We start from the raw sequence: 203850 nt of genomic DNA on the forward strand, positions 1-203850 counted from the left end.
ACTGACCGGCGCGCCCGCCCAGGCCGTCGCCCGCGGCTACCACCTGGGAGCCCTGCGCACGGTCCCGGCGCGGCTGCGCACCCTGACGAACTGGACGCTCAACGCCCTCGCCAGCTTCGATTTCGTCCGCATCGGCTTCCAGGCGGGCCGCCCCGCCACGCTCAAGGACTTCGAGCGCCCCGACGCCTATCTGACGCCCGACCTGATCCTCTCGCACACGGCGCAGAAGTCGTTGAGCTGAGCCGGGCACAATGGCCGTGGAGGTTGCGCTGCGGATCACGGGGGCGGAGGTCAGTGGTGGGGCTGCGGAGTCGGATCGCCGACGAGCTGAAGGCGACCGTGCACGGCGGGGATCTCGCGCTGGAACGGTACGAGGGTCCGGCCGGTGATCCCGGGCTGCTCGGGATCACCCCCGGCGATCCCGCCTGGCGGGTGCACGGACATCTCACCGGCATGCTCACCGGCGGGTTCGCGGCGCTGATGCTCCAGTCCCTGCACCCGCTGGCCATGGCCGGGGTCGACCAGTACTCGGACTTCCGCTCCGACCCGGCCGCCCGGTTCGTCGGCACCGCGCGTTTCGTCGTCACGACGACCTTCGGCTCCACCTCGGCCGCGCACGAGGCGCTCGCCGTGGTGCGCGGGATCCACACCCGCGTGCGCGGCACGGCCCCGGACGGCACGCCCTACCGCGCGGACGACCCCGAGCTGCTGACCTGGGTGCACACCGCGGAGGTACGCAGCTTCCCTAGGGCCTGTCGTCACATTCCCGTCTGCCCGGCGACGCCCGGCACGCCCTCTCGCCGCACCGGGCGAAAGCCCACGTACGTCCAGTACGAGGGCTTCCGCCCGTCACTCCCCCAAGCTCTTCGAGCAGGGGGTGCCCCCAGAGCACGCACCGGACGCCGCCGGGCCGCCCTGCGGGCGACGACGGGAATGTGACGACAGGCCCTAGCGGGCTACCAGACGTACGCGCCGCGCCGGTTCCGGCTCACGCCCGCCCAGTGCGACACGTACTACCGCCAAGTCGCCCCGGTCGCCGAGCTGTTGGGCGCGCAGAAGGTGCCCCGCAGTGTGCGCGAGGTCGAGCGGTACCTGGACCGCGTACGGCCCCGACTCCGCGCCACCCCGGCCGCGTCGGACTGCGTACGGTTCCTGCGCGGCTTCGGCCGGAGCGGGCGGGAGCGGCTGGGCATACGCGTGTTGATGAACGCGTCGGTCGGACTCCTCCCCGACTGGGCGCGAGCCGAACTCGACATCCACCGTCCGGCGGTGGTCCGCTCCTGCTGGGACCGTCCGGTGGCGACCCTGCTCGGCCGCACGATGGAGTGGGCGCGCGGCCCGTCCGAGATCCAGGCCGCCGCGCGACGGCGGACGGCCACGCGCCCCTGAGCCACCCCGGCCCGACCCTGGCCGACCGGGATCACCGCGTGCTACGAAGAACCCCATGCCTGCACACGACGGATACGACGCCGTGGTCGTCGGCGGCGGCCACAACGGTCTGGTCGCCGCGGCCTACCTCGCGCGGGCCGGACGGTCCGTACTGGTCCTCGAACGCCTCGACCGCACCGGGGGCGCCGCCGTCTCCACCCGGCCGTTCGCCGGGCTCGACGCACGGCTGTCGCGGTACTCCTACCTGGTCAGCCTGTTACCCCCGAAGATCGTGCGCGACCTGGAGCTGGACTTCCGCGTACGGGCGCGCACGGTGTCCTCGTACACCCCGGTCGAGCGCGCCGGGCGTCCCACCGGGCTGCTCGTCGGCGGCGGCGAGCAGCGCACCCGGGAGGCGTTCGCCCGGCTCACCGGATCCGACCGGGAGTACACGGCCTGGCAGCGCTTCTACGGGATGACGGCGGGCGTCGCCCGACGGGTCTTCCCCACGCTCACCGAACCCCTGCCCACCCGGGGCGAGTTGCGCCGCCGCATCGACGACGAGGAGGCCTGGCGGGCGCTGTTCGAGGAGCCCCTCGGTGTCGCCGTCGAACGGTACTTCGCCGACGACCTGGTCCGCGGTGTCGTCCTCACCGACGCGCTCATCGGCACCTTCGCGGACGCCCATGACCCCTCGCTGGCGCACAACCGCTGCTTCCTCTACCACGTCATCGGCGGCGGCACCGGAGCCTGGGACGTCCCGGTGGGCGGCATGGGCGCGCTCACCGACGCGCTGGCGACGGCCGCGCGCGCCGCGGGAGCGGTGATCGCCACCGGGCGGGAGGCCGTACGGATCGAGACCGACGGACACACCGCCGAGGTCACGTATCGCGGCGCGGACGGCGAAGGCGTCGTCGCGGCCCGGCACGTCCTGGTCAACGCCTCCCCGCAGGAGCTGGCCCGGCTCACCGGCGACACCCCGCCCGCCCCGGCCGAAGGCGCCCAGCTCAAGGTGAACATGCTGCTCACCCGGCTCCCGGCGCTGCGCGACACCGCCGTGGACCCGCGCGAGGCGTTCTCCGGGACCTTCCACATCGCCGAGGGCTACGGCCAACTGGCCGCCGCCCACGCCCGGTCGGCCGCGGGCGAACTGCCCACCGCGCCGCCCTCGGAGATCTACTGCCACTCGCTCACCGACCCGACCGTCCTCGGCCCCGACCTCGTGGAGCGCGGCTACCAGACCCTCACCCTCTTCGGCCTCCACACCCCCGCGCGCCTGTTCGCGGGCGACAACGACCGGGTACGGGAGGAGTTGCTGAAGTCGACGCTGGCACAGCTCGACGCCCATCTGGCCGAGCCCGTCGAGAGCTGCCTGGCCACCGACGCGGACGGGCGCCCCTGTATCGAGGCGAAGACCCCGCTCGACCTGGAGCGCGAACTGCGGCTGCCCGGCGGCAACATCTTCCACCGCGAGCTGGCCTGGCCGTACGCCCAGGAGGGCACGGGCCGTTGGGGCGTGGAGACCCGGCACGCGAACGTCCTGCTGTGCGGCGCGGGCGCGGTGCGCGGCGGCGGGGTGAGCGGGGTGCCGGGGCACAACGCGGCGATGGCGGTGCTGGAGCGGTGCCTGTGACCCACCGATCGGCTGCCCGGCCGATCGGTGGGATGCCGAGGACCTACGGCCATCCGGTGTCAGTCGGTGTCAGTCGGTAGACGCGGTCCAGCCCTTCGCCTCGATCCGCGTCGCGTCCGCCGGTCGCATGCCGTCGAACACGACCCGCCCACCGGCCTCGACCTTCAGCCCGTCCACGTACACGCCCCGTCCCACGTACAGCGTGTCGGTCGCGTACCGCCACCGCAGGGTGAGCCGCGCCGTCGTCGGCAGAGGCGCGCTGAGCTGGTGCCACACCCGCCCCGACCAGCCGGTGACCGAGCCGGACGGATGCTCCTCGGAGTCCCGGCCGCCGCGCACCGTGGTGAACGGCACTGCCTCCCAGGTCGCGCCGCCGTCGCCGGAGGCCTCCAGGAAGGCCGCGTCCGAGGCCGGTTCGGTGTCCCACCACAGGTCGCACCGGAGCCGGGCGTCACCGCCGCGGGTGTCCAGCGCGGGCAGCGTGAGCGTCGCCGAGGTGGAGCCCGCCATGCCGGAGAACCACGCCGTACGTCCACGCGTCGGCCGGACGGCCACCGCCCGCGCCAGGTTGTTCCCCGCGGCCACCCGGGGCGCCGAACCGGAGCGCCAATTGCGTACGGGATGCACGGAGTTGCCGAGCACCACGAGGAACGTGTCGGTGCTCGGATCGAGGACGAGGCAGGTGCCCGTGAAGCCGGTGTGCCCCGCCGTGCGCGGCGTGGCCATCGCGCCCATGTACCAGTGCTGGTAGAGCTCGAAGCCCAGCCCGTGGTTCTGGCCCGGGAAGGCGGTGTTGAAGTCGGTGAACATCAGGTCCACGGACGCGGGTTCCAGGATGCGCGCGCTGCCGTACGCGCCGCCGTTCAGCAGGGTCCGGCCGAGCACCGCGAGGTCCCACGCGCTGGAGAACACCCCCGCGTGCCCCGCGACACCGCCGAGGCTGTACGCGTTCTCGTCGTGCACCTCTCCCCAGACGAGCCCGCGGTCGAGCCCGGACCAGGGCTTGCGGGCGTCCTCGGTCGCCGCGATCCGCGGCTTCCAGGAGGCGGGCGGGTTGTAGCGGGTGCTGCTCATGCCGAGGGGAGCGGTGATCTCCTCGCGCAGCAGGGCGTCCAGCGGCTGACCGGTGATCGCCTCCAGGACGAGCTGGAGGGAGATCAGGTTCAGGTCCGAGTAGAGATAGGCCGTGCCGGGCGGGTTCAGCGGCGCCTCGTCCCAGATGAGGCGGAGCTTGCCCTCGCGGGTGGGGGCGTCGTAGAGAGGGATCCAGGCGCGGAACCCCGAGGTGTGGGTGAGGAGTTGGCGGATCGTGATGTCCTGCTTGCCCGCGCCGCCGAACTCCGGCAGGTAGGAGGCGACCTTGGCCTCCAACTCCAGTGTGCCGCGTTCCAGTTGCTGGACGGCGAGGATCGAGGTGAACAGTTTGGAGACGGACGCGAGATCGAAGACCGTGTCCCGGGTCATGGGGATCTGCTGGTCGGCGGGCAGCTCGACGCCGGTGTCGGTCTTCTCGTCGTACGCCGAGTAGCGCACCGCCGATCCGATCGGCTCGTGCAGGGCCACCGTGGCGCCCCGCCCGGCGAGCAGCACGGCGCCCGCGTACCAGGGGTGCCTGGGGGAGGGGCCGAGGTAGGTCTTCGCGTCGGTGACCAGGCGCCGCAACTGCTCGGGGAGCAGATCCGCCTGCTGGGCGGAGCCGCGCCGCAGCACGGGGCGGCCGGACTTCTCGGGCGCGGCCGTGGTCGCGTCCGCGTCCGTGTCCGCCGCCGCGGCCGGGGCGGCGCCGAGCGGGGCAAGGATCAGCGCACCACCCAAGGCCGCTGTGACACCGCCGAGTTGACGTCTTGTCAGTCCGCTGTCCGCTCTGTCTGCCATGTGAGGTCTCCTGCCGCGTCGCCTGAAAGAAACTTTCTGGAATCGCTGTGCAGAGTGAAAGATTCATGTCAGCGGGAGGGTGTGTCAAGAAGTCGGCGCCCCGCGTGGGCCGGTCCCACCCATCAGGGGGGAACGCCCGCCTGCCCGGCCCTTGACCTTCCGCGCGGGACGCCGCAAGGATCACGTCAGGGTCCGGGCGAACCGAGCCCACCTCACGGAGGAGCACGGCATGACGGCGGGACGAAGTGTCACGGTCGACAGCATGCTGCGGCGCAGCGCCCGGCGTACCCCGGAGCGCGTCGCGGTCCGCTACCGCGAACGGACCTGGACCTACGCGGCACTTGACGACGCGGTGTCCCGCGCCGCGCGCGTCCTGCGCGAGACCGGTCTCGCCCCCGGCGACCGGGTCGGCGCCTTCGGGCACAACTCCGACGCGTATCTGCTCGGCTTCCTGGCCTGTGCCCGCGCCGGGTTGGTGCACGTACCGGTCAACCAGAACCTGACCGGCGACGACTTGGCGTACATCATCGAGCAGTCCGGCTGCTCCCTCGTCCTCGCGGACCCGGACCTCACCCACCAACTGGGCGAGGACGTAAGGGTGTTGCCACTGCGCGACGCGGGCGACTCGCTGCTCGCGCGACTGGCCGCGGCAGAGGCGTACGACGGCGCGGAGCCGCGCGGCGAGGACCTGGTCCAACTCCTCTACACCTCCGGTACGACCGCCCTGCCCAAGGGCGCGATGATGACCCACGGCGCGCTGGTGCACGAGTACCTCAGCGCGATCGCGGCCCTCGATCTGCGCGCGGACGACCGGCCGGTGCATTCGCTGCCGCTCTACCACTCCGCGCAGATGCATGTCTTCCTGATGCCCTGCCTCGCCGTCGGCGCGGAGAACACCATCCTGGACGCGCCCGACGGGGACCAGCTCTTCGACCTGATCGAGACGGGCCGCGCGGACAGCCTGTTCGCGCCGCCCACCGTGTGGATCGGCCTCGCGGGCCGCCCCGACTTCACCACCCGCGACCTGAGCGGACTGCGCAAGGCCTACTACGGCGCCTCGATCATGCCCGTGGCCGTCCTGGAACGGCTGACGGAACGTCTGCCCGACCTCGCCTTCTACAACTGCTTCGGACAGAGCGAGATCGGCCCGCTGGCCATGGTCCTCGGCCCGAAGGAGCACACCGGGCGCATGGACTCCTGCGGACGCCCGGTGCTGTTCGTGGAGGCGAGGCTCGTCGACGAGTCGGGCGAGGGCGTGCGGGACGGGGAGCGGGGCGAGATCGTCTACCGCTCACCGCAGTTGTGCGACGGCTACTGGGACAGACCCGAGGAGAGCGCCGACGCCTTCCGCGGCGGCTGGTTCCACTCCGGCGACCTCGCCGTCAAGGACGCCGACGGCTACTTCACCATCGTGGACCGGGTCAAGGACGTCATCAACTCCGGTGGCGTACTGGTCGCTTCACGCCAGGTCGAGGAGGCCCTCTACACCCACGAACGGGTGGGGGAGGCCGCGGTGATCGGGCTGCCCGACGAGCGCTGGATCGAAGCGGTCACCGCGGTCGTCGTCCCGCGCGGCGAGGTGACCGAGGCCGAACTCCTCGCCCACGCACGCGAGAAGCTCGCCCCCTTCAAGGCACCCAAGCGGGTGCTGTTCGTGGACGAGCTGCCGCGCAACGCGAGCGGGAAGATCCTCAAGCGGGAACTGCGGAACCGGTTCGCGGAGGGCTGAGCTCAGCGCGGGCGCTGGTCCACGATGCGCCTGATCTTGCCCACCGACCGCTCCAGCGACTCCGGTTCGACGATCTCGACGCCGACGGAGACCCCGATCCCGTCCTTCACGGCCGCGGTGATGGCCCGCGCCGCCGCCTCGCGCTGCTCGGGCGTGGCTCCCGCCCTCGCCTCGGCCCGCACCGTCAGGGCGTCGAGCCGGCCCTCACGCGTGAGCCGGAGCTGGAAGTGCGGCGCCACACCCGGGGTGCGCAGCACGATCTCCTCGATCTGTGTGGGGAAGAGGTTCACGCCGCGCAGGATGACCATGTCGTCGCTGCGGCCGGTGACCTTCTCCATCCGCCGGAACACACGGGCCGTGCCCGGCAGCAGACGGGTCAGATCCCGGGTGCGGTAGCGGATCACGGGCATGGCCTCCTTGGTCAGGGAGGTGAAGACCAGCTCGCCCTCCTCGCCGTCGGGCAGTACCTCGCCGGTGATCGGGTCGACGACCTCGGGGTAGAAGTGGTCCTCCCACACATGCAGACCGTCCTTGGTCTCCACGCACTCCTGCGCCACGCCCGGACCGACGACCTCCGAGAGGCCGTAGATGTCGACCGCGTCGATCGCGAACCGCTCCTCGATCTCGCGCCGCATCTCCCCGGTCCACGGCTCGGCGCCGAAGATCCCCACGCGCAGGGAGGTGCCGCGCGGGTCGATGCCCTGGCGCTCGAACTCGTCGAGGAGGGTGAGCATGTACGAGGGGGTCACCATGATGATGTCGGGCTTCAGGTCCTGGATGAGCCGGACCTGACGGGCCGTCATGCCACCGGAGGCGGGGATCACGGTGCAGCCGAGGCGTTCGGCGCCGTAGTGGGCGCCGAGGCCGCCGGTGAACAGGCCGTAGCCGTACGCCACATGCACCGTGTCACCGGGCCGACCGCCCGCCGCGCGGATCGAACGGGCCACCATGTCCGACCACATGGACAGGTCGTTGTCGGTGTAGCCGACGACCGTGGGGTGTCCGGTGGTACCGCTGGAGGCGTGGAGCCGCCGTATCCGCTCGCGGGGGACGGCGAACATCCCGTACGGGTAGTTGTCCCGCAGATCGGCCTTCACCGTGAAGGGGAACCGGGCCAGATCGGCGAGTGTGCGGCAGTCGTCCGGGTGGACCCCGGCCTTGTCGAAGGAGTCCCGGTAGAACGGCACCTGGGTGTACGCGTGCCGCAGTGTGGCCCGCAACCGCTCCAACTGCACGGCCCGTAGCTCCTCGGCGCCGAGTCGTTCCCCGTCGTCCAGCAGGTCTCGCGTATCCGCCATGGGGACGTCTCCCTCGCCCATCACACTCGCCCATCACACCGATTTCGGACGACCGATCATTCGGTCGACTTGTTGGGGATCAGTAATCCAGCCAACCTGTCCCAAGGCAAGAGGTCGACGCGAAATTCTCCCCACGGACACCATCCGTGGCTGCCCTCGCGCGCAATCCCGTTGCCGTCGGCCCGTCCCGCTCGGGAGGATCGGCGCCATGCCCGCTTACGACGCGTACGACGGAACCCGCCTCGCCTACCACCTGCGCGGAGAGGGGGAACCCCTGGTCGTCCTGCCCGGTGGGCCCATGCGGGCCGGAGCGTATCTCGGGGACCTGGGCGGGCTGGCCGCCCGGCGTCGGCTCGTCCTGCTCGACCTGCGGGGCACCGGGGACTCCGCTCTGCCTGCCGACCCGGCCACGTACCGCTGCGACCGCCTCGTGGACGACGTGGAGGCGCTGCGCGAACACCTCGGCCTCGACCGCATGGACGTCCTCGCCCACTCGGCAGGCGGCAGCCTCGCCCTGCTGTACGCCGCCCGCCACCCGCAACGCATCGCGCGGCTCGCCCTGATCACCGCCACGCCCTGGGCCCTCGGCATGCCCGCGACCGCCGAGGACCGGCTCGCGGCGGCCCGGCTGCGCGAGGACGAGCCCTGGTTCGCGGACGCCTTCCCCGCGTTCGAGGCGTGGCTGACCGGGCGCGGCGACTTCGACCCCGCCTTCCTGCCCTTCTTCCACGGCCGCTGGGACGCGCGGGCACAGGCCCATGCGGACGCCGAGGAGGAACAGACCAACGAGGCCGCGGCCGACGTCTACGGCTCCGAGGGCGCCTACGACCCGCCCGCCACGCGGGCGGCGCTCGCGCGACTCACCGCGCCCGTCCTCGTCCTCGCGGGCGGACTCGACGGCGGACCCCGCCCGGACCTCGCGCGCCGGGTCACCGAGGCCGTCCCGCACGCCGAGTTCGCAGTCCAGGAGGGCGCCGGCCACTACCCGTGGCTGGACGACCCCGACGGGTTCACGGCCCGCGTGGGCGACTTCTTCGCCAGGTGATCGGCCGATCGGGCTCCTGGCCACGGCTGTTCCCGGGACACGACCCGCGGCATCCCACCGTGGTGGCCTGTCGGCTGTCGTACACGATCGCTAGGCTGGCCGCGGACGACGAATCGGGAGGAGCACGGACGTGGCCGAGAGCACCACCCAGCAGCAGCCGTTCACCGGCTGGGACAAACCGGAGCTGGACCTCAGCAACGCCGACTGGCACTCCAGCAGCAGAGGGCTCGGAGATGTCGAGATCGCCTTCATCGAGGGCTTCATCGCCATGCGGAACAGTGGCCGTCCCGAGAGCCCTTCCTTGATCTTCACCCCCGCGGAATGGGGCGCCTTCGTGTCCGGGGCGCGGAAGGGGGAGTTCGACCTGACGTGAGCCCGCACCGGGCGCGGAATTCGCGGACACGCGGCCGGTGACCCCGCTCCGGGGCCGTCGAGTACGTCAGGCTGGCCCCGGAACGATCACCGTGTGTGCCGGAGGCGAGAATCCATGAGCACCCTGCCGGTTGTCGCGGCCGTCGACGGATCGGACGACAGCCTGCGCGCCCTGGAGTGGGCCCTGAGCGCCGCACGGCTGCGCGAGGCGCCGCTGCGTGTGGTCCATGTGCGCCAGTACGCGTCCTGGGCGCAGCCCGACGTCCTCGTCGCCGGTCCGCCGGATCCGGCCGAGGACCCGGTGCTCGACCAGGTACGGGCCCGGTTGGAGGGCCGGGCCGACCGCCCCGCCATGGAGTACCTGTCGCTGGCCGGAGCCGCGGCTGCCGTGCTGCCCGAACTGGGCGGCACCGCTCAGCTCATGGTGCTCGGCTCACGGGGCCGCGGCGGCTTCGCCAGCCTGCTGCTCGGCTCCAGCGGCGTGGCCGCCGCGCGCGACGCCGAGTGCCCGGTGGTCGTGGTGCCACGCCCGGGACGCGAGGTGCACTCGGGCCCGCCCGTCGCGCCGGGGCCGCGTGTCGTCGTCGGTCTCCAGGTCGACAGCCCCGCCGATGCCACCTTCGCCTTCGCCTTCACGGAGGCGGACCGCCGAGACGCCCGGCTCCAGGTGATCGCCGCCTACCCGTGGCCGCCGGCCCGCATCTGGACGGCGCCCGGCGAACTCGTCCCTCCGGGCGACGACGAGGACGCCGTGGAGGGCGAGGTCCGGACCCTGGCCGCGAGCCTCCTCGCGCTGCACCGGGAGCGGCATCCGCAGGTGCGGGTCGACCTCGTGACACCGCCCGGCGACGCCGCGGGCCACCTCGTCGCGGCCTCCAAGGACGCCGAACTGGTCGTCGTGGGCCGTCACCGCCGCCGCCTCCTCTCACCCGCCCGCATGATCGGCTCGGTGACCCAGGCCGTACTGCTCCACGCGGCGAGCCCCATCGCGGTGATCCCCCCGACGACGGAACCCGCGCGCACCGACGAGTGAGCCGGCTCCCGGCACGTGCGCCGAAGGTCCCGCTCGGCGGCCGTCGAGCGGCTCTCCGCGGGCCCACCCCAAGTCCCGTCGCCCGCTCGGCCACGTACCATTGCGGCATGTCCTTCCTCCGCCGCCGCAGCGCCACTCCCGCAGGCCCCGACTTCGACGTTCTGGCCATGGATCCGGGGGACTGGCCGGGCAACCTCGGTGCCGGTCTGCTGCCCGCTCCCGACGGCAGTTGCCAGGGTGTGTTCCTGCGCTACGACCTGTTCGGCGGACGCGGACCCGCGATGATCATCGGCAATCTGCCGGAGGGCTCCCCGGCCCGTGAGGTCGCCGAGGGAGAGATCCCGTTCGAGGTGGCCCAGCTCCTCCTCGCGCTCGACAACGACGAGGAGGTCACCGTCGTCGGGAGCGAGGACATCCCGGTGATGCAGGGCGACAACCTCCTGATCGTGCGCCGCCTCAAGCTCTCCGAGGGCCGTATCTCCTGCGTCCAGTTCGACCGCAGCGACAACATCCTGGTGACCATCGCCGCCTGGGACCGCCCCATCACGGACGACCTGTACGTCCTGCTGAAGCCGCTGCCCGCGGAACTGTTCCAGCAGGGCTGACCGCCCCGGCGTACCGAGAGGGCCGGGACCGTCGAGTGTCCCGGTCCGGCCCTCCCGCCTCGCGCGTGCTACGACGCCGACGGCACCACGTCCACGTCCGCCGCCCGGACGAACGCCACCCGGTGGCCGAACTGGATCTCGTAGTAGCGGTCCTGGCCGGTCACGACCTTGTGCGAGTCCAGGTCGAAGGTGACCGAGTAGTAGTACTCACCCGCCAGCTCGTCACCGACGACGTACTTCTGGCCCGCCGGAAGCCGGTAGGACAGCGGCGAGACCGACTGCACGGGCACACCCGCCGGGTACGCCTCCTTCTCCGGGTACGCCCTGCCGTACACCGGGATGTCCGCGCGGCCGGACTTGGGCGTCACCACGAGCCCGGACGCGTGCACCGCCGTGGACTGCTTCGTCGGGTTCTTGAACCAGGCCTTCTGGCCCAGGTACCAGATCGCCGTCCAGTCCCCGGCCCGGTCGGCGACCGCGTACTGCTGTCCGGTGGAGACCCGCGAGGCCACGTCGTTCACGTCGATCGTGGAGTCCTCGCCGCCGGGCCGCAGCCCGATGTCCTTGATCAGCGGTGAGGTGTCGTCCGGCGCGCTGTACAGGCGTACCTCGCTGGAGCCGTGCGACGCGCACACTTCCCCGGACGCGGTGCAGCCGGTGTACTCGGGCCGGTTCTTCGCGTAGTCCGGCAGGATCGTCACCAGGCCGCCGCCGGGACCCGCCGTGGTGTGGAACGGCTTGCCGAGCAGCTCGAAGTAGTGCCGCCAGTCCCAGTACGGGCCCGGGTCCGTGTGCATGCCCGGGATCGAGGACGTCGTCGGGCCCGGCACGTTCTCGTGGCCCAGGATGTGCTGCCGGTCCAGCGGGATGTCGTTCTTCGCGGCGAGGTACTTCACCAGCCGGGCCGACGAGCGGTACATCGCCTCGGTGTACCAGGTGTCGGGCGCGACCAGGAAGCCTTCGTGTTCGAGGCCGATCGAGCGGGCGTTGATGTCCCAGTTGCCCGCGTGCCACGCCACGTCCTTCGCCTTGACGTGCTGCGCGATGTGCCCGTCGGTCGAGCGCAGGGTGTAGTTCCAGGACACATAGGTCGGGTCCTTGATGAGGTTGAGGACGCCGTCCCATCCGCCTTCGGTGTCGTGGATGACGATGTACTTGATCCGCTGCGACGCGGGCCGGTTCCCCAGGTCGTGGTTGCCGAAGTCACCGTCGCCGAACTCCTCGTACGGCGCCGGGATCCACTCGCAGGACACGCTCTTCGGGCACTCGGTCCCGGCCGCGCCCGCTGCGCGCAGTCCGGCGCGCTTCAACTGGGCGGTGTCGGGCGCCAGTCCGGGCTGAGCGGTCAGTGCGACGCGGTCACCCTTGTCCGTGGTGCGCCGCTCACCCTCGCGCATGACCTGGAACACGTCGTCGGCGTACGTGGCCGCCGTCGCGCGGTCGTCCGCGCCGGAGAACGTCGCCACCGCCCCGTACCACTCGGCCGGGTCGGCGGTCAGCGGCGCGCCGAGGCGCTTCTGGGCGTCGGCGAGCAGCGCGGCACCGCCCGCGATATTGGCCGCCGGGTCGGTACGCAACCGCTCCGCCGGGATGCCGGTCAGTGCGGCGGCCTTCGTCAACGTCTTCAGGCGGGCCGGGAGTCGGGAGTTCTCGGGGATCTTCGTCGTGGGCAGCAGCGCGGCGCGGGCCTGGTCGCCGCGGGCGTCCTCCGTGCCCTCGCTGTGGTGCGGGGTCTCGGCGAGTGCGGTGCGGGCATCGGTGAGGTGCATCGGGCCGTAGCCGCCGGTGACACTCGGCGCGCCCGCGTGCGCGTCCCAGCGGGACTGGAGGTAGGAGACACCGAGCAGCACGCTCTGCGGGACGTGGTACTCGGCCGCCGCGGCGGCGAAGGCGCCCTGGAGACCGGCCGAGGGGTGCCGCTCGGGGGCCGGGGCGGCGCCCGTCAGCGCGGGCAGCAACAACGCCGCCGAGACGACGGCGCCCGCCGCCGTGAGAGCGCGTCTGCGCCCGGCGGTGAGGTGGGGGACGGTGGCGGATCCTCGCAATGCAGCCTCCTGGGACGGTGGGCGCTCTGAGACGTGCGGGGCCGAACGTGCGTCAGTGGTATCGGCTCCCGGACGATCCGTCAATCACGCCCCGACACCAGAGATTTCCCATGTCAGCAGCAACGAAGACCAGTTTCGCGCCGACGCCGACGCGGCCTGCGGGGCGTCAGTGGAGTGGACCAATGACCTGCCCGAGCGCGGCTGGTTCCTGTTCGATCCGAGGACGAGACACGTCAGGGCGCTGAACCATGGAGAACGGCGTTGGCTTCCGCGACGAACGCATCGCAGGCCGCTTGGGCCACGCGGCCACGCTGGAGCATGTCCGCTCGGTCGTCAGTCCGGATGATCGCGCTGGTCAGCTCCAGCACCACGCCGGCCTGATCGGCAAGTCGGTGAACGTCTTCCTGGCCGCTTATGAGCTTCAGACGGGAGGCACTGCTGCGTGTTTCCACGTAGAGCCGGTAGGCCTCGGCCCGTGCGGCCGTGGCCTCTTCACTCGTGGGATCGGCATCCCAGCGTGACCATCGGTCGTACTGCGCGCGGCGGTAGTCCTCGGCGAGGGAAATGAAGGCTGCGCAGTTGTCGAACAGGAGTTGTTGCTGTTGGTGGGAGTGGGCGCGAGCCTCTGCTCGACGGGCGGACTTCTCCTGGTAGTGGTGTGCTATGACGGAGCCCAACAAGGTGCCTACGACGGCCAGCGCACCAGCGATGATGCCCTCCACCCCGGTAGGACATCACCGGAGAGTGCCCGCGTGTGAGCTGTCTTCCGGTCGATTCCATGGACGCGGGCCCTTGTCCCGTCCGCTCAGCGCGTGCCCACCGCCGCTCGTACGGCCCGGCGGGCCAGTTGGCAGTCGTCGTGCAACCGGCGTAGGAGCAGGCGCTGTTCCTCGCCGGAGGGCAGGGGGCCCTGCTGGGGGGTGCTCAACGGTGCCTCTTGCAGGGAGCGTTGTACCGCCGTTTCGTACCTGCGGATCTCGCGTGTGAGGACGAGCATCAGGTTCACCAGGAACGCGTCGCGTGAGGCCGGGCCCGCCGACTGGGCGATCTGGCTGATCTGGCGCCGGGCCGCCGGGGCGTTGCCGAGGACCGCCCACAGCGTCGCCAGGTCGTACCCGGGCAGATACCAGCCCGCGTGCTCCCAGTCCACGAGGACCGGGCCCGCCGGTGACAGCAGGAGGTTCGACAACAGCGCGTCCCCATGGCAGAACTGGCCCATGCCCTGACGCCCCGCCGAGTAGGCGATGTCATGCAGCAGCTTCTGAAGGTCACCCATGTCCCGGTCGGTGAGCATGCCCAGTTCATGGAAGCGCGCGATCCGCTCCGCATAGTCCAGCGGCGCCTCGAACGTCCCCGCCGGGGGACGCCACGCGTTCAACCGGCAGATCGCGGCCAGCGCCGCCCGGAAGTCGCCGCGCGGCGGCGCCTCCGCCGGATGCCGCTGGAGCGCGGCCACCCGGCCCGGCGCCCGCTCGATCACCAACGTGCAACTGTCCGGGTCCGCCGCGATCAGCCGCGGCACGCGCACCGGCGGCCGATGCCGGACGAACGCCCGGTACGCCGCTATCTCGTGCCGCATGCGCTCCGACCAGATGGGGGAGTGGTCGAGCAGACACTTGGCGACCGCCGTGGCACGCCCCGTCGTACCGACGATGAGCACGGACCGCCCGCTGCGGCGCAGCACTTGCACCGGAGCGAACTCCGGGCAGATGCGGTGCACCGACATGATGGCGCTCCGCAGTTGCGCGCCCTGCGGGCCGGACAGGTCGATCCGCCCGCTGAGCGACGGGGCGCCGCCCGCCGGCATACGACGCGTCCGCGCGGTACCGAGCACGGGGGCCGCGGGACGCGCGGCGTCGAGTAAGGGGCCGCCGACGCCCGGACGGGAGCGCAGTGACCGGGGCGGGGCGGACACGGAGGACGATGCTGCGTACATGAGGCGAGACAGATCCCTTCGTGTGCCTGCGAGTTCGGCGCCGCCCGCTCCGGCCGCCCAGGCGCACCCTGGGGAATGTCCCTGCGGCGACCGGGTCGGGATGGCGCTTTCCTACCTGACACCCGATGCCCCGTGGCACACCATCTGGCGCACCCTGGCGAACCCTGGCGAATAGTCCCGATGCATCTGACAGAGGGCTACTGTCAACTCAGCCGAGAACCTGGGGGCTTGACGTGAGCGGACAACCCAACACCCGCCTCTCGGACCTGTTCGGCCTGGCCGGCTGGTCCAAGGGCGAACTCGCGAGGCTGGTCAACCGGCAGGCGGCGGCCATGGGCCACCCTCAGTTGGCGACCGACACCTCACGGGTGCGGCGTTGGATCGACATGGGAGAGATCCCGCGCGATCCCGTACCACGGGTGCTGGCGGCGCTGTTCACCGAGCGACTCGGTCGTGTCGTGACCATCGAGGACCTCGGTCTGGTCCGGCACGGGCGCCCGGGGAGACGGCGTGACGAAGGGCGTGCCCGGCACCCCGACGGCATTCCCTGGGCGCCCGAGCGGACTGCTGCGGTCCTCACCGAATTCACGGGAATGGACCTCATGCTCAACCGACGCGGCTTGGTGGGCGCGGGCGCCGCGCTCGCCGCAGGATCAGCACTCAGCAGCGCCATGCACGACTGGCTGCGCACCGACCCGGCCCTCGCGGCCGACGCTCCCCGCTTCGACGATCCGCTGCACGCCGACCTCGTGGGGTTCGACCGCTACGAGGCCGCCCCCATCGGCTCGCAGGAGATCGAGGAACTGGAGCGCTCGGTCGAGGTGTTCCGGGCCTGGGACGCGACGCGTGGCGGCGGACTGCAACGCAAGGCTGTCGTGGGACAGCTCAACGAAGTGGGAGGCATGCTCTCCTACCGGCACCCCGACCATCTCCAGCGGCGTCTGTGGGGCGTCGCCGCCAACCTCGCCGTCCTCGCGGGCTGGATGTCGCACGACATCGGCCTGGAGCCCACGGCACAGAAGTACTTCGTCATCGCCGCGCACGCGGCCCGTGAGGGCGGCGACCGCCCCCGCGCCGGGGAGGCGCTCTCCCGCGCCGCCCGCCAGATGGTGCATCTCGGCAAGCCCGACGACGCACTCGACCTGATGCAGCTCGCCCGGTCCGGTTCCGGCGACCAGGTGCTGCCCCGTACCCAGGCCATGCTCAACACCATCGAGGCGTGGGCGCAGGCCTCGATGGGCAAGGGGCAGGCCATGCGGCGCATGCTCGGCGAGGCCGAGGAGCTGTTCGTCTCGGACAAGGCGGATGTGCCGCCGCCGAGTTGGATGCAGATGTTCGACGAGGCGGATCTGCACGGCATGCAGGCGCTGGCCTACCGCACGCTCGCCGAACACGAGCCGGACGCGGCCGTCGTCGCGCAGCGGCACGCGAAGGAGGCGCTGGAGCTGCGCGGGCCGGGCCGGGACCGGTCGAAGATCTTCGACCACATCTCCCTCGCGTCCGCGTGCTTCATCGCCGACGACCCGGAACAGGCGGACCGGTACGCACGGCTGGCGCTGACGTCGATGGGGGCCAACTCCTCCCACCGCACCTGGGATCGGCTGCGCGAGATGTACCGGCTCACCGCACAGTACGCCGGCTATCCGAAGATCAAGGACCTACGGGAGGAGATCGAACAGGCGCTGCCCAAGGGCCTGCCGAAGCCGAGAGGAAGCAACAACGCGCAGGCGTAGGAGGTCTGAGGGTGCAGGGAGCCTTGAGGAGTTGACGTAGCGTCAACACCCTGTCAGGAGACGACCCTGGCCACGAGTACGCAGGCCTCGTCCTCGCGATCGCTCTCGCCGAACTCTTCCACCACGGTCCGTACGCAGTCCTGGGCTGTGCGGCTGTCGTTGAAGCGCGGGGCCAGGTCGAGCAGTCGGTGGACGGCCGCCGTGCCGCTGCCGCGGGGGAGGAGTCCTTCGGTGTGCAGGAGCAGCAGGTCGCCTTCGCGCAGGGTCTCTTCGGCCTGCCCGTAGACCGCTTTGGTGGTCGCCCCGAGCAGGACGCCCTCCGGTGGCGTCAGCATGCGTCCCGTCCCGCCGCGGAACAGCAGTGGGGCGGGGTGTCCTGCCTGGGCCCACGTCAGAGTGCGCGTGTCGGGGCGGTAGCGGCAGCAGGCGGTGCTGCCCAGGGACGACTGGATGGAGGTGTTCAGCAACTGGTTGAGCAGAGCCATCAGTCGGCCCGGCTCGGTGCCCGCCACGGCCATGCCGCGCAGGGCGCCGATGAGCGTCGCCATGCTCGAAGTGACGGACACACCGCGTCCGGTGAGGTCACCGACGGCGAACAGTACGTCCGCGCCCGGCAGTTCGAGTGCGTCGTACCAGTCGCCTATCGCCGTGCTCAGGGAGGAGGAGGGGAGGTGGCGGGCCGCCAGGTCGAGCGCTCCGGAGCCTTGGCGGGGCAGCCGCAGGGAGTCACGCCAGGGCGGCAGTACGGCCTCCCGTAACGCGACGGCTGCTTGATGTTCGGCCTGTGCCCGATGCCGCTGGCGCTGCAGCGCGTCATGGGACATGTGGACGGTCCGGCGTCGGCGGCGCAGTTCGCTGACGTCCCGCAGGACGGCCCACATGGAGGTGGTGGTGCCGTCGGCGTCGAGTACGGGTTCGCCGGTCATATGCACGGTGCGTGTTCCGCCGTCGGGGCGCAGGATCCGGAACTCCCCGTCTATGGGCTTGCCGTCGACCAGGCAGTCCGTGACCATCGCTGCCAGCAGCGGGCGGTCGTCCTCGTGTGCCAGGGCGGGGAGTTCGTCGAGGGTGAGCGCGGGGGTGGCGGGGGCGCGGCCAAGGATCTCGTACAGCTCCCTGGACCAACTCGCCTCGTCGGTCAGCAGGTTCCACTCCGCACTGCCGACCTGTCTGGGTGAGGAGCCCTCGGATGGGGTCGCGGGGTCGACGGTGAGGGCGGGCAGACCGTCCCGTAACTGCGCCAAGTGTCGATCCACATCGTTCAGTTGATGCAGCGTCAGGTCACACAGGGCGCGCTGCCAGCGGGTCGCCGGCTCCGATCCGTCCGTCAGCGCCTCGCGCCGTACCGCGTCCACGTCGCCGCGCAGCCGCCGCGTCTGCGAGATGAGCGCATCGACCGCGCCGCGCTGCGGCGGGCGGACGGATGAGCGATCCGCGGACAGATGGGGCGGCATGACGCACTCCGATACGAGAACGGTTCACGAACACCGGCTGACGGAAGGGCCGCTAAGACTGTTGCACAGTCGGCGAAGCCCTGTAAGGCGTTTGGCAAGACACGATCCGGTGATGCCTTTGACATATGCCGCAGGCTCGCCGGGGTGTGACCGGCACCTTCGAGCGGTGCTTTCGAGCGGCACCTTCGAGCGGCCTGTGCCCCAGTGGCCCGTGTCCGCTCTCCGTGGCTCGTGTCTCAGTAGCGCAGCACCCCGGCGATCCCCTGGGCGTCACCCAGCGTTCCGTCCGGGACGAAGCGGACCTCCGCGCCCGTGTCCAGACAGCGCTCCACGATCTCGTCCACGATGTCCTCGCGGGCGTCGAGATCGCCGCTCTCGGCCGGTACCAGATGGTCACCGGCGTCGTCGCGCACCGTCACTTGGTAGTTCTCCTCGACCGCGAGGAGCCGGATGCGGCCGTCGGAGGCGTTCTGCCAGACCTCGTCGACCCCCGCGGCGAACGTCTTGCGGCCGCGTGCCGCCACCAGCTCGCGGCTGACCGTGTCGACCTCCTTGCGGTCCTGGGCCTCGATCACGGGCTGGATCGCCTGCCACACGGCGTCGGGGGTGCCGTGGGCGAGACCGCCGTGCGGCACATGGACGGCGTCCTTGGCGAGGGTGCCGACCTCGTCGAGGCAGGACAGCGCCGCCGGTTCACCGGTGATGTACAGCGGACGCGGGTGCTCGCGCAGTACCGCGTGCATCGCGGTGTCGGCGTCCCGCAGGAAGTGGCGGGTGCCCTCGTCGCGGAAGGCGCTCGGCAGGTCGCCGATCTGCTCCTGACGCTCGGCGTCGAAGTTCTCGCGGCTCCGGGACATCGGGAAGGCGCCGATGCGGTCCTCGGTGACGCGTTCCGGGCCGCCGTTCCACAGCGTGACCCGGTCGGCCGAGACCGACAGCACCCAGAACGGCCGCTCGGCGGCCTGCGCGGAGACCAGGTTGCGGGTCAGGAAGGTGTCCGCGAGCACCACCCGCTCGGGCACCGTACGCGCCACCGACCACACCTGGTGCTCACCCGGCGCGGCGAAGATGACCAGGCCGTCCTCCGCGTGGGCCAGGTCCACCTCCGTGAGAGCCTGCTCGAGCTGCTTGACGACATCGGTGCGCCGCTCCCGGGTGACCGCGGGATCGGCCTCGAGCTGCTTCTTGGCCTCGGCCACCACATTGCGCAGCCGGACCGGATCCTGGGCGTTGTCGGGCTCGCGGCGGTGGGTCGGCGTCAGCACGGACACCGCGGGGTAGTTACGGGGCCGCCGCAGCTCGGCGAGGGTCGCGGGACTCAGATCGTGCTCCATAGCAGCACGATAGGGCCGATTCACGGATAAGGCATTTGGGGCAATGCAGCGCAATGCGGGACTGGTGAGATGCAATGCGCGACTTTCGCAACAGCCCCTAGAGTCGAGATGTGCGAGATGTGACCGAACGGGACACCCGCCCCGCGTACGGCGTCCACTCCGAGGTCGGCCGACTGCGCAAGGTGCTCGTCTGCGCGCCCGGTCTCGCCCATCGCAGGCTGACCCCCACCAACGCCGAGGAGCTGCTCTTCGACGACGTGATGTGGGTGGAGAACGCCCAGCGCGACCACGCCGCATTCGTCGGCGAGTTGCGTGGGCGCGGCGTCGAGGTGGTGGAGCTGCACGACCTGCTCGCGCAGACCATGGCCGTCCCCGGAGCGCGGGACTGGCTGCTGGACCGGAAGATCACCGCCAACGAGGTCGGACTCGGACTGGTCGACACCACCCGCGCCTTCCTGGAGTCCCTCGCTCCCGCACGGCTCGCCGAGTACCTGATCGGCGGCCTCGCGACCACCGACCTGCCGGGCGACCACCGCACCGGCCCGCTCACCCTGGCCCGCGAGGCACCCGACGCGCGCGAGTATCTGATGCCGCCGCTGCCCAACACCCTCTACACCCGTGACACCACCTGCTGGCTGTACGGCGGAGTCACCCTCAACCCGCTGTACTGGCCCGCCCGCCACGACGAGACCTTGCTGATGAAGGCCGTCTACACCTTCCACCCCGACTTCGCGGACTCCACCGTCTGGTGGGGCGACCCCGAACTCGACTGGGGCCAGGCCACGTTCGAAGGCGGGGACATCATGCCGGTCGGCGGCGGTGTCGTCCTGATGGGCATGAGCGAGCGCACCTCACGGCAGGCCATCACCCAGGTCGCCGCGGCCCTGTTCGCAGCCGGTGCCGCCGAGCACGTCATCGTGGCCGGCCTGCCGAAGCTGCGCTCGGCCATGCACCTCGACACCGTGTTCACCTTCGCCGACCGGGACCTGGTGACGCTGTACCCGGCCATCATGGACGGCGTCCGTACCTTCTCCCTGCGGCCCGCCGACAAGCCCCCGGGCATCACCTGCGCCGACGAGGGCGCGCGCCCCTTCGTGGACGTGGTCGCCAAGGCGCTCGGCCTGCCGGGGCTGCGAGTGGTCGAGACGGGCGGCGATGTGTACGCCTCCGAGCGCCAGCAGTGGGACAGCGGCAACAACGCGGTCGCGGTGGAGCCGGGCGTGGTCTTCACCTACGACCGCAACACCCAGACCAACGCGCTGCTGCGCCGGGCGGGGGTGGACGTCATCACCATCGTCGGCGCGGAACTGGGCCGCGGCCGGGGCGGCGGGCACTGCATGACCTGCCCGATCGTCCGCGACCCCGTCGAGTTCTGAGCCCGTACGGGAACCGGGACCGCGTCGAGTGCCGAGCCCTGCGGGAAGCGGCGGGGCGGCGCGCGATCGCGCGATGCTGGGCAACTCTTTGCCCATGGCCGAGATGCGACGGTCCCTCTCACGTCAGAGAGCCGATCGGTGCGTACACACCGCGTAAAGCGCGGCCGAATCACGGGGTGTGATGGGGCCGGGTCGGGGTCCGGCCGAGTTGACCTCCCCGCGTGCGTGACGGACGCTCGACATATAGCTGCTGGATACAACTGTTTGCCCGGAGCAGTCGACTGCTCGGCCGACGGCTTGGCGAAGCCGCAGGTGAGCGCGGTGTTCCCGGGAGGCAGGACCGGGAGGTAACGCATGTGCGGCATCACCGGCTGGGTCTCCTACGACCGTGATCTGCGGACCGAGACAGCGACCGTGGACGACATGACCGAGACCATGGCCTGCCGGGGCCCCGACGACCGCGGCACCTGGATCGAAGGACCCGCGGCCCTCGGACACCGCAGGCTCGCGATCATCGACCTGGCCGGCGGGCGCCAGCCCATGACCGCGCAGACCCCGGACGGCACCGTCGCCCTCGTCTACTCGGGAGAGGCGTACAACTTCACCGAGCTGCGCAGCGAGCTGACCGACCGGGGCCACCGCTTCACCACCGACTCCGACACCGAGGTGGTCCTGCGCGCCTACCTCGAGTGGGGCGACGCGCTCGCCGAGCGACTCAACGGCATGTACGCCTTCGCGCTCTGGGACAGCCGCCACGACAAGCTCGTCATGGTCCGCGACCGCATGGGCATCAAGCCCTTCTACTACTACCCGACCCCCGACGGCGTCCTCTTCGGCTCCGAGCCCAAGGCGATCCTCGCCAACCCGCTGGCCCGCGCCCGGGTGACCCTGGACGGGCTGCGGGAGCTGTTCGCGATGATCAAGACACCCGGACACGCCGTGTGGGACGGCATGTACGAGGTGGAGCCGGGCACCGTCGTCACCGTGGACCGGCAGGGCCTGAACCGGCGGGTCTACTGGCGGCTGGAGACCCGGCCGCACGCCGACGACCGCACCACCAGCATCGCCACCGTCCGCTCGCTGCTGGAGGACATCGTGCGCCGCCAGCTCGTCGCCGACGTGCCCCGCTGCACGCTGCTCTCGGGCGGCCTGGACTCCTCCGCGATGACCGCCCTGGCCGCGCGGCAGCTCGCCGAGCAGGGCGAGAAGGTCCGCAGCTTCGCCGTGGACTTCGTCGGGCAGACCGACAACTTCGTCGCCGACGACCTGCGCGCCACCCCCGACACCCCGTTCGTGCACGACGTGGCCCGCGACAGCGGCACCGACCACCAGGACATCGTCCTGGACGCGGAGGCCCTCGCCGACCTCGACGCCCGGTCCAAGGTGATCCGCGCCCGTGACCTGCCGATGGGCTTCGGCGACATGGACACCTCGCTCTACCTGCTGTTCCAGTCGATCCGCGAGCGCTCCACGGTCGCGCTCTCCGGGGAGTCCGCGGACGAGGTCTTCGGCGGCTACCAGCAGTTCTTCGACGAGGAGGCCCGCCGCGCCGCCACCTTCCCCTGGCTCGTGCGCTACCGCCGGGACTTCGGCGACGACACCGGCGTCCTGAGCCCCGCGCTGACCGAGGCCCTGGACCTGCGCGGCTACATCGCCGACAGCTACCGCGGCGCCGTGGCGGGCGTCCGGCGCCTGGACGGCGAGAGCGACTTCGAGTACCGGATGCGGCAGATCTGCCACCTCCACCTCACCCGCTTCGTACGGATCCTGCTCGACCGCAAGGACCGCGCGAGCATGGCGGTCGGTCTGGAGGTGCGCGTGCCCTACTGCGACCACCGGCTCGTCGAGTACGTCTACAACGCCCCGTGGTCCGTGAAGTCCTTCGACGGCCGGGAGAAGAGCCTGCTGCGGGAGGCGACGGCGGACCTGATCCCGAAGTCCGTCTACGACCGGGTCAAGTCCCCCTATCCCTCGACCCAGGACCCCCGGTACGCGATCGCGCTCCAGGCGCACGTCAAGGACCTCCTCGCCCGTCCCTCCCACCCGGTCTTCGACCTGGTCGACCGGGAACGGGTGCACCGGGCCGCCCACCCCGACAACCCCCAGACCACCCAGGGCTCCCGCCGCAGTCTCGAACGGACCCTGGACCTGGCCCTGTGGCTGGACCTCTACAAGCCCGAGGTGTCCATCGGCTGAGGCTGAGACTGCGGCCCGGCCTCAGGATCAGGAGGGCCGCTCCGGGCCGCAGGTGCCGCCTCCGGACGGCAGGGTGCCGTCGAGGAGGAAGGCGTTCACCTTCGCGTGGACGCACGCGGAGGCCGGGTACCCGGTGTGGCCCTCGCCCCGGTTGTCGAGGACCACCGCCGACGGACCGAGCCGCTTCGCGGTCTCCTGCGTCCAGCGGTACGGGGTCGCCGGATCCCCGCGGGTGCCGACGAGCAGCATCTTCGCGGTGTGGACGTCCTTCACCTTCGTCCGGATGAACTCGGTGCCCCGAGGGCGCCCGTAGCACATCAGCACCTGCGAGAGCCGGTGCGGACCGAACACCGGGGAGGCCTTCTCGTACGCGCCCCGCAGCCGGTCGATGTCCTTGACGAGCCGGTCGGCGCTCGGCCGGTCCGGGTCGTCCGCGCAGTTGACGGCCATCAGCGCGGCGGGGAGGTTGTCGTCGGGTACGTCGGCGGGGTCGACGAGCCCGCCGCCGGTCGCGGCGGCGGGCGGCAGGGCCACTCCGCCGCCGGAGAAGCGCATGATCCCACTGGGGTCGTGCTCCTTCACGAGCTGGTCCAGCGCCTGCTCCAGCGCCGGCCACAGGCTCTTGCTGAACAGGGCCTGCCCGATCCCGGTCACCAGGTCCTGCCCGGAGAACGGCGCGCCCAGAGCGGTCCGTACGGGGTTCTCGTCCAGGGAGTCGACCAGCCGGACCACCTGCTGCCGGGCCGCGTGCGCGTCGTGCCCGAACGGGCAGGAGCTGTTCTTGACGCACCAGTCGAGGAAATCGTCCAGGGCGGCCTGCTGCCCTCGCGCGGCGGTGAGGCCCTGTTCCGCCAGGGGCTCGGTGAGTGTGTCCACCCCGTCGAGCGCCATCCGGCCCACCTTCGTGGGGAACTGCGCCGCGTACACCGCGCCCAGGCGTGTGCCGTACGAGAAGCCGAGGTAGTTCAGCTTCTTGTCGCCGAGCGCCTGACGCATCACGTCCAGATCGCGGGAGACGTTGACGGTCCCCATGTGCGGCAGGACGGGCCCGGAGTGCCGGGCGCACTGCTCGGCCAGCTTCCGTATCTGCGCGAGGGCGGCCCGGGGATCGCTGCCGCCGACGGGGACGCCCACTCCGTCCGTGTCCTCTCCACAGCTCACGGGCGAGGACCTGCCGACCCCGCGCGGGTCGAACGTCACCACGTCGTAGGACGTCGTCAGGTCCGAGAACGCCCCCTGGGACGCGGCCAGTTGGGGAAGGCCCGGCTGGCCGGGGCCGCCGAAGTTCAGCAGGAGCGATCCCTGGGGCCTGCCGGTCGCCGGGAGGCGGGCCAGCGCCAGGTCGAGGGTCCCGGCGGAGGGGTGCGCATAGTCGAGGGGCACGGTCACCTTGCCGCACTCCATGTCCTTCGCCATGTCCTCGCCCTCGCAGGCGGACCAGGAGATCTTCTGGTGGTAGAAGCGGGACAGCGCACGGTCGGGGTCGCCGTCGGTCGCGACCGCCGACGGAAGCGCCGTGCCCCAGAGGGCCAGCGCCGCGGTCGTGGCCGCCGCCGTGGTGAGGGCACGGCGTCTGCGCATGGGCTGCATGGTGCCTCCCGGGGCGCCCCGGCCGTGAATACCGGCGACGGCCCTTCGACTCACCATAGGCGGGCCCTCGGGGGCGCGCCCGCGGGCGGGCGGGGCCTACGGAGGTGTCCTGTCCTCCGGGTCGCGGGTCGGGCGACGTCTGCCTGCCCGTCGGCCATGCGATGTCGTCGATCGCGAGCCATGGCGCGACGGCCACGGCCGTGGGGGTGAGCCCGGTGAACGCCTTGACCTCGCGGTGGAGGTGGGACTGATCGACGTAGCCGCTCTCCGCGGCGACCCCGGCGGGGGCGTGCCCGGCCGCGAGCAGGTGGGCCGCGTGGTCGAACCGCACCAGTCGTGCGGCGTGCTTGGGCGTGATGCCGAGCTGGGACCGGAAGCGGGCCGACAGCCGCGTACGGCTCCACCCGACCTCGTACGCCAGACGGTCGACCCGCACGCGTCCCCGACCGGCGAGTATCCGCCGCCAGGCGCGGGCGACCTCCGGGTGGACCGGTCGCTGAGTACCCAGTCGGCGGCCGAGGAGTTCCAGCGCGATCGCGAACCGCTCGTCCCACGACGCGGCGGCACGCAGCCTGTCCTCGTCCCGCCCGGCGTCGCGGCCCCAGAGGTCCTCGAAGGCCACCGCCGTCCCGCTCGGCTCGGCCGCCGCGCCGAACAGGGCAGCCGCCGTGACCGGCTCAAGGCGGATCCGGAGGCACTCGCCCATCAGGGCGCCTGCCCAGAACTCGCCGGGGTGGAGCCCGACGGCGACGCTGCCGCGCCCGTGCCGGTCAGGTGGTGGACGAGGCCTTCCGTCTCGCTCAGATCGATGAGCAGGGCGACGGACGGGTGCGCGACCATGGCGATGTCCACGGTCGCGGGGGCGCGTTGGCTGAACCCGGCCATGCGTACCCCGGGCAGGTGTCCTGGCGGTCGCGGGACCGCGACCTCCGCCAACGCCCAGTCGAAGGGTCTCCCGGCCGGCATCACGTCAACAGCCTAGGTCTCAAGGGGCGATGGGCGGGGTATCGGCGACCCTCGCCGCGAAGTCCAGCAACAACTCGCTTGTCACGTCGGGTGCTTCGAACATGGGCAAGAGCCCGACTCCGGGCGGCACTTCGATCCGGGCGTTCGGTACCGCGTCGTACTGGTGCACCGAGGACGGGGCGTAGCGGGGCTCGGCGGCGCCGAAGATCACCAGCACGGGGACGTCGAGGGCGGCGAGACGTGCGGGCAGGTTCCGCTCGGTGAGGTACGCGGCACTGCGGCGCAGCACCTTCCTGAGCGCGGGGTACGTGGTTCTCCGCAGATCGGCGACCACGTCGTCCGGTACGTCCACGGGGCGCGCGCAGATCCTGTCGAACTGTCCGCGGATCATGGCGTCCGAACGCGTCGCCCAGAGGAGCGGACCGAGGGGTGGGCCAACAGCGCACGGAACAGGAGCGGTTGGGGGAGGAGTGCGTCGAGGCTCGGGCCACTGCTGATCAGCGCGAGTGACCTCACCAGGTCGGGGCGCTGTTCGGCGAGTGCGGTGGCGAGGCAGCCGCCGCTGGAGTGCCCGGCCACGGTGACGGGGCGAAGGCCGAGGTCGTCGAGGAGCGCCGCCACCCGGCCCGCCTGCACGGGCACGTCGTACGACGTCGCGGGCGGGGACTGGCCGCAGCCGGGGAGGTCGATCCGGAGGACGTGATGGTGGCGGGCGAGTGCCGGGACCACCGGGTTCCAGTATGTGCCCGCGGCCCCCGAGCCATGGATGAGCAACAGGGGCGGTGCCTGCCGAGGGCCGTCGTGGACGACATGCATTCCGTGTGAGAACTCTGTGCGGTGTTCGCTCATACCGGGCAGGGTGAGGGGACTGTCGGCCACCGGTCTTGTACTTATGTCGTCGTGGACCGGGCATGGACCCGTCGTGGACTCGGCGAGGGCGAACCTCTCGCCTGTTCCAACTCGCCTGTTCCAACTCACCTGTTCCATCTCGCTGGTCCAACTCTCCCGTTTCATCCCTCCTGTTCATCCTTACATCTGCCATGTACCGTTCAACCGGCCGTCATTCAGGCGGCGTACGAAGAGATGTCTACGCGCGCAGACCGCGGATGTGGTCCTTCTGTGGCCCTTCGCGCGAAGACTCGGCACCCGCACCGTTCCTTCCCCCCACTTCCTCATACGGAGGTCCGCCGGATGCGCACACTCGTCAGGTCCCGTCGCAGACTCACCACGGCCCTCGCCGTGTTCGGCCTGCTCACCGCGGGCGCCGCCGCTCAGACGGCCGCGGCGGCGCCACCCGCGCACGCGGCCACGGCCGCCACCCACCGCGTCCTGTTCGACAACGCCCACGCCGAGACCGCGGGCAACGCCGACTGGATCATCTCCACCAGTCAGCCCGACCCCCTCGGCCAGAATCCCTCCCCGTCCACCGAGAAGGACTGGACCGGGGCGCTCTCCTCCTGGGGCGTCGCCCTCCAGAAGACGGGCGACTACAGCCTGAAGACGCTGCCTTCGGGCTCCAGCCTCGCCTACGGCGGCTCGTCCGCGACCGATCTGTCGAACTTCGACACGCTCGTCCTGCCCGAGCCCAACACGCTGTTCACCGCGGCAGAGAAGACCGCCATCATGACGTTCGTCAAGAACGGCGGCGGCCTGTTCATGATCTCCGACCACAACGGTTCCGACCGCAACAACGACGGCGCGGACTCGGTCAAGATCCTCAACGACCTGATGACCAACAACAGCGTCGACTCCACCGACCCGTTCGGCTTCTCCATCGACGTGCAGAACATCGGCTCCGACTACCCCACCGCCATCAGTGACAGCGGTGACCCGGTCCTGCACGGCTCCTTCGGCAACGTCACCAAGAGCCTGATCGCGAGCGGCACCACCGCCACGCTCAAGCCCTCCGACAACTCCTCCGTCAAGGGCCTGGTCTACCGCACCGGTTACTCCGGCAATACGGGTGCCTTCTTCCTCACCAGCACCTTCGGCAGCGGCCGTGTCGCGTTCTGGGGCGACAGCTCGCCCATCGACGACGGCACGGGCCAGTCCGGCAACACGCTCTACGACGGCTGGAACGACTCCGGAGCCACCAACGCCGCCCTCGCCCTCAACGCCACCGCCTGGCTCGCCGGGGCGGGCGGCAGCAGCGGCGGTGGCGGCGGAGGCTCCACCTCCTGCACCGCGGCCCAGCTCCTCGGCAACAACGGCTTCGAGTCCGGCAACACCGTCTGGAACGCGGGCAGCGGTGTCATCACCAACGCCACCGGAGAAGCCGCCCGTACCGGCTCGTACTACGCCAAGCTCGGCGGCCACGGCTCCGCCGCCACCGACACGCTCTCCCAGTCGGCGAGCATCCCCTCCGGCTGTGCCGCGACCCTGAGCTTCGCCCTCCACATCGACACCGCGGAGACGACGACCAGCACGGCGTACGACACGCTCGGCGTCCAGGTCCTCAACTCCTCCGGCACGGTCCTCGGCACCCTGGCCACGTACTCCAACCTCAACGCGGCCTCCGGCTACACCCAGCGCAGCTTCGACCTCAGCGGCTACGCCGGGCAGACCGTCACGATCAAGTTCACCGGCACCGAGGGCTCCAAGCTCCAGACGTCCTTCGTCATCGACGACACGGCGCTCGACGTGAAGTGACCGACGTCAAGTGACCGATGTGACGTGACCGATGTGACGTGACGAGCGGGACACAGCGGCGGGCCGACATCCATGTCGGCCCGCCGTGTCGTGGGGCCGCCGCCCGGACCCCGGAGACTACACTTCTGTAGACGCTCTACAGGGGGTGTGGGCGACGGCAGGCGAAGGAAGGGTGTCCATGACCGAAGCGAAGGGCGAGCGGCGCCCGGCGGGCGAGCTGGAAGCCGGTGTCATGGCCGCCCTGTGGGCCGCGGACTCCCCCCAGACCCCCGGCCAGGTGCAGCGCAGCCTCGGGGCCGGTCTCGCCCGCACGACGGTGGCGACGATCCTGTTCCGGCTGCGCGCGAAGGGTGCCGTCGACCGCAGACGCCAGGGCCGTGGCTACGCGTACCTTCCTGTCCAGGACGCCCATGGGCTCACCGCGCGCCGTATGCACACCGAACTGGACCGGGGCGGCGACCGGCACACCGTGCTGGCGCGCTTCGTCGCCCAGTTGAGCGAGGACGACGAGCGCGTCCTGCGCGACCTGCTGGAACCCGGGAACGACGGGAGCGACGCGGGGCGCCACTGAGGGGCGGGACCCGTGGTCAGGCCAGGTCCTTGTACATATGGACGTCCTCCGCCCCGCCGGGGATGCCCGGGGTCCTGCCGGTCTCGACGTATCCATGGCGCTGGTAGAACTCCGGCGCCTGGAACGTGAACGACGACACGCACACGCGGTCGCAGCCGCGTCGCCGTGCCTCCTCCTCGGCGGCGAGAAGGAGCCTGCTGCCCCACCCTTCCCTGCGGCTCTCCTTGCGGACCCAGAGCATCTCGATGCCCAGCAACCCGCCCCAAGTCCAGGCGGACAGGCCCCCGATGAGTTCACCACCGCCGTCGACGGCCTTCACCGACAGCGTGCCTTCGTCGTCGGCGGTGGTCCCGGTGGCGGGGAAGTTGATCTCGTCCAGTCCCTGGGACAGGCGTTCGTTCAGCTCAGGGTCCTTGTGGCCGATGGTCAGCGCCGTGTCCGCGTAGTCATGTGCCATGCCGCAGAGCATCGCATCACCCGCCGCGCCGACCGGGCGCCGCGCCGTAGCCGCTCGGCTACGGGACCGCGCTCTGGAGCAGCCCCCGTGCGTAGGCGGCCTGGCCGACGTGCTGGAGATCGTCGGACAGGACGCTGACCAGGCGTACGCCGAGGGTGACCGGCGGATCCCAGCCCTCGTCCACGACGCGTTCGAGGTCCTTGGCCTGCAGCCCGCGCAGGAAGCCGAGCGTCTGCTCGTGCACGGCGTCGTAGTACCCGGTGAGCAGCTCGCCCGACTCCACCTGTACCTTGGCGACCTTGCGCGGGTCATGGCCGTACCCCGTGTCCTGCCGGGGCAGACCGAGCCCGAAGCGCCGCTCCCAGCCCTGCGCGAGCCAGACCTGGTCCAGGCCCGCGGCGTCGGCGATGTGATCGTCCTGGACCCGGGTGAGATGCCAGACGAGCCACGCGAGGGAGTTGGTCTCGTCGGTGGGCCGGGCGTTCAGCTCCTCCGGCCCGAGACCGTCGACGGCGGCATGGACTTCTTCCCGGATGCGGCCGTACGCGTCGATGAGGATGTCCTTGGCATGCATGGCTCCAGCTTCACCCATCGCGGCCCCGGACGCCGCCCGGACGCGCGTCACGTCGGTCGGATGTGGGGCGACGACTGGACTGGTGTGCGGGCGGCAGGCGAGAGTGGGGCGTCGTCCTGAAACGTCCTATCTGGAGCGCATGTTGTACACGGCAGATCCCGCCCGCTACGAGGCCATGCCCTACCGTCGCACCGGACGCAGCGGTCTGAAGCTGCCCGCGCTGTCGCTCGGGCTGTGGCACAACTTCGGCCCCGACCGCCCGGTGCGGACGCAGCGGCAGACCCTGCGCCGCGCCTTCGACCTCGGCATCACCCACTTCGACCTGGCCAACAACTACGGCCCGCCGCCCGGCGCCGCCGAGTCCGCCTTCGGCGACGCGCTGAAGGCGGACTTCGCGTCCTACCGCGACGAGCTGGTCATCTCCACGAAGGCCGGCTACCTCATGTGGCCGGGCCCGTACGGGGAATGGGGCTCCCGCAAGTACCTGCTCTCCTCGCTCGACCAGAGCCTGAGGCGGATGGGCCTCGACTACGTCGACATCTTCTACTCGCACCGCCCCGACCCCCAGACCCCGCTGGAGGAGACGATGGGCGCCCTGCACACGGCGGTCCAGCAGGGCAAGGCGCTCTACGTCGGCATCTCCAACTACTCGCCGCAGCAGACGCGTGAAGCCGCCCGCATCCTGGGGGAGTCGGGCACCCCGTTGCTGATCCACCAGCCGCGCTACTCGATGCTCGACCGCGCCCCGGAGGACGAAGGGCTGCTCGACGCCCTGGAGGAGCTTCAGGTCGGTTCCATCGTCTTCTCACCTTTGGCGCAGGGGCTGTTGACGGGCCGCTACCTCGACGGGATACCGGCGGGCTCGCGGGCCGCGAGCGAGAGCCCGTTCCTCAGCGCCGACACCCTGACCGAGGAGTTGGTGGGCAAGCTGCGCGCGCTCGACGAGATCGCCAAGTCGCGGGGCCAGTCGCTGGCGCAGTTGGCCCTGGCGTGGGTGCTGCGCGGGGGACGGGTGACCTCGGCCCTCGTCGGTGCGAGCAGCCCGGAGCAACTGGAGGACAGCGTCGCGGCGATACGCAACCTGGACTTCGACGCGGAGGAACTGGCGCGGATCGACGCGATCATCAGGCCGTGACGCGTTCGCTCGTGCAGTAGGGAGGCGGGCGGCCGATCGACTACGGACCGGCCGCCTCGACGCCTCGTACGCGACCGCCTCGTACGGGGTGCGGTTGTGCCCTTGCGCGACCTGGCGAAGACTGGTTGACGTAGGGGCAATCGACTACGGCGGGCGCCGCGCGGCCGTGTGTCGTCCGCCGGACGGGTGGTCAACCGTGACGATCTCACCCTTCGGGTCGGGCGACCCGTTCTCCGATCTCTTCAACCGCTTCTTCGGCATGAGCCCGGCGACCTCGCCACCGGCCGTGCAGCGCGTCCCCATCGGCCGTCTTCTCAGCGACTCCTCGCAGGAACTGCTGGCCGCCGCCGGGGGCCGGGCCGCCGAGGACGGGTCCGATCTCGACACCGTGCATCTGCTGTGGGCCGCCACCCAGGTACCGACCGCCCGCCAGATCCTGGAGCAGGCCGGCGCGGACCCGGACCGGCTCGCCGCCGACCTCCAGGAGTCGCTGCCCACCGGGACCGGCACCGGAGAGCCCGCGCTCACCCCGGCGGCCAAGCGCGCCCTGCTCGCCGCCCACGCCCGCTCCCAGGCGGCCGGTGCCTCCTACATCGGCCCCGAGCACATCCTCGCCGCGCTGCTGGAGGATCCGCGCTCCCCGCTCACCCGGACGCTGCGGGCCGAGGGCGCCTCGCCCGGCACGATCGGCGGGCCCGCCCGGGAAGGACGTACGGGACGTACGGACGGCGGTCACCCCGACACCCCGACGCTCGACCAGTACGGGCGGGACCTCACCGACGAGGCGCGCGGCGGACGCCTCGATCCCGTGGTCGGCCGGGCCGACGAGATCGAGCAGACCATCGAGGTCCTCTCCCGCCGGACCAAGAACAACCCGGTGCTCATCGGCGACCCCGGCGTCGGCAAGACGGCGATCGTCGAGGGGCTGGCGCAGCGTGTCGTCGCCGGAGAGGTCCCCAAGGCGCTGCGCGACCGCCGGGTCGTCGCGCTCGACATGGCCGGGCTGGTGGCCGGGGCGCAGTACCGGGGACAGTTCGAGGAGCGGCTGAAGAAGGTCATCGAGGAGGTCACCCAGGCCAAGAAGGGCATCATCCTCTTCCTGGACGAGCTGCACACGGTCGTCGGGGCGGGTGCCACCGGCGAGGGGTCCATGGACGCGGGCAACATCCTCAAGCCCGCGCTGGCCCGCGGTGACCTCAGTGTCGTCGGCGCCACCACCATCGACGAATACCGCAAGCACATCGAGAAGGACGCCGCGCTCGAACGCCGCTTCCAACCGGTCATGGTGCCCGAACCCAGCGTCGAGGAGACGGTCCAGATCCTGCGCGGGCTGCGCGACTCGTACGAGGCGCACCATCAAGTCCGGTACACGGACGAGGCGTTGGATGCCGCGGCCACCCTCTCCGACCGCTATCTCAGCGACCGGTTCCTGCCCGACAAGGCCATCGATCTCATGGACCAGGCCGGTGCCCGGGTCGGGCTGCGCAGCGTCGGCGGCTCCACCGAGACCGCCGAGTTGGAGGACCGGCTCACCCGGCTGCGCCGCGAGAAGGACGAGGCGGTCAGCACCGAGGACTTCGAGCGCGCGGCCGAACTCAAGCGCGAAGTGAGCGAGTTGGAGGAGCGACTCGGCGCGCTGGGCGAAGGCGGGGAGCCGACGCCCGCCGTCACGCCCGAGGACATCGCCGAGGTGCTCTCCGCGCGCACCGGCATCCCGGTCTCCCAGCTCACCGAGACCGAGCGCGAGCGGCTGATGAAGCTGGAGGAGGTCCTGCACCAGCGGATCATCGGGCAGGACCAGGCGGTCACCGCCGTCTCCCAGGCCGTTCGCCGCGGCCGGGCCGGTATGGGCGACCCTGACCGGCCCACCGGCAGCTTCCTCTTCCTCGGCCCCACGGGGGTCGGCAAGACGGAACTGGCCAAGGCGCTCGCGGAACTCCTCTTCGGCGACCCCGACCGTATGGTCCGCTTCGACATGAGCGAGTTCCAGGAGAAGCACACCGTCTCGCGCCTCATCGGCTCCCCGCCCGGCTACGTCGGCTACGAGGAGGCGGGGCAGCTCACCGAGGCGGTGCGCCGCAAGCCGTACAGCGTCGTGCTGTTCGACGAGGTGGAGAAGGCCCACCGGGACGTGTTCAACCTGCTGTTGCAGGTCCTGGACGACGGACGGCTCACCGACGCCAAGGGGCGCACGGTGGACTTCCGCAACACCGTCGTCATCATGACCAGCAACATCGCCTCGAAGCGCATCCTGGACCACCGGGGCGACGTCGAGGAGATCAGGGACGATCTGATGGCGGACCTGCAGGCGCACTTCCGCCCCGAGTTCCTCAACCGGATCGACGAGGTCATCGTCTTCCACGCGCTGGGCCGCGAGGAGTTGGTGCGGATCGTCGACCTGCTCCTGGAGGGCAGCCGCCGTCGGCTGCACGCCCAGCGGATCGGCCTTGAGGTCACCGAGGCGGCCAAGGACTGGCTGGCCGACCGCGGCTACCAACCCGAGTTCGGGGCCCGGCCGTTGCGGCGCACCATCCAGTCCGAACTCGACAACCGGCTGTCGAACATGCTGCTCGACGGCACGCTCAACCCGGGTGACACGGTCGTCGCCGATGTCGCGGACGACGCACTGGCCCTCAGCCTGAAGGCACCCGAGACGAAGGAGACGAAGGGTGCCGAGACCGGCGAGGGCGGCGAGGGCGGTGCGCCGGGTGGCCCGGAAGGCTGCGAACGCTAGCCTGCTGCCGAGCCACCCGCCAGGTGCCCTCCTAGACCGCGCCCGCCGGAACGCGGTCCAGGAACCCGTGGACGGTGCGGATACGACCGTCGTCGTCCAGCTTGATCACGTCGAAGCCCGCGACGGGCGCCGAACCGTCGGCCCCGTTCACCAGGTCCCAGGTGAAGCGGGCGATGTCGTGGTGCCCGTCGACCGTGCCCGTCAGCTTGAAGGAGAAGCCCGGGAACTGCGCCTGCGCTCCCGCGATCACGGCCGCGAGCTGCTCGTGGCCGCTGACGTCGACCAGCGGGTCGGTGTAGCTGCCGTCCGGGGTCCAGGCGGCGGCGACGGCCTTGGTCAGGGTCTCGGGGTCGCTCGCGTTCCACGCCTCGAGGTAGCGGGCAACGGCGGACTCGTAGCGATCGTTGACTGCGGACATGGGGATCAGCCTCCATCGAGGGCGTAGGTGCGGTTCATGAGCCGGATCCCGGGGTGTTGTGCCCGCCGTGCTCCGACACCCGTAACCATGCCCGGCCGCTGTCGGAGCGTCGATTACCTCCGGGGTAAGGAGGGAACGAACGGTTGCGGGACGCGTGGGCCGTGAGCATGTCAGGAGACTGGCCGAAATCACATGGTGACAGAGCGTCAGGAGTGGCGATACTCGAGGGACAGGGTGATTCGGCCACGGCCGAAATGCGCCATCGTACGCATCGGTTCGGGTCGCCCCCGTGCACAGCGAGTGAACGAGCAGCGCGATGGGGAGCGATCGTGCACGACGAATTCCTGTGTCATGTGACGGCCTACGGTGTCTGCGGCGGCCGGCGTATCGGTGTCCCGCTCGGCACCTATCGCGCTCCCACCCTGGCCCTCGCCCTGTGGTGGATGCGGGACCGCGCCTCCTGGATCGCCGAACGGCTCGATCCGGACCCCGGCAACCCGCTCTTCCCGCCGAACTCCATCGCTCCCGTCGCCGACACCGTCCCGGATGTGCCGGGGATGCTGCGTGCCTGGTGCGGTGACATGGGTCAACAGGAGCGCATCGCCGAGGAGTTGGCCGCCGGTCGGCTAGTCCGCGTGGCCACCCGGGACGAGACCACCGAGTACGAACTGCTCGCGGAGTCGGTGGACGCGCTGCGTATGCAGAGGGTCGTTCCCGCGCTCTCGACCCCGGCCGCCTGACCGCACGGAACGCGCCTCAGTCCGCTCGGACCCGTCGGCGTACCCCGCGCGCGAGGAGCGCGCCGACGAACCCGGTGGCCAGTCCCCACGCCGCGGCTGTTCCGAGCGCGGTCCCGAGGTCCGGGGTCAGGAACAGGACACCGGACAGTCCGCCGCCCAGGTCGCCGATGCCGATGAGTGACAGCCCGTAGTGCGCCGAGATGCGGCAGGTCAGGCAGATCATGAGGACGGTCAGCGTCAGTGCGACCGCCATGCGGACGGCGTGCTGCCACGGCCGTGTCCGTGCCGGGGAGCGCACCGCCATCACGCACGCCGCCGCGAGGAGCAGCACGGTGTTCACGGCCAGGAGCCACCACACCCGGCCGTCCTGGGCGGCCAGCGTGCGCAGATTCAGCGTCGCCGTGCCCGGCGTGCGCAGCACCTCGTCGAGCGGACGCGGCATGGGCAGCGCGAACGGCCCGTCCACGCGCCCGTACCAGGTGGCGCCCAGCCCGAGGGTGAGGACCAGCCATACGAGGTTGGGCAGCCCCAGCAGGATCACCGCGAACGTCTCGGCCGGGTGCCCGCGCGTCGCCGCCACGACCAGCGCGATGACGGCGCCCACGGCCACGTAGGCGAGCAACAGGGCCGTCATGGCGTGGGCGGCCGGGCGTACGGGTTCCTGGAAGCGCAACAGCCGGTTCGGCAGCGGTGCTCCGCGCGACACCAGCAGGGCGAGGAGCAGCACGCCCGCCAGCCACAGCATGCCGAACAGCACGGTGAGCGGCAGGTCCGTCGTATAGCCGACCCGAGGGGAGATGCCGAGCAGGTCGCCGATGTCGCCGAGCGGGATCGTGAAGGTCTGGCGGGCCGCGAGCGCGAGCCCGATGAGCGCGGGCAGCCACAAGGCGGCGATCCGGGCGGCCCAGCCCGCCGGTTCGGCCGCCCCGGTGACGGCCCGGTGCCGCAGCGGGCGCAGGAAGCCCGCGGCGATGACGAGGGCCCCGGCGAGCGTCACCGACAGCGGTATCACGGTGAGCCCCGCGCGGGTGTCGGCGAGCGTGCCGGCTTCGCCCGCCAGCCGCACACTGCCGCCCGTCGCCGCGACGACCGAGGCGGCGACCACCCGGGGGAACCCGTTGTCGGGAAGACCGGTGCCACCCGCCGCCCACAGCCCGAGCGCGGCGACGACGCCCATGACGACCAGCCCGGCCACCACCGTCACGAGGGCCTGAAGCCACCCGTGCGGGGCGAGCGCCGGACCACCGGCGCGGACGGCGACCCGGCCGGGCGGGGGCGAAGCGTTCACAGGGCCACGCTAAGCAGCCGCTGCGGACGCCGCCTTCCGGCGGACCTGTAAACGGGTGGCGCGGTCCGGGAGCGGCTGCCGATGCTGGTGGCATGACAGACATCGCGCGAGCGGATCAGGCCCCATTGCTGCCAGGAGAACGAAGGTTCGGGTGGTCGGACATGTTCGTCCACCCCGAGAACGACCCGCGCGGCGACGGCGGCTTCGCGGGGGAGCGGGACACTCTCGTCGGCTACCTCCGCGACCAGCGGCTCACGCTGGAGCTGAAGTGCGCCGGGCTGGACGCCGAGGCCATGGCCCGCCGCAGTGTGCCCCCTTCGAACCTGTCCCTGCTGGGCCTGGTACGGCACCTGGCCGACGTCGAGCGGAAGTGGTTCCGGCGGGTGATGGCCGGTCAGGAAGCGCCGCCCCGCTACCGCACCGACGGCGAGCCGGGCGGCGACTTCGACGGAGCGGTGCCCGACCCGGTGGTGGTCGCCGACGCATGGGACACCTGGCGTGCGGAGACCGCCTTCGCGGAACGCTTCGTCGCCGAGGCGGGCGGCCTCGACATCACCGGCGTCAACGGCGCGGAACCGGTCGCCCTGCGCGAGGTCCTCGTCCACCTGATCGAGGAGTACGCCCGGCACAACGGCCACGCGGACTTCCTGCGCGAGCGGATCGACGGACGCGTCGGGCAGTAGTCGGACGTCCTTTCACGGACGCACGCCACACGCCTCAACTCACCCCGGACTCCCGGCCGTTGTCGAGATTCACCCAGGGCGGAACGCTGATCCCTTCCCGTGGCGCGCGCGTTCCCTAGGCTGGGAGGGTGAGCAACCAAGTGCCGAACGAAGCCCGTGTCGTCCCCCTCCGCCCGCAGACCGCGCCGCCGCACGGCGGCGTGACACCTCGTACCCCGCAGCAGCGGCCCGCCCGGCGGGAGCCGCTGTGGCGCGACCTGGTCGGTGAGGCGCTGCGCCGCGAGCGCCTCGCCCAGGAGCGCACGCTCAAGGACGTGGCGGAGCAGGCCCGGATCTCGATGCCGTACCTGTCCGAACTGGAGCGCGGCCGCAAGGAAGCCTCCTCGGAGGTCCTCGCCGCCGCGGCCCGCGCCCTCGGCCTGGACCTGTCCGACCTGCTCTCGCTCGCCCAGGACGAACTGGTGCGGCACACCCGCGCGAGCGTGGTGGGCCGGGGCCATGCCGCCCGTACGACGCCGACGGCGCAGTACGGCGGTCTGTGCCTGGCCGCCTGACCGGGCGCGGGAGTCCGCCGCGCCCCGACCGATGAGTTCCGCCCCGCGGACCGGTCGACAAGGGGGACAGCTCCCACAACACTCCAGGAGGTAGGCCATGGCCACCGAAGGACTCACCACCTGTCTCTGGTTCGACGGCGAGGCCGAGGAGGCCGCGCGCCACTACGTCTCGATCTTCGAGAACTCCCGCATCGGGCGGATCAGCCGTTACACCGAGGCCGGACCGGGCGTCCCCGGCTCCGTGATCACCGTTGACTTCGTGGCCAACGGGCACCGGTTCGTCGCGCTGAACGGCGGCCCGCAGTTCACGTTCAACGAGGCCGTCTCCTTCCAGATCCACTGCGCCGACCAGGAGGAGGTCGACCACTACTGGACCCGGCTCGCCGAAGGCGGTGGTGAGCCGGGTCCGTGCGGCTGGATCAAGGACAAGTACGGCGTGTCCTGGCAGGTCCTCCCGGAGGCGCTCATCGCCATGATCGGAGATCCCGATCCCGAGAAGGCCGCCCGTGCCACCCGGGCGATGCTCGGCATGGGCAAGCTCGACATCGCCGGGCTGGAGAAGGCGTACGCGGGCGGCTGAGCGCACCGTACGGGTGGGAATGGGCCATAGGGCTGCGCGAGCGACGTGGACGCGCTGTAATTGCACTGTGAGCAGTGAGGGCGCTGCGGGGCGCGGAACGAGGCCGCCACGTGCGGAACTTGCCCTCAGGACGCTCACGGACCAGCTCGACCAGTTCGACCCCCGCGAGCGCCTGCGGCGTGTGCTCGAACAGGCGCTCGTCTTCACCGCGGCGAGCCTGGCCGCCGTGTACGTTCCGGACGAGGACGGTCACCATCTGTACCTGGCCGAGTCGGCCGGTGTGCCGAGGGCGCTGTACGGGCTGCGCGACGCCTACCCCCTCTCCGGCGGAGCGCCCGCGGTGAAGGTGCACCACTCCGGGCGGCCCCTGTGGCTCGCCCCCGAGGACCTGACCCGCCGCGCCGACGCGCGACGGCTGCCGGCCAGGGACTTCTCCCTGGGGGTGCTGCCGCTGCGCGACGGCGGCTGCCTGGCCGCCGTCAGCGACCGCCCCGACGGCTTCGACGCCGAGGAGCGCGCGTGGCTGCGGCGCCTGGCCGACGCCGTCGCCAGCCCCGCGCCGGTCACGGCCGAGACCGGGGACCTGCCCGGCAACGCCTTCCGCCTCGCCGTCGACTCCGGCCGCGTCGACGTCGACGACGGGATGCTGGAGCTGTTCGGTATCGACCCGCACCAGTTCGACGGCACGCTCGAATCCCTGCTCGCCCAGACCGTGCCGGAGGACCTGCCCTCGCTGATGTCCGTGGTCGAGGCCGACCACATGGCCATCGGCGACCGCGAGCTGGAGTTCCGCATCCTCCAGCCCTCCGGCGAGCCGCGGTGGCTGCGGCTGCGCGGGCATCTGCTGCCCGCCGCGGACGGCCGCCCCGCACGGCTCGTCGGCACGGTCGCCGACGCCTCGAAGGAACGCCCCTCCGTCAGCGACGTCACCCGCGTCCAGCGGCTCGCCGCGGCCCTCGCCACCGCGGGCACCGTCCGCGACGTCAGCCGGGCCGTCGTCGCCGCCCTGCGCACACCGCTGCAGGCCGACCGCATCGCGCTCGCCGAGCTGGAGTCCGACCGGCTCGTCGTCACCGTCCTGGACCCGCCCGAACCGGAGGCCTGGCCCGAGCTGTGGCGCGCCGAGTGGCGCTCGGAGTGGCCCGACGCCCCCGTACGCGCCATGCCGACCCTCGCCGCCGCGCTGCGCGAGGGCCGGGCCGCGGTCTGGTCCGGCGGCACGACCCTGGAGCCCCCGCTCGCGGAGGTCGGCCCCGGCGGCCTCGCCGTGCTGCCGCTGCCCGCCGACGGACGCACGGCGGGGGCCTGCCTGATCGGCTGGGACAGCCCGCACGACTTCGACCCCGACGAGCGCGCCCTGCTCACCGCCGTGGCACGGCTGGCCGGACAGGCCTTGGCGCGCGCCCGCGCCTTTGACGCCGAGCACGAACTGGTCGGCATGCTCCAGCGCGCGCTCCTGCCGCGCCGCCTGCCCCGGCTGCCGGGCGCCGTCGCCGTGGCCCGCTATCTGCCCACCACCGCGGACCTGGAACTGGGCGGCGACTGGTACGACGTGATCCCGCTGCCCGACAACCACGTCGCCCTCCTCATCGGCGACGTCCAGGGCCACAGCGCGGGCGCCGCGACCCTGATGGGCCAGATGCGCACCGCCCTGCGCGCCTACGCCGTCGAAGGACACCCCCCGGACGTCGTCGTCTCCCACGCCAACCGGCTCCTCGTGGACATGGAGTCGGACCTCTTCGCCACCTGCTGCTACGTCGACGTCGACATGGAGCAGGGCATCGCCTGGTACGTCCGCGCCGGTCACCCCCCGCCCGTCCTGAGGTACCCGGACGGCAGTACGGAGATCACCGAGTCGGACGGCGGACCGCCGCTCGGCGTCGTCGCCGAGGCCGACTTCCCGATGAGCCAGCTACGGCTGCAGCCCGGCACGCTCGTCGCCCTGACCACGGACGGCCTGGTCGAGTCCGCCGAACTCGACATCGAGGACGGCCTCGCACGCCTCGCCGACGACCTGGCCGCGGCCGACCCGGCGTACCCCGGCCTCGTCGCGGACGCCCTGCTCACCGGCGCCAACCGCAACGACGACGTGGCCCTCCTGCTCATGCGCTACGACGGCCTGGCGGTGCGCCCGCTGCGCGAGAGCTGGACGGTGTGGCGCGTCCCCGAGGCGGTCCGGCACGCCCGTCGCTTCACCCGCCGCGCCCTGCGCGCCTGGGGCGTGACGCGGGAAGCCGACACGGCGCTGCTCGTCGTCTCCGAACTCGTCACCAACGCCCTCGTCCACACCGACGGCCGGGTCCGCCTCGACCTCACGCTCGTCGACCAGCGGCTGCGCGTCGCGGTCGCCGACGCCTCACCGCGTACGCCCGTCAAGCCGACGAACATCGGCTGGGAGGCGACCGGTGGCCGCGGCATCCTGCTCGTCGAGGCCCTGTCCACCGCGTGGGGCAGCCTCCCGGTCAGCGGCGGCAAGCAGGTGTGGGCGGACGTCGCCCTGGAACCGCCCGACACCTCCTGAGACACGGCTCAGGCACGACTCAGGCACGGCGGCAGCAGGAGCGGCGGAAGCGGCGTACCACCAGACACGCCAGCGCGACCGCCGCCACGGCCGCCACCGGGCCCGCGAGCCGCTTGGCCACCGGCACGCCCGCCGTACGCAGCAGATCGATCGACTCGGCGGGCGCGGCCTGTTCGGTGAAGACGGGCGCCGCGGGCTCGGCCCGAGCCGCGGCGCGCTGCTCGTCCAACTGCCGCGCCAGACAGTCCGCGAACCGGCCGACCAGCTTGTCGCCGACCTCCGCCAGCACACCGCGCCCGAACTGCGCCGGACGTCCGGTCACGGTCAGGTCCGTGCGCACCGAGACGCTGGTCCCGCCGCCGTCGCCCGGTACGAGCGTGGCCGTCACCGTGGCCCGTGCGGTGCCCTGCCCCCGGGTCTCCCTGCCGTTCGCGGCCAGCACCATCCGGTACGCGGTCTCGTCCTGCTCCTCGAAGACGGCCGTGCCCCGGTAGGTCACGGTGACCGGGCCGACCTTCACCTTCACCGACCCGGTCACGGTCCTGCCGTCGTACTCCTCGACCGTCGCGCCCGGCATGCACGGCGCGACCCGCTCGATGTCGAGCAGGGTCCGCCAGGCGTCCTCGACCGGGACCGGGACCGTGAACTCGTGGTGCAGTTCCATCGTTTCGTCTCCTCCTCAGTGCGATGTACGGCCGGTGCGGCCTGTACCGCCGGTGCGGCCGGGCGGGTGGATCGCCCCCGCCGTCGCGGTCAGGGGCGTGCCGCTGCCGCCCCACCGCAGGGACACGATCTCGGCGGCGACGGACACCGCGACCTCCTCGGGCGTGCGTGCCCCGAGGTCCAGGCCGATCGGCGAGCGCAGCCGGGCCAGTTGGGCCTGTGTGAGCCCCGCCCGGGTCAGCCGCTTCATCCGGTCGTCGTGGGTACGGCGGCTGCCCATAGCCCCGATGTACGCGGCCGGCCGGCGCAGCGCCTCCTCCAGAAGCGGGACGTCGAACTTCGGGTCATGGGTCAGGACACAGATCACCGTGCGGTCATCGGTGTCCGTGTTCCGCAGATAGCGGTGCGGCCAGTCCACGACCACCTCGACGCCCTCGGGGAAGCGCTTGGGGGTGGCGAAGACCGGGCGGGCGTCGCACACCGTGACCCGGTAGCCGAGGAAGGAGCCGATCCGGGCGACCGCCGCCGCGTAGTCGATGGCGCCGAAGACCAGCATTCGCGGCGGCGGCGCGAAGGAGTGCAGGAACACACCGACCGCGTCCTCGCGACGCTCGCCGTGCGGGCCGTAGTGCCGCAACCCGGTGGCGCCGAGGGCGAGTTCGCCGCGCGCGTCGGCGGTGACCGCCGCGTCCAGACCGGGGGAGCCGAGCGAGCCCGCCGCCTCGTCGGGCCACACCGCGCGCGAGGCCCCGCGCGGCGCGGGACCGTCGAGCACCGTCGCCACGGTCACCGGACGCCCCACGGCCACCGACTCGGCCACCGCCGCGAACGAGACGTCCTCCTCGGGCGTCACCCGGCGTACCAGCAGCGTGATCTCGCCGCCGCAGGTGAGCCCCACGGCGAACGCGTCCTCGTCGCTGTAGCCGAAGGTCTCCAGCCGGGCCGTGCCCGACTCGACGACCTCCTGGGCCAGTTCGAACACCGCGCCCTCGACACAGCCGCCGGAGACGCTGCCCACTACCTCGTCGCCGGGCCCGACGGCCATCGCCGCCCCCGGCTCGCGCGGCGCGCTGCGGCTGACCGCGACAACGGTGGCCAGGCCGAACGGGGCGCCCGTCACGTACCAGCGGTGCAGCGCCGGAAGGATCTCACGCATCACGCGCTCCCTCGGTCACGGTTCCGTTCCTCTCGTCGCTCCCTGCTCCACGGCGGCTCCGCGCACCACGGCCGCGAGGCGCTCCAGTGCGGCCAGGCTGTGGCCTTCCACGAACGCGTCCACGCTCGGCAGTGCCGCTGCCATGCCCGCGGCCAGGGGCGCGTAACCGGGGCGCGCCTTGCGCGGGTTGGCCCAGACCACCCGGTGCGCGAGCCGGTGCAGTCGGCGCATCTGCGCCCCGAGCAGGGCCGGATCGCCGCGCTCCCAGCCGTCCGACAGCACCACCACGATCGCGCCGCGCGCCATGCCCCGCTGCCCCCACCGGTCGAGGAAGGCGCGCAGCAGTTCGCCGAGCCGGGTGCCGCCGCGCCAGTCCGGCACGGCCGCCGCGACCTGGGCCAGGGCCGCCTCGGGGTCCCGGTGCGCCAGTTCGCGGGTCACCCGGGTCAGCCGGGTGCCGATGCTGAACACCTCGGTCCGGCCGCCGCGCACGGCCGCGTGGGCGAAGCGCAGCAGCGCGTCCGCGTACGGGGACATGGAGCCGCTGACGTCCACCAGCAGGACGACGCGCCGGGGCCGGTCGGCGCGGGTGTGCCGCCGCGGGCGCGCGGGCTCGCCGCCCCGGCGCAGCAACTCCCGTACCGAGCGCCGGGGATCGATGTCTCCGCGCCGGGCCGGACGGCGCCGCGCCGTGCGCCGTGCCTCGCCGCGCAGCGTGAACGCGGCCAGCAGGCGCCGCAGTTGCTCCCGCTCGGCCGCCGTCAGACCGGCGAAGTCACGGTGGCGCAGGACCTCGGTACGGCTGGCCAGCGCGGGTGTCGCGATGTCTTCCTCGGCCCCGATGGCCGTACGGGGAGCGGTACTCGGGACCCGGACGGCCGTCGCCCGCAGGCGCGGTGGCGGCGCCACGCGGGTCCTGCCCGGGACCGGGCCGCCCCCGAAGTAGGCGCCGAACACCCGCTCGTAGCGCGCCAGGTCGTCCCGTCCCGCGCACAGCGTGAGCCGTCCCGCCCAGTACACATCGGAGCGGACACCGGGCCGCAGCGCGTCTAGTGCACGCAGGAAGACCTGGACGCGGTCCGGTCCGGCGTCGACGCCCGCCGCGCGCAGGGCGCGCACGAACCCGACGAGCACGGTGGGCGCGTCGACGTCCATGTCACACCCCGCGGGCCGCGAGGATCGCCGACAGATCGAGCCCCCGCGCACGCTCCATGTCCTCGCGGTACTTGAGCACCGACCCCAGTGTGGTCACCGCCAGCTCCGCGTCCACCTCCGTGGCACCGAGCGCGTCCAGCGCCCGCGCCCAGTCGATCGTCTCCGCCACCCCCGGCGGCTTCACCAGGTCCTCGGCGCGCAACGCCTGCACCAGCGTGGTGACCTGCTCCGCCAGCCTGGCCGTCACCTGCGGCAACCGCCGCCGTACGATGGCGAGTTCGCGGGCGAAGCCGGGGTGGTCGAACCAGTGGTAGAGGCAGCGGCGCTTGAGCGCGTCGTGCACCTCCCTTGTGCGGTTCGACGTCAGCACCACCACGGGCGGCTCCTTCGCGCGCAGCGTGCCCAGTTCGGGGATCGTGACCGAGAACTCCGACAGCAGCTCCAGCAGGAACGCCTCGAACTCGTCGTCGGCGCGGTCGATCTCGTCCACCAGCAGCACGCAGGGGTGGGTCTCCAGGGCCTTCAGCAGCGGGCGGGCGACGAGGAACCGGCGGTCGTACAACTCGCCCTCCAACCGGTCCGGATCCCTGACCCCGGCCGCCTCCGCCGCCCGCAGATGCAGCAGTTGGCGCGGGAAGTCCCAGTCGTACAGCGCCTGGGAGGCGTCGATGCCCTCGTAGCACTGGAGCCGGATCAGCGGGGCGCCGAGCGCCGTCGCGAGGGCGGACGCGAGCGCGGTCTTGCCCACGCCCGCGTCGCCCTCGCAGAAGACCGGCCGGTGCAGCCTGAGGGCCAGGAAGCAGGCGACGGCCAGCCCTTCGTCGACGAGATACCCCGTCTCCTCCAGGCGGGCGCGCACCTCCTCAGGCCCTCTCACGCGCTCACTCCCCTCCCGCCGCGGCCAGCACCGCCCGCCGGGTGAGCACCCGGGCGAGATGGGCGCGGTACTCGGGCGTGGCCGACGGGTCCGAGGAGGGGCGGGTGCCCTCGGCCGCCGCCGCGGTGGCGCGCGCGACGGCGTCCGCCACCGCCGGGACCCCGGCGAGAGCCGCCTCGGACGCGGCGGCCCGCAGCGGCGTGGCGCCCATGTTGGTCAGCCCGATCCGCGCCTCGGCGATGTGCCCGTTCTCGCGCCGTACGAGCGCCGCCACACCGACCACCGCCCAGGCCTGGGCGACCCGTTGGAACTTCTCGTAGCGGAAGCCCCAGCCCTCCCGCTTCGGCACCCGCACCGCCACGAGCAACTCGTCGGGCCGCAGCGCGCTCTGGAGGTAGTCGACGAAGAACTCCCGGGCCGGGATGGTGCGTCGGCCCTGCGGCCCCACCACGACCAGCTCGGCGTCCAGGGCGAGCGCCACCGCCGGGAGATCACCGGCCGGATCGGCGTGCGCGAGCGACCCGCCGAGCGTGCCGCGATGCCGTACGGCCGGGTCGGCGACGGTCCGGGTGGCCGCCGCGAGCAGGCCCGCGTACCGGCCCACCAGCGGATCGCGGAGGATGTCGTGGTGCGTGGTCAGGGCGCCGATCACGAGTGTGTCGCCGTCCTCGCGCACCCCGCTCAGGCCGGGGATCCGGCCGACGTCCACGACCAGTTCGGGGAAGGCGAGCCGAAGGCGCAGCAGCGGCAGCAGGCTCTGCCCGCCGGCCAGCACCTTCGCCTCGTCGCCCGCCTCGGCGAGGGTCCGTACCGCCTCCTCGACGCTTGCCGGACGGGCGTAGTCGAATGCCGGGGGGATCATGCCGACGCCTCCTCGATGGCCTGCCAGACCCGCTGGGGTGTACAGGGCATCGCCACGTCGGTGACGCCCAGCGGACGCAGCGCGTCCACGATCGCGTTCACGACCGCCGGGGTGGCCGCGATGGTCCCGGACTCGCCGACCCCCTTGGCACCCAGCGGGTTCGAGGTGGCGGGCGTCTCGGTGCGGTCGGTCACGAAGTCGGGCAGGTCCACCGCCGACGGCACCAGGTAGTCGGCCAGGGTGCCCGACACCAGGTTGCCCTCGTCGTCGTACACCGCCTCCTCGTACAGGGCCTGCCCGATGCCCTGGGCGACCCCGCCGTGCACCTGCCCCTCCACGATCAGCGGGTTGACGACCCGGCCGACGTCGTCCACGCACACGTACGAGCGGATCGTCGACCGCCCGGTCTCCGTGTCCACCTCGACCGCGCACAGATGCGTTCCGTGCGGATAGGAGAAGTTCTCCGGGTCCATGACGTGCTCGGCGTTGATGGTGGGTTCCATGCCCTCGGGCATGTCGTGCGAGGAGAACGCGGCGAAGGCGATCTCCTGGATCGTCGTCCGCGCCTCGGGCGAGCCCTTGACCGAGAACACCCCGCCCGCGAAGTCCAGATCGTCCTCGTCGGCCTCCAGCAGATGCGCGGCGACCTTGCGGGCCTTGCCCACCACCTTCACCGCGGCCTGGTGCACAGCGGCCCCGCCGACGACCAGGGAACGCGACCCGTAGGTGTCCATGCCCTGCGGGGCCGCCTTCGTGTCGCCGTGCACGACCTCCACGTCCTCGAACGGCACGCCGAGGACGTCCGCGGCGATCTGGCTCCAGGACGTCACATGCCCCTGCCCGTGCGGGCTGGTGCCCGTGACCACCTCGACCTTGCCGGTGGGCAGCATCCGGATGCTCGCCGCCTCCCAGCCGCCCGCCCCGTACCGCAGGTCGCCGAGGACCCGGCTCGGGGCGAGCCCGCACATCTCCGTGTACGTCGACACGCCGATCCCGAGCCGCACCGGGTCCCCGCGCTCGTGACGCTTCTGCTGCTCGGCGCGCAGGTCGTCGTAGCCGAACAGCGCGAGCGCCTTGTCCGTCGCCGCCGCGTAGTCACCGCTGTCGTACGTCAGGCCCGCGATCGACGGATAGGGGAACTCCTCGCGGCGGATCCAGTTCCGCCGCCTCAACTCGATGGGATCGAGGCCGAGTTCGGCGGCCAGCTCGTCCATGATGCGCTCGATGGCGAAGGTCGCCTCCGGGCGCCCCGCGCCCCGGTAGGCGTCCGTGGGCGTCCGGGTCGTGAACACACCGGTACAGGTGAAGTCGTACGCGTCCATCTTGTAGATGCCGGGGTACATGAACGCGCCCAGGATCGGCACGCCGGGGGTGACGAGCATCAGATACGCGCCCATGTCGGCCAGCAGATCCACCTTCAGGCCGAGCAGCCGCCCCTCGCGGGTCGCCGCGATCTCGACGTCCTGGATCATGCCCCGGCCGTGGTGGGTCGCGAGACAGCCCTCGGAGCGGGACTCGGTCCACTTCACCGGGCGCCCGAGGCGGCGCGCCACCGCGAGGGCGAGGGCCTCCTCCCCGTACACCTGGAGCTTGGAGCCGAAGCCGCCGCCCACGTCGGGGGCGATCACGCGCAGCTTGTGCTCGGGGATGCCGGTGACCATGGCGAGCATGATCCGCAGGATGTGCGGGATCTGCGTGGTCGAGTGCAGGGTGTACTCACCGGACGCGGGCAGCGGGGTGACCACGACGGCGCGCGGCTCCATCGCGCTGGGGATCAGGCGTTGTTGGCGATAGCGCCGGGTGAGTACGACGTCGGCGCGCTCCTTCACGCGCGCGTAGTCCTCGCCGGTGGCCAGCGGCCAGACGTAGCAGCGGTTGGTGCCCTTGTCGGCGTGGACCAGCGGGGCGTCCTCGGCGAGCGCCGCCTCCAGGTCGAGCACGGGCGGCAGGGGCGTGTAGTCGACCTCGATCGCCTCCAGCGCGTCGGCCGCCGCGTACCGGTCGCGGGCCACGACGACCGCCACGGGATCGCCCGCGTACCGCACCTCGTCCACGGCGACCGGCGGATGGTCGGGCATCACGATGTCCTCGGTCACCGGCCAGGCGCACGGGAGCGAGCCCAGCCCGTCGGCGAGATCACGCCCGGCGAACGCCGCGACGACACCGGGGCGTTCGAGCGCGGGGGAGACGTCGACCCGGTCGACGCGGGCATGGGCCATGGGGCTGCGCAGGATCGCGAGATGCAGCAGCCCGGTCATCTGGATGTTGTCGGTCCAGGTGGTCTGCCCGGTGACGAGCCGGGCGTCCTCCTTGCGCAGCCGGGCCCGGCCCACCTCCCGCTCGGTCGCCTCGGTCATGACGCGACCTCCTGCCCGGAGGCGGCCAGCACGGCGCGCACGATGTTCTGGTACCCGGTGCACCGGCAGAGGTTGCCCTCCAGGGCGTGCCGCACCTCGTCCGCGGTCGGGGCCGGGTTCTCGCGGAGCAGATCCCGGGCCGCCATGATCATGCCGGGGGTGCAGTATCCGCACTGCAGCGCGTGCCGCTCGCGGAACGCCTGCTGCAGCGGATGCCACGCGTCGCCCCGGGCGAGCCCCTGGACGGTGGTCACTTCGCTTCCGTCGGCCTGGACCGCGAGCACCGAGCAGCTCTTGGCGCTCTCCCCGTCCAGATCGACCGTGCAGGCACCGCAGTTGGAGGTGTCGCAGCCGACGGGGGTCCCGGTGAGCCCCAGCCGGTCCCGCAGATAGTGCACCAGGAGGAGGCGCGGCTCGACCTCGTCCTCGTACGTCGTGCCGTCCACCGTCACCGAAATACGGGTCATGTGTGCCCTCCCAGAGAGCCGGGTGAGGGGTGCAGTCGGTTTACGTGACCTGCGTCACTGTAGAGCCGGGCGTCGGGGCGGGGCGAGTGGCACGACAGCAATGGCCGACCGCGCACTGCTGTGGCCGAGGGTGCACTGCTGTGACAGGAGCCGTAAACGCCGGCGAGCCGGTGCGCTCTGTCGGGTGAGCGGGGACCGGGGGCCGTGACCGCCGACGGGCCGGTGGAGTTGTTGAGGGCATGATCTCAACACGACGCATCGTCGCCGCCGTAGGTCTCGCCATGGGCGTCACGGGTCTGGCCGCGCCGCTGGCGACCGCCGCCCCCGTCGCCCCCGTCGGGACCCAGGACACGGCGAACCCGGTCGCCCTGCTCGACTCGATCTCCCGCACAGGCATCCCGCCGGAGCACCAGGCCAAGATGCCGCGGCCCTCGGCGAGCCTGAAGCAGGCCACCGACACCCTCACGCCCGTCACGGGGCGGCTGATCGACTAGAGGCGACTCCGCACAGCGCGCCCCCGTGCCCCCGGCCCGAGAAGGCCGGGGGCCTTGCCGTTCCGGAGCGTGTGCCGGCCGACCTCCCCGGCACTGCCAACTTCCTTGCGGAGTACGGGTCATCACAGGTGGCTGACGCAGGCTCGTGCCGCCCGTTCGCGGATCCCTCCCCGTAGAGGATCATGGGGAGGGGCCACCACGGCCCGCAGCGGGCGCGCGCGAGGCGCCCGTACCACCGACGGAAGGCAGCAGCCCATGGCGCAGGAAGTACGCGGCGTGATCGCCCCTGGCAAGAACGAGCCGGTACGGGTCGAGACCATCGTCGTACCGGATCCGGGTCCCGGTGAGGCAGTGGTGCAGATCCAGGCCTGCGGGGTGTGCCACACCGACCTGCACTACAAGCAGGGCGGCATCAGCGACGACTTCCCGTTCCTGCTCGGTCACGAGGCGGCCGGGATCGTCGAGTCCGTCGGCGAGGGCGTCACGGACGTCGCCCCCGGCGACTTCGTCATCCTCAACTGGCGCGCGGTGTGCGGCCGGTGCCGCGCCTGTCTGCGGGGCCGCCCCTGGTACTGCTTCGACACGCACAACGCCCGGCAGAAGATGACCCTCGCCGCCACCGGCCAGGAACTCTCCCCGGCCCTCGGCATCGGCGCGTTCGCGGAGAAGACCCTCGTCGCGGCCGGGCAGTGCACCAAGGTCGACGCCTCCGCCGCCCCGGCGGTGGCGGGCCTGCTCGGCTGCGGAGTGATGGCGGGCATCGGCGCCGCCATCAACACCGGGAACGTCGGCCGGGGCGACTCGGTCGCGGTCATCGGCTGCGGCGGCGTCGGTGACGCGGCGATCGCCGGGTCACGGCTCGCGGGCGCCGCGAAGATCATCGCGGTGGACATCGACGAGCGCAAGCTGCGGACCGCACGCGAGATGGGCGCGACCCACACGGTCAACTCCAAGGAGACCGACGCCGTCGAAGCGATCCGCGAGCTGACCGGCGGCTTCGGCGTCGATGTCGTCATCGACGCGGTCGGCCGCCCCGAGACGTACCGGCAGGCCTTCTACGCCCGCGACCTGGCCGGCACCGTCGTCCTGGTCGGCGTGCCCACCCCCGAGATGAAGCTGGAACTGCCGCTCCTCGACGTCTTCGGGCGCGGCGGCGCGCTGAAGTCGTCCTGGTACGGGGACTGCCTGCCCTCCCGCGACTTCCCGATGCTGATCGACCTGCACCTCCAGGGCCGCCTGGACCTGCAGAAGTTCGTGACCGAGACCATCGCCCTGGACGAGGTCGAGAAGGCCTTCGAGCGGATGCACGAAGGCGACGTGCTGCGGTCCGTGGTGGTGCTGTGATGACCGCCCGCATCGACCACCTCGTCACCTCCGGCACCTTCTCCCTCGACGGCGGCACCTGGGAGGTCGACAACAACGTGTGGATCGTCGGCGACGACCACGAGGCCATCGTCATCGACGCCGCCCACGACGCCGACGCGATCGCCGCAGCCGTCGGCGACCGGCGGCTGCGCGCCATCGTGTGCACCCACGCCCACAACGACCACATCGACGCCGCGCCCGCCCTCGCCGAGCGGACCGGCGCGGCGATCTGGCTCCACCAGGACGACCTGCCGCTGTGGCGGATGACCCACCCCGACCGTCTCCCCGACCACTGGCTCTCCGACGGCCAGGTCATCGAGACGGCCGGTACCGATCTGACCGTCCTGCACACCCCGGGCCACGCGCCCGGAGCGGTCTGCCTCTACGACCCGGGCCTCGGCACGGTCTTCACCGGCGACACCCTCTTCCAGGGCGGGCCGGGCGCCACCGGACGCTCGTACTCCCACTTCCCGACGATCATCGAGTCGATCCGCGACCGGCTGCTGAACCTGCCGCCCGAGACGGTGGTCCGCACCGGCCACGGCGACTCGACCACCATCGGCGCCGAGGCACCCCACCTCGACGAGTGGATCGCACGCGGCCACTGAGCCGCCGCGACGCCTGTCCGGCCTCCGCGACGCGGAGCCCCGAGCGCGGAGGCCGGACCCCTGCCGACGGGAACCCGTCCCCTCACCCCATGCCGCTCAGCCACGGCCTGACCTGCTTGCGCGCCTCGTGCAGCCGGGACTTCAGCGTGCCCAGCGGCACGCCCACGCGCTCGGCCGCCTCCGCGTACTCCAACTGGCAGATGTCCCGGTAGACCAGGGGCGCCACCAGATGCGGATGCTCGCGCTCCAACCGCTCCAGCGCCTCCAGCAGATCGACACGCGACCCGGCGATCACACTCGTCGTGCGCGGGTCCACCTGCCGCGCCGGGTCGATGGGCGCGGGCTGCTCGGCGGCGCGCCGCTTCAGCTCGCGGTACTTCTGCCGGGCGCAGTTGGCGACCACCGTGTACAGCCAGGTGCCGAAGCGGCTGCGGCCCTGGAACGTCGTGATCTTCCGGGCCACCTGCAACAGCACGTCCTGCGCCGCCTCCTCGGCGTCCTCCCGGCAGGGCAGGAACCGCCCGCAGCGCCGTACGACCTCCGGCCGGATCTCCCGGAGCAGCGCCTCCAGAGCCGCCGTGTCGCCCGCCGCCGCGCGCCGCGCCAACTCCTCGGTGTCCGCGGCATTCCCCACTGGCCGTTCCCCTCGCTGTCGATCCGGGACAGGCATGATAGTGGCATGCAATCCCTGGAGCGGATCGACCGCTACCGCCTCGAACGACGCCTGGGCGGCGGCGCGTTCGGCGTGGTGTGGCTCGCCCATGACGACGCCCTTCAGGCGCCCGTCGCGGTGAAGGTGCTCGCCGAGAACTGGGCCGACCGGCTCGATGTACGAGAGCGCTTCCTGGCCGAGGCCCGACTGCTGCGCAAGGCCGGTTCGAACCGCGTCGTCCAGGTCTACGACATCGGTGAACTCCCCGACGGCAGGCCCTACTTCGTCATGGAGTACGCGGACGGCGGCACCCTCGCCGACCGGCTCGCAGACGGCCCGCTGCCCGTGGCCGAGGCACTGCGCCTGACCGCCCTCGCTGCCCGTGCCGCGAGCGCCCTGCACGACGCGGGCATCGTGCACCGCGACATCAAGCCGTCCAACGTCCTGCTGTGCACCGCGCCCGACGGATCCCCCCGGCTGCTGCTCGCGGACCTGGGCCTGGCCAAGAGCCTCGCACAGGCGTCCGGACTGACCATGGCCGCGGGCTCCGCCGGGTACGCCCCGCCCGAGCAGACCGCACCCGGCACGGGCATCGACGCGCGCGCCGACGTCTACAGCCTCGGCGCCCTCGGCTACCAACTCGTCACGGGCACGGTCCCCGCACCGCCCGGCAAGGTGGTCCGCCCCGACCGGCTGCGCCCCGATCTGCCGCGCGAGGTCCGCCGCGCGCTGGCGCGGGCCATGGCCTGCGACCGCGAGCGGCGCTGGCCCACCGCGGAAGCGTTCGCCGACGCACTCGACCGGCTCGCGGGGGAGTCCTCCACGCCCCCGGCCGCGAGGCCGCGCCGACGCCGCGGGCCGCTGGTCCTCGCCCTGGCCGTGGCGGTCGTGGCCGCCGCCACCGGGGTCACCACCGCGCTGGTGCTGCGTCAGCGGCCCGCGGGCGAGGTCACCGTCCGGGACGCGACCGGGAGGATCGAGGCCACCGTGCCCGCCGCCTGGGGTCGTCAACTGCGCGACGTCGGCTGGGACCCGAAGACCCTGGGCCTGCCGACGGCCCACACCCCCGCCCTCGCCGTCGCCGACGACCTGACGCACTGGCAGGACCTCGGCTCCCACGTGAACGGCGTGTTCGTCGGCCTGAGCGAGCAGGACGGCCTGAGCGGGCGCGACGGTCCGAGCGGGCACGGCGGTCCGAGCGGGCACGGCGATCTGACGGCCGCGGTCCGCGCGCTCCGCCACACCGGCTGCCACTACCAGGGCAGCAGCGACTACCGCGGCACGGCCTGGCACGGACCCGTGCGCACCTGGAACAACTGTCCGGGGGGTGAGGGCACGCTCGTGGAGGCCGCCCTCGATCCGGCCGACGGCACCGGCGCGCCGCAGGTCTACGTCCAGATACGCCAGGACGGCGGTGGTGCGGCGGTCCGCCATGTGCTGGACTCGGTACGGGTCACCGGCTGACCCGGCCACCGGTCCACACGAACGCGTCCGAACCTTTTCGCCTGACCACGCATCGGACATGGATGACGGGGCACACGGCGCCGTTCGCCGGCGCCGGGCGCGGGCGGTGAGATTCAAGGAGCTGAACATGGTGACCTTCTGGCGCGGTACGGCACACACGGCCCGCTTCCTCACGACCCGACGCACGGCGGCGGCCCTGGGCGCGGTCGCCGCCCTGGGCCTGCTCACCGCCTGCGGCAACGACGACAAGGGCACGAGCGCCGCCCCCGAGACGCTGCCCGGCACGGCCCAGCCCGCCTCGGGCGACACCCGGCCGACCGACGACAGCAGGGCACCGGTCACCTCCGGCGCCCCGAGCGCACCCGCCACCCAGGGCGGCCCCCGTGCCTCGTCCGCCACCACCCCCTCGGGCGACCGCGCCACCGGCACCCGCTGCCACACCTCCGAACTGCGCGCCGCCGTGGGCCCCAACAACCCCGGCGCCGGACAGGAGAACTTCCCTCTCGTCCTGACCAACCGCTCGCAGCGCACCTGCACGATCAACGGCTACCCGGGCGCCGCCTTCGTGGACGCCGCGGGCAAGCAGGTGGGATCGGACCCGAAGCGCGCGTCCAACGGCCCCACGAAGATCACGCTGGCTCCGGGCGCGAGCGCCTGGGCCGGGCTGACGTTCTCCAACCCCGAGGTCAGCGGCGCCCGTACCGCCACACCGGCGGCGATCCTCATCACCCCGCCGGACGAGAAGGCCTCCCTGAAGGTGGCGTGGAAGGGCGGCAAGGTGCCCGTGGCGGGCAACTCCTCCTCGGCGTTCGTCACCGTCTTCAATCCGGGCACCGGCGCCTGAACCGCGTCCCCGCACCCCTCGTTCCCCGCACCCCGCTGCCTCCTCCACGCCGGCGGGGTCCTGCGGCCCTCTGCCCTCGCGCTCGCCCGAGCACTAGCGTCGGAGCCATGGAACACATGAGGCGTTTCGAGGGGTACGGAGTCCTGATCACGGGCGCGGCGCGCGGCATCGGCGCCGCCACCGCCCGGCGGTTCGCGCGGGAGGGCGCCCAGGTGCTCGTCACCGACATCGACGTGACGCACGCCCGCACGACCGCGGACGCGCTACGAGAAGAAGGCGCGCGAGCCGAGGCGTTCGCGTGCGACGTCGCGGACCGGGCCTCCGTCGAGGCGGCCGTCGCCCACGCGGTGGACGCCTTCGGCACGCTGGACGTGCTTGTCAACAACGCGTACGGCTGCACGCCCGACGTCCCGCTCTTCGAGGACGAGCCGGACGAGGTGTGGGCGCGCGACATCGACCTCACCCTGACCGGGGCGTACCGCTGCAGTCGCGCGGCGCTGCCGCATCTGCTCGCCTCCGGGCGCGGCGCCATCGTCAACATCGGTTCCGTGAACGGCATCCAGAGCTTCGGCAACCACGCCTACAGCGCCGCGAAGGCGGGCCTGGAGTCCCTCACCCGTACCCTCGCCGGGCACGCGGCACCGCGCGGAGTCCGGGTCAACCTCGTGGCGCCCGGCACGATCCGTACCACCGCCTGGGAGGGCCGCGACGCGGACCTCGCCGCGGTGAGCGGGCTGTACGCGCTGGGCCGGGTCGGTGAGCCCGAGGACATCGCAGGGGCGGTCGCCTTCCTCGCCTCCCCGGACGCCGCGTGGATCACGGGCACGACACTCCGCGTCGACGGCGGCCTGCTCGCCGTCAACACCGGATTCCGGGACCGCATGGGACGCGCCGACGACGGCCCTCGGACGCCGGAGAACCGTGCACGCACCGGAGGCTGACGCCCCGTAACGCGCGCGGCGGACGATACCCGACCGGCGCGTGTCGGAGGTGGCCTCGCCCGAGGCGCCGTCCCTAGCGTGGAGGGCCGGACAAGGCCCTTACCGTCCGCCACGACGCGCGGGCACCGGCCGCCGCCCGGACCCCGGACCCCGGAACCCGAGACGAGAGGTGGCCGTGTCGATCGTTACCCCCGAGTCAGCCGGGACGGAGCCGGACATCAGCGTGGTCGTCATCGTCTACAACGACGACCGGCGCCTCCCGGTGGCCGTCCGCTCCGTCCTCGACCAGTCGCTGCGCAACGTGGAAGTGATCGTCGTCGACGACTGTTCGACCGACGGCTCCTACGACACCGCGCGGGCGCTGGCCGCCGCCCACCCCCGACGCGTCCGCGCGATCCGGCTGCCCGAGAACAGCGGTGGCTGCGGAGAACCCCGTAACCACGGCATGGCCGCGGCCCGCGGACGCTACGTCATGTTCCTGGACAGCGACGACACCCTGGAACGTCACGCCTGCCGCAACCTGCTGGAAGCGGCCGAGCGCACCGGCGCCGACCTGGTCTCCGGGCGCTGCGTCCGGGTCCACACCGACAGCCGGCACGTCAAGCGGATCCCCTGGTACCCCTGGCTGTACCGGACCACGACCACCGTCGAGTCCGTCGCCGACCTGCCGGACCTCTTCGTCTTCGACACCCTGTCCACCAACAAGTGCTACCGGCGCTCCTTCCTCGTGGACCACGGCCTCACCTTCCCGCGCGGCATCCACTACGAAGACCTGCTGTTCTCCGCCGAGGCGTATCTCGCGGCAGCGCGCATCACCCTGATCCCGCACACCGTCTACTTCTGGAACGTGGCCGAGAAGACCACGGCCAAGTCCATCAGCAACCGGCGCCACGAGATCAACAACTTCACCGACCGGCTGGAGATCCACCGGCGTATCGACGCCGTCCTCGACCGGCGCGGCCTCGGCGAACTCAAGCTGTGCAAGGACATCAAGTTCCTCAAGCACGATCTCGTCCTCTACCTGCGCGACCTGCCCTTCCTCGACAACGACTACCGCCACCGCTTCGCCGCACTGGCCCGCGGCTACGTCCAGGACTTCCCGCAGGAGGCGTACGACAGCCTCGACGCCGTGCACGCCATCTGCGCCTACCTGCTGATGCGCGAGGACTGGGACCATCTGATGCCCGCCATCGACACACTGATCAACCGTAAGAAGATCTCCGCGCCGCTCGCCGAGCGGGACGGCCGGATCTACTGGTGCGACCGACATCTGGACGACCCAGCGGCCCGTGAGGTCATGGACGTCACCCGACTCGGCTACCACGGCAAGCCGCTGGAGAGGATGTTCCTGCGCAATCTGCTCACCCGCTACGCCGTGCGGGGCGGCACCGTGCTCCTGGCGGGCGCCGTGGTCAACCCCCTGCACACCGTCCCCGCGGACGCCGACCTCACCGCCGAGCTGGAGCTGCGGGCCCGCCGCCGCAGCCTGCGGAGCTACCGGTTCCCCGTGCGGACGGTACGTCACGAGGGCGACGCCCTCACCTGGCAGGCGGCCGTACCGCTGGCACGCGCGTTCCGCCCGGTGGGCGTCCTGGACGAGGTATGGGACATCCGGCTGCATCTGACCGCGGACGGTCAGCGGACCACCAGCCGGATCACGGCCGGCAGCGTCGACCTGGAGAACGCCCCCGCCCTGCCGGTGCGCCCCCGGCTGACCCGGCTCGTGGCCGACCGGCTCGCACCCCAGGTCTCCGCCAAGGGCCATCTGGCCTTCCGGCTCACCCAGCACAGCCCCGCCGCACAGCGCGGGCGCGCCCTCGTGGACCGCAATCTGCACGGGCCCGCCGCCAGGGCCGCCAAGCGCACCTACCGCGGACTGCGGGCCGTGCGCCGGGACCTGACCTCCGGGACCCGCAAGGTGCAGGTCTACCACCGCATGCTGCGACTGCTCCCGGTCCGCAAGGGCACCGTCGTCTTCGAGAGCCATCTCGGCAAGCAGTACAGCGACAGCCCCCGCGCCCTCTACGAGGAACTCAGACGCCGTCAGACGCCCGTCACCGCCATCTGGTCCTACGCGGGCGCGAGACCCACGGGCTTCCCGGCGGACGCCGAACTCGTCCGCCGCTGGTCCTGGCGGTACCTCCGGGCGCTGGCCCAGGCCGAGTTCTGGATCGACAACCAGGGCTTCCCCCTCAAGCTGGCCAAACGCCCGGAGACCACCTACCTCCAGACCTGGCACGGCTCGGCGCTGAAGAAGATGGGCTTCGACCAGCCCGCTCACCGCGTGATGTCCGAACATGCCCAACTCGCGTACCAGCAGGCGCTGGACCGCTTCGACCACTTCCTGGTCCGCGGCGAACACGACGTCCGCACCCTCGCCCGCGCCTACCGCATCCCCGAGCACAAGCTCCTGCGCCTCGGCTACCCCCGCAACGACGCCCTGGTACGAGCCGCCCGGAACCCGCGCACCCCCGACCCGGCACTGCGCAGCCTCGCCGAACGCCTCGGCATCCACCCCGACCGCCGCGTCCTGCTGTACGCGCCCACCTTCCGCTCCCGCCCCGACGGCCGCGCCCGCGACTTCGCGTTCCCCTTCGACATCGAAGCCTTCGCCGAGCGCTTCGCGGACCAGTACACCCTCCTCGTCCGCTCCCACTACCTGAACCGCGTCACCCTGCCCCCGTCGGTCACGGGCCGCGTGATCGACGTGACCGGCGAACCGGACATCACCCCGCTCCTGCTGCTCTCCGACGCCCTGATCACCGACTACTCCTCGGTGATGTTCGACTATGCGCTGCTGCGCCGGCCGATGGTGTTCTACGCCCACGACTGGGAGGAGTACTCCCGGGACACCCGCGGCACCTACTTCGACCTCCCGGCCGAGGCCCCGGGTCCCGTCGCGCACACCGAGGACGAACTCTTCGCCGCGCTCGGCGACTTGCGCGCCCTGAGCACCCGCTACGAGGCACGGCTCAAGGAGTTCGTGAACCGATACGGCGAGTACGACCGCGGGGACGCGGCGGCTCGCATCGTGGACCGGTTCTTCGCCCCCACGAGGCAGGCCCCATGACACAGCGTGAGATCTTCTTCGTCGCCAACGAGGTCAACGAGCTGGGCGGCGTGGGCCGTTGGCAGCACCAGATGGCCCGGCTGCTGTCCGAGCGCGGCCACCGGGTCCGGATCATCGGCATCTCCCCGCCCGAGGTACCGATGGACCTCGGCGCACACCCCCCGTACGAGACGCTGACCCTCTACGACCGGCGGCCCCCCGGCCGCCGCAAGCCACGCCTCGGGCTCGGCCGGTTCGATCCGGCCGTCCGGCGGCAGGAGGCGAGCCGGCGCGCCGTCGCCGAGCGCCTGTCCCGCGCGTTCCGCGCCGCACGGCCCGGAGCCGTGATCATCGTGACCCAGGTGTGGGCGATGGAGTGGGTGGCGCTCGCGGACACCGCGGGGCACCTGGTCATCGGCATGAGCCACGAGTCGTTCGGAGCGACCCGCCACTCCTCGCGCTTCGCCCGCGTGCGCAGGTACTACCAGGACGTCGACCGCCTGCTCGTCCTCACCCAGGAAGACGCCGACCGCTGGGCCGTCGAGGGACTCACCCACGTCTCCTTCCTGCCCAACCCGCTGCCCCTGACCCCCGACGCCCCCTCACCGCGCACGGAGAAGGCGGTGGCCAGCATCGGACGACTCGACCACGCCAAGGGCGTCGACCTGCTGCTGGACACCTGGGCCGAGGCCGCGCCGCGGCAACCGGGCTGGCTCCTGCGCATCTATGGCACCGGGGAGCACGAGGCCGCGCTGCGGCGGCAGTGCACGGACCTCGGCCTGGACGACTCGGTGGAGTGGGCGGGCCGGACCGACGACGTCGTCGGCGCGCTCAGACGGTCGTCCGTGTTCGTCCAGTCCTCGCGCGGCGAAGGCTTCCCGCTCGTCCTCCTGGAAGCGATGGCCTGCGGCGTGCCCTGTGTCGCCTTCGACTGCTCGCCCGGGGTACGGGAGATCGTCAGGAACGGCGAGGACGGACTGCTCGCCCGGCACGGCAACGTCTCCGAACTCGCCGACCACCTCGGCCGGTTGATGGCCGACGAGAACCTGCGCGACACGATGGGGGAGCGGGCCCGGCAGAACGTCCGGCGCTTCGCCCCCGAGGTGATCACCCGCCGCTGGGAGGAACTCTTCGCCTTCCTGGAGCGCTGACCGGCGGCACCCGGCCCGCAGGCCTGTCGCACCCGGCCCGCGGGCCGTCACCAGGCGAACTCGGCGCGCGGCCCCGACCATCTCTTCGTAGGGTGGAAGGGAGGTCGACCATGCGCGTGCTGGTGATCGAGGACGAACGCGGGCTCGCCACGGCGATCGCCCGAGGGCTCGCCGAGGAGGGCTTCGTCGTCGATGTCGCCCACGACGGCGTCGACGGACTGTGGCACGCCACGCACGAGCCGCACGACGCGATCGTGCTGGACCTCATGCTGCCGCGGATGTCCGGCTACGAACTCCTCAAACGCCTGCGGGCCGCCGCCGTCTGGACCCCCGTCCTCATCCTCACCGCCAAGGACGGCGAGTACGACGAGGCGGACGCCCTCGACCTCGGCGCCGACGACTACCTGAGCAAGCCGTTCTCCTACGTGGTCCTCGTCGCCCATCTGCGGGCGCTGCTGCGCCGCGGGGCCCCCGCCCGGCCCGCCGTGCTCACCGCAGGCGACCTCGACCTGGACCCGGCGCGCCGCCGCTGCCATCGCGCGGGCCAGGAGATCACCCTGACCGCACGGGAGTTCACCCTCCTGGAGTTCCTCCTGCGCCACCCCGACGAGGTCGTCAGCAAGACCGACATCCTCGAACACGTCTGGGAGGAGGACTTCGACGGCGACACCAACATCGTCGAGGTCTACATCGGCTATCTGCGGCGCAAGATCGACGCCCCGTTCGGCCGCCGGACGATCGAGACCCTCCGCGGCGCCGGGTACCGGCTGCGCGGCACCGGGAGGTGAACCGGTGCGCCTTCCCGTCCCGGCGTGGTGGGCCCGGCGCTCCCTGCGCCTGCGGCTGACCGCGGCGGCGGCCCTGATGATCGCGGCGGCCCTGGTCGGCGCCTCGCTGCTGCTGATCGTCTGGCTGCGCGCCAGCCTCATCGGCGGACTCGACCAGCGGGCGCTCGAACAGGCCCAGGTGATCGCCGCGAACATCGACAGCGGGAACCTCCCGCGCACCCTGCCGCCCTCCGGCAAGGGCGAGACCGCCGTCCAGGTCGTCGACGCCCGGCGCGTCGTCCGCTCCAGCTCGGCCAACCTCAAGGGCAGACCGCCGCTGTTCACCTTCTCCCCGGCCCCGTCCTCCGGTGTCTCCCAGGTCCACAACGTGCACGACCTGCCGCTGACCCGGGACGGCACCTGGCGCGCCGTGGCGGTCACCGCCGGGCCCGACAAGGACCCGCTGACCGTGTACGTCGCCGTGCCCACCGAGTCCGTGTCCCACAACCTCGCCGACCTCGCCGCGGGCCTGGCCATCGTCGTACCGCTGGCCGGTGCCGTGCTCATCGGCGTGGTGTGGCTGCTGACCGGGCGAGCCCTGCGGCCCGTGGACGCCCTGCGCTCCCAGGCCGCCGAGATCACCGTCTCCGACCTCGGCCGCCGCCTGGACGAACCGCCCGCCGACGACGCTCTGGGCCGCCTGGCGCGCACCCTGAACGACCTGCTCGCCCGGCTGGACGCCTCGACGCAACGCCAGCGGGAGTTCGTCGCCGACGCCGCCCATGAGCTGCGCAGCCCCTTGAGCAGCCTGCACACCCAGTTGGAAGTGGCCGTACGGCACCCGGACTCCGCGGACTGGCGCACGCGGGGCCCGGCGCTGGTCGAGGAGAGCGAGCGGCTGTCCCGGCTCGTCGACGACCTCGTACGGCTCGCCCGCCTCGACGCCCGGCCCCGGCTGCGCAAACGCCTCGTGGACCTGGACGAGATCGTCTTCCACGAGGTGCTCCGCGCCCGGCTGAGCACCTCCGTCCTCGTCGACCAGCGTGGCGTCAGCGCCGCCCGCGTGTACGGCGACGGGGAGGCCCTGGCCCGAGTGGTGCGCAATCTGCTGGACAACGCCCTGCGGTACGCCGTCGAGCGGATCGAGGTGAGCCTCGGCGTGTGCGACGGCATCGCGACCCTCGTCGTCGCCGACGACGGCCCCGGCATCCCGGCGGCCGACCGCCGCCGCGTCTTCGACCGCTTCACCCGGCTGGACGGCGCCCGCGCCCGGGACACCGGCGGAAGCGGCCTGGGGTTGGCGATCGCCCACGAGGTCATCGCCGCCCACCACGGGCGCATCCATGTCGAGGACAACGAACCGGGTGCCCGCATCGTGGTCCGCGTCCCGGCGACGGACCAATAGGAGACGGTTCAGTAGGGACGGACCAGTAGGGACGGACCAGTAGGGACGGACCAGTACGAGAGGGAGCGGTATCAGGCCACTGGGCCAATATCAGGCGCCACACCCAGCCGTCCACAGGGGAATGTCACTGTTTCGTAGCAATCAGTTCCGTTCCCCCTCCCCGTGGACCTCGGGGGCGGTCTAATCGGCAGGATCCGCGCCGTGTACGGTAGCCGCCGTACAAAAGATGAAAGGCCTACCCATGGGGGACATACGCAGACGTGGCGTCGTCGCGCTCGGGGTCATCGCCCTGACCGCCCCGCTCACCGTCGCGCTCGGTACCACGCCCGCGCAAGCCGCGAGCAGTTGCACCACGAAGACCGGCCCGTACCAGAAGAAGGTGGAGAAGTTCCTCGGCCGGCCGGTCGACGGCAAGCAGTCCTCGGCCGACTGCAAGGCGATCCAGGCCTTCCAGAACAAGCACCGCATCACCCCGAACATCGGGTACGCCGGTCCCGTCACCTGGGGCGTGATGGACCTGATGAACCGGCAGAAGGCCGTGGGGAAGAACCCGAACAAGGCCGGGAAGTGCCCGACCAACAAGGGCCGTATCGCCTGTGTCGACCTCACGCTCCAGCTCAGTTGGATCCAGGACGGCAAGAAGCTCGTCTACGGTCCCGTGCCCGTCCGCACCGGACGCAAGGGCTACGCGACCCGTACGGGCCTGAAGAAGATCTACTGGCGCCATCGCGACCATGTGTCGAGCCTCTACGACACGCCCATGCCCTACAGCCAGTTCTTCGACGGCGGCCAGGCCTTCCACTCGGTCGGCGTCAGTGTGTGGAACCCGCCGGGGTCGCACGGCTGCGTCAACATGACCACGACGGACGCCAAGAAGTACTGGTCGCTGCTGAAGACCGGCGACGACGTGTTCGTGTACGGCCGCAAGTCCGGTACCTGAGACGGGAACGGTCCGGCCGTCCCTGTCAACGGCCGGACCACAGGCCCAGGTTACGCGGGCGCGTCCCCGAAGTCCGGGATCTCCAGCCGTACTCCGCCCTTCAGGGCCGACGCGTGCGCGATGACCCCCGGCAGGGTGTAACGGGCCGCGACCCAGGCGTTCACGGACGGCAGGGTGCGAGTGGTCACCGCCGTCACGAAGTCGTCCACCAGGAAGTGATGGCTCCCCTCATGCCCGTTGGGCAGGGTGTCGAACTCCCGCGGCAGCCGCGCCCGGTCGTGCACCGGAGCCGAACCCGAGGTGAAGGCGGCCCGCAGCGTCGGCGCGACATGCGCCAGTGACGGCTCGTCAGGAGCCAACGTGGCCTTGGGTTCCAGCAGTTCGGAGATGTCCCGCACGCCGGTCTTGTCCTGCCACAGCGCCACCGTGGCGAGTTGTTCCATGCTCGCCTCCGTGCCGAAGAACCGGAAGCGCGACTCCCGGACGGGCGAGGGGTAGCCGACCCGCCGGAACTCGTTGGTGCGGAACGAGCCGCCGCCCGCCACCTCGAACAGCGCGGTGGCGTTGGAGAAGTCGTTGTCGAACCGGCTGATCTCCTTGTCGAACACACCGTCCCCGCGCTCGTCGCGCACCCCGATCGCGGACACGCTCACCGCGTGCGTCCGCCAGGCGCCGAGCACCCCGCCGACCGCGTGGGTCGGGTAGAGCAGCGGGGGATAGCTGGCGGTGGCCTTCCAGTTCTCGCCGCCGCTGTACTGATACGCCTCGTAGAACCCGAGGTCCATGTCGTGGACGTAGTCGCCCTCGGCGTAGAAGAGGCGGCCGAACGCACCCTGGGCGGCCTGCCTGCGGGCGTGCACCGTCGCCGGGTGGTAGTGGCTGGTCTCGCCCATCATGTATGTCAGCCCGGTCGCCTTGACCCGGTCGATGATCGCCGCGATCTCCTCCGTGCTGATCGCCATGGGAACGGCGGAGTACACGTGCTTGCCCGCGTTCAACCCCTGGACGACGAGGGGGCCGTGCGTCCAGCGTTGCGTGAAGATCGCGACCGCGTCGATCGCCTTCGACTCCAACATGGCCTCGTACGAAGGGAATGTGCCGGTGAGGCCCATAGTGGCGGCGAGGTGTTCGGCCCGTTCGGGGAGCAGATCGGTGATGTGGACGTCGCCGACGCCGGGGTGGGCCAGGAACAACCGGGCGAACTGGCCGGAGAACTGACCGGCGCCGACGATGCCGAGCGAGAACGTCATGAGGCGCGTGCCCTTCGCTGAGGAGAGCCGGATCGGTCCGGCGGACGGAAAGTTGGGGCCGCGCGCGTCGGCGCCGCCGTCGTTGCCTTCGGGCTTCCGTCGTCACCTTTGGGGCTGGGGATCCCGGCGTCAAGACTCCTGCGGTTCACCGTCGAAAGGTGGCGTCCCCCTCACCTTTCGACGGTGAACGCGGTAGCGTGGACGTGTAGTTGAGGCGTGAACGGTTTCGTCGGGTCGAAGTGATCAGCTTCACGGCCCGGAATGCCGGGAGTTGCCTGATTGCTCACGATGTCTTCACACTGGACCCCGTATGCTTCACACCATGTCCACCACTCCTGAACCCACAGCGGCGCGCTCTGCCGACGAGGTCAACGAGGAGATCCGGGCCTTGTGGTTCCGGAGCGGAGGATCGCTGAACGCGGAGCAGCGGCTGGAGTACCAGCGGCTCGTCATGGAGTGGGCCGCCGCGTCCCCGAAGGACACGGAAGCGGCGTGAGCGCCTGCTCGACGCGCGCGCCGAGCAGGGCGAGCGCGACGAGGAGCCCGCTTGTCCAGAGCGGTCCCAAGTGCCCCGTCCGCGTGCCGAGAGTGGTCGCGGCGAGGAAGGGTCCCACGGCGGCGCCGACGTTGAGCGCGGCGGTCGCGTACGAACCGGCCATGGTGGGAGCGCCCGCCGCCTCGTAGAGAACCCGTGTGATCAGCGTGCTGCCGAGCGCGAACGACAGCGCGCCCTGCGTGAACACGAGGACGAGCAGCGCGACCGGCCGGTCCGCCAGGACGGCCAGCGCGGGCCAGCCGATGAGCAGGAGCGGACCTCCGGCCGCGATGACCAGGCCGGGGCGCTGATCGGAGAGCCGTCCGGCGACGGTGACACCGACGAAGGAGCCGGTGCCGAACAGCACCAGCGCGACGGGGACCCACAGCTTCCCCAGCCCCGCGGTGTCGGTCACGACCGGGGCGAGGAAGGTGAAGCTCGCGAAGGTCGCCGCGTTCACCAGCGCGCCGACCAGCATGACCAGGACCAGCCGCGGACTCCTGAGCCGCGCCAACTCCGAGCGCAGGGGCGGCCCGTCGACCGTGCCGCCCGGCAGCGGACGGGCGGGAACTCCCCTGAGGACGCCGAGCGCGGCGGGCAGGCAGAGAGCGGCGACGGCCCAGAACGTGGCCCGCCAGCCGAGCATCGTGCCGAGGACCGCGCCCGCGGGGACCCCGGCGATCGTGGCCACCGTCGTGCCCGACAGCAGCACGGCGAGCGCGCGTCCCTTGCGGTCGGGCGGGACCATCGTGGCCGCGGTCGTCAGGGCCACGGCGAGGAACCCCGCGTTCGCGAGCGCGGCGACCACCCGGGTCGCGAGCAGGACGGAGAAGCTCGTGGTCATGGCCCCCACGGCATGGGTCGCCGCGAACAGGAGGACGAAGCCGAGCAGGGCGGTCCGGCGCGGCCAGGTGCGGGCGAGCCCGGCCATGAGCGGGGCGCCGACGACCATGCCGACCGCGAACGCCGAGGTGAGCAGGCCCGCCGTCCCGACGGCCACGCCGAGACCGGAGGCGATGTCCGGCACGAGACCGGCGAGCATGAATTCGGAGGTCCCCATGGCGAAGACCGCCAGGGCGAGCAGATACAAGGGGAGGGGCATCGAGTGACTCCGAGGCGAGGAGAGGTACGAGGGACTCGTCTCGTCACCGCGGTCAGCACCCAGGAGCGCACACGTCCGGCCGCACGGCGGGCGGGGGACGGCAAGGACTACGGACTCAGGGGTTCAGGGGGCTGACGGCGTGACCGAAAGCCCCCACCCTGTCCGACTCAGGGCTCGACATGACGCGCAGAGTACCCGGCCGAGGCCCACCGAAGCACCTCGGTTTCGCCGCCCGACCCGAACACCGGTGTCCCGTCGGCGAGTTCCCGCCCGTGTCACGCCTTCGGCCGACGGCCGCTGCGGCGCGGCGGCGGCTCCGCGCCACCCAGCAGGGCGCGGCGGCGCTCCTCGCCGTGCTCCTCGACCTGGAGGACGACACCGCGCAGCCCCTCGGCCAGCCGACGGCATTCGGCGTCGCTCAACTGCCCTGTGACGAAGGCCTCTTCCTCGTTGAACGCCGGGAAGACCCGCTGCATCAACTCCTCCCCCTCGGCGGTGAGGCTGAGCAGGACCAGCCTGCCGTCGGAGGGATGACCGGTGCGCCGCACCAGCCCGCGGGACTCCAGCGTGCGCGCCACACCCGTGAGCGTGCCCTTGGAGATCCCCGCCTCCTCGGCCACATGCCGGGTCTCCGACTCGCCCCACACCCAGACCACCCACAGGACGACGAACGCCGTCCAGGTCAGATCCGACCCCCGCAGCACGGAGTTCTCCAGATGCTGACGCACCGCCGACGCCGCCCGGTAGATGTTGGCCACGGCCGCCATCTGGTCCCGGCGGAGCGGGAAGCCGCCGAGCTTCGCCGCGGCGAGCTTCTCGGCCTCGGTGATGGATCGCTGGCCGGGCAAGGGGGCTCCTCGGGTCTGCTCGCGGCGTGCATCGGCGCGGCCCTTCGGCCGCTCCTTCGTTCGGTCGTGTCGGTCGTGTCGGTCACGGTGATCGTTCGGCTTCAAAGTGTACGGAGGTCACCGGGATGTTCGGGCGCTCCCCCCATCCTCCGCAGCATGCCGCGCCCGCCGGTCCGCAGGAACCGTACGAGCAAGGCGGCGGCCAGCAGCAGGAACGCGATGTTGAGCCAGGTCGTGTAGTTCCACCGGACGCCTTCCTCGGGAAGCCTGGCCCGCGCCTGGTCGGGGACCAACCCCAGTGCGCCGAACACGAACTCGACCACATACCCGGCGACCACCATCGCCGCGAAGAACGTGCCGAGCAGGAACACGGCCATGCGCGCCCCGTAGTACTTCCGGTAGATGGCCAGGATCGGCAGGATCAGCAGGTCCGCGTAGAGGAAGGCGATCACACCACCGAAGCTGATGCCGCCCTTCCACAGCACCACCGCCAGCGGCACGTTGCCGATCGAGCACACGAAGGTCGCCATCGCCACCAGTGGTCCGACGAGCGGCCCGATCACCTTGGCCGCGAGTGGATGGTCGGCCAGGAAGAACGTACGCCAGAACGTGTCCGGCACCCATGCGGCGATGGCGCCCGCGATCAGCAGACCGCCCACCAGGTCGCGCAGGATCGCCGCCCACTCCATCACGAAGATGTGCGAGACGGACGTGAGGCCCGCGCGAGAGGACAGACGGCGGACGAAGCCGCCCTCGCCGCCCACCGACATGTCCATCGCCGCATGCCCCTCCATGGACCCGGCCAGCCCGCGGGCGGCCTGTTCACGGGCCCGGCGCAGCAGTCGCTCCCGCAGCAGGACACGGAAGAGCACGGCGAGGACCGCGATCATCACCGGCCCGCCGACGAACTCCGCGACGGTGAACTGCCAGCCCATCAACAGGGCCAGGATCACGCCGAGTTCGATGACGAGATTGGTCGAGGCGATCTCGAACGCCATCGCCGCGGTGAAGTCGGCGCCCTTGCGGAACAGGGACCGCGCCAGGGCGACCGCCGCGTACGAGCACGAGGACGAGGCGGCACCGAGCCCGGCGGCCAGGGCGAGCGTACGCGGCCGGTCGTCCCCCAGCAGCCGGACGACCGTCGAGCGGCGCACCACCGCCTGCACCACGGCGGAGAGGGTGAACCCGAGGATCAGCGCCCAGGTGATCTCCCAGGTCATCGACCCGGTGATGGACAGTGCGTGGCCGATCGCGTCCCACATGCGCAGCTCTTCTCCCCGGCGGCACGAAACGGGATCACTATGCCCGCAGGGGAAGAGCGACCACCACGTCCGCCCGGTACCGTGTCGTGGCGACCAGATCCGCGTTGCGCTGGTCCGGGCCGCGTACCCATGCCACCGCACGGGCGTGGTCCTTGCCGAACTCCTCGTGGCGGGCGACGAGTCGGCGCACGCGCTCCGCCTCGTCGACCTCGCAGAACCACACCTCGTCCAGGTGCGGCCGGACCCGCGACCAGGCACCCGTCTCCAGCAGCAGGTAGTTGCCCTCCGTCACCACCAGCCGCGCCGTCGGAGGCACCGGCAGCGCCCCCGCGAGCGGCTGTTCGAGGACCCGTTCGAAGCCCGGTGCGTACACGGTCTCGTCGTCCTCCTCCGTCCGCAGCCGCCGCAGCAGCGCCGCGTACCCGGCCGCGTCGAAGGTGTCGGGCGCGCCCTTGCGGTGGCGGCGCCCCAGCCGGTCGAGTTCGGCGTCGGCCAGATGGAAGCCGTCCATCGGCACCTGCGCCACCCACGGCGGCCCGTCGCCGTTCAGCTCGCGCACCACCCGCTCGGCGAGCGTCGTCTTGCCCGCACCCGGACTCCCGGCGATCCCGAGGATCGCACGGCGGCCGGGGCGCGCCAGGCCCGCGGCCCGCTTCAGCAGGGCGTCGAAGGTCATGGGAGAAGGTGGCTCCATGACACCCATGACAACAGAACTCGGACTTCCGGACGGCATCCGGGCCTGCCTCTTCGACCTCGACGGGGTCATCACCAAGACCGCCGCCGTCCACGCCGCCGCGTGGAAGCGGACGTTCGACGCCTTCCTGCGCGAACGGGACGGGGACGCCTACCGCCCCTTCGAGGACGCCGACTACGAGAGATACGTCGACGGGCGCCCCCGCGCCGACGGCGTCCGTACCTTCCTCGCCTCCCGCGACATCCGGCTGCCCGAGGGCGACCCCGACGACCCGCCCGACCGGCAGACCGTCCGAGGCCTCGGCAACCGCAAGAACGCCCTGCTCCTCGAACTGATCCACACCCACGGCGTCGAGGCGTACGACGGCACGATCCGCTACATCGAGTCGGTACGCGCCGCCGGGCTGCGCACGGCCGTGGTCTCCTCCAGCGCCAACTGCCGTGAGGTGCTGCGCTCCATCCACGCCGAGCAGCTCTTCGACGTGACGATCGACGGAGTCGTCGCGTCGCGGCGGCGGCTGCCCGGCAAGCCGCGCCCGGACACCTTCCTCGCCGCCGCCCGTGACCTCGGAGTCGAGGCACGGGCCGCCGCCGTGTTCGAGGACGCGCTCGCCGGGATGGAGGCCGGGCGCGCGGGCCGCTTCGGGTACGTCGTCGGCGTGGACCGCGTCGGCCAGGCCGACGCCCTGCGCGCCCACGGCGCCGACATCGTCGTACGGGATCTCGCGGAACTGGGGGAGCACCCGTGACCCGCGAGGGCCCCGACGGGCGGGCGCGCCGCATCGGTCGTACCGTCGTGCCATGGGGGGCCTCGGCGTGGGCACACGCGCCGGGCATCGAACGAGAGGAGCGGCCGTGAACGCGCCCCGTCCCCACGCACCTCAGGTCGAGGTGGTGATCAGCGGCTGCTCGGCGACCGACGCCGGAAGCCTGTTCGCCGAACTGTGCCGCCGGTTCGGCTCCGACCGCGCCGCCGAGGAGGCACCGCACGAGGCCACGGGCGGTCGGCCCACGATGTGGACCGGTACCTTCGACACCTCCGCCACGCACGGCGGACCCGCGCGGACGACGGGACAGGCCCCGCGTCTGTCGGGTCCCGTGACCGCAGAACTCCAGGGCGAGCCCCGCGCGGTGGAGTGTCTGCGCCGCGCCCTGGACGAGACGTTCGTCGTGCACCAACTGGGCCTGGTCGCGGGTGATCAGGAGGTCGACGTCGAGCTGCGACTGGAGAGCCGCACACCCGCCTGAGCCGCGCCACCGGGTGCCGCGGCTCCGGGTCCGGACGCGGCACGCGGGGCGGGGCCGTCCCTGCGCGAGTGGGCGCGGATGACAGACTGGCCCGATGGAAGAGCGAGAATTCCGCAGGTCGGGGCAGCACGCGTCGGTGATCGGCCTCGGCACCTGGCAGTTGGGCGCGGACTGGGGCGACGTCGACGACAAGGACGCCCATGAGGTACTGGAGGCGGCGGCCGAGTCGGGGGTGACCTTCTTCGACACCGCCGATGTGTACGGCGACGGGCGCAGCGAGCAGACCATCGCCTCCTTCCTGCTCGGCAGGCCGGATCTGCATGTGCTGGTGGCGACCAAGATGGGCCGCCGCGTCGACCAGGTCCCGGAGAACTACGTCCTGGACAACTTCCGTGTCTGGAACGACCGTTCCCGGCGCAACCTCGGTGTCGACCGGATCGACCTGGTGCAGTTGCACTGCCCGCCGACGCCCATCTACTCCTCGGACGAGGTGTACGACGCCCTGGACACGCTGGTCGAGGAGGAGCGCATCGCCGCGTACGGCGTGAGCGTCGAGACCTGCGACGAGGCGCTGGCGGCGATCGCCCGCCCGAACGTGGCGAGCGTGCAGATCATCCTCAACCCGTTCCGGATGAAGCCGCTGCGGCAGGTCCTCCCGGCCGCGCGGGAGGCGGGCGTGGGCATCATCGCCCGGGTGCCGCTGGCCTCCGGTCTGCTGACGGGCAAGTACACCAAGGACACGGTCTTCGCCGCGAACGACCACCGCTCGTTCAACCGCCACGGCGAGGCCTTCGACCAGGGCGAGACGTTCTCCGGCGTCGACTTCGCGACGGGCGTGGAGGCGGCGGCCGAGTTCTCCGCGCTCGCCCCGGAGGGCTTCACCCCGGCGCAGACGGCGCTCGCCTGGATCGTCCAGCAGCCCGGCGTGACCGCGGTGATCCCGGGCGCCCGCTCGGCGGACCAGGCCCGCGCCAACGCGCAGGTCGCCCGGCTGCCCCGGCTCTCGCAGGAGACGCTCGACGCGATCCAGGACCTGTACGACCGGCGGATCAAGGACCAGGTCGAGAGCCGCTGGTAGGCACCCGGACCTCCGGGGCTCAGGCCTCCGGGTCCCAGGCCCCGGGCGTCCGGGCATCCGTACGTTCGTCCCTGGCCGGTCGGTGGGATCTTCCCCCGACCGGTCAGGCCGTCAGGACCGGGCGTGCCGTACGGGACGTGCGGGACGTACCGCGGCCGGCGGCTCTTATGCGGTACGTGGTCTTGGCCCGGTCGATCACGGGATCGCCGAGCACTATCCGCCCCGCCGCGCACAACGCGTCGCACTCTTCGGTGGGGAGCGCCATGGGCCGCCCGTCGGACCGCCAATAGCCGTACCGGCGCCGCCCGTTGGCTCGTACGGTGAGGAACACCGGGGCACGCTGGTCCATGATCAGGCGCAGCACTTCGGCGGCATCGGGACTCAGCCGAGGGCGCGTCATGATCGGTCGGGCCTTTCCGGGACACGGGCGGGGCGGGTGCCCGCCCCGAGGGACTAGTTGATCTTTACCCCGCATTCTCGCCGAGTGCACTGACACCGCGCACCCCGCCTGCCGAAGCAGGTGTGGCGCGTTCGTGGCCGGGCCCCGCTCACCTCGGTCCGAACCGCTCGGCCCACCCCATGATGTCCGTCACGGTCGCGTTGCCTCCGCACACCACCAGCCCCAACCGGGCCCCGTCGCCGACCCGTTCGCGTACCTGCCGGGCCGCGGGCAGCAGACAGCCCGCGGCGGGCTCGGTCCACACCTTGGCGTGCTCGGCGAGGTCGAGACTGCCCCGGACCGCCGCCGCGTCCGAGACCACCAGGACCTCGGTGACGAGCGCCGCCACATGCTCGTACGTCAGCGGGGAGACGGTGGGCGCGCTGAGCGTGGACACGATCGACGACAGCTCCACCGGCACCGGCCCGCCCGCCGCCAGCGCCCGGGACATGGCCTCGGCGCCCTCCGTCTCCACACCCCAGACCCGCACCCCCGGCCGCAGGGCATGCAGCGCCGCCGCCACGCCCGCGATCAGCCCGCCGCCTCCGACGCTCACCAGCACGTCCGTCAACTCGCCCGCGTCCTCGGCGAGTTCGAGGCCGACCGTGCCCTGTCCCGCGATCACGTCGGGGTCGGCGAAGGGATGCACCAGGGTCAGCCCCTCGTCCCGCAGCCGCTCGGTGAGCGCGAACGCCTCGTCCATCCCGTCCGTCAGCCGCAGCGTCGCGCCCGTCGACTCGACGATCCCGATGGACCGCGCGGGCGCGGACCGCGGCATCACCACCGTCGCCTTCACCTCCAGCGCGGCGGCCATGACGGCGAGCGCGATCCCGTGGTTGCCCCCGCTGACGGCCACCACCCCCGCCGCCCGCTCCGCCTCGTCCAGCGCGAGGAGCCGTGCCGTCGCGCCGCGTGCCTTGAAGGACCCGGTGCGTTGCAGCAACTCCAGCTTGGTGGTCACGGGAACGCCGAGCAGCTCACCGAGCCCGGGGCTCTCCACCGTGGGCGTGCGCACGATGTGCGGGGCGATCCGCCGCCCGGCAGCGCGTACGTCCGAGATCCCGATCAATGCCTCTACCTCCCAGGACAGTTCCCTCCGGCCACGACGCCGCTGTCGCACCGCCTCCTACCCTGGCACGCGCCGTGCCGCCACGGGAGTCCCCGGCCGAGCACGGCCGACGCCCCGCCCCCACGGGGAGTCGGTCCGCCGCGCCTCGTAGTGTGGTGAACACCGAAGCGGTGGGCGTGAGGCCGACCGGAACCCGGACAGGAAGGCAGCCGTATGACCCGCCCGATCATCGTGGGAGTCGACGGATCACCGGAGAGCGCCGCCGCCGCGGCGTGGGCGGGCCGGGAGGCGGTGCGCCGGTCCCTGCCGCTGAGGATCGTGCACGCCTGGCAGTGGCAGTCGTACGACTTCGCCCCGGCCGCCGACCGTGACGCGCAGGCGGGCTGGGCGCGGGAGATCGTCGACGGGGTGCGGCACACGATCGCCGAGCGGCACCCCGGGCTGGCCGTGACCGCCGAGGTGCGGGAAGGCTCGCCGGTGGGCTCCCTGGTCGCCGAGGCGGCCGAGGCCGAGATGCTGGTGCTGGGCTCGCGCGGGCACGGCGCGGTCGTGGGCTTCCTCATCGGCTCCGTGGGCCGCCAGGTGATCGCCGAGTCCGCCCGGCCCGTGGTGCTCGTCCGCTCCGACGACCTCGCCACGGCCGAGGCCATGGGCCGGGAGATCGTCGTCGGCCAGCACGGCGAGCCGGAGGACGGCGCCGCCGCGCTCGGCTTCGCGTTCGCCACGGCGGCGGCCCGGGGCGCGACCGTCCGCGTCGTCCGCGCCTGGACCCTGCCACCCGTCTTCGCCTACAGCCCCGCCTCGCTGAAGCTGCTCGAGGAGGCCGGCGGCCTGGAGCCGTACGAGCGGAAGGCGCTCGACGCGGCGCTGCGGCCCTGGCGGGAGCGCTACCCGGACGTGCCGGTGATCGAGCAGGTGGAGATGGGAAGCGCGAGCCAGGTGCTGCTGACCGCGGCCGCGCAGGCCCAGCTCGTGGTGGTGGGGCGCCACGCGGCCCGCGCGGTGGTGCCGCGCATCGGCTCGGTGGCGCAGGCGCTGCTGCACCACGCGCCCTGCCCGGTGGGCGTCGTACCGCCCGCCTGACGGACGCTGACGGACCCTGACGGACAAGCGGGCGGTCTCCTGCGGCACCCACCGCCGTGACTCAGGCCGTGTGGTGGTGCAGGGTCCGGCCCAGGAGGGCCAGCAGTTCCCGCCAGTGCCGTTCCGCCGCCTCGGCGTGGTACATGGATGTGTCGGCCTGGGTGAACCCGTGCTTGGCGCCCGTGTAGACCTCGGTGCGGTGGGGGACGTTCGCCGCCGACAGCGCCTTCTCCAGCCGCTCGATCTGCTCGGGCGGCAGGGAGGGGTCCTCGTCGGCATGGCCGAAGTACACCTCGGCGGTGACGCGCTCGGCCGCCCGGTGCGGGCTGTCGGGGGCGTCGGTCGCGAGCCGCCCGCCGTGGAAGCCCGCCATGGCGGCGACCCGTCCCGGCCGGCAGGCGGCGGTGAGCAGGGCCAGCCGCGCGCCCATGCAGTAGCCGGTGACACCGATCGGCCCGTCGGCCGCCTGGGGGCAGTCGGCGAGCCAGCGCAGATAGGCGTCGGCGTCGCGCTCCACCAGGTCCTCCGTCAGCGACCGGATCATGGGCGTGAGCTTCTCGAAGAACGTGGCGCGCTCGGTGTCGATGAACTCGGGCAGGTCGACCACGGGTGCCCGCCCCTGGCGGTAGAAGACGTTGGGCACGAGCACCGTGTAGCCGTTCTCGGCGAGGCGGTCGGCCATCGCCCGCAGATGCGGACGCAGCCCGAAGGCGTCCATGTAGAGCAGCACCGCGGGATGGGGGGTGTCGTCGTCGGGGTGGGCCAAGTAGGCGTCGGCCGTGCCGTCCTGGGTCGGGATCTCCACCAATGTGCCACGGGTGGCCGTCATGCGCTGTTCTCCTGCCTGTCGACATCCGGCCGGGACGACCGGCCGGAGGATCTTGAGGCGCCATCATCGCAAGGCCGCAGCCCCGCCTCCTTGCCGACCCGTCACCAGCGGCCCGGTGCCGTGCCGGTGAGCGGACGCGACGCGGCATCCAGGGAGGGATCAGGCACATCCGGTGGTCAGGCGTCCCGTTCCTTGAGCGTCACCGCGGCCCCGGCCAGGGTCGCCAGCGCGTAGCAGCAGAAGACCCCGAAGCCCACCCAGGGGGCGAGGGTGTGCGGCTGGTGCTGGACATGGACGAGGCCCTGTCCCGCCGTGCTCGGCAGGAACGGGTTGATCACGTCGAACCAGGTCGACGGCAGGGCCTCCGCGAGCACCGGAAGGATCAGCAGCGCGCCGAGGAGCGTGGCGATCGCCCCCGCGGTGTTGCGGATCAGCGCGCCGAGCGCCACCCCGATCAGGCCCACGACCGCCAGATACAGCCCGGCGCCGAGCACCGCGCGCAGCACGCCCGGAGCGCCGAGCGAGGTCCCCAGACCGTGGCCGGACAGCGCCGCCTGCCCCACCAGGAACGCCGTCAGCGAGGCGGCCGTCATCAGGGCCCATACGACCGCCGAGTACACCAGCGCCTTGGCCCACAGCACGGGCAGGCGGCGCGGCACCGCGGCCAGCGAGGCGCGGATCATCCCGGTGGTGTACTCGCTGCTGACCACCAGCACCCCGAGGACGCCGACGGCCAACTGGGCCAGGAAGAAGCCCCGCAGACTGACCAGCGTCGGATCGAAGGCCAGCCGCTCCTCCGGCGGCAGATGTGGCCAGCGGTCGGCGGTGAAGTAGCTGAAGAGGAAGCCCAGTCCGATCATCGCGGCGACCGCGGCGAGCAGGGTGCACAGCGTCGAGCGCAGCGACCGCAGCTTGATCCACTCCGAGTGGATCACCCGGAGCTGGGTGACCTCGCCCCGCTCGGCTTCGGGAATCACCCTGGCCGTCGTCATTCCGTACCGCCTTCTCCGCCCGTGCCGACGAGTTGGGCCGCCGGGGCCTGGAACTCCAGGGCGTTTCGGGTCAGTTCCATGAAGGCCTCCTCCAACGACGCCTGCTGGGGGGTCAGTTCGGCCAGGGCGACACCGTGGTCCGCCGCGATCCGCCCGATCCGCTCACTGCTGAGCCCGGTCACCGAGAGCACGCCGCCCTCCTGCGCGGTGACGGACCCGCCCGCCCCGGTCAGCAGCCCGCGCAGCTTCTCCGCCTCGCCGGTCCGTACCCGTACCACCTCGCCCGCGGCCCGCGCGGTGAACTCCGCCACCGAGGTGTCCGCGATGAGCCGCCCCCGCCCGATCACGATCAGATGCTCGGCGGTCAGCGCCATCTCCGACATCAGATGCGAGGAGACCAGCACCGTACGGCCCTCGGCGGCGAGCCCCTTGAGCAGATGGCGGATCCACAGGATCCCTTCCGGATCAAGGCCGTTGACGGGTTCGTCGAGCATCACCGTCGCCGGGTCGCCCAGCAGTGCGCAGGCGATGCCCAGCCGCTGTCCCATGCCCAGCGAGAACGAACCGATCCGCTTGCGGGCCACCGCGCGCAGCCCGACGAGGTCGATCACCTCCTCGATCCGGTCCGTGGAGATCCCGTGCGTCGCCGCGAGCACCCGCAGATGGTTGTAGGCGCTGCGCCCGGTGTGGACGGTACGCGCCTCGAGCATCGCCCCCACCTCGTGCAGCGGCGCCCGGTGCGCGGCGTAGCTCTTCCCGTTCACCACGGCCCGGCCCGAGGTGGGCGCGTCGAGGCCGAGGAGCATCCGCATCGTGGTGGACTTGCCCGCCCCGTTCGGCCCGAGGAACCCGGTCACGGTGCCGGGGCGCACGGTGAAGCTGAGGTCCTCGACGGCGGTGCGCTCTCCATATCGCTTGGTGAGGGAATGCGCTTCGATCATGGGAACGTCCTCACATCGCGCTCAGTCGTCGCGGGGGTGGACTCCTCGGTCCCCTCCACCTTCGTACGCGTACGAGGGTCTGTCGCGCCGGACTGCTCCGGCCGCGCGCGGGCGTCCGGTGTGCACCGCGGCAAGCGTGCCGCACGACAGAACCCGCCGACCGGAAGGCTCCGGTCGGCGGGTTCAGAAGGGGTCGGCGGTCAGGCGCCGCTGGCCTTGAGCATGTCCTCGCGCTCGACGATCTTCACGCGCTCACGTCCCTGGGGCTCGCCCAGCGCCTTCTCCGCGGCGTCGAGGCGGTACCAGCCCTCCCAGGTGGTGAAACGGACGTTCCGCTCGGCGAGGAACGCGTCCACGGCCTCGGGCGCGGGGGAGACCGGGGTCTGCAGCCGCCCGGCCGCGTGGTCCGCCAGGAGGTTGGCGACCGTCTCGTTGGCGTCGCCCTTGGTGTGGCCGATCAGGCCCACGGGGCCGCGGCGGATCCAGCCGGTCACATACGTGGACGACAGGTGCTCGCCGCTCTCCTCGATGACGCGTCCGCCCTGGTCCGGCACGGTGCCCGAGGCGAGGTCCCAGGGCAGCTTGGGCAGGCTCTCGGACAGATAGCCCACGGCGCGGTAGACCGCGGTGACGTCCCAGTCCTTGAAGGTGCCGGTGCCCTTGACGTTGCCGGTGCCGTCGAGGGCGGTGCGCTCGGTGCGCAGGCCGACGACCTTGCCGTCCTCGCCGAGGATCTCGGCCGGGGACTCGAAGAAGTGCAGGAACAGCTTGTGCGGCCGGTCGCCGATGTCCCGGATCGCCCAGTTCTCCAGCGTCTTGGCGACCATGTCGGCCTGCTTGTTGCCGCGCCGGGTGGCGATCGAGCCCTCGTCGTAGTCGATGTCCTCGGGGTCGACGATGACCTCGATGTTCGGGGAGTGGTCCAGCTCCCGCAGTTCCATCGGGCTGAACTTCGCCTGCGCCGGGCCGCGGCGGCCGAAGACGTGGATCTCCAGGGCCTTGTTGGCCTTGAGGCCGTCGTAGACGTTCGGCGGGATCTCGGTGGGCAGCAGTTCGTCCGCGGTCTTGGCGAGGACGCGGGCCACGTCTAGCGCGACGTTGCCGACGCCGAGGACGGCGACCTTCTCGGCGGTCAGCGGCCAGGTCCGCGGCACGTCGGGGTGTCCGTCGTACCAGGAGACGAAGTCCGCGGCGCCGTAGGAGCCGTCGAGGTCGATGCCGGGTATGTCGAGGGCCCGGTCGGCCATCGCGCCCGTGGAGAAGATCACGGCGTCGTAGAACGCGCGCAGGTCGTCCAGGCTGAGATCGTTCGGGTAGTCGACGTTGCCGAACAGGCGGATCTGCGGCTTGTCCAGCACCTGGTGCAGGGCCGTGACGATGCCCTTGATCCGCGGATGGTCGGGGGCGACGCCGTACCGGATGAGGCCGAACGGGGCGGGCATCCGCTCGAAGAGATCGATGGAGACACCGGGGTCGGCGGCGGTCTCGGACTTCAGCAGCGCGTCGGCGGCGTAGATCCCGGCGGGGCCGGCTCCGACAATGGCTACCCGCAGGGGGCGGGACATGATCAGATTCCCTTCGAGCGATAACGGACAACTCGCCCGAAACTCTAAACTAAGGCAAACCTAAGTAGATGCGCGGGTCTGCTTCCTGACCTTATAGGGCCGAGGTGCGGCCCTATGGCCCGGGGTCCCCTCTTACGGGTCCCGTTGTGTTCCTCTGCGCGCCCTCTGTGCGTCCTCCGTGTGTCCTCTGCGGCGAGGGCGGGCGCGAGTGACGCCGTGTCAGGCGTCGTACGTCCGCCCGCGTCACCAAGGTCCGTACTTTCGGGGAACAGTTGGGAAACGCTTGCCGTTCGACGCCCTCGGTCTCTTGTTGACCCGTATCTACGCGCGTATCTTTGGGCCGACTTCAGGGGCGCCCCGCTTCCCGGTGACCGCCCCTCTCTCATGGTCAGCCTGCGTCTTCCTCACGTCTTGTTCCCGCAAGAAAGAGCTCCACGTGTCCTCACGCATACCCCCGGCCCTGCGCGGCAAAGGTGCCAAGGCCGTTCTCGTGGCCCTCCCCATCGGTCTCACCGGATCGCTCGTCGCGCTTCCCTTCACCGCCCAGGCGGCGCCGTCCTCGGACGCCGTCATCTCCGAGGTCTACGGCGGTGGCGGCAACTCCGGTGCCTCCCTGACCCATGACTTCATCGAGCTGGGCAACGCGGGCTCCGCGCCGCTCGACCTCGGCGGCTGGTCCGTGCAGTACCTCAGCGGCTCGCCCGGCTCCGGCACCAAGTGGCAGGTGACCCCGCTCACGGGCGCCCTCCCGGCGGGCGGCAGCTACCTGGTCGCGGAGGCCAAGGGCGCGGGCGGCGACACCGCCCTGCCGACCCCCGACGCCACCGGCACCATCGCCATGTCGGCGACCTCGGGCACCGTCGCACTGGTCCACTCCACCACCGCGCTCACCTGCCTGACCGCGGCCGACTGCGCGGCGGACGGCACCATCAAGGACCTCGTCGGTTTCGGCACCGCCGTGGTCCGCGAGGGCAGCCCCGCCACCGGGGCGGGCAACACGACCTCGGTCACCCGTGGCGCCACGCTCACGGACACGGACGACAACGCGGCCGACTTCACCGGCGCCACGCCCGGTCCCCGTAACTCCGCGGGCGACGGCGGCTCCACGACGCCCACGCCCACCCCGACGCCCACCGACACCACCCCGGGCGCCCTGCGGATCCATGACATCCAGGGCACCACGCGTATCTCGCCGCAGAACGGCAAGACGGTCACCAACGTGCCCGGCGTGGTCACCGCCGTGCGCAGCACCGGCTCCAAGGGGTACTGGATCGAGGACACCGCCCCGGACGCGGACCCGGCCACCAGCGAAGGCATCTTCGTCTTCACGGGCTCGGCCACCCCGCAGGTCAAGGTCGGCGACTCGGTGCTCGTCTCGGGCAAGGTGAGCGAGTACTACCCCGGCGGCCAGAGCAGCGGCGCGCAGTCCGTCACCGAACTGACCGGCCCGCAGGCGATCGTGCTGTCCTCCGGCAACGAACTGCCGAAGGCGACGGTCATCGACGCCTCGACGCTGCCCGACGCCTATGTGCCGCAGGCCGGGGGCGGCAGCATCGAGGGTCTGGAACTCCAGCCCGGTACCTACGCGTTGGACTGGCTGGAAGCGCACGAGGGCATGCGGGTGCAGGTCACCGACACCCGTGTGGTGGGCGCCAGCAACGACTACAACGAGACGTGGATCACCACCAAGCCCCAGCAGAACCCGACCCCGCGCGGCGGCACGGTCGTCACCGGCTACACCGACCCCAACTCCGGCCGTCTGCTGGTCACTCCGCTGACCGGTGACAAGATCAAGGCCGACGTGGGTGACACCCTCACCGGGACGACCACGGGCCCCGTGGACTACTCCAACTACGGTGGCTACACCCTCGACGCGACCTCCCTCGGCCAGGTGAAGTCCGGCGGCCTCACCCCCGAGGTGGCGAGCAAGGGCAAGTCCAACGAGGTCTCCGTCGCCACGTACAACGTCGAGAACCTCGCCCCGGGCGACGCGCAGAGCAAGTTCGACCGCCTGGCCGAGGGGGTCGTCAAGAACCTGGCCGCGCCGGACGTCGTGAGCCTGGAGGAGATCCAGGACAACAACGGCGCCACGGACGACGGCACGGTCGCGGCGGACAAGACCGTCGCCAAGTTCGTCGACGCCATCAAGGCGGCCGGCGGCCCGGCGTACGACTGGCGCTCCATCGACCCGGTCAACGACCAGGACGGCGGCCAGCCCGGCGGCAACATCCGTATCGTCTTCCTCTTCAACCCCGAGCGCGTCAGCTTCGTGGACCGTCCGGGCGGCGACTCCACCACGGCCGTCGAGGCCGTCCGCGACGGCGACAAGGGCGTGCGGCTCTCGGCCTCGCCGGGCAGGATCGCCCCCACCTCGGACGCCTGGAAGAGCAGCCGCAAGCCGCTGGTCGGCGAGTTCGTGTTCCGCCACGACAACAAGCGGTTCTTCGTCATCGGCAACCACTTCAACTCCAAGGGCGGCGACCAGCCGGTGCACGGCGCGCTCCAGCCGCCGACGCTCGGCTCCGAGGTCCAGCGCACGAAGCAGGCCGAGGAGGTCAACGGCTTCGTCGCGAGCCTCCTCGCCAAGGACGCGAAGGCCAAGGTCGTCGTCCTCGGTGACATGAACGACTACCAGTACTCCACGCCGTTGGCCACGCTGACCTCGGGCGGTGTCCTCACCGACCTGATCAACACGCTGCCGGTGAACGAGCGGTACAGCTACGTCTACGAGGGCAACTCGCAGACCCTGGACCACATCCTGGTCTCGCCCGGCATCAAGAAGCCGGACTACGACGTCGTCCACATCAACGCCGAGTTCTCCGACCAGACGAGCGACCACGACCCGCAGGTGGTCCGCTTCAAGTAGCCGTCTCAAGTAGCCGTCTCTGGCGGCGGATCGTCCCTTCGACGGGGACCGTGTGGCGTGCGCGCCACACCTGTGGTGCCGAACGGCGTGGGTTGCGACCCACGCCGTTCGGGCGTTACCTGAAAGAAGTCGGCGGTGGAGCGAGAGCATCCGGGGCCACGGCACAGCCCGCCGGGGCCGCGTCTGCCTGAACGTCCCCGCCGGAAGCGGTCCGGCTCCCACGCCGCCGTCATCGAGCGCTCGACGCGGAGGTGACCGACGTGAAAGCCGTCGTCTACGAGAAGCCCTTCCAGGTGGCCGTACGGGACGTCGAGGAGCCGGAGGTCCAGCACCCGAACGACGCCGTCATCCGGATCACGTCGTCCGCGATCTGCGGCTCGGACCTGCACATGTACGAGGGCCGTACGGCGGCCGAGCCGGGCATCGTCTTCGGCCACGAGAACCTCGGCATCGTCGAGGAGATCGGCAGCGGAGTGACCACCCTGGTCCATGGGGACCGCGTCGTCATGCCCTTCAACGTGGCCTGCGGGTTCTGCAAGAACTGCCTTGCGGGCAAGACCGGTTACTGCCTCACGGTCAACCCGGGCTTCGCGGGCGGAGCCTACGGCTATGTGGCGATGGGCCCGTTCCCCGGTGGCCAGGCGGAGCGGCTGAGAGTGCCCTTCGCCGACTTCAACTGCCTGCGGCTGCCGCCGGGCAGGGACTTCGAGTCCGACTTCGTCCTGCTCGCCGACATCTTCCCGACCGGCTACCACGGATGCGAACTCGCCGAGGTGTCCCCGGGCGAGAGCGTCGCCGTGTACGGCGCCGGACCGGTGGGGCTGATGGCAGCCTACTCCGCGCTGCTGCGCGGTGCGGCGGAGGTCTACTGCGTCGACCGCGTGCCCGAGCGGCTCGCCAAGGCGGAGGAGATCGGCGCCGTCCCCATCGACTTCACCCAGGGCGACGCGGCCGAGCAGATCAAGGAGAAGACGCGCGGCGAGGGCACCGACAAGGGCGTGGACGCGGTCGGATACCAGGCCCAGGGGGCCGAACCGGGTCAGGAGGAGCCCGCGGTCGTCCTCAACGCGCTCGTCGAGACGGTACGGCCGACCGGCATGCTCGGCGTGCCGGGACTGTATGTGCCCGCGGACCCGGGCGCTCCCGACGAACACGCCAAGAAGGGCCAACTGCTCGTCTCCATCGGCAGGCTGTTCGAGAAGGGGCTGCGGGTGGGCACCGGCCAGTGCAACGTCAAGCAGTACAACCGCCAGCTGCGCGACCTGATCATCGCCGGACGGGCCGAGCCCGCCTTCGTGGTCTCCCATGAACTCCCGCTGGAACAGGCCCCGTCGGCGTACGAGAAGTTCGACAAGCGGATCGAGGGGTACACCAAGGTGGTGCTGCACCCCGGTCACACACCTGTGGCGTGAGGGACGGGCCCGGAGCCGGGTGCGTCGCTGATCCGTCCCCGTCCGGCCGGGCTGCTCACCCGCCCCGCTCGTCCGCCTCACCTGCCCCCTGCCTCTGCGTCGTCCGGCGCGAGCCCACCGTGACCACTCCCGAGTGCCGGTCCCGTGGCTTGTCTCCCGACATGGCCGTGAGGGATCACCGGTGCTAGAAAGGGGCACATGGTGGACCGTTTCGCCCGGTTCCGGCGAATGCCGTTGCGGTCACTGGTCGGCAAGAGCCCACGAAGTGTCGCCGGGCAGGTGTTCCTTCTCCAGGTGGCGTTGATCCTGCTGCTCGTGGCCTGCGCCGTCTTCCTGCTCCTGCTGCAGTCCCGGCGGGAGACCAGCACCGAGGCCAGGAACCGCGTCGTGGCCGTCGCACAGACCTTCGCGCACTCTCCGGGCGTCGTGGCGGCGCTGCGGACCACGAACCCGACGGCGGTGCTCCAGCCGGCCACCGAGGCGGGGCGCAAGACCGCGGGCGTCGACTTCATCGTCGTCACGGACACCCACGGCATCCGCTACACCCACCCCGTCAGGCACTTGATCGGCAAGCCGCTCATAGGGGACATCCGTCCCGCGCTCCAGGGCAAGGCCCACACGGAGAACGTCAACGGGCCACTGGGCCGCGAGGTGCAGGCCGTCGTGCCCGTGAAGACCGCCGACGGCAAGGTGATCGGGGTCGTCGTGGCCGGGATGAAGGTCCAGAACGTGACCGGGCAGGTGAACCGGCAGATTCCCATCATCCTGGGCGCCGGGGCCGGTGCCCTCGCCCTGGCCACGGCCGGGACGGCCCTCGTGGGCAGGCGGCTGCAACGCCAGACCCACAGCCTGGCCCCGGACGAGATGAGCCGGATGTACGAGCACCACGACGCGGTGCTGCACTCCGTACGCGAAGGCGTACTCATCGTGGACGGCGACGGGCGGCTGCTCCTGGCGAACGACGAGGCCAGGCGGCTGCTCGAACTGCCCCGGGACGCCGAGGGGCGGCGCGTGTCGGAGCTGCCGGGCCTCGAACCCGATATGGCCGCGCTGCTCGAATCCGGCCGCGAGGCCAGCGACGAGGTGCACTTCGCCGGGGACCGGCTCCTGGTGGTCAACCAGCGGCTCACGGACCGCGGCGGCGGCCCCAAGGGAACGGTGGTGACGCTGCGCGACTCCACCGAACTGCAGACGGTGTCCGGCAGGGCACAGGTCGTGGGGGAGCGGCTCAAACTGCTGTACGACGCCGGCGTGGGCATCGGTACGAGCCTCGACGTGGCCCGCACCGCCGAGGAGCTGGCGCGGGTCGCCGTACCCCGCTTCGCCGACTTCGTCAGCGTCGACCTGGCCGACGCCGTACTGCGCGGCGAGGAGCCGACCACCAGGGCGGCGACCCTGCGACGCATCGCCGTGTGCGGCATCCGGGACGACTACCCCTTCTACGAGAAGGGCCGGCTGATCACCTTCCCGTCCTACACACCCCAGGCCCGCGGCTACGCCACCGCCAGCTCCGAACTGCTGGCGGATCTGTCCACCACGAGCGTCTGGCATGTGCAGGACGGCGAGCGTGCCAAGGAGATCCTGGAGTACGGCATCCACTCGCTCATCGTGGCCCCGATCCGGGCGCGCGGTGTCCTGCTGGGGATGGCCAGCTTCTGGCGCTGCAACCAGCACGAGCCGTTCGACGAGGAGGAGCTGGCGCTGGCGGAGGAGCTGGTGGCCCGCGCCGCGGTCACCATCGACAACGCGCGCCGCTACACCCGCGAGCACGCCCTCGCGGTCACCCTCCAGCGCAGCCTGCTGCCCCGGGCCCTGCCCGAGCAGAACGCCCTCGACGTCGGCTACCGCTATCTCCCGGCCCAGTCGGGGGTGAGCGGGGACTGGTTCGACGTGACCCCGCTGTCGGGGGCCCGGGTGGCCCTGGCCGTCGGCGACGTGGTGGGCCACGGGCTGCACGCCGCCGCCACGATGGGACGCCTGCGGACCGCGGTGCACAACTTCTCCGCGCTCGACCTGCCGCCCGACGAACTGCTCAGTCACCTCGACGACCTGGTCGGCCGCATCGACCGGGACGAGACGAGCGCGGAGACGGTCGTGGGCGCCACCTGTCTGTACGCGGTCTACGACCCGGTGACACGGCGCTGCGTCATGGCGCGCGCCGGACACCCGGAACCCGCGCTGGTCCACCCCGACGGCCAGGTCACCTTCCCCGATCTGCCGGCCGGGCCGCCGCTGGGTGTGGGCGGCCTGCCGTTCGAGACGGCCGAGCTGGAACTCGCCGAGGGCACTCAACTGGTCCTCTACACCGACGGCCTCATCGAGGACCGCAGGCGCGATCTGGACGTGGGGATGGACATGCTGCGGCAGGCCCTGGCCGGGCATCCCGACCGGTCGCCGGAGGAGAGCTGCCAGGCCGTGCTGGACGAACTGCTGCCCAGCAGGCCCACGGACGACGTCGCCCTGGTCATCGCCCGCACCCGGGCGCTGCCGCCCGACCGGATCGCCAACTGGGACGTGGCGCACGACCCGGCCGCCGTCGCGGGGATGCGCGAGGCGGTGACCGGCCGACTCGAGGAGTGGGGCCTCGACGAACTCGGCTTCGGTGTGGAACTCGTCCTGAGCGAACTGGTCACCAACGCCATCCGCTACGGCTCCGAGCCGATCCATGTACGGCTGATTCACGACCTCACGCTGATCTGCGAGGTCGCCGACGGCAGCAGCACCTCGCCCCATCTGCGCTACGCCGCGACGACCGACGAGGGTGGCCGTGGCCTGTTCCTGGTCTCGCAGTTGGCCAAGAGCTGGGGTACCCGGTATGTGGCCCAGGGCAAGGTGATCTGGGCGGAACTGGCGCTTCCGGCACGGCTCGAGGAGATCTGACCGGTGCGGTCCGGCGGGTGTGCGGCGGCACGAGCGGAGGGACCGCGTCCGGCGAGTGAGGGCACGTCAGAACGTATGAGCGAAGCAAGCTGATGCCCCATCAGGGGTCCTCGGTGAGGATCTGGTTGACGGTCTGTCGCCTGCCATGGCGGTGATACGATCACCGCACTTGCCGAGCGGACGGATGGACGTAGGAAACGGCATCCGTGACCAACGGGGCGGCTCGGGCGGTGAATTCGGTGCGGGCGACCCACCGGTTCCTCCGCATTGACGCGAAATCAGCCGCTGGCCTTCAGTCGTCTGAAGAGAGTCTTATGACGCAGTACATACAGGACCCGGCACTCTGGGCTTTCCTCGTCGGCACCCCTGCCGCCGCTGCCGTTGCTGTTCGCCAACGCAGGGCGGCGCGGAGCGCACGACGGGAAGTCGACGAGGTCAGGAACCATTACACCGAGCTCGAGAACCGGTATTCGGAATCGGTCAGGAAGGCTCAGGAACAGGCCGAAGAGGAGACCAAGTCGGCACTCAAGTCCGCTATGCGGACGCTGCAGGGTCTCGCGGGTGAACAGCAGCTCATCATTTCGAAGTTGCAGTCCAAATACGGCGAGTCCCTCGTACTCCAGGATCTTCTCGAAATCGACCACATGAACTCGCAGTTCGGTCGGCGCGCCCAGTCCATCGCCGTGCTGTGCCAGGGCTGGGTGGGCAGGCACCGCGACGTCGCGTCGGTCTACGACGTGGTCCGCAGCGCCCAGGGCAGGATCCGCCACTTCCAGCGGGTGGAGATCCTCTCGCAGGTCGACTTCGGCATCACCAGCAGGGCGGTCGAGCCGGTCGCGCTGGCGCTCGCCGAGCTGCTCGACAACGCGACCAGCTACTCGAGCCCGGACACGATCGTCGAGATCAACGTCCGCACCGTCCCCAAGGGCATCTGCATCGTCGTCGACGACGCCGGTGTCGGTATGAACGACGAGGAGCGGGCCAGGGCCGAGAGGCTTCTGTCGAGCGAGCGCGCCTCGGGTGTCTCGGGACTCGGCAACCCTCCGCAGTTCGGCTTCGCGGTGATCGGTGTGCTCTGTGAGCGCTTCGGGTTCACGGTGTCCGTGGACTCCTCCTCCCCCTACGGAGGCGTCCGGGCGGTCCTGCTGCTGCCCGACGAGCTTCTCACCAGCATGCCGGAGCGGAAGGAGCCGGCACCGGCCGCGGTCGGTGCCGTGCCCACGTCGGCACCGACCGGACCGGAGACCTCCCTGAACCCGTCCATGACCTCCGACGGCCTTCCCAAGCGACGCCGCAAGCGGCCGATGATCCTCGTGCAGAACGACACGACGGCCACACCCGCTGCCCCCAAGCGCTCCGACGAGGACACCGCGGCGATCATGGCCGCCTTCCAACGGGGCACCCGGTCCGGCCGTACCACGGATCCGCGCACCATGGGGCAGTTGAGCAACACACGCGATGCAAGCGAAGGGCATGAGATCCCGTGAACAACGATCTGTCATGGATGCTTGACAGCGCTCTGGAGCTTCCCGGGGCCCTGCACGCTGTCCTGGTCTCCGCCGACGGGCTGTTGATGGCCCGCTCCAAGGGGGTCGACAAGGACATGGGAGACACGGCTGCCGCCGCGATGAGCGGGGTGCAGTCCCTGAGCCGTTCGATCGGGTTCTTCTGCGGCGGCTCCGGCCAGCAGTGGCGCCAGACGCTGGTCGAGTTCGACGGCGGCTGGGTCTTCCTGATCTCGGCGGGCGAGGGCGCGTACCTCGCGGTCTCGGCCTCGCCCGAGGTCGACATGGGTGACATCACGTTCCGGATGCAGCAACTCGTCGGCCAGTTGGGCAAGTCGCTGATGACCCCGCCGCGCGAGAACATCGGCATGCGCCCATGACGCCCATGACCGATCCCGACAAGCCGGAGCCCGAAGCCGCGGAATTAGTACGCCCCTACGTCATCACCAAGGGGCGCAGCCTCCCCGACGACGAGCAGTTCTCCCTCATCACCCTGGTCACGGCGACGCTGGACGACCGCCAGCGCCCGAACAGGCTGTCCCCGGAGGAACAGAACCTGCTGACGATGTGCACCGGCGGCTACCTCTCGGTCGCCGAGATCGCGGGGCACACGCGGCTGCCGCTCGGAGTGGTGAAGATCCTTCTCGCTTCCCTCGTCGAAGGCGGATATATCCTCACCCGCCCGCCGGTCGCGCGTGCCGTCCTCGCCGACCGGGAAATCCTTCAGGAGGTGCTGGATGGTCTCCGGGCCAAATTTGGATGAGACGGCCTACGTTCGCGACGGAGCCAACCAGACACCGGTGAAGATCCTGGTCGTCGGGCACTTCGCGGTGGGGAAGACCACGTTCATCGGAGCGATCTCCGAGATCCCCCCGCTCTCCACCGAGGAGACGATGACGCGGGCCGGGGAGTCGGTCGACGACCTCAAGGGCGTCAACGGCAAGACCACCACCACGGTGGCCATGGACTTCGGCCGTCTGACCATCAGCGAGCGCGTCGTGCTGTATCTGTTCGGCACACCCGGCCAGCAGCGGTTCGTGCAGATGTGGGAGGACATGGCCCGGGGCGCCCTCGGCGCGCTGGTGCTGGTCGACCCCGAGCGGCTGGCGGACTCCTTCGCCGTGATCGACCTGATAGAGCAGTACGGACTCGACTACGCCATAGCCGTCAACCGCTTCGACGGTTCACCGGTACGCGAGGAGAAGGCGCTGCGCGAGGCGCTGGACCTGCTCGACGACACGCCGATCGTCGCCTGTGACGCGCGGGACGAGAAATCGTCGGCCGCGGCATTGATCACGCTCGTCCGCTTCTTGCAGGACCGAGCTCTCCAGGAGCAGATATGAACGACCATTCCACCGCACCGGTGCCACCACCGGGTTGCCCGGCCCACGGCCGAGTACCCCTGTACGGCCCGGAGTTCGCCGCCGACCCGCAGGCGTACTACGCGTACATGCGGCAGTTCGGGCCGACCGCCCCCGTCGAGCTGGCGCCCGGCGTGGACGCCACCCTCGTCACGGACTACGCGGCGGCGCTGCAACTGCTCCAGGACTCCGGTGTGTTCCGCAAGGACTCGCGCCGCTGGCGGGAGCTCAACGAGGGCAGGGTCAGTCCGGACAGCCCCGTCCTCCCCCTGCTCACGTACCGGCCCAACTGCATGTTCAGCGACGGCGCGGAGCACCTGCGGCTGCGCCAGGCCGTCACCGAGAGCTTCGCCCGGGTGGACTCTCGTCGGCTCAGCCAGAGCACCGAGCGGGTCTCCAACTACCTGATCGCCCAGTTCGCCACCCGCGGCTCGGTCGACCTCCTCAATGACTACGCCAAGCAGCTTCCTCTGTTCGTGTTCAACGAACTCTTCGGCTGCCCCGCGGACATCGGTGACCGGGTCCTCTTCGGTATCTCCGGCATCTTCGACGGCATAAACGCCGAGAAGGCCAACGAGGTGCTGTTCCAGGCCGTGAGCGAGCTGGTCTCGCTCAAGCGCGTCAAGCCCGGTGACGACGTCACCTCCTGGCTGATGCAGCATCAGGCGCGCCTGGACGACCAGGAGATGGCCCACCAGTTGGTGCTGCTTCTCGGCGCAGGAGCCGAGCCGCTGCGCAACCTCATCGGCAACACCCTGCACCGACTCCTCACCCACGACCGGTACGCCAAGGGTGGATTGATAGAGGAGGCCATAGACGACACGCTGTGGGAGAACCCTCCCATGTCGAACTACGCGCCCCACTATCCGGCGTCCGACGTGGAGTTCGGCGACCAGAAGGTCCCGGCGGGCGAGCTGATGCTCATCAGCTTCGCCGCCGCCAACGCCGGTCCGGCGCTCGCCGCGTCGCGTCAAGCGGGCAGCAGCCGCGCCCACTTGGCGTGGAGCGCGGGACCGCACGCCTGCCCGTCGAAGGAGCCCGCTCGGCTCATCACCGTCTCGGCCATCGAGAACCTGCTCAACCAGGTCCCCGACGTCGAACTCGCGGTACCGGAGGACAGCCTGACCTGGCGCCCCGGCCCCTTCAACCGGGCCCTGGCCACCCTGCCGGTCCGCTTCACCCCGCTCGCGTCCGTACGGCAGTTGAGCCCGGCCCCCCGGGTGCAGGCGGCCTCGTCCGAACGCGACAGCGCGCCGAACCACCAGGAACGAGGACTGTGGAGCTCCTTCCTGTCCTGGTGGAAGGGGTGACATAGCTAACAACAGCCATGCGTGGGATGCCGCATGACGGTGCGTCAGGCGGGGTAGGGAGTAGCGCGGCATTCATGTTGATCATGAGTTGAAGGAGTCTTGTGCCTCACATACCCGCCGGCGCTGCTTCCGCCGCGTACTCCGCGGTCACACCCCGTCTTCGCCGACGTACCGTTCGGGAGTGCGCCTCCGTGTCCCTCACAGGCCCCGGTACACCCTCCGGCCGTCGCCGGGAGAAGCGATGATCGCCTCCCGGTCCGTCGGCCGGAAGACTCCCGGAGTCAAGGAGCTGGGCGGGTTCGCGGCGGACCAGTTGCTGCGCCTCTGCGAGATCGCGGGGCTGGACCGAGCCGATGCAGAAACGTATGCGCAGGTTCTGATCGACGCGTTGGGTCCCGTGGCGGAGCGCTCCCTGGCTCTGCCACCCCCCTCCCGGAGCTTCCTGTCCGACGACCACACGCCGGTGGAGTACTCCCTCTCCTTCACGCCCGGCGCCGCCCCGGCGCTGCGGGTGCTCCTGGAGCCCGGGTGCGACGCCGAGAGCCTCGCGGAGAACGGCCGTATCGGGCTGAGTGTCATCCGGCAGATGGCCAAGAACTGGGGCTTCGCCACCGACAAGCTCGACCTGTTGGAAGACCTGTTCTTCCCGCCCTCCCCGCAGGGTCTCCTCGCGGTGTGGTGCGCGCTGGAGCTGCGTCCCGGCGGGGTCCCGAAGCTGAAGGTGTACCTGAACCCCTCGGCGCGCGGGGCCGACCGGGCCGCGGAGACGGTCCGTGAGGCGTTGGAGCGGCTCGGCCACCGGCAGGCCTTCGACGCACTGCCCCCGGCCGACGGCTACCCGTTCCTCGCCCTGGACCTGGGCGACTGGGAAGCCCCCCGGGTGAAGGTCTACGTCATGCACCACAGCCTGTCGGCCACGGAGGCGGGCGCCCTGGCGCGGCGGAACCCCGGCTTCGACCACGAGGCGGCGGAGTGGTTCTTCCGGAACGCGGCCGGATACGACGACGCGACCGCCGAGGACGACACCCGGCTGGCCGGGAAGCCCGCCCTCACCTGCCACTCCTTCACCCGGACGACGAGCGGCGAGCCGACCGGCTTCACCCTCCACATCCCGGTCAGGGACTACGTGCGCCACGACGGCGAGGCCCACACGCGCTCGGTCAGCGCACTGCGCCGCCACGGCATGGACGAAGCCGCGCTCGCCCGGTCGATGGCCGCCGTGACCGCACGGTCCCCCCAGGACGGGCGAGGACTCATCGCCTATCTGGCGCTGGCCCAGGAACACGGCCGCGCGCCGCGCGTGACCACGTACATCTCCTCCGAGGCGTACGAGGTCCCGCCGCCGGCCGTCCTGCCGTCCCCCCGGCAGGTGCCCGCCGAAGAACAGGCCGACCCCGGCCGTCAGACATCAGTCCCCCAGCAGAACACCCAGAAGCAGGAACGAGGAGCAGCGTGGAGCCGTACCGCATAAAGGTCGTCGAACCCATCGCGATCACCACCCGTGAGCAGCGCGAAGCAGCCCTGGAGCGGGTGCACTACAACCCGTTCGATCTGCGGGCCGACGAGGTCACCATCGATCTGCTGAGCGACTCGGGCACCGGCGCGCTGTCGGCCGCGCAGCTCTCCGTCGGGATGGACGGTGACGAGTCCTACGCGGGCTCGCGTTCCTTCTACCGTTTCGAGGAGACGGTGAAGGAGCTGACCGGCTTCGCGCGCATCCTGCCCGCCCACCAGGGCCGCGCCGCCGAGCGCATCCTGTTCTCGACGCTCCTCCAAGCCGGCGGCATCGTCGTGTCGAACACCCACTTCGACACCACCCGGGCCAACGTGATGCTCGCGGGCTGCCAGGCCGTCGACCTGCCCTGCCCCGAGGCCAAGAACCTGGACAGCCACGAGCCGTTCAAGGGCAACATCGACCTGGAGGCGCTGGAGCGCTACCTCGGCGCGACGGACGGCCCGAAGGTCGCCGTGGTGGTCATGACGATCACCAACAACGGCGGCGGCGGTCAGCCGGTCTCCATGGAGAACCTCCACAAGACCTCGGAGATGTGCCGGCGCTACGGCGTTCCGATGTTCCTGGACGCCGCCCGGTTCGCCGAGAACGCCTGGCTGGTGACCCGTCACGAGGCCGCCTACCGGGACCGCACCCCCCGCTCGGTCGCGGAGGAGGCGTTCCGGCTGGCCGACGGCTGTGTCATGAGCGCCAAGAAGGACGCCATCGTCCACATGGGCGGCTTCGTCGGCCTGAACGACCTCGAACTCGCCGAGAAGTGCGAACAGCTCCTCATCGCCACCGAGGGCTTCGCGACCTACGGCGGCCTCGCCGGACGTGACCTCGACATGATCGCGCAGGGTCTGCGCGAGGTGACCGAGCCCGCCTACCTCGCGGAGCGGGAGGACGCCGCCCGCTACCTCGCGGACCGCGTCCGGGCCGCCGGCGTCGACATCCTCGAGCCTGCGGGGCTGCACGCCGTGTACCTGAACGCCGGACGACTGCTGCCGCACATCCCGGCCCACGAGTTCCCCGGCCAGGCCCTGTCCTGCCAGTTGTACCTGGAAGGCGGCATCCGCGCGGCCGAGCTGGGCTCCCTCTACCTCGGCGAGGAGGACGAGGCCGGCAACCCGATCAAGAGCGCGCCGTACGAGCTGGTCCGGCTCGCCCTGCCGCGGCGTGTCTACACGCGCAGCCACTACGACCACATCGGTGAGACCCTGGCGCGCATCGCCAAGAACGCGGATTCCGTGCGCGGCTACCGGATCGTGGAACAGTCCCCGATCCTGCGGCACTTCCGCGCGAAGCTCCAGCCGGCGTGAACCGCTCCCGGCCGTTGAGACCACCGGTGGCCGGAGCGCGAGCGTGACATGAATGAGGCGGCCAGGCCACGGACCCGGCCGCCTCACTCATGCTCTGTGTGTCTATCGTTCGGTGCCGTCCGGAACGCGGGCCGGGTGGCCCGTCGTCACCCGGCCGCCCGCCCTGGCCAGCAGGGCCCGGGGTGCCGGATCGGCCTGGAGGCCCGGCAGAAGCAGCAGCCAGAAGTTGGCCAGCCGGTCCTCGATCAGCATGCGGTCGTCGAGGACGTCGGAGAGGGTGTGCAGCCCGAAGAACGCGGCGACCAGATTGGGGGCGTCACGGCTGGGCTCCGCCTGGGCGGCGAGTTCCCCCGCGGCACGCGCCTGGGCGAGCAGCCGCTCGACCGTGGTGATCCAGTCCACGAAGGGCAACGGCATCTCGATGTCGATGGACTTCCGCTCGGTCCACAGCCGGGCGCCCGCGCGGACCAGGACATCGTCGCGGAAGGTACGGGCGACCGCGAAGCTCAGCCCCACCAGCTTCTCCAGGGCGGGGCGCGCGGTGGCGTCATGACGCGCGATCACCGAGGGCCAGGCCGAGAAGTGCGCGTCCACCAGGGCCAGGGCGAGTTGTTCCTTGTTCGTGTAGTGGAAGTAGATCGCCCCGCTGGTGCGCCCGGACCGTTCACTGATGTCGCTGATACTGGTCGCCGCGTATCCCCGTTCGGAGAACAGCTCGGCCGCCGCATGGAGTACCGCATTGCGGGTTGCTTCCGCCCGATCCTGCACGTGTGTTCCCTTGTCTGTCGGTGAGTCGCGAGGAGGAATGTAGCGGCCCGGAGGCACGGGAACGAAAACCGGGCATGCGGAAACAGCAATAGTCTTATTAGCCTTTTGCTATGGATACCGGGCAGCAAACGCGGAACGCAGGGGAATCGACGACCGGCTCCCTCCAAGCCGCCCTCGCTTCCTTTTCCGCTCTCGACCGCTCAAGGACCGTCGAGCGTGAGTGGGTGCACCGGATCTCGGTGGCCGAGGTCCTGCTGACGGATGTGCGCGCCTGCGGTCCGCTGACCTTCTGCGCCGCCGCCGCGTGGACGCGTTCGCATCCCACGTTCCCTCGCGGACGCGACGACCGGCACAGCCCCTGGATGATCGTCGAGACGCTGCGCCAGCTCGGGATCTGCGTTCCGCTGCGGTACTTCGGCGTGCCACGCACGGCCCGCTTCCTGATCGGCGACCTCTCCTTCCGGCTCGACCCGGCGGCCGAACCGAGGGCGCCGCACGGTGCCAGCGAGATCGGCTGTCTCGCGACCGTCTCCGACCTCCGCACCGGCAGGCGCGGCAACGCGGTGACGGGGCTGCGGATGCGGGTGGACTTCTTCGCCGACGGGCGGCTGTTCGCCCACGCCGAGGGCGGGGCGCGGTTCCTGGACGCCCGGCTCTACGACGCCCTGCGCTCCCGGGCCGCTACGGCCGTGACGGCACGGCACCAGGGGGTACGCCCCCGACCGGCCGCGCTGGGGCTCGAGTCGGCGTCGGACGTCGTCGTCTCCCAGGACGGCGACCGCGTCCTGGTGGACCCCGCCGACCCCCGCCATCCCTTCTTCTTCGACCACGGCACGGACCATGTGCCCGGGATGGCCCTGCTGGAGGCGGCCCGGCAGACGATCGCCCTGCGCAGCGCAGGCAAGCTGCTCCGCCCCGTCTCCTGCCGTATGACGGCCGCGCGGTTCACCGAACACGCACCGCCCGCCGCCATTCACTGCTCCGTATACGGCTCCATCGCCTTCTTCCGTATGCGGCAAGGCGATACGAAGACCGCGACGGGCCTGCTGCGCTATTGATGGGCGTCACCCACACGTGGGTATTGCGGTGGCAAATGGCCACGATCGCTCGGAGCAAGCGTAGCGTTCGTTATGTTTCTGGTTCCGGATGTGCTCGAGACCACCGCGAACTGCGGTGTGTGACCGTCATGCATGAACCGGCCATGACCGTCCTGCTCTTACGCGCTTTCCTGCGGTGAAGGCGGCTCAGCAGGCACATCGGGACCTCTGACCGGCGGATCGCGCCGCCCTTCGGCAGTTCCGTCCTGCACCAGAACGGCAGCACAGCACATGACATCCCATCGTATTTACGACTGGACACCACAAGCCGTCGTCTTCGATTGTGACGGCACACTGGTGGACACAGAACGGCACTGGGAACAGGCCCGCGACATCGTTCTGAGCGGCTATGGAGTCGTACCGGACGCGGAGTTCGCGGAAAGCAGCAAGGGGCTGCACTACACGGAATGCGGCGCCCTCATGGCACGTCTCGCCGACCGCCCCGACGCAGTCGGGGACATGACCGAGCAACTCCTGGCGAGCTTCCGCGAACTCGTCGCGCAGCGCCCCGTCCCGGTCGTCGGAGCTCAGGACCTCGTGCGGAACCTGGGCCGGATCGCACCACTGGCCGTGGCGAGCAACTGCCCGGTGGACGTGGTGGAGTTCTGCCTCGAATCCGTGGGCCTGAGACCCCACTTCCGGCACATCGTCGTGCCGGGAACGGACGTGCTCCCCAAACCGCGCCCCGACGCCTATGCCGAGGCCGCGCGCCGCCTGGGCGCCGAGCGCGGCGACACACTGGCGGTCGAGGACTCGGTCAACGGCCTGAAGGCCGCGGTCGGCGCGGGCCTGCGGGTGATCGGAGTCGGGCGGCAGCCCAGCAAGGAAGGCCTCGCCCTCGCCGACCTCTGGGTGGACACGCTGGCCGACCCGGAGTTGGTGGCCTGGGCGAAGAGCCGCCCCGGCGCCGCCACGGGCTCCGGCCAGCCGCTGGTGCCCAAGCAGAGCGGTTCGGCCGAGTCCGGCACGGAAGCCCTGCCCTGACCGGGCGGCCACGCGGGCGAGCGGAGACAGAGCCTTCTCCGGGGCGGTGTCCTACGGGGCGGTGTGCGCGGCCCGTGCTCTCCAACGGGGCGGTGTGCGAGGCGTATTGATCGTCACCGGCCGTCCAGGACAGCCCTCAGATATGGTGCCGTCGCACTTCCGCTCGCCCGTGCCACCTCGGCCGGGGGACCCGCCGCGACGATCCGCCCGCCCGCGTCCCCGCCGCCCGGACCCAGGTCGATCACCCAGTCCGCACCCGCGACCACGGACATGTCGTGCTCGACCACGATCACCGTGTGCCCCGCGTCGACCAGCCCGTGCAACTGACGCATCAGGACCTCGACATCGGCCGGGTGCAGCCCGGTCGTCGGCTCATCGAGGAGGTAGAGGGTGCTGCCACGGCGCCCGCGCTGCAACTCACTGGCGAGCTTGATGCGTTGGGCCTCACCACCGGACAGCTCCGTGGCCGGCTGCCCCAGGCGCAGATACCCGAGACCGACATCGAGCAGGGTGCCGAGGCTGCGGGCGATCGCCGGAGTGTCCGCGAAGAAGTCCGCCGCCGCCTCGACCGTCAGATCGAGCACCTGCGCGATGTTCCGTCCCCGGTAGGTCACTTCGAGCGTGTCCGGGTTGTAGCGCGCGCCACCGCAGTCCGGGCACGGTGCGTAGGTGCTCGGCAGGAAGAGCAGTTCCACGCTGACGAACCCTTCGCCCTGACAGGTCTCACAGCGCCCGCCGGACACATTGAAGGAGAACCGGCCGACGCCGTACCCCCGCTCGCGCGCCTCGTCCGTGGCCGCGAACACCTTGCGTACGACGTCGAAGAGGCCCGTGTAGGTCGCGAGGTTCGAGCGCGGGGTACGGCCGATCGGCTTCTGGTCGACCGCGACCAGCCGCTCCACACCGGGCAGTTCCTCGGTGATCTCACCGATGAGCGTGGACTTCCCGGAGCCCGAGACACCGGTGACCGCCGTGAACACACCGAGCGGGAACCGCGCCGTCACCTCGCGCAGGTTGTGCCGCGTGACCGGCCCGACGCTCAACTCACCGCTCGGCGTGCGTACTTGGCGTACGGTGTCGGGGGAGCGGTCGAAGAGGAAGCGGGCTGTCGCCGACTCCTCGACGCCCGCCAGCTCCGCCACCGGGCCGCTGTGCAGCACTCGCCCGCCGTGCTCGCCCGCGCGCGGGCCGACGTCCACCAGCCAGTCGGCGGCGCGCATCACCTCCAGGTGGTGCTCCACCACGAACACCGAGTTACCGGCGGCCTTCAGCCGCTGAAGCACCGTCAACAGCGCCTCGGTGTCGGCGGGATGCAGCCCCGCGGACGGCTCGTCCAGGACGTACACCACCCCGAACAGCCCGGAGACCAACTGTGTGGCCAGTCGCAGCCGTTGAAGCTCGCCCGCCGACAGGGTGGGGGTGGCGCGGTCCAGGCTCAGATAGCCGAGGCCCAGTTCGAGGACCGGCGCGATACGGGCGGTGAGGTCCTCGGTGAGGACACGCGCGGTCCCCGTCGCGCCCTCGAGCGTCTCGGCCAGCGCCGCCAGCGGCAGGGCGGCCAGGTCGGCGATGGTGCGGCCCGCGAACGTCACGGCCAGCGCCTCCGGCCGCAACCGGCTGCCCCCGCACGCCGGACACGGCGCACTGGCCAGGAAGCGCTCCGCCTTCGCGCGCAGCGTCGGGCTCTTGGAGTCCGAGAACGTCTTCATCACATAGCGGCGGGCGCTCATGTACGTGCCCTGGTAGGGCCGTTGGATGCGCTGGGCCTCCCGTACCGGATGGACGGTCACCACCGGCTGCTCGTTCGTGAACAGGATCCACTCCCGCTGTTCGGCGGGCAGTTCGCGCCACGGCAGGTCCACGTCGTAGCCGAGCGCGTCGAGGATGTCCCGCAGGTTCTTGCCCTGCCAGGCGCCCGGCCACGCGGCGATCGCCCCCTCCCGGATCGACAACGACGGGTCGGGCACCAGCAACTCCTCCGTCGTGCGGTGCACTTGGCCCAGTCCGTGGCACTCCGGGCAGGCACCGGCCGCCGTGTTCGGGGAGAAGGCGTCCGAGTCGAGACGCGCGGCCCCCGGCGGATGGTCACCGGCGCGGGAGAAGAGCATCCGCAGCGAGTTCGACAGGTTCGTGACCGTACCGACCGAGGAGCGGGACGTCGGCGTGGAACGGCGCTGCTGGAGCGAGACGGCGGGCGGCAGCCCGGTGATCTCCCCGACCTTCGGCGCGCCCACCTGGTGGATCAGCCGCCGCGCGTACGGCGCGACCGACTCGAAGTAGCGGCGCTGCGCCTCCGCGTACACGGTGCCGAACGCCAGCGACGACTTCCCGGACCCGGACACCCCCGTGAACACGGCCACGACATCCCGGGGAATGTCGACATCGACGCCCTTGAGGTTGTGCTCCCGGGCGCCGCGGACACGGACGTACGGATCGTGTGGGCTGTGCATGACGGGGAACTCCGTACGGATCTTCGACGGGGATGGGACAAACCCCGCAATTCTATGGGGTCGGGGGCGCGGACCGCCGGGCGGCGTCGCCCGAGACCGTCCGCGGTCGGCAGGCAGCCGCCGTCGAAGCCCCACCGGAATGATCGGCAACTCCCTCCGAGAGTCGGAGAGTTGTTCGACATGGGCTACCGTGCGGGGCACAAGGCCAACCACGGTGAGGGGAGCGGGTCGGGATGTACGAGAGGCCGACGGGTCCGATGGTGCCGATCAACAGCTCGGTCGCGCATCCCGCGCGCGTCTACAACGCCTGGCTGGGCGGCAAGGACAACTACCTCGCCGACCGGGAGGCGGCCGAGCTGGCCGCCGCGGCCAACCCGGAGATCGTCCCCGCGGTCCGGGCCAACCGGGCCTTCCTGGGGCGGGCGGTCCGGCATCTGGCGGGGGAGGCCGGCATCCGGCAGTTCCTCGACATCGGCACCGGGATCCCGGCGGCCGACAACACCCACGAGGTGGCGCAGCGCGTCGACCCCGGCGCCCGCGTGGTGTACGTCGACAACGACCCGATCGTCCTCGCCCACGCCCGGGCGCTGCTGGTCAGCGCCGCGGAGGGGAGGACGGACTACCTCCAGGCGGATCTGCGGGACGTGGACCGCATCCTGGCCGCCGCCGGGAAGACGCTCGACCTGTCCCAGCCCGTGGGTCTCATGCTCGTGGCGGTCCTCCAGTACGTCCCGGACGCCGACGACCCGTACGACCTCACCCGACGCCTCCTCGACGCGCTCGCCCCCGGCAGCCACCTCGTCCTCTCCCACCCGGCGGCCGACATCGGCGCCGAGAAGGTCGTCGAGTCCATGCGCGCGTACAACGAGCGGGCCGCCGAACACGCGGGCGCCACGCCGCGCACGCACGCCGGGGTCACCCGCTTCTTCGACAGCACCGACCTCCTGGCGCCGGGCGTCGTCCAACTGCCCGAGTGGCGCCCGGAGGGCGAGGGGGTCGCGGCGCCCGGACCGCTGCCGATGTGGTGCGGCGTCGGCCGTAAGTAGGCCCTGATCCGCCGGGCGGCGGCGCACCTCCGTATCTGTCCAGGCGGCGCTGATCAGGGCGGTTGGGTCATTTCATTTGACATTAGGGTGGCTTATGGAAGATAAAGGGGATGCTTTGGCCATGTGGTCACGTTGCGTAGTGCACGCGGTGTGACCTCGGCATCCCGTCTGCGCGAATGAGCCCTAACGTGTCCCACTCCAGCACCGACCAGCCCGCCACCGACCCCGTGGGGGAGTGGGACGCCTGGCGCGCCGAGCGCCGTCGGGCCCTCACCGCGCCCACCGGGAACCTCGCGCTGGTCGAGACCCGGTGGCTCCCCGCGGGTGAGCGGCCGGACCTGGAGGCGGCCCGCGCCGGACTGGCGGACAGCGTGACCGTCACCAGCCTCCAGCGCACCGACCTGGTCACCGGCGAGCCCGAGCACGGGCTGCGCTTCTGGGACGCCGACGCGCCCGCCGTCCGCCACTTCGACCACGTCGACGCCTTCCCGTACGACCCGGCCTGGGTGCTCCACGCGACGTACACGCCCGTGCCCGGCGCCCGGCGGGTGTCCTTCGAGCACATCCGGGACAACGGCGGCACCCGCGATTTCGTCGTCCCCGGTGACATCACGCTCACCCTCGACGGCCGCGACTACACCCTCAGCGCCTTCGACGACGACGGCACCCTGCTGCTCGTCTTCGGCGACCCCACCAACGGGGACACCACCTACGGAGCCGGCCGCTTCCTCTTCGTCCAGCGCACCGAGGACGACGACCGCGTCCTGCTCGACTTCAACCGCGCCTTCGTACCGCCCTGCGGGTTCTCCGATCAGTACAACTGTCCGATGCCGCCGCGGCAGAACCGCCTCCACCTGCCCGTCGAGGCAGGTGAGAAGCGCCCCGTCTTCCGCGACGGCTTCTCCGACCAGCACTGATCACCCGTAGCTCCCCGCACCGCAGCACGAAAGCGCCCTTCGCCATGAGCATCAAGAAGACGTCCCTGTACGCCACCGCCACCGCGACCACCCTCGCGCTGACCCTGACCGCCTGCGGCGGCTCCGGCAACAGCGCCTCGGGCGGCCACTACGACAAGAACGCCACGGTCGAGATCGGCTCCCTCTACGAGCCGCAGAACCTCGACAACACCGCGGGCGGCGGCCAGGGCGTCACCGAGGCCCTCAACGGCAACGTCTACGAAGGGCTGTTCAAGCTCACCGACGACGGCAAGACCGAGAAGCTGCTGGCCCAGGACTACAAGGTCAGCGACGACGGCCTCACCTACACCTTCACCCTGCGCGACGGCGTGACGTTCCACAGCGGCAAGAAGCTCACCAGCGAGGACGTCAAGTACAGCCTGGAGAAGGTCATCGCGGACGACTCCCAGTCCGCCCGCAAGGCCAACCTCGAGGTCATCAAGAGCATCGCCACCCCCGACGCGCGCACCGTCAAGGTCACGCTGTCGCAGAAGTCGATCTCCTTCGTCTACAACCTCTCCTACGTCTGGATCACCAACTCCCAGGCGAAGAACCTGAAGACGACCGAGGACGGCACCGGCCCCTACCGGCTGGACAAGTGGACCCGCGGCTCCGCGCTCAGCATGACCCGGTACGCCGGGTACTGGGGCAAGGCCGCCGCCAACGCCAAGGCCGTCTTCCACTACTACAAGGACGCCACCGCGCTCAACAACGCCCTGGCGACCGGCGCCGTGGACGTGGTCACCGGCGAGCAGTCGCCCGACGCCCTCGACCAGTTCAAGAACAACCAGAACTACAAGGTCAACGACGGCGACTCCACCACCAAGCTGCTGCTCGCCTTCAACGACAAGGCCAAGCCGTTCACGGACGTCCGGGTGCGCCAGGCCGTCTCCGCCGCCATCGACGACAAGAAGCTGCTGGAGTCCGTCTGGGGCGGTTACGGCAAGCTCATCGGCTCGATGGTGCCGCCCACCGACCCCTGGTACGAGGACCTGACCAAGGTCAACGCCTACGACCCGGCACGCGCCAAGAAGCTGCTCGCCGAGGCCGGGTACGGCAAGGGCTTCGACTTCACCCTCGACACCCCGAACTACGACCCGCACCCCACCGCGGCCACCTTCATCAAGTCCCAGCTCGCCAAGGTCGGCATCACCGTCAAGATCAACACGATCACGCCGGACGAGTGGTACACGAAGGTCTACAAGAACCACGACTTCACGGCCACGCTCCAGGAGCACGTCAACGACCGCGACCTCGTCTGGTACGGCAACCCCGACTTCTACTGGGGCTACGACAACAAGCAGGTCACCCGGTGGGTCCAGCAGGCCGAGGAGGCCGCCACCACCGCCGAGCAGACCGAGCTGCTGAAGAAGGTGGGCCGCAAGACCGCCGAGGACGCGGCCAGCGACTGGCTGTACCTCTACCCGCAGATCGTCGTCGCGAACAGCAAGCTGTCCGGCTACCCGGTCAACGGCCTCAACTCCCAGTTCTTCGCCTACGACATCAAGAAGAAGAGCTGATGACGCGCTATCTGCTGCGCCGCCTCGCCTTCCTCGTGGTGTCGCTGGCCCTGGCGAGCATCGTGCTGTTCGTCCTGCTGCGCCTGCTGCCCGGCGATCCGGCCAACGCGCTCACCTCCGTGGGCGCCGACCCCGAACAGATCGCCGCGGCCCGCCACGCCATCGGCTCCGACAAGCCGCTGCCCGAGCAGTTCACCCACTGGCTCGGGCAGTTGGCGAGCGGCGACCTCGGCACCTCCTTCGTCAGCTCGCTGCCCGTCGGACCCGAGGTCGCCTCCCGGCTGAACGTCACCGTGCCCCTGACCCTCATCGCGTTCACCCTGGCCGTCCTCATCGCCGTACCCGCCGGGTTCGTCGCCGCCCACAAGCGACACACCTGGTACGGGGCCCTGCTCAGCGGGGTCTCCCAACTCGGCATCGCCGTCCCCGTGTTCTGGCTCGGCATGATCCTCATCGCCGTCTTCGCGCTCAACGCGGGCTGGCTCCCGGCCGGCGGCTTCCCGCAGGACGGCTGGTCCGAGCCCGCCGAGGCGATCCGCTCCCTCGTCCTGCCGGTCCTCACCATCGCCCTGGTGATGAGCGCGTCCCTGATCCGCTACGTCCGCTCCGCCACCCTCGACGTCCTCGGCAGCGACCACCTGCGCACCGCCCGCGCCCTCGGCTCGTCCTTCGGACAGGCGATGTGGCGGCACGGGCTGCGCAACGCCTCCGTACCGGTGATCTCCGTCCTCGGTATCGAACTCGCCTCGACGCTGCTCGGCGCGGTCGTCGTGGAGTCGGTGTACGCGCTGCCCGGCCTCGGTTCGATGCTCGCCACCGGCATCGCCCAGCACGACTACCCCGTCGTCCAGGGCGTCCTGTTCGTCTCCACGCTCGCCGTACTGCTCATCGGCTTCGCCGCCGACCTGGTCCAGCGGATCATCGACCCGCGACTGCGCGGCCGGCTCTCCGGAGGTGCCCGATGACCCAGGTAGACGTACGCACCCCCGTACCCGCGCGGAAGGCGTCGCCGGACAAGCGCCGCTCCCGGCGCTCGGCCACCCTCGTCGTCGGCTGCGTCCTGGCCGGACTCATCGCGCTGCTCGCCCTGGTCTCCCTGATCTGGCTGCCCTACGCGACCGACGACACCTCCGGCGGACGCCTGGCCGGACCCGGCGGCGGCCACCTGCTCGGCACCGACAAGCTCGGACGCGACCTGTTCACCCAGGTGATGACCGGATCGCGGATCGCCGTCGAGGCCGGTCTCGGCTCGGTCCTCATCGCCGCCGGCCTCGGCATCACACTGGGCGTGCTCGCCGCGTTCGCGCAGGGCTGGCTCGACGACACCGTCTCCGCCTTCCTCGACATCCTCATCGCCTTCCCCACACTGCTGCTCGCGATGCTCATCGTCGCCGCGCGCTCGGCGACCCTCGGCTCGGCCGTCCTCGCGATCGGCCTGGCCCAGAGCGCCGTCGTCGCCCGGCTGGTACGCATCCTGGTCAAGCGGGTCCTGGCGCAGGACTACATCACCGCCGCCCGCACCTCCGGCACGTCCTGGTCCCGGACCGTGGTGGCCCATGTGCTGCCCAACATCTGGCCGACCCTCGTGGTCAACCTCGCCCTTCAGTTCGGCCTCGCCGTACTGGCCGAGGCCGGACTGTCCTACCTCGGACTCGGCGCGCCCCCGCCGAACGCGTCCTGGGGCCGCATGCTCCAGGAAGCCCAGGCGACCTTCACCACCGCACCCGTGGGCGCGCTCGCCCCCGGCATCCTGCTCGTCCTGCTCGTCATCGGCGTCAACCTCATCGCCGACGGCCTGCGCGACACCCTCGACCCGGCCACCCGCAAGAGGCGCGCATGACCCTCCTCGACGTCCGCGGGCTGACCGTCCGCACCACCGACGGCCGCACCCTGGTGGACGACCTGTCCTTCAGCCTGGCGCGCGGCGAACGGCTCGGCCTCATCGGCGAGTCCGGCTCCGGCAAGTCCCTGACCACGCTCGCCGTGCTCGGCCTGCTGCCCGACGGCATGACCGCCACCGGCGGCATCGAACTCGCGGGCACACAGATCGTCGGCGCCCCCGAGAAGCGGCTCACCGCGGTCCGCGGCCGGGACGCCGCCGTCGTCTTCCAGGAACCGCTGACCGCACTCGACCCGCTGATGCGTGTCGGCCGCCAGATCGCCGAACCCCTGCGCAGGCGCACCGGCCTGAAGGGCGCCGAGCTGGCGCGGGCCGTGGCCTTCGCGCTCGAACAGGTACGGCTGCCCGACCCCGAGCGCATCGCCCGCGCCTTCCCGCACGAGATCTCCGGCGGCCAGCGCCAGCGCGTGGCCCTCGCCATGGCCCTGGCCTGCGATCCGAAGCTGCTCATCGCGGACGAGCCGACCACCGCCCTGGACGTGTCCGTGCAGGCCGAGATGCTGGAACTCATCGACACCCTGGTCCGCGAACGGGAGATGGCCGTGCTGTTCGTCAGCCATGACCTCGCCGTCGTGGCCAAGGTGACCGACCGCGCCCTGGTGCTCAAGGACGGCCGGGCCGTCGAGAAGGGCGAGGTACGCAGCCTCGTCGGCGCGCCCCGCGAGGACTACACCAAGGCCCTGGTCGCCAGCGCCCGGCGGCTGGAGTCCGCACTGGACCTGAGGAGCACGCGATGACCGCCGAACCCGACGCGGAGACCCCCGTCCCCGACACGACGACGCCCGTACTCGAACTGGCCGACGTCGCGCTGCGCTACCGGGGCGGCGCGGACAACGTCGTCGAGGACGTCTCCCTCACGGTCGGGGCCGGACACAGTCTCGCGCTCGTCGGCGAGTCGGGCGCCGGGAAGACCACCCTGCTGCGCCTGCTGCTGGGGCTCGCCCGCCCCACCTCCGGCCAGGTCCGCTTCGACGGCGCCGAGCTGTCCCTGCGCGACCGGGAGCAGATGCGCCGCTTCCGCCGCAGTGTGCAGTGCGTCTTCCAGGACCCGTACTCCTCGCTCGACCCACGCCGCCGGGTGGGCGCCACCGTGGCCGAGCCGCTGCGCTCCCTGGGCATCGACAGCCGCGCCACGGCCCGGCCGAAGGTGGCCGAGGCCCTGGAACGCGTGGGCCTGCCGGCCGACGCGGCGGACCGCTATCCGCATGAGTTCTCCGGCGGCCAGCGCCAGCGGATCGCCATCGCCCGCGCCACGGTCTGCACCCCGCGGATCCTGCTGGCGGACGAACCCGTGAGCGCGCTCGACGTCACCACCCGGGTGAAGGTGGTCGACCTGCTGGCCGAACTCAAGCAGGAGCAGGGGCTGACGCTCGTGATGGTCTCCCACGACCTGTCGGTCGTCGCCTCGCTGTGCGAGCGGACCGCGGTCCTGGAGCGCGGCCGGGTGGTCGAGCAGGGCGACACCGCCCAGGTACTGGGCCGCCCCGCGCACTCCTACACCCGCCGCCTGATCGACAGCGTGCCGCGGCTGCCCGTCTGAGACACGCCGCCCGGCAGCTCGACGTCCAGCGCCTCGGTGCCGTGCTCGGCGAGCGGGCCCACCGACAGCCCGGCCGCGCGGCAGTCCGCGACGATGCCGGCCAGCGCGCCGAGCGACGCGCGCCAGCAACCGGTCGCCGAGAGCCGGTCGGAGTCGTGCAGCAGCAGCGTGCCACCGCCGCGCAGCCCGGCCCCGACCGTGGTGCGTACGGAGGCGGGCGTGGCCCCGGCCGTCCAGTCCTTGCCCCAGGCGGTCCACAGCACCGGCCGCAGTCCGACCCTGCGGGCGGCGGCCCAGCGCCCGGACGTCAGGATCCCGTACGGCGGGCGGTACCACCGCGGCGGGTGGCCCCCGGCCTGCCCCACCGCGTGGACCGCGCGCGCCAGGTCCGCCGTGTCGCGTGCGGGAGCGGGCAGCCAGGGCCGGTCGTGGGTCCAGCCGTGCACGGCGAGTTCATGGCCGCGCTCGGCGGTCTCGCGGGCCAGCGCCGGGTGCCGTGTGACGCTCTCCCCGAGCATGAAGAACGTCGCCCGCACACCGAGGCCGTCCAGCGTGTCGAGGAAGCGCGGGGTGGACGTCGGATCGGGGCCGTCGTCGAACGTGAGAGCGACATGGTCGGGGCGACCGGCCCCCGCGAGTCGCGGGAAGAAGCGGTGCCGCAGGCCGGGCAGCCAGGTGGCGGCCGGGCCGATGTGGGCGACCGTGGCGAGGGCGAACGACGTCAGGACGGCGGTCGCGTGCCGGGCGGGGACATCGACAACGGCGGGACGGGACATCGCTCCTCGACCTCCTCGCCCCCCTTGTCGTCCTGCTCGTCCTCGGCGTCATGGGGACCCGTCGTCGTCACGGGAACCGTTCCGCCCCGGTGGCGCCACCGTGTCCCAGGCGCCGCCGCTCGCCAGGGCCCGCGCCAGCCCGATGCTGCCGAGCCCGATGAGCGCCACCCCGATCAGCTCCGGCAGCACCCACGCCCCGAGAGCGATCCGCTCGTCGAACAGCACCCACCCCAGCCCCACGCTGACCACGGCGTCTCCCAGGGTGAGAACCGGCTGGGACGCCGTCAGGGTCCCAGCGCGGAACGCGTTCTGCAACAGCACGAAGGCCACCAGCCCGGTGGCGAGAGTGGCATAGGGCGGCCACCCCGTGAGCACCGCGACCGGACCCCGCGAAATTCCCCCCATGACCTCCTTGAGCAGCGCGGCGGTGGCGGCGAACGACACCGCGGACGCCAACCCGAACAGCGCCGCGCGCGGCGCTCCCCTCAGCGGGCGGGCCAGTACGACGGAGGCGGCCACCACGCAGGCCAGCGTGACACCCACCACGGGCCAGCGCCCCGGCAGGGCGGTGGCCTGGCCCGGCGACGGCGCGGCCATCCCCAGGAAGAGCGCGAGACCCACGGCCAGCGCGGCGAACGCCAGCCAGGTACGACGGTCCGGCAGGCGCTGGAAGACCACACTGCCGACCGCCAGGGTGAACAACAGTTCGCTGGTCAGCAGGGGCTGGACGAGGGACAGACTGCCCACGGCCAGCGCGGCGGCCTGGAGGGCGGTCGACACCGCGAGCATCGCGGCACCCGCCAGCCAGTGGGGCCGCCGCAGCACATGGACGATCCAGCGCACCCCCGGCCACCGCCCGTGGAGGACGTCGGGTTCGTCCCGCGCGGCCCGTCGTTGCAGGACGGAGGCCGAGGCGTTGGAGAGCGCCGCGAGCAGCGCGAGCACGATGGTGGGAGCGCTCACCCGCCACTCGATTCAGCCGAACCGTGCGGCCAGCCGCCGGTACAGCGCTGGTGCCGCGCCGTGGACCCGGGCGGGCAGCCGCAGCCAGCCGGGGACGTAGACCTCGTCCCGCCCGTGGGAGATCGCGCCCCAGACGGCGTCCGCCACGCGCTCCGGCGGCACCGGTCGTGGCCTCGACCGCCGGTACGGCACTCCGCGACGTTCGAAGAACGGGGTGCTCACCACACCGGGGACCACATGGCTGACGCCCACGCCCGTGCCCTGCAACTCGTAGCGCAGGGCGTCGGCGAACGTGGCCAGCGCCGCCTTGGCCGCGGAGTAGACGGCCTCGCCGCGTACGCCGACCGCGCCCGCGATGGACCCGATGATCACCACGCGCCCCGATCCGGCCTCGACCATCGGCGGCAGCAGATGCCGTACCAGGCGCACCGTGGCGACCAGGTCGACGCCGATCACTTCGTCGATGGCGGTCAGGGGCATGGCCCGGAAGTCGCCCGCGCAGCCGATTCCGGCACACGCCACCAGCAGGTCCACCCGGCCGTCCTGGCCGAGCGCGAACTCGGCGAGCTGTCGTTCGGCACCCGGACGGGTGAGATTCGTGGGGAAGACGGTGGCCGACGTCTGGGCGGCGACATGGGCGAGGCGTGTGGTGTCACGCCCGTTCAGCACCAACCGCCACCCTCCCTCACCGGCCAGTCGACGGGCGACCGCGGCACCGATACCGGAGGACGCACCGGTGACGAGCGCCGTCCCCTGCCGCAGCGCCCGGTCGGCACCGGTCGGACGCGAGAGGCCGACGGCCGGTGTCAGGGTGCCCAGGGGGGAGACGGGGGCGGACCGAAAGGGGGACGAAGGCAGTGACATGGCGGCTGACCTCGCTGCGACGGCGAACATGCGGGGCGACGGACGGATGACACGACGGATGCGACGGACGAACAGTGGCCCACCCGCCAAGGCGATTTGTCACGCTATGTGTATTGTCACCTGCTCCCCGCCGCCAGGCGACGCGAGCCGACCGGCGCACGGCAAAGGCCCCGAACGGATGTGAACGAACACCCATTCGAGGCCTGGTGTTTACAGGTACCGGGTACCGCGGGCGCCTCCTCACCGGCGCATGTCGGGGTGCCGACTGCGGCCGATGGTCAGGCCCATGGCGGCGAGTCCCAGAAGGACCGTCAGCGCGCCCACGACGACGTTGCTCCAGATGATGCCGGCCCGCGCACTGTGGGCGGCGGTGGCCACCCAGGGGGAGATGATGAGCCACACGCCGAGCGGAACGATCATCCACGACACCCGGAGCATACGGTCCGGGGCCAGCGTCAGCGCGAATCCGATCAGGGCGATGGTGATGCCGACGATCAGGTTGCTGGCGGTGAGGCTGGGCGTCTGTGCCGCGAAGTGGATGACCCAGGGCGATATCGCCGCGTAGACGCCCGCGAGGAGGATCAGGCCCTCCACGGCGATCGCCGAGTTGCTGGTGGAGCCCGAGCGCTCCAGCCATTCCCGCATCTCCGCCAGTTCGGGGTGCAGGCCCATCGCGCCGTGGCGATGCGTCCCCATGTCATCGGGGTGATGCATGCCCGTCGTTCCGGTGGACTGCTGTTGCGGATGCATTCCACTGGGTTGCTGCGGATGCGCCATCGCTGTCGCTCCCCTCCGTGAGGGCTTAGATGTTCCTTATCTTCAATTTCCCTCCTTCGGGGGGTTTATGCACCATTTCGCACGCAATCAGTGGTATATGCCTGTGCCCACGTCAGTCCCACAGCGGATAGGTGACCGCTTGCGCGGACCCTTCCGGCTTCCCGTTGGTGTAGATCAGGGTCATTTGCGTGTAGTGCCGCAGTTGGGGGTGCTTCTTCCACGGCTGCGGGTGCTCGAGCCGGACGACGACCGGGAACGAGTGGAAGGTCCCGGCCGCGCAGTACGGATCGCAGTCGTTCGCCACGTCGAGACCCGTGCCCACCGCCGAGTTCGAGCCCCAGTACGACCAGTGCAGCGAGGAGAGACGGTTGTTGCCGTCACCGCAGGCGAGCATGAAGTCGGAGGGCTGCACCTGGGAGTGCCAGGAGCAGTCGACGAGGACGGTGTCCCCGCTCTGCCGCGTCGCGGCGGGCACCTTCGGCGGCAGCGGCACGGCGGCTGCCGCGCCCGTACTCGCTGCCAGTGCGACGGCACAGAGTGTGACTGCCGTACCCATCATGTGACTGCGCATGTTCGCTCCCCGGCCGCGTGTCGGTGCGCCTGAATCGGCGCGCTACCCGTGCCAGGTTATGCACCCCCGCCCTCCACGCGCCGAGTCTTCACCCCCCTTTACACCCAGCCGGGTGTCTCCCCCCGGCGCCCGAACCACCGACCACTCCCCAGCGCGCACGCCCGCGTGCTCGCGTCGTCGGTCATGCCGTGCGGGTACGGCGCGCAGCGATCAGCATGGACATGGACAGATGTCACAGAGGCCGGAGCAACGAGGCTGTCGTCAGGCGGCCGGGCAAGGAGATGCGCATGACTCGGCAACCTTCCCCCGAATCCGACGCCGCGCCCGGGCTGGAAGCGCGCGTGGGGCGCTTGGAGGCTCAGGTGGCGACTCTCGCCGATGCCCTTCGGGCGCTCGCGCACGGCCTGGAGAGCACCCCGGCCGAGGGCACCCCGCCCGAGGAGACGGCCCGGGGTGCGCGACTTGCCCGTGAGTTGCTGCTGTCCCAGGACCTTTAGACACCCGGAAGAGGCCCGTGCGAGCCGTCGACGTTCGGGGCTCGCCCGGACGCCGGGTCGGCCAACGATAGGATCGAGCGATGTCCGTGCCTGCCCCTGCGGTCGTCGCACGGCGGAGTGAAACCGCCGACAGGAAGGTCTCGTTGTCCCATGTTCCAAGACGCCCCCATCTATCACCAGCTCATCGCGGAGCGCGGTGACGTACCCGCGCAGGTGCGCGATGCGGCGGAGATGATACGTCGCCAACTCCAGGGGGTGATCAGACTGGAGCAGTCTCCCGGAGCCTTCGAGCCCGGCCCGTTCGCCGGCAACGCCCGAGTGCCGCAACAGCGTTCCGCGCTTCCCCCGGGACCGCATCTGCGGTGATGCCGTGAAGCCGTGCGGCGAAACCTGAACTGCCGCCGCACGGCAGGGCGTTGACGGAGAGAGTGAATGCGTCAACTGCGCAGGGACCGACGCAGTGCCGTGGTGGCCTGGGCGACGGCGGACCTGGCGGCCTGGGTGTCGGCGAGCGCGTTGAGCATCACGAAGTCATGGACCACCCGCGGGTAGTGGGTGTGGGTGACCGGTACACCGGCACGGCGCAGCATGGTGGCGTACTGGCGTCCCTCGTCCGACAGCACATCGCTGTCGGTGATGACCAACGCCCGGGGCAGCCCGCGGAGTTGAGCGGTCGAGGCGCGCAGTGGCGACGCGGTGGGCCGGCTGCGGACAGAGGTGTCGGGGGCGTAGTGGTTCCAGAACCACTTCATGCCCGCGGCGGTGAGCCAGCAGTTCGTGGCGAAGCGCCGGTAGGAGGGCGTGTCGAACGAGGCGTCGGTGACCGGGTAGAACAGCACCTGCTGGGCGATCCTCGGCCCGCCGCGCTGCTTGGCCATCATGGTGACGGCGGCGGTCATGTTGCCACCCACACTGTCACCGGCCACGGCCAGCCGGGAACCGTCGACGTTGATCTCGCGGCCGTGCCGGGCGACCCACTGAGTGGCGGCGTACGCCTGCTCGTTGGCGACCGGGTAGCGCGCCTCCGGCGACCGGGCGTAGTCGACGAAGACCACCGCGGCCCTGGCCCCGTTGGCGATCTGCCGTACGAGCCGGTCGTGGGTGGAGGCGTCACCGAGCACCCAGCCGCCGCCGTGGAAGTACATCACCGCGGGCAGTCTGCCCGTCATGCCGTGCGGCCGGACGATACGGATCGAGACCGGTCCGGTGCGGCTGCCCCCGGGGACGGTCCGCGTGGTGATGTCGGCGGGGAGCTTGGACACCGGGTAGGCGGCCTGAAGATCGAGGAGCGACCGGCGGGCGGCCGAGGGCGTCATGTCCTGGATCGGCGGGCCGCCCGCCGTGGCGAGCTTGTCGAGGAACGCCTGCGCGGCCGGTTCGAGGGTCACGGGGGGATCGCCGCAGGTCGCCCTGCGAGGGGCGGCGTCCGCCGGGGTGGCCAGGGCGGGAACGGCGACAGCGAGCGTGATCGTGGTGAGCAGTGCGGTGAGGCCGGCACACGGCTTACGGAGCGAACGGGAGCGTCGTACGGCGCTCATGGGTGTCCTCCTTCCGAGGGGCACTTCACCCGTGAGCCTTCTGCGCTTCCCGCCGACCGGCCCGCCGGACTGGGCCGAAGGGGTGGCGCCCTGCACCCGCCCCGGTGGAGAGCGGGTCGTCGTGGTTTGCGGATGCTCACGGTGGCGGGAGTGGTTCGCCTGGCCCGAGGGTCGAGCCGACTGACGACGACCAGGGTGGGCGCGGCGAGGGAGGAGCGGTTCCGTGACCGTCGCACACGAGCGCTTCCGCGGCATCTCCTCACCCGCGACGACTCTGTCGTTCAACTCCGCCGTGCGGCACGGGTGATGAGGTCGCTAGTCGTGTCGACTCGGCCCGTGAGCAGGGTGATCTACGAGAACTTTCCCTGTGTGCAACAGCCTTGGACCCTCCTCCTCTCGGAGTAAGTGACACGCCGTCAATTTCATGGATGAAGCGATCAACAACCGACGGTGCGTCAGCATGTCTGTGTCTGTGCCTCGGTGTGTGTGAGGCTGACCGGGTTCTTGGACGTGCGCGGCGGCTTGTCATGAGGTTGCAAAGGCAACGTGACTGCTATCTATGCTGGGCATGAAGCGAAGGCAATCGTCGTCCGGCCTACCGGCCCGGACATCCCGACTAGCTGCGGCAGCGCTGTCCCTGGTCCTCGGTGCCGGCACCACGCTGGCGCTGGGCGCAGGCGACATCGCTCAGGCACAGCCGCGCCAAGGTGGCGGTTCCACCTTGGTGAACGAGACGTTCACCCATGCCACGGCCCCGGAGTTCATCGGGGTGGGGGATGCCTGCCTCACCGGCGCACCCGGCGTCGGCACGCTCCCTCCGCCGGGAGACCACCCGCTCGGTGGCTGTGTCCCCGGTGTCAACAGCCCGCCCCTCAACGCCGATCCGCACGGCTACCTCCGGCTGACGGACTCGTCCAACGACGAGTCCGGTGCGGCCCTCTACAACCAGGCGATTCCCGCCACCCACGGTCTGGACGTCATGTTCGACCAGTGGCAGTACGGCAGCACCACGCCGAACACGCCCGCCGACGGTATCTCGTTCTTCCTGGTGAACGGTGATGTCTCCCTGACCCAGCCGGGCGCCTTCGGCGGCAGCCTCGGATACGCGCAGAAGCTCCAGGACGACATCCCCACCAACCCGTTCCTGCCCGGTGTGGAAGGCGGCTACCTCGGCATCGGTCTCGACGTCCTCGGGAACTTCTTCGGGGACTGGGAGCACCGTGGCAACGGCTGCCCACCGGGCCAGCGTTCGCCCGCGGGAACAGGGTTCCATGTTCCCGCACCCGGGCCGAACATGGTCACGGTGCGTGGCCCCGGTGAAGGGCTGGAGGGCTACTGCTTTCTGACCGCCACCACCAGCAACTTCACCACCACCGGCCCTTGGCCGTCGACCCTCCCGGGCAATCTGCAGGGGCCGCTGGCCTCGATGCCTTCGGGGCTCACCCCGCAGGAGGCCGAGGCCCTCCTCGAGCCGTCGCGTCGCCGGGTGCATGTGGTGCTCACCCCGGCGCCGAACCCCCAACTGACCGTGTCCATCGACTTCAACAACGGCGCCGGCTTCCAGCAGGTGCTCACCACACCGGCTCCGACCCCGGTGCCGAACACCTACAAGTTCGGTTTCGCGGGCTCCACCGGTCAGTTCACCGACGTCCACCTCATCCGCAACGTGGTCGTCGCCACGGAGACGCCGCTGCCGCAGTTGAGCCTCGTCAAGCAGGCCAGGCAGCCGCTGCCCGGTGAGCTGACGGTCGGCGACCTGGTCCCCTACGACTTCGTGGTGACCAACTCGGGCGACACGACCATCAACAACATCGCCGTCACCGACCCGAAGATCGGTGCGGTGAGCTGTCCGGTGACGACTCTCGCGCCCGGTGAGACGGTGACCTGTACCGCGGTCTATCGCGTCACCGCCGAGGACGTGGCCAATGGCTCCATTCAGAACATGGCCACGGCGACGGGGACTTCGGACGGTACGGAGGTCACCTCACCACCCTCGTCGGAGACCGTGCCGGTCGTCCAGCCACCCAGCCTCGAGCTCGAGAAGGCGGTGCAGACACCCGGCCCCTACTCCGTCGGGCAGACGGTCACCTTCACCTACACCGTCCGCAACAGGGGCGGGCTGACGATCAACGGCATCACGGTGAACGACGACCACGTCCACAACATCACGTGTCAGGCGACCACGCTGACACCGTTCGAGACACCTGGTGACACGACCACGTGTACCGGTACGTACACCATCACCGCGGCCGACGGCGCGGCCGGTTCCGTCACCAACACGGCCACGGCCACCGGTACGGCGTCCAACGGTACGCGGGTCATCTCGCCAGAGGCCCACCAGACCCTCGAGGTCGGGGCGCCCCACCTTCTCCTGGCGAAGCGGGTCGTCTCGCAGGGTCCGTTCCGCATCGGGGACCAGGTCGAGTACGCATACACGGTCACCAACGACGGCTCCGTCCCCCTGACCAATGTGGTGGTCCAGGACGACCGGGTCGCCGACGTCGTCTGTGAGGCGACCACCCTCGCCCCGGGACAGAGCACCACCTGCACCGGCACCCACACGATCACCCAGGCCGATGTGACCCCGTGCAACCCGCCTCAGGCGCGCGCGGGTGACAAGGCCAAGCGTGCGGAGACGCGGCAGGCGGTCATGCGGTGCGCGGTCACCAACATCGCGCAGGCCGGTGGAACACCTCCGTCGGGCAACCAGATCACCAGCGACCCGGCCGCTGCCACCATCATCGTGGAGGTGGAGCAGGGCGCCGAACTCGCCCTGGCGAAGCGGGTGGTCTCGAAGGGCCCGTTCCGTGTCGGAGACAAGGTCACCTACGCCTACACCGTCACCAACACCGGCGGCAGCACGGTGACCAACGTGGCTGTCACGGACAACCTGGTCGCCAATGTCCGGTGTGAGGCGACCACCCTCGCGCCCGGTGCGAGCACCACCTGCACCGGCACGCACACGATCACCAGGTCCGATGTCACCCCGTGCAAGACGGCCAAGGAGCGCGGCGGGGACCACGGCAAGGGCAAGCACAAGGTGATGCGCTGCGAGGTCACCAACACGGCGACAGCGACGGCGACCGACGCGCAGGGCAACCGCGTCACCAGCAACCAGGCCACCGCCACCATCACGGTGAAGGTGGAGAAGAAGAAGGAGAAGGAGCACTGCCACAAGCACCACGGCGGTCATGGCAAGGCCTACGGCGGAGACAGGTGTGAGGACCATGACGGTCATCACCGCCGGGTAGCCCAGGAGGCATGAGCACACGCCTCGTAGATCGCTGAACCCGCCCCGCTCCGTACCCTCCGGAGCGGGGCGGCACCATGGAGGGGCTGAAACCAACTCCCAGGAGACGAAGGACCGATGGAATTCCGCGACGATGTGGATCTGGACGCTTCCCAGGTGGAGGACCGCGGCAGCGGCGGCGGACTTCCCGGAGGAGGGCTCGCCATCGGCGGTGGCGCCCTCGGGATCGTCGTCCTGATCGTGGGCGTGCTGCTCGGCGTCAACCCGGCAGGACTGCTCGACGGGAACGACCACGCGCGTTCCGCCGGTTCGCCGGGGTCGGACCTGGGGGCGCAGTGCCACAAGGGCAGTGACGCCAACCAGTCGGAGAAGTGCCGTGTGGTGGGTGTGGTCAACAGCATCCAGAGCTACTGGCGGGAGGAGTTCACCCAGAGCGGCCGACAGGCCTACAGCACCGCTCGCACCAACCTCTTCTCCGGCAGGGTGAACACCGGGTGCGGGGCGGCCAGTTCGGCCGTGGGCCCGTTCTACTGCCCGGCCGATCACCAGGTCTACCTCGACCTCGGCTTCTTCGACGAACTGGAGAGCCGGTTCGGCGCCCGAGGCGGCCCGTTCGCCCAGGCGTATGTGATCGCCCATGAGTACGGCCATCATGTGCAGAACCTGCTGGGCACCACGAACCGCGTCGGACGGGACCGCCAGGGAGCGAACAGCGCCTCGGTCCGACTGGAACTCCAGGCCGACTGCTACGCGGGAGTCTGGGCGAAGAACGCCGTGGACACCGGGTTCTACAAGAAGCCGTTCACCGACCACGACATCCGCGAGGCCCTCGACGCCGCCGCCGCGGTCGGCGACGACCGTATCCAGGAACGCTCCCAGGGGCACGTCGACCCCGAGGGCTGGACCCACGGCAGCGCCCAGCAGCGGGTGGACTGGTTCACCACCGGATACACCACCGGCTCCGCCGCCCGCTGCGACACCTTCTCCGGGTCTCTGTGACGTCGTCTCTATGACGTCCGGGCCGTCCGGGCCGTCCGGGCCGTCCGGGCCGTCCGGGCCGTCCGGGCCGTCCGGGCCGTCCGGGCCGTCCGGGCCGTCCGGGCCGTCCGGGCCGTCCGGCGTCGGCGGTGAGGCGACCGCGCTCATCACGGTGAATGCGCTGGTCACAGCGTTTCGCGCGGCGTCGGACGGGTCCGTTTGGATGATCGAAGGAGCAGGGGGTTAGCATATGAGCGCCGCCTAGCTCGAAAGATAAATCTGTGACTGTCAATGAGGACTCGTTCACTAACTGGAAGAAGCGCGAGGAGATCGCGGAGGCGATGATCCCGATCATCGGGAAGCTGCACCGTGAGCGGGACGTCAACGTCCTGCTGCACAGCCGCTCTCTGGTGAACAAGTCGGTCGTCAGCCTTCTGAAGACCCACCGCTTCGCCCGGCAGATCGCCGGTGAGGAACTCTCGGTCATCGAGACGATGCCGTTCCTGACGGCTCTCACCACGCTCGATCTCGGCCCTTCCCAGATCGACATCGGCATGCTCGCCGCGACGTACAAGACCGATGACCGCGGTCTGTCGGTGGAGGAGTTCACCGCCGAAGCCGTCGCCGGCGCCACGGGTGCCAACAAGATCGAGTGCCGCGACGGGCGCGACGTCGTCCTCTACGGCTTCGGCCGGATCGGCCGTCTCGTCGCCCGCCTGCTGATCGAGAAGGCGGGCTCGGGCAACGGCCTGCGGCTGCGCGCCATCGTCGTCCGCCAGGGCGGTGCCCAGGACATAGTCAAGCGTGCCTCGCTGCTGCGCCGTGACTCCATCCACGGCCAGTTCCAGGGCACGATCACCGTCGACGAGGCGAACAGCACGATCATCGCCAACGGCAACGCGATCAAGGTGATCTACGCCAACGATCCGTCGGAGGTCGACTACACGGCGTACGGCATCAACGACGCCATCCTCATCGACAACACGGGCAAGTGGCGTGACCGCGAGGGGCTGTCGAAGCACCTGCGCCCCGGCATCGACAAGGTCGTCCTGACCGCACCGGGCAAGGGCGACGTCCCGAACATCGTGCACGGTGTGAACCACGACACGATCAAGCCGGACGAGCAGATCCTGTCCTGCGCCTCCTGCACCACCAACGCGATCGTCCCGCCGCTGAAGGCGATGGAGGACGAGTACGGCGTGCTGCGCGGCCACGTGGAGACCGTCCACTCGTTCACCAACGACCAGAACCTGCTGGACAATTACCACAAGTCCGAGCGTCGGGGCCGGTCCGCGCCGCTGAACATGGTCATCACCGAGACCGGTGCCGCCTCCGCCGTCTCCAAGGCGCTGCCCGACCTCAAGGCGAAGATCACGGGCAGCTCGATCCGCGTCCCGGTGCCGGACGTCTCGATCGCCATCCTCAACCTCCAGCTCGGGCGCGAGACCAGCCGTGAGGAGGTCCTCGACTACCTCCGGAACGTGTCGCTGACCTCGCCGCTCAAGCGCCAGATCGACTTCATCAGCGCCCCCGACGCGGTCTCCAGCGACTTCATCGGCTCGCGCCACGCCTCGATCGTCGACGCCGGTGCCACCAAGGTCGAGGGCGACAACGCCATCCTCTACCTCTGGTACGACAACGAGTTCGGCTACTCCTGCCAGGTCATCCGGGTCGTCCAGTACGTCTCCGGGGTCGAGTACCCGACCTACCCCGCCCCGACGGTCTGATCCTGACCCCTGCTCGCTGCCGGTGTCGGCCACCCGCCGACACCGGCAGCGGCATGTCCGGGGCATTCGGCAGGTCGGGGACGTCCGGTGGCACAGTGGCTGTATGTGCGGCCGTTTCGTCTCCACCCGCAGCGCCCAGGACCTGGTCAAGGCCTTCCGGGTCACCGACTGGCGCGGCACGGACGCGCTGCCGCCGAACTGGAACGTCGCCCCGACCGACGACGTCTGGGCCGTCCTCGAACGCGCCCCGCGCGGCCAGGACGCCGGGACGCCGGTCCGGCGGGAGCTGCGGCCCCTGCGCTGGGGCCTGGTCCCCTCCTGGGCGAAGGACGCGAAGACCGGCGCCCGGATGATCAACGCGCGCGTGGAGACCCTGCACGAGAAGCCCGCCTTCCGCCGCGCCTTCGTCGCGCGCCGCTGCCTCCTTCCGGCCGACGGCTTCTACGAGTGGCAGCGGCAGGACAGCGGTCACGGCACGGGCAGGGCCCGCAAGCAGCCGTACTTCGTCCACCCCGAGGACGGCCGGGTGATGGCGCTCGCCGGACTGTACGAGTACTGGCGCGATCCGGCGGTCGAGCCGGACGACGACCCCGCCGCCTGGCTGATGACCTGCACGATCATCACCACCGATGCCACCGACGCGGCCGGTCACGTCCACCCCCGTATGCCGCTGGCGCTCGGCCCGGACCACTACGACGCCTGGCTCGCCCCCGCTCACCGGGACCCCGACGCACTGCGCGCGCTCCTGACCCGGCCCGCGGACGGACACCTGGCCGCCCGGCCGGTCTCCACCGCCGTCAACAACGTCCGCAACAACGGCCCTCAACTCCTCGAAGCGGTCCGGCCGTTGCCGTTAGAGTGAGCGAGGTGATCTCTTACACATGGCGTGACCCGCTCACGGACGACGAGATGGTCGACCTTGTCCGCTCGCACGGTGGCCGTGCCGAAGTCGGCTGGTGGAGCAAGATCCAGGCGCACAGCCTCGGTTGGGTGACCGCCCGCGACGCGGACGGACTCCTCGTCGGATTCGTGAACGTGGCGTGGGACGGGGGAGACCACGCCTTCCTGATCGACACGAAGACCCGCGGCGCGTACCAACACCGCGGTATCGCGACGGCAGTTGTGCGTCTGGCGGCGGAACAGGCGCGCGCGGCGGGCTGCGAGTGGCTGCACGTCGACTTCACGCCCGAGCTGCGGGCCTTCTACTTCGACGCCTGCGGCTTCCGCCCCACGGACGCGGGGCTGATCCATCTGCCGTCCACGCGCGGCGAGTAGCGCCCCGTACGCCCGGTCAAGACCGCGGGCCGCGGGCCGCGTCGAACCCGGACAGCATCGCGTCGAGCGCGAACGCGAACCGGGAGTCCGGGCCGGAGTGCCGATGGCCGGTGCGCGCGGCCTCGGCGAGCAGGGGGAACTCCTCGGGATCCAGGCCGTCCAGCGGGTCGGCGGCGGCCCGCCGGCCGTCGTCGGCGCCCTGGGGAGCGGTGGCGATATGGCCGAGGACGAACCCGGAGACGGCGTACAGCACGTCCAGCGCCCGGCCCAGCGGGAACCCGGCCGCCCGCAGTGAGGCGAGCGCGTTCTCCATGAAGCTCAGGTTCCGCGGGGTCGTCGCGGGCCGGGAGACCACGAGCGGCACCACGTTCGGGTGCGCGAGGAGCGTCGCGTGCAGCGCGTGGGCGTAGTCGCGCAGATCGGCGCGCCAGGACGCGCCGTGGAACAGCGGGGGGACGACCTCGGCGAAGATCTGCTCGACGATCCCGTCCAGCAGGGCGTCCTTGCTGGCGACGTGGTGGTAGAGAGTCATGGCCTCCACGCCCAGTTCGGCGCCGAGACGGCGCATCGACAGTGCCTTCAGACCCTCGCGGTCGGCCAGGGCCAGGGCCGCTTCGAGTACGGCCTGCCGGGTCAGCCCGGCGCGCTGCCCCCTCGCCCGGTTGCTGGACATCGAACAGTTCCTCCCCTTTGGGTTTGACGATTCTTACGACGTAAGTCTAGCGTGGGAATCACCTACTTACGATGTAAGAATCAGGGCGCCATGAGCCGGTCGGCGTCCGCACCTGAGACGGAGGAAGCGTCTTGACCACGATCACGACGTCCCGGTCCGAACGGCCAGGTCTGCGCGCGAGTTGGGCGGGTCTCGCGCTGACCGCGCTGGCCACGCTCGTCCCGCTGATCGACATCGCCACCAGCGACCGCCTGACCGACCATGTGCGCGCCGCCTACCCCGACTGGTCCGCCGACCTGGTGGCGGGCGACCGCGACGCGATCGCCACCTACCTCGCCGTCGTCGGGGTCCTCGGTCTCCTCGCCTGGGCGTTGATGATCCTGGGCATCGCGAAGCGCAAGAGCTGGTCACGTGCGATCGCCACCACGTTCTTCGTGCTGGGCGGATCGATCGCGGCGTTCGACCTGACGTACGCGGGAGGGGACTACAGCCTCGTCATCCCCCGCCTGTACGGCCTGCTCGGTCTCCTGCCCGTGATCGCCGGAGTGGCCGCCCTCGTGCAGATGTGGCGTCGGTCGCCACAGGTCTAGGGAGTGATCCGAGCGTCCGGGGCCGGTCAGTTCCGGTTCAGCATGCGGGACGCACCGGCGACGACGGTGGTGGTGAGGATCCAGCCGATGGCGATCATCAGGTACGACAGCCACTGCGCGGCCCCGGTCCAGTGCCATGCGCCGCGCTGGCCGAAGTCGCCGATGGGGAAGAGCAGATCGACGGTGTAGACGAAGGCGTTGAACGGATCGCCTTCCCCCGGCTTCGTCCGGACGGGCGAGGAGAGGCTGAACGCCAGGGTGCCGAGCAGGGATAGCGCGGCCAGCCACAGCCCGGCGAGCCAGGGGCGATAGCCGTACCCGACCGTCGCGTCGAGCAGACACCCCCACGCGCGTCTTGCCGGGTGCAGGGTGCGGCGCCGGTGGCGCTGCTTCTCCAGCAGGACCCGGCGGGCGGCGTCGTCGTGGCCGGACTGCCGGTAGCAGGTGGCGAGTTGCTCGTAGGGCTGCGGGGCGTGGCCGGGGTTCCGGCGGATCCACGCCAAGCGGTAGGCCATGTCCTCGCGCAGGGAGTTCTTGTCGGAGCGCAGGGAGCCGTAGACGAAGCCGTCCAGCCGTACCTCCCGCGGCCAACTCCGCTCGTGGTCCCGCAGGGTGGCGGCCCTGGCGCCCTGGAGGTCCACCGTGCCCGTGGGAGGTGCGGCGAGGGAAGGCGAAGGTTCCCGTCTGCATCCCCGCGCCGAGCAGCGTCCTGTCACTGTCGTGGAGGGTGGCTCCGTCGAGGGTCAGCCGGTCCGCTGTCCGGGCGCCCCGCATCCGCAGGGTTCCCGCCGCGCTGAACCCTTCGGACAGGTTCACCACGGTGGCGGTGGCGCCCTCCACGTGCAGGGCCACGCCGCCCGGGTTCTCCAGGCGGCGCCCCGCATGTGCAGGCCGCCGGGCAACTGCGCGCCCGGCAGCCGCACCCCGCCGTGTGCGGTGAAGCCGTCCTGGCAGAAGACGGCGCCGCCCATGACCAGGCCCCCGGCGAACAGCGCCCACGTCCCGGGCGCCATGATCCGTACGCCGTCCAGATCCAGCTCCCCGGCCACATGAGCGTTCATGAGGGAGAGGCGGCCCGTGTCCATCACGGACCCGCCCAGATCCAAGTGGCCCTCGATACGGCCCAGTTCGGCGTCGACTCCGGGGACCCGGCTGTCCGTGATGCGGATGGTCCGTGTCGAGGCGCCGTAGAAGCCGACCGTGTGCTCCAGCCAACACCCCTTCAGCCACAGCACGTAACCGATCTCCGCACCGGCCAGGTCGAGATGGCCGGTGATCCGTGCGCCGGCGAGACGAAGGGACGCGACGCGGTCGGAGCGCGCCGTGTCGGCGCCCAGCAGCAGGGCGGCCACGACCGAGGCACGGACCGTGCGTTCGGGTCCCCAGTGCGCTCCCGAGGGCGGGTCGTCGTGCTCCGGCGTTCCGGTGCGCAGATCCACCCAACGCCCTTCGGAGAAGGCGTCCCACAACTCGCGCTCGGTTTCGGTCAGTTCGTCATAGCTCCGCACCACAACAGGCTACGGTCCGTCGCCCGTCGGCGGCTGCGGACGGTGTGATCGCGGCAGCGGAGCCGTCAGGACGACTCGGCCACCAGCATCACGCGTCGCAGCAGGTCCGAGAGTTGCTTCCGCTCCTCCTTGCTGAGCACGCCCAGCAGTCGTCCCTCCTCGTCCCCGACCGCGTCCAGCGCCTCACGCCAGGCCGCGCGCCCGGCGTCCGTCAGCTCGACGTCGATACGACGGCGGTCGACGGCCGAGGGGGTGCGGTGGACGAAGCCTCGGCGTTCCAGCCCGTCCAGCCGTCCGGTGACCGAGGCGGGGGCCAGGCCGAGGTCGGCCGCCAGCTCGGAGGGGGCGGCCCGGCCGCCGCGCCCGGCGAGCTTGTGCAGCGTGTCGTACTCGTGCCGGTCCAACCCCGAGGCGGCGAGGGAGCGTTCCTTGGTCCGGCGCAGATGCCGGGAGAGCAGCATGGCGCGGGTGACGGCGCCCTCGGTGTCCGGATCGAGATCCGGCAGCACGGGCAGCCAGCGTGCCACATGGTCATCGGTCGCGTCACGGGGCGGCAGGGGATCGGCCATGACGTCATCGTAACGCCGATACTTCGGCAGCGGATATTTCGTTGCCGAATAGTTCGACGCCGAAGTACCTTGCGTGTCATGACCGCAACGACATCCGTCGAGTCCGTCGCGCATCCGCTGCGGACGCGTCGCTTCCAAGTGCTCTTCACCAGCCGCACGCTCGCTCTCCTGGGCGACGCGGTGGTGCCCGTCGCCCTCGGCCTCGCCGTGCTGGAGGCGACGGGCTCGACCAGCGCCCTGGCCCTGCTGCTCGGCTGCGCGATGGTGCCGCGGCTGCTCCTTCTGCCCGTCGGCGGAGTGGCCGGGGACCGGGTCAACGTCCGTACGGTGGCGCTGACCACCGCGCTCGTCCGGTCGGTGACCCAGATCTTCGTAGGACTGCAACTGCTCGCCGGAGCACCCGCGTTGTGGCCGCTCGCAGTGGCCGAGGCCCTCGGCGGGGTGGCCACGGCCTTCGCCCAGCCGACCTTCTCCCCGCTGGTCATCGGTACGGTGCCCGAGGCGCAGCGGCAGCAGGCCAACGCCGCCGTGGCCGCCGCCTCCAGCGCGGCACGGCTCGCCGGGCCACCGCTCGCGGGCGTGCTGCTGCTCCCCGGCTCGGGCTGGGCGTTCATATCCGTCGGCGTCGGTTACGCGGTGAGCGCCGCGCTGCTGATGCCGTTGCGCGTCGCGCATGTACGGCCGCCGCGCCGGGCGTTCCTGGCCGATCTGCGCGAGGGCTGGACCGAGGTGCGCTCCCGCGACTGGTACTGGACGAGCCTGATCGCGCACGCGGTGTGGAACGGCGCCGCCGCCGTGCTGGCGACGCTCGGCCCCGCGATCGCGCTGCGTGAACTGGGTGGCAGGAACGTGTGGGTGACCATGTCGACGGTCGCGGGTGTCGGCCTGCTGCTGGGCTCGCTGGTGGCCGGCCGGGTCCGGCTGCGCAACCCCGTCCTCACCGGCAATCTGGCTCTGGCGAGTTACGCGGCACCGCTCGCCCTCCTCGCCGTCCCCGCCCCGGCCCCTGTGATCATCACGGTCTACGGACTCGCGATGGCGGGCCTGGGCTTCCTCAACCCGGTCTGGGAGACGGCCGTGCAACAGGTCGTCCCCGGAACGGTGTTGGCCCGCGTCATCTCCTACGACTGGCTGCTCTCCCTGGCCGCGATGCCGGTGGGCTACGTCCTCGGTCCGCTCGCGGCCGACGCCTGGGGGCCGGGGGTGCCGCTGACCGTGACCGCGGTCCTGGTCGGCGCGACATGCCTGGCCACGGCGTTGGTGCCCGGCGTACGCCACTTCCGGATGCCGCGGGAGGAGCGCGTGCCGGTCGACGCAACGGCCGCGCATTGAGCGACGTACGGCGTAACAGGCCGTGAATTCCATGGCGTTGGACGGAGCAGCTCACACGGGCGCGCGCGAAACCCCGTGCCCGCCTGGGAGTTCTCCGACCCGGGCACGACCCTGGCCGCCATGGGGGACAGGGCGGTGGTGCCCGGCGCGCGGGGCCCGGTGAAGCGGGCCCGAAGGCATCGAAGATTTCGAGGCTGAGGATCGCAAGCCCTCAGGGGATCTTGCCGTGGACAAGCCCTCAGGGGACCTTGCCGTGAAACACACGCTTGCCCCCCTCAAGCACCCCAGCCCCGTTGATCAGGAGGTGCCGCGCCATGCCCAGAAGAGTCGCGCCAACGGCTCCCGTCCCCACCGCGGCCGAGGCCGAGGCACTCGCCGCCGACGCCGTCGCCCTGTGCTCCCGGCTGATCCGCTTCGACACCAGCAACTTCGGCGCGGGCGACAGCCGCGGCGAGCGCGCCTGCGCCGAGTGGGTCGCCGAGGAGCTGACCGACGCCGGACACGCCCCGGTCGTCCTGGAGTCCGCGCCCGGCCGCGCCAACACCGTGGTCCGGATCCCCGGTGCCGACGCCACCGCGCCCGCGCTGCTCGTCCACGGCCACCTCGACGTGGTACCCGCCGAACCCGCCGACTGGCAGACCTACCCCTTCTCCGGCGAGATCCGCGACGGCGCGGTCTGGGGGCGCGGCGCGCTGGACATGAAGGACATGGACGCGATGATGCTCGCGTTCGTCCGGCACCTGGCGCGCACCGGCACCCGGCCGCCGCGCGACCTCGTGCTGGCGTTCGTCGCCGACGAGGAGGACACCGGCGAGTTCGGCGCGCGCTTCCTGGTCGAGCAACACCCCGATCTGTTCGAGGGGGTGACCGCGGCCATCAGCGAGTCCGGCGGCCACTCGGTCCATCTGCCCGGCGGCAGCCGCCTCTACCCGATCGCGGCCGGTGAGCGAGGCAGCGCCTGGATGACCATCACCGCGCGCGGCACCGCGGGCCACGGCTCGCGCCGCAACGACGACAACGCCCTGGTCAAACTGGCCGCGGCGCTCGGCCGGTTCGCCGCACACGAGTGGCCCGTCCGTCTCGTCCCGATCGTCGAGGCACTGCTGGACGGCCTCTCGCAGCACCTGGGCATCGAGATCGACCCCGCCGATCTCGGCCCGCTGGGCGCCGCCGCACCACTGGTCGCCGAGACGCTCGCCAACTCCGTCAACCCGACCATGCTGCGCGCCGGTTACAAGCACAACGTCATCCCCAGCGAGGCCGCCGCGTCGCTGGACGGACGCATCCTGCCGGGCGCCGAGGCCGAGTTCTTCGAGACCATCGACGCCCTCCTCGGCCCCGACCTCACCCGCACCGGCGACTACCAGGCACCGGTCAGCGCCGACCACACCGCGCCCGACTTCGCCGCGATGGCCGCCGCCCTGCGCGCCCACGACCCGGACGCCCTCGTGCTCCCGTACTGCATGACCGGCGGCACCGACGCGAAGGCCTTCGCCGACCTCGGCATCCCCGGCTTCGGCTTCGTACCCGGCCGTACCCCCTCCGACTTCGACGCCTGGCGTTACGTCCACGGCGTCGACGAACACGTACTCACCGACAGCCTCGGCTTCGGCGCGCGTGTGCTCACCACGTACCTCATGACCGACCCCCGAGCCTTCGCCTGATACGGCACGGTCCCCCCTTCCCTCCTCATCCTCCGGAGACCTGACTTGGCTGTGCGTGAGACCCCTGGATTCCGAACGGCTCTGGCCGCCGCCGTCGCCGGTGGCCTGCTCCTGGCCGGCCCCACCGCCCCCGGCCTGACGACGGCCGCCGCGGCCTCGTCCGGCACGACCCTCCGGGTCGCGATGGACGGCTCGGGAGTGGACACACTGAACCCGTTCACCGCCTACTTCAACGGCGCGCTCGACATCTTCGGCACCATCTACCCGTCGCTCACCACGATCGACGACAACGGCGCCCCCAAGCCCTACCTGGCCACCTCCTGGACCCTCTCCGACGACCAGCTCACCTGGACGTTCAAGCTGCGCGAGGGGCTGAAGTGGAGCGACGGCAAGCCGCTGACCGCGGAAGACGCGGCGTGGACGCTCCACCTCATCATGACCGACGACGTCGCCGGGACCGCGAACAGCACCCTGGTCTCCGACTTCGAGTCGGTCACCGCGACCGACGCCACCACCCTGGTCATCAAGACCAAGAAGCCGAAGGCGAACGTCACTTACAGCAGCATCCCCATCTCCGGCATACCGATCGTGCCCAAGCACATCTGGCAGTCGCAGGTGAAGAACCTCAGGAACTACAAGAACGACACCTTCCCGGTCGTCGGCTACGGGCCCTGGATCCTCACGGAGTACAAGAACGGCCAGTACGCCAAGTTCGACGCCAACAAGTCCTTCGTCCTCGGCGCGCCCAAGTACGACCACCTGATCGAGCAGATCTACAAGGAGACCGACGCCGCCGTCGCAGCCCTGAAGTCCGGCCAGTTGGACTACATCAGCGGCATCAACGCCACCGAGTACTCCTCGCTCCAGCACGTCGACGGGGTGCGCACGGCACAGGCCGTCGGCCACGGCTGGGTCGGCCTGGAGCTGAACCCGGGCGCGAAGACCCGTACCGGCAAGCCGATCGGCACCGGCAACCCGGCGCTGGCCGACCCCGTGCTGCGCCGGGCGATCGCCTTGAGTGTCGACAAGAAGACCCTCGTGACCAAGGTGCTCAACGGTCAAGGGCAGGTCGCGGAGGGCTACTTGCCTCCGGCGTGGCCGCAGTGGAACTGGCAGCCGGACCCCGGCAAGAAGCAGAGCTACGACCCCGCCGCCGCCAACAAGCTGCTGGACAAGGCGGGTTACAAGAAGGGCTCCGACGGCATCCGGATCGACCCCAAGACGGACAAGCCGCTGAACCTGCGCCTCGGCATCCACTCCGACGACGCCGCCGACGCGGCCATCTCCCGCTATCTGGTGGGCTGGTTCAAGGCCATCGGCATCAACGCCAAGATCCAGGCGATGAGCATGAGCGCCCTCAACAGCGACCTGGGCAAGGGCAACTGGGACATGCTGATGGACGCGTGGACCACCGGCCCCGACCCCACCTACCAACTCGGCATCCAGAGCTGTACGACGCTGCCGAAGGACGACGGCACCGGAGGCAACACCGACTCCTTCTTCTGCGACCCCGCCTACGAGAAGCTGTTCGCCAAGCAGGCGACCCTCTTCGACCCGGCCGAACGGGCCGAGGTCGTCGGCCAGATGCAGGAGATCCTCTACGACGCCGACGTCGACATCATGTTCTACAACGGGACCACCAAGATCGCGTACTCCGCGAAGGCCGACGGTCTCGTCACCGGCAAGCCGAACGCCGACGGCTTCTACCCGGCCCAGACGGCGTTCTGGAGCTACCTCAAGGCAACCCCCGGCAGCTCCTCCGACTCCTCCTCGGGCGGCGGCAACACCGGCCTGTGGCTGGGCATCGGCGCCGCGGTGATCGTGCTCGGAGCGGGCGTCGCCGTCGTCCGCCGCCGCGCCGGAGCGGACGACCGTGAGTAGCCGCCCCGCCCTCGCCGAACCGCAGTCGGCCGAGGCGACCGAGGCGGCCAAGGCCCCCGCCCAGGACCGCACCGAACGCAGGACATCGCGCCTGCCCAGGCCCGGCTATCTGCTCACCAAGCTCGCGGCGGCGGTCGTCAGCTTCGCGGTCACCCTCGTCATCGGCTTCGTCCTGTTCAACCTGATGCCCGCCGACCCGGTCCGCACCATGACCCGCGGCCGACCCGTCAGCGAGGCCGAACTGATCCGACTGCGCGTCCAGTTGGGCCTGGACAAGCCGATCTGGGAACGGTTCCTCGACTTCGTCAACGACACCCTCCACGGCAATCTCGGCTACTCCTGGGAGTACCAGCAGTCCGTCGCGTCGCTGACCATGCACCGCCTCGGCCCGACCCTGCTGCTCATGGGCACGTCCTTCGTCATCTCCGTGCTCCTCGGCCTCTGGCTCGGGCTGCGCAGCGGATGGCGCGCGGGCAGCCTGTTCGACCGCATCACCTCCGCCACCGCGCTGACCCTGTGGTCGGTGCCCACGTTCTGGCTGGGCATGATCCTGCTGATCGTCTTCAGCGTCGGCGTCGGCCCGTTCCACGGCTTCCTGCCCACGGCCGGGATGAGCGATCCGACCCTGCCGCAGACCGGGATGACGCACTGGCTGGACGTCGCCGAGCATCTGGTGCTACCCGCGCTGACCATGGTTCTCGTCGTCTACGCCCAGTACGTGACCATCATGCGGTCCTCCATCATCGAGGAACTCGGCAGCCCCTACCTGCTGACCGCGCGGGCCAAGGGCCTGACCGACGCCGCCGTGCGCCGCCGCCACGCCCTGCCCAACGCCCTGCTGCCCTCCGTGACCATGATTTTCATGCATCTGGGGACGCTGATCAGCGGCGCGGTCACCGTGGAGGCCATCTTCTCCTGGCCGGGCCTCGGCGACCTGACCTTCGAGGCCCTCAAGATCCCCGACCTGCCGCTGCTGCAGGGCACCTTCATCGTCTTCAGCGCGAGTGTGATCCTCATGAATCTTCTGGCGGACCTCGCCTACCGGTTCCTCGACCCACGGGTGCGTGACCAGTGACCGCCGCACAGACCGCCACCGCGGCCCTGCCCACCCGGTTCGCCGGGGCCCGCCGCTTCGCGCGCGCCTTCCGCGGCCGTCCCTCCGGTGTGGCCGGCCTGGTGATCCTCATCGCCTTCTCCGTACTGGCCCTGGCCGCACCGCTGTTCATCGGTGACGAGCAGCTCGACGTCACCAAGGTCGACGGCCCGCTGCTCGCACCACCGAGCGCCGACTACCCGCTCGGCACCGACCAGTCGGGGCGCAGCGTCCTGCTGCTGCTCATCTGGGGCTCCCGGGAGTCCCTGCGCATCGGCGTCATCGCCACCGTCCTGACGGTCGTCTTCGGCAGCGCGGTCGGGATCATCGCCGGGCACTACGGTGGATTCGTCGGCCGGATCCTGATGCAGGTCACCGACTGGTTCATCGCCCTGCCCAGCCTGCCGCTGGCGATCTCGCTCGCCGCGGTCCTCGGCCAGGGATCGATGTCGATCACCATCGCGATCGCCGTGACCTCCTGGACCGCGACCGCGCGTCTGGTCCGTGCGCAGACCCTGGCCGTGGAGGCCCGGCCGTTCGTCGAACGGGCCCGCGCCCTCGGCGCCGGGGACCGGCAGATCATGACGCAGCAGGTCCTGCCGAACGTCATGCCGCTGATCCTCGTCTCCAGCACGCTGACCGTCGCAGGCTCCCTGCTCTCCGAGGCGACGCTGACCTTCCTCGGGCTCGGCAACCCCGCCGACGTCACCTGGGGCGAGATGCTCCACGAGGCCTTCTTCGGCGGCGCGTTCACCGCCGGCGCCTGGTGGTTCCTCGTACCGCCGGGCCTGGCGATCCTCGCGGTGGTGCTGGCCTTCACCCTCACCGGCCGGGCCGTGGAGTACGTCCTCGACCCGCGGATGGAGAAGAAGTGATGACCACCGACACCCCACGCACCGAACCGGTGGCCACCGAGGACGCCGAGGCCGCGAGCCCTCTGCTCGACGTCCGTGACCTGCACGTCAGTTACCGGCAGGGCGGCCGGTCCGTGCCCGCCGTGCGCGGCGTCAGCTTCGCGCTCGCCCCCGGCGACACCCTCGGCATCGCGGGCGAGTCCGGCTGCGGCAAGTCGACCATGGCCCTCGGCCTGCTCCGGCTGCACGGCGCCAAGGCACAGGTCAGCGGCGAAGTACTGTTCCGCGGCGAGAACCTGCTGACGACGAGCTGGGGCCGGCTGCGCGCGGTGCGCTGGGCCGGGGCGTCCGTGGTGTTCCAGGGCGCGATGAGCGCGCTGAACCCCGTACGCACCGTCCTGGAGCAGATCGTCGAACCGATCGTGCTGCACGACAAGGTGAGCGCGAAGGAGGCCGAGCGCCGCGCCGCCGAACTCCTCGACAGCGTCGGCATCCCCTCCCGGCGCATGCGCAGCCATCCGCACGAGTTCTCCGGCGGGCAGCGCCAGCGCGTGATGATCGCCATGGCGCTGGCCTGCCGCCCCGACCTGATCATCGCCGACGAGCCGACGACCGCCCTGGACGTCATGGTCCAGGCCCAGATCCTGGAGCTGCTGGCCCGGTCGGTCCGCGAGTCACGGATCGCGGTCATCATGATCACCCACGATCTGTCGCTGCTGGCCCACACCTGCGACCGGCTGGCCGTGATGTACGCGGGCCGGATCGTCGAACTCGGCCCGTCCCGGCAGGTCCTCGAAGACCCGCGGCACCCCTACACCCGGGCCCTGTCCCGGGCCTTCCCGACGATCGGCGACCCGGCCTCCCGGCTCGCCCCGGCGGGCCTGGCGGGCGACCCGCCCCGGCCCTCGGAGGTCGGCGACGGCTGCGCCTTCGCGGCCCGCTGCACGGAGGCCACCGAGTCCTGCCGCAACGGGGAGATGCTGCTGTGGCCCGCCGGACCCGGCCGCTCCGCCGCCTGTCTGCGCGTCCACCCCGATCACGGAGGTACCTCGTGACCGCCACCGACACCCAGCCACCCGCCCTGGAGGTCCGCGACCTGTCCGTCGTCTACCCGGCCTCCGGCGGCCGGGGCCCGGCGCGCGCCGTCGACGGGGTCGACCTGCGCGTCGGCAAGGGCGAGATCGTCGCGCTGATCGGCGAGTCCGGCTGCGGCAAGTCGACGCTCGCCCGCACCCTCGTCGGCCTGGTCAAGCCGACCAGCGGTCAGGTGCGGTACGAGGACACGCCGCTGGACTACTCGGCGGCGGCCCTCAAGCGCTACCGCCGCCACACCCAGCTCGTCCTCCAGGACCCCGGCGGCGCCCTCAACCCCAAGCAGAACGTCTACGACGCCGTGGCCATGGGACCGCGCCTGCACGGCCTCACCGGCCGGCTCCCCGAGACCGTGCACAACGCCCTGTCCCAGGCCGGACTCCGGCCCCCGGAGGACTACTTCCGCCGGTACCCGCACGAACTCTCCGGCGGCCAGCAGCAGCGCGTCGTCATCGCCGGCGCACTGGCGCTGGGCCCCTCGGTGATCGTCGCCGACGAACCGGTGGCCTCGCTCGACGCCTCGGTCCGCGGCGAGATCCTCGCGCTGCTGCTCCGGCTGCGCGACGAACTCGGCCTCTCGGCCCTCGTGGTCAGCCACGACCTGGGCCTGGCCTGGAACATCGCGGACCGCGTCGCGGTGATGTACCTCGGCCGGGTCGTGGAGCAGGGCACCGTCGAGGACGTCCTGCTGCGCCCCCAACACCCGTACACCCAGGCCCTGTTGTCCGTCATCCCCAGTGGCGCCGAGGACTGGCGCCCGACGCTGCTGACGGGCGAGCCGCCCGACCCCACCGCGATCCCGGCCGGCTGCCGCTTCCACCCGCGCTGCGGGCGCTGGGCCGACGCCTCCGCCGACGAACGCGCGGCGAGCGCCTGCGACCGCCGCGAACTCCCCGTCCTGGCAGCGGACGCCTGCGCCGCCGCGTGTCACCTTCTCGCCCCGACCGCCCTGGAGACCGCATGACCCTGCTTCGCCCGCCCGCGCTCAAGCCCGGCGACACCGTCGCCGTGCTCTGTGCCAGCTCGCCCGTCGACAACCAGGAACACCTGGAGTCGGGCCTGCGCGCCCTGAGGGCCGTGGGCCTTCGACCGGAGGTCTTCGCCTCGGCCCGGGACACCGGGAGCATGTACGACTACCTCGCGGGCGACGACACCCGCCGCGCCGAGGACCTCACCCGGGCCCTGACCGACCCCCGGTACGCGGGCGTCTTCCTGGCCTGCGGCGGCTACGGCTCCCAGCGCACCCTGGAGTTGATGGACTGGAACACGATCGACGCCGCCGCGCCCAAGGTCGTCGTCGGCTACTCCGATGTGACCGCGCTGCTGGAGGCACTGGCCGTCAAGCTCGGCTGGGTGTCGCTGTTCGGGCCGATGGTCGCGTGCGGCGGGTTCTGGGAAGGGCCCGAGGAGTACGACTTCAAGGAGCTGATGAAGCTCCTCTACACGCCCGCCGACGTGAAGGAGCTGACCTTCCCCGGCGCGCGCACCCTCGTCCCCGGCGTCGCCGAGGGCCTCACGCTGGGCGGCACCGCGACGCTCATCGCCGCCAACTTCGGCACCGACACCACGTATCCGGCGCGCGACGCCATCCTGTTCCTGGAGGACGTCGACGAATTCCCCTTCCGTATGGACCGCATCATCACCCAGATCCGGCGCTCCAAGAGCTACCTCGATGGCGTCGCCGGGATCGTCCTCGGCACGTTCACCGAGTGCGGCGACCCCGAGCACATCGACCGGATGCTCGCCGAACGCTTCGGCGACCTCGGCGTGCCGGTCCTGATGGGCGTGAACATCGGCCACAACACGCAGATGCAGACGTACCCGGTCGGCGTGCGGGCACGGCTGGACGCGGACAACAAGACACTGACCTTCCTGGACCAGGTGCTCGCCGATCCGCAGGCCTGATCGCGTACGACAAGGTGGGGCCCGAGCACATGTGCTCGGGCCCCACCCTGCTTCGTACGGCGTGTCACACATACAGCCGCAGCAGATCCTCCTCGGTCTCGCGGCGGACGATCGTCCGTGCCACGCCGTCGCGCACGGCGACGACCGGCGGTCGCGGGAGCAGGTTGTAGTTGCTCGCCGCCGAGCGCTGATAGGCGCCGGAGCACGGGATCGCGATCAGGTCGCCGGGACGGACGTCGCCCGGCAGATCGACGCCGTCGACCAGGATGTCGCCGGTCTCGCAGTGCTTGCCGACGATCGTGAAGTTCCGGGCCGCCGCCTCGCTCGTACGGGACGCGAGGACGGCCGTGTACGCGGCGCCGTACGTCGCCGGGCGCGGGTTGTCGCTCATACCGCCGTCCACGCTGAGGTAGCGGCCCTTGACCGTACCGACCTCGTAGAGCGCGACCGTCGTCGGCCCGACCACCGAGCGGCCGGGTTCGAGCGCGATCCGTACGTCCGCGGGGACCGCCGCCCGCAGGACCTCGGCGAGTTCCGCCGGGGTCGGGGCGGCCTTCTCGCCCGGCAGATACGGGACACCGAGGCCGCCGCCGAGATCCAGCTTGCCGATCGTCACCCCGTTCTCCCGCTCGACCTCCCGCAGGAAGCCGACCATGCGGTGCGCGGCCGTGGCGAAGGAACCGAGGTCGAAGATCTGCGAGCCGATGTGCGAGTGCAGCCCGACCAGCTCCAGGGACGGCTCGGCCAGCACCCGGCGGACCGCCTCGGCCGCCTCACCGGAGGCCATCGACAACCCGAACTTCGTGTTCTCGCCGCCCGTCGCCCACGAGGCGTGCGTGTCCGCGTCCACCCCGGGCTTCACCCGGATCATGACGGCCTGCCGTACGCCCGACGCGCGCGCCACGTCCGCCACCCGCTCCACCTCCTGGAACGAGTCGAGGACGACACACCCGATGCCCCACCGCACGGCGGCGCGGATCTCCGCCACCGACTTGTTGTTGCCGTGGAAGACCACGCGCTCGGCGGGCATCCCGCCCCTGCGCGCCACGGCCAGCTCACCGCCACTGCACACATCGAGCGACAGCCCGAGTTCGCGCAGCCAGCCGACCACCGCCGGGGCCAGGAACGCCTTGCCGCCGTAGTGGATGTCGCCGCCCGGGAACGCGGCCGGCCAGGCCGCGCAGCGCGCGCGGAAGTCGTCCTCGTCCAGAACGTAGAGCGGCGTACCGAACTCCGCCGCGAGATGCCGCACACCGAGCCCGCCGAGCCGGAGTTCACCCTCGGCCCACGTCGCTGTGCGCGGCCATACCTGGTCCATCACTGTGTTGCTGCCCATGCGGCCCAAGCTAGGGAAGACGCCCACACGGACCGGTCGAGCGTCGAGGAACTGCGCGCTGAGAGTCGATTCTCGTCACCGGGACGGCCCCCCGCGCGACAGGACGGGCCGTCACCATGGCCGCCGCCGGGCGACCGGAAACAGCCGCACAGGAAATGGTGCGTGAGCCGCGAGGTTTTCGACGCTCCCCGCGAGCGCGCCCCGTACCGCTGCACGCTGGGGCGGTCCGTGCGAGCACTCCCGTGAGGAAGCCCATGCCCCTGAACCCGACCGCCGTCCTCCACTACGAACTACTGCTGCGCGGCGGCGAGATCGCGGACGGCACCGGCGCACCGCTGACGGCCGGGGACATCGGCATCACCGGAGGCAGGATCCGGCTCCTGGCACCCGGCACCGCGGCCACGGCCGACCAGGTCGTGGACGTCTCGGGGCTCGTCGTCACGCCCGGCTTCATCGACGCCCACACCCACTCCGACGAGACGACCCTCAACGGCACCGGGGACGAACAGGCGCACGCCGCCGTGCTTCAGGGCGTGACCGTCGAGGTCTGCGGCAACTGCGGCGACAGCGCGTTCCCCGGCCCGTACCCGGACTTCGCCGCCTTCGCCGACGCCCACGCCTCCGTCGGCCGCGCCAACCACCTCGCCTCGCTCGTCGGCCACGGCACACTCCGCGCGGCCGTCGTCGGCCATGCCGCCCGCCCCGCCACGGCGGCCGAACTCGCCGAGATGTGCGAGGTGTTGGACCGCGACTTCACCGCGGGCGCCGCCGGGCTGTCCACCGGCCTGATCTACACGCCGGGCTCCTACGCCGACACCGCCGAGGTCACCGCGCTCGCGACCGTCGCGGCCCGGCACCGCAAGCCGTACGTGACCCATCTGCGCGACGAGATGTCCCGCGTCGAGGAGGCGCTCGCCGAAGCGGTGGCGATCGCACAGGCCAGCGGCGCGCCCCTGCATGTCTCGCACCACAAGACCGCGGGCAAGTACGGCTGGGGCGGCACCGAGCGGACCCTTCCCCGGCTGGAGCGGCTGCGCGCCGAGGGCATGGACCTGACCTGCGACGTCTACCCCTACACCGCGGCCAGCACGGCGCTCGCCGCGATGCTGCCGCCCTGGGCGCACGACGGCGGCCCGGAGCGGCTGCTGGAGCGACTGCGCGACGCCGGGGAGCGGGCACGCATGCGCACGGCGATCGCCGAGGGCGTCCCGGGCTGGGAGAACACCGTCGGCAACGGCGGCTGGGACCGGATCTCGGTGGCCGGTGCCGCGCGCCACCGCGCGTTGCAGGGCCGGACGATCGCCGACATCGCCGAGGAGCGCGGCGCCGACGCCCTGGACGTGGTGGCCGAGTTGCTGCTCGCCGAGGACGGCGACGTGACCATCATCAGCCACTCGATGCGCGAGGACGACGTCCAGCGCGTGCTCCGCACGCCGTTCGCGATGATCGGTTCGGACGGCGTCCCCAAGCCGGGCCTCCCGCACCCGCGTTGGGCCGGTACGTTCGCCCGCGTCCTCGGCCACTATGCTCGCGACCTCCAACTGCTGTCGATCCAGGAGGCGGTACGCAAGATGACCGGAGCAACAGCCGCGCGGTTCAACCTGGTCGGGCGTGGCGTGGTACGCGACGGCGCCCACGCCGACCTCGTGGTCCTCGACCCCGCCACGGTCGCCGACCGCGCCACCTTCGCCGAACCGCTGCTGACACCGGTCGGCATCCACATGGTGCTCGTCGCCGGGGAGGTCGTGGTGCGGGACGGCGCCGTGACTGGTGCGCGGCCGGGCCGGGTGCTGGCATGCTGACCGCCTTCCCGCCGCCGGAACTCCCCGGCACGTTGACGGTCGCGGTCCCCGGGCTGCTGGAGCACCGCGCGGACGACTCGTTGGCGCTGGCGAGCGTCGGCAAGCTGCTGTTGCTGGCGGAGGTCGCGCGCGGCCTGACCGGCGGCACCCTGGAGGCCGACGAACCGGTCGCGTTGCTCGACGAGGACTACTGCGCCGGCTCCGGCCTGCTGGCCAAGCTCTCGGCCCGGCAGTGGACCGTCTCCGACCTGGCGCGGCTGACCGCGGCCGTCAGCGACAACACCGCGACGAACGCGCTGCTCCGCCGGGTCGGCCTCGACCGTGTCAACAAGGGTGCCGCCGAACTGGGGTTGACGCAGACCCGGATCCTGGACTTCATTCGCGAGCCGCGCCTGCCGGAGCACCCTCCGACCTTCGCGGTCGGCACGGCACGCGAACTGGCCGCCCTGACCCAGCAGATCGCCGGACCCGCGGCGTGGGCACGCCTCATGCTCGGCTGGATGGCCGCGTGCACCGACCGCACCATGGTGGCGGCGGCGATCCCGCACGACCCCGAGGACGACTCGGTCCCGAAGGTCCCGCTCGACCGCCTCTGGGTCGCCAACAAGACGGGCACCGACATCGGGATGCGCTGCGACGTGGGCGTCGTACGCGGCAGACGCGAGGTCTGCTACGCGGTACTCGGCAACTGCACACCGGGCCGAGAGTTCGAACTGCTCCAGGCGATGCGAACGATCGGAGCACGGATCGCGGCGTTCATCGGCTGACACTCGCCGGGGACACGAACTGCGGGAGGTCGCGGGCCCCGCGGACCTCGGGCCCCGTGAACCACCGAACACGTGGACCAGGGGCCGCGGGCCGCGCAGGCCGAGGAGTACGTGGCCACCGGCTCACGGACGTGTGCCCGTGGTGCGTCCCGGGCCCGGGGCGCTGCGCAGGTTCGACGCCGCGCTCACCAAGTACGCGATGAACGTGCCGAGTACCGGGTTCGCGTTGCCGGGGCGGGAGGCGACGCCTATCTTCCGGTACAGCCGTGGGCCGGACACGCGCGTCGTCTCCAGGCCGGTGGTGTCGTTGATCCCGAGGCTCGGCATCAGTGCGATCCCCATCCCGGCCCTGACCAGGCCCGCCACCACCTCGTAATGGTCGCTGCGGCAGCGGATGTTGGGGACGAATCCCTCCAACGCGCAGGCGCGCTCCAGCACCGACCGTACCGGCCTGCCCGTTCCGAACGACGTGATCCACTGCTCGCCGGCCAGCTCGTCCAGCCGGACCTGGCTGCGTCGGCCCGCCGGATGCCCGCTCGGCACCACCAGCAGTTGCGGCTCGCGGATCAACTCCCGGACCTGTACGCCCTCCGGCGGGGTCCACGGGTCGAGTGCGTGCTCGAACACCACCAGCACATCGATCTCGCCCTGCTGCACACTGCGGGCCAGCTCATGCGGCTGCCCCTCGACGAGGTCAAGTTCGACCCCGGGATAGCGGCTGGAGAACCGCGACAGCGCCTGCGGCACCAACCGGTACCCGGCCGAGGCGAAGAACCCGATGCGCAGATGCCCGGAGTCGGCCCGCGACTGCGCCAGCAGATCCTTCTCGGCGGCGTCCAGCAGCGCCAGCACCTCCTGCCCGCGCAGCGACAGACGCCGCCCGGCGGCCGTCAGCCGCAGACTCTGCGCGCTCCGCTCGACCAGGCTGACCCCGGCCTCCTTCTCCAACTGGGAGAGCTGGTGGGAGACCGCGGACGGGGAGAGCTTCAACTCGCGCGCCGCCCCGGCGATGCTGCCACTCCGATGGACTTCGGTCAGAATGCGCAGGCGGTGCGTGTTCAGCATGGCGGCAGACTAGCCAGCTCACCCGCGGTTGGCGATCACGTATCGGAGCCGCCCGCGCGGTGCGGAACCGTCGACGCCGGGCCGCGAGAACCGCGGGGCCCGGCGTCGCACCATGTGCCCGCCTGTCACGCGCCCTTCGGCGCCGCCTGCTGCACGACCTCGAAGGACCACAGCGTGGACCCGCTCGCCGCAGGCTTCGGCCGCTCGCCGCTCTCCGCGCCGCCCCCCTGGTGGGCCGCCTTCATGGGGCCCTCCATCCAGGCCTGGAACGACTCCTCGTCACGCCAGCGCGTGTACACGAGGTAGTTGTCGGTGCCCTCGACGGGCTTCAGGAGTTCGAACCACTCGAACCCGTCGGAGTTCTCCACGGCATGGGCCCGAGAGGCGAACCGCTTCTCCAGCGTCTCCCGCTGCTCGGCGGGGACGGTCAGCACGTTGATCTTGACTACGCTCATGGGTCCATCCTGCCGCACGGCCCTCGCCGGACGTGGAGCGGCTCGGCGTCCACGTCGTGGTGCGGACGCCCGGTCGGCGGCCGGGCCGCGTTCACGGCCGGTGGCAGGCCACCCGCAGCCGAGCCCAGGAGGTGTTGGCGTACCCCTTGGGGTTCCACACCGTCGCGGCCGACTCCGGCTGGACGGCCGCGGTGGAGTCCCAGGCCCGCGCGACCAGTTCCGTACCGCCCGCGGGCAAGGTGAGGTCGGCACGCCAGTGCTGCCAGGTCCAGGGGCTCTCGGGTACGTCCAGATCGGCGCGCACCCACGTGGTGCCACCGTCGCCGGACACCTCCACGCGGGCCACCGTCCGGTCCTCCCCGGCGAAGGCGAAGCCGGTGACCCTGGTGGGCCCGGCCGGCAGCCGCGCGCCGTGCTCGGGGCGCAGGATGGCGCAGTGGAGGGCGATCGGACCCAGGGTGATGCCGTCGCCCGGCGCGGCGGTGTGCGGGTCGGCCTCGGGCGGCAGGACGCTGTAACCGGCCTGGAACCAGTTGTCGCTCGGCCGGGCCTGGGCGGTGATCCGCTGGAGCCACTTGACGCTGCGCGCCCCGATCCAGCCCGGAACGACCACGCGCAAGGGCGCGCCGTGCGCGGTGGGCAGCGCCTGGTCGTTCATGGCCCAGGCCAGGAGCACTTCCTCGGAGGTGGCCTTCCCCACCGGGACGGAGGCGCCGAAGGGCTGCGGCGGGCGCGCCTCCTGGGACAGGTCGGCGCCGGTGAAGGCGATGTGCGCGGCCTCGCCCCGGAGTCCGGCCTCGGTCAGTACCTGGGCCAGGCTCACTCCGCTCCAGCGCGCGGTGGAGGTGGCTCCCGGACCCCAGGGCTGTTGGCCGGGGATGTCGCGGAACCGCATCAGATCCGCGCGCCGGTTGCCCGCGCACTGCAAGGTCGCCACCACGCTCTGCCGCGGGAAGCGGTCTCGCAGGTCGTCCAGCGACAGTTCGAGGGGGCGGTCGACCAGACCGTCCACCCGTAGCCGCCAACTCGCCGTGTCGATACGGGGGATCGGCCCGTGGTTGCGGCCGTAGAAGGTGTCCACGGGCGTGATGCGGTCCAGCAGCGCACCCGGTGGCGGTTCGGCGTTGAAGGGCTCCATGTCATGCACCACCATGTCGCCGCGTTTGCCCCACATGTCCATGAGGCCACTATCGGTGAACGCGCCCCGATCGCCGGTCCTTTCACCCCGCCCCGGTGTGGCGCGGGCCGGGGAGAAGCACACCCCCGGCCCGTACTGCTCAGAGGACCCGGCCCGTACCGCTCAGCGGAACGCCGCCTGACCGGTGACCGCCTGCCCGACGACGAGCGTGTGCATCTCCACGGTCCCCTCGTAAGTGAGCACCGACTCCAGGTTGTTCATGTGCCGGATCACCGGGTACTCCAGCGAGATGCCGTTGGCCCCGAGGACCGTACGGGCGGTGCGGCAGATGTCCAGCGACTCCCGGACGTTGTTGAGCTTGCCCAGGCTCACCTGCTCGGGCCGCAGCGTACCGGCGTCCTTGCGGCGCCCCAGATGGAGAGCCAGCAGCACCCCCTTGGTGTACTCGAGATACATGTCCGCGAGCTTCTGCTGGGTCAGTTGGAACGCCCCGATCGGCTTGCCGAACTGCGTCCGCTCCATGGCGTACGACTGGGCCGCGTACAGCGAGGAGCGGGCCGCGCCCATCGCGCCCCAGACGATGCCGTAGCGAGCCTCGTTGAGACAGCTCAAGGGGCCCTTGAGACCGCGGACCTCGGGCAGGACGGCGTCGGCGGGAAGGCGCACCCCGTCGAGGACCAGCTCGCTGGTGACGGACGCGCGCAGCGAGAGCTTGTGCTTGATCTCCGGGGCCGAGAAGCCCGGGGTGTCGGTGGGGACCACGAAGCCGCGGACCCCGCCGTCGGTCTGCGCCCACACCACGGCCACATCGGCCACACTGCCGTTGGTGATCCACATCTTGCGGCCGTCGAGGATCCAGTCGTCACCGTCGCGGCGCGCGCGGGTGCGCATGCTGCCCGGGTCGGAGCCGACATCGGGCTCGGTGAGACCGAAGCAGCCGATCGCCTCACCGGCGGCCATGGACGGCAGCCAGCGCTGCTTGTGCTCCTCGCTGCCCCACCGCCAGATCGCGAACATCGCCAGCGAGCCCTGTACGGACACCAGCGAGCGGATACCGGAGTCGGAGGCCTCCAGTTCGAGGCACGCCACCCCGTACTCGGTGGCCGACATACCGGCACACCCGTAGCCCTCCAGATGCATGCCGAGCACCCCCAGCGCGCCCAACTCCTTGGCCACGGCGCGGATATCGGGGATGGTGCCCCGCTCGAACCAGTCGGCCACGTGAGGGTCGACCAGTTGGGAGCAGAGCTGGCGCACCGAGGAGGCGACGGCCTTCTCGTCCGGGGTGAGCAGGTCGCTCAGACCGGCGGGGTCGCGGGGGTCGAGCGGGGGCAGCGCGGCCGGGGACTTCATGAGTTCTCCTCCTGTGACGGCTCGGTGAGCCAGCGGCGTACGTCGGCGCTGTGTTCGCCGAGACGGGGCGGCGGCCGGTAGCTGGTGACCGGGGTCGCCGAATAGGTGATGGGGTGGCGGATCTGCGGCGGTGAGGCGGGCCCGACCGACACGGTCGGTTCCAGACCGAGGGACTCGGCCAGCGCGACGGCGGAGGCGAGGTCACCGACCCTGCCCGCCGGAACACCGACGGCGGTCAGTCGCCGCGCCCATGCCTCGGCGGTGTCGCGCGCGAGGCGCTCCTCGAGCACGCCGACGAGATCGCCGCGGTTCGCCACCCGCGCCGGATTGGTCGCGAAGCGCTCGTCCTTCGCCAGCTCCGGGGCCTCCAGCACCTCGGCCAACTTGCCGAACTGCCGGTCGTTCCCGCAGGCGACGGCGAGCAACTCGTCCGCGCAGCGCAGGGTTTCGTACGGCGCTATCGAGGGGTGCCGGTTGCCCATCCGCCCCGGAGCCCGGCCGGTGGTGAGATATGCCGAGGCCTGATTGGCGAGCGAACCGAGCAGACTGGACAGCAAGTTGACCTCGACCCGCTGCCCCTGTCCGGTGCGCTCACGGGCCCGGAGCGCGGCGAGGATGCCGATCGTGGCGTCCTTGGCCGTCAGCACGTCGACCAGGGCCACCCCGGCCTTCGTCGGATCGGCGTCCGGGGCGCCGGTCACGCTCATCAGTCCGCCCACGGCCTGGACGAGGAAGTCGTACCCCGCCAGCGCCGCACCACCGCGACTGCCGAAGCCGGTCACCGAGCAGTACACGACACGCGGATTGGTACGGCGTACGGAGTCGTAGCCGAGCCCCCGCGCGGCGAGCGCCCCGTCCTTGAAATTCTCCACCAGGACATCGGCACGGTCGGCCAGCGTCCGCGCCAGCCGCAGATCCTCGGCGGCGTTCAGATCGAGGGTCACCGACCGCTTCGACCGGTTGGCGCACTCGAAGTAGCTGCTGGAGTCGGCGGTCCACGGAGGTCCCCAGGCGCGGGTGTCGTCGCCGGAGCCGGGGCGCTCCACCTTGACGACGGTGGCCCCGAGGTCCGCCAGCATCACCGAGGCGAGCGGACCGGCCAGCACCCGGCTGAAGTCGGCGACGACGATGCCGTCGAGCGGCAGCGGCGTCATCGCTCCCCCCGCCGGTCCTCACGCCGTCCGTCGACGCGCCGCGGCAGCCCCCACGGGTTGTCGGCGCGCGCCGCGAGAGGCACCCACGCATCGGGCGCGGACTGGTAGGTCACGGGCCGTACGAACCGGTCCAGGGCGGCGGCGCCCACGGAGGTGGCCACGGCGTTCGACGTGGCGGGCCAGGGCCCGCCGTGATGCTGGGCCCAGGTGTAGGCGACACCGGTCGGCCAGTCGTTCACGGTGACCCGCCCCACGGTCCGGGTGAGCGCCTCCACCAGCCAGGACGCGTCCGGATCGGTGTCGTCCCCGGTCACGACCGTGCCCGCCAGACTGCCCTGGAGCACGCCCAGCGCCGCGCGCAACTCCCGCTCGTCCGCGTACTCGACGACCAGCACGACGGCCCCGAAGCACTCCTCGAGGAGCCGACTGCCCGTACGCAGCGCGGTGATCGGCGCCGACAGAACCGCCGCCCGCGCGCCCCAGCCGCCGTCCGCGCCGGGAACGTCGCGCACGACCACGGCGCCCGCGGCCACCAGGTCGCCGAGACCGCGCTCGACCGAGGCCGCGATCTCCTCGGTCAGCATCACCGGCCGCGGCGCCGCCTGCGCCAGCGCGTCACCGACGACCCGCGCGGCATCGTGCCCCGCGGGCACCAGCAGCAGCCCCGGCTTGGTGCAGAACTGCCCCGCGCCCAGCGTGAACGACCCGACGAAGCCGCGCGCGACGTCCTCCATCCGCGAGGCCGCGGCGGCCCGGGTGACGACCACGGGGTTGACCGTACCCATCTCGGCGTAGACGGGGATCACCCGCTCCCGCTCGTTCGCCAGCCGCCACAGCGCCAGCCCACCGGCCTGGGAACCCGTGAACGCCACCGCCGCGACACCCTCCGCGCGTACCAGGTCCACCCCCGCCTCCCGGCCGGTCACCAGCGCGAACGTCCCCTCAGGAGCGCCGGCCTCGTGCAGCGCCCGCTCGGCGATCCGCGCCAGCCGCACACTGAGCGTCACATGGGCCGGATGCGCCTTCACCACGACCGGGCAGCCCGCCGCGAGCGCGGAGGCGGTGTCATTGCCGAGCACGGAGAAGGCGAACGGGAAGTTGCTCGCCCCGAACACCGCGACCGGACCGAGCGGTTGGTTGACCCGGACGAGACGCGGGGAGGTCGCGGTGGCCTCGTCGACGGTGACCCCCAGATACGAACCCTCCGCCGCCACCTCGCCGTAGAAGCGAAGCTGGTCGGCGCAGCGCGCCACTTCCGAGGTCAGCCGCGCCACCCCGAGCCCGGTCTCCTCGTCGGCCAGCGCGATCAGTTCCTCGGCGTGGGCCTCCACACCGTCCGCGACGGCGCGCAGCCAGTCGCTCCGCCGCGCGGGCGCCACACCGGCCACCGAGGGCGCCGCGTCGACCGCTTGCTCCACCATGGCGCGTACGACGTCCGCGGGCGTGTCCGCGACCGAGCCGACCGGCCTGCCGTCGTAGGGCCGAAAGCTCGTGGTCGTGAGGGCGCGCCCTGCTACGGGCTGGGACATGAACCTTCTCCTTCGCTGGGACGGCCGCCGGGACGGCCGCCGGGACGGCCGCTCGGACGGCGCGACGGCACGACGGTACGGAGATGGCGGGGACGGCTCACTGGATAGACTGCACATCATCGGGCTCTGTCGGGACAGATCGCACAGGAGGGCTTCGTGACGGCTCCGACGATCGCCTCGCTGTGCAGGACGCTGGGCACCGACCTCGCCCCGGCACCGGGGTTCACCGCGCCGACGCGTGAGGTGTCCGCCGTGCACATCAGCGAACTCCTCGACCCCACCGGCTACTTGAGCGGCGGAGAGCTGTTGCTGACGACAGGCCTGTCCCTCCCCAAGAACAAGCTCGGCTGCGAACGCTACGTCGGCCGACTGGTGCGGGCGGGAGTGGGCGCGCTGGCCCTCGGCCTTGGCCCCGTGCACACCGAGATGCCGGCGCCGCTCCTGGCCGCCTGCCGCAAGCTCGGCCTCCCCCTGCTCACGGTCCCCGCGCCCACACCGTTCCTGCGCATCACGAAGGCGTACTGGGCCGCCGTGAGCCGCTCGGCCGAACAACACCTCAAGGACGCGCTGGCGACCCAGCGGGCACTCGTCGACGCGGCGGCCTCCGCCGACCCGGTCACCACGGTGCTGCGCACCCTGAGCCGGTCGCTCGACGCCTGGGCGGCGACGTTCTCGCCGACCGGCGAGGTCGACCACGTCGTGCCCGCCTCGGCCACCGCGGAAGCGGAGCGGGTGCGGCAGGAGATCGTACGGTTGGAGGGCGCGAGCGCACACTCCGCGGCGTCGTTCTCCACGGGCTCGGCGGCAGTGATCGTGTTCCCGCTGGCGGTGCGGGAGCGGGCCGCCGGGTTCCTCGCGGTCGGCACCTCGACGCCCCTGGACCCCGCGCGACGCAGGGCCGTCCTCACGGCGTCCGCACTGCTGAGCCTGGACGCCGTACGACGCTCCCGTGCGGAGTCCGTGGCCGGTGAGGCACAGCGCTGCGTCGGGCTCCTGGTCGACTTCGGGCAGGTGGCGGCGGCGCGGCGGCTCGCCGGTGCGGTGCGGGCCCCGGTCCCACCGGACCACGTACGCCTCCTCGCGCTCCGCGGCCGTGAGAGCGACATCCTCACCGCGGTGGTGCGCCGCTGGTGCGCCGAGACGATCGCGCTGCGCATCGACCGGCACACCGCCTGGTTCCTGATCCCCGCGGACCACCCGCCGACCACCCACCTGGAGAACGCCGTACGGCGCGCCGACCCCGAGACCGCGGCCGTCCTGTCGGACGTGGTCCCGGTCGAGCGGACCGCGACGGTCCGCGCGGCCGTCGCCACCACGCTGGACGGTCTCGCACCGGGGACACGGCTGCTGACCTCCGTGGCCGCGGGACCGTACAACACCCGTCTCGCATCACAACTGGCCGATGCTTCGGACCAGTTGACCGACGTCCTGCGGGATGCCCTCGTCGGGTATCTGCGTCACCATGGTCAGTGGGAGGCGGCCTCCCGCGCGCTCGGCGTCCACCGCAACACGCTCCGGCACCGCATCGCCCGCTGCGCGGCGCTGCTGGAGGCCGACCTCACCGACCCGGACGTCACCGCCGAGCTGTGGCTGTTGCTCCGCCGACGGGGGACGGCGTAGCGGGCGACGCGGGGTGAGCGGGGGAGGGCGTGGCGGTCGGCGAGGGGCGGGTGGGGGACGGCGTAGGCGAGGCCGGACGCCGGGTGGGGGACGGTGTGGGCGACGCCGGACGGTGGGGGTGAGATGGTGTGGGCGACGCCGGACGGTGGGTGTGAGACGGGGTGGGTGAGGCCGGACGTCGGGTGTGGGGCGGCGTAGTGGGCGACGGACGCCGGATGTTCCTGACCGAGTCGAGATGGGCGAACACCACCACATTGGACTCGTAGTCATGGGCGCTGCGGTTGTAGGCACCACCACAGGTGATCAACCGCAGTTGAGGCGTGGGGGTTCTGCCGTACACCCGCGCGTCGGGGAAGTCGTTCTTGCTGAAGGTCTCGACGGAGTCGACGGTGAACACGGCGACGGAGCCGTCCGCGCGGGTGATCTCCACGCCGCTGCCCGGTACGAGGGTGCGCAGCAGCACGAACACCGCGGGTCCGCTCTTGGTGTCGACATGCCCCACCACGATCGACGCCCCCCGCTCACCGGGCGAGACACCGTCCTTGTACCAGCCCACCAGGTTCTTGTTCGTCACCGGCGGCGCGTTCAACTGCCCCGAGGCGCTCACGGAGAGCGGCGTGAACGGTGCGTTCACCCGGATCTGCGGAATCACGATCCGCCGGGGCACCGACCGCCGCAGACCGTTCTTCGCGGGACCTTTCAGCCCCGTCGGCCCCGGCGTCGGGGAAGCGACGACGGCGGGTGGGGCGACAGCCGCGGGCGCTGCCGGAGACTTGGGATCCGCAGAGCCCGTCAGTGAGTTGTGGATGAGCAGAGCGCCCAGCCCCACGGCCGCGACCGGCCACACCAGAGCACGGCTGACCCCACGGGACACCGGCCTGCTCGGAGGCTGATCCGGCGGGGTCGGCTGTGAGAACGCCATCGGACAACGCCTTTCGTCAACGGGGGCCGCGATCGGACTTCCACGCGCTGAGAGCGCGGCACGGCCGCCGACGCCCTTCTGAGGGCGACAGCGGCCGTGACAGCACAGCAACCGGCGAGCACCGACCGATCAGGCCTTCGCGCCGTTCGCCGCGCCCCGACGGCGCAGCATGTACGCACCCGCGCCGAGACCACCGAGCAACAGCACCGAACCCGCGGCCAGCGTGTTGCCGGAGTCCGCCAGCCCGCCACCGCCGGCGTGCACGCCGCCGTGGGGCCGCTTGCCGTGGTGGCGGTGCTCGTGGTGGTGACGCCCGTGCCGCTCCTCGGAGCCCGCGTCCTCCTCGTCGGCGTTCTCCTGGCTGTCCTCGTCGGACAACTCGTCGTCGTCGGTCTTGGCCAGGGCCAGGGCGCCGCCGCCCGCGTGCACGCCGCCGTGGGGCCGCTTGCCGTGGTGGTGATGGCGCTTGTGGTGGTGGCGACGCCCGTGCTCCTCCTCGGTGGCGGACTGCTCGTCCTCGGCGGCGGACTGCTCGTCGCTCTCGGCCTGAGCCTGGCGCTCCTCCTCCGACATGCCGCCGTCGTCGCCGTGCCGGTGGTGGCCACTGCCGTGGGAAGTACTGCCGCTCGAAGCCGGAAGCTCGGCCACCGAGACGGCGTGCGCGGCGGGAGCGGAAAACGCGACGGCCGCGGCAACGGCCGCGGAGGCGAACATGGTCCGGGTCACTCGCATCAGAGGTCGTCCTTTCGCCGCCACCGCGAAGGCCGACACCACGTCGGCACAGCGGAATCGCGGGAGCAACGTGATTACTTCAACCCGATCATCAGCTCAAAGCACTGCAACACACGGCATGGGTCTCAGCTTGTACTCCCTCCGAGTGCCTCCAGGCCGAAAAGTAACCCGGTCGGCAGCGCCCCGAGCAGGGCACCGTGCGGTGCCCTGCCGTTGATGTGATGTTCATTCGTGACGCAGCGTCAAGCCGCCCCATGGGAAAGGCGTACGGACGCGAGTACCGCTGCTGCTAGGAGAGAGCCGCCGTGCGCTCGCCCTCGTCGTCATCGGACCGGCCGTCAGCGACCACGGCGACGGGCTCCAGTCTCACGATGGGGAATTTGCGCGACGTCTTGGCCTCGTACTCCGCACTGGAGGGCCAGTACTCCGACCAGATCCCGTAGAGACGCTCCCACTCGGGCGACGTAGGGGGTACGACGGTGGGTGTCGCCCTGAGGACGCGCTCACCCACCTCGATCGTCACCTCGGACATGGCGGCGACATTGCCCACCCACGCCGGGTCCTCCTCCGCGCCGCGCGAGGACCCGCAGACGAGGAAGTCCTCGCCGTCGGCCGCGTACACCAGGGGGTTCACCCGCTGCTGGCCGGTACGACGGCCCACCGTGTGCAGAAGCAGCAGATGCTTGCCCTCGAAGGGGCCTCCCACGATCCCGCCCTGTGACCGGAACTGAAGGATGATCCGCTCGTTCACCTCGTTCACCTCGTTCACGCCGCCCATGTCCCGCCTCGATTCCGTGCCGGAGAGCCGACCGATCGGCTCAGGGCCAACCAGCTAACCAGCGACGTACGCGGCTGCGCCGTCCCCACGCCGTGGACAGGTGGACATACGGAGGACGCCGCTTGTGCTGTGGCTGCAGACCCTGTCCTACGGCACCTTGTAGGTCTCTCCGTAGACCTTCCACACCAGGGGCGTCGAGAGCTTCATGTTGCCGTCGTACAGCCACTGCCGCTGGGCGGTGTCGATACGGGTGGTGTCGATGCCCGGCTTCTTCGTCGTCATCTCCTTGCGGCGGATGTCGAGGAAGACATCCAGGTACGCCTTCTCGCTGCCGCCCTCGGAGGGGGTGTCGGCCTCCTTCAGGGCGCGATCGCGCAGGCCGTAGAAGCCGTCCGCGTCGATCCCGGGACCGTGGAAGACCATCGCGTCGTAGTAGATGAACTGGCCGAGCGTGCCGAGCCCGTCGAGCTTGGCCAGGCGCACCGCTGGGTTGAAGTAGACGCGGTCGCGCTCCTCGACCTGTGCCTTGCGGAAGGCCGGGACGCGCGCCTCCGTCTTCCAGGCCGCCGTGAAGCCGGGGTCCAGGCCCTTGTGCGAGTCGGTGCCGTCCACCGCGCGCAGCGCGGGCAGATAGCGGGCCAGGCCGTTGTGGGGGTGGGCCTTCGTGTAGCGCTCGACGAGGGTGAGCAGGTCATGGGTGCCGGTGCAGAAGCCGATGATGCCCGCGGTGTAGCCCTGCCCGTCGCCGATGTCCTCGATATAGCCGTACGAACTGGTCCAGTCGAGAGTGGAGTTCTCGGCGCTGGCCACGATCCGCTGGGCCAACTCCTTCTTGGCGGGGGCCGCGAGGCCCGGCGGCAGGCCCGCGATCACCTCGTCGTCCTCGGCCTTCTCGGCCCGCGCCTTGGCCTCCGCGCGGGACATCCCGGAGACGGACGGCGGTCCGTCGGCTTCCGAACCCTGCGAATGGGCCGGCGCGAAGGCGTAGAAGGCTGCGGTGATGACGACGGGAAGGGCCGCGAACAGGAGGCAACCGGCTCGTTTCATGCCGAACAGAGTACGGCCGCGGCCGGGTCCTCGTACGGCGAGACGGCCCAATGCACGGCGGATTCCTGGGAGTTGGCGGTACGTGTGACCGGGGGCCGCCGCTGTGATGGCGGCGTGCCCCCGACGACGTCCCTACGCGGCCTACGTGCCCTACGCGGACTGCTCGGCCTGCTCCGGCTGTGGCTCGCTCTCGGCCGGTGCGGCCGTCCGGGCGGTGGCACCGGGGGCGGCGTAGAAGACGGACGAGCCCTGCTTGGTGCGCTCGGCCTGGTTCTTGGCCACCAGTCCTTCGAGGGTGTTGCGGATGACGGTGGTCTTGATGCCGCGCTCGGGGTGGGCGGCGCCGAGGGCGGTGGTGACCTCCGCGGCGGAGCACGGCTCGTTCTGCGCGGTGAGGTGGCCGCGGACCAGCTCGACCAGAGTGGGCTTGGCGCCCTTCGCGGCCACGGCCTTGGCCGCGGGCTTCTTCGTCGTCGCGCGGCCCTGCGCGGTGTCGGCCTTCTTGCCTCGCGTTCGCTTGCCCGTGGCGGGCTCGGCGGCGGGCTTCTTGCGGGGAGCGGGCACGGTGGCGGGCGGCACCGGAGCCGACGACAGGCCCAGCGCCTTCTGGACGTTGAGGAGGACGGAGTGGTCGTGCTTCAGGGCCGCGAGCTGTTCCTGGAGCGTGGCGATCTCGGCGCCGACGCGGTCCTGCTCCTGCAGGTTGCGGTCGAGGTCGCTGGTCACCTGTGCGGCGTACTGCGTGGTCAGTTCGGTGGTGGCGGTTGTGCTCCGGGACATGGTGTCGACCTTTCGTCGGTTTCGCGGCCGGTGTGCGGCGTGTTCGGTGCAGGCATGGGAGATCCAGGCGCAGGTGTTCTCGGGCCGCTCCGAATGATGGACGCGATGACCACTATGAGCAGCCCGGAGTAGAGATGGTACGGATGAGTGGAGTCTGATGCTCTCCTCGGGTCATCTCTCACCCTAAACCTGAGATTGAGGGTTCATCAGGGCGGGCTGCCGGGCGCACGCGGAAGCGAGGGTCGGCGGGTGGGGGGAACAAGGCCCCAGGACTGCCTCAATCAGCCCCTGCCGCCTGGGAATCCTGGGCGTCATGGCCCTCATGGCCCTCATGGCTCTTATGGGCGGCTGTGGCAGGCTTCGGTGCGGTAGTCGGCCGTGCTTGCCCTGTCCGGGAGTTGCGGCGCTTGCGGAGCAGCAGGCGTCTGGCGGGACGTTCCACCGCCTCGTACAGGACCCATGACAGGCCGAGGGACACCCCGAAGGCGACGGCGGTGGCGGTCAGGCCCATGGGCACGCCGAAGCGGGGGGTGGTGCCGAGCAGGTTGGTGGCGGCGTGCAGCACCAGCAGGTGAACCATGTAGAACGCGAAGGAGAGTTCGCCCAGCCTCACGAGTCGGCGGTGCCGCCACAGCGAGGGAAGACCGTGCAGGTCCGCGACGGCCGCCGCCGCGACGAGCAGGGCGAAGCCGATGATGGTGCAGGTCGTGGCCGGGTAGCCCGGGGTGACCTGCGGGACCAGGAAGTAGCCGACGATCGCCAGGGCGAGGGAAGCCTCCAGAGCGGGGCCGCGCCATCGGTCGAGGAGCACCAGCCGGGCGACGGCGGCGCCGAGCACGAACTCGGGAAGGCGCGCGGCAGGCAGGGAGTACATGTCCTGGGTCAGCCAGTGGTGAGTGTCCGCCCAGCTCAGGGTCAGTACCGCCAGCACCGATGCCCCCGCCAGCAGTGCCGATCCCCGGGCGCCGAGACGGCGCAGCAGGAGTGCGAGGAGCGGGAAGGCGGCGTAGAAGAAGGCCTCGCAGGCGAGCGACCAACTGACCGGGTTCAGCGTCTGCCACCACGGGTGCCACCAGGAGTGCACCAACAGGAGGTTGGCCACTGCCTCGGGCACGGTCGGCTTCGTCTGATGGGCCAGCGTGCAGGCCATGAGCAGCGCGATCGCGGCGGTGACGAGATGGACGGGGAAGACGCGGGCGAAGCGTCGCCGCCAGAAGGTGAGGGCGCGGTCGTTCGACCGGGTCGACCAGGTCAGTACGAACCCGGAGAGCACGAAGAAGAACGACACCCCGTTGGCGCCGGCCCCGAAGGCCCAGGTCGCGATGCGGTTGCCGGTGCCGTTGAAATAGCCGAAGTTGCGCACGTGCAGTCCGAAGACCAGGAGCGCGGCCATCCAGCGCAGTCCGGTGAGGGAGGGCAACAGCGGCGGTGATGAAGGCTCGTGAAGCGTGGTGGTGGTTGCTGTGGAGGAGGCGGACGGCGTTCGGAACGCCGTGGTCGCCGTCGTCATCGTGTCACCTTTCGAGGGGTGTTCGAGTACGGCAGGAATGAGAGCGCGTGAGGGGAGCGTGACGGGGGCCATGGCCCGTTCAGCGCCTATCATTCCGGTCCCGAAGGCAACCTCACACCGGTGTCGAGGAGCGCCGCTGGCCGCAGGACTCGGACGGCTGGATGTTCACTCGGACGGGCGACCCCGCGGCGGGCGGAGTGCCGCTCGCGGAGGGGTGAGTGGTACGTGGAGGGACACGTGTTGCTTCGTGGCGCCGCCCGGTCCGCCGGGAGACGGCGATCGGCTCGCTTCCTTCCGTACGCGGACCGGGCGGGCACCTCAGCGGTCAGTGCCGTCCGTGGCCGTGGTCGTGCCCGTGCCCGTGTCCCTTGTCCAGGTGGTCCAGTACGGCTTGTGCCATGACCGCTTCACCCTTGGCGTTGGGGTGTGCGGGGGCCGCGGGGGAGGTCGGCTGCAGCGGTTCGATCCAACGGTCCTCGGGCGCCTTGCACATGTCGTGGCCGCGTGTGGGTCCGTAGGTGTCGACGTACTCCACGTGATGCCGCTCGGCCACCGTGCGCAGCATCGAGTTCAGCCGCTTCTCGGTGTCCCGGAGGTAGGGGAAGTCCTTCGACCCGAACGGCACCGTGGGGAAGCAGCCGACGCCGTCGTCGGGCAGCAGGTCCGGGTAGCCGACGACGAGCACCCGGGCGTGCGGAGCCTTGGCGTGCACGGCCTTGAGCACCCGGGCGACCTTCGGCGCGGTCCGGTCGATGGCGGCCGTCAACTCGTCGGTCCCGGAAGCCGTGTAGTGGCGTCGGCACGGGTCTCCGGTCGGTTCCTGGACGCCGAGGGCGGCGCAGGTGGCGATGATGGTGCCGAAGCCCATGTCGTTGCCGCCGATCTGGAGCGTCACCAGATCGGTGTCCCGCCGTAGCGCGCTCAGTTGGGGATCGTTGGTGCCCTGCGCCGTCCACATGTGCTCGGTGGTAGCGCCGCCGCAGCTCATGTCCTTGAACGTGGCCACGCCTCGAGCCGCCGCCACAAGGGAGGGGTAATTGCGGTTGGAGCGGGCGCAGTTGGCGTCCACCTGAGCCGGGATGAGGGGACCCGAGGTGTAGGAGTCCCCGAGTGACACGTAGTCCGTGGCGCGGCCGTGCGCCTTGCCGTGTGCCGCGGCAGGCACGGTGGAAGCGGCGACGAGGGCGCAACCGCCGAGTGCCGCCGCTATCGCGACCGGCCATCGGCGACCGCTCGCCGCCTTGCCCGTATGCCTGTCGTTCGTCATGAAGTTCCTCCACCGGAGTCCTGGATGATGTCGTGCAGGTCGTGCGTGTCGCGCAGGTCGTTCGTTCATGTATGCCGCGGTCGCGCGGACCCGTACGGAGGGGTCCGCACAGTCGACTGGGCTTGTATACCGCTCGGTATGTCTCGGGACCAGAGGTGAGAACCCGGCAGTAATAGGGGAGTTGGGGTGTGTCAGTACCCGGCGATGAGGGAAGGCAGGTCGCGCATGTCGTCGAAGACGGTCGTACCGGGGCCGACGAGCCGTTCGGCCGGGGTCAGTCCGCCCGCGTAGCCGAAGGCGCGCATACCGGCCGCGCGGGCGGCGCGGACACCGGGCTCACTGTCCTCGACCACCACACAGGCCGCGGGGTCGACCCCCATCTGCCGGGCGGCGTGCAGGAACAGATCCGGGGCGGGCTTGCCGCGGTCGACCTCGGTGGCGCTGTAGATGCGGCCCTCGAAGCGTCCGTACAGGCCGGTGCGACCGAGGGTGTGGCGCATCTTGTCGTGGGAGCCGCTGGAGGCCACGCACGTCGGCAGTGTGATGGCGTCGAGTGCCTCGGGCAGCCCGTCGACGGGGGCGAGACCGGTGTCCACCGCCTCGCGGTGCAGATGCTCGAACCGTGCCGCCCACACCGCGGCCGTCTCCTCGCCGAGCCGGGCCGAGATCTGCTCGCGGATGGATGCGTGGGAGCGGCCGATGAACCGGCTGACGACCTCCTCCTCGGTCAACGGCCAGCCCAGTTCCGCGCCGAGGGCGACCTGGACGCGGGCCGCGATGCGTTCGCTGTCGACCAGTACGCCGTCGCAGTCGAATATGACGAGCTCAATCTGCTTGATCATCCCGGCAGCATAGGAGGCCGCCGGGTCGCGCGGCCGTGGCCCGGGTTCGTCGCGATCTCGATTGTCAGTGGGCCCGCCTACGGTGTGAACAGTTGGACCTGCCGAGGAGGTTGCGGGTCCGTCCTGGGGAGGGGTGTGCCATGTCCGCTGGGGCCACGGCATCGACGACGTATCTGGAGCTGTCGCAGGAAGGCGGCGGCGCCCACAAGTTCTACGAAGTGACCGTGAACGGGCAGGTGGTGACGGTGCGGTACGGGCGCATCGGCGCCGATGGCCAGACGCAGACGACGACGTTCCCCACGGTGGAGAAGGCGCGGGCAGCCGCGGCGAAGAAGGTCGGGGAGAAGGTCCGCAAGGGCTATGCCCCGGCGGTTCCCGGGCAGCGGGCTCCTCGTGCCGTGACGCGGCGTCAGGTGGTGTCGGCCCCGTCCACGGCGCGTGCTGTGGCGCCCGTGCTGTGGCGGTTCCGCACCGGCTCCGCCGCGTTCGGTATCCATGTCGACGACGAGCACTGCTGGGTCGGCAACCAGGCGGGCGATGTCTACACCCTGGACCACGACGGCGGCGTGCTGGCCCGCTTCAACCTTCCGGACGGCGTGAAGTGCCTGGTCGCCGACGACTTCTGGATCTACGCGGGCTGTGACGACGGCAGGGTCTACGACCTGTCCTCCAAGCTTCCGTTCGCCGCGTACGACATCGCGGCGGACGTCGACATCTTCTGGCTGGACATCCACGAGGGCATCCTGAACGTCTCGGACCGTGACGGCCGGCTCACGGTCATCGACCACGAGGACGAGCACCAGTGGTCCCGCCGCAGCCAGGGCGAGCATGCCTGGATGATCCGCGCCGACGACCGGGCCGTGTACCACGGGCATCAGCGAGGTGTCACCGCCTACGCGCCCGACGGGGGCGGCGAGTTGTGGCACACCCCCACGCGCGGCGCCGTCCTGTTCGGCTGGCAGGAGGAGGACACCGTGTACGCGGGCACCGCGCACCGCGTGGTCCAGCGGCTGGCGAAGGCGACCGGACGGATCGAGGCCACCTACACCTGCGACAGCGCCGTGTACTCCTGTGCCAGTTCACCGAGCGGGCGGTTCGTCTTCGCCGGGGACGCGGCGTCGTCCGTCTACTGCTTCGACCGCAATGGCACCCGCCTGTGGAAGCTCGGCACGGGCGGCGGCTCGGCGCTGTCGATGCAGTACCACGACGAGCGGCTGTATCTGGTGACCACCGACGGCTCGCTGGTGTGCGTGGACGCGAGCGAGGCTGCCGTCGCCGCGGCGCAGCAGGGCACGGTGCCCGTGGCGCGGGACGTCAAGCTCGCCGCGGCCCTGCCCACCTACGCCCCGGCCACGGAGGTGGCCGCGGTCACCACCGTGGCTCACGCGCCCACCGGGACGGTCGTCGTGGAGTGCGCGCAGGAGCGGGGGCGGCTGCGCGTGCATGTGGTGTCCGACGGCTATGACCCGTCCTGGAACGTCCAGTTCCCGCGCGCGATACGCGAGCCCGGCGCCCGCTACGTCGTGGACGCCTTGCACCCGGCGGCCGGTGGCTTCTACCGGGTCCGGGGCGAGATCCGGCGCCTGCTGTGACCGGGGCGGGTGGCTGGTCCGGTGGCCGAGGCTCCGCTCCGCGGGTCCGTGCCCGCAGGGCGGGGTGTGTCAGGACGCCGCCTTGCGCTGCCGCCTGATCGGTTCCCCCACCCGGTGCAGATGGGCGAGGGCCTCGCGGTAGGACTGGATCAGCCCGGTCTCGTGGTAGGGCACGTCGATCTCCGCGCAGTACGCGCGCACGAGGGCCTGGGCCCGCCGCAGATGGGGCGTGGGCATGCTCGGGAACAGGTGGTGCTCGATCTGGTAGTTGAGCCCGCCGAGCATCACATCGGTGAACGCACCGCCGCGCACGTTGCGGGAGGTGAGCACCTGGCGCCGCAGGAAGTCGGGCCGCTCGTCACCGCTGAACGTGGGCATGCCCTTGTGGTTCGGCGCGAAGGTGCAGCCGAGGTAGACGCCGAACAGGCACTGGTGCACGGCGAGGAAGGCCACCGCCTTGCCGGGGGAGAGGACCAGGAACAGCGCGGACAGGTAGGCCGCGATATGCAGGAAGAGCAGGGAACCCTCCAGCAGTCGGTTCTTCATCCACGGCGAGCGCAGCGCGCGCACGCTCGAGACATGCAGGTTGAAGCCCTCAAGGGTCAACAGCGGGAAGAACAGGGGGGCTTGATGACCCCCGATGAGGCGGGCCAGACCGCTGCTCTCGCGGGCCTGGTCGGTGGACCACACCAGGATGTCCGGGGCGACATCGGGATCGAGGTCCTCGTGGTTGGGGTTGGCGTGGTGGCGGGTGTGCTTGTTCATCCACCAGCCGTAGCTCATGCCGATGCCGAGGTTGCCGAAGAGCCGCCCCCAGATCTCGCTCGGCCGACGCCGCCGGAAGACCTGCCGATGGGCCAAGTCGTGTGCCACAAGGGCCACTTGACCGAACATCAAGGCGAGGAAGGCGGCGACCGCGAGCTGCCACCAGGTGTCGCCGAGCGCGAAGAAGGCTCCCCAGCCCGCCGCCAGCAGCGCGATCACCGTACCGAGTCGCACGGTGTAGTAACCGGGGCGCCGCTCCAGCAGACCCGCCTCGGTGATGCGCCGGGAGAGTCTCGCGAAGTCGCTGCCCGCCCGGGACGGAGAGGTACGGGGACGGGCGGCAGAGGGCCCCGCGGCCACGGAGGCGTCAGTGGAAATCGTCATGCCGTCGAGTCTCGCGACGGGCGTACGGCCGAGACAGCCTGCCAGCCACCGGGTGGTCGGGGGGTTTCCCCCCGGTCGGGGAAGGGGGTTGCCATCCCGCACCCACCCCGCACCCACCCGCTTCCACCTCGCCCCTGCCTTGCCCCGGCACCGTCCGGCACCGATGTCCCGGCACCGTCCGGCTGTATATCCCGGCGCAGGTCCATGACAACTTGGCTAGGGTGACCGGGTGACAGAATTCAACGCCCTTGATGACAGCACGGCATGGCAGAAGGAGTTCGAGCAGCGGCTCCGCGCCTCGTACACGGCAGCCGGTCTCGGTGAGGCCGCGGTGGAGCACATGCTCGAGAATGCGTGCGACGGCATCGGAGACTGGACCGTCGTCGAGCTCGCGGACGAGGGGACCCGGATCGGACACCTCGCCGTGGTCGTGGCCGACGATCGCGGTACGCGCGCGGGCCGCATCGGTGACCTCCGCGTGGCCGCGGCCCATGCCGGGCGGGGGCACGAGCAGGCCGCCCGTGACTGGGCCCAGAGATGGTGCGCGGAGCGCGGCGCCCGACAGGTGAACGTACGACTCACCGAGCCCGCAGGCGAGTTGTACGACGGCTACACCGTGCGTGGTCAGGCCAGAGTGCGGTCTGTCACGTCCTCGCCCGCGCCGCTCGGCGGCCTCACCGCTCGGCCGATGACGCGGGCCGAGTACCCCGAGTGGTTCGCCGCCGAGCGAGACGCGTACATCAGCGACATCGTCCGCTCGGGAGCCCTGAGCCCCGAGGAGGCCGTACGCAAGTCGGACCGCGACTTCGCGAAGACCCTCCCCGAGGGCCTCGCGACGCCCGACAACGCGTTCCTGGTCCTCGAAGTGGCGGGCGAGCGGGTCGGCACCGGCTGGTTGAAGCACGGCCATCTGCCGGGGGTCACCTACGGCTACTCGCTGCACGTCGAGGAGCGGCATCGCGGCAAGGGATACGGGCGGGCCGCGATGGCGGCCGGCGAGCGGGTCACGTTCGAGGCGGGCGACTCGGCGCTGATGTTCTCCGTGTGGGGCGGCAACGAGGTGGCGATGAACCTGTACACGAGCGCCGGCTACCACGTCCTGGAGGAACACCGCTCCCTCGACCTTCCGGACGCCGCGGCCTGGAGGGGGGCGACCCTGGGAGAGCAGGGTCACGCGTCGCCGACGGAGCGGCTGTCTGCCTAGGCTGGAGGTGGCAGGGGCACCCACCCCGCAGGGGCATCCACCCCGCAGATCCCATGGTGAGCGAGATCCCATGTCGAGCCAGAGCACATCGCCGCAGCAGGCCCAGGGACTCTGCGTCCTGGACGACCCCACGCGCAACCGAGGCGTCGCCTACACCCGGGAACAGCGCAGGGAACTGGGCATCACCGGACGGCTCCCCGCGGCCGTACTGAGTCTGGACCAGCAGGCCGAACGGGCCTACCGGCAGCTCCGCGAGCAACCCTCCGACCTGGCGAAGAACGTGTACCTGGGGGAGCTGCACGACCGAGACGAGACGCTCTACTACAAGGTGCTGATCGATCACCTCACCGAACTGCTGCCCGTCGTCTACGACCCCACCGTCGGCGAGGCCATCGAGCGGTACAGCCACGAGTACCGCCGCCCGCGCGGCCTGTTCCTCTCCATCGACGATCCGCAAGAGGTGGAGGAGGCGTTCACCGGTCTCGGTCTCGGCCCCGACGACGTCGACCTGATCGTGGTCACCGACGCCGAGGAGATCCTCGGGATCGGCGACTGGGGCGTGGGCGGCATCGAGATCTCGGTCGGCAAACTGGCCGTCTACACGGCCGCCGCCGGGGTGGACCCGTCGCGGGTGATCCCGGTCGCCCTCGACGTGGGCACGGACAACGAGACCCTGCTCAACGACCCGCTGTACCTGGGCAATCGCCACTCCCGGCGCCGCGGCACCGAGTACGACACGTTCATCCGGACGTATCTCGAGACCGCCTCCCGGCTCTTCCCGCACGCGTTGCTGCACTTCGAGGACTTCGGGCCGGTCAACGCCCGACGCATCCTCGACACCTACAAGGACGCGACGCGGATCTTCAACGACGACCTCCAGGGCACCGGCGCGATCACCATCGCCGCGGTCCTGTCCGCGCTGCGCGTCACCGGCGTACCGATGCGCGAACAGCGGGTGGTCGTGTTCGGCGCCGGTACCGCGGGCGTGGGGATCGCGGACCAGTTGCGCGACGCGATGGTGCGCGACGGCGCGAGTCGTGAGGAGGCCACCGGCCGGATCTGGCTCATCGACAAGCAGGGCCTGCTCACCGACGACATGAGCGGGCTGCGCGACTACCAGAAGCCGTACGCCCGGCCCGCCGCGGAAGTGTCCGACTGGTCCGGCGACCCCCACCGCGCGCCCTCCCTGCCGGAGACCGTGCGAGGGGCCCGCCCGACTCTCCTCATCGGCACCTCGACCGTGCACGGCGCGTTCACGCGCGAGGTCGTCGAGGCGATGGGCGAGGCCGTCGAGCGGCCGATCGTCCTCCCGCTGTCCAATCCGACCGAGCACATCGAGGCCATGCCCGCCGACATCATCGCCTGGTCGCGAGGCAAGGCCCTGGTGGCCGCGGGCATCCCGGTCGAACCGGTGGAGTACAAGGGCGTCACGCACGTCATCGGCCAGGCCAACAACGCGCTGCTCTACCCGGGCCTGGGTCTCGGCACCATCGTCTCCCGGGCCCGGCGGGTCACCGACGGCATGCTGCTCGCCGCCGCCGAGGCGGTAGCCCGGCAGGTGGACGTCAGCGAGCCCGGAGCGTCCCTGCTGCCGCCGGTCGGTGATCTCCGCGCCTCCTCGGCCACCGTGGCCGTCGCCGTGATCGAGGCGGCACGCGCCGACGGGGTCTCCGCCGCCGACATCGCCGACCCGGTGCAGGCCGTACAGTCCGCGATGTGGCAGCCGACCTACCCGGACGGGGCCCTGTGAGGCCACTCTGGGCACCCCCGGCCACAGCCCGACCCCTTGCCGTGACCCCGCGCGCCTGATTGGGTACCGCGCTACATGCGCGTGAGCGCGGCGGGTACGACGAGGGGACGCGGTCGCGTGGCAGCAGCACAGCGGCAGGACACCGACGACGCCTTGCCCGAGGGGCTCGCGCAGGCGCTGCGCGCCACCGCCCGCGACATCGCCGCACTCCTGCGCACGGCGACCGAAACGAGCGTCGACGTACCCGGATCGGAGTGGACCGTCGGTGCGGCGGCGGCTCATCTCGCGCACGCCAACGAGCTGATGACCGATCTCGCACGGGGCCGGGAACGCCCGTACGGAGACGGCACACCCCAGAGCCTGGCCGCCGCCAACGAACGGGTGCTCGCCGCGTTCGGGGAACGCCGGGCGGAACCCCTGGCCGCGATGATCGTGGAGCAGACGGACCTCTTCCTCGACGCGGTCGCCAGGGCGGTGGCGGACGGGGACGCCGACCGGACCCTTGTCACCCCGCTCGGCCCCATGTCCCGGCCCGTCCTCGCCTCGTACCTCCTGACCCACATGCTCGGCCACGGCTACGATCTCGCCCGCGCACTGGGACGGCCCCACATGATCGACCGCCCGCGGGTCGAGCTGTGCGTCCCGTTCCTGATGACGGCCATGCCGCGCGTCGCCAACGCCACCGCCGCCGGACTGACCGCCCGCTACGCCCTTCGCCTCCGAGGCGGCACGGCGTTCGGCGCCACCTTCGACGACGGCGCGGTAGCGGTGACGCCGGGGCCGCCGGACCGCCCGGACTGCGTCATCCTCACCGAGCACGTCACCTTCCTCCTCATGGCGCTGGGCCGCCGCGCCCCCTGGCCCGCCGTCGCCCGCGGCCAGGTCCTCGCCTGGGGGCGCAAGCCATGGCTCGCGATCCGGTTCCCGACCCTGTTCACCGCACCCTGAGACCCCTGAGACCGCTGAGATCGCGGACCACCGCGCCCTTGCCGTACGGCGGAACGTCATGTCCGATTTCCGCCAGCTCTCCGCCCCTCGGTGCCGCACCCTGGAGGGGTGACCAGCGACGACAGCATGTACGAGGCGGTGTGCAGCCGCGATGCCCGCTTCGACGGCGCGTTCTTCTTCGCCGTCTCCACGACCGGCATCTACTGCCGCCCGAGCTGCCCGGCCACCACGCCCAAGCGGCCCAACGTGAGCTTCTTCCCCACCGCAGCCGCCGCTCAGCACTCCGGCTACCGCGCGTGCCGACGCTGCCGCCCGGACGCGGTGCCCGGCTCCGCCGCGTGGAACGCCCGCGCGGACGCGGTCGGCCGTGCCATGCGGCTGATCGGCGACGGAGTCGTGGACCGCGAAGGCGTGACCGGACTGGCCGCGCGGCTCGGCTACAGCGCCCGGCAGGTGCAGCGGCAACTGACCGCCGAGGTCGGCGCCGGACCGATCGCCCTGGCACGGGCGCAGCGGGCGCACACCGCGCGGATCCTCCTGCAGACCACGCGGATGCAAGCGGCCGAGATCGCGTTCGCGGCCGGGTTCGCCAGCGTGCGGCAGTTCAACGCCACCATCCGCGCGATCTACGCCGCCACCCCGAGCGAGCTGCGGGCCGCCAAGCCGGGCCGCTTCCCGCGCCAGGGAGCGGTCGGCGGCGCGGACGGGGCCGCGGGCATCCCCCTCCGGCTCGCCTACCGCGGCCCCTACGCCACCACCGAGGTCTTCGACTACCTCGCGGCCCGCGCGCTCACCGGCATCGAGGAGATCACCGGCGACACCGGCAGCCGCGCCTACCGGCGCACCTTGCGCCTGCCGCACGCCCACGGGATCGCCGAGGTCAGCGAGAAGCCGGGCGACGGCTGGCTGCTGTGCCACCTGCACCTGGGCGACCTGCGCGATCTGACCACCGCCACCCAGCGCATCCGCCGCCTCTTCGACCTGGACGCCGACCCCTACGCCGTCGCCGAACGCCTCGGCGCCGACCCGGCTCTCGCGCCCCTGGTCGAGCGCCGCCCCGGACTGCGCGCCCCCGGAGCCGCCGACCCGCACGAGGTCGCGATCCGTGCCGTGCTGGGGCAGCAGGTGTCCCTGGCCGCGGGGCGGAGGCTCGGCGTCGACCTGGTGGCCGCGTACGGGGAGCCGCTGGAGACCCCCAGCGGCGGCCTCACGCGCGTCTTCCCCACCGCCGAGGCGCTGGCCGGGGCGTCACTGGCGGAGCTGGGCATGCCCGACTCCCGCCGCGCCACCCTGCGTACGCTCGCCGCCGCGCTGGCCGACGGCACGGTGTCCCTGGACGCGGGCGCCGACCGCGACGAGGCCGAGAAGGCCCTGCTGGGCTTGCACGGCATCGGCCCGTGGACGGCCGGCTACGTCCGGATGCGGGCTCTGGGCGACCCCGACGTCCTGCTGGCCGGAGACGTGGCCGTCCAGGCGGGCATGCGGTATGCGGGCGCCGAGGCGTTGGACGCCGAGGGGTGGCGGCCCTGGCGCACCTACGCCATGCATCACTTCTGGAACACCGCCGCCGACCGACGGCACGCCCCCGCGGCATGAGCTGCCGAGGGCATGGAAGAACTTCGTGAAAGGACACGGACCGATGACGGTCTACACGACGATGGACAGCCCGCTGGGCCGACTGCTGCTGGTGGGCGAGGAGTCGGACACCGCCCAGGGGGGCACCGCACTCACCTCGCTGTCCCTGCCCGGCCAGAAGCGCGGGGCCGTCGTCCAGGACGGCTGGTGCGAGAAGCCGGAGGCGTTCACCGAGATCGCCGCCCAGTTGCGCGCCTACTTCGAGGGCACGTCGACACGCTTCGACATCGAGTACGTCACGAGCGGTACGGACTTCCAGCGGCGGGTGTGGGCGGCGCTGGAGGCCATCCCGTACGGCACCACGGTCACCTACGGCGAGATCGCCCGGGAGATCGGCGCCCCGAGGGCCGCGGTACGGGCGGTGGGCACGGCGATCGGCGCCAACCCGCTGCTGGTCGTACGCCCTTGCCACCGCGTGATCGGCGCCGGTGGCGCGCTGACCGGCTATGCGGCAGGGCTGGAGCGCAAGCAGCATCTGCTGAACCTGGAACGCCCGCGCGGGTAGGCTGCGGTACATGACACGCGATCAGGGCGCTTCCCGGCGGCAGGCACCGGCGGTGGCCTTCCTCGAGGGTCAGGAGATCACCACGATCGGATGCCGTCGCTGCGGCACCGAAGTCGCCGGTGTCAACGGACGGTACGCGTGCGGGGTGTGCGGGTGGGTGAACCACTGGAGCGAGGGTCACAACGAGCTGCCGACCGCCGGGGACGACGCGCCGGACGCGTGAAGCCTCCCCGGCCGACTCCACCACTCCACCTCAGCCCTCACTCAACCCCGCTGCCACTCCCGCGAGTTGAGGCGGACGCATCCACGCTGCGGCTTCGGTCGATGAGCGCGGCGAAGGCGTCGAGAACGCGGTGCAGCCCGAACTCGTAGGCGTGGTCGGGGTGGTAGGCGCTGCCGTGTGCGGCGCCTGCCGCCGCGCCGACGCGGACGGCGGTCGGATAGACCTCGGGATCGAGGACCCGGGTGAGCAGCGGGGCGTTCGACTCCCACCACTGTTCGTCGTTCATGGCGCTGTCGTGCTGCGCGGCGCGGGCGTCGGCCTTGGCGCGGGCGCAGGCCTGCACGAAGGTGAGCAGGTGGCTCAGGCAGTCGTCCATCTCGACGTCACTGAGGCCCAGGTCGTCGAGTACGGACAGCTCGTGCTCGTACTTCGCCATCTGCCCCGGCCCCAGCGGAGGCCTGGTGGTGGAGACGGACGCGGCCCAAGGATGGCGCTCGAAGAGGGACCTGTTCTCCTCGGCGACGGCCGCGACGCGTTGGCGCCACGGCTGTCCGGTGGTCTCCGCGCGGGGCATCCGGGCGTAGGCGGCGTCGAGCATGAGGTCGAGGAGTTCGGCCTTGCCCGGGACATACGTGTACAGCGTCATCGGAACCACGCCGAGTTCCTGGGCCACCCGGCGCATGGTGACGGCGTCCAGGCCCTCGGTATCGGCGACGGCGGTGGCCGCCTCGACCACCGCGTCGACGCTCAGCCCGCGCCGCGGACCCCGACGACGGTCGGCGGCGGGGTCACGCCACAACAGATGCAGGGTACGGGCCGGGTCGCCCGCGCTGGTTCGCTCCGTAGCCACGGGGACATCTTCTCGCACCACATCTCTGTACGGTGTACAGTGTACTGTGTACGGCGTACTGAGAAGTATGGAGCACCCGTTCCGGATGATCGCGGAGGAGTATCCGTGCAGATCACTTCAAGTGCCGTGTCGCTCAACGTCGATGACGTTCCCGCTTCCAGCGCGTTTCTCGTCGAGCACTTCGGATTCCGTGAGGAGATGGCCGCCGACGGCTTCGCGTCGCTCACGCGCGACGACGCCGGTATGAACGTCGTCTTCCTGCGACGGGGGCTGGAGACCCTTCCGGCGGACCAGCGCGACGAACACGCAGCCGGGCTGATCCTCGCCTTCGTCGTGGAGGACATCGAGGGCGAACTGGCGCGGCTGCGCGCCGAGGGCGTCGTGATCACCATGCCGCTGACCGAAGAGGAGTGGGGCGAACGCGCCTTCCAGGTCCGCGACCCCAACGGGGTCATCATCCAGTTGGTCGACTGGAACGCGTCAACCGGCGACTGAGGCAACGGAGTTCGGCCCCGGCGGTTGCGTCTCAAGCGGATCCCGACTGCTCGGGGACGGTGTCTTCCGATGGTGGCGAGGGGGGCGGAGGGAACAGGAGGTCTTCCAGCGCGTCCAGAGCGAACATCAGCAGCATCAGCGCTACCGGGACGAGCAGGGCTATCACGATCACATGCCCTCCCGCAGGGAGTGGTGATCAGGCCTGTGGTACGTGGCGCAGGCAGGGCCGGTTTCAGCATGCGGCCAGGTGGGTGACCCCGCACACCGAAGCATCGGGGTGTGTAGGCCGTTCGGGTGAGCGGTGACCGTCCGGATGCGCGTCCGAAGGCTCCGGGCGATCCTGGGCCGACGAGGCGGCCGACCTCCGACGCCCCCGATTCGGGGGTCGGCCGTGCCGGTCCGGCTGCTCGCTGACGGCCGCGGTGATCAGGAGCAGCTCCCCTCACGCCCCGCGTCGACGGCCATCAGGGTGGGTTCCCGCCCCCGGGTGATCGGGCCCGCGCCCCGGGTGGAATACGGCTCGGGGCAGCCATCCCGACCGCACGACGAGCCGTATGGCGCGGCACAGCAAGGAGTGAGGGTTCATGGCAGTGTGCGAGGTCTGCAACAACGACTACGACATGGCGTTCGAGGTGCGAGCGGCCGGCGCCGTCCACATCTTCGACAGTCTCGAGTGCGCGGCCCAGCGCATGGCCCCGTCCTGTGACAACTGCCAGTGCCGCATCCTCGGCCATGGCATGCAGGCCGACGGCCAGTTCTTCTGCTGTGCGAACTGCGCACGTCAGCGTGGATACGCGCAGCTCGTCGACCACGCCTGAGTGCACCGGCCCATCCCCGCTCACCGCGGGAACCGGTGCCCGCCCCGCCTCACCCGCCCGATGAACCGGGCGGGTGAGTGCCAGGGGGACGGGCGAGACGCATCGCCTCACATGTGTGTTCTATTCTTGTATCCGGGCGAGAGCTGCTTATCGCCTAGAACGGGACATTGTGATGAAGACTGCCGTACCTCCGACGATGGAGGCCGATCCTTCGGTTCTGACCTGCCGCGGTGACGAGGTGGGGCTCTGCGCGAAGTGCCAGCGGAAGACTCATCGCTACGGTCATGGCGGCAACCCCCTGTGCTCGCACTGTCTGGCGCAGGTCTCGGCGAAGTGGGGGCAGAGCGTGCGGCGGGCGCCCCGCGTGTGAGCACGAGATGCCCGTTGCTCCGGGGCGTGCGCCGGAAGCGCTTCGGACCCTCGGAAGCGCTTCGACCATCGGAAGTGCTCCGGGCCTTCGGGAATCGGGGCTGACAGATCGTCTCCCAAGTGCCTATGATGCCGGGGATGATGAACACCTCCTCGTACGGAATGGGGGAACTGTTCGTACAAGGTGAGTGCTGATGGCACCTCACACCACGAACATGGTTCCGTCCCGCTTGTTGATGTGGCAGCGCGTGCGTGAGTACGCCGTGCCACCGTCCATGATCGAGACCGCCACCGCACGGCGTGCGGTCGGTGACTGGGCGGGGGCCTGCGCCGCCGCCCGGATCAACGTCGATCTCGATCTGCGCGCCGTGCGCGACCGCCACGGCACCGATCTCGTCACTCGCCTCCGCTCGGATCTACGCCGACTGGCGCCGGATCTGCTGCGCTGGCACATGCCCCGGATCGCGCCCGACGGGCGGCTCCGACCCGGCCTCACCATCTCCCTGGCCCGGTACGGGAGTTCCGGCTCCACACCGCTCCACCTGGTGGTGCGGACACCGCCGGCCAGGGTGGACGCCGGGCAGTGGATGTCCCTGGCCCTGTGGGAAGGGCAGGGGAGCGAAGCCGCCGGGCGCCACCCGCATCAGTATCTCCACCCGCACCCCCACCCCGACCGGCGCTTCCGGCTCGACTTGCACCGGCATCTTTGGGACGCCGGGCGCAGTGGCGAACTGGCCCTGCGCTGCGGGGGAGTTGGGAAGCCGTTCAGTAATTCACCCTGGGCTAGGGAGCGTTGGGCCGCCGAGGCCGAGGTGCTGTTGCGAGCCGAAGGGCACCCGCGCGGGGCCTTCACGGTGAGGACCGGTGCGCGGAGCCATACCGTGCTCGAACTCGTCGCCCCCGACGACAGTCACGCGCCGACCTGCCGGCCGCTGCGGGATGCGCTGTCACCGCAGGAGACCGCGGTGCTTCCGCTGCTGCCCGAGGCGGCGGCCCGGGCTCTTCCGGACCTGGAGCTGCTGCGGGCCGGGCTGGTCGCGGTCGAGCGGTTGCATCCACTCGTCGCCACGGCACTGGCCGCGGTGCCCGGCCCGGAGTCGATGGCCGGACCCGCCGCCGAGCCCGCCGACCCGCACCGGGTGGAATGCCGCGGTGAGGTCCACCGGATCGCACTGCGGGACGGGACGCTGACGGCGATCGACCACGACCCGGTCCAACTGCGCCGGGAGGAACTGCTCGTGGCGCTCGGCGGTCCACCGCTGCCATGCCTGCGCGCGATCGACGCGGCGCACCGCAGCCCCGAGGCCCTGCCCGCCGTCCGGGAGCGGCTGCTCCACGGTGATGTCACCGGGGCACTGGCCGTGATCGAGGGCCTGCTCGGTCCCGGAGCGGTACTGCGCGACGGGCCGCTCCGCGAGGAACTGCGGTCGGCCGCTGCTCGCCGTGTCGACCACGGGCTCTTCCGCTCGGGACTGGTCGACACACGTCGCGGTGCGGGCGCGACGGGGAGCGTCTCGGACACGGCTCAGCGCCCGCGGCTCGACCGCCGCATGCCGGTGGGCATGTGCCGGAAGCGGAACAGTCAGGGCCGGCCCCGCACAGCTCACTTCGCACTGTAAGGCCCCACGACCTTCAGGACGGCACGTCCCGTCCCATTCCGTTCTCCTCTCCCACTTCAGGTGATCCCATGACCTCCAGCACGCTCCTGTCCGCCCCGACCACCCGGCCCGACGTACCGGACGCACTCGATGTGCCCGGCACCGGCGCCCAACTCGCCCTCGCCGACGACCTCTTGACCCTCCTGCGGACGACCACCACCGAGCCGCGCCCCGACGAGCAGCTCGAAGCGCTCACCATCGCCGTCACGGCCGATCTGCCCGTGCTGCTCTGGGGCGAGCCGGGTATCGGCAAGACCGCGGCCCTGACGCAGCTCGCCGCCTCCCTGGACCTGCCGTTGACGACCGTGATCGCCAGCGTGCATGAGCCGTCCGACTTCTCCGGGCTGCCCATCGTGGGCGACGACCCGGCGGTACAGGGGGTGCCGATGGCACCACCGCAGTGGGCCGTCGAACTCGTACGGGCCGGACGGGGGTTGCTCTTCCTGGACGAACTCTCCACCGCCACCCCGGCCGTTCAGGCCGCACTGCTCCGCGTCGTCCTGGAACGCAAGGTCGGCGCGCTCCAACTCCCGCCGGGCGTACGGATCGTGGCCGCCGCCAACCCGCGCGCCTCGGCGGCGGACGGATGGGAGCTGAGTCCGCCGCTGGCCAACCGGTTCGTGCATCTGTACTGGGTGCACGACCGGGAGGTGGTGGTGCGCGGCCTGGGCGGGGTCTGGCCCCGGGCCGAGCTGCCCCGACTGGTGCCGGAGCGGCTGCCGGAGGCGGTGGCCTTCGCGCGGCGTGCGGTCTGCGGCTTCCTGGAAGCCCGGCCGACGCTGATCCACCGGCTGCCGAACACCGAGACGCGCCGCGGCGGTGCCTGGCCCTCGCCCCGGAGCTGGGAGGCCGCGTTGACCCTGCTGGCCTTCGCCACGGCGGCCTCCGCCTCCCGCGAGGTACTGGCGCTGCTGGTACGGGGCGCGGTGGGGGACGGGCCGGGCCTTGAACTCCTCGCCCATCTCGACCGGATGGACCTGCCGGACCCGGAGTCACTGCTGGCCGATCCGCCCTCCGCCGAACTGCCCGTGCGGGGCGATCTCCGCCAGGCGGCGCTGGAAGCGGTGGTGGCCGCGGTCGGGGCGCGACCGGAGCGAGCACGGTGGGAGGCGGGCTGGGCGGTCCTGGTCCGCGCGCTGGAGACCGGCGCACCGGACCTGTTGGTCGCCCCGGCGACGACGCTGGCCGCGTTGCGGCGCGACGACTGGGAGGTGCCGGAGGCGGTGGAGTGGCTGACCGGGGTGATCGGCATCGCGCGGCGGGCGGACCGCTCGGTGAGCCGGGCCAAGGCATCGGACGACGCCGGGCGTACGACGGGAGCGCGCCGATGACGAGGGCGGCACAAGGTCCGGGCCCGCGCCCACTGCCACGCCCGCTGCCCCGGCCCGCTCCGCGGCGCCCCGTACGCCCCGTACGGGCCAGGGTGCCGGACCCGCCACCAGACGGCCCTCAACTCCCCTTGGACACAGAGAAGTTGCTGGCGGCCCGACTGCACGCCGTGAAGGTGCGCCCCTACCTGGCCGCCGCGCTCTTCGCGCTCCACGTGGTGGAGGACCGGTCCGTGCCGACGATGGCGGTGGACGCGCACTGGCGCTGCTATGTGTCTCCGGGCTTCGTGGCGCGTACGCCCGTGGAGGAACTGGCGGGCGTCTGGGTGCACGAGGTGTCCCACCTGCTGCGGGACCACCACGGGCGGGGCGAACGCTATGCGCGAGAGCAGGGGGAGTACGGGCCGGGGGAGCGGCTGCGGCGGAACATCGCCGCCGACTTCGAGATCAACGACGACATCTACGGTGACGGTCTGCCCCGGCCCACCGGGGCGGTGCTGCCGTCGTTGCTGGGGCTGAGCGACGGGCTGCTGATGGAGGAGTATCTCCGGACGGCGTCGATGTCCGGGCTCGCCGCGGATCTCGCGTGGCTGGACTGCGGCAGCGGTGCCGACGGACAGCAACGGCCCTGGGAACGGGGGCCCGACGGCGCCCACGGGCTGAGCAGGCATCAGCAGGACGCGGTCCGCTTCCGCGTCGCGGAGGGGATCAAAGGGCGGCCGGGCGACGCGCCCGAGGGATGGCGTCGCTGGGCGGACGAGGCGTTCCAACCACCGCAGCCCTGGCGGCAGTTGCTGGGCGCTGCGATCCGGTCGGCGGCGGGTGCGCCGGGAGTGGGCGAGAACCACAGCTACCGGCGCCCGTCCCGGCGCTCGGCCAGTGTGCCCGGGGTGGTACTGCCGAGCCTGCGCCGTACGCCGCCCCGGGTGTGTGTGGTGATCGACACCTCCGGGTCGGTGAGCGACGCCGAGTTGGGCAGCGCGCTGCTGGAGGTGGCGGCGATCTCACGGGCGGTGGGCGGGCGCCGCGACCTGGTCTCGGTGATCTCCTGCGATGCGGCGGCAGGCGTCGCCGTCCCGCTCTGCCGCGCCGAGAGCATGGAACTGATCGGCGGCGGAGGCACCAATCTGCGCTCCGGCTTCGCCCAGGCCCTCCGCTCCCGCCCCGGCCCGGACGTGATCGTAGCCCTGACAGACGGCCAGACCCCATGGCCCTCCACCCAACCCCCTTGCCGCACGATCGTCGGCCTCTTCCCCCGCCCGACCCGCGCAGTGGACGAGGACGACCCCGACTACGCCCCGGACGCCCCGCCGTCCTGGGCGCGGGTGGTCACCATCGCGTCCTGACGGCCGGGCCGGTCACCGCAACTGCCGCAGCAGGAGCGATGACGGGCCCTGACAAGGGGGATGTGAGATGGGTCGGGTGGCTTCCAGAGCGGGAGCCCCGTTGTCAGGCTTACGGTTCGATGCCGCCCGCGAGGGTGCCGTTGACGTACGCGGTCACCTTCGTGGTGTCGGCGTAGGAGGTGTTGGTGGCGTAGCTGTAGTCGTCGGTCTCGCTGAAGTTGGACCAGTCGGTCTTGTTGATACGGATCTGGAGGTCGCCGGTGTTGGCGTTCGCGGCGAGGCTTCCGGCGGCGGAGGTGAATCCCAGCTCCAGGTAGTGGTCGGCGCCCGCCTTCGGCGAGGAGAGGGCGACGATCTTCTGGGTGATGTTGCCGCAGCCGATCGCCGCGTAGTCGCAGGAGGCGGTGAAGGTGGTGGCGCCGCTGTCACCGGTGAAGTAGTAGCGGACGGTCACCTTCGACAGGTCCAGTGAGCTGCTGCCGGTGTTGACCACGCGCAGGCCGGGCTTGATCTGGTTGTCGGTGGGTGAGGTGTCGTTGTTCTTGTACTGGACCTTGGCGGCTCCTGTTCCGGGGTTGCCGCCGCCACCGTCGGAGGACTGGGTGGTGGCCGTGACCGCGCTGGAGGCCGCGGAGGTGTTACCGGCCGCGTCCTTGGCCTTCACGGTGTACGAGTAGGTGGTCGACGCGGTAAGTCCCGTGTCCGTGTACGAGGTCGAGGTGGCACTGCCCACCTTCGTGCTGCCCCGGTACACGTCGTATCCGGTGACCCCCACGTTGTCCGTGGACGCCGTCCACTTCAGCGACACACTCGTGGCCGTCGTGCCCGTCACCGTCAGGCCTGACGGTGCCGACGGGGGCGTCGTGTCACCGCCACCGCCACCACCGGAGCCCCCGAGGGCGTTGCTGACGGCGGTGTACGCGGGCTTGATCTGGAGGTTGTCGTCGTAGAGGTCGGCGGCGCCCTCACCCGGGAAGGTGTTCGGAACCCATGAGTACTTGTCGGTGAAGTCCCACACGGTCATACCGACACACCGGGAGACGGCGAGACATGCGTTGGTGACCTGACGGTAGTAGTCCGCCTGAGTCGCCAACTTCGTACTGTCCGAGGGCAGTTGCATCCGCACGTCCAGCTCGGTGAAGGCGACGTCGAGCCCGAGGTCGGCGAAGCGCTGCAGGTTCTGCTGGATGTTCGACGGGACGGAGTACTGGATCGCCAGGTGCCCCTGGAAGCCGATGCCGTCCAGCGGCACCCCCTGCTTCTTCAGGTCGCTCGCCAACTGGTACATGGCGTCGGCCTTCGCGCCCGTACCGTCGATGTTGTAGTCGTTGATGTACAGCTTGGCGCTCGGGTCGGCGGCGCGCGCGGCCTTCAGCGCGGTCGCGATGTAGTCCTTCCCCATCGCGTTGTAGAACGCGTCGGTCCGGTAGCTGCCGTCGTCGTTGAAGGGCTCGTTGACCACGTCCCAGGCGTAGACCTTGCCCTTGTAGTGGCCGGCCTCCTTGGCGATGTGGTTCTCCATGGCCGCCTGCACCTGGCTGCTCGGCAGGTTGCTCACCCAGCTCGGCAACTGGCTGTGCCAGACCAGGGTGTGACCGCGCACCTTCTGGTTGTGGGACTGGGCGAACGAGACGATCGCGTCACCGTTGGTGTAGTTGAACTGGCCCTGCTGCGGCTCGACGGCGTCCCACTTCATCGAGTTGGCGGGCGTGATCGAGTTGAACTCGCTGCCGAGGATGGCGGTGTAGGGCGAGTCGTTGAGCTCCGAGTTGTCGGTCGCGGAACCGAAGTAGCGGCCCTGGGCAGCCGCCAACTGCCCCAGAGTGCCGCTCGCCGCGAGGGCGGACGGGGCGGTGCCGACGGCGAGCAGCCCGAAGGCGGAGGTCGCGAGGGTGGCCAACGTGACGGTGAGCCGCCCGAGCCGAGCGGATCGGCCTGACCGTGGTGGGGGGTGGGGAAGGAATGTCACCGCTGTCTCCTAGGTCTCCTGGTCGTTCCGGTAGGTCTCCTGGTCGTTCGGGATACGGGTCTCTCGTCCCGTGGTTCAGGGCTCGGTGCCCCAGGCGAGCGTGCCGTTCACATACGCGGTCACCTTGGTGGCGTCGGTGTACGAGGTGGTGGTGGCGTAGCTGTAGTCGTCGCTCTCGCCGAAGTTGGACCAGTCCGTCTTGTTGATCCGGTTCTGGATGTCACCCGTCGACGCACCCGCGGCGAGGCTTCCGGCGCCCGAGGTGAACCCGACCTCCAGGTAGTGGTCCGCACCTGACTTCGGCGAGGAGAGCGCCACCACCTTCTGTGTGACGTTGGACGAGCCGACCGCCGCGTAGTCCACCGAGGTGTTGTAGGTGGACGCGCCACCGTCCCCCGTGAAGTAGTAGCGCAGGGTGACAGTCAACAGCGTCAGCGGTGTGCTCCCGGTGTTGATCACCTGAAGGCCCGGCTTGATCTGGTTGTCACCGGGCGCGGTGTCGTTGTTCTTGTACTGCACCTTGAGCGCGCCGGGGGTGCCACCGGACCCGGCCTTCGTGGTCGCGGTCACCGCGCCGGAGGCCGCCGAGACGTTCCCTGCCGCGTCCTTCGCTCTGACCGTGTAGGCGTACGACGTCGACGGCTTGAGCCCGGAGTCGGTGAAGGTGGTGGTGGCCGCGCTGCCGGTGAGGGTACCGGCCCGGTAGATGTCGTAGCCGGCCACGCCCACGTCGTCCGTCGAGGCCGTCCAGGTCAGGGACACGGTGGTGTCCGTGGTCGCCGACACCGTGAGGTTCGTCGGCACGGTCGGCGGTGTGGTGTCGTCGGAGCCACTGCCCCCGTCGCCGACGATGAGTTCGCCGTAGACGGCGTAGGCCATGGCGACGTCGGCCTGGGCCCAGAAGCGGTGGTAGGTGAAGGTGGGCGCCGACCCGCCGTTCAGATATGCCTGGACCTTCGGCCAGTCCGGGTCCTGCTTGTACCACGAGCGGATGGAGATGAAGGTGGAGCTGGAGTTGATGGTGTCACCGTTGGGCATCTTGCCCGACCAACCGGACGGCACATACACCGGATCGGCGAACCGGCTGTAGTCCGCGCGGGACTCCGGGGCGGCGATGCCCTTGGCGTCGGCGAAGTGCGTCATCGCGTCCAGCAGACTCTTGGCGAGGTCCGCGGAGGCGGAGTCGCCGGACTTCGCGGCGTAGTACGTCAGCGTCTTGGCGTACGCCGCGGCCACACCGACGTCGGTGCCGTAGTCCACGACCGACACATGCAGGCCCGCGTTGCCGGGCGCCGGGCCGTCGGGGTTCCAAGTGTCCGGCTGGCCCGTCCACTTGAGGTTCGCCGGGAGCTGGAAGCCCGTGGCGGTGACCGTGGTCTCGGAGGCGGCCCACGGCACCCACTTGTCCAGGATCGCCTTCGCGGTGGCGTTCCCGGTGACGTAGTAGTACTCCGCGACGCGCTCCAACGACCAGCACTGGAAGCCGAACCAGTTGTTGCTCGGCGGATCGTGGAAGACCGGCTGCCAGTCGTACGCCATGCCGTAGAAGGTCGGGGTACCGGCCGGCGGAGCCCCGTACTGCCCGTCCCAACTGTTCGTCGCACCACCCGCGATGGCGCCCTCGGTGGACTGCAGCCACTGGTAGAACTCCAACTGCCGCTGCAGGCTTGCCGACCAGTCGCTCTGCGCGGTCGGTGACTTCGGCGTCAGACTGGGCACGTTGGACATCGCCCAGGCGGCGAGCGGGTTCTGGTAGCCCTGGTGCGCGGCGCTGTCGCCGATCCGCCAGGCCCAGCCGCCGCCCGGCTCCGCACCGCCCCAGGCGTAGTACCACGACAGCAGGTAGTGCTCGGAGGTGCGCCCCGAACCAGCCGCACAGGACTTGGGATCTGTGCAGTTGCCGACCTTCTTGAAGTACTTGTCGAACAACGCGTACCGCAGGTAGTCGCCCATCTTGGCGGCCTTCGCCACCGAGGCGGAGATCGCCGACTGGTTGCCCTGGGCCGTCGCCCACCGGTAGGCCCAGTACGCCGCCTGCACCGCGCGGGCGTCGGCGTCGGGCGCGTTGGTGTACTTCCACTGCTTGGCGTAGCTGCTGTCCTTGACGAACAGGTCGAGATAGCCGTTCGGACCGCCGTACTTGAACAGGTCGGTGGTCGGCTGGGGGACCGTCTCCCACACCGACTCCTGCGCGCCGCGCTGATAGCTGTTGATGTACGAAGGCCCGGCCGCCGAGGGCCCGTTCTGCCCTCCGGTGCCGGGTGTGTTGCCGTAGCCGTAGGTGTTGTCCACGTCCAACAGCCAGTGCATCCCGTAGATGTCCGGTGTGCCGTAGGCCGAGTTCAGCTCGCTCGCGAGCGGGTCCTGTCCACTGGTCACCGAACTGTCCAGCGCGGACGGGTACTTGGTGACCTCCGGCCACTCCGGGATGTACGTCGCCGGGCTGCTCGCGTTGTAGGAGCCGTTGCTCGGCTGGTCGTTGTGGGTGGGGATGATGTACTTCTCGGCCGTGGCCCACGCGCTGTTGAACGGCGCCCAGTCGGCGGTCACCCGGCCATAGGTGGCCTCCAGCCAGAACCAGTAGCTGAACGCCTCCGACGTGGTCTGATGGCCATGGTCGGGAGCCTCGACGATCAGTGTCTCCACACAGTGGTACGGGATGCCGTCGGAGCTGAAGTAGCCGTTCGCCGGATCCTTGATCTTGTTGTACTGCGTCAGGAACGCCGCGGTGTACGGGTCGTCGGCGGCGGCCCTGGCGGACTTGGACGACTTGGTCGAGGTGGCCGCTCTGGCGAGCGTGGGTGAGACGGCCGCTCCGAGAAGGGCACCGCCGACCGCGGTGGCGAACCGTCTGCGGGAGAGGTCGGAGGCGGACATGGCTTCTCCTCAATGGATGCGGAAGGATCCTCCGGACAGGGCGTCCGGCGGGGGCGGGAGAGACCGCAGCACGGCGCCATCACCTTGGTCATGGCGCCGTGCTCCGGGACCCGGCCGCGGCCCGAAGCGGGGCAGGACAGGGCGGGAGCGGCCGGGCTGCTTCGCGGGTGCTCAGGGTGCGGGAGCCGGGAGGCATGGCTCCCGCACCCGGGTTCCGTCAGGGCTCGATGCCGCCCGCGAGCGTGCCGCCTGCGTACACGGTCACCTTGGTGACATCGGCGTAGGAGGTGTTGGTGGCGTAGCTGTAGTCGTCGGTCTCGCTGAAGTTCGACCAGTCGGTCTTGTTGATCCGGCTCTGGATGTCACCGGTGTTCGCCCCCGCGGCGAGGCTGCCCGCGCCGGAGCCGAAGCTGACCTCCAGGTAGTGGTCCGCGCCCGCCTTCGGCGAGGAGAGGGCGACGACCTTCTGTGTGATGTTGCCGCAGCCGACCGCCGCGTAGTCGCACGAGGCGGTGAAGGTGGAGGCACCACTGTCACCGGTGAAGTAGTAGCGCAGGGTCACCCTCGACAGGTCCAGGGAGCTGCTGCCGGTGTTGACCACCCGCAGGCCGGGCTTGATCTGGTTGTCGGTGGGCGAGGTGTCGTTGTTCTTGTACTGGACCTTGGCGGCTCCTGTTCCGGGGTTGCCGCCGCCACCGTCGGAGGACTGGGTGGTGGCCGTGACGGCGTTCGACGCCGCCGAGGTGTTACCGGCCGCGTCCTTGGCCTTCACGGTGTACGAGTAGGTGGTCGACGCGGTAAGTCCCGTGTCCGCGTACGAGGTTGAGGTGGCACTTCCCACCTTCGTGCTGCCCCGGTACACGTCGTATCCGGTGACCCCTACGTTGTCCGTGGACGCCGTCCACTTCAGCGACACACTCGTGGCCGTCGTCCCCGTCACCGCCAGGCCCGATGGTGCCGACGGAGCGGTCGTGTCACCGCCGCCACCGCCCGAGACAGGCGGGTAGGCGTTCTGCAGCAACTGCTGGAACTGCGCGGAGAACCAGTGACCGGCCAGCGGCGAGTTCGGCAGCGCGCCGGACTTGTTGTTGCCGTTGCGCCCGTTGCCCCCGTAATCCGGGTCGCACATCTGGTCGAAGCCCTTGCCCTCGTTGTTGTCGATGGGCTGGCTCGCACCGTCCGACTCACCCGGAGGCTTGACCCACACGTAGGCGTCGATACCGCTGGCCGGGGCCGCGGTCGGCCGCTCGCCGAGACCGGCACCGCTCTGATTACACCAGTTGCCCGGGTGGATGCGCCGGTCGATCCGGCTGCCGTTGACGTAGTCGTCCACGGAGGTCTGCGGGCCGGGGCCGCTCGGCCGGGCGGAGCCGCCCCACCCGTTGCGGGAGGTGTCGATCAGCATCCCGATACCGGAGTTGAACCCCTTCGATATCAAGGCGGTGCGCAGACCCTGGGCGTAGGACTGCTCGTCGACGTACTGGTTCCAGTCCACCCACTTCGACTGCCGCACCGTCGTACCGTTGACGGTGTCGGTGACCTTGAAGTTGGGCTCCACCGTCGGCGAGTAGTTGGACGTGTTGGTGATGAACCCGTGCACGTCGTCGACCGTGGCACCGGAGGTGGTCGCGGCCTTGTAGAACTCGGCCGCGGACGGGTCGAGGTTGGTGTCCCAGCCCAGCCAGCCATGGTGCGCGGCGTCGATGTAGTTGTACACGTTCGGGACCGCGCCCAGGGTGTGCAGCGCGTAGCCGACGCCCTTCTCGTAGTTGCCGTTCTCCTTCATCGTGGCGCACGCGGCCGTGGAGCCCTCCGTGCCACCGGCGTTGGTGACGATGTTCGGCAGCGAGTCGGGCTCGATGACGGTGACGATCCGCAGGTTGGCGTAGGCCGGTTTGGCGAGGATCTGCGCGATCGGGTCGATGTACTCCGTCTGGTACCGGCCCAGCTCCGTGGGGCCCAGCTCACCGTTGGAGGCCAGCGCGGCACAGTCGCGTCCGGGCAGGTCGTAGATCACGAGTGTGATCAGGCCGGCGCCCTGGGAGACCGCCTTGTCGAGGTGCTCCTGCAGACCCATTTTGCCGTTGCTGCCCGAGATGGCCGAGATGCTGTCCAGCCACACAGCGGTCGGCGTGTTGGCGACCGCGCTGCCGCCGGGCTCCGCGGCGGCGTGCGCGGACCACTCCGGGTTCACGTACTCCTTCGCACCCACATAGGGGTTGTCGACCCGCGAAGCGGCCGAAGCGGTCGGTGCGTTGAGGGCCACAGCCAGTGCGGAACTCAGCGTGAGCGCCGTCAGCGCCGCGAGACCGCGACGAGTGAGGCGTCTGGGGGGACGTTGGACCTTCATCACCAAGGGGTTCCTTCCGTGGGGGTGTTCTGACGCGTGGTGCGGACGTGCGGGACACCACGCAGAGGGGATGGACCGTCAGGGCTCGACGCCGCCCGCGAGGGTGCCGTTGACGTACGCGGTCACCTTCGTGGTGTCGGCGTAGGAGGTGTTGGTGGCGTAGCTGTAGTCGTCGGTCTCGCTGAAGTTGGACCAGTCGGTCTTGTTGATACGGATCTGGAGGTCGCCGGTGTTGGCGTTCGCGGCGAGGCTTCCGGCGGCGGAGGTGAATCCCAGCTCCAGGTAGTGGTCGGCGCCCGCCTTCGGCGAGGAGAGGGCGACGATCTTCTGGGTGATGTTGCCGCAGCCGATCGCCGCGTAGTCGCAGGAGGCGGTGAAGGTGGTGGCGCCGCTGTCACCGGTGAAGTAGTAGCGCACGGTCACCTTCGACAGGTCCAGCGAGCTGCTGCCGGTGTTGACCACCCGCAGGCCGGGCTTGATCTGGTTGTCGGTGGGCGAGGTGTCGTTGTTCTTGTACTGGACCTTGGCGGCTCCCGTGCCGGGGTTGCCGCCGCCACCGCCGGACTGCGTGGTGGCCGAGACTGCGTTCGACGCCGCGGAGGTGTTACCGGCCGCGTCCTTGGCCTTCACGGTGTACGAGTAGGTGGTCGACGCGGTAAGTCCCGTGTCTGTGTACGAGGTTGAGGTGGCACTGCCCACCTTCGTGCTGCCCCGGTAGACGTCGTAGCCCGTGACACCCACGTTGTCCGTCGACGCCGCCCACTTCAGCGACACACTCGTGGCCGTCGTCCCCGTCACCGCCAGGTTCGTCGGCGTCGACGGAGCCTTCGTGTCCGAACCGCCGCCCCCGCCGTCGGAGGCGAAACCGGGCGCCTTGACGGGGGCGAGGTAGGCGTCCTTGGTGGTGTTGACCGTCGTCCAGTCGTCGTTGAGGATGCCGCCGGTGTCACCGGAGTCGGGGTTCAGGCTCCAGAAGGTCCACTGGAAACTGTCGGCGCCGTACTGCGCGTTGGGCCGGAGGTAGTCCACCAGCGCCCGCAGCCATGTCTGGTCGGTGGTCGACTGGAGTGTCGTACCGAACTCACCGAGCCAGACCGGGGCGGTGTTGTTCTTGAACAGGTATCCCCAGTTCTTGTCCCAGATGCCCGGCATGTTGCCGGGGAAGGACGGGTCGCTGAACCAGGACTGTGCGAACACGCTCGTGGCATAGTCGTGCGCCGAGTAGACCAGCCGGTCGGAGACGTCGAGCCGGACCGGGTAGGTGCCGGCCCCCTGAAGGTTGCCGCCCCACCAGTACGAGTCGCCGTTGTACGACGACACGCCCTCGACGAAGATCAGCAGCTTGGAGTTGACCGACAGGACGGCGTTGCCGCCGCGCTCGGCCGCCAGCCGCCAGTCGATGCTGGTGTCGCCGCAGCCCCAACAGGCCGGATCGTGCGGCTCGTTGTGCAGATCGATCCCGACGACCGTCGAGTTGTCCGCGTAACGGCTCGCCAGCGCCTTGAGGTCGGTGATCCACGTCGACTCCGGAACACTGTCGGTGTACCACAGTGCCGACTGACCGCCCGCGTCCGGCCGGTGGCGGTCGAGGATGACCTTCAGGCCGATCTGCCCCGAGTACGCGACGATCTTGTCCATGACCTGAAGCGAGTTCAGCCCTTGAAGATCGACGTTCTTCCCGCTCGAGAAGTCGATACTGCTCGGCATCGTGCCGGACTTGAAGATATCGTCGGAGTACGGGAGCCGGAGCGTGTTGTAACCGAGCGAGGCGACCTGGTCGAGCATGGACTTGTAGTCCCGGGCCCACAGCCCGTGGACCACGTTGTTCGAGGTCTCGAACCCGAACCAGTTGATCCCGGCTATCCGCACGGGAGTTCCGCTCGCATCCAGGATCTGGCGGCCACTGGTGTGCCAGTACCCGCTTCCCGCGGCGCCGGCCGCCCGCGCGGGCGTCACACTGGTCATGGCGGCCAGCAGGGCGAGCAGGACCATGGCTACGGTGCCGATGATCGGATATCGCCGAACAGCCAGTGCCTGCTGGGCCACTGGACTTGATACCGCGGGTCTTACAGGTCTCGCACGTCTCGCCGGACTCGCAGGTCGCACACGTGTCATTGCAGCCGACTCCCTTTCGCGTGGCATTGCCCCGTGCTGGCCGACAGTGACCGCACCTCGAAGATCCCGTGTTGCCCGCCCATCGCGGTTCGGATGCGGTGGTGCCGCGCAGGGACGCACAGCCCGTTCCGGAAGGTCGGGACAATGCGCGATCACCGACTCCGCAGCGGGCAGCTCCCGTGAGTTAAAAGCGGGTTGGGTATGGGAGCGCTCCCAGCGAATGAGGAAAATAACAACTCGCGACACCGCTGTGAAGAGGCTCGGCGTAACCCGGGCGTAACGGCGTGCTCACACAGCACCGCGGTGACGCGCTCGTCTCACCCGGGCGCGGTACGCGAACAGGCGTGCTGAGATGGGGCTTTGGCTTACCGATCTCGGTAACGAGCCCGCGCGGGAACGGGGCTTACCCGAACCGAAACGATCAGCCCTCTCCCGGAGCCCCGCGTCGGCGTATCAAGGGTCCGGGGGGAGGGAGGGGGCTGGGGCTCTGCGGCCACAGGCTCAGGCGGACTCCCGCCGTACCAGCTCCGTGGACAGCACCACATGGCGCCGGGTGGTGGTACGGGACCCGATCTGCTCCAGCAGTACCCGCGCCATCGTGCGGCCCATCTCCTCGGTCGGCTGCCGGACGCTCGTGAGCGGCGGGAGCGCGTGCCGGGCGACCGCCGAGTCGTCGAAGCCGATCAGCGCGACGTCCTCGGGCACGCGCCGCCCCGCCTGGCGCAGGACGTGCACGGCGCCGATGGCCATGACGTCGGACGCGGCGAAGACGGCGTCGATGCCGGGGTGCCGCTCCAGCAGCTCCCGCATGGCCGCGCGCCCGCCCTCCTCCGTGAAGTCGCCGTGCGCGACCAGCGAGGTGTCGGAACCGAGACCGGCGGTGTCCATCGCCTGGGCGTAGCCGTCGAGACGGCAGCGAGCGACGTACATGTCCAGCGGCCCGGTGATGGTCGCGACGGTCCGCCGCCCCAGCCCCAGCAGATGCTCCGCCGCCGTCCGCGCACCGCCGACGTTGTCCGCGTCGACGTAGGACATCCATTCGCGTTCCGACCGGCGGCCGTTCAGCACGGTCGGCACCTGCAACTGTGCCAACAGGTCGGGCAACGGGTCGTCCTCGTGCACGGAAACCAGCAGCACGCCGTCGACCCGGCGCGCCTCCATGTGCTGGGCGAGCCGCTGCCGTTCCCTCGGGGTGCGGATCAGGGTGAGCAGCAACTGCATGTCCGTATCGGCCAGTTCGGTACTCACTCCGCGGACGATGTCCAGGAAGTACGGTTCGGCGCTGAGTCGGGTCTCCGATTCGGGGATCACCAGCGCGACCGCGTCCGTGCGGTCCCCGGCCAAGGCGCGCGCCGCGCGGTTGGGTACGTACCCGAGTTCCGCGATCGCCGCTTCGACTGCCGCCCTCGCCTGGGCGCTTACGTGCGGAGAACCGTTGACCACCCGTGAGACCGTGCCCCGTCCGACACCGGCCCGTGCGGCGACCATCTCCAGTGTCGGCCGGCCACCGCGTCCCGTGCCCGCAGCCGTCGCGCTCTTGCCCGTCACCATGGATGAAAGCCCGTCAGTCGCACCCATCAATATGTTCGCTCCCTTGACAAATCCCGGGGGAACGTGGACCTTCATTATGCCGTACATATCTGGGAGCGCTCCCACGGGAGCGCTCCCAGATCTCTGCCGCTCGAATCGCGCCAACGCCCGCGGTATCCGCACGAACGCACCGTTCCGGAGGACTCATGGGGCACCATCCGCATGCCGCGTCGGGGAGGTGGCTGAACATGAAAGAGGCCCAGACGGCGGGGTCTGGGCCTTGGGTGAGGCTGTGGTCGGTGAACCACCACGCGCACGGGAGGTGGTTCGAGCCCGACTACGCGTTCGTCGAAGCGGCGGCGTCCACCTCGGCGAAGAACGCGTCGGCGATCTCCTGTGCCCTGCGCTCATCGGTGATCGGCTCGCCCAGGATGCGTCCGGCCAGATCGATGGCCAGCCTGAGCACATCCTCCCGGAGCGCCGCCTCGGCGACGATCCGATCGGCTTCCAACTGTGCCGTGGCGGATGCCACGAGCTCATCGCGCTGCCGCTGTCCCTCGGCCCGGACCTCCTGGATGAGGAGGTGTCCCTCGTCGACCGCGGCCTGCCTGACGCGGGCGGCCTCGTGACGCGCCTCGGAGAGTTCGGCCTGGTACGCGGCGTGAATCTGTCGAGCCTCCGCATGGATGGCTTCGCTCTCGTCGCGGGTGCCGTCGATGGCGTCCCGTCGCGCCTCAAGAGCCTTGTTGATGCGCGGCAGTAAGAGTTTCGCGAAAGTGAAGAAGACCGCCGCGAAACAGAGGGCCGCGACTATCAGTTGGTCTACCTTCGGTTCCAGTGGTCCCATGGGCGGAGCCTAACAGCGGGGGCAATGTCGAACAGCCCCTTGGCTCAGGAAGGGCGAATATCAGGCGCGTACCCGCCGACGCCCGGAGCGTTGCTGGGCCAAGGCGTGGGCGGTGAGCCTGTCTTGTGGCGCCGATAGTCTGCGTGGATGAAGCGTATGGAGCGAGCTGTCGCGACTGTTGTGGGCTCGGCGGTGGGTGACGCGCTGGGCGCCCCCTTCGAGTTCGGGCCCGAGGGTGCGTTCTCCGCCCGGTTCCCGGAACCGGGGCACGGTGGTGAGATGTGCGGAGGCGGCGGTTGGGAACCGGGCGAAGCCACGGACGACACACAGATGGCAGTTCTCGTCGCGGAGTCACTGCACCAGCGCGGCGGGCTGGACCTGCCGGACATCTTCGCCCGCTTCCAGCGGTGGGCGGCAGGTGGTCCCAAGGACATCGGCCTCCAGACCGAAGACGTGCTGACCAACGGCATGCCATGGGATCTCGCCGCCGCGACTCACTTCCAGATCAACCAACAAGCCGCCGGTAACGGCTCGTTGATGAGAGCGTCGACCTCCGCGGTCTACTTCGCGTCCGCCGGGCAGTCCGCGACGATGGACGCCGCCCGACGCATCGCCGCGCTCACCCATGGCGATGCCGCCGCCTGGGAAGGCACCGCCGTCTTCCACGAACTCATTCGCCGCACGCTCGCGGGTGCCGACCCCCGCACCGCCGTCCCCGACATCCTGGAACTCGTCCACCCCGACCACCGTCAGCGGTATGCCACCGTCCTCGCCGACGACTGGCATCCCGACCAGGCGACCGAGTTCAACGGTGCGGTCTGGCCCTGCCTGGGGACGGCGGTCTGGGCTCTGCGCAGCACCACCGGCTTCGAGGAGGCGATCCGCGCGGCGGTCGACGTCGGCGGCGATACGGACACGGTCGCCGCGGTCACCGGAGGCCTCGCGGGCGCCTGGTACGGACTCGACGCGATCCCCGCCCGCTGGACCGAGCCGTTGCACGTCCCCCTGCCGGGGTTCGACGGGCGGGTGTTGGCGCTGGGCGACCTGATCGAACTCGCGCAGCGCCTCGGAACGTCGGTCTGAGGAGGCGAGGGCGCCGTTCGCGGAGCCCTCGCCTCGTGTTCGATCAGCTCCAGGTCATGTTGATCTCACGCCCGAAGTTGACGTACCCGGCACGCTGGAAGGCGTTCGCCATAGGGACGTTGCCCAGGTCCGTGGACGCGCGGATACGGGGGACGTCCTGGTCGGCGAGGATGTGGGTGCCCTCGGCCAGCAGGTCGTCGATGTAGCCGTGGCCGCGGTGTGCCGGGAGGACGGCGATGTAGGCGATGATCGGGTTGTAGCCGTTGTGGGCCGGAAGGACGAACCCCACGGGTTCTCCGTCCCGCAGCGTCGCGATGCGCCACCAGTCCTGCGGGCTTGTGTAGCGCGCGAGTTCGTCCTCGTAGTGTTTGACTGCCGCCTCCTGAGCGGACATTCGGGTCAGGTCGTCACGGCCGTGCGCGTCCAGCGTGCCGTCCAGAACCGAGGTCATCAGTGCCACGAGTTCCTCGGCATCGCGCAGGGGCCGGAAGGCAAGTCGCGTGCCGCGCTCGGGGGGTGGCGACTCCGGACGCCACTCCAGTCGCAGTCGTTCGACGAAGAGGCGGGCGCCGGTTCGTTCCAGTACCGCCATGCGGCTTTCGACGGCTTGCCTGGTCGCCGTGTTCTCACGCCAGTCCGGCGGGATGTAACGGCTGTACTCGGGGGGTGGTGACCCGTCCGGGAGCGTGGCGGCCATCGCGGTGTGCAACAGCCGTACGCCGACGTCCACTTGATCGGCGGTCGAAACGCTCTCGTCGAGGTCGAGGTCGAGGACGTCCAGGAGGAAGGGGGTATCGCTGCCGGGTCGGCTCCACCAGGCAGCCCTGGCCAGGAGACGGTCACCGCGCAGGGCGACCCACATCCATTCCGGGCGTCGACGTCCGGCGGCGAGGTCGTCCGCCAGTTCCTCGTTGAGGACGTAAGGGAGTCGGGAGAAGAGGTCGAGCTCTTCGCGTCCGCTGATCGGACGTATGGTCAGGTCGTACTGTTCCACGGTCAAGGCACGCTCCGGTGAAGGCGCCCGTCCGCTCCGGGGGTCAGACGCGGTCCGCGCCCCGGGAGGACACAAGCGCGGTGATCATGGCAGACATCGGCTCATCCCTCCTCTCGCTGTTGCGCCCCGCGCTCTCATGACGGGGCTTCGGCCGCCATGTGTACCCGATCGCCGTCCCGTCCGCAATTGCCGCTGGTCACCAGTGAGTTGTTGACCGCCCTGCCCGCCGAACACGTCGGGCAGGGCGCATTCCTCGCCTTGCCTAACCGGCCACCTCGTACTGCCCCACCTCACGGAAGTAGCGCAGGGTCTCCGGGGAGCCGTCGTCCAGGGCGGCGTTGGCTGCGGCACGGAGGGCATCGCTGATGTCCGGGTTCGCGAGCATGCGAGCTATGTAGACGGCGTCGTCCTCGGCTTGGGCCAGTCGGTAGCCGGTCTCCAGCCAGGCGCGCATCTCCTCCGGGGAGTTGTTGTCGAGGAGCTTGTCGGCCTCCTTGATGACTCGCTTGTCGTTGTTCTGCGTTGCTCCGTAGAGGATGCGGGCGATGGCGACCCGGTCGTCCTCGGCCTGAGCCAGTCGGTAGCCGCTCTTCAAGAAGGTCCGCATGTCATCGACAGTGCCGTCGAGGGCTTCGTTCGCCTCTCGGACGACCCCCCGGCCGCTGTCCTCGTCCGCCAGGATGGCGGCGATCGCGGCGCGCAGTTCGTCCTCCGACATCTCGTCCACCGGTGTGTCGGACACGGTCGCCACGGTGGTGGTGACCGGGGCCGCCGAACCGTTGGCAAACGCCGGGGCGGTGAAGAGGAGGGCCGGGGTCAGGGCGGTGGCCACGACGAGCAGAGCGGCACGCGTCGGTCTCATGAATATACGCCTCCGTGTTCGAACTTCGGGTATGCAGATGATCGTCCATGCGGGCCGAAATCGCACGAGGAATCGCTCAGCCCGGAGAGTGTGAGGACCCGGCCTCTTAGGATCAGGGCCGTTCACGGTTTCCGGTGCCTGGGGGTTCGGATGGCTTTCGAGATAGACCTGCCGCTCGCTGAGGACACGGAGGCCGCCCGGCTCGCTTCCGGACTCACCGAACTCGGCAACGAGCGCTTCCTGCGGGCTGTGCTCCGCGACGAGGCGCGCTTCCATCACCGCAGCACCGATCGCCTCCTCGGCTGGGCCACCGACGTCCCGGAGACCACGGAGTCCACCTCCAGCCTCCTGCTGCGCGCCGTCCACCTGTGCTTCACGGCGCACCTGCCGCTGAGCCTCTCGCCCGACCTGCTCTGGTACGCCGTCGTGCACGAGGTAGCCGTCCATGTCCGCCTGAACTCCGGTACGTACGCGGGGCTGTTCACCGAGACGCCGGGGTTCCGGCAGACCATCGCTGTCCGCGACGACCTGGCGCCGCTGGATTGGGGGCGCTCGATCAACCTGGTCCAACAGCCCCTGCGGGCCCGGATCGGCGATGAGGTGGCGGACCTGTTGCAGCCGACCTTCTCGACCACCACCTCCACCGATGCCACGGCCGCGCTGGTGGCGCTGATGGATGTGGTGAGCCCGTACTACCGCTTCCGGTGGGTCACGCTCTGCGGTATTCCCCGGATCCGGCTGGAGGGTACGGACCGTGACTGGCGCCTGCTGGCCGCGCGGGTACGGGAGTTGGAAGGGTGGTTCGAAGGCCTGCGGCCGTGGTTCGCCGCCTTGCACCCGGTGCTGGACTCGATCTGGGCGACGGCCTCGGGGTGGGGTGTCGACGAGCAGTTCTGGCGTTCGCTCTACAAGTGGGAGTCGCTGTCCGGCGGTGATACGGTCACCGGCTGGATCACCGCCTTCTTCGCCCACCGGTACACCGCCGACGGACCGATTCCCAAAGAGTCGTTCGGCCCGGGAACCACCGACGGGCGGAACTTCCCTTCCCACGTCTCCCGCGTCCCGTTCCGCTGGGAGACACCCACCGGCACACGCGACATGGCCTTCCTCGGCGGTGTGCTCGGCACGGAACGTGACGGTGAGTGGATCCGGCCACGGCTCGGCCACGCGGTGGTGGAACTGCTCCCGGCCACCGAGCCCCGCGACGAGCGCCTGCCCGAGCCGTGGACGATGGCCGACGTCCAGCGCGTCAGCGGCTGCCCACAGGCCCGCCGTCTCACCGCCCTCGGCACGGTCACCCTGGACGGCGAACCCCTCCGAGCGGACTGCGCGATCGACTTCAACGGGCTCTGCGCGGTACGGGCCGACGACGGCGACTGGTATCTCGGCGACCTTGTGTCCGACACGGGTGAAATCCAGTGCTGGGGCAACTATGGCCCCGACCTCGGCCACGCCCTTCGGTCGCTCTAGTCGGCGGTGCTGGGGCGAGACCCGTCAAATGCCTCTCAGAACACGATCGAGTGCTGCCCGGCCCGCGGGTCCCCATGTCGGCTTGCCGCCAGGAAGGCCTCGGTCTCCGTTCTGGCCCATCAGCATGAGGAACAGGCTCTTCAGGGCGGCCAGTCCGCGGGCGCGCCGGATCGTCGCCTCGTCCGCGTGCGCGTATACGTCGAAGAAGCGTGAGGCGGCGCCTGCGGGCAGCACCAGCCATGCGGCCGCGAGGTCCCACGCCGGATCACCGGCGAACACCGCATCGAAGTCGATCACGCCCGAGAGTGTCCCGTCCGAGACGACGACGTTCGCGGGATGCAGGTCGCCGTGCACCCATACCGGCGATCCCTCCCACTCGGGTGCCGCGACGGCGTCGTCCCAGACGGCCCGGACGTCGTCGGCGAGTTCGGCGGGGACGACGGCGTGGAAGAAGTGGTCGAAGCCGTCCGTGCACTTCTTGGGGTGGTCGCCGCGGTCCTCACTGATCGGCGCGTCTTCGGGCGCCTCCACGTGGAGTGCCCTGAGGAAGCCCGCCAGCGTGTCGGCCGCGTGGTCGCCGCGGCTGATGGAGGCGGAGTCCAGTGGCTCGCCGGGGACCCACGTCATGACGATCCAGGGCTTCGGGAAGCGCGCGGACGGTTCACCGATCCGTACGGGGTCGGGGACCGGAAGCGGCAGACGCGGGGCCAGGACGGGCAGCCACCGTTGCTCTTTGCGCAGGAGGTTCGGGGCACCTTCGGTACGAGGCATGCGCACAGCGAGATCGTCCCCGAGGCGCCACATCTGGTTGCCCCATCCACCCGCCACTTCGCGAATGGCCAGCCCTGCGAGGTCGGGATGCTGCTCCTGGAGCAGGCCACGGACCAGGTCTGCGGTGATCTCGGGGTCGGTCATGCGACACACAGTACTGGGGCGCGCTTCTCGGTAGCGGTGACTTCCGGTCGGCAGAGCCGCGCCTTCCGGCGTGTTCGCTCTGTCGTGGGTATCTGCCGGACAGCTACTGGTTGATGCGGTTGTCCGGCGTACCGTGGCGGTGGAGGTGGTGCGCGGATGGGTACGGAGCTCGCGGACAACGTGCGCAAGTACCGGCGTCGGGCCGGGCTGAGTCAGGAGGAACTGGCTCACGCCGCGGGGGTTTCGCCGAATACGGTGCGCAAGGTGGAGCAGGGCGGGACGGTGCGGATGGAGACGTTGCACATCCTTGCCCGTGCGTTGGGGGTGACCACGGCCACGCTGCTGGCCCCGGACGCCCCGGAGCCCACCGGGCGGACGGAGGAGGCGAATCGGCTCAACCTCATCGAGTTGCGGGCCGCCTTGACCCCGCCCGTGGGGTTGGGTGATCTCGGCGGCGAAGTCGGTGAGGAGGAGCCGAACGTGCGCCGATACCGCCGGGCGACATACGACGGTGTGGTGCTGTACCACTCCGACAGCTACGAGGGTGTCGCCTCTCAACTCCCGGGCTTTCTACGGGATGCCAACAGCGCGGTCGCCTTCTACGACAACGGCGAGGAACACCGCCAAGCGCTCCTGGCCCGAGCTGAAGCCCTGCAACTGGCCGGGCGCTACCTCACGCAGGTACGGCAGTACGACCTCGCCTACACCGCCCTCGCCGGGGCCATCACCGACGCCCGTCGAGCTGCGGACACCCTCACTGCGGCCTCCGGCGTGATCGGCATGTGCTGGTTGCTGCTGCGCCAGGGACGCTTGGACGAGGCGGAGCATCTTGCCGCGCTGACGGCCGACATGATCGAGCCTCGGCTGTCCAAGGCGACCCCGGACGAATGCGCGGCGTGGGGTTGGCTCGCGCTGCGAGCCGCGGCAGCCGCAGGCCGTAACAACCGGCCCCAGGAGGCCCGCCATTACCACCGCATGGCCGCAACAGCGGCATCTGCCGTGGGGCGGGAGCACACCGGCTCGTTCTTCCGGCACTGGACGACCTTCGGTCCCTTGACCGTCGGCATGAAGGGTGTCGAGGACGCCATGGTCGTGGGGGACGTGCGTACGGTCGTCCGCAAGGCCGGGGAGGACGCTCTGTCGCCCAAGGCATGGAAGAGCACCGGGCGCCCGAGTGACGACAATTGGAACCGTCACCGCATGGACGTGGCGCGTGCCCACGCCCGCACGGGCGACCTGACCGCGGCAATGGACGAGCTGACGGGGGTTCGCCGAGCCTCTCCGCAGTGGCTCAGGCACCAGCATGTGGCCGCCGAGACCATGCAGGAGATCCTGAAGAAGCGCAAGCGCACCCTCACCGCCGAGATGCGTGACATGGCCTCCTATCTGAGCGTCGTCGGATAGCCACCTACCACGCGCTGCGGCAGTTCGATCACCCAGCGTCGCTGACTGGCCTGCGCTGTATCTGGTGTGACAGGCCGTCAGCTCCTACCTTCGCTGTGTTCCTGTCAGTGACACAAGCCAAGGGGTGCACGGTGACCAAGTCCAGGAGTCACGCGGACCGAATGCGGCGCAGGGAGCTGTACGACGCCGCGACCGGCTTGGGTGGGCCCCGGCTTCTGCCGTGGACCACCCCTGACGGGCGGCCCTGCTATCTGAGTACCGATGGCAAGGGCTACCTCTCCTCGCTCGCAGACAGCATCGAGGTCGTCCAACTCAGCATGGGCGCAGAGTTGTTGGGATACGCGCGCGAGGTCCTGGCCCCCGGGACGCCCGCGCAGTCGGCCACCGAGTACCGATGGCTGGCCTCCCGGCTGGCCGAGTCCCTCACCGACGCGCTTCGCGTGGCCGAGTCGCGGGGGCGGTGTATTCCGGATGCGGAGGAAGACGCGGCCGAACGTGTCTGATGCCGTCGGCGCCCCGGAGGGTGCCGACGGCATCAGCGGGCTCAGCTACCCGTCGCCGACTTCCACGCGTCGATGTACGACGTCAGGTTCTTGTCGATGTCGTTCCAGTCCGGCTGGAAGGTCTCGACGCCCTCCATGAGGTTGGACAGCTCGATCGCGTTGCGGTCGGTGGCCGTGATGTCCTCGCGGGCCGCGAAGCCGCCGCCGATCTTGCTGACCTGGCCCTGGGCCGTCCGGCCGAGCATGTAGTCGAGGAGCTTCTTGCCGTTCTCGCTGTGCGGGGCCTTGGTGACCAGGCCGGCCGCGTACGGCAGGGCGAACGTGGTCGGCTTGCCGCCCGAGCGGGCCGGGAACCAGATGCCGAGGTTCGGCATGTCCTTGGACTGGGCGAAGTTCATCTGCACATCGCCGTTGGCGACGAGGAGTTCACCCTTGTCGACCTTCGGGGCGAGCTTGCCGGTGGAGGCGGACGGGCCGACATTGTTGGCCTGGAGCTTGCCGAGGAACTCCATCGCCTGCTGCTCGCCGCCGAAGTCGTGCAGCGCCTTGATCAGGACCGCGGTGCCGTCACCCGCGACACCGGGCGTGGAGTACTGGAGCTTGTTCTTGTAGCTGCCGTCGAGCAGTTCCTCCCACGTGGTGGGCGCCTTCGGCAGCTCCTTCTTGTTGTAGACGAACCCGAAGTAATTGTTCACCACGGCGGTCCAGGTGCCGTCGGACGCCTTGTCGGCGCTGCCGACCTGGGCGGCACCCTTGGGCGCGTACTTCTGCAACAGGCCCTTGCTGTCGGCCTGTTGGATGAACGGAGGGAGGGTGACGAGCACGTCGGCCTGCGGGTTGTTCTTCTCGCGCAGGGCGCGCTGCACCATCTCGCCGGAGCCGCCCTCGACGTACTTGACCTTGATCCCGGTCTGCTTCTCGAAGTCCTTGAAGACCTGGTCGTACCAGCCGTCACCGTTCTCGCCCTTGAGGCCGTCGGCGCTGTAGACGGTGACGACCTTCTCGTCGGAGGCGGCGGAGGAACCGCCGCAGGCGGAGAGCGCGGGCGCGGCGAGGACGGTCAGGGCGATCGCGATCTTGAGGGAGTTCCTGGACATGGCGCAGTGAGTTCCTTGCGGGGGAGGGACGTTGGACGGAGGGGCGAGGCGTCAGCGGTACGAGGCCTTCGTGCGGATGCGCGAGACCGCGAGCAGGACCAGCAGGGTCGCCGTCATGAGGACCACGGCCAACGCGGACCCCGCGAACAGCGAACCGCGGTCGGTGGCCGCGTAGATGAGCACCGGAAGCGGTGTCCAGTCCGGCGGATAGAGCATCATCGTGGCGCTCAACTCGCCCATGGACAGGGCGAAGCAGAGCCCGGCCGCCGCCGTGAGCGACGGCAGCAGGAGCGGCAGCTTGACCCGCCACAGGACGTACGAGGGCCGGGCACCGAGGGAGGCGGCGGCCTGTTCGTACGCCGGATCCAGGCGGACGATCGCGGCCGACACCGACTGGTAGGCGAAGGCCGTGACCAGCACCGCATGGGCGGCGATCACGATCCAGCGGGTGCCGTTGAGCAGTATCGGCGGCTGGGAGAAGGCGACGAGGATCGCGAGGCCCACGACGACCGAGGGCACGGCGACGGGCAGCACGAACAGCGCGTCGAGCACGCGGCGTACCCGCTTGGGCAGCGAGGCCGCCGAGAGTGCCGCCCAGGTGCCCGCGGCCAGCGCGATCAGGCTCGCGGCGGCGGCCGTGACCAGGCTGGTGGTCAGCGCCTGGAGGGCCTCGCCGCGGGTGGCCGCGCTGTAGTGGGCGGTGGTCAGGTCGGAGGGCAGGACGCTCGACCAGTGGGTGGCGAACGAGGCGGCGAGGACCACGAGCAGGGGCAGGGCGAACAAGGGGATGAAGAGGACGAGGAACAGGGTCCACAGGGCCCATCTGGTCCCGCGGCTATGCACCAGCACGACGGCTCACCACCCGGTAGAGGCCGTACAGCCCCACGGAGATCAGGACATTGACGACGGCGACCACACAGGCGCCCGGGTAGTCGGACTCCAGGATGGCCTTGCTGTACACGAGCGTCGGGAGCGTGGTGACGCCCTTGGCCCCGGTGAAGAGCACGATGCCGAACTCGTTGAGGCACAGCACGAGGACGAGGCTGCCGCCGGCCGCGAGCGCGGGCAGCGCCTCGGGCAGGATCACCTGCCGGATGATCCGGGGCGCACGGGCGCCCAGCGAACTGGCCGCCTCCAACTGCGCGGTGTCCAGATGCGAGAAGGCGGCGAGCAGCGGCCGGATCACGAACGGCGTGAAGTACGTGATCTCGGCGAGCAGTACACCCCACGGCGTGGTGAGGAACCGGAAGGGCCCCTCGGCCGCCCCGGTGACGTCCGTCCACACTCCGTTGGCCATGCCGACCGTGCCGTAGATGAACAGCAGGGCCAGCGTGATCAGGAAGGACGGGAAGGACAGGAAGACGTCGATGAACTTGGCGACCGCCTTCGCGCCCCGGAACGGTACGAAGGCGATGACCAGGGCGAGGAAGAACCCGAGGACCAGACATCCGACCGTGGCCGCGGGCGCGAGCCAGACCGTCGTCCACAGGGCGTCACGGAAGGCGCCGGAGGCGAAGACGTCGGTGTACGGCTCGAACGAGGTGCCGCCGCCGTCCGGTTGGACGGACTGCCGTACGACGAGGAGCAGCGGGTAGAGGAAGAAGACGGCGAGGAGGGCTACGGGGGGCAGGGCCCACAGCAGTCTTCTGGTCGAGCTAGTCATGGGCGATTCCCGCGGTCAGCAACACCGCGTCCTCGGGAGCGAAGTGCAGGGTGACCTCGTCGCCGTGGGCGGGCGGGGTGCGCAGTTCGGGGACGTCCGCCATGACCCGGTGCCCGTCGACCTCGACGTACAGCCGGTGGGTGGCGCCACGCCACTGGATCTCCGAGACCGTGCCGGTCAGCCGGTTGGGGCCCTCGCCGAGACCGACCAGGTGCGGTCGTACGCACAGCGTGGCCGTCGCTCCCGGTGCCGCCTCGGCCGTGGCGACCTTCAACTCGGTGTCCGCGAAGGCGACTCCGTCCGTGCCGACCGTCACCGGCAGCAGGTTCGCGTTGCCCACGAAGGACGCGGTGAACGCGTTCGCGGGCGCCCGGTACAGCTCCCTCGGTGTGCCGCACGCCTGGAGCCGCGCCCTGTCCATCACGGCGATCCGGTCGGCCAGGGTCAGCGCCTCGACCTGGTCGTGGGTGACGTAGAGGATCGACACGTCGGGCAACTCGCGGTGCAGCCGGGACAGTTCGGCGAGCATGTCGGAGCGCAGCCGGGCGTCGAGCGCGGACAGCGGCTCGTCCAGCAGCAGGACGTCGGGCCGGATGGCCAACGCCCGTGCGATGGCGACGCGTTGCTGCTGGCCACCGGACAATTCGCGCGGGTGGCGGCGTGCGTAGGCCGCCATGCCCGTCATCTCCAGCGCCTCGGTGACCCGTTCGCGGATCTCCGCCTTGGGGGTCTTGCGGGCCTTGAGTCCGAAGGCCACGTTGTCCTCGACCCTGAGGTGCGGGAAGAGCGCGTACTGCTGGACGACCATGCCGATGCCCCGCCGGTGGGGCGGCAGATCGGTGACGTCCCGGTCGCCGAGGAACACCCGCCCGGCGGTGGGCCGTACGAACCCGGCGACCGCCCGCAGTGCGGTGGTCTTGCCGGATCCGGACGGCCCGAGCAGCGCCATGACCTCGCCCGTCTCGACGGTCAGGTCGAGGGAGTCGAGGACGGTGTTCCCGCCGTAGGCGACACAGACGCCGTCGAAGCGGATACCCATCAGCCGATACCCCTGAGCAGAGCGGGGAGTTCGGCGACGGAGGCGAGGACATGGGTGGCGCCCGAGGCGCGGTGGGCGTCCTCCGCGTGAGCACCGGTGAGCACTCCGGCGACCATGCCCGCTCCGGCCCGGACACCGCTGAGCACGTCGTACGAGGTGTCACCGACGACCGCCACCTGGCGCATGCCGTCGGCTGCCTTCGTCCGTACGAACGCCTCAAGGACCATGTCGGGGAAGGGCCGTCCACGCCCGCCCGCGTCGGCGGGGCAGAGGGTGAGCGGCACCAGGTCCTGCCAGCCGAGGGCGTCGAGGATGGCGTCCTGCGTGACGCGGGCGAAGCCGGTCGTCAGGACGACGGTACGGCCGTCCCTCTGGAGTTCCTCGATGGCCGCGCGGGCACCGGGGATCGGCTCGACGAGGCCCCCGTCGAGGAGGTCGCCGTACGCCTTCTCGAAGGCGGTGTTGGCGCGGCGGGCCAGGTCCTCGGTGCCGAACAGATGGCGGAAGACGGAGATCTTGGACTCGCCCATGGTGGCCCGGACATAGGCGAGCTTCTCGGCGTGGTCGGGCGTGCCGGGCACGACACCGAGTTCGACGGCGGCGGCCTCGAAGGCGCGCTCGACCAGGCCGCCGTCGGCGACGGTGGTGCCGGCCATGTCGAGGACGACGAGACGGATGTCCTGGACCGCGTCGGTCGTGCCGGTCGCGTCGTGCGTGTCGGCCGTGTGGGTCAACTGATTCACCAGCCCAGCTCGTCGGCGGTCGTCTCGGCGATGGCGGGGGAGCAGGTCATACCGCGCCCGCCGGGCCCGGTGACCAGCCAGACGCCGTCGCGTACCTGCTGCCGGTGCACGACGCGACTGCTGTCCGTGCACTGCGCGTACACCCCGGCCCAGCGGCGCCGGATCTTCGGCAGCGGACGGCCGAGGAAGGACTCCACGACCTGGGTCAGATGGTCGTAGGGGTCCTCCAACGTGTCGAACGCGAAGGGGTGTTCGTACTCGTGGGTGTCACCGATGGTCAGTCCGCCGTCGGCGCGCTGCACCATCAGGAGCTGCATCCGGTTCTCGGCGGCCGTCTTCGCCTGCGGCTGCCGGGCGTTCAACTCGTCCAGGGCAGCGGACCTGTACGCCGGGTAGTAGCGGAAGCTGTCGCCGTCCGCGACCGAGGTGGTCAGCGGCTCGCCCAGCGGGTCGGTCTGCATCATCTGGAGGCGGACGCGGCGCACGGGCAGGTCGGGACCGGCCAGTTCACGGACCAGACCGCCCAGCCAGGCGCCGGTGCACAGGACCACCGCGTCGCCCGAGTGGATGTCGCCGTGGTCGTCACGGACGGTGGCCGCACCGGTCACCTCGCGGACCTCACGGCCGCCCAGGAAGCGGTAGCCCGGGGACTTCTCCAACTCGGCGCGCAGGACACGCTGTGCGGTACGCGGCTCCACGGCGGCGTCGCGTGCGCAGTGCAGGGCCGCGATGAACTCGCCGCGCAGGGCGGGGTTGACGGCGCGGGCCTCGGCGGGGGTCAGCAGCCGGTAGCCGCGGGCCGCGGCGTCCGCGCGGGCCACCGCGGCCTCGGCGACGGCGAGTTCGAGCTCGGTACGGATCGGGGTGAGGGAGCCGATGGCCCGGAACCCGAGCGCGGGCACCTTCGCCCCGATCTCCTCCCACATCTCCCGTGCGCGCAGGGCGGTGTCGAGCTCCTCACCACCTGCTCGGCCACTGACCCAGATCTGGCCGAAGTTGCGCAGCGAGGCACCGCGTGCCTCGGTCTCGCGCTCGATCTGTACGACCTCGTGGCCGCGCTGAATTGCTTGCCAGGCGTGCATGGTGCCGACCACGCCGCCTCCGACGATTGTCACTCTCACGTCGCTCACCTTGCTCGCGCACAGGGAACCGGAGGGGTCCGGTTGTCAACGAGAACGTGAACGAGGCGCCACTTTTGGGCTAGACCCGTTATCTGTTCGTGATGTATGTCGGAGGTGGCGGACGCCGGTCCGTGCCGATGCCGTCAGCCCTTGAGATGCGTGGTGAAGGAGAAGCGATCTCCCCGGTACAGGCTGCGCACCCGCTCCAGCGGCTTGCCCTCCGTGTCTCGCGAGACCCGGTGGATCAGCAGCATCGGCAGGGCGGGCGGGGTGCCGATGAGCAGGGCCTCGCGCGGGGTGGCCAGGACGGTCTCCAGGCGCTCGTCGGCGTCACCGAAGGCCATGCCCTTGCTCTGGAGGTAGGCGTAGAAGGAGGAGTCGGGGTCGAAGTCGGTGTCGAAGCCGGGGACGCGCGTCACGGCGACGTACGTGCTCTCAAGGCCCACCCGCTCGTCGTCGGCGAGCAGGATGCGCTCCAGATGCCAGACGGGTTCGCCGCAGGTCAGCCCGGTCTCGGCGGCGAGGGCCGATGGGCAGGGGAAGCGGTCCAGGGAGACGAGGGTACGCCCTGGGGTGCGCCCCTGCCGCCGTACGCCCTCGGTGTAGCTGGCGAGCGACAGCGGCTGGGCCAGCTTGGGGCCCGCGACGACGGTGCCCCGGCCCTGGCGGCGCAGTCTGCCCTCCAGTACCAGTTCGCGCAGTGCCTGGCGGACGGTCTCGCGGGCGACGTCGTAGCGCTCGGACAGGTCGCGCTCGGTGGGGATGAGGCCGCCCTCTCCCAGCTCGTCGAGCAGCTCGGCGATGCGCGCCTTGACCGCGTAGTACTTCGGGATGCGTCCGTGCTCCGGTATGCCCGAGCGGACGGGGGAGCCGGGATCTTGGTTGTTCGGGTAGTCCACGGGACAGATGGTCGCAGACGCCGGGGCCGGTTCCCGCGCGCGCTCGATGTGCGAACGATGTGCGAAGCTGTCGCCAGCCGTCCTCGCGGGTGGGCGGGCAGCGGCGGCGGTTGTCGAAAGGAGTGGTGCATGACACACGACGGCTCAGGTGCCAAGGAGATCGACACCAGCAGGCCGCACCCCGCGCGGATCTACGACTACCTGCTCGGCGGCAAGGACAACTACGACGTCGATCGCCGGGCCGGTGACGAACTCGCCGCCACCGCGCCCGAGGTGAGGATCGGACTGCGGGCCAACCGCGCCTTCCTGCGGCGCGCCGTGCGATACGTGGTCGGCAGCGGTGTCCGTCAACTCCTCGACATCGGCACGGGGTTGCCCACCTCGCCGAACGTGCACGAGGTCGCCCAGGAGGTGGCGCCGGACGTACGCGTCGCGTACGTCGACAACGACCCGATCGTGAGCGCACACGGCAGTGCGCTGCTCAGCGGCTGCGGCACCACCCGCAACGTGCTCGCCGATCTGCGCGATCCGCAGGCCGTCGTGGACCACCCCGAGGTCCGTCAGGTCATCGACTTCGACGAGCCGGTCGCCGTGCTCCTGGTCGCGATTCTCCACTTCCTCACCGACGCGGAGAAGCCCGAGCAGGTCGTCGCCACCCTGCGCGACGCGCTACCGGCCGGCAGCTTCCTGGTGCTCTCGCACGCCACGGGGGACTTCGCCGATCGCACGGCGGCCCAGGCCGTCTACAACAAGGCGACCGCCACCTTGAACCTGCGCTCCCGCGCCGAGGTCGAGCGGTTCTTCGACGGCTTCGACCTGGTCGAGCCCGGCCTGGCCCAAGTCCCGTACTGGCGCCCGGACACGCCACCGCCGCCGAGGTCCGGCGAGATCGGCATCTACGGCGGCGTGGCACGCAAGACGGGCTGACCGGAGCCGACAGCGGACATCGGCGGCGCCGGGAACGCGGCGGAGCCCGGCCTCGATTCCCTCGCGGTTCCCTCTCGGTTCCATGGCAAGGGCGGCACCCCCGGTAGGGATGCCGCCCGGTGATCGACTGGTGTGACCTGTAACTACCGTATGTCGTAGGCCCGGATCACGGTCTGGGTGACCGAGTTGCCGTTCGCGTCGGTCAGTTGAGCCTTCAGGGTGACCTGCTTGCCGGAGGCGCCCGCGTGGTTCACCGTCGCGGTCCAGGCTCCCTTCTGCTCGGCGGTCGGCGCCTCGGTCCAGGTGGCGCCCTCGTCGTAGGAGTACGAGAGCTTCACCGACCGCAGCGTGCCGGGCTGGTAACCGGCGTGGCCGGTGACGCCGAGGGTGATGTGCTGTCCGTCCTGCGCGGCCAGCGTCTTCAACCCGTCCTCGGGCAGCCCGTACTGCGGGAAGAGGAGCGGCAGCCCCTGCGAGTACACGTTCTCGTCGAGCTTCGAGCGGAAGGACCAGGTGGTCTCCGTCGAGGTGGACCGCTGCCACACCTGCGCGGGCTGCCCGAACTTGGTGGTGTACAGGGTCAGTTCGTACGCCGCGTCCGTGGCCGGGACCTCGAAGACACCGAAGGGAACGGCGCTGGATCCGGCCTCCTTGCCGTCGATCCGCAGCGACATCGAGCCGGTGTCACCGAACGAGCCCTGGATCCCGGCGTGTTCGCTGTCGCCCCAGAAGCCGGGCGCGACACCGATGAGGTTGCCCTGCCGCTCGGCGGCGAGTTGCTCCTTGCCCGCGGCGTCACGCGGGGTGGACGGGGCGAGGACACCGCCGTACCAGCTCTCGGTGCGCTTCGCTCCCGCCTTGTACGTGTGGGGAGTTCCGTTCATGAACTCGCCCCAGGGGAAGCTGCTGGAGAGCGACTGCGAGAAGCCGGTGTCGCCCGCCGAATAGTACTCGGTGCGCTTGCCGGGCACCGTGACCTGGTCGATGAAGCCGGTCAGCGGGACATCGGCGCTCGGCCGGTGCGCGGTGACCACGTCCAGGTAGTCCCCGGGCACGCCCATGGCGTGATAGGTGGCCTCGGTGCTGCCGAGGTCGGCGTCCCGCACGCGGTAGACACGGTCGGAGTCGACGGGACCGGTCTCCGGGAAGGCGAGGTTGTAGACGTACGGACTCACGGCCGTGGCCCGCCAGTCGAGGGTGACCCGGCCGGAACCCAGCTTGTCCAGAAGCGCCTTCGCCTCGTCCGCCGGAAGCCCGAGCAGCGGCAGGGGACCGCCGGTGTAGCCGCTCGCGGGATACCAGCGGCCGGTGCTCCCGTGGTACGCGAGGAGCGCGACGGCCCCGGCCGCCTGGGCGTCCTTGGCCTGCTGGAGGACGGCCGTGGTGTCGTCCGGGACCCGGACCAGGGCGATCTTGCCCTTGACCCCGGCCGCGGTCAGCTCCGCGGCGGTGCCGGAACCCGAGTCGACGACCTCGGCCTTCCCGGTGCCGTCGAGGTTGGCGGAGCCGGTGCCGCCGGTGACCGGGTGCAGACGCGGCCCGTCGACGATCCCGAAGTCCGTGATCTGCGGGGCGTAGCGGCGCCAGTAGCTGCCGAACTCGAAGTCGCCGTCGTGGGCGCGGCCCTGGACATCGGCGAAGTAGCCCTTGATGTCACGCCCGCCGGTCAGCGAGCCCGCGTGCAGCCAACTCCCGTCCCACGAGCGGGCGAAGGCCAGCGTGGCGGTGCGGTCCTCGGTGGGGCGGTCGGTGCGTACGGACAGCCGGTGCGCCTGGCGCGCGTCCAGGACGACGGTGGTGTCCTTGGCGATGTCGAGCTGCGGACGGGCCGCGTACGCCACGGAGTTCACCATGCTGCCGTCGTCGTCCGGCGTGGTGATGAAGGAGGAGAGGAAGTAGTTGCCGGGGCGGACCTGGAAGGTCTGCTCGGTGGCGCCGTCGTTGTAACGCCGCTCGCCGGTCGCGTCGTCCGTGCCGATGAGGTCGAGGGAGGAGGAGCCGACGGCGGGCTTGCCACTGCGGTCGACCAGCTTGACGCGCAGGCTGACGGTCTGCGGCTGGACGTACAGCGAGAACGGCGTGGAGACCTCGGACTTGCCGCTCGTGGCGATGACCCGGCCGGTGATGTCGCCGTACTGGCTCGCCTTGAGCGAGGCGGACGGGTCCAACTGGAGCGGCACCTCGACGGTGGCGCCCGCCGGGACGGTCACGGACTTCTGACTCAGCTTGGCGAGAGAGGAGTGGACGGCGGACCCGTCGTTGCCGGTTACGCCGCGCACGTCGAGCGTCAATGTGGCAGGACGGTCACCGGTGTTGGTGTACGGCACGTCGACCGTGGTGCGGTCGCCCTTGCTCTGCGGCCAGTCGAAGGTGCCGCCCTGTACCGCCGGGGCGCTGAGCACGGACTGGTCGATCGCCGCCTTCACATCGAGGCGCCCGCCACCGGTCTCGCGGACATCGCCCGGGACGGCGCTGTCGGCGGAGGACACGAGCGCGGCCTTGATCTGCTGCGCGCTCCACTCGGGATGGCGCTGCTTGACGATGGCGGCGGCGCCCGCGACATGCGGGGTCGCCATCGACGTACCGCTCATGCTGCGGTACGCGTAGACGCCCCGGCCGTCCGCGGCTGCGGCGGAGATGTCCACGCCGGGCGCGGCGATCTCGGGCTTGAGGGTGTGCGAGCCGTACGCGGGGCCACGGCTGGAGAACTGCGCGGTGGAATCGTCCCGGTCGACGGCGCCCACGGTGAGAACGCTCGGCGCACAGCCGGGCGAGGACACCGAGTTGAGCGACGGCCCCGTGTTCCCCGCCGCGATCACGAACAGCGTGTTCTTGCTGCTGCGCGCCAACTCCTCGGTGGCGGTGGCCATCGGGTCGGAGCAGTCGGTGCGTGCGGGGTTGCCGAGACTCATGGAGACGACGTCGGCGTCCTGCTCGACGGCCCACTGCATGCCCGCGATGATCCACGAAGTGGCGCCGGAGCCCGAGTCGTCGAGAACCTTGCCCACGAGAAGCTCGGTGCCCGGAGCGACGCCGCGCTTCTTGCCGCCGCTCGCCGCGCCCGTGCCGCCGACCGTCGACGTGGTGTGCGTACCGTGGCCCTGACGGTCCGTCACATCAGGGGAGTCGGTGAAGTTCTCGGAGGCGCCGATCCGGCCCTTGAGATCGGGGTGTTCGGCGTCCACACCCGTGTCGAGCACCGCGACCTTGGTGCCCTTGCCGTCGTACCCGGCGGCCCAGGCCTCCGGCGCGTGCACCTGCCGCGTCGACTTGTCCAGCGTGGCCCGGACCTTGCTGTCGAGCCACAGCTTCTTCACACCACCGGCCGTCCGGGAGCGCGGGTTGCCGAAGTCCGCCCAGAACGAGGCGGCGTTCTTCTTGTCGGCCTTGAGCGCCACACCGTCGACCGCGTCGAGGACGAGGCCGCGCTGAGCCCCACGCGGGGCCGCGGGCACACTGCGGGCGACGTCGACGGACTTGTCGTAGACGGCGATGAGCGGTGTCACCTCGGAGTGCGCGTCGTCGTAGCCCTGGCGCACCAGGCCGCTGACATTGAACAGCTCCTGGTCCACGCGACCCGCGGCGATCGCGGCGGTGGCGCTCTCGGGGTAGACGTAGAGGTCCTTGCCCACCTGCCGGGTCTGGAGGAGCGGTGTGCCGCCGTCCGCCGCGGGCAGCGCGGTCGCGGAGCTGCGCCCGGAGGCGTCCTGGGTGACCAGGACCCGGTCGCCCGTGACGAGTGTGACGACGGAGCCGCCGCGCGCCGTGGCGGCGGAGCTTCCGACCAGTGGTCTCTTGTGTGCGGCCGTGTCCCCGGGCGTCGCCGCCCCGGAGGGCACGGCCGCGGTGACGGCCAGGACGGCGGCTGTCGCCGCCCCCAGGCCCGTACGCGATATCGAGCGCATCGCTCTCCCAAGTCTTGGCACCGGTACCCGCCTGCCGATGCCACGTCTGCCGAATCCACCCACGCCGACAGGGCCCGAAGAGGCGTACTGCGGGCATCGGTTGGTGCTGCGGTGGCCGCTACCTTGGCAGACGGACGGATGGCGCGGCGACGACGGACCGAGGCGGCTTTGCGCCGTGGCCGTTTCCCGCCAGCGGGCGGAGACTTGGAGAACCGCAGATGACCTGGACCGAACGCACGGTGAAACGCGACGGTGTCCGTCTCGCCTGCCGTGACTGGGGCGGGTCGGGCCCACCCGTCCTCCTGTTGCACGGGCTGGCCGGGCATGCCGGTGAATGGGACTCCTTGGCACGGGAGTTGAGGGCGAGTCATCGTGTGGTCGCCGTCGACCAGCGGGGGCACGGAGCCAGTGAGCGCCGTCCGGCCGATGTGTCCCGCGCCGCGTACGTCGCCGATGTCGTCGCCGTCGCGCACGGGCTCGGCCTGCACCGGCCCGTCCTCGTCGGCCAGTCGCTCGGCGGTCACTGCGCCCTGCTCACCGCCGCCGCGCACCCCGAGCTGTGCTCCGCGCTCGTACTCGTCGAGGCCGGTCCCGGCAGTGCGAACCCCGATGTCCAGGCGGAGATCGGCGGTTGGCTCGACTCCTGGCCCACGCCGTTCCCCTCACGCAAGGCCGCCGCCGCGTTCCTCGGTGGCGGGCCGGTCGGTGAGGGCTGGGCCGCGGGTCTGGAGGAACGCGACGACGGCTGGTGGCCCCGCTTCGACCGTGACGTGATGGTCGACTCCCTGGCGGAGAACGCCCGTCGCTCCTTCTGGGACGAGTGGGCGAGCATCACCTGCCCGACCCTGGTGGTGCTCGCCCAGTCCGGCATCCTCCCCGCGGACGAGGTCGACGGCATGCTCGGACGCCGTCCGCGCACGGTGGCGGTCAGCGTCCCCGGGACCGGGCACGACCTGCATCTGGAGCGGCCTGCCGTCCTGGGCGGTCTCCTGCGGGAGTTCCTCGGGGCGTTCGATGAACAGCCCGTCCTGAGGGCCTGGTTGAGCCCGCGTCAGGTCTAGGTGAGATCGGGTCCGACCCGGCCCCGGAGGGGGCTTACGGTTTCAACGTCGCCCGCCGGGCTGCCAGTTGTGCACCTCGACAGCGGCGTACCGGTCCACGGTCAGCACGGCGCGCGCCCGGTCCGGGTCCGGTGCCCGCACCAGCGCCGCCGTGCCCAGCCAGGTCGCGCCGTCGTCGGACAGCAGCGGCCCGTAGGCGATCAGCTCGGCCTGGTCGAGCGGCACCGTGAGATCGACGGGTCGCCCCTCGCCGAGCCCGAGCACCAGGTACCGGTCGCCGTCGGTCAGGTCGCCGGGGAAGTCCCACATGGTGCGCCCCAGGAGGTTGCGCCACCGGCGCAGCAGCACATCCCGGTAGGCGCCTGCCTGGTAGCTCGGCTCGTCGAAGGCGAACGCGCGGGCCGCGGCGGGATCGGGCAGATCGACGATGTGCACACTGCCGGTGGGCGTCTCGCCGTCGTCGGCGAGCGTCGGACCCCGGGCGATCATCTCCTTCGCGTACTCGTCCATGTACGACCAGTGCTCTTGCAGCAGCGCCTTGCGCAGCCCCAGGGAGCCGGGCCGGTCGCGGTGATAGCAGAAGTACTCCATGCCCGAAGGATCTCCCCAAGAAGGGCGGCGGGTCGAGCGGTTTCGCTGTCGGCCTGCCGATCAACGCTCCCGGCGGGCAGACCACAGGTCGGACGGTGGGGACAACCACACCTCAGGACGCCGGTGCGCACCATGGGCGGGGCCCCGCTCCCGTTCCTACTGTGGGTCACACCCAGTCGACCTGCGGCAGAAGGAGCAAGAACCACCATGGTGGCATGGCACGAGCGTCTCCCGAGCGAGCGACGGCAAGTCGCCGAGCCCGCAGTCGAGTTGAGCGCGCTGCGGCGCGCGTACACAGGCAGGCGGGGGACCGTGCACGCGCTGCGGGGCGTCGATCTCACGTTGCGGCGGGGCACGTTCAGCGCGGTGATGGGTCCCTCCGGCTCGGGCAAGAGCACGCTGCTGCAATGCGCCGCCGGGCTGGACCGGCCGGACTCCGGCACGGTCCTGCTCGGCGGGCAGGACATCACCCGGCTCAGCGAGAACCAGCTCACCCGGCTGCGCCGCCGTAGTGTCGGCTTCGTCTTCCAGGCCTTCAACCTGCTGCCCGCGCTGACCGTGGTGCAGAACGTGCTGCTGCCGCTGCGGCTGGCCGGTGAGCGCCAGGACCGGGCGCGCGCACGGGAGTTGCTGGCCCAGGTGGGTCTGCCCGACCACGCCGACCGCCGTCCCGGCGAACTGTCGGGCGGGCAGCAGCAGCGCGTGGCCATCGCCCGCGCCCTGATCACCCGGCCCGAGGTGGTGTTCGCCGACGAGCCGACCGGCGCGCTGGACAGCCGTACCGCGCAGGAGGTCCTGGGCCTGCTGCGGCGCGCGGTGGACGCCATGGACGCGACCGTCGTCATGGTCACCCACGACCCGGCAGCCGCCTCCCACGCGGACCGGGTCCTCTTCCTCGCCGACGGGCTGCTCGTGGACGAACTGGTCCGCCCCGACGCGGGAACGGTCGCCGACCGGATGGCCACGCTGACCGGCCCCGTGGGCGGCCCCTACGCGGAGCGCGCCGCATGACGAACGGACTGGCCCGCGCCTGTGTGCGCTTCCGACCGGCCTCGTTCGTGGGGTCCCTGGTGGCCCTGCTGTTCGCCTCCGCGATCACCACCGCCTGCGGACTGCTGCTGCAGACCGGTGTCACGGCCGACAGCGCGCCCGTCCGGTACGCGCACACCCCCGTGGTGGTCGCCGCCGACCCGTACGCCCGGATCACCCACGGGGCCGGTGAGGCCCGGGAGACCATCGAGACGCCGCTGCCGGAACGCGCCCGGGTCGACACCCGGTTGGCGGCCCGGATCGCCGCCCGACCCGGCGTCGCGGCGGCGATCACCGACCTCTCCTTCCCGGTGCAGGCCTCCCGAGGCGGTGCGCTGCCCCCGCTCACCGGCCATGGCTACGCCTCCACGGGACTCCGCACCTCCGCCGCCTCCGCTGTTCTCGCGGCCGGGCGCGCGCCGTCGGCGGGAGAGGTCGTCCTGGACGAAGCGACCGCGCACACCGCGGGGCTCGCGCCCGGCGCACGGGTGGCCCTGACGGCGCCGGGCGCGTCCGGCACCTACCGGATCTCCGGAGTGGCGCGGGCGCGGGCCGGTGCGGCGACCGTATGGTTCGCCGACCCGGACGCCGAGCGGCTGTCCGGGCATCCGGGCCGGGTCGACGCCATCGCCGTCCACGCGCGCACAGGTGTCACCGACGACGAACTGGCCCGGCAGGTACGCAAGGCGGTCGACGGCAAGGCGAAGGTCTTCACAGGCGTCGCCCGCGGTGCTGCCGAGCAACCCGCGCTGGCCGAAGCACGGGAGACGCTGACCGGCCTGGGCGGCTCCTTCGGCGGTATCGCCGTGATGACCGCCGTCTTCGTCGTGGCGAGCACCGTCGGCCTCGCCGTCGGCCAACGCGCCCGCGAATTCGCCCTGTTGCGGGCCATCGGCGCCACGCCGCGGCAGATCCGGCGCACCGTGGCCACCGAGGCCGCGCTCATCGCCCCCGTCGCCGGAGCGATCGGCGTCCTGCCCGGTCTGCTGCTGGCGCACTGGTGGTTCGGGGAACTGGTCAGCCGCGGCGTGGTGCCCGAGGGGCTGCGGCTCGACACCGGGGTGATCCCGATGGCCGTGGCCGTCGGCGTGACCGTCCTCACGGCCCTGACCGCCGGGTACGTCGCCGCACGTCGCCCCGCCCGGCTGCGCCCCTCCGAAGCGCTCGGGGAAGCGGCGGCGGAACCGGCCCGCCTCGGGCGCGTACGCATCCTGGCGGGCCTGGTCATGCTGGGCGGCGGGACGGCACTGGCCGCGCTCGCCGCCGGGCTCGACGGCTCCCAGGCCGCCAACACCGCGCTCGGCGTGGTGCTGTGCCTGCTGACGGCGGTGGCCCTGCTCGGCCCGCTGCTCGCCCGGCTCTTCGCCACCGTGCTCGGCACCGCGCTGCGGGCCGGTGCCGGTGCGCCCGGTTCACTCGCCGCCGACAACGCGCGGGCCAACGCCCGCCGTATGGCATCGGGGATCACCCCCATCGCGATGGTCGCCGCGTTCTGCGGGACGCTGCTGTTCCTCCAGACCACGATCGCTCATGTGTCCGCCGAGCAGGCCCGAGCCGGCATCGTCGCCGACCGGGTGATCACCACGACCGGGCCGGGCCTGCCCGCCTCGACCGCCGAACGGGCCGCCCGGATCCCAGGAGTCGAGGCGAGCGTCGGGGTGCTGCGCACGGCCGTCGTCCATCGCGCCGACGGTGCGCTGTCCTCGGCGACCGCGCTGGGCGTCTCCGGCGACCCGGCCCGACTGCCGCAGGTGCTCGACCTCGGCGTCAAGAAGGGCTCACTGGGCGCGCTGGGCGCGTCGAGGCAGACCATCGCGGTCGACGAGATCCTGGCCGCCGAGGCCGGAGTGAAGGTCGGTGACCGCTTCGAGCTGTGGCTCGGCGACGGCACCCGGGTACGCCCGAAGGTGGTCGCGACCTACGCGCGGGGCCTCGGCCTCGGACAGGTCCTGCTGCCGCGCGCCGCCGTGGCACCGCACGTCACTGCGGCGTACGACGCCCAGGTACTGGTCAAGGAGACGTCGAGCCGCCAACGGGCGGCGGTCGCCGAGCAGGTGAGGGACCTCGGTCCGGGGATGACCATTCTCGACGGGGCCGGTTACACCGCCCAGGTGGGACACGACCTGGAGGTCAACGCCTGGGCGAACCGCGTGATGGCCGCGGTGCTCGGAGGGTTCGCCGCCATCGCCGTCGCCAACACGCTCGTCATGACCGTCCTGGACCGCAAGCGCGAGATCGGGCTGCTGCGCCTGGCCGGTACGACCCGGCGTCAGGTGCGCGACATGATGCGCTGGGAGGCCCTCCTGACGGTGGTCACCGGTCTGTTGATCGGTGGGGCGATCGCCGGGCTCGTGCTGGTCCCGATCGCGCGCGGGGTGACCGGGTCCGCGCCGTACGTACCGGCGGGCACCGCCTTGTCGTTGGCGGCGGGAGCGCTGCTGCTCGCCCTGGGGGCGATGGGGCTGCCGACCCGCGCCCTGCTGCGCGCGCGTCCGCTGGACGCGGGTACCGCGCGGAGCTGACGGAAGCCGGATCCGGGAAGTCGCGTCCCCCCTGCGGCGGGCGGCGCGGCTTCCCGGATCCTGTGCTCAGCTTCCCGGCGCGGCATCCAGGAACGGCAGGACCGCGGCCGTCAGCGACGGGGAGGCGAGCACGGTGTCATGCGTGGTGTCCGGCAGGACGGCCAGTCGGGTTGCCGCGCGCCCGGCCCCGTCCCAGCCGGGGTGGTGCAGACCGCCGCCGAGCAGGCCGAAGAACTCCACGACATGCGCGGGCCGTACGGCGTCGGCGTCGGCGAACACCAACAGGGTCGGTGCGGTGATCGCCTTCACCTCGGCCGTCCAGTCGTAGTCCCGGTTCTTCAACTCGGCGATCTTGCCGATGAGTTGCGGCCAGTCCTCGACCCGGGGCGCGAGGCGCGTGTACAGCTCGTAGGGCGGAGACTGCTTCATGGGCTCGGCAGCCGCGGCGGTCATCCGGTCCATCTGGGCCACGACCTCGGGGAACCAGCCGTCCCGCTTGCACGGCGTGGAGATCACCACCAGGCGGCGCACCAGGTCCGGATGGCGGAAGGCGGTGCACAGGGCCACGTCGGCGCCGAAGGAGTAGCCCAGCACGTCCGCCCGTGCCAGGCCCAGGTGCCCGAGGAGGGCGGCGATGTCGTCCGCCATCAGTTCGGGGCGCAACGGGCGGTCGATGTCCGCCGTACGTCCGTGCCCTTGCAGGTCGACCAGGATCACCCGGCGCCGCTCGCCCAGGGCGGGCAGGAGGGGTGCGAACATCTCGCCCGCCCCCAACCCGCCGTGCAACAGCACCAACGGCTGCCCCGGTCCCGAGCCGTGCTCCTCGAAGTACAGGGACAGTCCGCCCACGTCGGCATAGCTCACTCGTCTCACCCTTCGCCTTCCACGAACCGTCGGTCACCGCAGGGGTAGACGCCGGTCGTCCGCCGAACTCATCGGTCCGGAGGGGACGTTGTCGAGAAGCCTTGCTCTCGCACGGCCTTGCTCTCACACGGCCTTGACGAGACGGTTGGCGAGCGTCGACATCGTGTACGTGCCGATCCCCATGACGACTTCGAGTGCGTTGCGCTCGGTGTAGCCCCGCGCCAGCAGGGACTTGAGCGTGTCGTCGTCCACCGCGCCAGCGGTGGCCATGGCGGCGAGCGTGAACGTCCGTATCGTTTCGAGCCGTTCGTCGGACAGGGGGCGCTCCTCGCGCAGGGCGGCGATGAGTTCGGTGTCCGCGTCGAGCTTGCGGAGCTTGCCGGTGTGCATGGCGACGCAGATGTGGCACTGGTTGCGGACGGCGATCGTCATGATGACGACCTCCCGGGACAGCGGATCCAGCGTGCACCGCTCGAAGCTCGCGCTCAAGGACAGGAAGCCGTTGAGCAGTTCGGGCGAGGTGGCCAGGCGCGCCACCGCGTCGGGCAGTGTGCCGCCCGATGCCTCGGCCACGGCCCGCATCGCCGCTCGGGACGCCTGCGGAGCGCTCTCCACGTTGTGTGCGGTGAACATGCACCCTCCTAAGGTGGTCAACATGGCTGACGATCAGATGGTAAACCAGGTTGACCTTTCTGGCGAGGGTGAACGCGCGAGTGAGGGCGGGGGCGGGCGAGGTGAGCGAGGCGGGCGAGCGGAGGGTATGGAGTCGGGTCGGCACCGGCCGCGGGCCGGGTACGAACTCCCGCTGCTGCTGTTCGCCGGGTTCCGCACGCTCATCGACGGGGTCCACGCCGAACTCGCCCGGCAAGGCCATCCGGACGCCCGTCCCGCGCACGGGTTCGCCCTCCAGGCGATCGGCCCGGACGGAGCCGCCGCCAGCGACATCGCCCGCCGCCTGGGGATCTCCAAACAGGCGGCGGGCAAGACCGTGGACAGGCTGGTCGCCCTCGGCTACGCCGAACGCTCCGACGACCCCGCCGACGCCCGGCGCAGGCTCGTACGGCTGACCGCGCGGGGACGCGACGTGCTGGCCCGCTCGGCCGCGATCTTCGACACGCTGCGTGCGGACTGGGCCGCGGTTCTCGGCGAGGAGCGCCTGCGCGCCCTCGAGGACGACCTGCGGGCCGTGACGGTCCCCGGGGCGTTCCGGCTCGACGCGGCGGGGTGGATCGGCGGAACGAGCTGAGAGACGACCGGTGCCCCGGCAAGCGCTGCCTGCCGGGGCACCGGTCGTCTCCGGTCCTCTTCGAGGTCAGACCTCGCCACGGCGCCACGGCGGCGGGGTGGCCGACCTGCGCGCGGCCTCGTAGCGGTGCACTACCCGGGTCAGTTGGCCCCGCAGCCGGTCCTGCAGCCGGTCCGCCAGTTCATGGGCCGTCGCCTCCTGGGCATGGACGACCACGTAGGTGTTCCGTACGACCAGCTCGGCGACGGCGGTCCAGGGCCGCGCGGTGTGGTGCGCCGCTGCCTTGGCGATCCTCACCTCACCGTCGGCGACGGGGACCCCCGGCCGGTCGAGGAGCGCGTCGACCTTGGACTGGACGTAGGCCAGAGCCTCCGCGTCCACGTCCCCTTCCGCCCGTACCCGTACGGCGACCATGGTGCCGGTGTTCTTGGCAGTCATGTGTCCGCTCCTTCTGATCGTGCTGATCGTTGGTCGGCGAGACCAGACTTCTGCGCGCGGCGCCTCTCGCCCATGGGCTGCTAGGCCCCACTGGGAGGCCCAGTGGACCTGAGGGCTGTCCCGTAATCCCTGACGGGCGCGCGACGACGGCTACGGCACCTCGCCGCGTTGTCGGAACGCCCGAATACGTCCAGTATTCGGGCGTCCCTCCGCCTTGCGATGCACCGCATCCGACGCCGCGCGCTGATCCGCCAGGGATTACGGGACAGCCCTTAGGGCCTCTCGTTTGGATCATGCCGGGCTCGCGGGGTCTGGCACCGCACCTCGCCGCGTTGTCGTCGGTTGGCAGGGCTCCGCCCTGCCGCCCTCCTCCGCCTTGCGATGCTCCCC

At 71.1% G+C, this 203850-nt stretch carries 179 protein-coding genes and 3 pseudogenes (1 of these 182 cut by a window edge); 96 read left to right on the forward strand and 86 right to left on the reverse strand.

Going from position 1 to position 203850, the window contains the following annotated elements:
- From NGF19_RS06565 to NGF19_RS06580, 4 genes and pseudogenes are all read left to right on the forward strand, one after another.
- Window positions 1-241 carry the 3' portion of an NAD(P)/FAD-dependent oxidoreductase gene (locus NGF19_RS06565; RefSeq protein WP_252422881.1) on the forward strand. Its footprint begins 1115 nt before the window's first position, so 241 of the gene's 1356 nt are visible here — the last part of the coding sequence; its start codon lies off the left edge, out of view; its stop codon occupies window positions 239-241.
- 56 nt (window positions 242-297) lie between these two features.
- Entirely contained in the window at window positions 298-939 is a 642-nt protein-coding gene (locus NGF19_RS06570) for an oxygenase MpaB family protein (protein ID WP_252422883.1), read from the forward strand.
- 48 nt (window positions 940-987) lie between these two features.
- Window positions 988-1389: pseudogene (locus NGF19_RS06575) on the forward strand (oxygenase MpaB family protein); the annotation flags it as partial.
- A 55-nt stretch (window positions 1390-1444) separates the two neighbouring features.
- A complete protein-coding gene (locus NGF19_RS06580) occupies window positions 1445-3001 on the forward strand; it encodes a phytoene desaturase family protein (protein WP_252422884.1) in 1557 nt (518 codons plus the stop codon).
- A gap of 69 nt (window positions 3002-3070) precedes the next feature.
- Here the strand turns inward: NGF19_RS06580 and NGF19_RS06585 are convergent, their stop codons facing one another.
- Window positions 3071-4876, reverse strand: coding sequence for a serine hydrolase domain-containing protein (locus NGF19_RS06585; RefSeq protein WP_252422886.1), 1806 nt, complete (start codon window positions 4874-4876; stop codon window positions 3071-3073).
- A gap of 229 nt (window positions 4877-5105) precedes the next feature.
- Here NGF19_RS06585 and NGF19_RS06590 point away from each other — a divergent pair, with 229 nt between their 5' ends.
- Window positions 5106-6605 carry an acyl-CoA synthetase gene (locus NGF19_RS06590; RefSeq protein ID WP_252422888.1) on the forward strand — a complete coding sequence of 500 codons (1500 nt, stop codon included), beginning with the start codon at window positions 5106-5108 and terminating at the stop codon, window positions 6603-6605.
- A 2-nt stretch (window positions 6606-6607) separates the two neighbouring features.
- On the opposite strand, the gene paaK is transcribed toward NGF19_RS06590, so the two are convergent.
- Window positions 6608-7903, reverse strand: a complete 1296-nt coding sequence (gene paaK / locus NGF19_RS06595) for a phenylacetate--CoA ligase PaaK (protein ID WP_252422890.1) — start codon at window positions 7901-7903, stop codon at window positions 6608-6610.
- A 208-nt stretch (window positions 7904-8111) separates the two neighbouring features.
- On the opposite strand from paaK, the gene NGF19_RS06600 reads away from it, so the two are divergent.
- The 4 genes from NGF19_RS06600 to NGF19_RS06615 all read left to right on the forward strand — a co-directional run bounded on the left by NGF19_RS06600 (window position 8112) and on the right by NGF19_RS06615 (window position 10958).
- A complete protein-coding gene (locus tag NGF19_RS06600) occupies window positions 8112-8948 on the forward strand; it encodes an alpha/beta fold hydrolase (protein ID WP_252422892.1) in 837 nt (278 codons plus the stop codon).
- 130 nt (window positions 8949-9078) lie between these two features.
- A complete protein-coding gene (locus NGF19_RS06605) occupies window positions 9079-9321 on the forward strand; it encodes a DUF397 domain-containing protein (RefSeq protein WP_252422893.1) in 243 nt (80 codons plus the stop codon).
- 114 nt (window positions 9322-9435) lie between these two features.
- A complete protein-coding gene (locus NGF19_RS06610) occupies window positions 9436-10353 on the forward strand; it encodes a universal stress protein (RefSeq protein ID WP_252422895.1) in 918 nt (305 codons plus the stop codon).
- A gap of 107 nt (window positions 10354-10460) precedes the next feature.
- Complete coding sequence (locus NGF19_RS06615) at window positions 10461-10958, forward strand: hypothetical protein (protein ID WP_252422897.1); 498 nt, start codon at window positions 10461-10463, stop codon at window positions 10956-10958.
- A 68-nt stretch (window positions 10959-11026) separates the two neighbouring features.
- Here NGF19_RS06615 and NGF19_RS06620 read toward each other — a convergent pair whose 3' ends face one another.
- The 3 genes from NGF19_RS06620 to NGF19_RS06630 all read right to left on the reverse strand — a co-directional run bounded on the left by NGF19_RS06620 (window position 11027) and on the right by NGF19_RS06630 (window position 14939).
- Complete coding sequence (locus tag NGF19_RS06620) at window positions 11027-13003, reverse strand: N-acetylmuramoyl-L-alanine amidase (protein ID WP_252422899.1); 1977 nt, start codon at window positions 13001-13003, stop codon at window positions 11027-11029.
- 233 nt (window positions 13004-13236) lie between these two features.
- On the reverse strand, window positions 13237-13725 hold the full coding sequence (gene kilB / locus NGF19_RS06625; RefSeq protein WP_252422901.1) for a plasmid transfer protein KilB: 489 nt from the start codon (window positions 13723-13725) through the stop codon (window positions 13237-13239).
- 83 nt (window positions 13726-13808) lie between these two features.
- Window positions 13809-14939, reverse strand: coding sequence for an aminoglycoside phosphotransferase family protein (locus NGF19_RS06630; protein WP_252422902.1), 1131 nt, complete (start codon window positions 14937-14939; stop codon window positions 13809-13811).
- A 233-nt stretch (window positions 14940-15172) separates the two neighbouring features.
- Here NGF19_RS06630 and NGF19_RS06635 point away from each other — a divergent pair, with 233 nt between their 5' ends.
- Window positions 15173-16672, forward strand: coding sequence for a DNA-binding protein NsdB (locus tag NGF19_RS06635; protein ID WP_252422904.1), 1500 nt, complete (start codon window positions 15173-15175; stop codon window positions 16670-16672).
- 53 nt (window positions 16673-16725) lie between these two features.
- Here the strand turns inward: NGF19_RS06635 and NGF19_RS06640 are convergent, their stop codons facing one another.
- Both NGF19_RS06640 and NGF19_RS06645 read right to left on the reverse strand, forming a co-directional pair.
- Window positions 16726-18126: a PP2C family protein-serine/threonine phosphatase gene (locus tag NGF19_RS06640; protein WP_252422906.1), complete on the reverse strand. Its 1401-nt coding sequence runs from the start codon at window positions 18124-18126 to the stop codon at window positions 16726-16728.
- A gap of 236 nt (window positions 18127-18362) precedes the next feature.
- A complete protein-coding gene (locus tag NGF19_RS06645; RefSeq protein WP_252422908.1) occupies window positions 18363-19460 on the reverse strand; it encodes a baeRF3 domain-containing protein in 1098 nt (365 codons plus the stop codon).
- Window positions 19461-19579: 119 nt separating this feature from the next.
- Between NGF19_RS06645 and NGF19_RS06650 the strand changes: the two genes are divergently transcribed.
- A complete protein-coding gene (locus tag NGF19_RS06650; RefSeq protein ID WP_252423229.1) occupies window positions 19580-20836 on the forward strand; it encodes an arginine deiminase in 1257 nt (418 codons plus the stop codon).
- 354 nt (window positions 20837-21190) lie between these two features.
- Window positions 21191-23032 (forward strand): asparagine synthase (glutamine-hydrolyzing), encoded by a 1842-nt coding sequence (gene asnB, locus NGF19_RS06655; protein WP_252422911.1) that lies wholly within the window; start codon window positions 21191-21193, stop codon window positions 23030-23032.
- Between the two features lie 27 nt (window positions 23033-23059).
- On the opposite strand, the gene NGF19_RS06660 is transcribed toward asnB, so the two are convergent.
- The 5 genes and pseudogenes from NGF19_RS06660 to NGF19_RS30915 all read right to left on the reverse strand — a co-directional run bounded on the left by NGF19_RS06660 (window position 23060) and on the right by NGF19_RS30915 (window position 26437).
- Window positions 23060-24622: an alpha/beta hydrolase gene (locus NGF19_RS06660; protein WP_372505595.1), complete on the reverse strand. Its 1563-nt coding sequence runs from the start codon at window positions 24620-24622 to the stop codon at window positions 23060-23062.
- Between the two features lie 256 nt (window positions 24623-24878).
- Window positions 24879-25328 (reverse strand): annotated as a pseudogene (locus tag NGF19_RS30900) (helix-turn-helix domain-containing protein); the annotation flags it as partial.
- The gene (locus NGF19_RS30905; RefSeq protein WP_308288456.1) at window positions 25328-25591 is read right to left on the reverse strand and encodes a hypothetical protein; all 264 of its coding nucleotides are present in this window, start codon (window positions 25589-25591) and stop codon (window positions 25328-25330) included. The gene NGF19_RS30905 and the pseudogene NGF19_RS30900, both read right to left, overlap by 1 nt.
- A gap of 16 nt (window positions 25592-25607) precedes the next feature.
- Window positions 25608-25979: an alpha/beta fold hydrolase gene (locus NGF19_RS30910; RefSeq protein WP_308288457.1), complete on the reverse strand. Its 372-nt coding sequence runs from the start codon at window positions 25977-25979 to the stop codon at window positions 25608-25610.
- Window positions 25976-26437 carry an alpha/beta fold hydrolase gene (locus NGF19_RS30915; RefSeq protein WP_308288458.1) on the reverse strand — a complete coding sequence of 154 codons (462 nt, stop codon included), beginning with the start codon at window positions 26435-26437 and terminating at the stop codon, window positions 25976-25978. The genes NGF19_RS30910 and NGF19_RS30915 overlap by 4 nt, the downstream gene beginning before the upstream one ends.
- 342 nt (window positions 26438-26779) lie before the next feature.
- Between NGF19_RS30915 and NGF19_RS06675 the strand changes: the two genes are divergently transcribed.
- A complete protein-coding gene (locus tag NGF19_RS06675) occupies window positions 26780-28237 on the forward strand; it encodes a M6 family metallopeptidase (protein WP_252422915.1) in 1458 nt (485 codons plus the stop codon).
- Between the two features lie 178 nt (window positions 28238-28415).
- Window positions 28416-28808 (forward strand): BlaI/MecI/CopY family transcriptional regulator, encoded by a 393-nt coding sequence (locus NGF19_RS06680; protein ID WP_252422917.1) that lies wholly within the window; start codon window positions 28416-28418, stop codon window positions 28806-28808.
- Window positions 28809-28824: 16 nt separating this feature from the next.
- On the opposite strand, the gene NGF19_RS06685 is transcribed toward NGF19_RS06680, so the two are convergent.
- Together NGF19_RS06685 and NGF19_RS06690 are read right to left on the reverse strand one after the other, a co-directional pair.
- Window positions 28825-29265 carry a GNAT family N-acetyltransferase gene (locus NGF19_RS06685; RefSeq protein ID WP_252422919.1) on the reverse strand — a complete coding sequence of 147 codons (441 nt, stop codon included), beginning with the start codon at window positions 29263-29265 and terminating at the stop codon, window positions 28825-28827.
- Window positions 29266-29323: 58 nt separating this feature from the next.
- Window positions 29324-29839, reverse strand: coding sequence for a mycothiol transferase (locus tag NGF19_RS06690; RefSeq protein WP_252422920.1), 516 nt, complete (start codon window positions 29837-29839; stop codon window positions 29324-29326).
- 142 nt (window positions 29840-29981) lie between these two features.
- Here NGF19_RS06690 and mgrA point away from each other — a divergent pair, with 142 nt between their 5' ends.
- Together mgrA and NGF19_RS06700 are read left to right on the forward strand one after the other, a co-directional pair.
- Window positions 29982-30974 carry an L-glyceraldehyde 3-phosphate reductase gene (mgrA, locus tag NGF19_RS06695; protein ID WP_289734489.1) on the forward strand — a complete coding sequence of 331 codons (993 nt, stop codon included), beginning with the start codon at window positions 29982-29984 and terminating at the stop codon, window positions 30972-30974.
- Between the two features lie 196 nt (window positions 30975-31170).
- Window positions 31171-33708 carry an ATP-dependent Clp protease ATP-binding subunit gene (locus tag NGF19_RS06700; protein ID WP_308288459.1) on the forward strand — a complete coding sequence of 846 codons (2538 nt, stop codon included), beginning with the start codon at window positions 31171-31173 and terminating at the stop codon, window positions 33706-33708.
- A 31-nt stretch (window positions 33709-33739) separates the two neighbouring features.
- Here NGF19_RS06700 and NGF19_RS06705 read toward each other — a convergent pair whose 3' ends face one another.
- The gene (locus NGF19_RS06705) at window positions 33740-34126 is read right to left on the reverse strand and encodes a nuclear transport factor 2 family protein (protein ID WP_252422926.1); all 387 of its coding nucleotides are present in this window, start codon (window positions 34124-34126) and stop codon (window positions 33740-33742) included.
- Between the two features lie 329 nt (window positions 34127-34455).
- Here NGF19_RS06705 and NGF19_RS06710 point away from each other — a divergent pair, with 329 nt between their 5' ends.
- On the forward strand, window positions 34456-34866 hold the full coding sequence (locus NGF19_RS06710) for a hypothetical protein (protein ID WP_252422927.1): 411 nt from the start codon (window positions 34456-34458) through the stop codon (window positions 34864-34866).
- A 16-nt stretch (window positions 34867-34882) separates the two neighbouring features.
- Here the strand turns inward: NGF19_RS06710 and NGF19_RS06715 are convergent, their stop codons facing one another.
- Window positions 34883-36154 (reverse strand): streptophobe family protein, encoded by a 1272-nt coding sequence (locus NGF19_RS06715; RefSeq protein ID WP_252422928.1) that lies wholly within the window; start codon window positions 36152-36154, stop codon window positions 34883-34885.
- Window positions 36155-36315: 161 nt separating this feature from the next.
- On the opposite strand from NGF19_RS06715, the gene NGF19_RS06720 reads away from it, so the two are divergent.
- From NGF19_RS06720 to NGF19_RS06735, 4 genes are all read left to right on the forward strand, one after another.
- Window positions 36316-36837, forward strand: coding sequence for a DinB family protein (locus NGF19_RS06720; RefSeq protein ID WP_252422930.1), 522 nt, complete (start codon window positions 36316-36318; stop codon window positions 36835-36837).
- 128 nt (window positions 36838-36965) lie between these two features.
- Window positions 36966-37391, forward strand: a complete 426-nt coding sequence (locus NGF19_RS06725; RefSeq protein WP_252422932.1) for a helix-turn-helix domain-containing protein — start codon at window positions 36966-36968, stop codon at window positions 37389-37391.
- Window positions 37392-37488: 97 nt separating this feature from the next.
- Window positions 37489-37971, forward strand: a complete 483-nt coding sequence (locus NGF19_RS06730) for a VOC family protein (protein WP_252422934.1) — start codon at window positions 37489-37491, stop codon at window positions 37969-37971.
- A gap of 67 nt (window positions 37972-38038) precedes the next feature.
- Window positions 38039-40492: a SpoIIE family protein phosphatase gene (locus NGF19_RS06735; RefSeq protein WP_252422936.1), complete on the forward strand. Its 2454-nt coding sequence runs from the start codon at window positions 38039-38041 to the stop codon at window positions 40490-40492.
- A gap of 19 nt (window positions 40493-40511) precedes the next feature.
- Here the strand turns inward: NGF19_RS06735 and NGF19_RS06740 are convergent, their stop codons facing one another.
- The 7 genes from NGF19_RS06740 to NGF19_RS06770 are packed head-to-tail and all read right to left on the reverse strand — an operon-like array spanning window position 40512 to window position 48029.
- Entirely contained in the window at window positions 40512-41156 is a 645-nt protein-coding gene (locus NGF19_RS06740; RefSeq protein ID WP_252422938.1) for an SRPBCC family protein, read from the reverse strand.
- A gap of 15 nt (window positions 41157-41171) precedes the next feature.
- Window positions 41172-42311: an XdhC family protein gene (locus NGF19_RS06745; protein WP_252422940.1), complete on the reverse strand. Its 1140-nt coding sequence runs from the start codon at window positions 42309-42311 to the stop codon at window positions 41172-41174.
- A gap of 15 nt (window positions 42312-42326) precedes the next feature.
- Complete coding sequence (locus NGF19_RS06750; protein ID WP_252422942.1) at window positions 42327-43466, reverse strand: vWA domain-containing protein; 1140 nt, start codon at window positions 43464-43466, stop codon at window positions 42327-42329.
- A gap of 1 nt (window position 43467) precedes the next feature.
- On the reverse strand, window positions 43468-44343 hold the full coding sequence (locus NGF19_RS06755; protein WP_252422944.1) for an AAA family ATPase: 876 nt from the start codon (window positions 44341-44343) through the stop codon (window positions 43468-43470).
- 4 nt (window positions 44344-44347) lie between these two features.
- Window positions 44348-45205 (reverse strand): FAD binding domain-containing protein, encoded by an 858-nt coding sequence (locus NGF19_RS06760; protein ID WP_252422946.1) that lies wholly within the window; start codon window positions 45203-45205, stop codon window positions 44348-44350.
- Entirely contained in the window at window positions 45202-47562 is a 2361-nt protein-coding gene (locus NGF19_RS06765; protein WP_252422951.1) for a xanthine dehydrogenase family protein molybdopterin-binding subunit, read from the reverse strand. Before NGF19_RS06765 ends, NGF19_RS06760 begins: the two co-directional genes overlap by 4 nt.
- Window positions 47559-48029 carry a (2Fe-2S)-binding protein gene (locus tag NGF19_RS06770; protein ID WP_252422952.1) on the reverse strand — a complete coding sequence of 157 codons (471 nt, stop codon included), beginning with the start codon at window positions 48027-48029 and terminating at the stop codon, window positions 47559-47561. Before NGF19_RS06770 ends, NGF19_RS06765 begins: the two co-directional genes overlap by 4 nt.
- Before the next feature lie 239 nt (window positions 48030-48268).
- On the opposite strand from NGF19_RS06770, the gene NGF19_RS06775 reads away from it, so the two are divergent.
- From NGF19_RS06775 to NGF19_RS06785, 3 genes are all read left to right on the forward strand, one after another.
- Entirely contained in the window at window positions 48269-48523 is a 255-nt protein-coding gene (locus NGF19_RS06775) for a hypothetical protein (protein ID WP_252422953.1), read from the forward strand.
- Window positions 48524-48778: 255 nt separating this feature from the next.
- Window positions 48779-49867: an S-(hydroxymethyl)mycothiol dehydrogenase gene (locus NGF19_RS06780; protein WP_252422960.1), complete on the forward strand. Its 1089-nt coding sequence runs from the start codon at window positions 48779-48781 to the stop codon at window positions 49865-49867.
- Window positions 49867-50496: an MBL fold metallo-hydrolase gene (locus NGF19_RS06785; RefSeq protein ID WP_252422962.1), complete on the forward strand. Its 630-nt coding sequence runs from the start codon at window positions 49867-49869 to the stop codon at window positions 50494-50496. The genes NGF19_RS06780 and NGF19_RS06785 overlap by 1 nt, the downstream gene beginning before the upstream one ends.
- 82 nt (window positions 50497-50578) lie before the next feature.
- Here NGF19_RS06785 and NGF19_RS06790 read toward each other — a convergent pair whose 3' ends face one another.
- Entirely contained in the window at window positions 50579-51166 is a 588-nt protein-coding gene (locus NGF19_RS06790; RefSeq protein WP_289734449.1) for an RNA polymerase sigma factor, read from the reverse strand.
- Window positions 51167-51175: 9 nt separating this feature from the next.
- On the opposite strand from NGF19_RS06790, the gene NGF19_RS06795 reads away from it, so the two are divergent.
- From NGF19_RS06795 to NGF19_RS06830, 8 genes are all read left to right on the forward strand, one after another.
- Window positions 51176-52612, forward strand: a complete 1437-nt coding sequence (locus tag NGF19_RS06795) for a serine/threonine-protein kinase (protein ID WP_252422966.1) — start codon at window positions 51176-51178, stop codon at window positions 52610-52612.
- Between the two features lie 127 nt (window positions 52613-52739).
- Window positions 52740-53456, forward strand: a complete 717-nt coding sequence (locus tag NGF19_RS06800) for a DUF4232 domain-containing protein (RefSeq protein ID WP_252422967.1) — start codon at window positions 52740-52742, stop codon at window positions 53454-53456.
- Window positions 53457-53563: 107 nt separating this feature from the next.
- Window positions 53564-54397: an SDR family NAD(P)-dependent oxidoreductase gene (locus tag NGF19_RS06805; RefSeq protein ID WP_252422969.1), complete on the forward strand. Its 834-nt coding sequence runs from the start codon at window positions 53564-53566 to the stop codon at window positions 54395-54397.
- A gap of 169 nt (window positions 54398-54566) precedes the next feature.
- Entirely contained in the window at window positions 54567-57467 is a 2901-nt protein-coding gene (locus NGF19_RS06810; RefSeq protein WP_372505597.1) for a bifunctional glycosyltransferase/CDP-glycerol:glycerophosphate glycerophosphotransferase, read from the forward strand.
- Entirely contained in the window at window positions 57464-58597 is a 1134-nt protein-coding gene (locus NGF19_RS06815; RefSeq protein WP_252422972.1) for a glycosyltransferase family 4 protein, read from the forward strand. The genes NGF19_RS06810 and NGF19_RS06815 overlap by 4 nt, the downstream gene beginning before the upstream one ends.
- A 110-nt stretch (window positions 58598-58707) precedes the next feature.
- On the forward strand, window positions 58708-59385 hold the full coding sequence (locus tag NGF19_RS06820) for a response regulator transcription factor (RefSeq protein WP_252422974.1): 678 nt from the start codon (window positions 58708-58710) through the stop codon (window positions 59383-59385).
- 4 nt (window positions 59386-59389) lie between these two features.
- Window positions 59390-60769, forward strand: a complete 1380-nt coding sequence (locus NGF19_RS06825) for a sensor histidine kinase (RefSeq protein ID WP_252422976.1) — start codon at window positions 59390-59392, stop codon at window positions 60767-60769.
- A 241-nt stretch (window positions 60770-61010) separates the two neighbouring features.
- Complete coding sequence (locus tag NGF19_RS06830) at window positions 61011-61709, forward strand: L,D-transpeptidase family protein (protein ID WP_252422979.1); 699 nt, start codon at window positions 61011-61013, stop codon at window positions 61707-61709.
- 50 nt (window positions 61710-61759) lie between these two features.
- Here NGF19_RS06830 and NGF19_RS06835 read toward each other — a convergent pair whose 3' ends face one another.
- The gene (locus NGF19_RS06835) at window positions 61760-62959 is read right to left on the reverse strand and encodes a Gfo/Idh/MocA family protein (RefSeq protein ID WP_252422980.1); all 1200 of its coding nucleotides are present in this window, start codon (window positions 62957-62959) and stop codon (window positions 61760-61762) included.
- A gap of 310 nt (window positions 62960-63269) precedes the next feature.
- On the opposite strand from NGF19_RS06835, the gene NGF19_RS06840 reads away from it, so the two are divergent.
- Complete coding sequence (locus tag NGF19_RS06840) at window positions 63270-63455, forward strand: hypothetical protein (protein ID WP_252422981.1); 186 nt, start codon at window positions 63270-63272, stop codon at window positions 63453-63455.
- Here the strand turns inward: NGF19_RS06840 and NGF19_RS06845 are convergent.
- The 4 genes from NGF19_RS06845 to NGF19_RS06860 form a co-directional block, all read right to left on the reverse strand.
- Entirely contained in the window at window positions 63409-64596 is a 1188-nt protein-coding gene (locus NGF19_RS06845; protein ID WP_252422983.1) for a Cmx/CmrA family chloramphenicol efflux MFS transporter, read from the reverse strand. The genes NGF19_RS06840 and NGF19_RS06845 overlap by 47 nt on opposite strands.
- Before the next feature lie 275 nt (window positions 64597-64871).
- Window positions 64872-65444: a MarR family winged helix-turn-helix transcriptional regulator gene (locus tag NGF19_RS06850; protein WP_252422985.1), complete on the reverse strand. Its 573-nt coding sequence runs from the start codon at window positions 65442-65444 to the stop codon at window positions 64872-64874.
- A gap of 101 nt (window positions 65445-65545) precedes the next feature.
- A complete protein-coding gene (locus tag NGF19_RS06855) occupies window positions 65546-66706 on the reverse strand; it encodes a permease (RefSeq protein WP_252422986.1) in 1161 nt (386 codons plus the stop codon).
- A gap of 37 nt (window positions 66707-66743) precedes the next feature.
- A complete protein-coding gene (locus NGF19_RS06860) occupies window positions 66744-67382 on the reverse strand; it encodes a nucleoside/nucleotide kinase family protein (RefSeq protein WP_252422988.1) in 639 nt (212 codons plus the stop codon).
- Window positions 67383-67407: 25 nt separating this feature from the next.
- On the opposite strand from NGF19_RS06860, the gene NGF19_RS06865 reads away from it, so the two are divergent.
- The 3 genes from NGF19_RS06865 (at window position 67408) to NGF19_RS06875 (ending at window position 69725) form a co-directional block, all read left to right on the forward strand.
- A complete protein-coding gene (locus NGF19_RS06865) occupies window positions 67408-68148 on the forward strand; it encodes an HAD family hydrolase (protein ID WP_252423232.1) in 741 nt (246 codons plus the stop codon).
- A gap of 106 nt (window positions 68149-68254) precedes the next feature.
- Window positions 68255-68647 (forward strand): hypothetical protein, encoded by a 393-nt coding sequence (locus NGF19_RS06870; RefSeq protein ID WP_252422990.1) that lies wholly within the window; start codon window positions 68255-68257, stop codon window positions 68645-68647.
- A 94-nt stretch (window positions 68648-68741) separates the two neighbouring features.
- Window positions 68742-69725, forward strand: a complete 984-nt coding sequence (locus NGF19_RS06875) for an aldo/keto reductase (protein WP_252422992.1) — start codon at window positions 68742-68744, stop codon at window positions 69723-69725.
- A gap of 103 nt (window positions 69726-69828) precedes the next feature.
- On the opposite strand, the gene NGF19_RS06880 is transcribed toward NGF19_RS06875, so the two are convergent.
- Together NGF19_RS06880 and NGF19_RS06885 are read right to left on the reverse strand one after the other, a co-directional pair.
- The gene (locus NGF19_RS06880; protein ID WP_252422994.1) at window positions 69829-70125 is read right to left on the reverse strand and encodes a hypothetical protein; all 297 of its coding nucleotides are present in this window, start codon (window positions 70123-70125) and stop codon (window positions 69829-69831) included.
- Window positions 70126-70273: 148 nt separating this feature from the next.
- Window positions 70274-71233: a threonine/serine dehydratase family protein gene (locus NGF19_RS06885; RefSeq protein WP_252422996.1), complete on the reverse strand. Its 960-nt coding sequence runs from the start codon at window positions 71231-71233 to the stop codon at window positions 70274-70276.
- Window positions 71234-71446: 213 nt separating this feature from the next.
- Between NGF19_RS06885 and NGF19_RS06890 the strand changes: the two genes are divergently transcribed.
- The gene (locus tag NGF19_RS06890; protein WP_252422998.1) at window positions 71447-72316 is read left to right on the forward strand and encodes a universal stress protein; all 870 of its coding nucleotides are present in this window, start codon (window positions 71447-71449) and stop codon (window positions 72314-72316) included.
- 61 nt (window positions 72317-72377) lie between these two features.
- On the opposite strand, the gene NGF19_RS06895 is transcribed toward NGF19_RS06890, so the two are convergent.
- The 4 genes from NGF19_RS06895 to NGF19_RS06910 form a co-directional block, all read right to left on the reverse strand.
- A complete protein-coding gene (locus NGF19_RS06895; protein ID WP_252422999.1) occupies window positions 72378-73145 on the reverse strand; it encodes a dienelactone hydrolase family protein in 768 nt (255 codons plus the stop codon).
- Between the two features lie 176 nt (window positions 73146-73321).
- Entirely contained in the window at window positions 73322-74137 is an 816-nt protein-coding gene (locus NGF19_RS06900; protein WP_252423001.1) for an ABC transporter permease, read from the reverse strand.
- Window positions 74134-75078 (reverse strand): ABC transporter ATP-binding protein, encoded by a 945-nt coding sequence (locus NGF19_RS06905; RefSeq protein WP_252423003.1) that lies wholly within the window; start codon window positions 75076-75078, stop codon window positions 74134-74136. Before NGF19_RS06905 ends, NGF19_RS06900 begins: the two co-directional genes overlap by 4 nt.
- 200 nt (window positions 75079-75278) lie before the next feature.
- A complete protein-coding gene (locus NGF19_RS06910; RefSeq protein ID WP_252423004.1) occupies window positions 75279-76643 on the reverse strand; it encodes an FAD-dependent oxidoreductase in 1365 nt (454 codons plus the stop codon).
- 436 nt (window positions 76644-77079) lie between these two features.
- On the opposite strand from NGF19_RS06910, the gene NGF19_RS06915 reads away from it, so the two are divergent.
- The 10 genes from NGF19_RS06915 to NGF19_RS06960 all read left to right on the forward strand — a co-directional run bounded on the left by NGF19_RS06915 (window position 77080) and on the right by NGF19_RS06960 (window position 90791).
- Window positions 77080-79509, forward strand: coding sequence for a DUF8508 domain-containing protein (locus tag NGF19_RS06915; RefSeq protein ID WP_252423007.1), 2430 nt, complete (start codon window positions 77080-77082; stop codon window positions 79507-79509).
- Between the two features lie 260 nt (window positions 79510-79769).
- Window positions 79770-80921, forward strand: a complete 1152-nt coding sequence (locus tag NGF19_RS06920) for a glutathione-independent formaldehyde dehydrogenase (protein WP_252423008.1) — start codon at window positions 79770-79772, stop codon at window positions 80919-80921.
- A gap of 198 nt (window positions 80922-81119) precedes the next feature.
- The gene (locus NGF19_RS06925) at window positions 81120-83801 is read left to right on the forward strand and encodes a SpoIIE family protein phosphatase (protein WP_252423009.1); all 2682 of its coding nucleotides are present in this window, start codon (window positions 81120-81122) and stop codon (window positions 83799-83801) included.
- 314 nt (window positions 83802-84115) lie between these two features.
- Entirely contained in the window at window positions 84116-85288 is a 1173-nt protein-coding gene (locus NGF19_RS06930) for a sensor histidine kinase (RefSeq protein ID WP_252423010.1), read from the forward strand.
- Window positions 85285-85686 (forward strand): roadblock/LC7 domain-containing protein, encoded by a 402-nt coding sequence (locus NGF19_RS06935; RefSeq protein WP_252423011.1) that lies wholly within the window; start codon window positions 85285-85287, stop codon window positions 85684-85686. Before NGF19_RS06930 ends, NGF19_RS06935 begins: the two co-directional genes overlap by 4 nt.
- Window positions 85687-85691: 5 nt before the next feature.
- Window positions 85692-86069 (forward strand): DUF742 domain-containing protein, encoded by a 378-nt coding sequence (locus tag NGF19_RS06940; RefSeq protein ID WP_252423012.1) that lies wholly within the window; start codon window positions 85692-85694, stop codon window positions 86067-86069.
- Window positions 86044-86649, forward strand: coding sequence for a GTP-binding protein (locus NGF19_RS06945; protein ID WP_252423013.1), 606 nt, complete (start codon window positions 86044-86046; stop codon window positions 86647-86649). The genes NGF19_RS06940 and NGF19_RS06945 overlap by 26 nt, the downstream gene beginning before the upstream one ends.
- Window positions 86646-87977, forward strand: a complete 1332-nt coding sequence (locus tag NGF19_RS06950; RefSeq protein WP_252423014.1) for a cytochrome P450 — start codon at window positions 86646-86648, stop codon at window positions 87975-87977. Before NGF19_RS06945 ends, NGF19_RS06950 begins: the two co-directional genes overlap by 4 nt.
- Before the next feature lie 241 nt (window positions 87978-88218).
- Window positions 88219-89448, forward strand: a complete 1230-nt coding sequence (locus tag NGF19_RS06955) for a tryptophan dimethylallyltransferase family protein (RefSeq protein WP_252423015.1) — start codon at window positions 88219-88221, stop codon at window positions 89446-89448.
- Entirely contained in the window at window positions 89430-90791 is a 1362-nt protein-coding gene (locus tag NGF19_RS06960; protein ID WP_252423016.1) for a tryptophanase, read from the forward strand. The genes NGF19_RS06955 and NGF19_RS06960 overlap by 19 nt, the downstream gene beginning before the upstream one ends.
- A gap of 102 nt (window positions 90792-90893) precedes the next feature.
- Here NGF19_RS06960 and NGF19_RS06965 read toward each other — a convergent pair whose 3' ends face one another.
- Window positions 90894-91559, reverse strand: coding sequence for a ScbR family autoregulator-binding transcription factor (locus tag NGF19_RS06965; protein WP_252423017.1), 666 nt, complete (start codon window positions 91557-91559; stop codon window positions 90894-90896).
- A gap of 110 nt (window positions 91560-91669) precedes the next feature.
- Between NGF19_RS06965 and NGF19_RS06970 the strand changes: the two genes are divergently transcribed.
- Together NGF19_RS06970 and NGF19_RS06975 are read left to right on the forward strand one after the other, a co-directional pair.
- A complete protein-coding gene (locus tag NGF19_RS06970) occupies window positions 91670-92617 on the forward strand; it encodes a ScbA/BarX family gamma-butyrolactone biosynthesis protein (RefSeq protein ID WP_289734451.1) in 948 nt (315 codons plus the stop codon).
- A gap of 270 nt (window positions 92618-92887) precedes the next feature.
- A complete protein-coding gene (locus tag NGF19_RS06975) occupies window positions 92888-93640 on the forward strand; it encodes an HAD family hydrolase (protein WP_252423019.1) in 753 nt (250 codons plus the stop codon).
- 113 nt (window positions 93641-93753) lie between these two features.
- Here the strand turns inward: NGF19_RS06975 and NGF19_RS06980 are convergent, their stop codons facing one another.
- Entirely contained in the window at window positions 93754-96090 is a 2337-nt protein-coding gene (locus NGF19_RS06980; protein WP_252423021.1) for an ATP-binding cassette domain-containing protein, read from the reverse strand.
- Between the two features lie 233 nt (window positions 96091-96323).
- Here NGF19_RS06980 and NGF19_RS06985 point away from each other — a divergent pair, with 233 nt between their 5' ends.
- The 7 genes from NGF19_RS06985 (at window position 96324) to NGF19_RS07015 (ending at window position 103052) form a co-directional block, all read left to right on the forward strand.
- Window positions 96324-97136, forward strand: a complete 813-nt coding sequence (locus NGF19_RS06985) for an SAM-dependent methyltransferase (protein ID WP_252423023.1) — start codon at window positions 96324-96326, stop codon at window positions 97134-97136.
- A gap of 176 nt (window positions 97137-97312) precedes the next feature.
- Window positions 97313-98053: a DUF1684 domain-containing protein gene (locus NGF19_RS06990; protein ID WP_252423025.1), complete on the forward strand. Its 741-nt coding sequence runs from the start codon at window positions 97313-97315 to the stop codon at window positions 98051-98053.
- Window positions 98054-98097: 44 nt separating this feature from the next.
- Complete coding sequence (locus NGF19_RS06995; protein WP_252423027.1) at window positions 98098-99612, forward strand: ABC transporter substrate-binding protein; 1515 nt, start codon at window positions 98098-98100, stop codon at window positions 99610-99612.
- Window positions 99612-100577 (forward strand): ABC transporter permease, encoded by a 966-nt coding sequence (locus NGF19_RS07000; RefSeq protein ID WP_252423029.1) that lies wholly within the window; start codon window positions 99612-99614, stop codon window positions 100575-100577. Before NGF19_RS06995 ends, NGF19_RS07000 begins: the two co-directional genes overlap by 1 nt.
- Window positions 100574-101452, forward strand: a complete 879-nt coding sequence (locus tag NGF19_RS07005) for an ABC transporter permease (protein WP_252423038.1) — start codon at window positions 100574-100576, stop codon at window positions 101450-101452. The genes NGF19_RS07000 and NGF19_RS07005 overlap by 4 nt, the downstream gene beginning before the upstream one ends.
- Entirely contained in the window at window positions 101449-102249 is an 801-nt protein-coding gene (locus NGF19_RS07010) for an ATP-binding cassette domain-containing protein (protein WP_252423040.1), read from the forward strand. The genes NGF19_RS07005 and NGF19_RS07010 overlap by 4 nt, the downstream gene beginning before the upstream one ends.
- A complete protein-coding gene (locus tag NGF19_RS07015; protein WP_252423042.1) occupies window positions 102246-103052 on the forward strand; it encodes an ABC transporter ATP-binding protein in 807 nt (268 codons plus the stop codon). The genes NGF19_RS07010 and NGF19_RS07015 overlap by 4 nt, the downstream gene beginning before the upstream one ends.
- On the opposite strand, the gene NGF19_RS07020 is transcribed toward NGF19_RS07015, so the two are convergent.
- From NGF19_RS07020 to NGF19_RS07040, 5 genes are all read right to left on the reverse strand, one after another.
- Window positions 103007-103828: a polysaccharide deacetylase family protein gene (locus NGF19_RS07020; RefSeq protein WP_252423044.1), complete on the reverse strand. Its 822-nt coding sequence runs from the start codon at window positions 103826-103828 to the stop codon at window positions 103007-103009. The two genes, NGF19_RS07015 and NGF19_RS07020, sit on opposite strands and share 46 nt — an antisense overlap.
- 48 nt (window positions 103829-103876) lie before the next feature.
- Window positions 103877-104791 (reverse strand): DMT family transporter, encoded by a 915-nt coding sequence (locus NGF19_RS07025; protein WP_252423046.1) that lies wholly within the window; start codon window positions 104789-104791, stop codon window positions 103877-103879.
- A 12-nt stretch (window positions 104792-104803) separates the two neighbouring features.
- Complete coding sequence (locus NGF19_RS07030) at window positions 104804-105655, reverse strand: SDR family NAD(P)-dependent oxidoreductase (protein WP_252423047.1); 852 nt, start codon at window positions 105653-105655, stop codon at window positions 104804-104806.
- Between the two features lie 240 nt (window positions 105656-105895).
- Window positions 105896-106351, reverse strand: coding sequence for an SPW repeat protein (locus NGF19_RS07035; RefSeq protein WP_252423048.1), 456 nt, complete (start codon window positions 106349-106351; stop codon window positions 105896-105898).
- Window positions 106352-106544: 193 nt separating this feature from the next.
- Complete coding sequence (locus NGF19_RS07040; RefSeq protein WP_252423049.1) at window positions 106545-107003, reverse strand: hypothetical protein; 459 nt, start codon at window positions 107001-107003, stop codon at window positions 106545-106547.
- Window positions 107004-107290: 287 nt separating this feature from the next.
- Here NGF19_RS07040 and NGF19_RS07045 point away from each other — a divergent pair, with 287 nt between their 5' ends.
- Entirely contained in the window at window positions 107291-107500 is a 210-nt protein-coding gene (locus NGF19_RS07045) for a hypothetical protein (RefSeq protein ID WP_252423050.1), read from the forward strand.
- 150 nt (window positions 107501-107650) lie between these two features.
- Window positions 107651-107866: a hypothetical protein gene (locus tag NGF19_RS07050; protein ID WP_252423051.1), complete on the forward strand. Its 216-nt coding sequence runs from the start codon at window positions 107651-107653 to the stop codon at window positions 107864-107866.
- Between the two features lie 71 nt (window positions 107867-107937).
- Here the strand turns inward: NGF19_RS07050 and NGF19_RS07055 are convergent, their stop codons facing one another.
- On the reverse strand, window positions 107938-109038 hold the full coding sequence (locus tag NGF19_RS07055) for an alpha/beta hydrolase (protein ID WP_252423053.1): 1101 nt from the start codon (window positions 109036-109038) through the stop codon (window positions 107938-107940).
- Window positions 109039-109762: 724 nt separating this feature from the next.
- Between NGF19_RS07055 and NGF19_RS07060 the strand changes: the two genes are divergently transcribed.
- The 5 genes from NGF19_RS07060 to NGF19_RS07080 all read left to right on the forward strand — a co-directional run bounded on the left by NGF19_RS07060 (window position 109763) and on the right by NGF19_RS07080 (window position 116268).
- Window positions 109763-112303, forward strand: a complete 2541-nt coding sequence (locus NGF19_RS07060; protein WP_252423233.1) for a CLIPPER-2 domain-containing protein — start codon at window positions 109763-109765, stop codon at window positions 112301-112303.
- 102 nt (window positions 112304-112405) lie between these two features.
- Complete coding sequence (ypfJ, locus tag NGF19_RS07065) at window positions 112406-113287, forward strand: KPN_02809 family neutral zinc metallopeptidase (protein ID WP_252423055.1); 882 nt, start codon at window positions 112406-112408, stop codon at window positions 113285-113287.
- A 260-nt stretch (window positions 113288-113547) separates the two neighbouring features.
- Window positions 113548-114993 (forward strand): glyceraldehyde-3-phosphate dehydrogenase, encoded by a 1446-nt coding sequence (locus tag NGF19_RS07070; protein WP_252423057.1) that lies wholly within the window; start codon window positions 113548-113550, stop codon window positions 114991-114993.
- A 103-nt stretch (window positions 114994-115096) separates the two neighbouring features.
- Window positions 115097-115855, forward strand: coding sequence for an SOS response-associated peptidase (locus NGF19_RS07075; RefSeq protein ID WP_252423059.1), 759 nt, complete (start codon window positions 115097-115099; stop codon window positions 115853-115855).
- Between the two features lie 47 nt (window positions 115856-115902).
- Window positions 115903-116268 carry a GNAT family N-acetyltransferase gene (locus NGF19_RS07080; RefSeq protein ID WP_252423234.1) on the forward strand — a complete coding sequence of 122 codons (366 nt, stop codon included), beginning with the start codon at window positions 115903-115905 and terminating at the stop codon, window positions 116266-116268.
- A 16-nt stretch (window positions 116269-116284) separates the two neighbouring features.
- On the opposite strand, the gene NGF19_RS07085 is transcribed toward NGF19_RS07080, so the two are convergent.
- Entirely contained in the window at window positions 116285-116941 is a 657-nt protein-coding gene (locus NGF19_RS07085; protein WP_252423061.1) for a TetR/AcrR family transcriptional regulator C-terminal domain-containing protein, read from the reverse strand.
- 131 nt (window positions 116942-117072) lie between these two features.
- Between NGF19_RS07085 and NGF19_RS07090 the strand changes: the two genes are divergently transcribed.
- Entirely contained in the window at window positions 117073-117531 is a 459-nt protein-coding gene (locus tag NGF19_RS07090) for a hypothetical protein (RefSeq protein WP_252423062.1), read from the forward strand.
- A 26-nt stretch (window positions 117532-117557) separates the two neighbouring features.
- Here the strand turns inward: NGF19_RS07090 and NGF19_RS07095 are convergent, their stop codons facing one another.
- From NGF19_RS07095 to NGF19_RS07105, 3 genes are all read right to left on the reverse strand, one after another.
- A complete protein-coding gene (locus tag NGF19_RS07095) occupies window positions 117558-118172 on the reverse strand; it encodes a hypothetical protein (protein ID WP_252423063.1) in 615 nt (204 codons plus the stop codon).
- A 171-nt stretch (window positions 118173-118343) separates the two neighbouring features.
- Window positions 118344-119039, reverse strand: a complete 696-nt coding sequence (locus tag NGF19_RS07100; protein ID WP_252423065.1) for a hypothetical protein — start codon at window positions 119037-119039, stop codon at window positions 118344-118346.
- A 65-nt stretch (window positions 119040-119104) separates the two neighbouring features.
- On the reverse strand, window positions 119105-119608 hold the full coding sequence (locus NGF19_RS07105; protein ID WP_252423067.1) for a MarR family winged helix-turn-helix transcriptional regulator: 504 nt from the start codon (window positions 119606-119608) through the stop codon (window positions 119105-119107).
- Window positions 119609-119686: 78 nt separating this feature from the next.
- On the opposite strand from NGF19_RS07105, the gene NGF19_RS07110 reads away from it, so the two are divergent.
- From NGF19_RS07110 to NGF19_RS07145, 8 genes are all read left to right on the forward strand, one after another.
- Complete coding sequence (locus NGF19_RS07110) at window positions 119687-120940, forward strand: MFS transporter (protein ID WP_252423069.1); 1254 nt, start codon at window positions 119687-119689, stop codon at window positions 120938-120940.
- A gap of 314 nt (window positions 120941-121254) precedes the next feature.
- Window positions 121255-122604, forward strand: a complete 1350-nt coding sequence (locus NGF19_RS07115; protein ID WP_252423071.1) for a M20/M25/M40 family metallo-hydrolase — start codon at window positions 121255-121257, stop codon at window positions 122602-122604.
- A 51-nt stretch (window positions 122605-122655) separates the two neighbouring features.
- Window positions 122656-124485 carry an ABC transporter substrate-binding protein gene (locus tag NGF19_RS07120; protein WP_252423235.1) on the forward strand — a complete coding sequence of 610 codons (1830 nt, stop codon included), beginning with the start codon at window positions 122656-122658 and terminating at the stop codon, window positions 124483-124485.
- On the forward strand, window positions 124478-125560 hold the full coding sequence (locus NGF19_RS07125; RefSeq protein ID WP_252423073.1) for an ABC transporter permease: 1083 nt from the start codon (window positions 124478-124480) through the stop codon (window positions 125558-125560). The genes NGF19_RS07120 and NGF19_RS07125 overlap by 8 nt, the downstream gene beginning before the upstream one ends.
- A complete protein-coding gene (locus NGF19_RS07130; protein WP_252423075.1) occupies window positions 125557-126453 on the forward strand; it encodes an ABC transporter permease in 897 nt (298 codons plus the stop codon). Before NGF19_RS07125 ends, NGF19_RS07130 begins: the two co-directional genes overlap by 4 nt.
- Window positions 126453-127487 carry an ABC transporter ATP-binding protein gene (locus NGF19_RS07135; RefSeq protein ID WP_252423076.1) on the forward strand — a complete coding sequence of 345 codons (1035 nt, stop codon included), beginning with the start codon at window positions 126453-126455 and terminating at the stop codon, window positions 127485-127487. Before NGF19_RS07130 ends, NGF19_RS07135 begins: the two co-directional genes overlap by 1 nt.
- A complete protein-coding gene (locus NGF19_RS07140; protein ID WP_372505601.1) occupies window positions 127484-128488 on the forward strand; it encodes an ABC transporter ATP-binding protein in 1005 nt (334 codons plus the stop codon). Before NGF19_RS07135 ends, NGF19_RS07140 begins: the two co-directional genes overlap by 4 nt.
- Window positions 128485-129429, forward strand: a complete 945-nt coding sequence (locus tag NGF19_RS07145) for a S66 peptidase family protein (RefSeq protein ID WP_252423077.1) — start codon at window positions 128485-128487, stop codon at window positions 129427-129429. The genes NGF19_RS07140 and NGF19_RS07145 overlap by 4 nt, the downstream gene beginning before the upstream one ends.
- A gap of 64 nt (window positions 129430-129493) precedes the next feature.
- Here NGF19_RS07145 and lysA read toward each other — a convergent pair whose 3' ends face one another.
- Complete coding sequence (gene lysA / locus NGF19_RS07150) at window positions 129494-130765, reverse strand: diaminopimelate decarboxylase (protein ID WP_252423078.1); 1272 nt, start codon at window positions 130763-130765, stop codon at window positions 129494-129496.
- A 254-nt stretch (window positions 130766-131019) separates the two neighbouring features.
- Between lysA and NGF19_RS07155 the strand changes: the two genes are divergently transcribed.
- Both NGF19_RS07155 and NGF19_RS07160 read left to right on the forward strand, forming a co-directional pair.
- Window positions 131020-132567, forward strand: coding sequence for an N-acyl-D-amino-acid deacylase family protein (locus NGF19_RS07155; RefSeq protein WP_252423079.1), 1548 nt, complete (start codon window positions 131020-131022; stop codon window positions 132565-132567).
- Window positions 132561-133334, forward strand: a complete 774-nt coding sequence (locus NGF19_RS07160) for a serine hydrolase (RefSeq protein WP_252423081.1) — start codon at window positions 132561-132563, stop codon at window positions 133332-133334. The genes NGF19_RS07155 and NGF19_RS07160 overlap by 7 nt, the downstream gene beginning before the upstream one ends.
- A gap of 123 nt (window positions 133335-133457) precedes the next feature.
- On the opposite strand, the gene NGF19_RS07165 is transcribed toward NGF19_RS07160, so the two are convergent.
- The 6 genes from NGF19_RS07165 to NGF19_RS07190 form a co-directional block, all read right to left on the reverse strand.
- Window positions 133458-134399, reverse strand: a complete 942-nt coding sequence (locus NGF19_RS07165) for a LysR family transcriptional regulator (protein WP_252423083.1) — start codon at window positions 134397-134399, stop codon at window positions 133458-133460.
- A 125-nt stretch (window positions 134400-134524) separates the two neighbouring features.
- A complete protein-coding gene (locus tag NGF19_RS07170) occupies window positions 134525-134854 on the reverse strand; it encodes an antibiotic biosynthesis monooxygenase family protein (RefSeq protein ID WP_252423085.1) in 330 nt (109 codons plus the stop codon).
- A gap of 91 nt (window positions 134855-134945) precedes the next feature.
- Window positions 134946-136034 carry a sulfite oxidase gene (locus tag NGF19_RS07175; RefSeq protein WP_252423086.1) on the reverse strand — a complete coding sequence of 363 codons (1089 nt, stop codon included), beginning with the start codon at window positions 136032-136034 and terminating at the stop codon, window positions 134946-134948.
- A 120-nt stretch (window positions 136035-136154) separates the two neighbouring features.
- Window positions 136155-137345: an acyl-CoA dehydrogenase family protein gene (locus tag NGF19_RS07180; protein WP_252423088.1), complete on the reverse strand. Its 1191-nt coding sequence runs from the start codon at window positions 137343-137345 to the stop codon at window positions 136155-136157.
- A complete protein-coding gene (locus tag NGF19_RS07185) occupies window positions 137342-138499 on the reverse strand; it encodes a CaiB/BaiF CoA transferase family protein (RefSeq protein WP_252423090.1) in 1158 nt (385 codons plus the stop codon). The genes NGF19_RS07180 and NGF19_RS07185 overlap by 4 nt, the downstream gene beginning before the upstream one ends.
- Complete coding sequence (locus NGF19_RS07190; RefSeq protein WP_252423099.1) at window positions 138496-140028, reverse strand: aldehyde dehydrogenase family protein; 1533 nt, start codon at window positions 140026-140028, stop codon at window positions 138496-138498. The genes NGF19_RS07185 and NGF19_RS07190 overlap by 4 nt, the downstream gene beginning before the upstream one ends.
- A gap of 156 nt (window positions 140029-140184) precedes the next feature.
- Between NGF19_RS07190 and NGF19_RS07195 the strand changes: the two genes are divergently transcribed.
- Entirely contained in the window at window positions 140185-141648 is a 1464-nt protein-coding gene (locus NGF19_RS07195; protein WP_252423101.1) for a PucR family transcriptional regulator ligand-binding domain-containing protein, read from the forward strand.
- A gap of 220 nt (window positions 141649-141868) precedes the next feature.
- Here NGF19_RS07195 and NGF19_RS07200 read toward each other — a convergent pair.
- The 8 genes and pseudogenes from NGF19_RS07200 to NGF19_RS07235 all read right to left on the reverse strand — a co-directional run.
- A pseudogene (locus NGF19_RS07200) lies at window positions 141869-142570 on the reverse strand (class F sortase); the annotation flags it as partial.
- 129 nt (window positions 142571-142699) lie between these two features.
- Window positions 142700-143302, reverse strand: coding sequence for a hypothetical protein (locus NGF19_RS07205; protein WP_252423103.1), 603 nt, complete (start codon window positions 143300-143302; stop codon window positions 142700-142702).
- 289 nt (window positions 143303-143591) lie between these two features.
- Window positions 143592-144071, reverse strand: a complete 480-nt coding sequence (locus NGF19_RS07210; RefSeq protein ID WP_252423105.1) for a nitroreductase/quinone reductase family protein — start codon at window positions 144069-144071, stop codon at window positions 143592-143594.
- 156 nt (window positions 144072-144227) lie between these two features.
- Entirely contained in the window at window positions 144228-145127 is a 900-nt protein-coding gene (locus NGF19_RS07215; protein WP_252423107.1) for a chitosanase, read from the reverse strand.
- Between the two features lie 150 nt (window positions 145128-145277).
- Entirely contained in the window at window positions 145278-145907 is a 630-nt protein-coding gene (locus NGF19_RS07220) for a hypothetical protein (protein WP_252423109.1), read from the reverse strand.
- A 277-nt stretch (window positions 145908-146184) separates the two neighbouring features.
- Window positions 146185-147417, reverse strand: coding sequence for an acyltransferase family protein (locus NGF19_RS07225; RefSeq protein WP_252423110.1), 1233 nt, complete (start codon window positions 147415-147417; stop codon window positions 146185-146187).
- Between the two features lie 325 nt (window positions 147418-147742).
- Window positions 147743-148684, reverse strand: a complete 942-nt coding sequence (locus NGF19_RS07230; protein WP_252423111.1) for an SGNH/GDSL hydrolase family protein — start codon at window positions 148682-148684, stop codon at window positions 147743-147745.
- Between the two features lie 191 nt (window positions 148685-148875).
- Window positions 148876-149526: an HAD family hydrolase gene (locus tag NGF19_RS07235; RefSeq protein ID WP_252423112.1), complete on the reverse strand. Its 651-nt coding sequence runs from the start codon at window positions 149524-149526 to the stop codon at window positions 148876-148878.
- 140 nt (window positions 149527-149666) lie between these two features.
- On the opposite strand from NGF19_RS07235, the gene NGF19_RS07240 reads away from it, so the two are divergent.
- The gene (locus NGF19_RS07240; RefSeq protein WP_252423113.1) at window positions 149667-151118 is read left to right on the forward strand and encodes a WGR domain-containing protein; all 1452 of its coding nucleotides are present in this window, start codon (window positions 149667-149669) and stop codon (window positions 151116-151118) included.
- A gap of 69 nt (window positions 151119-151187) precedes the next feature.
- Here the strand turns inward: NGF19_RS07240 and NGF19_RS07245 are convergent, their stop codons facing one another.
- Window positions 151188-152267 carry a fatty acid desaturase family protein gene (locus tag NGF19_RS07245; RefSeq protein ID WP_252423114.1) on the reverse strand — a complete coding sequence of 360 codons (1080 nt, stop codon included), beginning with the start codon at window positions 152265-152267 and terminating at the stop codon, window positions 151188-151190.
- A gap of 229 nt (window positions 152268-152496) precedes the next feature.
- On the opposite strand from NGF19_RS07245, the gene NGF19_RS30920 reads away from it, so the two are divergent.
- The 6 genes from NGF19_RS30920 (at window position 152497) to NGF19_RS07275 (ending at window position 158532) form a co-directional block, all read left to right on the forward strand.
- On the forward strand, window positions 152497-153471 hold the full coding sequence (locus NGF19_RS30920; RefSeq protein ID WP_252423115.1) for a GNAT family N-acetyltransferase: 975 nt from the start codon (window positions 152497-152499) through the stop codon (window positions 153469-153471).
- A 70-nt stretch (window positions 153472-153541) separates the two neighbouring features.
- On the forward strand, window positions 153542-155221 hold the full coding sequence (locus NGF19_RS07255; RefSeq protein WP_252423116.1) for an NAD-dependent malic enzyme: 1680 nt from the start codon (window positions 153542-153544) through the stop codon (window positions 155219-155221).
- 117 nt (window positions 155222-155338) lie between these two features.
- Window positions 155339-156169, forward strand: coding sequence for a maleylpyruvate isomerase family mycothiol-dependent enzyme (locus NGF19_RS07260; protein ID WP_252423118.1), 831 nt, complete (start codon window positions 155339-155341; stop codon window positions 156167-156169).
- Window positions 156170-156295: 126 nt separating this feature from the next.
- Window positions 156296-157765, forward strand: coding sequence for an AlkA N-terminal domain-containing protein (locus NGF19_RS07265; protein WP_252423237.1), 1470 nt, complete (start codon window positions 156296-156298; stop codon window positions 157763-157765).
- A 43-nt stretch (window positions 157766-157808) separates the two neighbouring features.
- Window positions 157809-158309, forward strand: coding sequence for a methylated-DNA--[protein]-cysteine S-methyltransferase (locus tag NGF19_RS07270; protein WP_252423120.1), 501 nt, complete (start codon window positions 157809-157811; stop codon window positions 158307-158309).
- 10 nt (window positions 158310-158319) lie between these two features.
- A complete protein-coding gene (locus NGF19_RS07275; RefSeq protein WP_252423122.1) occupies window positions 158320-158532 on the forward strand; it encodes a hypothetical protein in 213 nt (70 codons plus the stop codon).
- Window positions 158533-158569: 37 nt separating this feature from the next.
- Here the strand turns inward: NGF19_RS07275 and NGF19_RS07280 are convergent, their stop codons facing one another.
- Complete coding sequence (locus tag NGF19_RS07280) at window positions 158570-159382, reverse strand: TetR/AcrR family transcriptional regulator (RefSeq protein ID WP_252423124.1); 813 nt, start codon at window positions 159380-159382, stop codon at window positions 158570-158572.
- A gap of 105 nt (window positions 159383-159487) precedes the next feature.
- Between NGF19_RS07280 and NGF19_RS07285 the strand changes: the two genes are divergently transcribed.
- Entirely contained in the window at window positions 159488-159877 is a 390-nt protein-coding gene (locus NGF19_RS07285; RefSeq protein ID WP_252423126.1) for a VOC family protein, read from the forward strand.
- Window positions 159878-159908: 31 nt separating this feature from the next.
- Here NGF19_RS07285 and NGF19_RS07290 read toward each other — a convergent pair whose 3' ends face one another.
- Entirely contained in the window at window positions 159909-160049 is a 141-nt protein-coding gene (locus NGF19_RS07290; protein ID WP_252423128.1) for a hypothetical protein, read from the reverse strand.
- A gap of 412 nt (window positions 160050-160461) precedes the next feature.
- Here NGF19_RS07290 and NGF19_RS07295 point away from each other — a divergent pair, with 412 nt between their 5' ends.
- From NGF19_RS07295 to NGF19_RS07310, 4 genes are all read left to right on the forward strand, one after another.
- Window positions 160462-160695 (forward strand): metallothionein, encoded by a 234-nt coding sequence (locus NGF19_RS07295; RefSeq protein WP_252423129.1) that lies wholly within the window; start codon window positions 160462-160464, stop codon window positions 160693-160695.
- A 563-nt stretch (window positions 160696-161258) separates the two neighbouring features.
- Window positions 161259-162683: a hypothetical protein gene (locus tag NGF19_RS07300; RefSeq protein WP_252423133.1), complete on the forward strand. Its 1425-nt coding sequence runs from the start codon at window positions 161259-161261 to the stop codon at window positions 162681-162683.
- A 68-nt stretch (window positions 162684-162751) separates the two neighbouring features.
- Window positions 162752-164053 carry an AAA family ATPase gene (locus NGF19_RS07305; RefSeq protein WP_252423135.1) on the forward strand — a complete coding sequence of 434 codons (1302 nt, stop codon included), beginning with the start codon at window positions 162752-162754 and terminating at the stop codon, window positions 164051-164053.
- Complete coding sequence (locus tag NGF19_RS07310; RefSeq protein WP_252423137.1) at window positions 164050-165396, forward strand: vWA domain-containing protein; 1347 nt, start codon at window positions 164050-164052, stop codon at window positions 165394-165396. Before NGF19_RS07305 ends, NGF19_RS07310 begins: the two co-directional genes overlap by 4 nt.
- A 109-nt stretch (window positions 165397-165505) precedes the next feature.
- On the opposite strand, the gene NGF19_RS07315 is transcribed toward NGF19_RS07310, so the two are convergent.
- From NGF19_RS07315 to NGF19_RS07340, 6 genes are all read right to left on the reverse strand, one after another.
- Window positions 165506-167296, reverse strand: a complete 1791-nt coding sequence (locus NGF19_RS07315; RefSeq protein ID WP_289734455.1) for an endo-1,4-beta-xylanase — start codon at window positions 167294-167296, stop codon at window positions 165506-165508.
- 144 nt (window positions 167297-167440) lie between these two features.
- Window positions 167441-170242 carry a glycoside hydrolase family 48 protein gene (locus NGF19_RS07320; RefSeq protein ID WP_252423139.1) on the reverse strand — a complete coding sequence of 934 codons (2802 nt, stop codon included), beginning with the start codon at window positions 170240-170242 and terminating at the stop codon, window positions 167441-167443.
- Between the two features lie 217 nt (window positions 170243-170459).
- Window positions 170460-172592 carry a glycoside hydrolase family 6 protein gene (locus NGF19_RS07325; RefSeq protein ID WP_252423142.1) on the reverse strand — a complete coding sequence of 711 codons (2133 nt, stop codon included), beginning with the start codon at window positions 172590-172592 and terminating at the stop codon, window positions 170460-170462.
- Window positions 172593-172670: 78 nt separating this feature from the next.
- Entirely contained in the window at window positions 172671-174584 is a 1914-nt protein-coding gene (locus NGF19_RS07330) for a cellulase family glycosylhydrolase (RefSeq protein WP_252423143.1), read from the reverse strand.
- Between the two features lie 624 nt (window positions 174585-175208).
- Window positions 175209-176258 (reverse strand): LacI family DNA-binding transcriptional regulator, encoded by a 1050-nt coding sequence (locus NGF19_RS07335; protein ID WP_252423238.1) that lies wholly within the window; start codon window positions 176256-176258, stop codon window positions 175209-175211.
- Between the two features lie 316 nt (window positions 176259-176574).
- The gene (locus NGF19_RS07340; protein WP_252423149.1) at window positions 176575-177084 is read right to left on the reverse strand and encodes a F0F1 ATP synthase subunit B family protein; all 510 of its coding nucleotides are present in this window, start codon (window positions 177082-177084) and stop codon (window positions 176575-176577) included.
- A 147-nt stretch (window positions 177085-177231) separates the two neighbouring features.
- On the opposite strand from NGF19_RS07340, the gene NGF19_RS07345 reads away from it, so the two are divergent.
- Window positions 177232-178167, forward strand: coding sequence for an ADP-ribosylglycohydrolase family protein (locus NGF19_RS07345; protein WP_252423152.1), 936 nt, complete (start codon window positions 177232-177234; stop codon window positions 178165-178167).
- A 43-nt stretch (window positions 178168-178210) separates the two neighbouring features.
- On the opposite strand, the gene NGF19_RS07350 is transcribed toward NGF19_RS07345, so the two are convergent.
- Entirely contained in the window at window positions 178211-179161 is a 951-nt protein-coding gene (locus tag NGF19_RS07350; protein ID WP_252423240.1) for a GNAT family N-acetyltransferase, read from the reverse strand.
- A 262-nt stretch (window positions 179162-179423) separates the two neighbouring features.
- Window positions 179424-180023 (reverse strand): ALF repeat-containing protein, encoded by a 600-nt coding sequence (locus tag NGF19_RS07355; protein ID WP_252423157.1) that lies wholly within the window; start codon window positions 180021-180023, stop codon window positions 179424-179426.
- A 150-nt stretch (window positions 180024-180173) separates the two neighbouring features.
- On the opposite strand from NGF19_RS07355, the gene NGF19_RS07360 reads away from it, so the two are divergent.
- The gene (locus tag NGF19_RS07360) at window positions 180174-181493 is read left to right on the forward strand and encodes a DUF4419 domain-containing protein (RefSeq protein WP_252423159.1); all 1320 of its coding nucleotides are present in this window, start codon (window positions 180174-180176) and stop codon (window positions 181491-181493) included.
- 24 nt (window positions 181494-181517) lie between these two features.
- Here NGF19_RS07360 and NGF19_RS07365 read toward each other — a convergent pair whose 3' ends face one another.
- Window positions 181518-182408 (reverse strand): aminoglycoside phosphotransferase family protein, encoded by an 891-nt coding sequence (locus NGF19_RS07365; protein WP_252423161.1) that lies wholly within the window; start codon window positions 182406-182408, stop codon window positions 181518-181520.
- A gap of 156 nt (window positions 182409-182564) precedes the next feature.
- On the opposite strand from NGF19_RS07365, the gene NGF19_RS07370 reads away from it, so the two are divergent.
- Together NGF19_RS07370 and NGF19_RS07375 are read left to right on the forward strand one after the other, a co-directional pair.
- A complete protein-coding gene (locus NGF19_RS07370; protein WP_252423163.1) occupies window positions 182565-183812 on the forward strand; it encodes a helix-turn-helix domain-containing protein in 1248 nt (415 codons plus the stop codon).
- A 161-nt stretch (window positions 183813-183973) separates the two neighbouring features.
- Window positions 183974-184315: a hypothetical protein gene (locus tag NGF19_RS07375; RefSeq protein ID WP_252423241.1), complete on the forward strand. Its 342-nt coding sequence runs from the start codon at window positions 183974-183976 to the stop codon at window positions 184313-184315.
- Window positions 184316-184356: 41 nt separating this feature from the next.
- Here NGF19_RS07375 and NGF19_RS07380 read toward each other — a convergent pair whose 3' ends face one another.
- From NGF19_RS07380 to NGF19_RS07410, 7 genes are all read right to left on the reverse strand, one after another.
- The gene (locus NGF19_RS07380) at window positions 184357-185412 is read right to left on the reverse strand and encodes a 2-aminoethylphosphonate ABC transporter substrate-binding protein (RefSeq protein ID WP_252423165.1); all 1056 of its coding nucleotides are present in this window, start codon (window positions 185410-185412) and stop codon (window positions 184357-184359) included.
- A gap of 51 nt (window positions 185413-185463) precedes the next feature.
- On the reverse strand, window positions 185464-186261 hold the full coding sequence (locus NGF19_RS07385) for an ABC transporter permease (RefSeq protein WP_252423167.1): 798 nt from the start codon (window positions 186259-186261) through the stop codon (window positions 185464-185466).
- A complete protein-coding gene (locus NGF19_RS07390) occupies window positions 186248-187075 on the reverse strand; it encodes a 2-aminoethylphosphonate ABC transporter permease subunit (RefSeq protein WP_252423169.1) in 828 nt (275 codons plus the stop codon). Before NGF19_RS07390 ends, NGF19_RS07385 begins: the two co-directional genes overlap by 14 nt.
- Window positions 187068-188114 (reverse strand): ABC transporter ATP-binding protein, encoded by a 1047-nt coding sequence (locus tag NGF19_RS07395; protein WP_252423171.1) that lies wholly within the window; start codon window positions 188112-188114, stop codon window positions 187068-187070. Before NGF19_RS07395 ends, NGF19_RS07390 begins: the two co-directional genes overlap by 8 nt.
- On the reverse strand, window positions 188114-188848 hold the full coding sequence (locus NGF19_RS07400; protein WP_372505607.1) for an HAD family hydrolase: 735 nt from the start codon (window positions 188846-188848) through the stop codon (window positions 188114-188116). The genes NGF19_RS07395 and NGF19_RS07400 overlap by 1 nt, the downstream gene beginning before the upstream one ends.
- 5 nt (window positions 188849-188853) lie before the next feature.
- The gene (locus tag NGF19_RS07405) at window positions 188854-189978 is read right to left on the reverse strand and encodes a TIGR03364 family FAD-dependent oxidoreductase (RefSeq protein WP_252423173.1); all 1125 of its coding nucleotides are present in this window, start codon (window positions 189976-189978) and stop codon (window positions 188854-188856) included.
- 143 nt (window positions 189979-190121) lie between these two features.
- Window positions 190122-190877, reverse strand: a complete 756-nt coding sequence (locus NGF19_RS07410) for a GntR family transcriptional regulator (protein ID WP_252423175.1) — start codon at window positions 190875-190877, stop codon at window positions 190122-190124.
- 129 nt (window positions 190878-191006) lie between these two features.
- Here NGF19_RS07410 and NGF19_RS07415 point away from each other — a divergent pair, with 129 nt between their 5' ends.
- Entirely contained in the window at window positions 191007-191804 is a 798-nt protein-coding gene (locus NGF19_RS07415) for an SAM-dependent methyltransferase (RefSeq protein ID WP_252423177.1), read from the forward strand.
- A gap of 143 nt (window positions 191805-191947) precedes the next feature.
- Here the strand turns inward: NGF19_RS07415 and NGF19_RS07420 are convergent, their stop codons facing one another.
- On the reverse strand, window positions 191948-195709 hold the full coding sequence (locus tag NGF19_RS07420; protein ID WP_252423179.1) for a S8 family serine peptidase: 3762 nt from the start codon (window positions 195707-195709) through the stop codon (window positions 191948-191950).
- A 218-nt stretch (window positions 195710-195927) separates the two neighbouring features.
- Between NGF19_RS07420 and NGF19_RS07425 the strand changes: the two genes are divergently transcribed.
- Window positions 195928-196770 (forward strand): alpha/beta fold hydrolase, encoded by an 843-nt coding sequence (locus NGF19_RS07425; RefSeq protein ID WP_252423180.1) that lies wholly within the window; start codon window positions 195928-195930, stop codon window positions 196768-196770.
- A 42-nt stretch (window positions 196771-196812) separates the two neighbouring features.
- Here the strand turns inward: NGF19_RS07425 and NGF19_RS07430 are convergent, their stop codons facing one another.
- Window positions 196813-197361 carry a YciI family protein gene (locus tag NGF19_RS07430; protein WP_252423181.1) on the reverse strand — a complete coding sequence of 183 codons (549 nt, stop codon included), beginning with the start codon at window positions 197359-197361 and terminating at the stop codon, window positions 196813-196815.
- Between the two features lie 207 nt (window positions 197362-197568).
- On the opposite strand from NGF19_RS07430, the gene NGF19_RS07435 reads away from it, so the two are divergent.
- Window positions 197569-198372: an ABC transporter ATP-binding protein gene (locus tag NGF19_RS07435; RefSeq protein WP_252423182.1), complete on the forward strand. Its 804-nt coding sequence runs from the start codon at window positions 197569-197571 to the stop codon at window positions 198370-198372.
- The gene (locus NGF19_RS07440; protein ID WP_252423184.1) at window positions 198369-200912 is read left to right on the forward strand and encodes an ABC transporter permease; all 2544 of its coding nucleotides are present in this window, start codon (window positions 198369-198371) and stop codon (window positions 200910-200912) included. The genes NGF19_RS07435 and NGF19_RS07440 overlap by 4 nt, the downstream gene beginning before the upstream one ends.
- 66 nt (window positions 200913-200978) lie before the next feature.
- On the opposite strand, the gene NGF19_RS07445 is transcribed toward NGF19_RS07440, so the two are convergent.
- Together NGF19_RS07445 and NGF19_RS07450 are read right to left on the reverse strand one after the other, a co-directional pair.
- Complete coding sequence (locus NGF19_RS07445) at window positions 200979-201776, reverse strand: alpha/beta fold hydrolase (protein ID WP_252423185.1); 798 nt, start codon at window positions 201774-201776, stop codon at window positions 200979-200981.
- A gap of 123 nt (window positions 201777-201899) precedes the next feature.
- The gene (locus NGF19_RS07450; protein ID WP_252423187.1) at window positions 201900-202409 is read right to left on the reverse strand and encodes a carboxymuconolactone decarboxylase family protein; all 510 of its coding nucleotides are present in this window, start codon (window positions 202407-202409) and stop codon (window positions 201900-201902) included.
- Between the two features lie 127 nt (window positions 202410-202536).
- Here NGF19_RS07450 and NGF19_RS07455 point away from each other — a divergent pair, with 127 nt between their 5' ends.
- Window positions 202537-203022, forward strand: a complete 486-nt coding sequence (locus NGF19_RS07455) for a MarR family winged helix-turn-helix transcriptional regulator (RefSeq protein WP_252423189.1) — start codon at window positions 202537-202539, stop codon at window positions 203020-203022.
- A gap of 66 nt (window positions 203023-203088) precedes the next feature.
- Here the strand turns inward: NGF19_RS07455 and NGF19_RS07460 are convergent, their stop codons facing one another.
- A complete protein-coding gene (locus tag NGF19_RS07460; RefSeq protein ID WP_252423191.1) occupies window positions 203089-203460 on the reverse strand; it encodes a hypothetical protein in 372 nt (123 codons plus the stop codon).
- Between the last annotated feature and the right edge of the window lie 390 nt (window positions 203461-203850).

This window comes from Streptomyces macrolidinus, assembly GCF_023887685.1.
Taxonomy (GTDB): Bacteria; Actinomycetota; Actinomycetes; order Streptomycetales; family Streptomycetaceae; genus Streptomyces; species Streptomyces macrolidinus.

What these genes read in the sequence shown, in the direction of transcription:
- NGF19_RS06580 (WP_252422884.1), top strand. Translation starts at nt 1,445, where the DNA reads ATGCCTGCACACGACGGATACGACGCCGTGGTCGTCGGCGGCGGCCAC.
- NGF19_RS06585 (WP_252422886.1), bottom strand. Translation starts at nt 4,876, where the DNA reads ATGGCAGACAGAGCGGACAGCGGACTGACAAGACGTCAACTCGGCGGT.
- NGF19_RS06590 (WP_252422888.1), top strand. Translation starts at nt 5,106, where the DNA reads ATGACGGCGGGACGAAGTGTCACGGTCGACAGCATGCTGCGGCGCAGC.
- paaK (WP_252422890.1), bottom strand. Translation starts at nt 7,903, where the DNA reads ATGGCGGATACGCGAGACCTGCTGGACGACGGGGAACGACTCGGCGCC.
- NGF19_RS06600 (WP_252422892.1), top strand. Translation starts at nt 8,112, where the DNA reads ATGCCCGCTTACGACGCGTACGACGGAACCCGCCTCGCCTACCACCTG.
- NGF19_RS06610 (WP_252422895.1), top strand. Translation starts at nt 9,436, where the DNA reads ATGAGCACCCTGCCGGTTGTCGCGGCCGTCGACGGATCGGACGACAGC.
- NGF19_RS06615 (WP_252422897.1), top strand. Translation starts at nt 10,461, where the DNA reads ATGTCCTTCCTCCGCCGCCGCAGCGCCACTCCCGCAGGCCCCGACTTC.
- NGF19_RS06630 (WP_252422902.1), bottom strand. Translation starts at nt 14,939, where the DNA reads ATGTACGCAGCATCGTCCTCCGTGTCCGCCCCGCCCCGGTCACTGCGC.
- NGF19_RS06640 (WP_252422906.1), bottom strand. Translation starts at nt 18,126, where the DNA reads ATGCCGCCCCATCTGTCCGCGGATCGCTCATCCGTCCGCCCGCCGCAG.
- NGF19_RS06645 (WP_252422908.1), bottom strand. Translation starts at nt 19,460, where the DNA reads ATGGAGCACGATCTGAGTCCCGCGACCCTCGCCGAGCTGCGGCGGCCC.
- asnB (WP_252422911.1), top strand. Translation starts at nt 21,191, where the DNA reads ATGTGCGGCATCACCGGCTGGGTCTCCTACGACCGTGATCTGCGGACC.
- NGF19_RS06660 (WP_372505595.1), bottom strand. Translation starts at nt 24,622, where the DNA reads ATGCAGCCCATGCGCAGACGCCGTGCCCTCACCACGGCGGCGGCCACG.
- NGF19_RS30910 (WP_308288457.1), bottom strand. Translation starts at nt 25,979, where the DNA reads ATGATCCGCGGACAGTTCGACAGGATCTGCGCGCGCCCCGTGGACGTA.
- NGF19_RS30915 (WP_308288458.1), bottom strand. Translation starts at nt 26,437, where the DNA reads ATGAGCGAACACCGCACAGAGTTCTCACACGGAATGCATGTCGTCCAC.
- NGF19_RS06675 (WP_252422915.1), top strand. Translation starts at nt 26,780, where the DNA reads ATGCGCACACTCGTCAGGTCCCGTCGCAGACTCACCACGGCCCTCGCC.
- NGF19_RS06680 (WP_252422917.1), top strand. Translation starts at nt 28,416, where the DNA reads ATGACCGAAGCGAAGGGCGAGCGGCGCCCGGCGGGCGAGCTGGAAGCC.
- NGF19_RS06685 (WP_252422919.1), bottom strand. Translation starts at nt 29,265, where the DNA reads ATGGCACATGACTACGCGGACACGGCGCTGACCATCGGCCACAAGGAC.
- NGF19_RS06690 (WP_252422920.1), bottom strand. Translation starts at nt 29,839, where the DNA reads ATGCATGCCAAGGACATCCTCATCGACGCGTACGGCCGCATCCGGGAA.
- NGF19_RS06705 (WP_252422926.1), bottom strand. Translation starts at nt 34,126, where the DNA reads ATGTCCGCAGTCAACGATCGCTACGAGTCCGCCGTTGCCCGCTACCTC.
- NGF19_RS06720 (WP_252422930.1), top strand. Translation starts at nt 36,316, where the DNA reads ATGTTCGTCCACCCCGAGAACGACCCGCGCGGCGACGGCGGCTTCGCG.
- NGF19_RS06730 (WP_252422934.1), top strand. Translation starts at nt 37,489, where the DNA reads ATGGCCACCGAAGGACTCACCACCTGTCTCTGGTTCGACGGCGAGGCC.
- NGF19_RS06740 (WP_252422938.1), bottom strand. Translation starts at nt 41,156, where the DNA reads ATGGAACTGCACCACGAGTTCACGGTCCCGGTCCCGGTCGAGGACGCC.
- NGF19_RS06745 (WP_252422940.1), bottom strand. Translation starts at nt 42,311, where the DNA reads ATGCGTGAGATCCTTCCGGCGCTGCACCGCTGGTACGTGACGGGCGCC.
- NGF19_RS06750 (WP_252422942.1), bottom strand. Translation starts at nt 43,466, where the DNA reads ATGGACGTCGACGCGCCCACCGTGCTCGTCGGGTTCGTGCGCGCCCTG.
- NGF19_RS06760 (WP_252422946.1), bottom strand. Translation starts at nt 45,205, where the DNA reads ATGATCCCCCCGGCATTCGACTACGCCCGTCCGGCAAGCGTCGAGGAG.
- NGF19_RS06765 (WP_252422951.1), bottom strand. Translation starts at nt 47,562, where the DNA reads ATGACCGAGGCGACCGAGCGGGAGGTGGGCCGGGCCCGGCTGCGCAAG.
- NGF19_RS06770 (WP_252422952.1), bottom strand. Translation starts at nt 48,029, where the DNA reads ATGACCCGTATTTCGGTGACGGTGGACGGCACGACGTACGAGGACGAG.
- NGF19_RS06775 (WP_252422953.1), top strand. Translation starts at nt 48,269, where the DNA reads ATGATCTCAACACGACGCATCGTCGCCGCCGTAGGTCTCGCCATGGGC.
- NGF19_RS06780 (WP_252422960.1), top strand. Translation starts at nt 48,779, where the DNA reads ATGGCGCAGGAAGTACGCGGCGTGATCGCCCCTGGCAAGAACGAGCCG.
- NGF19_RS06785 (WP_252422962.1), top strand. Translation starts at nt 49,867, where the DNA reads ATGACCGCCCGCATCGACCACCTCGTCACCTCCGGCACCTTCTCCCTC.
- NGF19_RS06790 (WP_289734449.1), bottom strand. Translation starts at nt 51,166, where the DNA reads ATGCCTGTCCCGGATCGACAGCGAGGGGAACGGCCAGTGGGGAATGCC.
- NGF19_RS06795 (WP_252422966.1), top strand. Translation starts at nt 51,176, where the DNA reads ATGCAATCCCTGGAGCGGATCGACCGCTACCGCCTCGAACGACGCCTG.
- NGF19_RS06800 (WP_252422967.1), top strand. Translation starts at nt 52,740, where the DNA reads ATGGTGACCTTCTGGCGCGGTACGGCACACACGGCCCGCTTCCTCACG.
- NGF19_RS06805 (WP_252422969.1), top strand. Translation starts at nt 53,564, where the DNA reads ATGGAACACATGAGGCGTTTCGAGGGGTACGGAGTCCTGATCACGGGC.
- NGF19_RS06815 (WP_252422972.1), top strand. Translation starts at nt 57,464, where the DNA reads ATGACACAGCGTGAGATCTTCTTCGTCGCCAACGAGGTCAACGAGCTG.
- NGF19_RS06820 (WP_252422974.1), top strand. Translation starts at nt 58,708, where the DNA reads ATGCGCGTGCTGGTGATCGAGGACGAACGCGGGCTCGCCACGGCGATC.
- NGF19_RS06830 (WP_252422979.1), top strand. Translation starts at nt 61,011, where the DNA reads ATGGGGGACATACGCAGACGTGGCGTCGTCGCGCTCGGGGTCATCGCC.
- NGF19_RS06835 (WP_252422980.1), bottom strand. Translation starts at nt 62,959, where the DNA reads ATGACGTTCTCGCTCGGCATCGTCGGCGCCGGTCAGTTCTCCGGCCAG.
- NGF19_RS06840 (WP_252422981.1), top strand. Translation starts at nt 63,270, where the DNA reads ATGCTTCACACCATGTCCACCACTCCTGAACCCACAGCGGCGCGCTCT.
- NGF19_RS06845 (WP_252422983.1), bottom strand. Translation starts at nt 64,596, where the DNA reads ATGCCCCTCCCCTTGTATCTGCTCGCCCTGGCGGTCTTCGCCATGGGG.
- NGF19_RS06855 (WP_252422986.1), bottom strand. Translation starts at nt 66,706, where the DNA reads ATGTGGGACGCGATCGGCCACGCACTGTCCATCACCGGGTCGATGACC.
- NGF19_RS06860 (WP_252422988.1), bottom strand. Translation starts at nt 67,382, where the DNA reads ATGACCTTCGACGCCCTGCTGAAGCGGGCCGCGGGCCTGGCGCGCCCC.
- NGF19_RS06865 (WP_252423232.1), top strand. Translation starts at nt 67,408, where the DNA reads ATGACAACAGAACTCGGACTTCCGGACGGCATCCGGGCCTGCCTCTTC.
- NGF19_RS06875 (WP_252422992.1), top strand. Translation starts at nt 68,742, where the DNA reads ATGGAAGAGCGAGAATTCCGCAGGTCGGGGCAGCACGCGTCGGTGATC.
- NGF19_RS06880 (WP_252422994.1), bottom strand. Translation starts at nt 70,125, where the DNA reads ATGACGCGCCCTCGGCTGAGTCCCGATGCCGCCGAAGTGCTGCGCCTG.
- NGF19_RS06890 (WP_252422998.1), top strand. Translation starts at nt 71,447, where the DNA reads ATGACCCGCCCGATCATCGTGGGAGTCGACGGATCACCGGAGAGCGCC.
- NGF19_RS06895 (WP_252422999.1), bottom strand. Translation starts at nt 73,145, where the DNA reads ATGACGGCCACCCGTGGCACATTGGTGGAGATCCCGACCCAGGACGGC.
- NGF19_RS06900 (WP_252423001.1), bottom strand. Translation starts at nt 74,137, where the DNA reads ATGACGACGGCCAGGGTGATTCCCGAAGCCGAGCGGGGCGAGGTCACC.
- NGF19_RS06905 (WP_252423003.1), bottom strand. Translation starts at nt 75,078, where the DNA reads ATGATCGAAGCGCATTCCCTCACCAAGCGATATGGAGAGCGCACCGCC.
- NGF19_RS06910 (WP_252423004.1), bottom strand. Translation starts at nt 76,643, where the DNA reads ATGTCCCGCCCCCTGCGGGTAGCCATTGTCGGAGCCGGCCCCGCCGGG.
- NGF19_RS06925 (WP_252423009.1), top strand. Translation starts at nt 81,120, where the DNA reads ATGGTGGACCGTTTCGCCCGGTTCCGGCGAATGCCGTTGCGGTCACTG.
- NGF19_RS06930 (WP_252423010.1), top strand. Translation starts at nt 84,116, where the DNA reads ATGACGCAGTACATACAGGACCCGGCACTCTGGGCTTTCCTCGTCGGC.
- NGF19_RS06940 (WP_252423012.1), top strand. Translation starts at nt 85,692, where the DNA reads ATGACCGATCCCGACAAGCCGGAGCCCGAAGCCGCGGAATTAGTACGC.
- NGF19_RS06945 (WP_252423013.1), top strand. Translation starts at nt 86,044, where the DNA reads ATGGTCTCCGGGCCAAATTTGGATGAGACGGCCTACGTTCGCGACGGA.
- NGF19_RS06950 (WP_252423014.1), top strand. Translation starts at nt 86,646, where the DNA reads ATGAACGACCATTCCACCGCACCGGTGCCACCACCGGGTTGCCCGGCC.
- NGF19_RS06955 (WP_252423015.1), top strand. Translation starts at nt 88,219, where the DNA reads ATGATCGCCTCCCGGTCCGTCGGCCGGAAGACTCCCGGAGTCAAGGAG.
- NGF19_RS06970 (WP_289734451.1), top strand. Translation starts at nt 91,670, where the DNA reads ATGGATACCGGGCAGCAAACGCGGAACGCAGGGGAATCGACGACCGGC.
- NGF19_RS06975 (WP_252423019.1), top strand. Translation starts at nt 92,888, where the DNA reads ATGACATCCCATCGTATTTACGACTGGACACCACAAGCCGTCGTCTTC.
- NGF19_RS06980 (WP_252423021.1), bottom strand. Translation starts at nt 96,090, where the DNA reads ATGCACAGCCCACACGATCCGTACGTCCGTGTCCGCGGCGCCCGGGAG.
- NGF19_RS06985 (WP_252423023.1), top strand. Translation starts at nt 96,324, where the DNA reads ATGTACGAGAGGCCGACGGGTCCGATGGTGCCGATCAACAGCTCGGTC.
- NGF19_RS06990 (WP_252423025.1), top strand. Translation starts at nt 97,313, where the DNA reads ATGAGCCCTAACGTGTCCCACTCCAGCACCGACCAGCCCGCCACCGAC.
- NGF19_RS06995 (WP_252423027.1), top strand. Translation starts at nt 98,098, where the DNA reads ATGAGCATCAAGAAGACGTCCCTGTACGCCACCGCCACCGCGACCACC.
- NGF19_RS07000 (WP_252423029.1), top strand. Translation starts at nt 99,612, where the DNA reads ATGACGCGCTATCTGCTGCGCCGCCTCGCCTTCCTCGTGGTGTCGCTG.
- NGF19_RS07005 (WP_252423038.1), top strand. Translation starts at nt 100,574, where the DNA reads ATGACCCAGGTAGACGTACGCACCCCCGTACCCGCGCGGAAGGCGTCG.
- NGF19_RS07010 (WP_252423040.1), top strand. Translation starts at nt 101,449, where the DNA reads ATGACCCTCCTCGACGTCCGCGGGCTGACCGTCCGCACCACCGACGGC.
- NGF19_RS07015 (WP_252423042.1), top strand. Translation starts at nt 102,246, where the DNA reads ATGACCGCCGAACCCGACGCGGAGACCCCCGTCCCCGACACGACGACG.
- NGF19_RS07020 (WP_252423044.1), bottom strand. Translation starts at nt 103,828, where the DNA reads ATGTCCCGTCCCGCCGTTGTCGATGTCCCCGCCCGGCACGCGACCGCC.
- NGF19_RS07030 (WP_252423047.1), bottom strand. Translation starts at nt 105,655, where the DNA reads ATGTCACTGCCTTCGTCCCCCTTTCGGTCCGCCCCCGTCTCCCCCCTG.
- NGF19_RS07035 (WP_252423048.1), bottom strand. Translation starts at nt 106,351, where the DNA reads ATGGGGACGCATCGCCACGGCGCGATGGGCCTGCACCCCGAACTGGCG.
- NGF19_RS07040 (WP_252423049.1), bottom strand. Translation starts at nt 107,003, where the DNA reads ATGCGCAGTCACATGATGGGTACGGCAGTCACACTCTGTGCCGTCGCA.
- NGF19_RS07045 (WP_252423050.1), top strand. Translation starts at nt 107,291, where the DNA reads ATGACTCGGCAACCTTCCCCCGAATCCGACGCCGCGCCCGGGCTGGAA.
- NGF19_RS07050 (WP_252423051.1), top strand. Translation starts at nt 107,651, where the DNA reads ATGTTCCAAGACGCCCCCATCTATCACCAGCTCATCGCGGAGCGCGGT.
- NGF19_RS07055 (WP_252423053.1), bottom strand. Translation starts at nt 109,038, where the DNA reads ATGAGCGCCGTACGACGCTCCCGTTCGCTCCGTAAGCCGTGTGCCGGC.
- ypfJ (WP_252423055.1), top strand. Translation starts at nt 112,406, where the DNA reads ATGGAATTCCGCGACGATGTGGATCTGGACGCTTCCCAGGTGGAGGAC.
- NGF19_RS07075 (WP_252423059.1), top strand. Translation starts at nt 115,097, where the DNA reads ATGTGCGGCCGTTTCGTCTCCACCCGCAGCGCCCAGGACCTGGTCAAG.
- NGF19_RS07080 (WP_252423234.1), top strand. Translation starts at nt 115,903, where the DNA reads ATGGTCGACCTTGTCCGCTCGCACGGTGGCCGTGCCGAAGTCGGCTGG.
- NGF19_RS07085 (WP_252423061.1), bottom strand. Translation starts at nt 116,941, where the DNA reads ATGTCCAGCAACCGGGCGAGGGGGCAGCGCGCCGGGCTGACCCGGCAG.
- NGF19_RS07105 (WP_252423067.1), bottom strand. Translation starts at nt 119,608, where the DNA reads ATGGCCGATCCCCTGCCGCCCCGTGACGCGACCGATGACCATGTGGCA.
- NGF19_RS07110 (WP_252423069.1), top strand. Translation starts at nt 119,687, where the DNA reads ATGACCGCAACGACATCCGTCGAGTCCGTCGCGCATCCGCTGCGGACG.
- NGF19_RS07115 (WP_252423071.1), top strand. Translation starts at nt 121,255, where the DNA reads ATGCCCAGAAGAGTCGCGCCAACGGCTCCCGTCCCCACCGCGGCCGAG.
- NGF19_RS07135 (WP_252423076.1), top strand. Translation starts at nt 126,453, where the DNA reads ATGACCACCGACACCCCACGCACCGAACCGGTGGCCACCGAGGACGCC.
- NGF19_RS07145 (WP_252423077.1), top strand. Translation starts at nt 128,485, where the DNA reads ATGACCCTGCTTCGCCCGCCCGCGCTCAAGCCCGGCGACACCGTCGCC.
- lysA (WP_252423078.1), bottom strand. Translation starts at nt 130,765, where the DNA reads ATGGGCAGCAACACAGTGATGGACCAGGTATGGCCGCGCACAGCGACG.
- NGF19_RS07155 (WP_252423079.1), top strand. Translation starts at nt 131,020, where the DNA reads ATGCCCCTGAACCCGACCGCCGTCCTCCACTACGAACTACTGCTGCGC.
- NGF19_RS07160 (WP_252423081.1), top strand. Translation starts at nt 132,561, where the DNA reads ATGCTGACCGCCTTCCCGCCGCCGGAACTCCCCGGCACGTTGACGGTC.
- NGF19_RS07165 (WP_252423083.1), bottom strand. Translation starts at nt 134,399, where the DNA reads ATGCTGAACACGCACCGCCTGCGCATTCTGACCGAAGTCCATCGGAGT.
- NGF19_RS07170 (WP_252423085.1), bottom strand. Translation starts at nt 134,854, where the DNA reads ATGAGCGTAGTCAAGATCAACGTGCTGACCGTCCCCGCCGAGCAGCGG.
- NGF19_RS07175 (WP_252423086.1), bottom strand. Translation starts at nt 136,034, where the DNA reads ATGGACATGTGGGGCAAACGCGGCGACATGGTGGTGCATGACATGGAG.
- NGF19_RS07180 (WP_252423088.1), bottom strand. Translation starts at nt 137,345, where the DNA reads ATGAAGTCCCCGGCCGCGCTGCCCCCGCTCGACCCCCGCGACCCCGCC.
- NGF19_RS07185 (WP_252423090.1), bottom strand. Translation starts at nt 138,499, where the DNA reads ATGACGCCGCTGCCGCTCGACGGCATCGTCGTCGCCGACTTCAGCCGG.
- NGF19_RS07190 (WP_252423099.1), bottom strand. Translation starts at nt 140,028, where the DNA reads ATGTCCCAGCCCGTAGCAGGGCGCGCCCTCACGACCACGAGCTTTCGG.
- NGF19_RS07205 (WP_252423103.1), bottom strand. Translation starts at nt 143,302, where the DNA reads ATGCGAGTGACCCGGACCATGTTCGCCTCCGCGGCCGTTGCCGCGGCC.
- NGF19_RS07215 (WP_252423107.1), bottom strand. Translation starts at nt 145,127, where the DNA reads ATGAAACGAGCCGGTTGCCTCCTGTTCGCGGCCCTTCCCGTCGTCATC.
- NGF19_RS07220 (WP_252423109.1), bottom strand. Translation starts at nt 145,907, where the DNA reads ATGTCCCGGAGCACAACCGCCACCACCGAACTGACCACGCAGTACGCC.
- NGF19_RS07225 (WP_252423110.1), bottom strand. Translation starts at nt 147,417, where the DNA reads ATGACGACGGCGACCACGGCGTTCCGAACGCCGTCCGCCTCCTCCACA.
- NGF19_RS07230 (WP_252423111.1), bottom strand. Translation starts at nt 148,684, where the DNA reads ATGACGAACGACAGGCATACGGGCAAGGCGGCGAGCGGTCGCCGATGG.
- NGF19_RS07235 (WP_252423112.1), bottom strand. Translation starts at nt 149,526, where the DNA reads ATGATCAAGCAGATTGAGCTCGTCATATTCGACTGCGACGGCGTACTG.
- NGF19_RS07240 (WP_252423113.1), top strand. Translation starts at nt 149,667, where the DNA reads ATGTCCGCTGGGGCCACGGCATCGACGACGTATCTGGAGCTGTCGCAG.
- NGF19_RS07245 (WP_252423114.1), bottom strand. Translation starts at nt 152,267, where the DNA reads ATGACGATTTCCACTGACGCCTCCGTGGCCGCGGGGCCCTCTGCCGCC.
- NGF19_RS07255 (WP_252423116.1), top strand. Translation starts at nt 153,542, where the DNA reads ATGTCGAGCCAGAGCACATCGCCGCAGCAGGCCCAGGGACTCTGCGTC.
- NGF19_RS07265 (WP_252423237.1), top strand. Translation starts at nt 156,296, where the DNA reads ATGTACGAGGCGGTGTGCAGCCGCGATGCCCGCTTCGACGGCGCGTTC.
- NGF19_RS07270 (WP_252423120.1), top strand. Translation starts at nt 157,809, where the DNA reads ATGACGGTCTACACGACGATGGACAGCCCGCTGGGCCGACTGCTGCTG.
- NGF19_RS07275 (WP_252423122.1), top strand. Translation starts at nt 158,320, where the DNA reads ATGACACGCGATCAGGGCGCTTCCCGGCGGCAGGCACCGGCGGTGGCC.
- NGF19_RS07295 (WP_252423129.1), top strand. Translation starts at nt 160,462, where the DNA reads ATGGCAGTGTGCGAGGTCTGCAACAACGACTACGACATGGCGTTCGAG.
- NGF19_RS07300 (WP_252423133.1), top strand. Translation starts at nt 161,259, where the DNA reads ATGGCACCTCACACCACGAACATGGTTCCGTCCCGCTTGTTGATGTGG.
- NGF19_RS07305 (WP_252423135.1), top strand. Translation starts at nt 162,752, where the DNA reads ATGACCTCCAGCACGCTCCTGTCCGCCCCGACCACCCGGCCCGACGTA.
- NGF19_RS07310 (WP_252423137.1), top strand. Translation starts at nt 164,050, where the DNA reads ATGACGAGGGCGGCACAAGGTCCGGGCCCGCGCCCACTGCCACGCCCG.
- NGF19_RS07320 (WP_252423139.1), bottom strand. Translation starts at nt 170,242, where the DNA reads ATGTCCGCCTCCGACCTCTCCCGCAGACGGTTCGCCACCGCGGTCGGC.
- NGF19_RS07325 (WP_252423142.1), bottom strand. Translation starts at nt 172,592, where the DNA reads ATGAAGGTCCAACGTCCCCCCAGACGCCTCACTCGTCGCGGTCTCGCG.
- NGF19_RS07330 (WP_252423143.1), bottom strand. Translation starts at nt 174,584, where the DNA reads ATGGTCCTGCTCGCCCTGCTGGCCGCCATGACCAGTGTGACGCCCGCG.
- NGF19_RS07335 (WP_252423238.1), bottom strand. Translation starts at nt 176,258, where the DNA reads ATGGTGACGGGCAAGAGCGCGACGGCTGCGGGCACGGGACGCGGTGGC.
- NGF19_RS07340 (WP_252423149.1), bottom strand. Translation starts at nt 177,084, where the DNA reads ATGGGACCACTGGAACCGAAGGTAGACCAACTGATAGTCGCGGCCCTC.
- NGF19_RS07345 (WP_252423152.1), top strand. Translation starts at nt 177,232, where the DNA reads ATGAAGCGTATGGAGCGAGCTGTCGCGACTGTTGTGGGCTCGGCGGTG.
- NGF19_RS07355 (WP_252423157.1), bottom strand. Translation starts at nt 180,023, where the DNA reads ATGAGACCGACGCGTGCCGCTCTGCTCGTCGTGGCCACCGCCCTGACC.
- NGF19_RS07360 (WP_252423159.1), top strand. Translation starts at nt 180,174, where the DNA reads ATGGCTTTCGAGATAGACCTGCCGCTCGCTGAGGACACGGAGGCCGCC.
- NGF19_RS07365 (WP_252423161.1), bottom strand. Translation starts at nt 182,408, where the DNA reads ATGACCGACCCCGAGATCACCGCAGACCTGGTCCGTGGCCTGCTCCAG.
- NGF19_RS07370 (WP_252423163.1), top strand. Translation starts at nt 182,565, where the DNA reads ATGGGTACGGAGCTCGCGGACAACGTGCGCAAGTACCGGCGTCGGGCC.
- NGF19_RS07375 (WP_252423241.1), top strand. Translation starts at nt 183,974, where the DNA reads ATGCGGCGCAGGGAGCTGTACGACGCCGCGACCGGCTTGGGTGGGCCC.
- NGF19_RS07380 (WP_252423165.1), bottom strand. Translation starts at nt 185,412, where the DNA reads ATGTCCAGGAACTCCCTCAAGATCGCGATCGCCCTGACCGTCCTCGCC.
- NGF19_RS07390 (WP_252423169.1), bottom strand. Translation starts at nt 187,075, where the DNA reads ATGACTAGCTCGACCAGAAGACTGCTGTGGGCCCTGCCCCCCGTAGCC.
- NGF19_RS07395 (WP_252423171.1), bottom strand. Translation starts at nt 188,114, where the DNA reads ATGGGTATCCGCTTCGACGGCGTCTGTGTCGCCTACGGCGGGAACACC.
- NGF19_RS07415 (WP_252423177.1), top strand. Translation starts at nt 191,007, where the DNA reads ATGACACACGACGGCTCAGGTGCCAAGGAGATCGACACCAGCAGGCCG.
- NGF19_RS07420 (WP_252423179.1), bottom strand. Translation starts at nt 195,709, where the DNA reads ATGCGCTCGATATCGCGTACGGGCCTGGGGGCGGCGACAGCCGCCGTC.
- NGF19_RS07425 (WP_252423180.1), top strand. Translation starts at nt 195,928, where the DNA reads ATGACCTGGACCGAACGCACGGTGAAACGCGACGGTGTCCGTCTCGCC.
- NGF19_RS07430 (WP_252423181.1), bottom strand. Translation starts at nt 197,361, where the DNA reads ATGGAGTACTTCTGCTATCACCGCGACCGGCCCGGCTCCCTGGGGCTG.
- NGF19_RS07435 (WP_252423182.1), top strand. Translation starts at nt 197,569, where the DNA reads ATGGTGGCATGGCACGAGCGTCTCCCGAGCGAGCGACGGCAAGTCGCC.
- NGF19_RS07440 (WP_252423184.1), top strand. Translation starts at nt 198,369, where the DNA reads ATGACGAACGGACTGGCCCGCGCCTGTGTGCGCTTCCGACCGGCCTCG.
- NGF19_RS07450 (WP_252423187.1), bottom strand. Translation starts at nt 202,409, where the DNA reads ATGTTCACCGCACACAACGTGGAGAGCGCTCCGCAGGCGTCCCGAGCG.
- NGF19_RS07455 (WP_252423189.1), top strand. Translation starts at nt 202,537, where the DNA reads ATGGAGTCGGGTCGGCACCGGCCGCGGGCCGGGTACGAACTCCCGCTG.
- NGF19_RS07460 (WP_252423191.1), bottom strand. Translation starts at nt 203,460, where the DNA reads ATGACTGCCAAGAACACCGGCACCATGGTCGCCGTACGGGTACGGGCG.